This window comes from Paenibacillus sp. FSL W8-0426 (genome assembly GCF_037969725.1).
Lineage (GTDB): Bacteria > Bacillota > Bacilli > Paenibacillales > Paenibacillaceae > Paenibacillus > Paenibacillus hubeiensis.
The window spans coordinates 4637452-4858808 of record NZ_CP150203.1; the positions used below are offsets into that span (position 1 = coordinate 4637452).

At 50.7% G+C, this 221357-nt stretch carries 276 protein-coding genes, 5 tRNA genes and 1 other annotated feature (2 of these 282 only partly in view); of the genes, 24 read left to right on the forward strand and 257 right to left on the reverse strand.

What is annotated here, in order from left to right; genetic code table 11:
- A protein-coding gene (locus MKY59_RS20675) for a hypothetical protein (RefSeq protein WP_236416508.1) crosses the window boundary here: on the reverse strand, positions 1–383 show its 5' portion. The gene continues 217 nt to the left of window position 1, outside the view; 383 of the gene's 600 nt are visible here — the first part of the coding sequence; its start codon is at positions 381–383; its stop codon lies beyond the left edge, outside the window.
- Between the two features lie 213 nt (positions 384–596).
- On the opposite strand from MKY59_RS20675, the gene MKY59_RS20680 reads away from it, so the two are divergent.
- Entirely contained in the window at positions 597–1220 is a 624-nt protein-coding gene (locus tag MKY59_RS20680; RefSeq protein WP_339273509.1) for a DUF1054 domain-containing protein, read from the forward strand.
- 93 nt (positions 1221–1313) lie between these two features.
- Here the strand turns inward: MKY59_RS20680 and MKY59_RS20685 are convergent, their stop codons facing one another.
- Positions 1314–2612, reverse strand: coding sequence for an MFS transporter (locus tag MKY59_RS20685; RefSeq protein WP_236416510.1), 1299 nt, complete (start codon positions 2610–2612; stop codon positions 1314–1316).
- Positions 2613–2813: 201 nt separating this feature from the next.
- Here MKY59_RS20685 and MKY59_RS20690 point away from each other — a divergent pair, with 201 nt between their 5' ends.
- Positions 2814–4289 (forward strand): aminotransferase class I/II-fold pyridoxal phosphate-dependent enzyme, encoded by a 1476-nt coding sequence (locus MKY59_RS20690; RefSeq protein ID WP_339278445.1) that lies wholly within the window; start codon positions 2814–2816, stop codon positions 4287–4289.
- A gap of 572 nt (positions 4290–4861) precedes the next feature.
- Here MKY59_RS20690 and MKY59_RS20695 read toward each other — a convergent pair.
- On the reverse strand, positions 4862–5272 hold the full coding sequence (locus MKY59_RS20695; protein ID WP_236416513.1) for a DUF2000 family protein: 411 nt from the start codon (positions 5270–5272) through the stop codon (positions 4862–4864).
- The gene (locus MKY59_RS20700; protein ID WP_339273512.1) at positions 5269–5832 is read right to left on the reverse strand and encodes a hypothetical protein; all 564 of its coding nucleotides are present in this window, start codon (positions 5830–5832) and stop codon (positions 5269–5271) included. Before MKY59_RS20700 ends, MKY59_RS20695 begins: the two co-directional genes overlap by 4 nt.
- Before the next feature lie 205 nt (positions 5833–6037).
- Between MKY59_RS20700 and MKY59_RS20705 the strand changes: the two genes are divergently transcribed.
- On the forward strand, positions 6038–7279 hold the full coding sequence (locus MKY59_RS20705) for an ATP-grasp domain-containing protein (RefSeq protein WP_236416519.1): 1242 nt from the start codon (positions 6038–6040) through the stop codon (positions 7277–7279).
- Positions 7280–7344: 65 nt separating this feature from the next.
- Positions 7345–8664: an MFS transporter gene (locus MKY59_RS20710; protein WP_236416521.1), complete on the forward strand. Its 1320-nt coding sequence runs from the start codon at positions 7345–7347 to the stop codon at positions 8662–8664.
- A gap of 1047 nt (positions 8665–9711) precedes the next feature.
- Here the strand turns inward: MKY59_RS20710 and MKY59_RS20715 are convergent.
- The 13 genes from MKY59_RS20715 to MKY59_RS20775 all read right to left on the reverse strand — a co-directional run bounded on the left by MKY59_RS20715 (position 9712) and on the right by MKY59_RS20775 (position 16654).
- Positions 9712–10029: a DUF1292 domain-containing protein gene (locus MKY59_RS20715; protein WP_236416523.1), complete on the reverse strand. Its 318-nt coding sequence runs from the start codon at positions 10027–10029 to the stop codon at positions 9712–9714.
- A 97-nt stretch (positions 10030–10126) separates the two neighbouring features.
- Positions 10127–10681: a copper amine oxidase N-terminal domain-containing protein gene (locus tag MKY59_RS20720; protein WP_236416524.1), complete on the reverse strand. Its 555-nt coding sequence runs from the start codon at positions 10679–10681 to the stop codon at positions 10127–10129.
- Positions 10682–10893: 212 nt separating this feature from the next.
- Positions 10894–11634: an SDR family oxidoreductase gene (locus MKY59_RS20725; RefSeq protein ID WP_339273516.1), complete on the reverse strand. Its 741-nt coding sequence runs from the start codon at positions 11632–11634 to the stop codon at positions 10894–10896.
- Between the two features lie 4 nt (positions 11635–11638).
- Entirely contained in the window at positions 11639–12253 is a 615-nt protein-coding gene (locus tag MKY59_RS20730; protein WP_339273518.1) for a TetR family transcriptional regulator, read from the reverse strand.
- Between the two features lie 336 nt (positions 12254–12589).
- The gene (locus tag MKY59_RS20735) at positions 12590–12790 is read right to left on the reverse strand and encodes a hypothetical protein (RefSeq protein WP_236416527.1); all 201 of its coding nucleotides are present in this window, start codon (positions 12788–12790) and stop codon (positions 12590–12592) included.
- Between the two features lie 218 nt (positions 12791–13008).
- Entirely contained in the window at positions 13009–13188 is a 180-nt protein-coding gene (locus MKY59_RS20740; protein ID WP_236416528.1) for a hypothetical protein, read from the reverse strand.
- Between the two features lie 82 nt (positions 13189–13270).
- Positions 13271–13828, reverse strand: a complete 558-nt coding sequence (locus MKY59_RS20745) for a YdhK family protein (RefSeq protein ID WP_339273521.1) — start codon at positions 13826–13828, stop codon at positions 13271–13273.
- 392 nt (positions 13829–14220) lie between these two features.
- On the reverse strand, positions 14221–14448 hold the full coding sequence (locus tag MKY59_RS20750) for a DNA-binding protein (RefSeq protein ID WP_339273523.1): 228 nt from the start codon (positions 14446–14448) through the stop codon (positions 14221–14223).
- Complete coding sequence (locus MKY59_RS20755) at positions 14438–14914, reverse strand: ArpU family phage packaging/lysis transcriptional regulator (RefSeq protein ID WP_339273524.1); 477 nt, start codon at positions 14912–14914, stop codon at positions 14438–14440. Before MKY59_RS20755 ends, MKY59_RS20750 begins: the two co-directional genes overlap by 11 nt.
- A gap of 60 nt (positions 14915–14974) precedes the next feature.
- On the reverse strand, positions 14975–15646 hold the full coding sequence (locus MKY59_RS20760; RefSeq protein WP_339273526.1) for a putative metallopeptidase: 672 nt from the start codon (positions 15644–15646) through the stop codon (positions 14975–14977).
- A 55-nt stretch (positions 15647–15701) separates the two neighbouring features.
- Positions 15702–16061, reverse strand: a complete 360-nt coding sequence (locus MKY59_RS20765; RefSeq protein WP_339273528.1) for a hypothetical protein — start codon at positions 16059–16061, stop codon at positions 15702–15704.
- An 18-nt stretch (positions 16062–16079) separates the two neighbouring features.
- Positions 16080–16331, reverse strand: a complete 252-nt coding sequence (locus tag MKY59_RS20770) for a hypothetical protein (protein WP_339273530.1) — start codon at positions 16329–16331, stop codon at positions 16080–16082.
- Positions 16328–16654 (reverse strand): hypothetical protein, encoded by a 327-nt coding sequence (locus tag MKY59_RS20775; RefSeq protein ID WP_339273532.1) that lies wholly within the window; start codon positions 16652–16654, stop codon positions 16328–16330. Before MKY59_RS20775 ends, MKY59_RS20770 begins: the two co-directional genes overlap by 4 nt.
- 166 nt (positions 16655–16820) lie before the next feature.
- On the opposite strand from MKY59_RS20775, the gene MKY59_RS20780 reads away from it, so the two are divergent.
- The gene (locus MKY59_RS20780) at positions 16821–17084 is read left to right on the forward strand and encodes a hypothetical protein (protein ID WP_339273534.1); all 264 of its coding nucleotides are present in this window, start codon (positions 16821–16823) and stop codon (positions 17082–17084) included.
- 47 nt (positions 17085–17131) lie between these two features.
- Here MKY59_RS20780 and MKY59_RS20785 read toward each other — a convergent pair whose 3' ends face one another.
- The 23 genes from MKY59_RS20785 to MKY59_RS20895 all read right to left on the reverse strand — a co-directional run bounded on the left by MKY59_RS20785 (position 17132) and on the right by MKY59_RS20895 (position 33687).
- On the reverse strand, positions 17132–18304 hold the full coding sequence (locus tag MKY59_RS20785) for a site-specific DNA-methyltransferase (RefSeq protein WP_339273536.1): 1173 nt from the start codon (positions 18302–18304) through the stop codon (positions 17132–17134).
- A 15-nt stretch (positions 18305–18319) separates the two neighbouring features.
- Positions 18320–20098 (reverse strand): DNA cytosine methyltransferase, encoded by a 1779-nt coding sequence (locus MKY59_RS20790; RefSeq protein WP_339273538.1) that lies wholly within the window; start codon positions 20096–20098, stop codon positions 18320–18322.
- On the reverse strand, positions 20076–21158 hold the full coding sequence (locus MKY59_RS20795) for a hypothetical protein (RefSeq protein WP_339273540.1): 1083 nt from the start codon (positions 21156–21158) through the stop codon (positions 20076–20078). Before MKY59_RS20795 ends, MKY59_RS20790 begins: the two co-directional genes overlap by 23 nt.
- Positions 21158–21475, reverse strand: coding sequence for a hypothetical protein (locus MKY59_RS20800; RefSeq protein WP_339273542.1), 318 nt, complete (start codon positions 21473–21475; stop codon positions 21158–21160). Before MKY59_RS20800 ends, MKY59_RS20795 begins: the two co-directional genes overlap by 1 nt.
- 27 nt (positions 21476–21502) lie before the next feature.
- Positions 21503–21973: a hypothetical protein gene (locus MKY59_RS20805; protein WP_339273544.1), complete on the reverse strand. Its 471-nt coding sequence runs from the start codon at positions 21971–21973 to the stop codon at positions 21503–21505.
- Positions 21974–21987: 14 nt separating this feature from the next.
- Positions 21988–22530 carry a dUTP diphosphatase gene (locus tag MKY59_RS20810; RefSeq protein WP_339273546.1) on the reverse strand — a complete coding sequence of 181 codons (543 nt, stop codon included), beginning with the start codon at positions 22528–22530 and terminating at the stop codon, positions 21988–21990.
- 91 nt (positions 22531–22621) lie between these two features.
- Complete coding sequence (locus MKY59_RS20815; RefSeq protein WP_339273548.1) at positions 22622–23188, reverse strand: hypothetical protein; 567 nt, start codon at positions 23186–23188, stop codon at positions 22622–22624.
- Positions 23185–23889: a sigma-70 family RNA polymerase sigma factor gene (locus MKY59_RS20820; protein WP_339273550.1), complete on the reverse strand. Its 705-nt coding sequence runs from the start codon at positions 23887–23889 to the stop codon at positions 23185–23187. Before MKY59_RS20820 ends, MKY59_RS20815 begins: the two co-directional genes overlap by 4 nt.
- Positions 23890–23900: 11 nt before the next feature.
- The gene (locus MKY59_RS20825) at positions 23901–24272 is read right to left on the reverse strand and encodes a hypothetical protein (RefSeq protein WP_339273552.1); all 372 of its coding nucleotides are present in this window, start codon (positions 24270–24272) and stop codon (positions 23901–23903) included.
- Entirely contained in the window at positions 24247–25584 is a 1338-nt protein-coding gene (locus MKY59_RS20830) for a DnaB-like helicase C-terminal domain-containing protein (RefSeq protein ID WP_339273554.1), read from the reverse strand. Before MKY59_RS20830 ends, MKY59_RS20825 begins: the two co-directional genes overlap by 26 nt.
- The gene (locus MKY59_RS20835; RefSeq protein WP_339273556.1) at positions 25574–25933 is read right to left on the reverse strand and encodes a replicative helicase loader/inhibitor; all 360 of its coding nucleotides are present in this window, start codon (positions 25931–25933) and stop codon (positions 25574–25576) included. Before MKY59_RS20835 ends, MKY59_RS20830 begins: the two co-directional genes overlap by 11 nt.
- A complete protein-coding gene (locus tag MKY59_RS20840) occupies positions 25872–26681 on the reverse strand; it encodes a replication protein (RefSeq protein WP_339273558.1) in 810 nt (269 codons plus the stop codon). The genes MKY59_RS20835 and MKY59_RS20840 overlap by 62 nt, the downstream gene beginning before the upstream one ends.
- A gap of 13 nt (positions 26682–26694) precedes the next feature.
- Positions 26695–27408: a hypothetical protein gene (locus MKY59_RS20845; protein WP_339273560.1), complete on the reverse strand. Its 714-nt coding sequence runs from the start codon at positions 27406–27408 to the stop codon at positions 26695–26697.
- On the reverse strand, positions 27405–28163 hold the full coding sequence (locus tag MKY59_RS20850; protein ID WP_339273562.1) for an MBL fold metallo-hydrolase: 759 nt from the start codon (positions 28161–28163) through the stop codon (positions 27405–27407). Before MKY59_RS20850 ends, MKY59_RS20845 begins: the two co-directional genes overlap by 4 nt.
- A gap of 425 nt (positions 28164–28588) precedes the next feature.
- On the reverse strand, positions 28589–28774 hold the full coding sequence (locus MKY59_RS20855) for a hypothetical protein (RefSeq protein ID WP_339273564.1): 186 nt from the start codon (positions 28772–28774) through the stop codon (positions 28589–28591).
- Positions 28771–29049, reverse strand: coding sequence for a hypothetical protein (locus tag MKY59_RS20860; protein WP_339273566.1), 279 nt, complete (start codon positions 29047–29049; stop codon positions 28771–28773). The genes MKY59_RS20855 and MKY59_RS20860 overlap by 4 nt, the downstream gene beginning before the upstream one ends.
- Positions 29050–29136: 87 nt before the next feature.
- Entirely contained in the window at positions 29137–30030 is an 894-nt protein-coding gene (locus MKY59_RS20865) for a RecT family recombinase (protein WP_339273568.1), read from the reverse strand.
- A 36-nt stretch (positions 30031–30066) separates the two neighbouring features.
- Complete coding sequence (locus tag MKY59_RS20870; protein ID WP_339273570.1) at positions 30067–31647, reverse strand: ATPase; 1581 nt, start codon at positions 31645–31647, stop codon at positions 30067–30069.
- 447 nt (positions 31648–32094) lie between these two features.
- On the reverse strand, positions 32095–32238 hold the full coding sequence (locus MKY59_RS20875; RefSeq protein ID WP_339273572.1) for a hypothetical protein: 144 nt from the start codon (positions 32236–32238) through the stop codon (positions 32095–32097).
- Positions 32235–32606, reverse strand: coding sequence for a type II toxin-antitoxin system PemK/MazF family toxin (locus MKY59_RS20880; RefSeq protein ID WP_339273574.1), 372 nt, complete (start codon positions 32604–32606; stop codon positions 32235–32237). The genes MKY59_RS20875 and MKY59_RS20880 overlap by 4 nt, the downstream gene beginning before the upstream one ends.
- On the reverse strand, positions 32603–32857 hold the full coding sequence (locus MKY59_RS20885; protein WP_339273576.1) for a hypothetical protein: 255 nt from the start codon (positions 32855–32857) through the stop codon (positions 32603–32605). The genes MKY59_RS20880 and MKY59_RS20885 overlap by 4 nt, the downstream gene beginning before the upstream one ends.
- Before the next feature lie 27 nt (positions 32858–32884).
- Positions 32885–33340, reverse strand: a complete 456-nt coding sequence (locus MKY59_RS20890) for a hypothetical protein (protein ID WP_339273579.1) — start codon at positions 33338–33340, stop codon at positions 32885–32887.
- A 77-nt stretch (positions 33341–33417) separates the two neighbouring features.
- Positions 33418–33687, reverse strand: coding sequence for a helix-turn-helix transcriptional regulator (locus MKY59_RS20895; protein WP_339273581.1), 270 nt, complete (start codon positions 33685–33687; stop codon positions 33418–33420).
- A gap of 184 nt (positions 33688–33871) precedes the next feature.
- Between MKY59_RS20895 and MKY59_RS20900 the strand changes: the two genes are divergently transcribed.
- Positions 33872–34252 (forward strand): helix-turn-helix transcriptional regulator, encoded by a 381-nt coding sequence (locus MKY59_RS20900; RefSeq protein ID WP_339273583.1) that lies wholly within the window; start codon positions 33872–33874, stop codon positions 34250–34252.
- A gap of 647 nt (positions 34253–34899) precedes the next feature.
- Here MKY59_RS20900 and MKY59_RS20905 read toward each other — a convergent pair.
- The 7 genes from MKY59_RS20905 to MKY59_RS20935 form a co-directional block, all read right to left on the reverse strand.
- Entirely contained in the window at positions 34900–35286 is a 387-nt protein-coding gene (locus MKY59_RS20905; protein ID WP_339273585.1) for a LytTR family transcriptional regulator DNA-binding domain-containing protein, read from the reverse strand.
- A gap of 17 nt (positions 35287–35303) precedes the next feature.
- Positions 35304–35432 (reverse strand): hypothetical protein, encoded by a 129-nt coding sequence (locus MKY59_RS20910; protein WP_339273586.1) that lies wholly within the window; start codon positions 35430–35432, stop codon positions 35304–35306.
- On the reverse strand, positions 35425–35967 hold the full coding sequence (locus MKY59_RS20915; RefSeq protein WP_339273588.1) for an accessory gene regulator B family protein: 543 nt from the start codon (positions 35965–35967) through the stop codon (positions 35425–35427). Before MKY59_RS20915 ends, MKY59_RS20910 begins: the two co-directional genes overlap by 8 nt.
- A complete protein-coding gene (locus MKY59_RS20920; RefSeq protein ID WP_339273590.1) occupies positions 35960–36547 on the reverse strand; it encodes a hypothetical protein in 588 nt (195 codons plus the stop codon). The genes MKY59_RS20915 and MKY59_RS20920 overlap by 8 nt, the downstream gene beginning before the upstream one ends.
- 16 nt (positions 36548–36563) lie before the next feature.
- Positions 36564–36878: a hypothetical protein gene (locus MKY59_RS20925; protein ID WP_339273592.1), complete on the reverse strand. Its 315-nt coding sequence runs from the start codon at positions 36876–36878 to the stop codon at positions 36564–36566.
- Between the two features lie 144 nt (positions 36879–37022).
- Positions 37023–37361, reverse strand: a complete 339-nt coding sequence (locus MKY59_RS20930) for a YolD-like family protein (protein WP_339273594.1) — start codon at positions 37359–37361, stop codon at positions 37023–37025.
- Between the two features lie 12 nt (positions 37362–37373).
- Positions 37374–37661: a helix-turn-helix domain-containing protein gene (locus MKY59_RS20935; protein ID WP_339273596.1), complete on the reverse strand. Its 288-nt coding sequence runs from the start codon at positions 37659–37661 to the stop codon at positions 37374–37376.
- A gap of 163 nt (positions 37662–37824) precedes the next feature.
- Between MKY59_RS20935 and MKY59_RS20940 the strand changes: the two genes are divergently transcribed.
- Positions 37825–38343 carry a zinc ribbon domain-containing protein gene (locus MKY59_RS20940; protein ID WP_339273598.1) on the forward strand — a complete coding sequence of 173 codons (519 nt, stop codon included), beginning with the start codon at positions 37825–37827 and terminating at the stop codon, positions 38341–38343.
- Between the two features lie 83 nt (positions 38344–38426).
- Here MKY59_RS20940 and MKY59_RS20945 read toward each other — a convergent pair whose 3' ends face one another.
- From MKY59_RS20945 to MKY59_RS21125, 37 genes are all read right to left on the reverse strand, one after another.
- Entirely contained in the window at positions 38427–39761 is a 1335-nt protein-coding gene (locus MKY59_RS20945; protein ID WP_339273600.1) for a GH25 family lysozyme, read from the reverse strand.
- Positions 39748–40026 (reverse strand): phage holin family protein, encoded by a 279-nt coding sequence (locus MKY59_RS20950; RefSeq protein ID WP_339273602.1) that lies wholly within the window; start codon positions 40024–40026, stop codon positions 39748–39750. The genes MKY59_RS20945 and MKY59_RS20950 overlap by 14 nt, the downstream gene beginning before the upstream one ends.
- Before the next feature lie 3 nt (positions 40027–40029).
- Entirely contained in the window at positions 40030–40332 is a 303-nt protein-coding gene (locus tag MKY59_RS20955; protein WP_339273604.1) for a hemolysin XhlA family protein, read from the reverse strand.
- 90 nt (positions 40333–40422) lie between these two features.
- Complete coding sequence (locus MKY59_RS20960) at positions 40423–40608, reverse strand: hypothetical protein (RefSeq protein ID WP_339273606.1); 186 nt, start codon at positions 40606–40608, stop codon at positions 40423–40425.
- Positions 40605–40892 carry a hypothetical protein gene (locus MKY59_RS20965; protein ID WP_339273607.1) on the reverse strand — a complete coding sequence of 96 codons (288 nt, stop codon included), beginning with the start codon at positions 40890–40892 and terminating at the stop codon, positions 40605–40607. The genes MKY59_RS20960 and MKY59_RS20965 overlap by 4 nt, the downstream gene beginning before the upstream one ends.
- Complete coding sequence (locus tag MKY59_RS20970; RefSeq protein ID WP_339273609.1) at positions 40889–42436, reverse strand: hypothetical protein; 1548 nt, start codon at positions 42434–42436, stop codon at positions 40889–40891. The genes MKY59_RS20965 and MKY59_RS20970 overlap by 4 nt, the downstream gene beginning before the upstream one ends.
- 1 nt (position 42437) lies before the next feature.
- Positions 42438–43526 carry a siphovirus ReqiPepy6 Gp37-like family protein gene (locus tag MKY59_RS20975; protein WP_339273610.1) on the reverse strand — a complete coding sequence of 363 codons (1089 nt, stop codon included), beginning with the start codon at positions 43524–43526 and terminating at the stop codon, positions 42438–42440.
- Position 43527: 1 nt separating this feature from the next.
- Positions 43528–44385, reverse strand: coding sequence for a distal tail protein Dit (locus MKY59_RS20980; RefSeq protein ID WP_339273612.1), 858 nt, complete (start codon positions 44383–44385; stop codon positions 43528–43530).
- A gap of 10 nt (positions 44386–44395) precedes the next feature.
- Positions 44396–48835 (reverse strand): phage tail tape measure protein, encoded by a 4440-nt coding sequence (locus MKY59_RS20985; RefSeq protein ID WP_339273614.1) that lies wholly within the window; start codon positions 48833–48835, stop codon positions 44396–44398.
- A 12-nt stretch (positions 48836–48847) separates the two neighbouring features.
- Positions 48848–49009 carry a hypothetical protein gene (locus MKY59_RS20990; protein ID WP_339273616.1) on the reverse strand — a complete coding sequence of 54 codons (162 nt, stop codon included), beginning with the start codon at positions 49007–49009 and terminating at the stop codon, positions 48848–48850.
- Between the two features lie 65 nt (positions 49010–49074).
- A complete protein-coding gene (locus MKY59_RS20995; RefSeq protein ID WP_339273618.1) occupies positions 49075–49386 on the reverse strand; it encodes a hypothetical protein in 312 nt (103 codons plus the stop codon).
- Between the two features lie 62 nt (positions 49387–49448).
- On the reverse strand, positions 49449–49799 hold the full coding sequence (locus MKY59_RS21000; RefSeq protein WP_339273620.1) for an HK97-gp10 family putative phage morphogenesis protein: 351 nt from the start codon (positions 49797–49799) through the stop codon (positions 49449–49451).
- 35 nt (positions 49800–49834) lie between these two features.
- Positions 49835–50053 (reverse strand): hypothetical protein, encoded by a 219-nt coding sequence (locus MKY59_RS21005; RefSeq protein ID WP_339273622.1) that lies wholly within the window; start codon positions 50051–50053, stop codon positions 49835–49837.
- A gap of 53 nt (positions 50054–50106) precedes the next feature.
- On the reverse strand, positions 50107–50688 hold the full coding sequence (locus tag MKY59_RS21010; RefSeq protein WP_339273624.1) for a major tail protein: 582 nt from the start codon (positions 50686–50688) through the stop codon (positions 50107–50109).
- Positions 50689–50693: 5 nt separating this feature from the next.
- A complete protein-coding gene (locus tag MKY59_RS21015; RefSeq protein ID WP_339273626.1) occupies positions 50694–51071 on the reverse strand; it encodes a hypothetical protein in 378 nt (125 codons plus the stop codon).
- A 33-nt stretch (positions 51072–51104) separates the two neighbouring features.
- Entirely contained in the window at positions 51105–51452 is a 348-nt protein-coding gene (locus tag MKY59_RS21020) for a phage head closure protein (protein WP_339273628.1), read from the reverse strand.
- Entirely contained in the window at positions 51403–51657 is a 255-nt protein-coding gene (locus tag MKY59_RS21025; RefSeq protein WP_339273630.1) for a hypothetical protein, read from the reverse strand. Before MKY59_RS21025 ends, MKY59_RS21020 begins: the two co-directional genes overlap by 50 nt.
- The gene (locus MKY59_RS21030; RefSeq protein ID WP_339273632.1) at positions 51654–51926 is read right to left on the reverse strand and encodes a head-tail connector protein; all 273 of its coding nucleotides are present in this window, start codon (positions 51924–51926) and stop codon (positions 51654–51656) included. The genes MKY59_RS21025 and MKY59_RS21030 overlap by 4 nt, the downstream gene beginning before the upstream one ends.
- A gap of 21 nt (positions 51927–51947) precedes the next feature.
- Entirely contained in the window at positions 51948–52175 is a 228-nt protein-coding gene (locus tag MKY59_RS21035; RefSeq protein WP_339273634.1) for a hypothetical protein, read from the reverse strand.
- Positions 52176–52228: 53 nt separating this feature from the next.
- Positions 52229–53365 carry a phage major capsid protein gene (locus tag MKY59_RS21040; protein WP_339273636.1) on the reverse strand — a complete coding sequence of 379 codons (1137 nt, stop codon included), beginning with the start codon at positions 53363–53365 and terminating at the stop codon, positions 52229–52231.
- Complete coding sequence (locus tag MKY59_RS21045) at positions 53358–54134, reverse strand: head maturation protease, ClpP-related (RefSeq protein WP_339273638.1); 777 nt, start codon at positions 54132–54134, stop codon at positions 53358–53360. Before MKY59_RS21045 ends, MKY59_RS21040 begins: the two co-directional genes overlap by 8 nt.
- Positions 54131–55372, reverse strand: coding sequence for a phage portal protein (locus MKY59_RS21050; protein WP_339273639.1), 1242 nt, complete (start codon positions 55370–55372; stop codon positions 54131–54133). Before MKY59_RS21050 ends, MKY59_RS21045 begins: the two co-directional genes overlap by 4 nt.
- A 32-nt stretch (positions 55373–55404) precedes the next feature.
- Positions 55405–55662, reverse strand: a complete 258-nt coding sequence (locus tag MKY59_RS21055; RefSeq protein WP_339273640.1) for a Gp49 family protein — start codon at positions 55660–55662, stop codon at positions 55405–55407.
- A gap of 18 nt (positions 55663–55680) precedes the next feature.
- Entirely contained in the window at positions 55681–57453 is a 1773-nt protein-coding gene (locus tag MKY59_RS21060) for a terminase large subunit (protein ID WP_339278446.1), read from the reverse strand.
- A complete protein-coding gene (locus MKY59_RS21065) occupies positions 57431–57766 on the reverse strand; it encodes a phage terminase small subunit P27 family (RefSeq protein ID WP_339273642.1) in 336 nt (111 codons plus the stop codon). The genes MKY59_RS21060 and MKY59_RS21065 overlap by 23 nt, the downstream gene beginning before the upstream one ends.
- 203 nt (positions 57767–57969) lie before the next feature.
- Positions 57970–58284 (reverse strand): HNH endonuclease signature motif containing protein, encoded by a 315-nt coding sequence (locus tag MKY59_RS21070; protein WP_339273644.1) that lies wholly within the window; start codon positions 58282–58284, stop codon positions 57970–57972.
- Between the two features lie 6 nt (positions 58285–58290).
- Entirely contained in the window at positions 58291–58677 is a 387-nt protein-coding gene (locus tag MKY59_RS21075; protein WP_339273646.1) for a hypothetical protein, read from the reverse strand.
- Positions 58655–58960, reverse strand: coding sequence for a hypothetical protein (locus tag MKY59_RS21080; RefSeq protein WP_339273647.1), 306 nt, complete (start codon positions 58958–58960; stop codon positions 58655–58657). Before MKY59_RS21080 ends, MKY59_RS21075 begins: the two co-directional genes overlap by 23 nt.
- A 794-nt stretch (positions 58961–59754) precedes the next feature.
- Entirely contained in the window at positions 59755–62532 is a 2778-nt protein-coding gene (locus MKY59_RS21085) for a glycoside hydrolase family 9 protein (RefSeq protein ID WP_339273649.1), read from the reverse strand.
- A complete protein-coding gene (locus tag MKY59_RS21090) occupies positions 62529–63182 on the reverse strand; it encodes a hypothetical protein (protein ID WP_339273651.1) in 654 nt (217 codons plus the stop codon). The genes MKY59_RS21085 and MKY59_RS21090 overlap by 4 nt, the downstream gene beginning before the upstream one ends.
- Positions 63183–63304: 122 nt before the next feature.
- Complete coding sequence (locus tag MKY59_RS21095) at positions 63305–63577, reverse strand: hypothetical protein (RefSeq protein ID WP_339273653.1); 273 nt, start codon at positions 63575–63577, stop codon at positions 63305–63307.
- An 86-nt stretch (positions 63578–63663) separates the two neighbouring features.
- A tRNA-OTHER gene (locus MKY59_RS21100) sits at positions 63664–63731 on the reverse strand.
- 40 nt (positions 63732–63771) lie between these two features.
- Entirely contained in the window at positions 63772–64227 is a 456-nt protein-coding gene (locus MKY59_RS21105) for a hypothetical protein (protein WP_339273655.1), read from the reverse strand.
- A gap of 650 nt (positions 64228–64877) precedes the next feature.
- Entirely contained in the window at positions 64878–65471 is a 594-nt protein-coding gene (locus MKY59_RS21110) for a hypothetical protein (protein ID WP_339273657.1), read from the reverse strand.
- 205 nt (positions 65472–65676) lie between these two features.
- A complete protein-coding gene (locus tag MKY59_RS21115) occupies positions 65677–66348 on the reverse strand; it encodes an SOS response-associated peptidase (protein ID WP_339273659.1) in 672 nt (223 codons plus the stop codon).
- Positions 66349–66375: 27 nt separating this feature from the next.
- On the reverse strand, positions 66376–67269 hold the full coding sequence (locus tag MKY59_RS21120) for an ATP-dependent DNA ligase (RefSeq protein WP_339273661.1): 894 nt from the start codon (positions 67267–67269) through the stop codon (positions 66376–66378).
- Positions 67270–67301: 32 nt separating this feature from the next.
- Complete coding sequence (locus tag MKY59_RS21125) at positions 67302–67964, reverse strand: hypothetical protein (protein WP_339273662.1); 663 nt, start codon at positions 67962–67964, stop codon at positions 67302–67304.
- 160 nt (positions 67965–68124) lie between these two features.
- On the opposite strand from MKY59_RS21125, the gene MKY59_RS21130 reads away from it, so the two are divergent.
- Positions 68125–68295, forward strand: a complete 171-nt coding sequence (locus MKY59_RS21130) for a helix-turn-helix transcriptional regulator (RefSeq protein WP_339278447.1) — start codon at positions 68125–68127, stop codon at positions 68293–68295.
- Positions 68296–68301: 6 nt separating this feature from the next.
- Positions 68302–69492 carry a tyrosine-type recombinase/integrase gene (locus tag MKY59_RS21135; protein WP_339273663.1) on the forward strand — a complete coding sequence of 397 codons (1191 nt, stop codon included), beginning with the start codon at positions 68302–68304 and terminating at the stop codon, positions 69490–69492.
- A gap of 116 nt (positions 69493–69608) precedes the next feature.
- On the opposite strand, the gene MKY59_RS21140 is transcribed toward MKY59_RS21135, so the two are convergent.
- Positions 69609–69681 (reverse strand) — tRNA-Val (locus MKY59_RS21140).
- A gap of 149 nt (positions 69682–69830) precedes the next feature.
- Between MKY59_RS21140 and MKY59_RS21145 the strand changes: the two genes are divergently transcribed.
- The 3 genes from MKY59_RS21145 to MKY59_RS21155 all read left to right on the forward strand — a co-directional run bounded on the left by MKY59_RS21145 (position 69831) and on the right by MKY59_RS21155 (position 71161).
- Complete coding sequence (locus MKY59_RS21145) at positions 69831–70082, forward strand: hypothetical protein (RefSeq protein WP_339273664.1); 252 nt, start codon at positions 69831–69833, stop codon at positions 70080–70082.
- A gap of 253 nt (positions 70083–70335) precedes the next feature.
- Complete coding sequence (locus MKY59_RS21150; protein ID WP_339273666.1) at positions 70336–70779, forward strand: GNAT family N-acetyltransferase; 444 nt, start codon at positions 70336–70338, stop codon at positions 70777–70779.
- A gap of 145 nt (positions 70780–70924) precedes the next feature.
- Positions 70925–71161 carry a DUF3892 domain-containing protein gene (locus tag MKY59_RS21155; protein WP_339273668.1) on the forward strand — a complete coding sequence of 79 codons (237 nt, stop codon included), beginning with the start codon at positions 70925–70927 and terminating at the stop codon, positions 71159–71161.
- Positions 71162–71251: 90 nt separating this feature from the next.
- Here MKY59_RS21155 and MKY59_RS21160 read toward each other — a convergent pair whose 3' ends face one another.
- The 4 genes from MKY59_RS21160 to MKY59_RS21175 all read right to left on the reverse strand — a co-directional run bounded on the left by MKY59_RS21160 (position 71252) and on the right by MKY59_RS21175 (position 72565).
- Positions 71252–71536: a hypothetical protein gene (locus tag MKY59_RS21160; RefSeq protein WP_236416543.1), complete on the reverse strand. Its 285-nt coding sequence runs from the start codon at positions 71534–71536 to the stop codon at positions 71252–71254.
- On the reverse strand, positions 71530–71742 hold the full coding sequence (locus tag MKY59_RS21165; protein WP_236416545.1) for a hypothetical protein: 213 nt from the start codon (positions 71740–71742) through the stop codon (positions 71530–71532). The genes MKY59_RS21160 and MKY59_RS21165 overlap by 7 nt, the downstream gene beginning before the upstream one ends.
- Before the next feature lie 149 nt (positions 71743–71891).
- The gene (locus MKY59_RS21170) at positions 71892–72209 is read right to left on the reverse strand and encodes a DUF3889 domain-containing protein (RefSeq protein WP_339273670.1); all 318 of its coding nucleotides are present in this window, start codon (positions 72207–72209) and stop codon (positions 71892–71894) included.
- A gap of 50 nt (positions 72210–72259) precedes the next feature.
- Complete coding sequence (locus MKY59_RS21175; RefSeq protein WP_339273672.1) at positions 72260–72565, reverse strand: hypothetical protein; 306 nt, start codon at positions 72563–72565, stop codon at positions 72260–72262.
- 230 nt (positions 72566–72795) lie between these two features.
- On the opposite strand from MKY59_RS21175, the gene MKY59_RS21180 reads away from it, so the two are divergent.
- Complete coding sequence (locus MKY59_RS21180) at positions 72796–73698, forward strand: manganese catalase family protein (RefSeq protein ID WP_339273674.1); 903 nt, start codon at positions 72796–72798, stop codon at positions 73696–73698.
- 284 nt (positions 73699–73982) lie between these two features.
- Here MKY59_RS21180 and MKY59_RS21185 read toward each other — a convergent pair whose 3' ends face one another.
- The 4 genes from MKY59_RS21185 to MKY59_RS21200 all read right to left on the reverse strand — a co-directional run bounded on the left by MKY59_RS21185 (position 73983) and on the right by MKY59_RS21200 (position 78990).
- The gene (locus MKY59_RS21185) at positions 73983–75698 is read right to left on the reverse strand and encodes an ABC transporter ATP-binding protein (protein ID WP_236416552.1); all 1716 of its coding nucleotides are present in this window, start codon (positions 75696–75698) and stop codon (positions 73983–73985) included.
- A gap of 163 nt (positions 75699–75861) precedes the next feature.
- Positions 75862–76893 carry an iron ABC transporter permease gene (locus MKY59_RS21190; protein WP_236416735.1) on the reverse strand — a complete coding sequence of 344 codons (1032 nt, stop codon included), beginning with the start codon at positions 76891–76893 and terminating at the stop codon, positions 75862–75864.
- 3 nt (positions 76894–76896) lie between these two features.
- Entirely contained in the window at positions 76897–77955 is a 1059-nt protein-coding gene (locus MKY59_RS21195) for an iron ABC transporter permease (protein ID WP_236416554.1), read from the reverse strand.
- Positions 77956–78252: 297 nt separating this feature from the next.
- Positions 78253–78990, reverse strand: a complete 738-nt coding sequence (locus tag MKY59_RS21200) for a glycerophosphodiester phosphodiesterase (protein ID WP_339273678.1) — start codon at positions 78988–78990, stop codon at positions 78253–78255.
- A 208-nt stretch (positions 78991–79198) separates the two neighbouring features.
- Here MKY59_RS21200 and MKY59_RS21205 point away from each other — a divergent pair, with 208 nt between their 5' ends.
- Positions 79199–79471: a hypothetical protein gene (locus MKY59_RS21205; RefSeq protein WP_236416557.1), complete on the forward strand. Its 273-nt coding sequence runs from the start codon at positions 79199–79201 to the stop codon at positions 79469–79471.
- A 434-nt stretch (positions 79472–79905) separates the two neighbouring features.
- Here MKY59_RS21205 and MKY59_RS21210 read toward each other — a convergent pair whose 3' ends face one another.
- From MKY59_RS21210 to MKY59_RS21225, 4 genes are all read right to left on the reverse strand, one after another.
- Positions 79906–80490, reverse strand: a complete 585-nt coding sequence (locus MKY59_RS21210) for a TIGR00730 family Rossman fold protein (protein ID WP_339273680.1) — start codon at positions 80488–80490, stop codon at positions 79906–79908.
- A gap of 239 nt (positions 80491–80729) precedes the next feature.
- Positions 80730–81149 (reverse strand): hypothetical protein, encoded by a 420-nt coding sequence (locus MKY59_RS21215; RefSeq protein ID WP_339273682.1) that lies wholly within the window; start codon positions 81147–81149, stop codon positions 80730–80732.
- Between the two features lie 21 nt (positions 81150–81170).
- Positions 81171–81839 (reverse strand): uracil-DNA glycosylase, encoded by a 669-nt coding sequence (ung, locus tag MKY59_RS21220; RefSeq protein ID WP_236416561.1) that lies wholly within the window; start codon positions 81837–81839, stop codon positions 81171–81173.
- A 293-nt stretch (positions 81840–82132) separates the two neighbouring features.
- Positions 82133–85054, reverse strand: a complete 2922-nt coding sequence (locus tag MKY59_RS21225) for an insulinase family protein (protein WP_339273684.1) — start codon at positions 85052–85054, stop codon at positions 82133–82135.
- Positions 85055–85750: 696 nt separating this feature from the next.
- Between MKY59_RS21225 and MKY59_RS21230 the strand changes: the two genes are divergently transcribed.
- A complete protein-coding gene (locus MKY59_RS21230) occupies positions 85751–86110 on the forward strand; it encodes a hypothetical protein (protein ID WP_339273686.1) in 360 nt (119 codons plus the stop codon).
- A gap of 73 nt (positions 86111–86183) precedes the next feature.
- Here the strand turns inward: MKY59_RS21230 and MKY59_RS21235 are convergent, their stop codons facing one another.
- The 39 genes from MKY59_RS21235 to MKY59_RS21425 all read right to left on the reverse strand — a co-directional run bounded on the left by MKY59_RS21235 (position 86184) and on the right by MKY59_RS21425 (position 113530).
- The gene (locus tag MKY59_RS21235; RefSeq protein WP_339273688.1) at positions 86184–86474 is read right to left on the reverse strand and encodes a hypothetical protein; all 291 of its coding nucleotides are present in this window, start codon (positions 86472–86474) and stop codon (positions 86184–86186) included.
- Positions 86471–86953 (reverse strand): DUF4352 domain-containing protein, encoded by a 483-nt coding sequence (locus MKY59_RS21240; RefSeq protein ID WP_339273689.1) that lies wholly within the window; start codon positions 86951–86953, stop codon positions 86471–86473. The genes MKY59_RS21235 and MKY59_RS21240 overlap by 4 nt, the downstream gene beginning before the upstream one ends.
- A 144-nt stretch (positions 86954–87097) precedes the next feature.
- Positions 87098–87271, reverse strand: a complete 174-nt coding sequence (locus tag MKY59_RS21245) for a hypothetical protein (RefSeq protein WP_339273691.1) — start codon at positions 87269–87271, stop codon at positions 87098–87100.
- 2 nt (positions 87272–87273) lie between these two features.
- On the reverse strand, positions 87274–87960 hold the full coding sequence (locus MKY59_RS21250) for an N-acetylmuramoyl-L-alanine amidase (protein WP_339273693.1): 687 nt from the start codon (positions 87958–87960) through the stop codon (positions 87274–87276).
- A gap of 15 nt (positions 87961–87975) precedes the next feature.
- On the reverse strand, positions 87976–88215 hold the full coding sequence (locus MKY59_RS21255) for a BhlA/UviB family holin-like peptide (protein ID WP_339273695.1): 240 nt from the start codon (positions 88213–88215) through the stop codon (positions 87976–87978).
- Positions 88215–88343 carry a CD1375 family protein gene (locus tag MKY59_RS21260; protein WP_339273696.1) on the reverse strand — a complete coding sequence of 43 codons (129 nt, stop codon included), beginning with the start codon at positions 88341–88343 and terminating at the stop codon, positions 88215–88217. Before MKY59_RS21260 ends, MKY59_RS21255 begins: the two co-directional genes overlap by 1 nt.
- Positions 88343–88828, reverse strand: coding sequence for a hypothetical protein (locus MKY59_RS21265; RefSeq protein ID WP_339273698.1), 486 nt, complete (start codon positions 88826–88828; stop codon positions 88343–88345). The genes MKY59_RS21260 and MKY59_RS21265 overlap by 1 nt, the downstream gene beginning before the upstream one ends.
- Before the next feature lie 12 nt (positions 88829–88840).
- On the reverse strand, positions 88841–89956 hold the full coding sequence (locus MKY59_RS21270) for a pyocin knob domain-containing protein (RefSeq protein WP_339273700.1): 1116 nt from the start codon (positions 89954–89956) through the stop codon (positions 88841–88843).
- 2 nt (positions 89957–89958) lie between these two features.
- The gene (locus MKY59_RS21275) at positions 89959–90522 is read right to left on the reverse strand and encodes a putative phage tail protein (protein WP_339273702.1); all 564 of its coding nucleotides are present in this window, start codon (positions 90520–90522) and stop codon (positions 89959–89961) included.
- Positions 90519–91598: a baseplate J/gp47 family protein gene (locus MKY59_RS21280; RefSeq protein ID WP_339273704.1), complete on the reverse strand. Its 1080-nt coding sequence runs from the start codon at positions 91596–91598 to the stop codon at positions 90519–90521. The genes MKY59_RS21275 and MKY59_RS21280 overlap by 4 nt, the downstream gene beginning before the upstream one ends.
- On the reverse strand, positions 91588–92010 hold the full coding sequence (locus tag MKY59_RS21285; protein WP_339273705.1) for a DUF2634 domain-containing protein: 423 nt from the start codon (positions 92008–92010) through the stop codon (positions 91588–91590). The genes MKY59_RS21280 and MKY59_RS21285 overlap by 11 nt, the downstream gene beginning before the upstream one ends.
- Positions 92000–92347, reverse strand: a complete 348-nt coding sequence (locus MKY59_RS21290) for a DUF2577 family protein (protein WP_339273707.1) — start codon at positions 92345–92347, stop codon at positions 92000–92002. Before MKY59_RS21290 ends, MKY59_RS21285 begins: the two co-directional genes overlap by 11 nt.
- Before the next feature lie 4 nt (positions 92348–92351).
- Entirely contained in the window at positions 92352–93434 is a 1083-nt protein-coding gene (locus tag MKY59_RS21295; RefSeq protein WP_339273708.1) for a hypothetical protein, read from the reverse strand.
- A complete protein-coding gene (locus MKY59_RS21300; RefSeq protein ID WP_339273710.1) occupies positions 93431–94111 on the reverse strand; it encodes a LysM peptidoglycan-binding domain-containing protein in 681 nt (226 codons plus the stop codon). The genes MKY59_RS21295 and MKY59_RS21300 overlap by 4 nt, the downstream gene beginning before the upstream one ends.
- 20 nt (positions 94112–94131) lie before the next feature.
- A complete protein-coding gene (locus MKY59_RS21305; protein WP_339273711.1) occupies positions 94132–96132 on the reverse strand; it encodes a phage tail tape measure protein in 2001 nt (666 codons plus the stop codon).
- Complete coding sequence (locus MKY59_RS21310; protein ID WP_339273712.1) at positions 96133–96300, reverse strand: hypothetical protein; 168 nt, start codon at positions 96298–96300, stop codon at positions 96133–96135.
- A gap of 23 nt (positions 96301–96323) precedes the next feature.
- Positions 96324–96695 carry a hypothetical protein gene (locus tag MKY59_RS21315; protein WP_339273714.1) on the reverse strand — a complete coding sequence of 124 codons (372 nt, stop codon included), beginning with the start codon at positions 96693–96695 and terminating at the stop codon, positions 96324–96326.
- Positions 96696–96773: 78 nt separating this feature from the next.
- Positions 96774–97217, reverse strand: a complete 444-nt coding sequence (locus tag MKY59_RS21320) for a phage tail tube protein (protein WP_339273716.1) — start codon at positions 97215–97217, stop codon at positions 96774–96776.
- A gap of 16 nt (positions 97218–97233) precedes the next feature.
- Positions 97234–98274, reverse strand: a complete 1041-nt coding sequence (locus MKY59_RS21325) for a phage tail sheath subtilisin-like domain-containing protein (RefSeq protein ID WP_339273718.1) — start codon at positions 98272–98274, stop codon at positions 97234–97236.
- A 12-nt stretch (positions 98275–98286) separates the two neighbouring features.
- Positions 98287–98739, reverse strand: coding sequence for a hypothetical protein (locus MKY59_RS21330; protein ID WP_339273720.1), 453 nt, complete (start codon positions 98737–98739; stop codon positions 98287–98289).
- Positions 98739–99212, reverse strand: coding sequence for an HK97 gp10 family phage protein (locus tag MKY59_RS21335; protein WP_339273722.1), 474 nt, complete (start codon positions 99210–99212; stop codon positions 98739–98741). Before MKY59_RS21335 ends, MKY59_RS21330 begins: the two co-directional genes overlap by 1 nt.
- Positions 99212–99529, reverse strand: coding sequence for a hypothetical protein (locus MKY59_RS21340; RefSeq protein ID WP_339273724.1), 318 nt, complete (start codon positions 99527–99529; stop codon positions 99212–99214). Before MKY59_RS21340 ends, MKY59_RS21335 begins: the two co-directional genes overlap by 1 nt.
- On the reverse strand, positions 99529–99927 hold the full coding sequence (locus MKY59_RS21345) for a hypothetical protein (RefSeq protein ID WP_339273726.1): 399 nt from the start codon (positions 99925–99927) through the stop codon (positions 99529–99531). Before MKY59_RS21345 ends, MKY59_RS21340 begins: the two co-directional genes overlap by 1 nt.
- A 16-nt stretch (positions 99928–99943) precedes the next feature.
- Positions 99944–100165 carry a hypothetical protein gene (locus MKY59_RS21350; RefSeq protein WP_339273728.1) on the reverse strand — a complete coding sequence of 74 codons (222 nt, stop codon included), beginning with the start codon at positions 100163–100165 and terminating at the stop codon, positions 99944–99946.
- Positions 100166–100179: 14 nt separating this feature from the next.
- Positions 100180–100641, reverse strand: coding sequence for a head fiber protein (locus MKY59_RS21355; protein WP_339273730.1), 462 nt, complete (start codon positions 100639–100641; stop codon positions 100180–100182).
- A 51-nt stretch (positions 100642–100692) separates the two neighbouring features.
- A complete protein-coding gene (locus MKY59_RS21360) occupies positions 100693–101811 on the reverse strand; it encodes a DUF5309 family protein (RefSeq protein ID WP_339273731.1) in 1119 nt (372 codons plus the stop codon).
- A 64-nt stretch (positions 101812–101875) separates the two neighbouring features.
- Positions 101876–102529: a scaffolding protein gene (locus MKY59_RS21365; protein WP_339273732.1), complete on the reverse strand. Its 654-nt coding sequence runs from the start codon at positions 102527–102529 to the stop codon at positions 101876–101878.
- Positions 102530–102602: 73 nt separating this feature from the next.
- Positions 102603–105179 carry a glycoside hydrolase family 9 protein gene (locus MKY59_RS21370; RefSeq protein WP_339273734.1) on the reverse strand — a complete coding sequence of 859 codons (2577 nt, stop codon included), beginning with the start codon at positions 105177–105179 and terminating at the stop codon, positions 102603–102605.
- 140 nt (positions 105180–105319) lie between these two features.
- Entirely contained in the window at positions 105320–105901 is a 582-nt protein-coding gene (locus tag MKY59_RS21375; protein WP_339273736.1) for a hypothetical protein, read from the reverse strand.
- A 2-nt stretch (positions 105902–105903) separates the two neighbouring features.
- On the reverse strand, positions 105904–106167 hold the full coding sequence (locus tag MKY59_RS21380) for a hypothetical protein (RefSeq protein ID WP_339273738.1): 264 nt from the start codon (positions 106165–106167) through the stop codon (positions 105904–105906).
- Positions 106168–106962, reverse strand: coding sequence for a phage minor capsid protein (locus MKY59_RS21385; RefSeq protein ID WP_339273740.1), 795 nt, complete (start codon positions 106960–106962; stop codon positions 106168–106170).
- 7 nt (positions 106963–106969) lie between these two features.
- Positions 106970–108535: a portal protein gene (locus MKY59_RS21390; RefSeq protein WP_339273742.1), complete on the reverse strand. Its 1566-nt coding sequence runs from the start codon at positions 108533–108535 to the stop codon at positions 106970–106972.
- A gap of 18 nt (positions 108536–108553) precedes the next feature.
- A complete protein-coding gene (gene terL, locus MKY59_RS21395; protein WP_339273744.1) occupies positions 108554–110314 on the reverse strand; it encodes a phage terminase large subunit in 1761 nt (586 codons plus the stop codon).
- A 12-nt stretch (positions 110315–110326) separates the two neighbouring features.
- The gene (locus MKY59_RS21400) at positions 110327–110758 is read right to left on the reverse strand and encodes a phBC6A51 family helix-turn-helix protein (protein WP_339273746.1); all 432 of its coding nucleotides are present in this window, start codon (positions 110756–110758) and stop codon (positions 110327–110329) included.
- 103 nt (positions 110759–110861) lie between these two features.
- Positions 110862–111020 carry a hypothetical protein gene (locus MKY59_RS21405; protein WP_339273748.1) on the reverse strand — a complete coding sequence of 53 codons (159 nt, stop codon included), beginning with the start codon at positions 111018–111020 and terminating at the stop codon, positions 110862–110864.
- Positions 110992–111219 (reverse strand): hypothetical protein, encoded by a 228-nt coding sequence (locus tag MKY59_RS21410; RefSeq protein ID WP_339273750.1) that lies wholly within the window; start codon positions 111217–111219, stop codon positions 110992–110994. The genes MKY59_RS21405 and MKY59_RS21410 overlap by 29 nt, the downstream gene beginning before the upstream one ends.
- Before the next feature lie 590 nt (positions 111220–111809).
- Positions 111810–112007 carry a BC1881 family protein gene (locus MKY59_RS21415; protein ID WP_339273752.1) on the reverse strand — a complete coding sequence of 66 codons (198 nt, stop codon included), beginning with the start codon at positions 112005–112007 and terminating at the stop codon, positions 111810–111812.
- Between the two features lies 1 nt (position 112008).
- Positions 112009–112257, reverse strand: a complete 249-nt coding sequence (locus MKY59_RS21420; RefSeq protein WP_339273753.1) for a hypothetical protein — start codon at positions 112255–112257, stop codon at positions 112009–112011.
- Positions 112258–112822: 565 nt separating this feature from the next.
- A complete protein-coding gene (locus MKY59_RS21425) occupies positions 112823–113530 on the reverse strand; it encodes a hypothetical protein (RefSeq protein WP_339273755.1) in 708 nt (235 codons plus the stop codon).
- Positions 113531–113825: 295 nt separating this feature from the next.
- Between MKY59_RS21425 and MKY59_RS21430 the strand changes: the two genes are divergently transcribed.
- On the forward strand, positions 113826–114032 hold the full coding sequence (locus MKY59_RS21430; protein ID WP_339273757.1) for a hypothetical protein: 207 nt from the start codon (positions 113826–113828) through the stop codon (positions 114030–114032).
- 17 nt (positions 114033–114049) lie between these two features.
- On the opposite strand, the gene MKY59_RS21435 is transcribed toward MKY59_RS21430, so the two are convergent.
- The 4 genes from MKY59_RS21435 to MKY59_RS21450 all read right to left on the reverse strand — a co-directional run bounded on the left by MKY59_RS21435 (position 114050) and on the right by MKY59_RS21450 (position 115498).
- Positions 114050–114259 (reverse strand): hypothetical protein, encoded by a 210-nt coding sequence (locus MKY59_RS21435; RefSeq protein ID WP_339273759.1) that lies wholly within the window; start codon positions 114257–114259, stop codon positions 114050–114052.
- 217 nt (positions 114260–114476) lie between these two features.
- Entirely contained in the window at positions 114477–114716 is a 240-nt protein-coding gene (locus MKY59_RS21440) for a hypothetical protein (protein ID WP_339273761.1), read from the reverse strand.
- Positions 114709–114912, reverse strand: coding sequence for a hypothetical protein (locus tag MKY59_RS21445; RefSeq protein WP_339273762.1), 204 nt, complete (start codon positions 114910–114912; stop codon positions 114709–114711). Before MKY59_RS21445 ends, MKY59_RS21440 begins: the two co-directional genes overlap by 8 nt.
- 451 nt (positions 114913–115363) lie before the next feature.
- Entirely contained in the window at positions 115364–115498 is a 135-nt protein-coding gene (locus MKY59_RS21450; protein ID WP_339273763.1) for a hypothetical protein, read from the reverse strand.
- Between the two features lie 107 nt (positions 115499–115605).
- On the opposite strand from MKY59_RS21450, the gene MKY59_RS21455 reads away from it, so the two are divergent.
- Both MKY59_RS21455 and MKY59_RS21460 read left to right on the forward strand, forming a co-directional pair.
- Positions 115606–115824 (forward strand): helix-turn-helix transcriptional regulator, encoded by a 219-nt coding sequence (locus tag MKY59_RS21455; protein WP_339273764.1) that lies wholly within the window; start codon positions 115606–115608, stop codon positions 115822–115824.
- 74 nt (positions 115825–115898) lie between these two features.
- Complete coding sequence (locus MKY59_RS21460; RefSeq protein WP_339273765.1) at positions 115899–116255, forward strand: hypothetical protein; 357 nt, start codon at positions 115899–115901, stop codon at positions 116253–116255.
- Between the two features lie 61 nt (positions 116256–116316).
- On the opposite strand, the gene MKY59_RS21465 is transcribed toward MKY59_RS21460, so the two are convergent.
- The 41 genes from MKY59_RS21465 to MKY59_RS21665 all read right to left on the reverse strand — a co-directional run bounded on the left by MKY59_RS21465 (position 116317) and on the right by MKY59_RS21665 (position 140487).
- Positions 116317–116910 (reverse strand): hypothetical protein, encoded by a 594-nt coding sequence (locus tag MKY59_RS21465; protein ID WP_339273766.1) that lies wholly within the window; start codon positions 116908–116910, stop codon positions 116317–116319.
- On the reverse strand, positions 116907–117377 hold the full coding sequence (locus MKY59_RS21470) for an RNA polymerase subunit sigma (RefSeq protein WP_339273767.1): 471 nt from the start codon (positions 117375–117377) through the stop codon (positions 116907–116909). The genes MKY59_RS21465 and MKY59_RS21470 overlap by 4 nt, the downstream gene beginning before the upstream one ends.
- A gap of 89 nt (positions 117378–117466) precedes the next feature.
- Entirely contained in the window at positions 117467–117661 is a 195-nt protein-coding gene (locus MKY59_RS21475; RefSeq protein WP_339273768.1) for a hypothetical protein, read from the reverse strand.
- A complete protein-coding gene (locus MKY59_RS21480; protein ID WP_339273769.1) occupies positions 117645–117809 on the reverse strand; it encodes a hypothetical protein in 165 nt (54 codons plus the stop codon). The genes MKY59_RS21475 and MKY59_RS21480 overlap by 17 nt, the downstream gene beginning before the upstream one ends.
- Entirely contained in the window at positions 117806–118501 is a 696-nt protein-coding gene (locus MKY59_RS21485) for a hypothetical protein (RefSeq protein WP_339273770.1), read from the reverse strand. The genes MKY59_RS21480 and MKY59_RS21485 overlap by 4 nt, the downstream gene beginning before the upstream one ends.
- Positions 118498–118704, reverse strand: coding sequence for a hypothetical protein (locus tag MKY59_RS21490; RefSeq protein WP_339273771.1), 207 nt, complete (start codon positions 118702–118704; stop codon positions 118498–118500). Before MKY59_RS21490 ends, MKY59_RS21485 begins: the two co-directional genes overlap by 4 nt.
- The gene (locus MKY59_RS21495) at positions 118705–119988 is read right to left on the reverse strand and encodes a hypothetical protein (RefSeq protein ID WP_339273772.1); all 1284 of its coding nucleotides are present in this window, start codon (positions 119986–119988) and stop codon (positions 118705–118707) included.
- Between the two features lie 21 nt (positions 119989–120009).
- Positions 120010–120417 carry a 3D domain-containing protein gene (locus MKY59_RS21500; protein ID WP_339273773.1) on the reverse strand — a complete coding sequence of 136 codons (408 nt, stop codon included), beginning with the start codon at positions 120415–120417 and terminating at the stop codon, positions 120010–120012.
- Positions 120418–120449: 32 nt separating this feature from the next.
- On the reverse strand, positions 120450–121061 hold the full coding sequence (locus MKY59_RS21505) for a hypothetical protein (RefSeq protein WP_339273774.1): 612 nt from the start codon (positions 121059–121061) through the stop codon (positions 120450–120452).
- A 32-nt stretch (positions 121062–121093) separates the two neighbouring features.
- Positions 121094–121381 (reverse strand): hypothetical protein, encoded by a 288-nt coding sequence (locus MKY59_RS21510; protein ID WP_339273775.1) that lies wholly within the window; start codon positions 121379–121381, stop codon positions 121094–121096.
- The gene (locus tag MKY59_RS21515; RefSeq protein WP_339273776.1) at positions 121378–121587 is read right to left on the reverse strand and encodes a hypothetical protein; all 210 of its coding nucleotides are present in this window, start codon (positions 121585–121587) and stop codon (positions 121378–121380) included. The genes MKY59_RS21510 and MKY59_RS21515 overlap by 4 nt, the downstream gene beginning before the upstream one ends.
- Entirely contained in the window at positions 121588–122307 is a 720-nt protein-coding gene (gene thyX, locus MKY59_RS21520; RefSeq protein ID WP_339273777.1) for an FAD-dependent thymidylate synthase, read from the reverse strand.
- Positions 122304–122531 (reverse strand): hypothetical protein, encoded by a 228-nt coding sequence (locus tag MKY59_RS21525; RefSeq protein WP_339273778.1) that lies wholly within the window; start codon positions 122529–122531, stop codon positions 122304–122306. Before MKY59_RS21525 ends, thyX begins: the two co-directional genes overlap by 4 nt.
- A gap of 106 nt (positions 122532–122637) precedes the next feature.
- Complete coding sequence (locus tag MKY59_RS21530) at positions 122638–122808, reverse strand: hypothetical protein (protein WP_339273779.1); 171 nt, start codon at positions 122806–122808, stop codon at positions 122638–122640.
- On the reverse strand, positions 122805–123332 hold the full coding sequence (gene dut, locus MKY59_RS21535) for a dUTP diphosphatase (protein WP_339273780.1): 528 nt from the start codon (positions 123330–123332) through the stop codon (positions 122805–122807). The genes MKY59_RS21530 and dut overlap by 4 nt, the downstream gene beginning before the upstream one ends.
- On the reverse strand, positions 123329–123481 hold the full coding sequence (locus tag MKY59_RS21540) for a hypothetical protein (protein ID WP_339273781.1): 153 nt from the start codon (positions 123479–123481) through the stop codon (positions 123329–123331). Before MKY59_RS21540 ends, dut begins: the two co-directional genes overlap by 4 nt.
- Before the next feature lie 27 nt (positions 123482–123508).
- Positions 123509–123655, reverse strand: a complete 147-nt coding sequence (locus tag MKY59_RS21545; RefSeq protein WP_339273782.1) for a hypothetical protein — start codon at positions 123653–123655, stop codon at positions 123509–123511.
- Positions 123645–123884: a hypothetical protein gene (locus MKY59_RS21550; RefSeq protein ID WP_339273783.1), complete on the reverse strand. Its 240-nt coding sequence runs from the start codon at positions 123882–123884 to the stop codon at positions 123645–123647. Before MKY59_RS21550 ends, MKY59_RS21545 begins: the two co-directional genes overlap by 11 nt.
- A gap of 20 nt (positions 123885–123904) precedes the next feature.
- On the reverse strand, positions 123905–124558 hold the full coding sequence (locus MKY59_RS21555; RefSeq protein ID WP_339273784.1) for a PhoH family protein: 654 nt from the start codon (positions 124556–124558) through the stop codon (positions 123905–123907).
- Between the two features lie 20 nt (positions 124559–124578).
- Complete coding sequence (locus MKY59_RS21560; protein ID WP_339273785.1) at positions 124579–124728, reverse strand: hypothetical protein; 150 nt, start codon at positions 124726–124728, stop codon at positions 124579–124581.
- Positions 124725–125042 (reverse strand): hypothetical protein, encoded by a 318-nt coding sequence (locus tag MKY59_RS21565; RefSeq protein ID WP_339273786.1) that lies wholly within the window; start codon positions 125040–125042, stop codon positions 124725–124727. The genes MKY59_RS21560 and MKY59_RS21565 overlap by 4 nt, the downstream gene beginning before the upstream one ends.
- Entirely contained in the window at positions 125043–125198 is a 156-nt protein-coding gene (locus tag MKY59_RS21570; RefSeq protein ID WP_339273787.1) for a hypothetical protein, read from the reverse strand.
- Positions 125195–125797, reverse strand: a complete 603-nt coding sequence (locus tag MKY59_RS21575) for a hypothetical protein (protein ID WP_339273788.1) — start codon at positions 125795–125797, stop codon at positions 125195–125197. Before MKY59_RS21575 ends, MKY59_RS21570 begins: the two co-directional genes overlap by 4 nt.
- 432 nt (positions 125798–126229) lie before the next feature.
- The gene (gene nrdF, locus MKY59_RS21580) at positions 126230–127192 is read right to left on the reverse strand and encodes a class 1b ribonucleoside-diphosphate reductase subunit beta (RefSeq protein WP_339273789.1); all 963 of its coding nucleotides are present in this window, start codon (positions 127190–127192) and stop codon (positions 126230–126232) included.
- Between the two features lie 27 nt (positions 127193–127219).
- Positions 127220–129316: a class 1b ribonucleoside-diphosphate reductase subunit alpha gene (nrdE, locus tag MKY59_RS21585; protein ID WP_339273790.1), complete on the reverse strand. Its 2097-nt coding sequence runs from the start codon at positions 129314–129316 to the stop codon at positions 127220–127222.
- Positions 129300–129662 carry a class Ib ribonucleoside-diphosphate reductase assembly flavoprotein NrdI gene (nrdI, locus tag MKY59_RS21590; RefSeq protein ID WP_339273791.1) on the reverse strand — a complete coding sequence of 121 codons (363 nt, stop codon included), beginning with the start codon at positions 129660–129662 and terminating at the stop codon, positions 129300–129302. The genes nrdE and nrdI overlap by 17 nt, the downstream gene beginning before the upstream one ends.
- 148 nt (positions 129663–129810) lie before the next feature.
- Positions 129811–130353 (reverse strand): crossover junction endodeoxyribonuclease RuvC, encoded by a 543-nt coding sequence (locus MKY59_RS21595; protein WP_339278448.1) that lies wholly within the window; start codon positions 130351–130353, stop codon positions 129811–129813.
- Positions 130322–130537 carry a hypothetical protein gene (locus MKY59_RS21600; RefSeq protein ID WP_339273792.1) on the reverse strand — a complete coding sequence of 72 codons (216 nt, stop codon included), beginning with the start codon at positions 130535–130537 and terminating at the stop codon, positions 130322–130324. Before MKY59_RS21600 ends, MKY59_RS21595 begins: the two co-directional genes overlap by 32 nt.
- Positions 130538–130894, reverse strand: a complete 357-nt coding sequence (locus MKY59_RS21605; RefSeq protein ID WP_339273793.1) for a hypothetical protein — start codon at positions 130892–130894, stop codon at positions 130538–130540. It lies immediately after the preceding gene.
- A 2-nt stretch (positions 130895–130896) separates the two neighbouring features.
- Positions 130897–131928 (reverse strand): hypothetical protein, encoded by a 1032-nt coding sequence (locus MKY59_RS21610; protein ID WP_339273794.1) that lies wholly within the window; start codon positions 131926–131928, stop codon positions 130897–130899.
- Between the two features lie 12 nt (positions 131929–131940).
- Positions 131941–132243 (reverse strand): hypothetical protein, encoded by a 303-nt coding sequence (locus tag MKY59_RS21615; RefSeq protein WP_339273795.1) that lies wholly within the window; start codon positions 132241–132243, stop codon positions 131941–131943.
- Positions 132244–132591, reverse strand: a complete 348-nt coding sequence (locus MKY59_RS21620) for a hypothetical protein (RefSeq protein WP_339273796.1) — start codon at positions 132589–132591, stop codon at positions 132244–132246.
- Positions 132592–133689 carry a DNA polymerase gene (locus MKY59_RS21625; protein ID WP_339278449.1) on the reverse strand — a complete coding sequence of 366 codons (1098 nt, stop codon included), beginning with the start codon at positions 133687–133689 and terminating at the stop codon, positions 132592–132594. It lies immediately after the preceding gene.
- A complete protein-coding gene (locus MKY59_RS21630) occupies positions 133677–134006 on the reverse strand; it encodes a hypothetical protein (protein WP_339273797.1) in 330 nt (109 codons plus the stop codon). Before MKY59_RS21630 ends, MKY59_RS21625 begins: the two co-directional genes overlap by 13 nt.
- A gap of 2 nt (positions 134007–134008) precedes the next feature.
- Entirely contained in the window at positions 134009–135790 is a 1782-nt protein-coding gene (locus tag MKY59_RS21635; RefSeq protein WP_339273798.1) for a DNA polymerase, read from the reverse strand.
- Between the two features lie 98 nt (positions 135791–135888).
- The gene (locus MKY59_RS21640; RefSeq protein WP_339273799.1) at positions 135889–137343 is read right to left on the reverse strand and encodes a hypothetical protein; all 1455 of its coding nucleotides are present in this window, start codon (positions 137341–137343) and stop codon (positions 135889–135891) included.
- Positions 137344–137419: 76 nt separating this feature from the next.
- Positions 137420–137836 (reverse strand): hypothetical protein, encoded by a 417-nt coding sequence (locus tag MKY59_RS21645; RefSeq protein ID WP_339273800.1) that lies wholly within the window; start codon positions 137834–137836, stop codon positions 137420–137422.
- A gap of 160 nt (positions 137837–137996) precedes the next feature.
- Complete coding sequence (locus MKY59_RS21650) at positions 137997–138791, reverse strand: hypothetical protein (protein WP_339273801.1); 795 nt, start codon at positions 138789–138791, stop codon at positions 137997–137999.
- Between the two features lie 205 nt (positions 138792–138996).
- A complete protein-coding gene (locus tag MKY59_RS21655) occupies positions 138997–139521 on the reverse strand; it encodes a hypothetical protein (RefSeq protein WP_339273802.1) in 525 nt (174 codons plus the stop codon).
- Entirely contained in the window at positions 139518–139700 is a 183-nt protein-coding gene (locus MKY59_RS21660) for a hypothetical protein (RefSeq protein WP_339273803.1), read from the reverse strand. The genes MKY59_RS21655 and MKY59_RS21660 overlap by 4 nt, the downstream gene beginning before the upstream one ends.
- A 202-nt stretch (positions 139701–139902) precedes the next feature.
- On the reverse strand, positions 139903–140487 hold the full coding sequence (locus MKY59_RS21665; protein ID WP_339273804.1) for a hypothetical protein: 585 nt from the start codon (positions 140485–140487) through the stop codon (positions 139903–139905).
- Between the two features lie 97 nt (positions 140488–140584).
- On the opposite strand from MKY59_RS21665, the gene MKY59_RS21670 reads away from it, so the two are divergent.
- Positions 140585–140836 (forward strand): helix-turn-helix transcriptional regulator, encoded by a 252-nt coding sequence (locus tag MKY59_RS21670; protein ID WP_339273805.1) that lies wholly within the window; start codon positions 140585–140587, stop codon positions 140834–140836.
- Positions 140837–140883: 47 nt separating this feature from the next.
- Here the strand turns inward: MKY59_RS21670 and MKY59_RS21675 are convergent, their stop codons facing one another.
- Complete coding sequence (locus tag MKY59_RS21675; protein ID WP_339273806.1) at positions 140884–141873, reverse strand: toprim domain-containing protein; 990 nt, start codon at positions 141871–141873, stop codon at positions 140884–140886.
- 125 nt (positions 141874–141998) lie between these two features.
- On the opposite strand from MKY59_RS21675, the gene MKY59_RS21680 reads away from it, so the two are divergent.
- Complete coding sequence (locus tag MKY59_RS21680) at positions 141999–142217, forward strand: helix-turn-helix transcriptional regulator (protein ID WP_339273807.1); 219 nt, start codon at positions 141999–142001, stop codon at positions 142215–142217.
- Here the strand turns inward: MKY59_RS21680 and MKY59_RS21685 are convergent, their stop codons facing one another.
- The 15 genes from MKY59_RS21685 to MKY59_RS21755 all read right to left on the reverse strand — a co-directional run bounded on the left by MKY59_RS21685 (position 142218) and on the right by MKY59_RS21755 (position 152729).
- Positions 142218–143573, reverse strand: a complete 1356-nt coding sequence (locus tag MKY59_RS21685) for an AAA family ATPase (RefSeq protein WP_339273808.1) — start codon at positions 143571–143573, stop codon at positions 142218–142220.
- Between the two features lie 238 nt (positions 143574–143811).
- A complete protein-coding gene (locus MKY59_RS21690) occupies positions 143812–144591 on the reverse strand; it encodes a DNA replication protein (RefSeq protein ID WP_339273809.1) in 780 nt (259 codons plus the stop codon).
- Between the two features lie 17 nt (positions 144592–144608).
- Positions 144609–144854: an ASCH/PUA domain-containing protein gene (locus MKY59_RS21695; protein ID WP_339273810.1), complete on the reverse strand. Its 246-nt coding sequence runs from the start codon at positions 144852–144854 to the stop codon at positions 144609–144611.
- Positions 144838–145023: a hypothetical protein gene (locus tag MKY59_RS21700; RefSeq protein ID WP_339273811.1), complete on the reverse strand. Its 186-nt coding sequence runs from the start codon at positions 145021–145023 to the stop codon at positions 144838–144840. Before MKY59_RS21700 ends, MKY59_RS21695 begins: the two co-directional genes overlap by 17 nt.
- A gap of 63 nt (positions 145024–145086) precedes the next feature.
- On the reverse strand, positions 145087–145491 hold the full coding sequence (locus MKY59_RS21705) for a hypothetical protein (protein WP_339273812.1): 405 nt from the start codon (positions 145489–145491) through the stop codon (positions 145087–145089).
- Positions 145478–146083 carry a hypothetical protein gene (locus MKY59_RS21710; protein WP_339273813.1) on the reverse strand — a complete coding sequence of 202 codons (606 nt, stop codon included), beginning with the start codon at positions 146081–146083 and terminating at the stop codon, positions 145478–145480. Before MKY59_RS21710 ends, MKY59_RS21705 begins: the two co-directional genes overlap by 14 nt.
- A gap of 499 nt (positions 146084–146582) precedes the next feature.
- Entirely contained in the window at positions 146583–146954 is a 372-nt protein-coding gene (locus tag MKY59_RS21715) for a hypothetical protein (RefSeq protein ID WP_339273814.1), read from the reverse strand.
- An 88-nt stretch (positions 146955–147042) separates the two neighbouring features.
- Complete coding sequence (locus tag MKY59_RS21720) at positions 147043–147825, reverse strand: Rha family transcriptional regulator (RefSeq protein WP_339273815.1); 783 nt, start codon at positions 147823–147825, stop codon at positions 147043–147045.
- A 46-nt stretch (positions 147826–147871) separates the two neighbouring features.
- A complete protein-coding gene (locus tag MKY59_RS21725) occupies positions 147872–148222 on the reverse strand; it encodes a hypothetical protein (RefSeq protein WP_339273816.1) in 351 nt (116 codons plus the stop codon).
- Positions 148223–148313: 91 nt separating this feature from the next.
- Positions 148314–148847 carry an SLOG family protein gene (locus tag MKY59_RS21730; RefSeq protein WP_339273817.1) on the reverse strand — a complete coding sequence of 178 codons (534 nt, stop codon included), beginning with the start codon at positions 148845–148847 and terminating at the stop codon, positions 148314–148316.
- A gap of 286 nt (positions 148848–149133) precedes the next feature.
- The gene (locus MKY59_RS21735; RefSeq protein WP_339273818.1) at positions 149134–149649 is read right to left on the reverse strand and encodes a hypothetical protein; all 516 of its coding nucleotides are present in this window, start codon (positions 149647–149649) and stop codon (positions 149134–149136) included.
- Entirely contained in the window at positions 149646–150578 is a 933-nt protein-coding gene (locus MKY59_RS21740) for a hypothetical protein (RefSeq protein ID WP_339273819.1), read from the reverse strand. The genes MKY59_RS21735 and MKY59_RS21740 overlap by 4 nt, the downstream gene beginning before the upstream one ends.
- 173 nt (positions 150579–150751) lie before the next feature.
- Positions 150752–151711 carry a tyrosine-type recombinase/integrase gene (locus tag MKY59_RS21745; protein ID WP_339273820.1) on the reverse strand — a complete coding sequence of 320 codons (960 nt, stop codon included), beginning with the start codon at positions 151709–151711 and terminating at the stop codon, positions 150752–150754.
- A 155-nt stretch (positions 151712–151866) separates the two neighbouring features.
- Positions 151867–151952, reverse strand: a tRNA-Leu gene (locus MKY59_RS21750).
- 309 nt (positions 151953–152261) lie between these two features.
- A complete protein-coding gene (locus tag MKY59_RS21755) occupies positions 152262–152729 on the reverse strand; it encodes a general stress protein (protein WP_339273821.1) in 468 nt (155 codons plus the stop codon).
- Positions 152730–152936: 207 nt separating this feature from the next.
- On the opposite strand from MKY59_RS21755, the gene MKY59_RS21760 reads away from it, so the two are divergent.
- Positions 152937–153173, forward strand: coding sequence for a hypothetical protein (locus MKY59_RS21760; RefSeq protein WP_236416567.1), 237 nt, complete (start codon positions 152937–152939; stop codon positions 153171–153173).
- Positions 153174–153287: 114 nt separating this feature from the next.
- Here the strand turns inward: MKY59_RS21760 and MKY59_RS21765 are convergent, their stop codons facing one another.
- Entirely contained in the window at positions 153288–153776 is a 489-nt protein-coding gene (locus tag MKY59_RS21765) for a NucA/NucB deoxyribonuclease domain-containing protein (RefSeq protein ID WP_236416569.1), read from the reverse strand.
- Between the two features lie 767 nt (positions 153777–154543).
- On the opposite strand from MKY59_RS21765, the gene MKY59_RS21770 reads away from it, so the two are divergent.
- Positions 154544–155026, forward strand: coding sequence for a hypothetical protein (locus MKY59_RS21770; protein WP_339273822.1), 483 nt, complete (start codon positions 154544–154546; stop codon positions 155024–155026).
- 104 nt (positions 155027–155130) lie between these two features.
- Here the strand turns inward: MKY59_RS21770 and MKY59_RS21775 are convergent, their stop codons facing one another.
- The 19 genes from MKY59_RS21775 to pyrR form a co-directional block, all read right to left on the reverse strand.
- On the reverse strand, positions 155131–155460 hold the full coding sequence (locus MKY59_RS21775; RefSeq protein ID WP_236416573.1) for a DUF1904 family protein: 330 nt from the start codon (positions 155458–155460) through the stop codon (positions 155131–155133).
- A gap of 163 nt (positions 155461–155623) precedes the next feature.
- Positions 155624–155734 carry a YjcZ family sporulation protein gene (locus tag MKY59_RS21780; RefSeq protein WP_236416574.1) on the reverse strand — a complete coding sequence of 37 codons (111 nt, stop codon included), beginning with the start codon at positions 155732–155734 and terminating at the stop codon, positions 155624–155626.
- A gap of 110 nt (positions 155735–155844) precedes the next feature.
- Entirely contained in the window at positions 155845–156507 is a 663-nt protein-coding gene (locus tag MKY59_RS21785) for a hypothetical protein (protein ID WP_339273823.1), read from the reverse strand.
- A 183-nt stretch (positions 156508–156690) separates the two neighbouring features.
- Entirely contained in the window at positions 156691–156867 is a 177-nt protein-coding gene (locus MKY59_RS21790) for a hypothetical protein (RefSeq protein ID WP_236416580.1), read from the reverse strand.
- Between the two features lie 257 nt (positions 156868–157124).
- Positions 157125–157198: transfer RNA gene (locus MKY59_RS21795), tRNA-Ile, on the reverse strand.
- Positions 157199–157255: 57 nt separating this feature from the next.
- Positions 157256–157329, reverse strand: a tRNA-Met gene (locus tag MKY59_RS21800).
- 70 nt (positions 157330–157399) lie between these two features.
- Positions 157400–157564, reverse strand: coding sequence for a hypothetical protein (locus tag MKY59_RS21805; RefSeq protein WP_236416582.1), 165 nt, complete (start codon positions 157562–157564; stop codon positions 157400–157402).
- 147 nt (positions 157565–157711) lie between these two features.
- The gene (locus MKY59_RS21810) at positions 157712–159160 is read right to left on the reverse strand and encodes an extracellular solute-binding protein (protein WP_339273824.1); all 1449 of its coding nucleotides are present in this window, start codon (positions 159158–159160) and stop codon (positions 157712–157714) included.
- Between the two features lie 20 nt (positions 159161–159180).
- Positions 159181–160044 carry an ABC transporter ATP-binding protein gene (locus MKY59_RS21815; protein ID WP_236416587.1) on the reverse strand — a complete coding sequence of 288 codons (864 nt, stop codon included), beginning with the start codon at positions 160042–160044 and terminating at the stop codon, positions 159181–159183.
- 1 nt (position 160045) lies between these two features.
- Positions 160046–162976: an FtsX-like permease family protein gene (locus MKY59_RS21820; RefSeq protein ID WP_339273825.1), complete on the reverse strand. Its 2931-nt coding sequence runs from the start codon at positions 162974–162976 to the stop codon at positions 160046–160048.
- A complete protein-coding gene (locus MKY59_RS21825; RefSeq protein WP_339273826.1) occupies positions 162976–164088 on the reverse strand; it encodes an efflux RND transporter periplasmic adaptor subunit in 1113 nt (370 codons plus the stop codon). The genes MKY59_RS21820 and MKY59_RS21825 overlap by 1 nt, the downstream gene beginning before the upstream one ends.
- Positions 164051–164998, reverse strand: coding sequence for an ABC transporter ATP-binding protein (locus MKY59_RS21830; protein ID WP_339273827.1), 948 nt, complete (start codon positions 164996–164998; stop codon positions 164051–164053). Before MKY59_RS21830 ends, MKY59_RS21825 begins: the two co-directional genes overlap by 38 nt.
- Before the next feature lie 262 nt (positions 164999–165260).
- A complete protein-coding gene (pyrE, locus tag MKY59_RS21835; RefSeq protein ID WP_236416593.1) occupies positions 165261–165902 on the reverse strand; it encodes an orotate phosphoribosyltransferase in 642 nt (213 codons plus the stop codon).
- Positions 165899–166639, reverse strand: a complete 741-nt coding sequence (gene pyrF, locus MKY59_RS21840) for an orotidine-5'-phosphate decarboxylase (RefSeq protein WP_339273828.1) — start codon at positions 166637–166639, stop codon at positions 165899–165901. The genes pyrE and pyrF overlap by 4 nt, the downstream gene beginning before the upstream one ends.
- A 107-nt stretch (positions 166640–166746) precedes the next feature.
- Positions 166747–169965, reverse strand: coding sequence for a carbamoyl-phosphate synthase large subunit (gene carB / locus MKY59_RS21845; RefSeq protein WP_339273829.1), 3219 nt, complete (start codon positions 169963–169965; stop codon positions 166747–166749).
- A 1-nt stretch (position 169966) separates the two neighbouring features.
- Entirely contained in the window at positions 169967–171109 is a 1143-nt protein-coding gene (gene carA, locus MKY59_RS21850; protein WP_236416595.1) for a glutamine-hydrolyzing carbamoyl-phosphate synthase small subunit, read from the reverse strand.
- A 306-nt stretch (positions 171110–171415) separates the two neighbouring features.
- Positions 171416–172720: a dihydroorotase gene (locus MKY59_RS21855; RefSeq protein ID WP_339273830.1), complete on the reverse strand. Its 1305-nt coding sequence runs from the start codon at positions 172718–172720 to the stop codon at positions 171416–171418.
- A gap of 122 nt (positions 172721–172842) precedes the next feature.
- Complete coding sequence (locus MKY59_RS21860; protein WP_236416597.1) at positions 172843–173757, reverse strand: aspartate carbamoyltransferase catalytic subunit; 915 nt, start codon at positions 173755–173757, stop codon at positions 172843–172845.
- Complete coding sequence (pyrR, locus tag MKY59_RS21865; RefSeq protein ID WP_339273831.1) at positions 173754–174317, reverse strand: bifunctional pyr operon transcriptional regulator/uracil phosphoribosyltransferase PyrR; 564 nt, start codon at positions 174315–174317, stop codon at positions 173754–173756. Before pyrR ends, MKY59_RS21860 begins: the two co-directional genes overlap by 4 nt.
- Positions 174318–175053: 736 nt before the next feature.
- Between pyrR and MKY59_RS21870 the strand changes: the two genes are divergently transcribed.
- Complete coding sequence (locus tag MKY59_RS21870) at positions 175054–177729, forward strand: YhgE/Pip domain-containing protein (RefSeq protein ID WP_339273832.1); 2676 nt, start codon at positions 175054–175056, stop codon at positions 177727–177729.
- Positions 177730–178002: 273 nt separating this feature from the next.
- Here MKY59_RS21870 and MKY59_RS21875 read toward each other — a convergent pair whose 3' ends face one another.
- From MKY59_RS21875 to lspA, 8 genes are all read right to left on the reverse strand, one after another.
- A complete protein-coding gene (locus MKY59_RS21875) occupies positions 178003–179328 on the reverse strand; it encodes a DUF6080 domain-containing protein (protein ID WP_339273833.1) in 1326 nt (441 codons plus the stop codon).
- Between the two features lie 30 nt (positions 179329–179358).
- Positions 179359–179679 carry a permease gene (locus MKY59_RS21880; protein WP_339273834.1) on the reverse strand — a complete coding sequence of 107 codons (321 nt, stop codon included), beginning with the start codon at positions 179677–179679 and terminating at the stop codon, positions 179359–179361.
- A complete protein-coding gene (locus MKY59_RS21885; RefSeq protein ID WP_236416602.1) occupies positions 179666–179995 on the reverse strand; it encodes an EamA family transporter in 330 nt (109 codons plus the stop codon). Before MKY59_RS21885 ends, MKY59_RS21880 begins: the two co-directional genes overlap by 14 nt.
- Complete coding sequence (locus tag MKY59_RS21890) at positions 179983–180627, reverse strand: HAD family hydrolase (protein ID WP_339273835.1); 645 nt, start codon at positions 180625–180627, stop codon at positions 179983–179985. Before MKY59_RS21890 ends, MKY59_RS21885 begins: the two co-directional genes overlap by 13 nt.
- Positions 180628–180652: 25 nt before the next feature.
- A complete protein-coding gene (locus MKY59_RS21895) occupies positions 180653–181546 on the reverse strand; it encodes a decaprenyl-phosphate phosphoribosyltransferase (protein ID WP_339278450.1) in 894 nt (297 codons plus the stop codon).
- 202 nt (positions 181547–181748) lie between these two features.
- Positions 181749–183002 carry an LL-diaminopimelate aminotransferase gene (locus MKY59_RS21900; protein ID WP_339273836.1) on the reverse strand — a complete coding sequence of 418 codons (1254 nt, stop codon included), beginning with the start codon at positions 183000–183002 and terminating at the stop codon, positions 181749–181751.
- Between the two features lie 106 nt (positions 183003–183108).
- Positions 183109–184011 carry an RluA family pseudouridine synthase gene (locus MKY59_RS21905; protein ID WP_236416740.1) on the reverse strand — a complete coding sequence of 301 codons (903 nt, stop codon included), beginning with the start codon at positions 184009–184011 and terminating at the stop codon, positions 183109–183111.
- 91 nt (positions 184012–184102) lie between these two features.
- Positions 184103–184597 carry a signal peptidase II gene (gene lspA / locus MKY59_RS21910; protein WP_339273837.1) on the reverse strand — a complete coding sequence of 165 codons (495 nt, stop codon included), beginning with the start codon at positions 184595–184597 and terminating at the stop codon, positions 184103–184105.
- A 230-nt stretch (positions 184598–184827) separates the two neighbouring features.
- On the opposite strand from lspA, the gene MKY59_RS21915 reads away from it, so the two are divergent.
- Positions 184828–185565 (forward strand): TraR/DksA C4-type zinc finger protein, encoded by a 738-nt coding sequence (locus tag MKY59_RS21915; RefSeq protein ID WP_236416605.1) that lies wholly within the window; start codon positions 184828–184830, stop codon positions 185563–185565.
- Positions 185566–185581: 16 nt separating this feature from the next.
- Here MKY59_RS21915 and MKY59_RS21920 read toward each other — a convergent pair whose 3' ends face one another.
- The 32 genes from MKY59_RS21920 to MKY59_RS22075 all read right to left on the reverse strand — a co-directional run.
- A complete protein-coding gene (locus tag MKY59_RS21920; RefSeq protein WP_339273838.1) occupies positions 185582–185953 on the reverse strand; it encodes a DUF5665 domain-containing protein in 372 nt (123 codons plus the stop codon).
- A 160-nt stretch (positions 185954–186113) separates the two neighbouring features.
- Entirely contained in the window at positions 186114–189209 is a 3096-nt protein-coding gene (gene ileS, locus MKY59_RS21925; RefSeq protein ID WP_339273839.1) for an isoleucine--tRNA ligase, read from the reverse strand.
- A 458-nt stretch (positions 189210–189667) separates the two neighbouring features.
- A complete protein-coding gene (locus tag MKY59_RS21930) occupies positions 189668–189841 on the reverse strand; it encodes a hypothetical protein (RefSeq protein ID WP_339273840.1) in 174 nt (57 codons plus the stop codon).
- Positions 189842–190008: 167 nt separating this feature from the next.
- On the reverse strand, positions 190009–190182 hold the full coding sequence (locus MKY59_RS21935; protein ID WP_339273840.1) for a hypothetical protein: 174 nt from the start codon (positions 190180–190182) through the stop codon (positions 190009–190011).
- 211 nt (positions 190183–190393) lie between these two features.
- Positions 190394–190681: a binding site (T-box leader), on the reverse strand.
- A 57-nt stretch (positions 190682–190738) separates the two neighbouring features.
- Positions 190739–191248, reverse strand: a complete 510-nt coding sequence (locus MKY59_RS21940) for a DivIVA domain-containing protein (protein ID WP_236416609.1) — start codon at positions 191246–191248, stop codon at positions 190739–190741.
- A gap of 248 nt (positions 191249–191496) precedes the next feature.
- Positions 191497–192279 carry a YlmH/Sll1252 family protein gene (locus tag MKY59_RS21945; protein WP_236416610.1) on the reverse strand — a complete coding sequence of 261 codons (783 nt, stop codon included), beginning with the start codon at positions 192277–192279 and terminating at the stop codon, positions 191497–191499.
- Positions 192280–192293: 14 nt separating this feature from the next.
- On the reverse strand, positions 192294–192560 hold the full coding sequence (locus MKY59_RS21950) for a YggT family protein (RefSeq protein ID WP_290371453.1): 267 nt from the start codon (positions 192558–192560) through the stop codon (positions 192294–192296).
- Between the two features lie 7 nt (positions 192561–192567).
- Positions 192568–193035, reverse strand: a complete 468-nt coding sequence (locus MKY59_RS21955) for a cell division protein SepF (protein ID WP_236416611.1) — start codon at positions 193033–193035, stop codon at positions 192568–192570.
- Positions 193032–193727 (reverse strand): YggS family pyridoxal phosphate-dependent enzyme, encoded by a 696-nt coding sequence (locus tag MKY59_RS21960; protein ID WP_339273841.1) that lies wholly within the window; start codon positions 193725–193727, stop codon positions 193032–193034. Before MKY59_RS21960 ends, MKY59_RS21955 begins: the two co-directional genes overlap by 4 nt.
- A gap of 6 nt (positions 193728–193733) precedes the next feature.
- On the reverse strand, positions 193734–194630 hold the full coding sequence (pgeF, locus tag MKY59_RS21965) for a peptidoglycan editing factor PgeF (RefSeq protein ID WP_339278451.1): 897 nt from the start codon (positions 194628–194630) through the stop codon (positions 193734–193736).
- 59 nt (positions 194631–194689) lie between these two features.
- Positions 194690–195079: a YlmC/YmxH family sporulation protein gene (locus MKY59_RS21970; protein ID WP_236416613.1), complete on the reverse strand. Its 390-nt coding sequence runs from the start codon at positions 195077–195079 to the stop codon at positions 194690–194692.
- A 189-nt stretch (positions 195080–195268) separates the two neighbouring features.
- Positions 195269–196051: an RNA polymerase sporulation sigma factor SigG gene (gene sigG / locus MKY59_RS21975; RefSeq protein ID WP_236416614.1), complete on the reverse strand. Its 783-nt coding sequence runs from the start codon at positions 196049–196051 to the stop codon at positions 195269–195271.
- A gap of 121 nt (positions 196052–196172) precedes the next feature.
- Positions 196173–196895, reverse strand: a complete 723-nt coding sequence (gene sigE / locus MKY59_RS21980; protein WP_236416615.1) for an RNA polymerase sporulation sigma factor SigE — start codon at positions 196893–196895, stop codon at positions 196173–196175.
- 11 nt (positions 196896–196906) lie between these two features.
- On the reverse strand, positions 196907–197887 hold the full coding sequence (gene spoIIGA / locus MKY59_RS21985; protein WP_339273842.1) for a sigma-E processing peptidase SpoIIGA: 981 nt from the start codon (positions 197885–197887) through the stop codon (positions 196907–196909).
- A 414-nt stretch (positions 197888–198301) separates the two neighbouring features.
- Positions 198302–199414 (reverse strand): cell division protein FtsZ, encoded by a 1113-nt coding sequence (gene ftsZ / locus MKY59_RS21990; RefSeq protein ID WP_236416617.1) that lies wholly within the window; start codon positions 199412–199414, stop codon positions 198302–198304.
- Between the two features lie 148 nt (positions 199415–199562).
- Complete coding sequence (gene ftsA, locus MKY59_RS21995; RefSeq protein ID WP_236416618.1) at positions 199563–200840, reverse strand: cell division protein FtsA; 1278 nt, start codon at positions 200838–200840, stop codon at positions 199563–199565.
- Positions 200841–201130: 290 nt separating this feature from the next.
- Complete coding sequence (locus tag MKY59_RS22000) at positions 201131–201898, reverse strand: FtsQ-type POTRA domain-containing protein (RefSeq protein ID WP_339273843.1); 768 nt, start codon at positions 201896–201898, stop codon at positions 201131–201133.
- A 59-nt stretch (positions 201899–201957) separates the two neighbouring features.
- Positions 201958–203241: a UDP-N-acetylglucosamine 1-carboxyvinyltransferase gene (murA, locus tag MKY59_RS22005; protein WP_236416620.1), complete on the reverse strand. Its 1284-nt coding sequence runs from the start codon at positions 203239–203241 to the stop codon at positions 201958–201960.
- Between the two features lie 627 nt (positions 203242–203868).
- On the reverse strand, positions 203869–204978 hold the full coding sequence (murG, locus tag MKY59_RS22010) for an undecaprenyldiphospho-muramoylpentapeptide beta-N-acetylglucosaminyltransferase (protein ID WP_339273844.1): 1110 nt from the start codon (positions 204976–204978) through the stop codon (positions 203869–203871).
- 7 nt (positions 204979–204985) lie between these two features.
- The gene (gene spoVE, locus MKY59_RS22015; RefSeq protein ID WP_236416622.1) at positions 204986–206083 is read right to left on the reverse strand and encodes a stage V sporulation protein E; all 1098 of its coding nucleotides are present in this window, start codon (positions 206081–206083) and stop codon (positions 204986–204988) included.
- Positions 206084–206131: 48 nt separating this feature from the next.
- Positions 206132–207553 carry a UDP-N-acetylmuramoyl-L-alanine--D-glutamate ligase gene (murD, locus tag MKY59_RS22020; RefSeq protein WP_236416624.1) on the reverse strand — a complete coding sequence of 474 codons (1422 nt, stop codon included), beginning with the start codon at positions 207551–207553 and terminating at the stop codon, positions 206132–206134.
- Between the two features lie 3 nt (positions 207554–207556).
- Positions 207557–208525, reverse strand: a complete 969-nt coding sequence (gene mraY, locus MKY59_RS22025; protein ID WP_236416625.1) for a phospho-N-acetylmuramoyl-pentapeptide-transferase — start codon at positions 208523–208525, stop codon at positions 207557–207559.
- 12 nt (positions 208526–208537) lie between these two features.
- Complete coding sequence (gene murF / locus MKY59_RS22030; protein WP_339278452.1) at positions 208538–209950, reverse strand: UDP-N-acetylmuramoyl-tripeptide--D-alanyl-D-alanine ligase; 1413 nt, start codon at positions 209948–209950, stop codon at positions 208538–208540.
- On the reverse strand, positions 209950–211437 hold the full coding sequence (locus tag MKY59_RS22035) for a UDP-N-acetylmuramoyl-L-alanyl-D-glutamate--2,6-diaminopimelate ligase (protein WP_339273845.1): 1488 nt from the start codon (positions 211435–211437) through the stop codon (positions 209950–209952). Before MKY59_RS22035 ends, murF begins: the two co-directional genes overlap by 1 nt.
- Positions 211438–211568: 131 nt before the next feature.
- The gene (locus MKY59_RS22040; RefSeq protein WP_236416630.1) at positions 211569–213533 is read right to left on the reverse strand and encodes a stage V sporulation protein D; all 1965 of its coding nucleotides are present in this window, start codon (positions 213531–213533) and stop codon (positions 211569–211571) included.
- Between the two features lie 93 nt (positions 213534–213626).
- A complete protein-coding gene (locus MKY59_RS22045) occupies positions 213627–215957 on the reverse strand; it encodes a penicillin-binding transpeptidase domain-containing protein (protein ID WP_339273846.1) in 2331 nt (776 codons plus the stop codon).
- A gap of 16 nt (positions 215958–215973) precedes the next feature.
- Complete coding sequence (locus tag MKY59_RS22050) at positions 215974–216399, reverse strand: hypothetical protein (RefSeq protein ID WP_339273847.1); 426 nt, start codon at positions 216397–216399, stop codon at positions 215974–215976.
- 26 nt (positions 216400–216425) lie between these two features.
- A complete protein-coding gene (gene rsmH, locus MKY59_RS22055; protein WP_236416633.1) occupies positions 216426–217376 on the reverse strand; it encodes a 16S rRNA (cytosine(1402)-N(4))-methyltransferase RsmH in 951 nt (316 codons plus the stop codon).
- Between the two features lie 17 nt (positions 217377–217393).
- On the reverse strand, positions 217394–217831 hold the full coding sequence (gene mraZ, locus MKY59_RS22060; protein WP_236416634.1) for a division/cell wall cluster transcriptional repressor MraZ: 438 nt from the start codon (positions 217829–217831) through the stop codon (positions 217394–217396).
- A 301-nt stretch (positions 217832–218132) separates the two neighbouring features.
- A complete protein-coding gene (locus MKY59_RS22065) occupies positions 218133–219398 on the reverse strand; it encodes an adenosylhomocysteinase (RefSeq protein WP_339273848.1) in 1266 nt (421 codons plus the stop codon).
- A gap of 52 nt (positions 219399–219450) precedes the next feature.
- Positions 219451–221082: a bacillithiol biosynthesis cysteine-adding enzyme BshC gene (gene bshC / locus MKY59_RS22070; RefSeq protein ID WP_339273849.1), complete on the reverse strand. Its 1632-nt coding sequence runs from the start codon at positions 221080–221082 to the stop codon at positions 219451–219453.
- Between the two features lie 190 nt (positions 221083–221272).
- Positions 221273–221357, reverse strand: partial view of an ABC transporter ATP-binding protein gene (locus MKY59_RS22075; protein WP_236416637.1) — the 3' portion only. 1685 nt of this gene lie beyond the right edge of the window; only the last 85 of its 1770 coding nucleotides appear in the window; the start codon falls outside the window, past its right edge; the stop codon is at positions 221273–221275.

Consider the following 221357-nt stretch of genomic DNA (forward strand, 5'->3'; position numbering starts at 1 on the left):
ACGCGCTGCTTGAAGCCGGTCACCTCGACAAGCCGGATCACTTCGCCAAACAAAATGTTTTCCACGGTCATTTGATGGTCCTTGAACCGTTTCACCACGGCATGCCCGCGCGTGTCGCCAATCAGCTTCTCCAGCCACTCGGCCAGCTTGGCGTCTTTGATGATGTAATCGCCCGTCATTTTGTAATTGCCGCTGCGCGTATGTTGAAAACGGAGCTTCACGAGCTTGCGCCCTGTGCGGACAGAGAGAATGATGAAGGATTCGTCCTCGCTCCAATATAGTGAATACCCTTCTCGGATCAGGTCTTTGATCAAGTTCTGGATATGCCGACGGTTGAACCGCAGCTCCACATTGCAATATTCAACTTCGTAACTTTTGTTCACGGCATTCCCCTCCATCTATATCGGTTTGTTCCGGCCGTTTCCGCATCCCTTCTTCAAGTTGGCTTACCCTATTTTATACTTCATTTTATGTAAGGGTACTTGGTTAGTTGACTATTTTTCGCCCAATCGGCCCGAGTGGATTGGATCCATCAGACGAGCCGGGGCAATCCCCCGGATTTCATGATATAATGGACGCGAAACGGAGGTAATCAGATGACTTTTTCGGGGTTTAACGATAACGATTTTGATGTTTTCCAGATACCTGGACTGGAACCGCGTATGGAAATGCTGATCGAGCGGGTACGGCCGAAGCTGGAAACGATCGGAGCAGAGCTTGCGCCGTACCTGACGGAATTGTGCGGGGAGGAAATGTTCGTGCATGTGGCCAAACACGCGCGCAGAACCGTCAATCCGCCTATAGATACATGGGTGGCCTGGGCTTCCTCCAAACGTGGATATAAAGCATTGCCACACTTTGAAGTGGGTTTGTTTGGCACGCATCTGTTCGTCATTTTCGCCATCATCTACGAGAGTCCGAACAAAGCGGCATTTGCCGAAGGGCTGGAGCGCCAGTTGCGGGAAGTACGCCGGTTCATGCCACAGGGTTACTATTGGTCCATGGACCATATGTCGCCCACAGGTACCCTTCAGCAAAATATGCAGGATGAGGATTACGATAAAATCATCACCAAGCTGAAGACGGTGAAAAAAGCCGAGGTGATGTGCGGCCTGCGTATTGAGCGCGATGATCCGCTGGCGGCAGACGGCGAAAAGCTGCTTGAAACCGTGCGTCAAACGTTCAAAACGTTGCTGCCTTTGTATAAAATGTCATTTTAGCCGGCTGTCGGACATGCCGGCTTATAATCAAAAAAGCTTCCGAGCCTTTACCTGGCCGGAAGCTTTTTTGATTTATCCAGTTTGTCCCCTGCCTTATTTGGCCGGCACGGTTCGATACGGCTTCCGCGAAAGCACAAAATGCACCGCCGCCAATGAAGCCATCACCACCGCGCTGGCGATAAACGGAGCCGGGTGACCGACGTGGTCCCAGAGCAAGCCGGATACGATGGGGCCTACCACCATGCCCGACCCTTGAAGGGTAAGAAAGAAACCCCAGATGGCCCCTCGCTCTCCCTTGGGAATCAGCGTCGCCACAAAGGTGTTCCAGGCCGGCAAAATCATGGCATAGCTAACGCCAACCAGCATGACGATGCCGAATACAACCGGAATCGAAGTGATGGAGGCAAATGCCAGCAAACTGGCTGCAGCGAGCAAAAAGCCCATGTTCAGAAACAGGGATGTACCGAACCTGTCCACCATTTTGCCGACGGGCAGCAGGGCCAGCACCGTAATCCCTCCGCCCGCCACCAGCAGCAGGCTGTACAGATTCGGCGAAATATGCAAGTCCGTACGCGTATACAGCGTAATGACCGGGCTGAGCAATCCAATGACGAAGGATTGCATGAACAAGGCCGGATAGACGAGCGGATTTACGTTTAAAGTGTCACGCACCCGCTGCAATGTTTGCTGCACACTTTTCTTGAGCCGAAACAGCGGTGTGAACAGATGAGGTTTCGCCGGCACGTTTTTCTGTCTCCCTTTGTTCGCAGCCTCTGAATGCTCTCCCTCCACGACTACATGTCCTGGCAAGATCATGGCGACAAGAATGACCAGGACGGCACAGCCCAGCAGCACGAGAAAAATGGTGCGGTAATCGTGATGCGTCCGCTCAAGCAGCCAATTCATGCCAACAGGGCCGAGCCCCGTGCCGCCAAGCGCAGCCATCTCCAGCGCGCCCATCGCAGTCCCGTTTTTGTTCTGGGGGCCGGACATTGCCGTTACTCCTGTCATCGCGCACGGCCATAACGGAGACGTGCCGATGCCGAGAATCAGGCAGGCCAGCGACAAGCCGAATGAGCTTTTGAAAAAAATAATCATGATGAGCGCAAGGAGGGTGCACACTAATGCCGTCACCATCGTTAGGCGAAAACCGATTCGCTCGGCAGCCCATCCTGACGGGGCACGAAACAAATTATCTCCCAAATATTGCAAAGCAAAGGCTACGCCGATAATCCCGGCGGACAATCCAAGGACGCTCCCCATGTATACGGGAAGGACGGCGACGAGCAGCGCCCCTTTAATGACCTCGACCAAAAACAAGGTCAGCCACATGGCGATAAAAAAAGGCGTGCGCAAAATGTTGGTCGGTTTGGTTGCTGGTTGTGGTTGCATGTTTTTCCCCTTTCAGCGTTCATTCGTTGGCTTATGGACCCGCCTCAGGCGAACAAATTCGCCCAAATCCTTGTAATTTGAAATTTTGTCATAAGGATTGCTTGCATTCGGTCCCACATTTGCTATACTCATTTTTGTTTGATATAAAGTTTCCTCATGAAACTGAACCCATTTTAATGAAGAAAGGTTGTGACAGCACTGATGGATCACCGCCGTACGCCGCTGTTTACCGCTTTAACCAATCACGCGGCACTCAATCCGGTGCAATTTCATATTCCGGGACATAAAAAAGGATTGGGAACGGATACCGAGTTTCGTGAATTTATCGGCGATAATGCCCTGTCCATCGATTTGATCAATATCGCTCCATTGGATGATCTCCATCAGCCTACAGGCGTCATTCAGGAAGCGCAGATGCTGGCCGCGGATGCCTTCGGAGCCGATTATACCTATTTCAGCGTACAGGGCACAAGCAGTGCCATCATGACCATGATTTTGTCAGTATGCGAACCGGGCGATAAAATTATTGTACCCCGTAACGTGCATAAATCGGTCATGTCAGCCATTATTTTCTCGGGAGCCAAACCGGTATTCGTCTCTCCCGCACAAGACGCAAATCTGGGCATCGACCACGGAGTAACCGTTCGTTCGGTCAGGCGTGCGCTTGAGCGTCATCCAGACGCCAAGGCATTGCTTGTCATTAATCCGACGTATTTCGGCGTATGTACAGATCTGAAGGAGATCGTGGAGCTGGCGCACAGCTACCAGGTTCCTGTGCTTGTCGACGAGGCGCATGGCGTGCTGATTCATTTTCACGAGGACCTGCCGCTTTCTGCGATGGCTGCCGGAGCCGATATGTCCGCAACGAGCGTGCACAAGCTGGGCGGTTCCATGACACAGAGCTCTGTATTGAACCTGAACACCAAAAACGGGTTCGTGAACCCGCAGCGTGTACAGACGATCCTCAGTATGCTGACTTCAACCTCAACATCATATATTTTGCTGGCTTCATTGGACACGTCCAGACGCAATCTGGCACTGAATGGCCACGCTATGGCACAGAAAGCCATCGATCTGGCTGAATTCGCCAGAAGAGCCATCAACGACATCGACGGATTGCACTGTTTCGGCAGAGAATTGCTTGGAACGGAAGCAACCTTCAACATGGACCCGACCAAGCTTACGATCCATGTTCGTCATCTGGGCATTACCGGTTATGAGACCGAAAATTGGCTGCGTGAGCATTACAATATCGAAGTCGAGCTTAGCGACATGTACAATATTTTGTGTCTCATCACTCCGGGTGATACGGACGAATCGGTCGACATTTTGCTGAACGCGCTGCAGGATCTGTCCCGTACGTATTACCAGGTCAACCCGGCGCATGAACTGGTCGTCAAAGTACCTGACATCCCGCAATTGATGCTCACTCCGCGTGATGCCTTCTACGGCGACACGGAAGTTATTCCGTTCAAGGAGTCTGCGGGACGCATTATAGCGGAATTTATTTATGTGTATCCTCCGGGCATTCCGATTCTGTTGCCGGGCGAGGTCATCACGCAGGAAAATATCGACTACATTGTCGATCACGTCGAAGTGGGCCTGCCCGTAAAAGGACCTGAGGACCGCAGCGTTACAAATGTTAAGGTGATCGTGGAAGCCGACGCGATTTTCTAATCGATCCTCATGCTTCTCTCACGACAAGACTGCTCAAGACCAGGCCATCAGGCCTGGTCTTTTTAATGCGCAGGATCGATCTTTCGGGCAGCACAAAAGCCCCCTTGCAAAAGGCGAAAACCACAAGGAGGACGTCCACAGTGGTCAATCGAATCCAGTGATACGAATGCCATTCGGAGCTTTTGAAGGAACAACAGGCCGTAGCGTTGATTCCCCGAAAGAGAAATCACCGAGTGATCCCGACATATGATCGATATGTCTACAAAGAGCGCCATTGGGTGGAATGCTTCTTTAATAAAATAGAAGAAATATCGCCGTTTGACAACTCGTTATGATAAATTAGCGTGTACGTTCAAGGCTTTTTTGACGCTGGCATTCATCATGGTGTGGCTTGCTTGAGTTTGAAGACACGCCCTAGATTGTATCAGGTAATGCAAGTTAAGGGCAGATGTCTATCCAAGGATAGATTCTGCCCTTTGTCATGTCCGCACCACGCACAGACAAGATATTCAATTCTATCTCATCATCAATAAAACTGCACCGCCGCTGAAGCGCCTACGTCATGCCTTCCCTTATCTCATGACACTGAACTTCTTAGTCATGGCCCGAACGGCTTCATCTTCTCCCCATATAATAACTCCCACCACTTTGGTGGCTTCCAAAGCCATATTCGCAATTTCACTCGCATATTGTTCAAATGCGTTATTGAGTGACCGCCCAGTCTGAGAAAAAACAAGAAAATTCAATCCGCCATCGTGTTCTGAGCAAGATTTGACCAGGTTAATGAGTTGATTCTCCCCGGCCTTTAGAATGACCGTGCTGTATTGAATACCCGCATGCTGAACACCGCTCTGATCCAGTACAGGTTGACTCGAATATAACTCAGGCTCGTTCAGGGAGGCTTGTCCCATCAGAAGGGCTGCCACATTCGCTGCGGCTCCAGGCTCCAGATTTTTATCCAGTATAATAGCGATTCTTTTCATATGAGTGCATTCACCCTCTGTGTATTTTTCGTAAAACATACCCAAGGCATCTGGATTCCCTCGCGCAGCACCTTGTAAGTCACCAGTCCGTAATGATCCGCACAGAGCTGGTTCGTGAGCGCAAGCGATCTCTCCGTATTTAGCATGACTTTCCTACAAGCCTCTGGGTTCGATGATACCGTGCAGTTCTCTCTATAGATGATATCAAGTTCGGTCAACAAGTATGTAGTCGCCGGATGATGATAGATAATATCGATCTGTTCTGGGCATACCACCTGAAAACCAGACAGCACCAGTGCAGGAATCTTTTCTACAAAGCTTTCAGATACCACGAGATCTGAATCCATAATGAAGCTGTTAAGCTTGGGATACGCTCCAGGAACCAGGAGACAGGAAATCTCACCTGATTTCAGGTCATCTGCTGCCGCTTCGAATTCGGGGTATGGCTTAATCAAATCAGAATTATCCATTTTTTTTGCAATATGCATACTGCAAGTCAGGAAGCCTTCATCGTCACCCAATGTGCCCAGTATAGCGTATTTCCCTTTAGTTATCTCCATTTATTTCTATATCCTCCTTTTTATTTCTATTTCCGGTATGATAGTATACCATATAATCCCTATTGTCAATTAACACTTTAACGCAACAAAAATATGTATAATCGTTCATAATATTTTACAAAAAATGTATTGAATATGGAAAATAATGAGTTATAATGTTGAGAAAACCATTTTTTCTATTTTTAACTTTGTTCAAGGAGGTCCCATGAAAACGATCGTCTACATATCTGATTTCAGACTGCCTTTCGGCCTAAACTTCGTGAAACCACTTACCAAATTCACAGATCACAAAAGAATTCTGATTATTGAACAGCATCAATTACATCACCCCGAGCGGCTTCAGGATTATTTTGATGAAATTCGCTACGTCGATCACCTCGAATCCTACGATGCCATTCGGGAGCATGTTCTACAGATCAGGCAAACCCATTCGATTATCGCTTTGTTAACTCCAGGTGAGAATGCCATTGAGATCGGCGGGCAGCTCCGCTCCGAATTTGGCATCCCCGGTATGCAGCGCAATCAGGCCGAGGCGGTCCGTAATAAATGGATTATGAAACAAATGCTTCATCAACGCGGAATTCGTACGTCCAAAATAGCAATCGCTCTGCAAGAGCAGGACTATTTTCATTTCTCTGCTGCCCATGGATTCCCGATCATTGTAAAGCCACTTAGCGGTTACGGAAGTATCAATACCTTCAAGTTGTCCAGTATGGATGAGCTCTCACATTATCTGCAGCACACTAGACATGAGCTGCAGAGGGACCTGCTGGAAGAATTCATTCACGGTACAGAGTTTCACTGTGACTCCATCGTGTCCAAGGGAATCGTTGTATTTTCCTCTGTCTCTCAATACCTTTACAACTGTCTGGACATTGCAACCAAGCAGAAACCTCCGGCTAGCATTACGTTCCCCAAAGGCGCTAACGCGAACGTTATCAGGCGTATCCAAGAGATCAATTCACAAGCCATTGCTGCCCTTGGGATTAATCAATCTGTAACCCATGCCGAGCTGTTTCTCACGCCGGATGGAGAAGTGGTATTTGGAGAGATCGGGGCAAGAATCGGGGGCTCACAAGTTATGCCGCCTTGTATCAAAAACACCCATGGCGTAGATCTTTTTGAAGCCGTAACTGATCTGGAGGTTGGCATATATACTTTTACACAGCAGCAAACGAACAACAAATTCACGGGCATGATCTGTTTTCCTTCACGCGCGGGTGTCATTCAACGAATATCAGGAATCGACGATTATAAGGATGTTTCTGGCATTATTGAGTTCAAGGTTTCTTATGAAATAGGGCAGCGTGTAGGCGATGTGAACGATACGATGACACGATCAGGATTTGCCATTGTTGAAGGGGAGTCGTTTGAGGAATTGCGTCAGACTTTGCTGGACTTGTATGATCGATTCGTCATTGAGGTTGAGGTTGCCGAAACTGTATAGATTCGGACATACACCTTACGATTTATTTTATGGAATTGGGGTTTTCTTGGGGAGGATTGGAACGATTGTCTTTATCTCTATCCAAAACATACGCGGGACTAAGCCGCGATGTCTATTATCTCTGTTTGGCCAGAACCATTAACAGCACTGGAGATTTTATATTCTCGTTAATTACCTTGGTCCTTACGCTCCAGCTTGGTATGAATGTGGTCAGTGCAGGCATTTTTGTAGCCATGGCGGCCTTGATTAGCGGTCCCGGCGTATTGCTTGGAGGCTATTTAAGTGATCTGATGGGCAAAAAAACGATTATTGTCATCGGGCAGCTGTTGTCTACATTGATGATTATCAGCTGCTCCTTCTGGTCGGGCACGATAACCATTGGTTATCTTCTGATTGCAGTCATGTTTTTCATCAGTATTACCCGGCCTGCCTATAACGCCTTAATTATTCAACTGTGCACAGAGGAGAAGGAGCGCAAATCTGCCTTTTCTCTCATGTATCTTGGAGCCAATCTAGGCATAGCGCTTGGACCACTCATTGCCGGTTTTTTTATCAAGGATCACGTGCATATCGTCTTTATAGGTATCGGCACAGTGTTTCTGATCTCCACCTTGATCATCTTGAAGCGGGTTCATGTCGGTGCGGGCAACAAAGCAATGGAAACCGGAGACCATGCACATCAGATGCAACAATCACAAAAGAAACATCCCAACCATCAACATCAACAAGTATTGAAGCAATCGGCTCCTTCAATATTTAAGTTGCTATTGAGAAATCCGCTCGTCGCCTTCTTCATCGCAGTGTCATTTCTTAATTATTTTATCTACATGCAATACTCGTTTAGCCTTCCACTTCAGATGAATCATTCGTTTGGAGAGAATGGAGCTGCTTATTATGGGTCTGTCATGACCATTAATGCGATCAGTGTTATTATTCTCACCACGTTGGTCCTGTCTGCTACCCACAGCTTCACAGCTCAGAATTCCATAGCGGCAGGTGCACTCTTTTATGGAATTGGATTTGGCGTTCTCTACCTGCTGAGCGATTTGCCTCATTTCGCTATCGTTGTTTTTTCCACTGTGCTGTGGACCATCGGGGAGATTCTGGTGCAAACCAATATCAACCTGTATATCGCGTCACGTGTACCCGATACCCATCAGGGAAGGTTTAACGGCTTGCTGTTATTCGTAGGTTGTCTCGGTTACACACTTAGTCCATATTTGACCGGCCTTTTCATTCGAAGCGTAGATATGGAGAGTGTATGGATTGTTATTCTGGGTATCAGTCTGTTCTATGCGTTATGCATGTCCCTTCTCTCGTATATTGAAAAAAGCTCCCCTACCAAACGCGAAATGGATTCAACAGATTTATCAAAAAGTATCTAATTCTTTGTGAGTAGAAGCTCTCTACTATAGCTTAAACGAGGAATCAAAAAGTAAAGGGATCACTCTGAAGTGACCATTTTGGGGAAGTACCAGCGAAGCTGACAGCACTCGCAAAGTAGATAGTATTAAATGGGGAATCTATGGCTAACTTCGTTGTATTCCTCCTGTGCATCAGTGATGGCAAGCTTGGAATAAACTTCTACTTCAGGCCTTCATGCCCCGAATACGGTTGGATCAGCATCATCAATGCCTTGTTTTTTAAGCCACGTTAAAAGAAAAATGCCGCATCATGGTCTGTCGTTGATTAAGCTCAGAGCGGTATAGAACAAGAGCGGGTTATCGAAAAGATAGCTTGCTCTTGTTTTGTTCAAAAAGAGTGACGGAATTCAGCAGGCAAATGGAACGGATGGCGAGGCCTCTTAAAAAAGAAGGAGGTTACGTCAGATGGATGAGTATGCGAACTCATTAAAAAGAAGACTGACATCTCTCTATAACCTTCTGCATTTGAACGCAGTTTATGATCTCGCAACAGACGTCTTTCTGGCCTGTATTTGCCCTCGGGTGGAGAGTTTGATTTGATCGGAACGTTCATCTGACACTCACCAAAAAACAATCCAAAGAAATCAAGGCTCAGCCTGAGATGTATAAGTTCGTTCCTTCCACGTCAAACTTTGATTTTTTGGATTTGCATGAAAATTTGTTTTATCCGATTTCATTTTGAGTGGTTCGTTTCATCCTGCCAAGTGGAGCCAATGAAATGATTCTGACCAATCTTTCAGGTCTGACGTATTGTCCTGCAAAGAGACGAGAGTCCATCACCCAAGAGATTTTCGCCAGAATGAACAGGTACAATTTCGCTGAGATGATGACCTCGCACGTCATCATTTCGGGAATGGATATTTTTCAAGCGGAGTTTTTCTCCGTTGTGTTTGCTATACGCTTTTTCCTTGCTTGCACTAAAAAAAAACGGCACAGATTGTTCTCCCATGCCGTTTCGAGTCCATAAATTCACTTTGTTTTGTCTATTGAACTTATTTGGAGCCTGACTTATTCCTGTCCTGCAACGAGTTCGTTATAAGCCGCTTCAACACGGCTCCACTCTGCTTCGTCTTCGATATTGTAGAGTACCATTTCCTCGTTTTCTTCTTCCATGCGGAAAATGATACCGTCAGCTTCAGGATTGTTACGTTCCAGCAGGAGCGCATAAACATGGTCTTCCACGTCAAACGTCTCCACCAAAACCATCTCCACGTCGTTTCCGTTCTCGTCTGTCAGCGTCAGAAGAACTTCTTCATGCTCGTGGTCGTGGTCATGATCGTGACCGCAGCCGCAGGCATCGCCGTGTTCATGTGTGTGATCGCTCATTGATATACCTCGCTTCATCGATTGAAATTGTGTAACCTTGCATATCGTAACATGTTCATAGTGCCAGGTCAATTTCGACCGCGGGCGTGATTCGGGTTTATTCGTTTAGTGCGGTAATGACTTTCTCGGCGACCTGCACGTAATTGCTGTTTGCATTTTCCTTAATATGAAAACCGATTGAATATTTGCCTGCGCGGCTGAAATCATACGTGAAATCATACGTGCGGAACCAGAAGTTATCTTTCTGGGTTGTCAGCTCCTGGGACTGAATATCCTTCACCTGCCCGCTCGGGTTCGTAATCGTCAACTTCACGGCAGCCACGTCGGTCGTCAGACTGTCGACTTGTGAGAACACGTTGAACTTCAGCTTGCCCACGTTCACGTTGCCAAATACAGTGTCTCCTTTGAACAGAAAAATATGTACATTGGGCTTAATCACCGTCACCCGCTTGCTACTGTTGTCCCATTTGGCGATGCCGCCCGCTTCCCTCACAGGAACATAGGTGGTTCCATCAATCAAATAACCGCCGTCAGCCGCTTCCTTGCCATTGATGAGTACCCGAATCTTCTCGTTCACGGAATCTGCAAACAGTAGAGATCCGCCAAGCAAGGAAAATATGCTGACACAGAGCAAGACCCTCTTCCACTTCATGCGCCAATTTCCCTCCCCTGCTGCTGCTGTTGTACATTTATACTGCAGATTCGCTCACAAAGTTGCGCCGTTTTTCATTATTTTTCATTTTTTATCCAACATTTTTTCCACTCCATGGATTGAAAAAAAGAGATTTCCTGTGTGTCAGGAAACCTCCATGATCTCGTTGTTGCCAACCCCTTCTCAGCCGAAGCAAATTCACATGCCCATGCTCAAATGAAGCCGCCATTGGCACGGAGCGTTTGCCCGGTAACCCACCGGGATTCAGGCCCGACTAGGAAAGAAACGACGTCGGCAATGTCTTCCGGTTCCCCCAGCCGCCCAAACGCATTCAATTTGCGCATGCCTTCTATCTGCTGCTCCGTTTTTCCCTCAGTAAACAATTCAGTAAGGACCGGACCCGGCGCCACCGCGTTAATCGTGATTTGCCTGGACCCGAATTCCTTCGCCAATTGGCGCGTGAATTGCTCCACGGCTCCTTTCGTGCCAGCATACACGCTGTAAGCCGGAAACATTTGCCCCACTACCGAGGTGGAGAAATTGACGATGCTTCCGCCTTCGGTCATATGTTTCATCGCCTGCTGGCATGCAAAAAACGTCCCCTTCACATTGATCGCAAACTGTTGGTCAAACTCCTGCTCCGTGACATCGGCAAGCGGCGTTGTTTTCATGATGCCTGCATTGTTAACCAAAATGTCCACTTTGCCTAACTGGGCAATCGCCTCTTCAAACAGCCGTTCAACCTCCTCCTTGCGTGCCAGGTTAGCTTGGACAACGGCTGCGCGTACGCCTTTTTGCCGAATGGCCTGTGCCGCCGCCTCAGCATGGACAACATTGCTTGTATAGTTGATTACGATGTCCGCGCCCTGGTCTGCCAGTTTCTCCGCAATGGCACGTCCGATGCCGCGTGATGAGCCTGTTACGATCGCTACTTTGCCGCTTAAATGGTTCATAAGTCTACTTCCTCTCCGCTTGTAATTGGATAAGCCCTTTCTCTACCAAGTTCCATACCTGGCCGAATTCCGCTTCAATGGCACCCTGTTTCCATTCGTAGGCATGTGCCGGGTGATGAAAACGGGCAGTGGATTGCAACACGGCGGCCGCGATATTCCCCGAATCGGCAGCGTCAAAAAGGTAGTTCTTTTCAAGAATTTCCCGGATCTGCGCGATCATGTTCCGCACATGGGCTTGGATAATGTCAGCCGATTGCTCCGTAACTTTGGCGTACAAATCAAACAACTCGGCATCCGTCTCGGCATAATGACGCTTCCGCTGCACCAAGGTTTGAATATAGGCATGAACGTGACGGATACCTTGGCCCGAAAGCTCCCGGTCTTTAACGATTTCATCCAACCGGGCAATGATCTCCTCTTCAAGCCATTTCTCGGTGACGGCCTCAAACAGTTCTTGTTTGCTCGCGTAATGCCTGTATATGGTACCGTGGCTTACGCCAAGACGTTTGGCGACATCCGTCACTGAGGATTTGGCCGCTCCGTAGCGCCTTACCGTATCCTGCGTAGCTTCCATAATCTGCTCTTTGGTCAAAAATTCAGTTGCTTTCTGTTTGGTCATTTGTTTGCAAGATGGCCCCAGCCTTCTTCGCTCACCTCCGTTGCAGATAGAATACCACAGCGAATGACGAATGACAAATTTTATTTTTTGTCACCGTTAATCATCAATGATCTCGAAGTTGCACGAAAATGGCAAAGACAGCGCTCTAATCCAAGCATAGGACACAATTTCGATTCAGTTGGAACGGGAATATCCATGCTGAACCCGAGCTGATGCGAGCCCATAGGCTAAAACGCATACAAAAAGGATCAACCGGAAATTTCCGACTGATCCATATCATCGTTTCACATCCATTCGGCGCATATTGAACGTATGCTGCGCGTAGATAAATAAGCGTTATGAGGAGATATGACGAGTCAGGATGCAGGGCACGCCTTTGCCAACCGCTCCATCCAGTCTCATTCTGGCAGCATACTCCGTCCCTCGGGCACAAGGGGTTTTACATCGTTCGCATACATCCGAAGTGACCAACTTCATCGATACGCGAACCTTGTCACTCTTTGCTGCCGAAGCCTTTTTGCCTTTTGCTTTTGCCATTCCGATTCCCCCGCTTCCCATATTGCTTGTTGAAGTACAGCATTATATGGAAATTCGCCTAGAGGTGTGCATGCATCAAATGTAATGGCGAGCAGGGCGTCGGTATACGAGTCGATCACAACGCTTAGTATGAGGATTGAACCATGGTTCGACGTTCAGGCGCAAAAAAAGCCTCTGTTCAGAGGCTTCGCAGCAAATGCAGTTTAGTTGTTTAGTGCTTAGAACACATATATAAACAACAGGAAAATGCCCACAAAAATCCCGGCAACAATCAGCCAGTTACTGATTTCTGTCCAAATGCTGGTGCCTCCGGCTAGCAACTTTTGCTCATTCTCCTCGTGACGCTGCTGGTGCGTGTAACTTTCGGAGCCATGGGGTGGCTTACTGAAGTCCATCATATCCATTCTCCTCCTGTTTACTAAGTCGTTTTTGAATCTCTACTAAACACCAGATCACTTCAAATTTGGAATAATTCGAAACTCAATCAACAGCCAGCTCTTGTTCGGTCACCCATTTATGGTTGCGAACCATCTCTCCATCTGTTGTCGACTTGTAATCAACCATATAAACGGTCGTTGGTTCGGCGGTCTCGACCGTCGCTGCGGCCCCCTTCATTCCTGGCATATGGTCGGCTTGGAGAATGACCTCGTCGCCAGGCTTATACGGCTGATCGGCAGAGTCCTTTATTTCTTCGTGTATAACCCATTTATGGTTTTCTACGGGATGGCCACCCGTTGTCGGTTTATACGTAACAGCGTAAGCAGTGGTTTCATATGCACCGACAATCGTAGCTTCAGCCCCCTTCATACCGGGCATGTGATCTGCATTCATCGTTGCCTTGCTCCCGATCGGAAAGGTCGGATGGCTTTTCTCCTTCAGATTCGCGGGCAGCTCGCCCGAGCCGGAATGATGCATCTCCTCCATGTTTCCTTCATGGTTCGAACTGCTAACTGGCTGCGGTTCGTTTTTTCCGCATCCGCTGAACACAATCGTGCTGAGAAGCAATATAGCAAGTCCGATGCTGGCCGTCTTTTTCATGAGTAATCTCCTTTAATGAATAGAGTTGGAATCACTTTTCATAATATACCCATATAGGGTATATTTCAATCATCAAAAAGTCAGCCAAGCGGAGGAAAACGTCGGCATGGGGTTTCGGAGCTTTCGTTCGAACTTGTTGATTCGTCCCCCAACTTCATTTATTCATAGCTTATTATCTGGATCGGCAAAAGAAAAGAAGCCTTGCTGCGCAAGGCTTCTTGTGTATGATCTGTAGTGGGCTCGAACCACTGACCCCTACCCTGTCAAGATTATCACGTGTTCGGTAGGTTTCAGTAAAATTCAGTAATGGCAATCGTTTAGTGTGTTCGCACGAACATTTATTCTGTATGTTTCAGTAGGATTTTGTAGCGCTTTTCGTATCAAATTTCGTATCAGTTTTGGCCTACTGGTATCGTATCAAGATTTGTACCTTCAAGCCAGTTCCTGAACACGTTCTTACTAATATATATATCTCGTCCCGCGCGAGCAACATGGAAAGGTGCATCCCCCAAAAATTCATAAGTCTTCTTTTGACTCATTTTCATAATCTGTTCAATGTGCTTGGGCCGGAGTGTCATCGGATAATCAATCCAATTGATTTCTTTTTTTTCAGCTTCCATCCGTCGTTTCCTCCTCGACCAGTTTTTCCACGACAATCCTCAAATCCAAAGCCAGTTTGTAAAATGCTCTCCAGCGTATCTCGATATATTTCGGCGCGCTGATCGGCGGTTTGAATTCGAAGCTGTAAACCTTCTGGTCCGTAATGTAATCATGTTCCACCGTCATGTACCTTGCTTCTATTAAAAATCGTTCCATTCGCGGCATCCGCTTTACAGCACGTTCCACGCGCTCGCAATATTCCTGCCGGTACATCTCCTGATCGGCGTTATATATGGCAATACTGGCCGTTTGATCGCTCGTCTGATTTGTTGGTCCGTGAAACCGCTCGTTGTAACCGGCTGTTGTGCTTGCCTCGCGGGCCTCGAACGTCATGTACTTGTATATTCTGTATTTCTCCAACGCAGCCTCCACGGCAGCCTGCGTCCGTTTCCGATCAATCTCCGGTAAAAAACTTTGTTGACCCACCTTTGTATCACCTCAATGTAAGGATGGTTCCCCGACCGGAGCCGGGGAGTGAGACTTTATTTAGAACGGCAGATCGTCGTTAGTGACAGGCACTTTCTGACCGTCTTGAGTCGTTGCTATGATACTGGCAGCAGCGTCCTGTTCATCGAGCGGGATCTTTGCTTGGTTCGGATCGGATATTAAAATATTTCCCTCAGCATCGGTCTTCGGCCCCTGCTGCCCGCCCTGTTCCTCTCCCCCGCTTACGTCAGCAGTTTCAAGCGTAAGCTGCTCGACGTTCACCTCTTTTATTGCGAATGCAAGGCGCTTTACATCCTCGCTGACAGCCCCGTGACGGGTGATAACTGCGAAGAAGGCTTCAATATCAGGCGGCAGTGTCTTGAGCAGTGGACGGCCGTCGTCAGCTTCCAGAACGTCCTTGTTCTTGTCCTTCTTCACATCCAAGCCAAACAGTGCATGGTCCAGAACGTACCGCTTCTGCGGATCGGACATTTTGTTCCACATATCCGCATTAAGGTAGAGGATCAGGTCCTTGGCCATCTCCATTCGAACAGCTTCATTCAGGACAGTAACACCGCTAAACTTCGTTTTGCCCTTGGATTTCCATCCACCATGTTTCATCATGATCAGGAATTCATTTCTGGACAAATGTGGATGGTGTTTTTCGATCATGTCTTCCAAGAGTTCAAAAGTTTCTTCGGATGCTCTCGAAACAAATTTATCAGTTGCCATGGGTGGTTTCCCCTCTCAAATTGGATTTATTAGTTTAATAGAATTATGGCGTGGTTTACTGTGGATTCGGGTCCGCTTCCGTTCCTTCGGGGACCCATTCGACCAGCCCCTCAAAGATTTCTGGATCGATTCCGTACACCGTCGCGGCAGCAACAACCCCGTTTGCAAAATCCTCGCTTTTAGCGTTGATGTACATATTCCGGAGGTGGTCTTCAAGGCTCGGCTCGACCACTACCAGATCGGGATTGTACAGAAGGAGTGCCATTTGGTCGATGCTCAGGCTGTTGAGCGCGTCAACACTCCAGTACTTTTTCCCCAAGTTATCGGAATGCTCTTTCATGATCTGAGCCGCCGCCTTGTTTTTCAGTAGGTCTTTAACCCCTTCGAATTGCTCTTGTGTCACCATTGTTTGCATACTCCATTCCTCCCTTGATCATTTGTTAGGGCTCGTTTTTTCTACTGCGGCCATCTGCTTATACTCCATCCGGCTAACCAGGTCAGATGCCGCCTTCAACCATGGACTGTATTTTAAAAGCTTCTTAGGATCGTAACCCAACCACCCGTGGTGCTTGAGAAAATTGTCATACTGGATAGCAGCAAGACCCGGATTGTCCGAGTGCATCTCCTTGAGCTTGGCACGCATCGCCCGACGTTGTGCCTTTGCTCGCAATTGTGCTTTGGTCATGGATTAACCCCTCGCTTCCCCTGTTCCTCGCAGTGCTTGACCCAAAAGTCGCCCACCTGTTTTGCTGCAGCGGACATTAACCTTTCGCGCAATTCGTCCATGACCGTGAACGGGATGGGAACCTCGTGTTCTCTGATCGACCCGGCAACGTTCGCATTCCAACAATCGTAAACCTTAACGGGGTTGAATCCGTGCCTTGCTGTCGATCGCATTTCATGAACATACTTTTTAAGGAACAAATCCTGCATGTCGACATAGAATATCCATCGTTCCTGCTCTAACGGCTTGTGCTCCCACTTCTTTTTCACGATTTCAATGATCATCCGATTCACCTCTCGCCAGCACTTCGGCCACGTTGTATTGATCGTATACAGCAGCAAGGATCGTTGCTTGTTTCGGATACATATTAGGACACACCTTGCCGGAAACTCTTTAATTTAATGAAATAATCTTCTTTTTTTTGTACATAATAACTTTGGAGGTGAAGAAATGGAGAAATTAGAATTAACACTAGCTGATGATGTAAAATTTGTTGTAGAAGTGAAGAAATGTTCTAAAACAAATCGTGAGTATGTTTTGACTCACATGGTTAACCCAGAAGCACCATTAGACGAGTGTAAAACGTATTCACTCACATGTACTTATCCAGGCGGTGGTACAGAGACTGTTACTGCAAAATGTAAAACAGCGAATACAACAGGTGATTGCACAGTTCGTCCCCCAACGCTTACTTGTGATGATGGATCTTGTTAACTAACGCTAGACGGTGAAGGGTGAACGTATTCCACTCTTCACTGTACTTATATATTCATATTAGGCTGTACCACGGCTGTACGACGCTCTGCTATCTCAACGTTATGTGGACCCATTTCAATAATCGTGCATTCCCGGTTGTTCTCCATGGCAACCTTGAGCGTTGTTCCGGATCCACCGAACGGATCGAGTACATGCCCCCCCACCGGCGCGCCTGCCAAGATGCATGGCTCAATCAGCTTTTCGGGGAACGTGGCATAGTGCGCTTCCGGAAATGCTTGTGTGGCCACAGGCCAAACACTTCGCTTGTTTCGCATACCGCTGTATTCCACGTCTTCACGATCCGGGCGGTGCTGTTGGGGCTGTCCTGGCGGTGGCGACTCATTCACAGCTCGAGCAAATGAATTCGCTTTGCTTCGTCCTGTACGGTGAATCGTTCCGTGCGCCCCGGGCTCCGTATCCCATCCGGCTGGAACCTTGAAATTCCCTTTCGTTTTCCGCTTGCCACCCTCTTGGTTATCGAACGTTTCATTTCCCGTGTAGCTGCCGCCGCGGAATCCGTTGGCCCACTCGTCCTGGACTCCCGGCTCCTTGATAGCTTCTTTGTCGTAGTAATAGCGCTCTGACTTGCTCAGAAGGAACATATATTCATGGGCCTTTGTTGGCCGATCCCCTACACTCTCTGGCATCGGATTAGGCTTTGCCCAAATGTTATCCATTCGAAGATACCAGCCGTCCGCCTGCAGGGCGAATGCTACTCGCCAAGGTATTCCGATAAGATCCTTTGGTTTTAAATCGGCTGGTTGCTGGCGCGCTGGGCGATGTCGGTCTGAATCTCCTTGCTTGTTGGACAAATAGTGTTTACCGTGCCAACGTTCATTCAGCCCTTCGTCACGCTTGATTCCCGAACTGGCATAACTATCTCCGAAGTTGACCCAGGCCGTTCCATCAGGCCGCAGCACGCGCCATACCTCGCGGAATACCAAGACTATATGAGCCACAAACATTTCCGGCGTAGGCTCCAGTCCAAGGCACCCGGTCCATTCCGGTACCGTAATCGGTGGAAGCCCCGGCATTGGCGTGTATGTCGTCTCCGGCCAGTATGATGGCTCCAAGCCGTAGTCACGTAGGCCCCAATACGGCGGGCTGGTGACGCATGTATGGAACGACTCGGCCTCGAGATCCGGCATAACGTCGATGCAATTTCCTGTGATGATCATTTCTCTGCCCCTTCCCTACATACTGAATGCCAGTTGACCGGCTTCCTGCTCCGCATAACGTTCCAGTGTCAGGCTGTTCCCCGACCCTGTGCAAAGCTCTGGCAGATTCGCACGTACCAAAGCTTGAGCGAACGGCGGCGGTACGGCGTTCCCGCAGCGAGCAACCTGCGCGCTCTTAGAATATTTCTGGCCGTTTGCATCCTCAGCGATAACGTAATTGCTCGGGAATCCTTGAGCCGCGAATAACTCATGAGGCTCCAACATCCTCATGCCGATGTCTACGATCTGGTATTCAACGCCTTTTATCGTGACCAGCCCAAACCGATCCTTGGTAGTTACGGTGTGCAGCGGTTGGTCCAAAGTCTGGCCGTTGTCTGCGCTGCCGTAATACTTGAGTAGGAACGCCCTAACCTCTCCGAAGTGCAAGCCGCCTGCTGTGATCGTTTGAAGTGGATCGGTAATCGGCTGCCCTGTGTTGGTCCCGCGCATCTTGACCAGGTGACTGGTGACAAGCGCGTTATGATCGACGGTGGTAACGGTGTGGAGCGGTTCATCCAAACTCACTCCGGCCCCTGTGTAGTTACCGCCATAATGCTTCGCTAGGAATGCCGCTGTTAGAGCAAATTTATTTCCTCCGGCAGTCACGGTCCCGAGCGGCTTCTCCAAGTCCAAGACCCTGCGGCCTTCCGGATCTCCGTAACCCATTTGAATCAATGCCGGACTGATTAACATGTGCTGATTTCCTGTAGTCACTGTGCGTAACGGTTCGTCCGGCGGACTGCCGGGATGCCCTGAGGTGTTGACGCCAAGCACAGGGGTAACAAGCAGGTGTTCAGCTTTGGTCGTAATCGTCGTCAGCGGGTCAGTAGCCTTGTATTGCAGCCGATCCCCGGCATAGCCCGTCTGTCCGATACGTGCGATGTATGGGGTAACCAAGCCCCATCCGTTCTTGGCCGTGATCGTCTTCAACGGCTCTTTGACTGAATCGCAGTAATGATGATTTGAACCCGAGAAATTAACGCGCATTACGAACGGCTCCGGGTTGTCGATAACAAACTTTTGCATGCCGCGCGCTATCCGGCGCATAGTGTTCTCGGCCAGTGGCTTTTTCCGTTCAAAGATTGACGGGCACGGAATCGACCAATCAATGATCTCCGCTGCCGTCCGCCACGGTAGCCGCTTGCCCGCCTTAACCTCCGGGCTGTCCGACGCGCCGTGTGTTGGTTCGGGCCAGACGATCGGTTTGCCGTCACGCCGAGCCACCATGAACAGCCGCTTGCGGATCGTTGGCGCGCCGTAATCACATGCCCGAAGCTCCTTCCATTCAACCTTGTATCCCTGCCGCCGCAGGGCATTCACGAACGTTCGGAACGTCCGGCCCTTTTGCTTCTTGTCTGGATAACCATCCGCCGTAAGGGGGCCCCATGTCGTGAATTCTTCCACGTTTTCCAGCATGATGACTCGGGGCTGAACCGTTGCCGCCCAACGGACTGCAACCCATGCCAGACCGCGAATTTCCTTTGCTACGGGCTTTCCGCCTTTGGCCTTGCTGAAATGCTTGCAGTCAGGCGAGAACCAAGCCAGCCCCACCGAGCGTCCTTTGACCGCTTCGACCGGATTCACTTCCCAGACCGATTCGCAATAATGCTCAGTATCCGGGTGATTCGCTTCATGCATGGCAATAGCTGCCGGATCGTGATTTATTGCTATATCTACGCTGCGACCGGTTGCCAACTCTATTCCCGTACTGGCCCCGCCCCCGCCTGCGAAATTATCGACTATGATTTCCTGCATGCTTTATTCCGTCCTTTCCTGCGCCCCATTTGGCTTGAATATACTCCTGCCACTCTGCTATCCAGCGCGACAACTCGTATTTATATGCACTTGAAAGTAATTGGTACTCCTGAGCAAACACCTCTGACAGCGGCCTGCGGCTGTAATGCAGATATGGAATACTCCGCATGATCTTGGTCCCTGTCGCTTGAACCTCGCGCAGTTTGGTATCAAACCAGCAAGCCTTAACAAAACTCCACGGCTCCGATTCGATGATCTCTTCCCAGTCCATGCCGATATTACGTTCTGCCGCGCAGTTGAACGGGCAAAGGTAACAGCGACTGCGGCGTGTCGGGAATCCGTTGACCTCCAGGTACTTGATGCTGTCCTCGGTCGTCTCGTTCGCCTCCACCAGCGGATAAGCCAGCCGAATGTAATCGTATTGTGGTGACTGGTACGTATTGATCCGGCGTATCTCGTCATAGCTGAATCCGATGTCGATGATGAAAGCCACGTTATTTGGAATCATCTGCTTTGGCCCGAGTCCATGCCGCTGTAAGACCATCTGCCGCGCCTTTTGCTTAACCGGAACAATTTTGAAATCCACCGTGCATTGCCTGGGCAGCATGCCGCCTGCCTTGATCTCGCCGTCCTCATTGACCGAATTGCAGTACACGGGCATCTGGAACCGTTGATAGTCCGTTAAGATGTAGCGCATCAACATCTCTTCCAATCCGCGCTCCATGCTGCTGTGGTGTGTGATCAGGAAGGGTGTTGTGTTTCCCACCTGCCGTTGCCTGTGTCGCCACCACCAGACTTGCTCGTGGATGAAATCCGGCTCGGCTCCGGTGTCCGAGAAAATGATGTAGTCATAATGGATCTCGCCCCGGAAGTGCATTTCCAGCAAGTGAGAGGACTGCGTCCCGCCGCCGAAAGAAAGGACATGGTATATCTGGTCCCGGCCCTCTTCCCGGAACTGCTGGATCAGCTCCGCTTTTGTTTTGAACACGCCGTCCAAGTATTTCTTGTGCTGCCGGTAGTCCTGCATATCGAACAGTGCAAGCTGCCTGGGCGCGGCCATTACAATAATCCTTCTGGATTCTCGCGCTGCAATTCAGCATTTGTTCCGCCACAATGCGGGCAGGCTGGTTCTTCGATTTCATCTCCAGGTATTTGCCGGATCGCGTAGCCAAGGCCACATTCGCATTCGTAAATGTCCCAATCCTCACTCAGCCCATATAGAGCGCTGCCCAACGTATGAAGATCTATGCCATTCAGTGCAGTATAGATAACCCAGCCACGCGGAGATTTTACATGCTGCTCAAGGACCCAAGCTCTGCTAACTCTCTCATCCTTGATAAGCTGAATCGTATCTGCCTGCTCTTTTGTGAGTATCATAATGCGCTCCTTCCTGGGGATGCTCCCCTAAACCGCCCGATCCTCTCTGATCGGCTTATCTCTGCCTTTCAAGAATGCTTCATAGGCCCAGTAGCCCTGAACATCCCCTTGGTAAGTGCTTTGCAAATTTTCCAAGCTATCTTTTATCGCTTGGCTACCCGTAAAGACATAGCATTTGGTTAGCGACTCTTTATCGTTGAAAGTGGCATGCACCAACTCTTCGCCAAGAAGCTCAGCAGCTTGTTGATAACCTCCATCCCACCACTGACCATGACAGTGAATGACTTCTCCGTTCTCTAGCGTTATATCGAACTTGTGACCTCCAAATGCTTCGAATCCTTGCATCCTTTGGTAGTAATAGCACTGAACAAACGTACAAGTGTCATCCAGCCCGATGATCAAATTCCCATGTTTGTAATACTTGTATTCGACTGGCTTATCCAGAACAAAAGCAATTCCATCGTTGAAAGTCACGATGTTTTCTACCTTATATGTCATGGGTTTTTCCTCCCTTAATAGCCGTTCGCCTGACGCTCGTGGTTGACTTTGTTCTTTTCGAGGTATGCTGCCTTGATCTGTTCAAGTGTGAATCCGAAACGCTGTTGCCCGAGAGCGAAGAAAATATTGAATGCCATTCGGAACGATGTGAGGGTTGAATATCGGCTGAAATCTATACCAATTGCGCCAGTGTGATAAATCAATCTGGATATTGCCTTTGTCGTGCTGCCTTCCAAGTAGTCGTCAATGATGGTGAGGTCCGTTTCACCCAAGTCGAGTTGCCGTGCGATGCTCAGGAAGAAGTGAAGGCAATCGACGTATTCCTCAAGCAGCAAGTTCCTGTAAGGCGCTCCCCATGCTGTTGCTGGCACCTTAACCCTCGGTTCTTGATCGTTGCTCCAATGCTTGAACCCGCGCCATTCGTTTGCCATTTCGCCCAATTCCACTTGCAAAGCCAGGATCGTGTTAGGGAGCAAGTCTTGCCCTCGCAGCCCCTTTTCCTCAATGATCCGCGCATCCAACATCTTCTGCATTTCGAACAATTTAGCGATGTTCATAGCGTTTCAGCCTCCGTATTAATTAGAATGAGTACACACGTTCTGTATTTTGGGCGCAACTGCCCGCCGCAGGACCCCACGGCCCCGGGTGTTATGCTTTATTTAAGATTGCTTCTGTCACTTCAATTTGATAAGGCTGGGTGTCCAGTAGAGGCATGTATTCGCGCATCCGATAGAGGTTGACAGCAGACCTTGCAATGATGTAAGCGTCCGTCACGTTATCGCTCTTATGGGAGTAACCGAACATTTCCTTAGCCGCATCAGCCACCGCTTTTTTCTTTTCCGTATCCTTCAACCTTCGCTTATTCCCGACCTCACCGGTCCAACCTGTTACGGAAACATATTTTTTAGTCCATATGGGGTTTATTTCGTTGAACCCGAGATTTTTTCGATGAATCATGGTGCGCAGCCCGCCGTGGATCATCCCTGTTGTTACGCCTTTCTGGGTTCCCATCGCTGGCTGCTCGATCATTATTTCGTCGCCTGGTATGAGCAGTCCAAACAGCTGATTTTCCAGTGAAACAAGTTGCTCCACGGAAATTCCACCTTTAACCGCTGGACCCTTGCCTTTAAGCTCAACCTGCTCAAGCACATTACCATCAATGTCTAATGCGACGAATCCTGTTTTGGTGGCAGGGTCGATACCGACAAACCTCACACTGCTTCACCTTCTTCTGCTGAGATATATTTCTTGGCCCTACCTTTAATTCGCTCCAGCATTCTACTGACACTCATTTGTGTCACTCCGACTTGTTGACCGATTTCTGTTTGAGTCAACCCCTTTAATCGTAGAGCGAGAACTGCTTGCTGTTTTACATTCAAACTTTTAAAGAATTCCTGTGCATAGGCATCGGAGAAATCCTCTTCTTTTCCGATAATTTCATAATTGTCAGCATGGCCTTCGCCGTCATAGATGTTCATAATAAAGTCCAACGAGTAGGTGTCTTTTTCTCCAGACAGATAACTTAATGCCCTTTCAGCAGTTCTTTTGGTGCATCCAATGGACAAAGATATCTCTGTTGCATCGCGGCCCATTAGATCATTTTTCAAAATTTGTGTGGCGACTTCATATATCTGTTTTGGAGGTCTGATCAAAGGAACCTTATCCCTGATGTACTTTCGGATTTGGTTGATGATATAGGTATGGGCAACGGTCGAGAACTCTGTTTCTCTTGCAGGATCATACTTCTGATATGCGAGCAAGAAACCCACCCAACCTTCTTGAACCAGATCGTTTAGTTCAACTGGAAATCTCGATTTACGAAGCTGACCTTTGGCGATTTTGTATACCAATCCTACATTTTGTTCAACAAAATTATTTACGTCACCTAATGCAGGGTTATGCAATCCGGCATCCATATCTATCCTCCTTAATCATCCAGCCAGGATGATACTTTTGTTTGCTGTTTCTGCGGCTCTGGCGGCCTTTCTGGGGCATGTTTTGGTTTGCCTTGAGTATTTGTCTGGGGCTTGGGTTGAACCGCCTTAACTGGCTCTGAGAAGTCCTGATAATCCCATCCCGCAGCGTCATACTGTTCCTTCAAACTCGGATCGCGTTCCACGTCCCGGCCCCGGCTGTATAGCTTCATCAACTCTGCTGTCCGGTCGTATTTCCAATGCATTTTCCTGCGTTCCTCCGGGTCCATGTCTTTCAGCGGATCATCCAGCCGGGCAGCCATATCGAGCAGCGCAACCCGAGCACGTTCATACTCTTCGTCATTTTTTATAACTCGCCCGCTCACGTTCCCTCACCTGCTTTTGCAATTCGTATTTCTGGTCTGTGTCCAGATCGGTAAACCGCCCGTTTTTCCGATTGAAGAACATTTGAATCGTACCCGTTCCGATCTTCCGCCCTTTGGCGACAATCAATTCGATAATGCCAGCAAGCACGGTGTCCGGATAGTAATAGTCGTCCCGGTAAAGGAAGATAATTACGTCTGCATCAAATTCGATATTCCCGGATTCCCGCAGGTCGCTCATCATTGGACGTTTATCTTGACGGTCCTCGCATTTACGACCAACGGATGATATTGCGATGACCGACACATCAAAGGTTCGGGCAATCTTCTTGAGCTGCTTGGATACATAGTTCACCCGATCGGCCGTGCTATTGAATTTCTTCTCGCTTTCGATAAGCTGCAGGTAGTCAATATAGATGACCAGGTTCGGGAACTGCTTTTTCATTCGTTTCGTTTCGCGCCAGATATACTCGATTGTCATGCCCGGTGTATCGTCGATATACAAGGGTAAACTGTCGATAATGTCTCTGGCTGAACTGTACGAAGCCCAATCATTTTCCGACATGAGGCCGTTCCGAATCTTTTTGCTGTCAATGCCCCCAATGGAGCATATAAAGCGTTCCGACACATCCGCCGCAGCCATTTCTGCCGAGAATATGGCCGCTGTATATCCTGTCATCGCGACTGATGTTGCATCGTTTACGATGTATGCCGTCTTCCCGATACTGGGCCGCGCCGCGACGATCGTTACGTCCTGTTTTTGGTGCCCACCGGACATGTCGTTGTAATCTTTACTAGCAGCCTTTGCACCCGTGAGACCAGCACGCGTGCTGCGCTTTATTACCTCCTTATGGTGGTCCCCCAATGTGTCGGACATCTTCTTCATGCCGTTTTCTTCGCCGCTGCCCTGCTCTTCCTCAAGCTGTTCCATACGTTCCTTCATCGCCGATACATCGACGGTGCCCTCGTTCAGCGCTGTCGCCATCGTTTCAGCAGCTTTGCGTTGTATCGAGGCGGCGCGGACTGCACGCTGGTACTCTTCGAAATTGGAACCTACAGCCGATTCTCGCAGCTGCATCAGGTAGGTGATTCCACCAATTTTCGTGATGTCGTTACCCCAGTGCGTCGCCATTACAACCAGGTCAAAAGGATCAGGTTTATCGTTGAACTGCTCATAAGCATATTGCAAGGTGGTCATGATGGTTTTATGCCGGCTATCCGCTCCAAAATCGTCTGGCCGGAGATAACATTCATCCATCAAACTAGATTGCTTGAGCAGCATTCCAAGCGTGGCTCGTTCTGCCTCAATGCTCATTCGTGTTCACCTTCCGTTCCCTCGCCGATCGTTCGAACCGCTCTATTAAGTGTTCAGGCATCGGGATGGCCGTTTCGTTGTACTCTTCCAGCTCAAGGGTATATGCTTCTTCCTCAACACGTTGAAGTTGGTAGAATGATGGACGGTGCTGGTCGTCGCCCGTAATGTCCGCAATGGTAGGGGCAAACCTGCTGGTTCTGATGTGATGCCCAAGGCGCTCCTTCGCTACCTCGTAGTTCATGCCTTCCAGCATTTGATGCCATAGACGTGTTACCGGGACCGTGATTTCAAAGAATGGATAAGCCGTCTTGATTACCGCTAGGAAGCTGGCCGTTTCCGTTTGCTTCATGCGCTGCTCCCTCCTGATAGAATTGATTGAGGATATCGTTCTCTTCTTGTCGGCGCTGCTGCTTGTTCTTGCCTGGGTTGCGGGCTATGTCACGCTTGATCCAAACGCGCAGTGCTTTATTGTGGTCCTTCTTATGCTTGGATGGTTTCTGATTACCCTGCCATTCGTCCAGAGCTTCGATCATGTCATCCACGGTTTGTTTGCCAAAGTCACCGCACAGTTTTTCATATTGTTCAGGTGTTAGGAACACCGTATCTGCATATGCCTGTTTTCCCTCTGGAATTTGCATATCTATATCCTCTTTCTTTAATATTTTCTTTCTTTCTTTCTTGGGTGGAGAGTCCTCCCCCATTAATGGGGTATGATCATCCACCGCCACGGTGGGGAGTTCTCCACCAGTAACTTTTATTGTTTTCGGGGGAGGATTACCCCCCACATTCCATTGCTCATAATCTTTATTGAATGATATCGTTCGCGGCCGCGCCCCGTGTCCTTCCTTGATTACAAGCAACACTTGCCAATCAATCAGCCTTTGCATTTCGATCTTTACGCCTTTTAAATCAGCATCAACGGCGTTTGCTATGAACCCGGCTGACAGTTGGTGCGACTTACGTTTAAACCCATACGTATACCGCCAAACAGTGTCTATGATTGACCGCTGTATACCGTTGAACCGTCGCCGCGAAACTTGCTCAAGGATCTCGTTAGCAAGCCTTGTGTAACCATTCTCAGTTTGCGGACTGGCCATTTAACTCACCTGCTTATACGGTCTGTCGTTCTGCAATTTGGCTGTTCAGCCGATCTACCAGGCTTTGCATGTCGGATTCGCTGGCCTCGATATTCCGTTCCTTCCACCAGGAGAGTGCGATCCGGGCAATGCCTGTCGTTTCTTCCTTCTGCGGCTCGACTACGTACCCGTTGACCATGCCGTTAATGAGTTTCCAACCGTTTTCATCTGCATAATTCCGGATGACATATATCGCTTCCCTGAATGCTATATCGCATTGATAAGGCTTGGTCATCCACCGGATAACAGTGTCCCAATCGTCACCGTTACGTTTGAAAGCTTCCAGCGCATGCACTACCTCACCCGGCAATGCCGACATCTCGTTATGTGCGGTTGCTCTTTCGATCGTCCGAAGCAAAGCGACTCTATCTTCTTGGAGTTCGACAATCGTCTGGCCGTGCTTTGCCAGGTCTGCAAAAGATGCATCGCGCTGTGCCAATGCTTCATCCCGTTGGGCCACAATTTCGTCATACTGCTGCTGGGTGTACGTTCTTTCCGGTTTCAGTTCGACGGCGCATTTAAAAGGGATTTCCTTTCCCGAGTGCGGTCCTTCAACGATTTGGTACGGTGTTGAGTAATCGAATATTTTCATGCTGATCCGCCGCGCCTTATATGTCTCTCCCGGAACAAACCTTGTTTTGTCCTTGGCCTTGAATGGCGCCACGATCTTGATTTGAACTGTATTCATTTGCTGACCACCTCGATTTCATAATGTGTCCCTGCTATAAATCCACGTTTCCGCAATGCCGCTTCAACGGTCATTATGGCAAGAAAGGAATTGTTATTACTGCTGGATAAGTGCGTAAGATATATACGTTCACCCTGGCCCTTAATAAGCCGCTTGAGCGCTTCTGCTGTTTGCTGGTTGCTCAGGTGACCAAGGTCACTCAGTATGCGCGCCTGTACGCTATCGGGATAGCTGGAAGCCAGAACAAGGTCCGCGTCGTGATTGCTCTCGATGATGTATATCTGACCTTCCATGAGCGCAAGCATGTCGTCATCGACCTTTCCAGTGTCAAACACCACGCATGCGCGGCTGCCGTCGTCTGCTTCTATCGCGTATCCAACCGGTTCGTATGCGTCATGATGTGTTTTGAAGGGGTACACCCATATGTCGCCCAGGTCTATTGCTTCATATTTTCCGAATCTGGTTTCCGCCACCTTACGCAACTCGTCGTGTACGCCGGATATTCCGTTCCACTCCCCGGCCGTGGCCCAGACGTTCATCATGTACTTATTCGCCAGTGGCAACCCCTTGATATGGTCGCCGTGGGCATGCGTGATGAAGATGTCCGTTACCTGATCTGGCCGGATGCCGACCTCAAGCAGCCGCTTGGCGATTTTGGTTTTGGCAACGCCTGCGTCGATCAGGATCGTACGCCCCGCATAGGTCAGTGCTATGCAGTTGCCCCCGGAGCCTGATGCAATAATGTCGATTTTCATGAATTGCCCACCTCAGTCCACATACTTCACATCAGATTGGATTACACCGGGGTTATCTACAACTGCTTCCAATATTGACCGCATCACTCCAGCACAAGCCGTAAATCCTTGGTCTGTATATTTAATAAGTCTCCTCATTGTGGCAACTCCGTAAGTTAACTTATGAAGAGCTAACTTTTTTCTGGGGATATCCCACAACGTGTATTCTCCAAAATAGAAATCAGTGCCGTCATACGCGCATTGTGTAATTGTGAAATCGAAGGAATCAATGACGCTTTCGGGAGAAGTGTAGTAACCCATTCTAATAAGCTGGATGTATCGATCCTTACCATGAATCCGCTTGATGAATGTTTCTGCATACTCATTTGAGTTGATTTTCTTCGCGCCATCTTTCTCAATTTGCTTTTTAAAGCAATTGAACTGATCTACGTCTTGAAGAAGAAATCAAAATCTGAATCAATATCCATGCCAATCAACGTTCTTCGGATTGCACCACCACCAAGCCATGGTCCTTCTGGAGATAGAGCAGGAAGGTCATTTAAAACCTTCAATATTTCTACCTCTTCCGCATCAGTGAACCTTCCAAGAAACTCAAGTGCATTTTTCTTCATATGCTCCGCTCCCTTTTAATTCGTTCCCGCCATTCCTTCGAGTGCTTGCACCCCTGGGCAGGCTCTTCATAATGCCGCTTGCCAAGCATGAATGAAACAAACTTGTCAGTAGCCTTTTCGTAATACATGCCGTTCAACTTTGGCCGGGATGGAGCCGGAGGCGGCTCCGCTGGTTCGGCTCCTATGCTGAACAGATCGAGTTGCACGGGCTTCTCGTCTGGCACGGTCATTCGCCTCCAATCCTTCCTTGCACTGGTCGCATACGCGGCGTCCACGGTTGTATTGCTCCCTGCCTACCGTTATTTCGTGGCCGCATATTTCACAATCCGGACAGCGCCGATATATTTCGACCAAGGCGCTCATTATTCGGGCAGGCTGTCATGCTGCGCTTGGATTTGCAGGTCCATAACTTTGAGGTAAGCTTTGATTTCCTGAACAGTTGGTTCGCCGTTCTTCGCCTGGCAGTATTGGCCCATGTGTGCGGCCATAGCATCTTTATCTGTTATCCCGAGCAGCTTATATTTTTGTTTCATTTCAGCTTTCATCTGCTTGATTTCATCAACCGGGGCTTCTTCGTTCCCTTCAACAGAATCAGGTTGTTGAATGGTCTGAACCGGTGGAGCTTCCGGGGTTACATCACGTCTTGTATATGGATTGTGCTCACTTGGTGCCGCCGGGGCTTCGTCTTCTGAAACCTCAATCCCGTACTGGCGCTTGAATGCACGCTTAATGGCGTGTTTAACGATCATGTCGTCGAAGTAGTCCTTCCACATCTGACCGTTGCGCCCCTTAATCAGATGTTCCACCTGATCCTTACGAACAATGACCAGAATGTTCGGTGCGTCCTCACGATAGGCGATGCAGTAGGCTCCGATCGTCTCACCTGGGTTCATCACATCCGGTTCATGTTCAACCTCACCCGTGTGAATCTTGGCTTTGAAATGATCATTAGCTCGGATTTCGGAAGCAATGAATCCTTTATATTGCGGGTGCTTCTTTGCCAGAGCGACAATCCCCTCGACAGCAATTTGCATGCTCATAGTCGGGCCGTCCTTGCCGTTGTAAACGATGCAGAAGATTTGATTGAGGAACGGGTCCAAACCTGTACGGACGCACGTTTGCACGAATAAAGCGAACTGCTCATTACTGGTACCTTTGGCGATGGTCGACTTCAAAGTATCCAAGTGTTTTTGCGTGTAGTTGCCTACAACCACCTCTTCATTGATCGCTTGCAGTTGATTATTTGAATTTGTCATGGGCTTGTAGCCTCCTATGATTGAATGATTTTGTTGTTAACGAATTGCGTTATCTGTTTCAATGCGTAATTCCTGACCTTCGACCACTCGGCCCGTAATCAGTTGGTCGTATACTGCAACCCGGCCTGTGTAGCTCTCGATGTTGTCGATAAAGGTTGGAACGATTAATTCTGATTGCTTGAACAACACTTCTGTCAGCTCAAGACCCGCTTCAATGCGTTCGCCAGTGGACAATGCTAGGTAATCCTTGCCGTCCATTTGGATGCTGAAATCCGGCTCGTATGAACCGCTGGACTTCACATATTTGAAAAGACGGATCGAAAGTCTGGTAAACAGCGATTGCACCTTGCTGGCTTGCAATTCGGCTTCTTTGGCGCGATACGCTTTGATTGCATCCAAGATGAAGACCGATTCTTTCAGGCTTGCAAGGGTGTCTGCCTCGGCCTGCTTCGCATCCTCAACCTCGGCAGCAAGGCTGCTCCGGCGCTTCTCCGCTGCCAGTAAGTCCTCCAATGCATCCCGCTGGCTCTCTGCTTCTCTCAGCAGCCTCCATTGCTCTACCAGATCAACAGGTTGAATCTCAGCCGCCTTTGCCTCCAACTCATTCCGTTCCTTGACCAACTGTTCATGCTCTGCGCGCAGGAGCTTCTTCTTGTTCTCTTTAGCGTCAGTCACGGCCTTAACGGAATCATCATCAAGCAGTCGATTACAGGTCGGGCATGTATCCTCAATAGGTTCGTTGTATGCTTCCATGTAACGATCCTTGGCAGCAGCTACCCGGGCTTTAGCCGACTCTATTTGTAGTTTCAAGTCACTCAGTTTCTGATTGGTACCCTCAGCCGCATCGATCGGTTCATAGAGGGTTTTGATTTGCTCTAGCAACTCGGCTGAATCCAAGCGTATTTCTTCCGCATCCCGATCCAGTTGAGGCAAGCGATCAAGTTGTTCCTTTAGCGTCTTCGTCCGGCTCTGAGCAGCGATGTGTTCCTTCTCCAGCTTCGATTTCTTACCTCCGGTGCCGCCGTGAATCTTCTGCAAGTCATCAAGCGTGTGTTTCTTCATCAGCTCATCCAGCTTGACGGCAGCAGGGTTAAGCGTGATTTCCTTCGGATTCTGTTCTGGATCAGTGCGGCTCATTTCCTGAAAGACTTCTTTCTTAGCAGGCGGCGTAGTGTACTTCATAATCTGTTCCCGTTGTTTGGTCCAATGACGGCCGAAGAAGTAAACGGGATTGTAAAAGGACAGGAATTCATCCTTATCGAACAGTTCAGCTACCGCGGCCTCAAACTCTTTCGCCTTGGCTGGAACATCGTTGATATAAAATGAGTTGGTGCCCTTTTCACTGATTTCCCGAGCAAACTTGATAGGCATTCCGTCGACTTGTAGGATCGTGGAAGCGAACACCCGGTCAAATTCATAGTTGGTAGGCGATGGATTGTATTTGTTGCCGAATAGATCAGTTCCGTACAGGGTCCATACCGGAGTCGTGCCGATGGACGTTTTGCCTTGGCCGTTCTTCCCGGAAATCCGGGTTATATCCCCGTACTCTACTTTTTGATGCCGTAGCCCTGCGAAATTGATAACTTCTGTTTCGATCAGGCGCACATGGTTTGCCACTTGCTTTCCTCGCTTCCTGTGATATGATGATTGCGAATAGTTTTCTTATGGACCGCTCTCTAATGGGCGGCTTTTTTTGTTTGTTTTGGCCCCTCGACTTTCTCCATTTCCCACGGATCAAGTGTCCTGACCGGTATTGCAATCGTGGTATTGACTGCATCCAGCATGCATAGCAGGCAATGCGGCTGCGATGTCTCGTAAACTGCGTGTGTCGCTACTCGTTGGCCGCATCCACACATAACGATCATTTCTTACCTTCACCCCCTCTCAAGCTGCGGCGGATTCGGTTGTATTTCATTTGGTGCGCCTCGCTAGGGAAAGCAAATTTGGGATATTTCAGATCAAGATACTGTCCACCGGCTTCCGCTAAGGCTCTGAGGTCATTCGGGTCATCGCTTGCCTTGATTCGGATAGATAAGTGCATTGGCTTCGATTCAATCATGCTGATCACCAGTGACCATTCAGGCGGCGGCGGTACTTATCCCGCTGGCCCCGAGCATGCAGCGCAATCAACATGCGGCCTTGCTGGAGCATCCGGCGTTCGAATCCTTCGAAAAACTCGCACAATTCGTCCAAGCGTTGTTCACTCATACATGGACCTCCTTTCTGTGTGGCACCGAGATGAGCCCGAGGCTTATCTTGAGCGCTTGCTCCATCCGTTCCATTTCCTTCGGGAACAAGTGAGATTTCTTCTTTATCAACCTTCGTTTGTCCACTGTCCGGATCTGTTCGAACATGACCACTGAATCTTTCGGCAGCCCATTCGACCGTTCGATTTGGACATGTGTTGGTAAGTCTCTCTTGTTGCCGTCTGTTATAGCAGCGACGATCACCGTTGGTGAATACGTGTTACCCACATCATTTTGAATTACCAGTGCTGGACGAACTCCCTTCTGCTCACTGCCCACAACCTCGCCAAAATCGACCATGTAGATGTCACCGCGTTTGATTTGGTTCATGTACACTGCACCTCCAGTTCTTCCAAGCGCTCGCAGACATGTTGTACAAGGTCCATCTGATCGAGCATTTGTCCGGTAAAGGCGATTTCTTTCAGTCCGTCTATCTCGTAAACAAGTTCATAATTTTGTTTGAGTAGCGGGAGAATCAAAGCCAGTTCAGGCTGACCGACTATCAAGTTTCCGTTTTTGTCGGTGATCATTTGAACGATTTTTGCCAACTCCCGGTGAACATTGTGGACCATGACTGCCATGTCCCTATCCCCTTTCGGATCAATTAGTTATCTTTCGTATTTCAGCATTACGTTGACAACTTCGTTGACAATTTCTTCTGCTAAAGCAGCCTCTTCTTCTGTCATAACAAGAATGGTTTTGATACCCAAAGTAGCTCTGACTATAGTCGATAGAATTATTTTGACTTGATGCCTTAAAGGATGATCTTCAAGGTTGAGTCGGTTGACAGCCCGTTTTCTAATTCCGTTCCAAAAGGCTCCCTTTCCGGAGATCTCTTCCTCAATCCCGGGATCGTCATCCTCGCCCAATTCCAAACCGTTAAGCAAGTTGCGGAGAGCGATTATCGCTTTTCTGTCTGAGAGGCTGAAAGACTTTGCAGGAAATGTAAACCCTTGTTCTAAATCCTGTTGTTCTTCTTGTAATAGAGTCAGGATGCTTGAATCTCCGCGTTGTACAATTGTTGCAACCTGCCAATCGTTCAAAATCTCTGCAGTGCGATGCATATAACCACCTACTTTCATCTAAATAAGTAACATTTCTATTGACTGACATACGGTTTTACCGTATACTTTCTCTAGTATCAATTCTCTAAATCAGAGAATTTATTCTCAAAAAAATATGCCGGATCAACCGAAAGACCTTTTCTGCAAATCTTCTCAAGATCATCTGCTGTTAACCTACACTTACCGTTAATGATCTTGTAAAACTTCTTATCACCAATACCAGATCGTTCAGCAACAATTCTGAATACATAACCCTTAGACTTGATGTAACTTTGCAATCTAACATGGACAGGAACCTCAAAGCTTTCAGTATCATTCAAGTTAGCGATAGTCTCTGCTGGATTCACGGTTGACCTCCTTTCTCCGTTTTGGGGTTCTCAATTCTCTGTATCAGAGAAATTTCGTATCCCCAATATAATTCTTCGATTCGGAGAAGTCAACGTTTTTTTTAAAAAAGTATTTGAAACGGAGAATAATTTTTCTCAGCTTGGACATTATGCTAATATCCATAAAGGAGAGGTGAACTCAAAAATGGCTGCAATTTACGCGGAAAGATTGAGAAAGATACGAAAAGACTTGAGACTCACTCAACTTCAAGTATCGCAACACACAGGAATAAATAATAAGACGTTGAGTGGTTATGAGGCCGGAAGAAACAAACCAGACTACGAGACTTTAAAGACCCTTTGTGATTTCTATGATGTTACAATGGACTGGGTTTTAGGGCACACAAATAATCCCCACAGCCAGTTAAGCGAAGCTGAAAGGGATATGGTCGAGAAAGTGGATCTGGACGATGATTCATTCATCAATGGGGATTTTAAATTTGCGGGACGTGAATTGACGGTAGAGGAAAAAAGAGAGTTACAAGCTATGGCTCGTCTGTTTCTGAATCGGAAGAAAGGGAACTAAGAAACTTCTTAATGAGTTCTTGGTTTTCTGGCGTATCTTCTGCAATTGCTTTTAGGAAATGCTCGACATCAATGCTATTCATAAGGCATTACCCCCGGTATGTAGTATTTTAAATTATATACGAACGACTGTTCCTATGGAAGACTTAAAACTTAATATGGAGGCATACATAATATGGCGCTTACCTTCGGGAAGTGCCTGTTGCGTGATGTCCGCATCAAAGCTGGTTACACTCAGGAAGAGCTTTCTGAGGCCCTGCTTGAAGACTGCGGATTGAAGGTTTCCACCACCCTTTTGTCGCTCTACGAGAACGATAAGAGAACCATGCCTGCCCTCACTATGAGAGGGATCTGCATTATTCTCGGATGTTCAGAGACTGACATTTATGAGTGGCCACTATAGCGCATCAGGCCGGAGCAATCACTGCTCCACCGGAGGTATTTCTTTACCCCTGTGTAAAGTTCGGAAACATCAACAGGAAATCTTGTTCCTATTTCCCATTTTGCCCCATATCACAAGATTTGTAAATTAGAATTGGTCAGATGAGCTAGTTCCAAAATTCGACAAGATGATACATATGATTCATATTGAACTATTTTTTAAAAGCAAAAAGAGGGGCCCCCGCGCTATGACGGAGGCCCCTCTTTTCATTGGTATCTGGGTACGAGTTTCCCATCATTCAACGGAAACTCCTTAATAAATCTGTTGTATTTGCTTTCGGACATCGTGCATTTAAATTCGCCAATCCTTCGGAATCTTTCGAAATATGCAACGTATCGTAATGTGTCGATTCGGCAAATTCTTTCGACATTCACGGAGTTATTTCTGTCAACATCTCGGAAGACAGCGCCGCTTGTATTAAAAACATGGGTCCAATATTCTTTAGAACCTGCGCTGTAGTACGTTCCTTTTTCTGTGTAGAAAGCGACCTTGTTATACTTGCGCACATAGGAAAGATATAGTATGTCGTTGATCGGCACCAGCACAAGACCTGTGTCTCCATGCGGATCAATCGTAAGTGTTACTTGTTCCATATATGTGATCCTCCATTTTATTTTTTCAGAAGGCGTTTGGACGGCTTCGGATTGTTAACGAAAATCAAGCTTGCAGGCAGCACAGTAAGAGCAGCAATGGCACCCAGACTTGATGCAATCGCGGAATAAATAGCCACTTTAAACATGGTTGTCACCTCCCTTCGTGATGCACTCATTGGCTACGAGTGTCATGGCCTGTACAAAAAAAGCAATAGCAGCCCAAGACGATCCGAACCAAAGGTTTGATGCAACGATCAGGAATGATATGACAGTGAGTAGCGGGTAAAATCGTTCTGGTATGCGCGTCTGGTGCTCGATACCGGACGGAGCATAATGGAGCACGATAACCATACTGATCAGCGTGAGTACCATGGTCCATGTCGAATTGATGCTTACCATACTTAACGCCGTCGCTGCGCCAGAAGTTACAAGGGCACATCCAATACTTGATTCGAGATGTAGGCCGCCCGAGACAAGCCGGAGCAACGCAAAGCATTTGAGCAGCATAATGACCTCTGATCCCCGGCCAGTAAACATCGCTCCGATAATCGTAAACAGTACGACAGCAGCCGTATTCAAGATGACGATCAGCGTGTGCCGCATGTCATCCTCGTGAACCGGATGGTTTGGCACCACTGACTTGATATGTCGGGCTATTCGGCCCGCCGCATTCTCAATCACTCATGTCCTCCCTCTCTTTACGCACTGCGTAGTATAAAAAAAGTACTGATGATGCCCCGAAGAATAGAATGTTAGCCCAAGATTCTTGGATATACATCGTGATCGCCAACAGTACAAATGCAACCAAGATGACGGACACAACCATGATCTTCTCCCAACGGAATCTCAACAAGTCATAGTCCGCGGTAAAGCCAAATCCGAACCGGTACAGTCCATACGATAGAACCAGGAACAGAATGCTTGTCACGAGCTGTAGGAGTTCCCCTCCAACTACGTTAAACAATATGGCCTGTACAATGCCGTAAAGAAAAAATCCAGTACAAGATATGATTGCCGACCAAATTAGCGGCAGCCGCACGATCGTTGCCAAGAAAAGCACGTAGCATAACAGGTTAATGACTGTAGCCAGGTAACCAAGCTCTAGCCCCCGGAGAAAGTGGCTTTGCAGGCCCATCAGGATCGATACAACCACCGTTTGCCAGATAAAGTCCATCGGGTTTTCTCTGAATATTGCCATCATGAATACGAATACTGCTAATACCTCAAGCGTTGAAAACAACAGAAACGTGACCAATTCCATCCGACTGTCCCCTTTTCTAATCCGGCTTGTCTTTGTTTCTCCAATCTGCCATGCGCTCTTGGTACTCATCGATGGATGGTTTGTACCAAAAAGGCCGGCTGCCTACCATAACATCAGGCTCGGGAAACATTTTGTTTTTGCGGACATGGTGCATATTCTTGGGGTCTACGCCTATCTGGTCGGCCACTTCCTTGCTGCCGAGCAGCGGCGGATACTTCTTCCCGCGAATGATCTGCCTTGCGTCCTCCAGCTCATCTACCAATGCTGCGATCTGTTCGCCGACCTCTCCTCCTAACTGGTTGGCCATCTCGCGGTATTGATTCAAGGTCAATGTTCATCCCTCCATAATTTACCGTTTCACTGCTGATATAAATATACGGTAAAGCCGTATGTTTTTCAATGGTCAATTTGTTGTTTCGTGAATTTTTCATTGTATTAAAAGAACCCGGAATCCAAATGGACCCGAGTTTCTTTATCAGTCAATTGTTGCGGATAAGATCTCCCCAATGTCGATAAACACCCAATCATCTTCACCAATGAGCAGTTTGAATTCGTTACGATGAACGAAAATCGTTGAAACCATCCCCACAAATACCTCATCCTCATACGGACCAAACTTTGTTACCCGGAGTTTTAAACGCTGGTTTCGAGCGTCGATAATTGCTCGATGAATCAATTCCAACTCCTGCGGATCAAGAGCTGGCTTTTTCTTCTCCAGCTTCCTTTCCTGCTGCTCCAAATATGCATCTCGGTATTCAGGGAGGATCATCCGGGACGACTCAAACACACCGTTTCCAACCAGTTTCTTTCCCATTGAATAACCCTCCTAATATTCCGTCCAGTAACTGGTGTCTACTGGTGGTTTCTGTTTGACCGGAGCAGTTTTAGGTTGATCTGCTTCGCGTTCCCAGCCTTCAAGAATAACGATGGTGCTTGTATCCGGTTTGTCACGCCACAGTATGTAATTTGCATCAACAAGGCCGTCCAAAGCTACTATGATATCAGCCTTGCTCCTTCCGGTTTTAACGACCAGTTCTTGGAGCGTTGGGAATCGGCGCCGTACGTTGCTGTAGTTGTACAAGATCCTCAGCACTTTACGTTCATAATCATTCAATTTGCATACCTCCCAAAATGAGAACGTCTGTTTGTATTATATGCGAAGTGTGACAAATCAAACAACTGCAAAAAAGCTCCATAACATAGAAACATTTTCCTAGTTCTGTTAGACTATTCATTATTATCTCCAATTTGATTGGAGACATTTGAGGTGATGACCATTGAAGAAATGTCCATACTGTGCCGAAGAGATCCAAGATGAGGCCATCAAATGTAAACATTGTGGGAGTATGCTTAATGAAAACGAACCAGTCACTGCTCCAGCACCCGGCATACCTGTTACATCGCCTGCGCCTGTTGAAGAAAAAAAGCCTAACACACTAGCTGTAGGCTCTGTTGTTTTAGTTGTACTTGCCCTTATACTTGGAATGTCCTACTGTAATAATGTGAAAAGCGGATCTACTAGTGTCAAAGCAACAACAAATGTGATGACAGGAGATCGTGGATACATAAATACAAACACCTATGTGGCTCTGACAAAAGACGATCTCGACTTGATGATCAACTACATCAATGCAAGCAACAACGATGGTTTGAATGAAATGATTCTTACAGGCAAAGTGTCTACAGTAAAGTCAGGAACAGAAGTAAACGTTGTTGACAGGACTTTTGCGTCGTTGAATGTTAGTTACTCTGGCGGATCAGGCTGGCTTCCTAAGGAATTTGTTTCTAAGAAATAGCTATCAAGAGCATGTGGAGCAAAATCCCCATGCTCTTTTTGTTATGTAGATGGCCCGCTTTTTAAATTGGCAGGCCAGTTTCGTCATTTTACCTTGATACCATTGTCCCTACGGTAATTGATAACAAGCAACCGCCAGAAGTCGTAACTACCTTTTCCATCAGCAATATAAGGCTTGTAGAATTCGAAAGCATCCTTTGCCCAGTCCGGACATTCCATATTGTCCTTTTCCTTCTGAGCCGCTATCCATTTGGCTTGGGCATCCACAGTACCTTGCAGTTCATTCATCCGTTTCTTTTCCGCCTCTGTCATCGGTGTCCCCTCCGTTCTGTAATAATCAATCAGATATTGCGTAGGCTCTGTTACGCCCGCCTCTGTAGCTGTGTAGCCGTATTGCGGACTTGATGCCTTTCGGACCTCGTAATGCAGGTGCGCACCACTGCTGATACCGGTACTCCCCTGCCTGCCGATCAGATCACCTTGTTTGACCTTTTGGCCAACCTTGACGGCAACCGAGGATAGATGGGCGTAAACGTGCAAATAACCCTTGTCATCTTTGATGGCCACGACGATACCATAATTGCCGAAGCCGGAACCGGACACCCCCATTTTTGCATGCATGACCTCACCAGGCACAAACGCATAGATCGGTCCGTCACTCGTGGAAACAACTAGGTCGACCCCACGATGAAATTTTTTCACTCCTGACACTGGATGCGTCCGCATGCCAAACGGGCTTGTGATCCGGTATCCTTCGAATGGATTTCTCATTCCCTTCTCCTTCCCGTATCGGGATTTAAGCTCGGATAGGCTGCCGCTGAATTCATTAAGATCCACAGCCCCACCGATCCCCGGCACCTTTCCTGAATCGCTGAATTGCCAGATGGTCCACGACTTCCATGCAGGCTGATCATCCGGAACCTTTGAGTTGCTGTACCGCGCAATCCACAAATCATATCCGGACAAACCCGTATCGAAGTTCCCAGCAAAGGAGTTCCCTGTATAAATAATTGGCTTACGTCCTGTCAGGCGTTCCAACTCGGTCAGGAATGTTTTAGCAACAACGTTGATCTGCGCTTTGCTCAAGTTGCCTGGATTGTTTTCATAGTCCATAACCGGTGGCAATTGCAGCGCAGAAGCCCCACCCACAGCATCCAACGTCTTGGCATAATGTGTAGCCTCAGCCCGAGCAATATCAGCAGACGTTGCCCGCAGGAAATGGTACGTACCCACTAGCAACCCTGCGGTTAATGCACCTTTTACATTTGTCTCTAAATTCGGATCAGTGTACGTCTGCCCCTCTGTTGCCTTGATGAAAACAAACGTAATGCCACTTGCTTTTACCTTAGCCCAATCAACATTCCCCTGATATCGCGATACATCGATGCCTTGGGCATTGGTTTCTTTACGCTGCTGCATCCTCATCAACTCCCTTGCGTGTCTGTTTAACCAGCTGGTTACCGTACACCGCAACCGCCCCTACCAGAATGCCTTGGACCACGCTCTCAACGCTTACGCCAAGTATCAGTATCGCAAACACAATTGCTGCTGCCGTAACGCCAAAAATAATAGTCCAATCTGGAACCTTTGGCGTTAGCTTTAGCACGTAGCCGATCACCCAACACGCTGCAAGAACGATCAGCAGACGGCCATCAATCAATCCTTGAATAACATCCCATTCCATGAGTTAAACGCCTCCCGTTTTCAGAACTAATACAATTGCACTGATCGCAATCCCAATCAACACGGCACCAATTGTCCTCCACAGCCAAGTCTGATTGCTTTCAATCTTGTCCAGCCTGTGATGCGCAGACTTTGTAGATTGCATTGCCTCTTTCGCTAAATCACGAGTTGTTTCTAAGGTGGCGGCCATAACTGGCACACCTTCGAGCGTCTTTTCCATCCTTGCCAGTTGGATCTGAATGCCCATAAGCGCCTTTGTAGTCTCTTCCACAACAGCATTCACCTCGCTTATATTTGTGTTATCCATCCACTCAATCCCCCGTCTCTTTTTTCAAAATGAAAAGCCCCCTGACCACTCCAGAGGGCATAAAAATAGCGCACCAATTTGGTACGCTTGTTACTTCTCGATCATGAATTCAACGCCGCTATCAATCAGAATTTCATCGACTTGCTCACGCAAAGATTCGGGAACCACTTTGTATTCAGTTTTTCCCAAAATGATACGTTGTGCAAAGAACATAGCCACCATGGTCTCACCTCCTTCCAGGCGCAGCAATAACCAGAAAAGGACGCGCTGGATCATTTGTATATCTCCAGGGCTATTTCGGCGATAACGTCATCTGTGAAGTCAGCTCGGTCAGCCAGCGCTTTGCTTTGAGCTTTCAGGAGTGTGCTTTCTTGCTTCAAAGATTCAAATTCTTCCTGTGGCACCGTGACATAAACAACAGGTTCAGGTAAAGGTTCATCCGAGAAAATAAGAAAATTACCCTCAGTGATATTGTGTTCTTCGATCAGGATCAAGCTATTGTTTTCGGCTATGATCCTTTCTCGATCATCAGCGGATTTGTACTGGTATTTAGTTCTCATGTCTGTCTCTCCTTCTGTGTGTACAGAATGTTTAAATAAACGTTGCGTACCCATGAATAACACTCACTGTTACCAGATCGAACCCAAAACTGTATTTCATCATTCGCGTTTATGGTAATATCCTCAACATAGGTTCCAGGAACATCCCTCAGGATTCCGCGGGGGACACCGTTAACATATATCTGTGCATAAACGGAAGAGTCTACCCCTCCTGTTTTACTGAGAAGGAACTGCACTCGGAAAGTACCACCAATGGATGGTGTAATCCCGCCCGTCATACGCATTGTGGAGTTACTATAGGCTGTAAATGCGCTTTTTTGGTAAATAGGGAAATCTCCTGGAGAGAATTCCATAACCATATTTCCAGTAACCCCAAGAATATTCTTACCATTTCGTATATTTGCTGGTTGCAGATCGGGCGTAAGTGCATATACCCAGGTTTGCCCATTATAGTACCCGTCAGGCGGCATTAAAAATGTACGATCACCGGGCCAAACAGTCAAATTAATCGCTGGTTGGTGGGCATTTTGAGCGCTTCGGTTGACCATCGTTCCCTCTACAACCCCTGATTCAGTTCCTATTGTTTTGGGCGCCAATACGTCGGAAGCCCCAGCTGTTCCATACTCCCCCCCTTCACCCTGTAAAATAAAAACCGTTCCGTTATAAACCAACGTGTATACAGAGTTGGCCTTTAGAAACCCTGGTGTCACTGCGGTACCGTTAGATTTCAAAATACTTTTTGGGCCGAGTCCGTTCACATTCAAGGAAGCGGCTCCTGTATTAGTAGCATTAATTTGGACGGTCACCCGTAGACCAGCAACAAGGGAGGTCGGCGCCGGAACAGGCACAACTGAGTAGGCATTAGCACTATTGCTGGTAGTCCCGTATCCCCCTGTCAAAACCCGATTATCCACATATTGTGGTGTAGCAAACCCCTCATCTTGCACTGACTTTAAGAAATCCTCCCACTGCTGGCGGTATTCTGCTGTTTTCGTGTTGAGCCAAGCTTGAAACTGATTGAAGATTGAAGTAGTATCTGCCTGCTGAATCAAACCAGTTACAATACCGCAAACAGCACTGTTCAGACGCTCATCAGTAATGTTCTCTGGGAGCACAACCGATGTATTAGCTTTGACAAGTATCTGAGCCAGACTGAGATCATAAATGTCTCCAGAACGTGTAATAGCAGGAACAACAGGAGAAGCAGAAGGGTTTCCTTGTAGAACAAGCGCTCTGATGGCCCTTACAGGCGCGCTAGTGTCCAGTCGAAGGATAACCCTGTCAATCCGATCTGCGTTCGTGGCAGGCTGTACAGGCAGCGTCAGAGGTTCATCATAGACACTATACAAGTAACCGTTAATCCAGCCGAAACCAGTCTCGATTTTTACGCTTGCGGTCGTACCGGTTGCACTCACCTTTAACTTAGTGCCCCCGCTGAAAACACCGTTACCCACGAAACGGGAAAAGTATTCCGCAAACTCCCGAGCAGGGTAGTCCCGTGGGTCGTCTGCGGTTGTATCAAAAAATCCTGATTTCTGAGGCATCTCATCCACTCCTTTTTACATCTGTTTTAAGCTGCTTGACGAATTGGGTTATTGTCGGTATTTCATCCCCAAGCGAGATTTCAATCTTGGATACTGGTTCATATATCTCTTTGACCTCAGTGATGCGACTGTCCAGTGTGAGTCCCCACTTTTTGTTTTGAACTGTTACGATGTCCCCCAGGTCCCAATCTTTCTCGAAGATAAAGCTCCGGGTATCCAATATCTTTCCGTCAAAAGTGAGCAGCCGCTTTTGTTCAGCAAGCTTCTGATTGCCCATTTCCACCAATTCGGCAGCATCCTCAGCGCTGGAGCAGTCCAGAAACACTTCGCGTCTATCCAGTCCAGTACCAGAGCCCACCATCTGAATTAATCGTTCCTCGTACTCACCTTTACCACCTGCGTACCCGATGTTCTTGTACTGCTGATCCGAATCGATGAATGATTGAGATTCAATATTGTCGAAATCATGTGAGAAAATAACAGGTGGCCTGGCTGACTGGCCTGCGGTTAGGTTTCGCCCTTCTAACACTTCGAACACCCATTTCCGGGACGAGTAATCCAAGGATACAAACCAACCGATGTCACACCATTCGGCTATCTCTTGAATGACTGTATTCAAAGGTTCAAATCGGCTTTGCCATGGAGTCACATTCCCCCGGCCTTGGTCAACTGCGTTAGCAAAAAAGGGCACCCTCCTGTCTGGAAAGTCCCCGTTAATCAAATGGTTATCAATGTAGTGCTTCATTACAGTTTCAGCCGGTCCACGAACCCGATCGAAATTATCTGTGACAGTGATACGACGATCAAGCACGCCACCTAGAGACGGACCTTTAACAATCAAGGTTTCTATACCTTTATCGTCCTGGCCTATCTCGCGGTACTGGATGATACCGGACTTGTGCCCCTTGTTATCAATGATGATAATGTTCTCTTTCTGTAGCTTATCTGCGTGCTGCTTATGGAGAGCGATATGCAATTCAAATTCACCTGCTCGGTAGAACCTTCGGGTAAATTGTAAGCTCTCGTAATCGTCTATTTCCCCAAGCAGATTAAAATTGCGGTCAATCACACGGACAGAAGGTATCTTCACATCAACCACCCCCGTATCGGTTGTACCAGTAAACCGTGACTGTTGCTACAGATCGATCACCTTCGCGATCGCTATCATACCGTAACATATTACGGCCTGGCTGGAGCTGAAAGAAGGTACTACCCAGATCAATCCAGTGGAATACGTTCGTTCTGCTCCCATCTATGTTGACCACTTCAACCCTCTTTTGTCCGAAGGCCGTATTGATGACCAGGACGTCGTCCTCACCCAGATCATAATTGACCTGAATAAACTCCCCAGTTGTCTCGTTTATGACCACTGGATTCAGTGCAGGCCCTTTGTAATGGATCTCGACAGGTGTTTCCACATCACCGTCATTTTGAAACAAACCGCGATAGGCACTGTATGCAAATTGAGTCGGCAACCGTAACGGAAACGTAAGACCGCCTGACTCAAACCGCAATCCTTTTGATATCTGGGCCTCGTCTGTAAAGTACGGGTCCGGACAAATGAAATTGATTGTGAACGGCTGGTTGTTTACGATCCGATCATCGAATTCGGGAGTGTTTTCGACAACTGCTTGGATTGCGTAACTCCGTGCTGAATTTGTGTATACCAGCTTCCCCAATCCCAATTTCGGATTCAGAATCCTCATGAAATCCCTACGATATTGATACATTTGTTGTCGGTTATTGGCAATGATCCCTCCCTCAATCACAATAGGCCTGTCTGCCAGACGCATTTCCACAAATGACGAGCCATCTTGATATGGTGATTGTGTTGAAAGGAGATCTCCCGGCACTCCACCAGTTCCTTTAATCCGTTGCATATAGAACGGCTTCGAGGTGCCGAACACAAGGCTTTCACCGCGAGCATTAGTAAATGTGACCCTTTCCATTCAGCACCTCCTAGTAAGCCAATTTTTGAGCAGCTTGCTGCGTGGCCCGCGCAATATCGCTTGGTGAAGTAACTTTCGTATTAAAGTTATTCACTACTTCCACAGAAACGGCGCGTCTTGTTTCAGCCCCACTTGAAGAAGCGGAGCCGCTATTTGTTCCGGATGATGGACCGGCAGCAGCACTTACAGTATTCATTGCAGAAACAGCGGCGCTTCGAGCGGCGTCAATTTGTGAATTGATAGCCGAAATCAAACTTTGGATCTGGTTTACCTTTTCGGCGAAACCTTGGTACATCTTTTCACCAAGTGTCTGGCCTGTTGTATTGTACGCCTCTCCAAAGCCATCAAGCAGCTCAATGATTTCTTTTTGCTGATTCTGAACAATCATCTTTTCCGCTTCCGCCTGAATCGCCTTGGCATCCAACATTTTGTTATACGTGGCTTGCGTCTCTGCAAGCTGCGCATTAAGCGTTGCTTTTTGGGTTTCGTACAATGCATTTATCCGGGCAACGTCCGCCTCATAATCAGCCTGCATGATTTCTTTTTTAGCGGCTAGATTATCTTTGATGGCCTGTGTATCTGCTGCCAATTTCTCTTTCAACGTCTTTTGCTCGTTTTGGAGAGCTTCTTTCGTATCAGCCAACTGTTCTTGACGGTGTCGTTCATTCTGATCGGCAATGACTTTGTTCAACTCTTTTTGAAGCTGTTCCCGGTTGAATGCGTCATGCTCATAATCAATCATGCCAGTGAGCCGGTCGATTTTCTTTCGATCATCGGCATCCAACTCAGCACGGCTACGCTGTTTCTCAGCTTTATCCAATGCGTCAAGCTGAGCTTGTAAGGCTGCAACCTGTGCATTAACCACTTCATTCAGACGAGCAATTTCGGCGTCTGCCGCCTTTTGCGCGGCTTCTACTCGTGCATCATACACCGCCTTAATGGACTCAAGCTGGCTCTTCTTCCATTCCTCATTAGCGCTTATAGATTCTTTCAAGGCATCCTCAGCGATTTTCTTTTCATCCTGATACTTGGCCTTGAGCGCGTCCTGAATCCCTTTGGAAAGATTATTGATGCTTTCAACCTGTTCTTTCTTGTTCTGTTCAATTATCTTTTTCTCTTCCTCGGCATAACTACGAGCCAAATTCAAACGCTCGTTGGTCTGTACCCGGATTGCTTCGGTAACATCCCGCTCGATTTCCTTTTTCTCTGCTGATGTGTAACGGTCGTCCTTTAGGACTTTTTCGAGATAATTCTTATTGAGCCAGATTTGGTCATTGAGCAGCCTATCCTCCAGCTTGTATCGTTCTTCGGCAGTCAGCTCTTCTCGGGCAAGCCGATCCTCATAAGCGGCTTTCAGCATCTTGCTTGTGTATTCGGTCGCTTCTTTGCGTTTTTCTTTTTCCGCCTCAATTTTGCGTTGAGTAGCTTCGAATATCATGTCATCAATGCGTTCGCGTTCTTCGGCAGAGTCGGCATACAGCTTCTTGATCCGTTTTAGGCGGTTTATTTCGTCGTTTTCCGTGAGCTTACCAAGAGATTTAGATCTTTCGTAATCCTTTAGCGCTTTTTCCAAAGACTTATCGCCGAGTTCTTTTTGAACCGCGTAGATCCGTTCCTCAATCTCCATACGCTCTTCTGCTGTCTTAACGTGTTTTGCCTTGATTTCCTCAAGCATTTTAAGTTCGCTTTCCAGCGTGAGTTGATCCATTTTCTTTTTATGCTCAAGTTGTTTGTATGCAGCATCAAGCGCAGGGTTTTCATACGCCTTTTCCTTCTCCTTCTTTTCCTTCTTTTTCTTAGGGGTTTTTGTCTTCGGAGTAGGCAAGTCCAAGTCTGCTGCACTAGGCGCTACAGTCACAGGCTGGACAGTTGGCAGTTTAATGTCATCAGGAGACATGTTAAGCAACGCTTGCAGGGATGCGGCTTCACCACGCAAACGAGTAAGTTCATCATTCATCTTTCTTACCGCAGTTTCTGCAATTCCGCTGGCTCCAGTTATTTTTTGGATCCCTTCGGCAATTTTTATTGCAGCCTCTTGTTTTGCGATGGCTGTTTTCTTCTCCTGCAACGCTTCCTGTGCCTTGACTTGGATGCTCTGCCATTCTGCTGCGATCTCTTGTTGTTTAACAAGCAAGAGACCCTTGACCGCCTCCGTGTTAATCCCTGTTGCGGTTGCGAATTGCGGGAATTGGTCAATCAACGCTTTCTGAGCAGCAGTCCATTCCTGTGATCCTTTTTTCGCATTGGCGTAGGTTTGCAGCAAATTTTGAGTGCTGGTAATCTGCTGTTTCCTTGCAGCTACTGCTCGTGCCATTTCGTTTATTTCAGACGTTGTAGCCTTTTGAGCGTTTTTGACAGCAGTGGTGTACGTGTCAGAAGCGGCTTTTAGGTCCTTGAGTGACTTTGCGCTCAATTTTCCTTTGTCGTCAACGTACTCCAGTTCTACGCCAAATTCACGCGCTTTGCTACGCAAGTCTTTGAGCGATACCCCCAACTCATCTGCCGCTTGCACCAAAGCTTTCATCGTTTGCCCGCGCTGCGCCGCTGTTGATTCAGATGCTACTTCAACGAGTTTTTTATAAGATTCCGTCAGCTCGTTAAGCTTTTGTATCTTTTCTTCGGTTGAAGCTATCTCGGCCCGATCAATCCCATTTTGTTGTACTTCTTGTAAAGCTTGTTGCGCTGCGGTCAACTCTTCCGTTGCTTGCTTTGCGCTGATGAATCCCATTGTCATGATTGCCGCTGCTGAGGTTACAGCTGTTATTGCCAATCCTAGTGGCGTTGTTGCTAAGAAAATCATCGCTGTACCCAAAGCCTGTATAACGGGAATAAGGGCAGCTATTGATATGGTGAGTTGTCCGAAAATCAACAGTGCCGGACCTAAAGCGGCAACCACAGCCGCGATCGTGATTATTGTCGTTTGCGTTGATTGATCAAAACTCGCGAATGTTTCGGCGCCGCGAACCAATCCTTGAATAACTGGCTCTAATGCCGCCAATGCAGCCATCAAAGCAGGTTTCAAGGAATCTCCAAGTGTTATCGCTGCGTCCATCACCCGGTTTTTCATTGTTTGCAGTTGGGATTCTGTTGTCGCGTACCTTGCAGATGCCTCTTTTGTTAAAGCCAGGTTTTCTTCCCATGCTTGTGTTCCAAGTGCCATGCTATCCCGGAACAAGTCACCCGCTCCTGAAGCACGGAGCAAGGCATCACGTACCCGAATTTCCGATAGTCCCAGCGCATCCAATACAGCAAATGTATTTTCACCAGCCGCAGACATTCTGCCAAGTCCATCAATGAAGTCAACCAGTGCGCCTCCAGCATCAGCTTTAAATCGCTGTTGGAAATCTTTTGCGCTTACTCCTGCAACCAAAGCGAAGTTATTTAGCGCTTTTCCACCTGTGGCTACAGCCTGAGCCATATCAATCATGACTCTACTGAACGCCGAACCTCCGGCCTCTGCCTCTATACCAACGGATGATAATGCCCCGGCAAAAGAAAGTATTTGTGCTTCGGTTAGACCAATCTGATTACCAGCACCCGCTAAACGCAATGCCATGGCTACAATTTCACTTTCCGTTGTCGCCAGATTGTTACCCAGATCTACAATCGTTGCCCCGAGCCGATCAAAGTTCTCCTGGGGCATCTGCGTTATATTCGCCAATCGAGCAAGGTCTTTCGCCGCTTGATCACTCGTCATATTTGTTGCAACAGCCAAGTCCGACATTGTGCTTGTAAAGCTAAGGATCGCTTCGTTTTTGATACCTAACTGACCAGCCGCTTCCGCTATTTCTGCTAGGGACGAAGCTGTTGATGGCCCTTGCCTTGCCATTTCGCGCAGACCATCTGATAAGCCTTGCAATTCCTCTTCGGTTGCATCTACGGTTTTTATCACGCCCGCGAATGCTGATTCATATTCGATAGACGCTTTGGTTGCCAAGCCAGCCACCGTAGCAAGCGGGGCTGTTAACATCATTGATAAACTTGTCCCTGCATTTCTCATCGCCTGTCCGGCACTTTCCATCTTCCTTGCCGCTGCACCTAAAGCATTAGACATCCGGTTCCATGCAGATGTTTGTCGCTCGATCTCGGATTCTGTGCTTCTGAGAGCCGCATCCATTCGGTTATACTCAGCGACTGCCCTATTTAATCTAGTTTCAAGATTCTGCGTTTCCTTAGCGTCTCTGCCCTTAGCCGCCACTGCTGCCTCATGTTGCTGTTTGAGTTTGATTATCCGTTGCGCCTGAATCTCCATTTGTTGGTTAAGGCTAGCAGATTTCGCCCTAAGTTGTTCCTCGGCGTTCCCAAGTGCCTGCGCTTTAGATGATGCTGCTTGGAATTCAGACTGCACCACCCGCATCTGCCGACTCAATTGCGCCATAGACTGGCTTACGCCCGAGTCGCTTAACGTTAATTTGGTGACTAGGTTAGCAACTTCGATTTCCCCTGCCATTTCATCACCTCTTTAAATAAATTGGTCAATATATCCGGGTGGGGCAGACGGTTTTTTTTCTTCTTGTTGATCCAATCCGTTGACGCGCACATGTATTTCCCACAACGCAAACAACTTACGCGCCGTGCAGCGCCAGAACTCTTCCTCGCTCATCCCGAGCAAGGTTGTTCCCATGTAGTACATCCAGTCCCAATCCCATCCGGTTTCTTCCCCGTCTGCCGTGCCGGAGGATTGGGATGTTAGTTTTTTGATTCAGGCAGGTTCCCCGTGGCGGAGCGCAGGATTTTGTCCGAAATTTCAATAATGTCCTCTGGATCGGTGTCAGAAAAAATCCTCCCGACCTGCTCAACAGTCAATGAACGATCTTCATGCACTAAACCAGCCCACAGCCACGCTCTGATGTGTTTCAAACCTCCTGTTTGCAGGGCTTCCAACGCTTCTTTTTTCGAGCCGTAAATTTCCTCCAGCTCGATGAATGCGTTGAGGTCAAAAACAATATTCCGGGGTTTATCCAACTCCACCGGGATTTTAACTACTCGAACATTTGCCATTAATCAAAAACCTCCCTTTTGTGTTAAACACGCAAAAAAAGAGAGTGAAATTAATCCACTCTCTACTCCAGCGCCTTTCGTAATTCTGATGCCATAAACTGCGCAACCCTGGCTTTCTGTTCGTGAAAAGACGGGTAAATGAACGGTTTCGCAGGCATTTTTGATGTGCCGAACTCCAAAAAATGAGCCCTCCATCCTGTCTTTTTACCAGGACCGATAGCGACGAACTTATCCCCATCGTTTGACCGAACACCGCTCACTTTTATGTCGTCTCGAATGTGTAGATGGTCAATTTGGCTGACTGCAACCGAGTTTCTTTGAGCAGCAGCAAATATTTCACCGCCTTCTCGCAAAGCCTTGTTCTCAAGCTGCTGTGCTCCTTCGCCGAGTTTCTGCCGGATCGCAGCAAGCATCTGATTTACACCTTGCAATTCCACCCTGCCAGCCATTATGGAGTCCAATCCAATACAGCTCTGTAGACCTTTCCGGCCGATGTTTTTACATCAAAAATATAGCTACCTGCAGGGCTTGTAGCATTGAACCAAAGTGTAGTTTGATCATCAGGGACAAGAAGAGTACCGTTGCGCTTAATATACTCAACATCCCCTAATGCGAGGGATACGATCGCTCCTTGCCCGTCCAACATTTCGAATTCCACATGGTTCACTCCATTGTGGTCCCCCTCTCGACCTGTTGGAACAAGTGTTGCGGACAAAGGAGTTACCCCTTTGGGGACGCTGGCACCGCCGTGAACCATGTCGCAATTTTCGCTGCGCTTTCTGGGTTTCTGCTGTCTGCCCGCACTCTCCATTCCCCATCATAGGCGCGTTTAAGGAATGTTCCGGTAATAGTCGGGGTTTGGAACTCAATTTCGCCCTGTTTGGTGGTCGCTTCTTCCGCTGGCAAGGCAAATTTACCTTTGAGCAGCCAAGTGTATACAAAGCTACCGTCCGACATGCTGCGACGAAAACCAAGGGCAACCTCAGGAGCTTGGTCATCTGAGTTATCCCAAAGCAATCCATCCTCAGTGATCGTAGAGCCAAGCAAATCTGCTTGCTGCGCCAAATCAAGGTTTGCAACCCCGATTTCCACCTCAATCTCACTGAGCGCGTTTGCCGTTACAATCGGACCATCATTGCCATGAAGCGTAGCCGATTCAACGCTTGGTGTTACATTTGCTGTAATTGCAGGCAAAAGAGCAATCGGTGCTCCGTACTCCACGCCTGTGGCATCATCTTTAATCAATTTCGCGTAATAAATGTCTTGCAGACCCACCGGAACCGCAATCCCTGTTACTGGCACATAAATCAGCTCCCTATCTGTGTTTTTTTGTATCGTAAAACCTTGTGATAAATCTTTGTTTCAGGTTCGTAAAGGCTGTTCGTACCACTGCGAACAAAGCCCAAAGACTCCATGACACGATTGACTGCGCTGGAGATTTTGGACGTATTGCTGTTATGCCATACGTCGACTTGGAAGTGAATTGCACTACTCAGGGCCCTGTCATCCGCAAACTGATTATCGAAATTGGTCAGTTCGAAGAATGTTACTTTAGGCAGTGAAATGTCTGGTGCAGCAAGGGGATAAACCTTGGTGTTCCCCTTCGAATCACGCCCGAGAAACCCAATCAATTCCGGATCATCGCGAAGAGCAGATACGACAACCGGTTCAAGGTCAATCAACATTTCAACCACGCCCTTTCACAACACCAAGCATCATTAAGCATTCGTGAAGTCCTCCAAGACCATAAGATGGGTTTCTGTACGGTCTCCAAAAGGATCATCAAGGACTGCTGTGATGTTGCAGGTGCGCCCGTTGTTCAAATCAATAAAACGCATGTCTGGCGTGATGCCATCGCGATATCGGATTTTGTATCTCAACGTAAGCTCGGCATTAGCCGCAGCTGCTGCAAAGAACTCACGGCCTCGTAAAGGCTCCCGTGATGCGTAGAGAGTCATAACATCCTCCCACTCATTTCCGGGGTTTACAGGATATCCGGAATCGTCCTCATCAGCCTCACTCTTCCTTTGAAGGAGTATCCTCCGGTTCAGCTTTGCTGGATTCATTCACACCACCGCCCGGATCGTCAGATTTACCCTTACCTGAGGTTCTGCCACGGGTTTTTGGCTTCTCTTCGATTGCCGCACCGATATACCCCTCTCGTTGCAGGTGTCCGACACGTTCCTGGTCATCCGTTTCATAAAACCCGCCCTTTTCATAGCGCTTGTAGTTCGGTTTTTCACGGAACGTGATTTCTACCGGATATTTCATTCGGCTTCACCCCAATCCTTAATTTGCAAGATGATGGACTGTAACGCGTAGTTGATGGACTCGATCTTGATTGCCGGGTTCCGATTTTCATAATTCAGAGCGACATGCATCATGACGGCAAGTTTATAAAGAGCAGTGTTCGCTTCTTTCACCCCTGCTCCCGCCATGAATTCCTTCGATGCTTCAACTAAAAGAGCGAGGATATCATCATCCTCGCTCCCATCGATCCGCAAATATTTTTTCAATTCATCTAAAGACAGTTCGAGCATGACAAATACCCCTCTCCTACCTTACGGCATAGGGTCCGGTACCCAATCCAAGATTGCTACATACTTCACTCCTGCCTTGGTTCTAACCTCAAATACATAAGAGCCAGCAGGCTTGGTCACGTTGAACCAGAGTGTTTCCTGATCGTCTGGTGCCAAGTTAACGCCGTCACGCTTGATGTACTCAACGTTATCCGCTGCGAGGGAAACCTTCACCCCATCCTTGTCCAGCAGGTCGTATTCGACGTGCATTACGCCGTTGTGCTCTCCCTCACGACCAGTTGGCGAAAATGTCGCGGTAGGGGTTACAACTTTTTTGCGATACGGAAAGCAGATTTCAGTTTGATTTGGTGGTCAAACCATGCAGTCAGTACGAAATCCCATACGCCTGTGCGGACGTTTTTGTCCCGATCGTAGAGAATTTGCGGGTCATAGTTGAAGTGCGAGTAACGGAAGTCGCCTACAACCGGATCAACGGCAGAGTCGCAGAATTCAACCGGTTTCCCCAGAATTTGCTCCGGCTGCGCGTTATAAAGGTTGGTTGTACCGTTGGAAAGCAATTCGACGATGTCCAGGTAGTCTGCGTAAGTCATAACGATCTTGGCATTTTCCCGGTAGTCTTCGTGCAGATCAGCAATTGCTTTCTTGATAGCAATGTACTTGGATGGTCCGTCAACTACTTTGATCGGATCAACAGTGCGGTAGAAAGACATATGCTCTTCTCCCGCTTTAGGGGTAGTTGCAAAGGATACCTTTTTCTCTTTTGCAGCCAGACCACTACCAAGTGCGTTATCAACCGTTTGGACAAGGTTTGTATCAGTCGCAGCCAAGATTGTTTCAGAGATAGGAGCGAAGACTTTGAATTTATGGCGACCGAACGAAACCACATCGCCAGTAGATTCAATTTCATTAGCCGTCTCCGTATCTGCGATGAAATCATCATCGTCTAATTCAAACGTGATTTTTGGAATCTCAAGGTTAGTCACGCTGGTGAACGTAGATACGTCACGGAGCGGATTTCTGACAAAAGGCTCATGAAGGAGTTCGGTTGTCATTGTAGTCGGCAGGATCTTGTCTCCACCTGTCCCGTTACCATCACCCAAAGCAGCTACCACATCATCTGTTACACGCTCGCCGCGGATTGTGGCACGTACCAAAGCAGCTTTGGCAGCCGTCACCTGTGCTTTAGGGTCACCCGCATTGTCGACTGGACCCCGGTTCCGATCCAAAGCCGCCTTTTGATCAGCCTCCATTTGGTCATGCTCTTTTTGCAGGATGTCGAAACGAGCTTGCAGATTGGCAGCCTTTGTTTCAAGCGCCTTAATGTCATCGATGGACGCATCAGGTTGTGATGCTTTAGCAAGGATATCTTGCTTAGTAGCGGCGAGCGATGCGCCAATTGTTACCAGATCATTTTTCACATCAAACAGTGTTTTAGCCATTAATAATACCTCCCAGGTATGAGTTAAGGTTTTGTATTTCAAGTCCGGATGTTTCCCGGATTCGTTGCAGGTATGCCGCTGTTTCCTCATCATTTCCGCTTGCCTGTGGAGCTTCTGGACTATTCAGCTTTGCAGCGATATCCTTCGGCACGTTTCGGTACTTGGCAAACAACTCTTGGCTGACGCAGGCAGCGGCTTGATTTGCCTCTTCTACAACATCACACAGCCCGTAGTCCAGACACTCTTGCGCGGACAGCCAGGTTTCGGCATCAAGTAACTCAGCGAGTTTTTCAGGTGTCAGCTTGTCGCCCGTCTTTGACAAGTAACTTTCCTTCATCGATCCGCCAATTCGATCAAGGTCATCCGCTGCTTTGCGGAGTTCGGCTGCATTACCCCAGGTAAATGTCCAAGGGTTATGGATCATCATCATGGCGTTACGCGGCATTCGCACTTCATCCGCGGCCATTACGATGACAGAGGCAATTGAAGCTGCTAGGCCATCAATATTTGCGATGACATAGGCTTTATGGCGTTTGATAATGTTTCCGATGGTTACTCCTTCGAAAACAGAACCCCCAGGAGAATTGACGTATAGATTCAAACGACTTATGTCACCAAGGGCATCAAGATCACGTTTGAAACTGTTCGCGCTTGTGTCGTCATCATCCCATTGCCAAGAGACGATATCTCCATAAATGTACAGATCACCTTCACCCTCAACAGCAGACGCTTTGAATTCCCAATATTTCTTTTTCTGTTGCTTGCTCATTGTTCATTCTCACCCCCTTTCGTCGTGCTTCCAGATCCGGACGACCGCCGGAGAGTAGGGTCCATATCAACCGGATATAGATCACCGCTAATCCATAGCTTGTCTGCCATACCACCCTCTGGCGGTAAATCTTCGAGCCTACGCACTTCATCCGGCTTCATCCCCGAACTGCGAAGCATTACATTGTAAAATGCAGTTCTGGAAGCCGTGTCCCCTCGTAACAACCCGCCCATGTTGAGCTTGAAGTACATTCCTTTCTTGCGTTCCTCTGGACGAAGCAGTTTTCGGTTGAACTCTTGCTCGTACTGCCGCACATCCGGCGTCAATTTCATTTGCACGTATTGGATCATCATTTGTTCATTTGATGCATAACTCTGCCCCTCGTTGTCGTTAAGAAACGTTACGGGGACATTAAAAACGTTGGCCACCCTTGAGCGAGTAATTCGCTCGGATGCCAACGTATCGGATGAAAAATATTTCTTGTCGATTTCGTCAATTGTGACGCCAGGCTCTTGAAACAAGATACCGCCGTTTTCGTTATAGAATCGTTTAAAGTCGCTGACAATCCGTTTTCGCTTCTCATCATCCACATTTGCCCCGTATGACAGGATGAAGCTGTCCTTTTTCTCCATCTCCGACAAACTGAACTCTTGAACCGCCTTATCATACAAAATAGTGTTTTTGAGAACATCCAACGGACTGATCCCTTTCCACCTTGATGAACCAGTAATGTGCTTGACATGGATCATGTCCATGTTATGGACATAGTAGGTCCCTTTTACGCCCCGGATCTCATACCACAGACTGCCATCATCAGAGTTGATCACTGGTGTAACAGCCGTTGATTCTATTGGCGTTATCGAGACAGGCTGATACCGAATATCACGCTCAATAATGGCGTATCCATTGCCAAACTCATTCCTATCCACTTCCAACTTGTTGATCATCTCGAAGCCACCCATGTTTTGATTAGGGCTGTTAATCAACAAATCTGCAGATGCATGATCAGTAACGACGTCATACTCCTTGTACAACTTGAGCGGCAATGCGGACATTATGTTTGCTTGTCGGGTAATGACGCTAAAGATGTTTTCATTTGACGCCAATTTGCTGTTGTCGATGCCCCAAAATGTTCGACCAGCCCATGAAGAAAAATTGAAACCCGCACCCTTCCATCCTGCTGCAGCAGCCTTAATCGCGCCGGTCACAGCACCCCGTAATCGTTGATGCCATTTCAAATTCTCACCCCCTTCCTATGGCGTTTTTTCGACTAAGAGAGTGAGTTTTGCAATTTGTAGCCTTCCAGCTCCCAAATCTTGGTTTCGATCCGTGATTTTGCGATATTCGCTCCGTTTTTCTCGTCATAGTTGTTCGGATCTACGCAAGCTGATTCACCAACAACCGTGAACCCATTTGGTAGCTTGGCCACAACGATACACTGCTTGCCAAAAACCTTGTGGAAAACCTCAAACTCGGAATTATTCATAATTTCATCGACTTGCGCTTTGGTTACGGTATTGCCTGCCATTGAGATCATCCTCTCTCGTTATAGATCGTTAACCGAAATAAATTGTATATCTCCGCCCCCTGGTGGAACCCCCATCTGCTTCATAACCTCTACATGGGCATTCAAAAAAGCCGCGAAACCGTCGATTTTACGGTAGCGGCTTTGCTTTTTAGGGAGTCGGTCCCTTTTGGGATCGTTCCCCAGCTTTACATTATTGACGTACCAGCGGAACATCCTGTTTTTGTTGAAAATAACCTTTCCGTCTATAAACATCTCTTTCGCGTCATCAACAGCCGGGCCAAGCGTTAATTGTCCTTGCCGGACTACTTCCATCTCAAAACCGTATGCTTTCAGGTCTTCCACGAGCCGGAACGCTTTGGCTGGGTCATACATTATTTTTTGTATTCCGAACCGGTTGGATTGCTCCACGAACCAGTCATATACATATTCTTTCTTCACGTATTCACCTGGAACAATGGTTACCAACCCCTGCTTCTCCCAAGCTTCATAAGGTATCTTTTCATTGTCGAGCTTAGCCTTTGCCTCTGAAACCCATGAATGACTCAATACCAGGACATCCCCAGTCTCGGTAATAGGAAATTCGAGGCATGCGCTTGTAAGATCCTCCGTGTCTGACAAGTCAAATCCACCGATACAATTGCGCCCGGCCAGCTCTGCCTCGTCCATTACTTTGTCATTCCTGTTGAGAATTTCCGGTGATACAAATGACAATTCGCTGCTGTTCATGAATAGATTAAATTGCTTTGTTACCCAGTCATTGTATTCCTGCGGAACATGACGGTCTGTATTGAAATCTTGTACCAGCTCGGGCAGATTAAGCGTGACCCCGATATTCGGGTTCGCCTTAATCCACATGGCCGGGTTCTCAATCTCTTTCGGATCGTCGAGTTCAGCCATAAAGTAAAATTTCCGTTCCTGCTCCGTCTCACCCTCAAGGACGTCCGTAGCAATCTCGTAATACTCCATGAGCGGACCGTCCAATTGGTAACCTGCTGTAGTGATGTAAATGACCATCGGCTGCTTACGTGCTGACCAAGACCGCTTGATAACGTTAATCAATTTGAAATCTTTAAACTCGTGGATCTCATCGAAAATCCCCAAGTGTGTATTCAATCCATCCAGCTTCTCACTGTCAGAAGCCCGTGGTTCAATTTGGCTGAATGTCTTCCCAAAATAGATACCTTTTTGATTTTCACGAAATCTTTTCCGCAAGGATGGAGATTTCCTGACCATCACACGGCTTTCATCGAAAAGCTCTCCCGCCTGCTGTTTCGTATTCGCCAAAACATAAACCCGAGCGCCTTCCTCATTGTCCTTTGACACTGAAAAGAGTGATAATCCTGATATTTTAGTCGTCTTACCGTTTTTCCTGCCAATAAAAATAAGCCCCTCACGGAAGCGTCGGAAGCCGGTGTCTTTATGAACCCACCCATACAATGAACCGATGGCGAAATGCTGCCATGGTTGCAGAATGAGTTTTTGGTAATCACCTTTCGAAGGCTTGCAATATTTCTCGATGAAGCTGATCGGGCGATGACCCATTTCTTCGTTGAAAATATAAGGGAATTCGTCAGTTCCTTGCCTTTTTAGGTCGTTTAAATGCCGAAAACAGGCCTGAATGACCTTTTTACAGGCGATTATTTCACCTTTTACGACCTGTTTTGCATACCAAGTCGTAAGCAATGTTGGTGAAAAGTCATCGAGTATGTGACGTTTTTTGATTTGTTGAGTCCGCCATTTTTCATACCATCTCTGGAGCTCAGAAGGGCTAGAATTCGTCGAAATCGTCATCGTCATCTGACCCATCACCCGATCCTGATAAAGCTGCTTTTTTACGCTGAGCAGGAGTGAGCCCAAGCGATTTCAACAAGTTATTCAATGTCTGAACAGTCTTGGTAATCTCGATGGCAAGCGGGTTTTTCACGATATTAGTCGCTCCAGCTTTATTCGTATGTTCAATCATCAATGGGTTCTTATCGACTTCCTTTTTCAATTTTCGATAGAACTTATGTGTCTCAACATAGAGTTGAATTAGTTCCTCGTCCGACTCACGATATTTGCTCCCAAGATGATCTCTTATTTTTTGAGCTGTAGGCACTGCCACATGTACTCACTCCTTTCAGCCGGGGTACCCCCCTTAATCTAAAAAACGTTCCTCGCAACGAGCGAAGGTGGCTCACCGGTCCCTAGACATCTCTTGACGCATTTTCAGGGGCGGGGGGGCTTGTTTTGTTGTTTCTCCATCCATTTGTTGCTTTGAAATTAGAACGCCTTAAAACACCCTTCTAGCTCGTCTGAGAGGGTGTGTCAAAATTCAATAGGGTTCGCCGGACTCTTTAACACCGTCGCTCGTCTTTTCTTTGGCTTCTCAGACCTTCTCCTGCCCTTCTCCGGGTGTTCTTGGTTGTGACAGGAAGGACAGATGCTCTCCAGGTTCTCAAGAGCGAGAGAGAGCTCTGGGAAGTCCTCCAGCGGCTTGATGTGATGGACCGTGTTGGCCGTGGTTATTCTCTCTGCTCTCATGCAGGGCTGGCAAAGGTAATGGTCCCGCTCAAGGACCAGGACTCTGCATTTTAACCACGCAGTTGATTTGTAAAAAGGATTTACTTTTTTATTCCTCATGATCAATCACCACCAAGGGTTAACCCCATGCTTGAAGAGCGCTAACCACTGAGCCTTGATGTCCTTCCACCATCTCAGGATGCCTTTGCGTACTCTCTTCCGTTCGTTCGGATCGGTTGTGCACCGGATGTATTCCAACTTTATTTCATGCAATTGATCACGTTCCATCTTCGTTTCGCTAACAACAAAGATTGATTTTCTGAACGCTTTGTCGTAGACATCGTACAACTGTATCTCTTTGAATGCATATACAGGCAAACGATTTTCTTTGAGTAACCACGGCTTTTTATAAAGCATACCTAACCCTTCAAGGATGTGTTCATTTTCTGCCGTCACAAATGTAAACCCGTTCTTGTCCAACCATCTGCGCTTACGCTTCTCCTGTCTGATCATTGCAATCACCATCCTCCATTCTCTTTCGCAGCTCATTCATCAGCAGCTTATTCTTCTCTATCAGCTTCATACCTTTAGATGCTTGGATGCTGTCCTGCAGGTTCCTGATGTTTGCTTGAAGTCTCCGGATCTCCGGGTCAGTGTAGTAAGCGACGTACCTATGCTTGCAATGCGGACAATCGAAGTATGTCTTCTCAATCCCGTCATGCATTTGTTCTATCTCAAATCCAGTTACCGTGAATTGTTGTTGGCATCCTGCGTTGCACAATGCTGGTATCGACATCTTTTCATCTCCTTTTTGTGGAATCAAAAACCACCCGCTTTTATACGAGTGGTTATGCATGCATGAATGGAGTTGTATTGTATATATCTTTTATTATTTATATCTTTTATTTCTTTTTTCTTTCTTAGGTGGAGAATCGTCCACCAGTAGTGGTGTATAACTCTCCACCACAAACGTATTTTTAGGTGTTTATTTAGTGGTGTATGATTCTCCACCACTAGCATTCATGATTTATGTATATCGATGTATATTATGAAAAAAATAAATAATTGCCTAACCCAGCATCTGGAATTATAATATCAATATCCCTCGAAAGAGGGGAGTCGAAAGGAGTGTCGCATTTTGGGCCAATTTTTGTTCTCCCCTTGTTCTTTAGGATATAGACAAGCATAACGGCGGACTATGAACAGGCGTAGATTCACGAGAGGTTTAGCCTACCTCTCCGCTGACGAGCGTAAAACGGTACATAGGACTACGTTATTGCCCTGTATTACCACGAGCTATAAGGGGATCTAATATGAGCAGGGTCACAGCTGCTTAAGTCGTGGTCGTCTCCATAGAAGCTGGGAAGGTGCTTCCAGTGGACTCGCCCTGAGCAACCATACTCGGGGGCCAAGCAGCCATACTTGGTGTCTTGAATACAATCAAGACCTTGACCTGCAAGGATGTTAAGGTATACAAGCGTGAAACACTGCCCGAGAGGAGCACCTTCCTCTCGGGTTTTGTTATATGCACAAATCCCCCTACTTCGCCGTCACCTCTGCGGCTTTTCGGGGCATAGATTTGCCCTGTATTCACTGCACAAAACCTAGAGCTGATTTAGTTGAAAGACGTTTACCGTTGAGCATGGCAGCAATGACCATAGTCTTGTCGGAAACCAGACCCTTGACTTCCAATGCCAACTCAGTAACACTTCCAGCTTTCAGCCTTATGACGTGCTCGGAATCATTAATACTCACATTGTCACCTAACAGCCTGACCTCAACCTTCTTGTTCAAATCAGATGTATTTACAATCTTGACTGTCACCGTCGCCGATCCTCCGGATGCGATAACTTCGGATGATAGTTTCACAGACTCAATAAATACATCTTCTTTTTTCTTCTTTCTCATGTTCTCCAGTTTTGTCAACTGAGCGACTGCGAATTGCATCCATGCCCGGTTAACGCCCCATGTTTCCCCGGTCTGCCATGTGTTTGTCCATCTTGGTACATCAGTGGATAGGCTCCCATCTATACCATTCACCATCGCCCCAACCAATTCATAACTATTGGCTGTATAACCATGGGTAAAGAGTTTAGAGGAATCAATTTTAATGTCACCAAAACCAACAATTTTCGGGGTGCCAAACACGTTTTTACCGCCGATCCATTCGAGCTGCCTATCTGCGATTTCAGCAGCCTCTTTATCACCAAATGTTATTGCGTATTCGTACAATGCTGCGGCGTAAAGAGCAACCATCTTTGTGTTCCCGTCCGAATATGATGCGCCATCGGATTCCGTGCCTTGAAAAAACCTGTAGTTCAAAGTATCAGAAGCATTAACCTTCCGGCTGCCTATCCCAAATCCATATGGGATAATGTTGTAGGCAGTGTTGGGAGCGAATCGTTTGATAAATCCATCCACGAATGTTTTTGCCGCTTGGTGCCACGAAAACCATTCTTCTTCTGTCGCATCTGTCATTTCCCTGGCGATCAAAGACAAAGCGTAAAGAGGTATTCCTGCATGGATTCGACTACGCATAATCTCCGCATTTCCTACATCCCGCAGGAAGAATCCCGTAAACTTACCAGCCGTCTTTTTGTGATCCCTAACCTGAGACGCTACAACCTTCGACAGGGCTTGTTTTGACTTGTATTGGTATGTTCTATCCCCCGTTAGTTTGTACAACTCAAATGCGGCTAGGGCTTTGTATGCGTAATTGATAACAGGCAAGGCGCGGAAATAATCCTTAACTGTTAAAGACTCTGCATATTTAACCCGTGGCACTTCGTCGTATTTGTCCATATATGCAAAAGCGTCAACTGCATGCGTTTTTAACTGGTTTGAATACTCCCTATCTTTGGAGAAGTACGCCGCTGCCTTTGATAACACCAAGGCATACAAATAATGCGCTATGACATGCTCACAGCGCTTGTTGTATCCACCTAAGTCTTCAAGTTCAATGTTTTCCACTCGCAAAATATAAGGTGTGCTATCACTGGACACGACATCGGAATATGCCGCCGCCAGCTGCCCGAATTTCATAACGCCGGATCCGTTTGGGTTACGCTCTTGTATCTTGAGCAGGTATGAAAGCCCGTAACGAAGTTCCTCTTCTGCACCAGGAACGTTAAGAGCATTGGCAATCATCTCCATAAGCGCAAACGGCTGAATGGTATCGTTGTAGCTGGTCCAGTGCTTGTAATCCAGAGCGTCTTCCCAGCCGCCGCCGATATCAACCATTTGGCCCGTGTCTTCACGTTTTACGAGTTTAACAGCGGGCCACCTTGAAATTTTGAGACTCCTTATGGACGCTGCCAAGAAATCGTCGTAAATATCGTTTCCGATAGGGAACACCGTCGAGAACAAACCATTGTCCGTTTTGATTCGGTATTTACCCGGCGCTTTTATGTCCGACAAATCACCCTTTAGGACGGTAGTAAGCATAGGGTCATTGACCGTTTCTAGGTTCCGCATATGTTGAACCGTGCTACCATCCAGAGCATTCAGCACGCTGAATCGAGTGGCTCCAGTCTCTGCTTTGATTAATACCGTTTTAAGTTGATCTGGCTTGTAGCCAAGAGCAGTAACATGTATGTCTGCCGATACAGACACAGCATCCAATCGAGTGATTGATGACTCTGCGGCAAACCCCGCCCTTCCGATCGCACCTATACGGTATGTGATTTGCGCGCTCGACGCTTTATAAGCGTAATAGTCATAATATGTTTTCGTCCCCGGCATAATCTCAACTTTGTACGATTTACCATCCGCAATTCGATCAATATACAAAGGCAACCCCTTGGCGTCCCCTTCGATGTCTATACGGTTTGTTGTTGGGCTGAAAACACTTGTCTTGATTTTAAGATCCGGTTGTTTGGTTTCCAACTCTAAGACAAACATCATGGCATCGGCATTGATTACAATGCTGGTCGAAGAACGCTTGTTGTCGATCTCTACATACTGATCAGATGTTGTATCAAATCGGAACGTTCCAAGGTACGCCGCCCTACTTCTTGTGCGTTGGTCCATCAGCGCAACAAAAACACCATCAGCATGTTTGATTGTGTAAGGACATTCAAAATCACGGTTGGTTGGGCCATCCGGCAAGTTGACATAAACGGAATAATAACCGGCATTCAGGAGTTTAGGAGACCATCTCACCTTTTTGCTCCCGTTCACCTCTGCCGAGGTGTATATAAAATCTCCACCTTTGAAGCCAGGGAACTCATTTTTTGAACTATTCGACGTCCAAGATCCCGACACTGTTGCTGCAGCGTTGTCTATAGAAGGTGCGTATCGAAATTCTTTGACTTCTCCTGCCTCGATATTCCGTTTTGGTTTTATTGTACGTTTGGGCGTGATTCTCATTTGAAGTATCCAATAACTCTTATTGTTAAATCTCCAGCAGTTGGCGCGCCTCCAACAGTTTGGTACGTTATTTTCATTCCACCTGCTCCGGCCGCGTTAACTCTATTGAATTTTCCCGATGGCTTTTGCGGTAGGATCGTACCGCCATCCACAGATTTGGGCATGAGTTCACTAAGCCAGAACACGTTGTTACCATTAGCAGCCTTCGCGGGGATAGCGTAAGCGTAATTTAATTTGTTTGTGGCATCGCTCGCCAATTCCCATACACCTATCGTACCGTCCTCCAAAACAATTGATGTCCCTTGCCATGGAGCGATCCTAACCGGTTTATCCAAGGTAGATAATACATACAAATCATATCTGACGTATTTGGATAGATCGGGCATGTCGACCGTTTTAACCAATGCATCCCTCAATGCAACCTTGTTTACCGTGTTAATGAATTCCATAGCAGTTCCATTGTCGCTGCTTCCACCAATAGTTACTGGTTTTCCATCTTGGTCAACCAAAGATACGTTCAACTTCTCACCAGGATTAGCCAAATTCACGCCTTGAATATCTACGGGGATAGCTATATCCGAAGCGGTTAATTTCGTGGACAATAAAGTACTCACATCCAGAATTGATCCGTCTGCCAAATGAATGAACATTTTCTCACTCCTTTAATTTTTTTATCTCCATTCGTGTCGTCTTGGTGTCGATTTAGTGTATCTTATTAAGCATCACTCCCTTCCTGTGCTGATCAAAAGAAAAAGCCGCTCGTTTGAGCGACTTAGTTAATCTTATGATAAATATGAACCTCTACCAAAACCCCGTCATCCTGACAAATCAACTTGAAGCCTCGGTCTGTTTCTTCTACATTTTCGTCTGATGCGATAACCGCGCTTTTAAGGAGGTCAGGCAACACTAATTGATCTTGCTCAGTCATAACTAAAGTATTGTTAAAAGTTTTTGTTTCCGCCGAATCTCCATTATGCCATATGATGATTCCGTTGACTTTCAACCCTTGTGCGAACTCTGTTAAAACTCGGTTTTTAGTTAGCAAACACTTCACCTCTTATTTTATTATTCACAAGAAGCGCTCAACTTGCTGTTAGTGAAGTATTCAACAAAAATGATGTTTTTCCTTTAAGCTCCCTGACGGAGTCGAACCGCCGCTTTCCAGATCTCTCCGGACTCTGCCATTGAGTTAAAGGAGCGCAATAAAAAAGCCGCCTACATTTGGCGACAATGATAATCCTATTGGGAATTTGGTTTGGGCAATATTTTCATCATTTGCTCATCGAAATGTGCGGAATACCTGCTTACTAATTCTGTAATATCACTTATAAGTATTTCTTTATCCTCTGGTCGAGTCCCCTTCGTACCTAAATCAGTAATATCTTCGATCAATTGAAGTAGTTCTCTTGTTATTATTTCTCCATGTTCAAATGTATTAGGCACTAGATCTTGAAGCCTATTCACGCATATTAGCAATTTCATTTTTATTTCTCTTACACTTTCATCACCCATAATTAATTCCCAATTCACAGCATTAATAATTCCTTTGAATTGTTTATAGAGCAGATACTGGGCACTTTTCAATTTAGGAGTTTCTTTCTTTTCCTGTGCAACGAGAGTATACTTTGCAACCAAAAAAGCTCCTACAGTTCCAATGATACCTCCAAAAAAACCTCCAAGATCAAATGTTGGCATGGTAACTTTCCCCCTTTTCAGACTTCTTTCGACATATCGCAAACAAAGTCCTTTGGGGAATGAAACAAAAAGAGCAGCATGCCCGCTTGTACTACCCTTGCGGCTCTATGCAGGTCTGATTGCAAGGGGCTAACTGTCGCCGCTCGTCTTACGCCTACCACCGTCAAACAGGTATTTGGTGTGTCGGGTGCTGTTCTCTTTTTGTTCCATGCTATAACTATAAACTATAAAAAACCTAATGACTTATAGGATTTTTAAATAATTCGTAAAACTTTTTTAAAAAGTTGTTAACCTGATTTTTGGGAGAAAAGAAGGATCGCCGAAGGCATTTGGAGAAGTAGCCCTTTGAGGTGATCAGATGCATCGTACATACAGAGTTTTAAGGAATGACATGGAGTTTTTGGTCGCGGCATTCAGCCAGGATCGCGTGAGCGTTTGGCATGTGCTTGAGGAAGGCGAAGCATTGATTGATTATGGAGGGATTGTCGAGGGGTACAGCCCAATAGCGGTTAGGATCGCAGGCAAGAGGTTTTTCAGGGATACATTTGAGTTTAGGCTTGAGAAAGTAACTACATAACTAAAATGCTCTGCCGGCTTTTGTCTGGCAGAGCATTTTCTTCTATATTGTTGCTTTTTAATTTCTGGAGTTGCTAATTTTGTTGTCTTCTGTTATCGACTACAGTAATTTTTGTCTGTCCATTTTCATCTTTCGAATAAGTGACAAAGATATTCAGCGTTTCCCTGACATAATCAATCACTTGTTTATCTGTTCGATGGTCTACGCTATCAGTAGGTCTGGTTAATTGAGCAAATGAGTTTAAAAGATCTCTGGCATCTCCGTAACCGGTGTATGCTGCTGTCACCTGGTCACGCAGACCAACACAGCATTCAAGGTAAAATTTAGCCATCGCATGTGTATTAATTTCATCTATGACTATCGGAGTGGATGTTATAGAACGAACCAATTCCCGTGCATCTAGATATGATTTCACCATACTTGAGTTGAGTACTGTAAAATTAGGGACTAGATTTCTAAAGTCCTCTAAGTCATCACGATCTTTAAAATACCAACCTAATTCGTTGCTGCGACGTTCCCGTAGTATGGTCATCAAAAGCATCCCGTTTATATGTACATCATTCCCGATGACTAGAATGTTTTCAGTTCCTTTGGCCAGTTCTTTTAATAGCTCTTTATCCTCGTTCGAAAGTAATCCTTTTTCATTCAATTGTTCTAACGTATTCATGTGCTTCCCCACTTTCCAGTTTTCATAATTTTGTCAACGACCATCATATTATCTCACAGATAGGACACTCAGTGCTACTAATGAGTTGTCTCAATGCTAAGTTATAAGATATATATTAGTGTTCTGGCGAGAACCCACCGAGGTGCATGCATCAAACAATGACCATGAAAAAACTCCATCAGCGTAATGCTGTGGAGCGTTTTGTTTAGGATACTTCTTTTATTAGATTCTCATTGTTATTCTTCACATTGCCGACGGAGGAATCCACCTTGTATGCTCTCATTTCATCCGCCGAATACGGTCTGAGAAACGCCAGGACGCTTTCTTTGTCAGAATCCTTGTTAAGCCACTCCGCTTCATCCTGCGGCCGGAGAATGACCGGCATGCGATTATGGATGTCCTCCATGAGACTGTTCGGTTCGGTCGTAATAATAGTGCATGTGCTCAGCTTGTTTCCGTCCGGATCGATCCAGGTATCGTATAACCCGGCTAAGGAAAATATTGAGTCGTCTTTCATTAAAATTCGCATCGGCTGCTTTCCGGATCCAGTCTTCCGCCACTCATAGAATCCGTTCGTCGGGATGATGCACCTCTTCGATCCAATCAGACGTTTGAAAGCCGGCTTTTCTGCAAGTGTCTCAGCTCGAGCATTGATCATCTTGTTTCCGATTATCTTTTGATCATCGGCCCAGGATGGCACCAAACCCCAACGAAGGGAACCAAGTCGATTTCCATTGCTGCTCCCTATGATCGTCGGAATGAATTGCATAGGCGCTGCATTGTAGTTTGGCTTGTACTCAAATCCATCCGCCACGGCCGCCATGTACCGGTCCATGATTTCTTCTATTGGGTCCGTAATTGTGAATCTGCCACACATCTGAATCCACCTCCTGCAAATCTTTAATCACACGATAAACTGTTCAAACACCGGCGTTCGTAATAAACCGGATTTTGTCCAGTTTCGCATTTTTACCCTGGCTTGTATACGTGGCTCCAGGTAAACGTGATTCTTATCCTCTCCAGTCACAAGCTGCTTGCATACACCGCGGAATGCCTGCTTATGCTTTTGATTCGGCCCGTGCTCAATTATTCCTGCTGGACGTAGCTTTCCGGATAGATCGGACACGGCAGCAAGCCAGCCGAATTTCGCCTTTTTGTACCCTGTGATAAATACATTGGCGTAAGACCAGTTAATGACCTTCTGCCAGTCTCTGGACCGCCTGCTGACGTACTGGCTGTCCTTACGTTTGCCGACTACCCCTTCCATTCCCATAGCCTCTATTTGGACGTACAGGGCTTCTCCCGCCCCTTCTATGTGTGGGACAACCCCAAAGCTACTGGACGGCAGATTGAGGCCGTGAAGTATAGTCTTGCGCTCGATGAGCGGCAGCTTGCGGAGGTCTCGACCTTTGTACCGGAGGATATCGAAGATTGCGAACGTGGCAGGCAGCGTCTTAGTGAGCTGCAGCACCTTGGAATGCTGACGCGTACTGAAACGGCTCATAACGCCTTCGAAGTCGTTCAATCCCGTATCCGGATCAGTACAGGCCACCTCTCCGTCCAAGATGATGTCATCGTCAAATGGGAGCAACAACTCGGGGTATTGCTGTGTGCAAACATTATTGTGTCGCGTATATAACCGGATGTCTCCGGACTGCTGCGAAAAAATTAACCGGTGCCCGTCTACCTTAGGTTCAAAAATGTATTCCGAATGACTGAACGGTCCCGGGGATGTTTCAAGTAACATAGGGGAAATAAACATAAAAAACACCTCAACCCAATTATAGCGTTTTGCCATAAAGGATTGAGGCGGTAAGTTATGGGTGGCCTCTAACCTACTGGCCAAGTATGTACGCTAAGAGGTTTTACAAAATCCCCCTCTGAGTCAATAATAAAGTCTTGAACAGAATTATCATTTATCAACATCATATGCGCAACATCACCAACACTCGAAACGGATTTAGATGTCTCTCTCACTGCATTCACAAAAACGCCTGTAGCCTCATCGAGATTTTTAATCTCCGTTTCCCCCATTACGTTGCGAGCCTCGATACATCCACTACCCAATGCAACACGATCTTTAATTTCTAATACCTGAAATCCGTTGCTACTTTCACAACCATAAACAAACGGCTGACCGTCTTCTCCGATTCCAAAGATTACATAGCTCATTCCTACATCGTGGTAATCTGGATTAGCAATTTTAAATCGTTCATAGTTAAACGAAAAGCAAGCTTGTGCACACAATACAACCTGAGAGATTTTAACATGGGCCTTACCTTGAAACGAAGCTTTAATCCCCATTACTGCCGCATCACTCGCTGAACCCAAACCACTTGTTGCAATACCTACTCTAGGAGCAATTACGTGTATTTTTTGTGAGTTCTCTTTAGTGGCATATCCAGTTACACCCTTTTCATCAACTGCCACTCTTCGCATATCAGAAACAACGACAACTGCTTTTTCAAAACATTCAGCAATAATCAAAGTCATTTAAATCCCCCTCTTTTTATCATGAAATTATTATACAAATTTATCAACTATAAAACAACAATTTAAGTTTGACTTCATGTACTTTTAATTTTAAAATATAAACACAAAATAAAGAAAGGTTGATATTATGGGTTTTTCATACAAACCATTGTTTCACTTAATGCTGGATCGCGGAATGAAAAAGACTGACTTAAAGACTGAACTGGGCCTAGGGCCTTCAACTGTTGCCAAGTTTGAAAAAGGCGAGAATGTATCAATGGATGTCCTTGACAAGCTCTGCACACATTTTGCCTGCACCCCAAACGACATTATTGAACATGTGAAGGAGTGATCCAAGATGCCACATTATTTCGACGAAAAAACAAACAGTCACTATTTCAAAATCAACTACAAAGATGAAAGCGGGCAATATAAACAACTTTTACGTCGGGGTTTTAAAACCATAAAAGAAGTAAAGGCCGCGATGGCTAAAGCCGAAACTGAGATCAACGAAGGTAAATTTGTAAAAGAGTCGAAGATCCTTTACGAAGATTTTATGAGAGATTGGCTTGAGGATAAAAAGCGGAACATCAAAAAGGGAACTTGGATTATGTATAGCAGTTTGGTAAACAATCACATCCTTCCCATTAGAGTAAATGCAGCAGGAAAGAAAGTTGGTCTATCCGGGTTCACACTCGGTAAGATCAAGGCCAGACACATAAAAGACCTGCTTCATCATTTGCACGATTCACAAGCATTATCAGATGAAAATATTCAAAAGTGTTATTCGATCATTAAGGACTCCTTGAAAATCGCCAGAACTGAGGGGTTGGTTTCGGACAATCAAGCAGAATTGGTAAAACGTCCCACCAAGCGTAAAAAGGAAATGCAGGTTTGGACCCTGGAACAATCCCAGCAATTTTTAAGGGGGGCTGCTTCTGATCCACTTTACAACGTCTTCCTTTTGGCGCTAACGACCGGTATGAGGCAGGGTGAAATTCTTGGGCTTAGGTTGAAAGATGTTGACCCGGAGAACAGCATAATTAGCGTCACGCAGATTTTGCAGCATGATGGCAAGGGATTTGATTTCGGAGCAAAAACACTATCAGGTGTAAGACCGATCAGATTGGACAAGTCAACCATGGAATCTTTGCAGAAGCATATTAGAAAATCCAAAGAAAAGCGAATGGAATTTGCTGATGTCTTTGAAGATAACGGGCTGGTATTCTGCACGAAGACCGGAAAACCGTTGTCTCCACGAAACGTGTACAGAAGCTTCGAACGGATCATAAACACAATTAATGAGGAACTGCAGAAGAAGAGAAGTGCGGGGCTTGATGTTGGTCCAGATCTACCGAAAATCAGGTTCCATGACATGAGACATACTCACGTCACATTCCTGATCAAGAATCGGGAAACACCACAAGCAATAGCGGAGCGTTTGGGATGGTCTGATACAAGGATGATTGATAATTACGCTCATATTCGCCCAGACATTCAAATGGACGTTGCTGAAACATTCGGTCGCTCTTTCTACTCATCTAACTGATACGAAAAATCGTATCAGAAACTTTATTCGTATCATATTCGTATCACGCCTTAAAAAAGCGGGGTTATTTTTGTACGGAAAATAGGAAAACCCTTGCTGCGCAAGGGTTTTTGTTATGATCTGTAGTGGGCTCGAACCACTGACCCCTACCCTGTCAAGATAGTGCTCTCCCAGCTGAGCTAACAGATCAGATCAAATATTAAATGTTGTATCGATCAAGTAACAGTATCATACCAAGTAAACGCGTACACTGTCAATCCTTTTTTTTAACGTTATATTTTCGCTGATTTTGAGCACACTATGGTAAGATTACCAATTAAGTAATGGAGGTCCAACCTTTGAATAATATGCCGGAATCCAAAACCACTTCCCTTCCGATCATTGCCCGTTTGTGCTTCGGTTCAATCTCCCTGCTGATGTGCATTGTTATTACGGGCTGCAGTCTGGAGAAGGATGAACGCACGGTGCAAATCCAGCAGCTGATGCAGCCCAACGAAACGAACGATCTACCTGTGTGGCGGGACGTTTATTCCAAATCCGTTCAGCATGACGTTTACTCCCCGCAAGGACATGTCGAATCTCTGCCTTGAACAGGCAATAATCATGAACGATTCGGAAGGCTTCACTCCTCCTCATCCCATTTTCGAGAATAGGCCTTCTTGGTAACAAAGTACATAAGAACCATCATTCCAAGCGACATCAAAATGGCAATGACCACAACTCCCGCCATACCCCGCCCTCACCACTTTCCCATATATTCCCTCAACTATACAGCATCCGCCGTTTTTTGTATAATTTCAGACGGATATGTTATGCCAGAATTGAAAGAAAGAAGGAATGGAATTGGCAGCGGAGATTAGCTATGCACAGACAGAGGAACAACTTCAACAAGCGTTGGACATTCGCCATGATGTATTTGTGGTAGAACAACAGGTCCCGGCTGAAATCGAGATCGACGATTATGATGTCATTAGCGCGGACGTGCATCACGCATTGCTTCATGTGGACGGACAAGCCGTTGCGACGGGCCGTTTGGTCTATTATGCTGACGATACGGCCAAAATGCAGCGCATCGCCGTGCTTAAATCCCATCGCTCGTTCGGCTACGGCCGTGTGCTTCTGTTGGCCATGGAAGAGCGGGCGCGTGAGCTGGGCCTTGCTTATTCCGTGCTGGATGCCCAGTGCCAAGCACAAGCTTTTTACGAAAAACTGGGATATGAAGTGATCTCCGCAGAGCCTTTTTACGATGCAGGCATTCTGCACGTCCGGATGAGAAAAAGCCTGTAACAACTTGCTTGCTCCCGCCAGAGGAGCACCATTGCTCCCCATGCAAGCAGATCGCCAATCGCTCTCTTTACGCATATTATTCATGCAATGGGGCCAACCTACCTAAGGAAGGATTCCATTCGCAGCAGACAAGGAGAGTGTACAGATGGATGCAACGAATCGTGAAACGTTCGTGGCCGTGCAGAAAAACGGCGATGGCGACCTGACCGCTTTCCAGACTTCCACCGGGCGCGTGCTGGATTATCAACAAGCATTGGCTGAGGTGAAGTCCGGTGCCATTGCGGGCGTGAACGTCTTTAAAGGCAGGGATGGAGAAATGTACATCCGCGGCGACGCCGATGGCGATCCAACCAACAACCTGGATCAACTTCCCCCATTCTAAAGCCCGGATGCAGTCATGCATTCCACTGGCAAGCACCCTTCCATCCTCTTGGATATTGGATCGGTGCTTGTTTTCTTATGGATAGGACGTTCAGTATTCCATAAAATACTTGACCGCAAGGTCGCCGGCAGGCTCGCTCTTACGTACAGGCTGCGGCGGCTGCTCCCATGCTTGCAATATGCGAATGCCCTCCAACGAGGATTTATCCTCCCACAAAATATGCTGCCTGCGTTCAAGCTCCAGCAAGGACTCGCGAATCAACGCCTTGCTTCTGCCCGTTTTGTTCTCCAGTTCATCCATCCTTGGCATACGGCGCCGCTGTCCAGCGTAATTCACGATAATACGCAATATTTTTCGTTCAAAATCATTCAGCATACTCCCGCCTCCTTGTCCTTACCGGAAATAGGACGCCATGCCAATATGCCTTGCTCCAGAAACGTCCGCGGCGAACCGTCGGCCCCGGAAGATGCTCGGATTTTCCCGCTCTTGACGCTATTGATCCGGATCTCGCGCTGCGTGATGCGTCCTGCCCGATCCATGTAAACGAGTTCGATCATCTGACCGACATATTTGTCAATCATGCCATTCCCTCCAATAAGAACATTTGTTTGCTTTTATTATATGCGAACATAGGTTCTTTATTCAACCTCCAAAAAAAGGATGCTCACGCCATATAAAAAAGCCGGAACCCCGTCATAGGGTAACCAGCTTCCATCCCGCCTGTTTCACACTATTGATTTTCAACCGTAAACTCCACGTTTTTCAACATTTGCGTATCCGGATTGAAATTGACGCGTACATTTACGGCAAATTCCTTTCCGTTTTTGTCTTTCACCCACAGCTTGAACTGTTCCTGGGACAAACCGCCCGCAAGCGGCGAACGGCCGATATGTTTGTAATCCAAAATGTCGACATCATATTTGGCCTGCGTCTCTTTGACTGCAATCAATCCCCATTTCGCATAATCGGGAATCGGAGAAGCCGATCCTGTCCCACCGCTAGTCGCGCCAAGCAATACTGCAATAAGAGTAATAAAGAGTGTCCTCATTATTTTCCCTCCATAACCGCATTTCTATTAGCGTGCCCAAGCTGTTTAATTCATAGCCACATACGAACCAAGAACACCATCGGATGCGTGAATGCCCTGACCATACTTACTGCTCCACCCAATGAAACAAGCTCGTCCCCAAAACTTATTCCCCAAACCACCGACATGGCGGACGGGGATGTTCCCGTATCTTGGGTCAGCCCGTATTTTTCGGCAAGCCGATCTGCCGTCTCCTGGTCAACACCGCCTTGTTCAAACGCAAACGTCACCTCTGTGCTCGAAATCTCAGCCCCCAAAAGGATCACAAGTACCGTCCAAAGGATCATGGCAGCTCGCCATAATTTATGTTTTCTCACTGAAATCCCCCTCATCCCTATCCATTCAATCCTTTAAAGCAAATAAGGCATTTCATCTGATTGTATCGAAAATTCAACCGGCTTGGAAATAACAAAACATAGGTTCTTCAGGACTGCGACTCCCGACTCAATCCTCCAATAAATGGTTTATTCCCATCATTTCAAGTGTAATAGCCCTTGTCGGAACGATCATTCATTTCGCAAAATGATGATGAGGAGGCTATCTCGGTATGTTCAAACGTATGGATGAAATCGCCATTGAAATTCCTGACGTCCACAAGCCCGACCCGAACGCCGCAGCAGCCGTGCAAGAGCTGCTGGGAGGTAAGTTCGGCGAAATGTCCACCTTGAACAATTACCTTTACCAATCTTTTAATTTCCGCGCAAAAGACAAACTCAAACCCTTCTATGATTTGGTGATGAGCATCACGGCCGAGGAGCTTGGCCATGTCGAACTGGTCTCGCATGGCATCAACAAAATCCTGCGCGGCTCCACCGAACACAAAACCCCGGATCAAACGCCGTTGGACCCGGTTAAAGACGCAAGGCTTTCCTATCATTACCTCGCCGGCGCACAAGGAGCCATGCCCGTAGATTCAATGGGCCATCCGTGGACCGGAGCAAACGTATTCAACAGCGGCAATCTGGTGGAAGACCTGCTGCACAACTTTTTTCTCGAATGCGGGGCGCGAACCCACAAAATGAAAGTTTATGAAATGACCGACCATCCCGCGGCACGGGAAGTGGTCGGCTACCTGCTGGTCCGCGGCGGCGTTCATGTCGTGGCATATGCCAAAGCTTTGGAAGTGGCAACAGGAGTCAACGTGACCAAACTGGTGCCGATCCCTTCCTTAAACAACAAAGCTTTCACCGAAGCCCGAAAATTCGAGGACAAAGGCGTCCATCGCAAGCTGTACACATGGAGCGAACAGGATTTCAATACCCTTGGACAGATTTGGAAGGGTACGCATCCCGAGGACGATCAGCCGTTGGAGGTCATTCAAGGCGCACCCGAAGGTGTGCCCATCAAGGAATATCCCGCAGCCGAAGAGGAATTCGCGCCAGGCATCTCCGAGGAAGATTTCAAAGAAATCGCACGCCGGTTGAAAATCGCCGGGAATATCCACGGGTAGATCATGATTTTCCCGAAATCATTCGAAACGGCATGCCTGCAATCCAAAACAAACGGGTGCGGTGAATGGATTTTCGATGATCCAATCACCGGGGAGGGCCTGCCGTTGTCATGCCCAGACTCATAAAACATCCGCTTTCGCGGGAAGTATGGGCCGGCCTCCCCCAACATGGCCTAAACGCTAAGAACGCCTTCACGGTTCTTCCCGAACCGGCTGAAGGCGTTTTGTGGTGTATTGGTTTGAAGACATAGGATGAAACACAGGACGACTCTAGAGCAAAGGGCTTACGCGCCAAATTGCGCATAATGCAAGCGGCTGTATACGCCTCCTGCGGCAAGCAGTTCATCGTGACGGCCCTGCTCGGTAATGCCTTGTTCGGCAACGACGATAATGCGGTCCGCATTTTTGATCGTAGCAAGCCTATGGGCAATTACCAGCGTGGTGCGTCCCTCGGACAGCTCGGAAAGCGACTGCTGAATGGCGGCTTCCGTCTCGGTATCGAGCGCGGATGTCGCTTCATCCAGGATGAGGATCGGCGGATTTTTCAGGAACATCCGGGCAATCGACAGTCGCTGCTTCTGTCCCCCGGACAGCTTCACGCCGCGTTCGCCAATCAATGTATCCAGCCCTTCGGGCATGGAGCTGATCAATGCTTCCATTTGGGCACGGCGTGCCGCATCCCAAATTTCTTCCTCCGTGGCGTCCAGTTTGCCGTAGGCTATGTTTTCGCGGATCGTGCCGTCAAAGAGGAACACATCCTGCTGCACGATCCCGATATGGCTGCGCAACGATTCGAGCTTCATTTGCCGGATATCGTGTCCATCGATCGTAATACGGCCGCCTAACACGTCGTAGAAACGCGGCAGCAGACTGCACATCGTGGTTTTGCCTGCTCCCGAAGGGCCGACGAGGGCTACCGTCTCTCCGGCTTGAATGCGGAGATCGATGCCTTTCAACACAGGCTCCTGATCGGAATAACCGAAGGTGACATTTTCATAACGGATATCTCCTTGTAAATGCGGCACGCTGGACGCGCCCGGTTGGTCCTGAACGTCAGGCTCCGTGTCCAGCAGCTCCATGTAACGCCGGAACCCAGCGATTCCTTTCGGGTACGTCTCAATGACGGAGTTGATCTTCTGGATCGGTGTCAGGAACACGTTGGACAACATGATAAACGCGATGAATTCGCCATAACTCATGCTGTCGTTCAATACAAACCATGTACCGCATACAAGCACGAACAGCGATACCAGCTTCATCAACACATAGCTGATGGAGGAGTTCCAGGCCATGATTTTGTAAGCGAGCAGTTTCGTTTGGCGGAAGCGGCCGTTATTCACGGCGAATTGCGCCATTTCATGCTCTTCGTTGGCAAACGCTTGAACGACGCGAATTCCCGTAACGTTGTTCTCTACACGCGCATTGAAATCCGCAATGTCCCCGAACATCCGGCGAAACGCCTTCGACATTTTGCTTCCGAAATACATGGATAAATAAATGATGAGCGGAATGATGATAAACGTCAGCACGGCAAGCTTCGCATTGATGCTGAACATGATGCCGAACGCTCCTACCAGAGTCATGATCGCGATGAATACGTCCTCAGGACCGTGATGGGCGATCTCTCCGATATCCATCAAATCGTTGGTCATGCGGGATACGAGGTGACCTGTTTTGGTATTGTCGAAAAACCGGAAGGACAGCTTTTGTACATGGTTGAACAACGCTTTGCGCATGTCGGTCTCGATGTTGATGCCGAGCTTGTGCCCCCAATACGTCACTACATAGTTCATGAAGGCGCTCAGCAGATAGACGGCCAGCAAGCCTAAGCATGCCCAAAGAATCCAGTCCCAGCGCCCGCCGGGCAGCAGCTCGTCGACCACTTTGTTCACGGCTAGCGGAAACGCCAGCTCAAGGGCAGCAACGAGAATCGCGCAGGTAAAATCCAGGATAAACAGCTTTTTATAGGGCCTGTAATAGGCAAAGAAACGGCGTAGCATGGACGAAGGTCCTCCTTATCGCTACCACATCGCAAGGGCAATGGATGAATTTTTTATCCGTTCGGAAAGAGTGCACTTTCAGAGCGTGATCTTCCTGATCATTGTAAGAAAAGCTTCTGCTATGTGCAGTTTGTTTTCTTGAAATGCGCGTCAGTAGACGCTCTTATCTCGTTCTGCTGAGCAGATACAGGAAATACGGCGCACCCAGAATAGCCACCAGGATACCCGCCGGAATTTCGGACGTCTCCAGCATGACGCGTCCCAGCGTGTCAGCCACCAAGACGAGCAATGAGCCGATCAGTGCCGAGGCAGGCAGCAAAAACTGGTGTTTGGGACCGACGAGACGACGAGCCAGATGCGGTCCGATCAAACCGACGAAGCCGATCCCGCCGCTGACGGATACGCACGAACCGGCAAGACCGACTGCGGCAGCAAGCAGAACCAGCCGTTCCCGTTCGACGGGTGCGCCCAACCCGGTCGCGGTCTGATCGCCAAGATTCAGGACATTCAACACCCGCGCCTTATACAGTACGACAGGCACAAGAATGAGAATAAACGGCAGCAGCGCCGTGACGAACTTCCAGTTGGAGCCCCAAATGCTGCCGGCCATCCATGTAGCCACAAATTGGTATTTCTCCGGGCTCAAACGAAGTGTAAGCACGATCATTGCCGCGCTGATCCCTGCAGCAACGCCAATCCCGGTCAACAGCATGCGGGTCGGCACGATGCCCTCTCCTTTTTTGTAGGAAAGCACGTAAATCAGGAATGCGGAGAAAGCGGAGCCGATTAAGGCAAGAACCGGCAGCAGGAAAATAGGAGCAGCCGTCGTTGTCGGGAAAAAGGAAACAAATAACATGACGACCAGGCCGGCCCCGGCGTTAATGCCAAGAATCCCCGGGTCTGCCAGCGCATTGCGGGACACCCCCTGCAAAATGGCACCGGACAACGCAAGCCCGGCACCCACCAGCACAGCAATGACGATTCGCGGCAAGCGGAATTCGAACAAAATCAATTCTTGTTTATCCGTACCGCCGCCGAACAAGGTTTGCAGCACTTCAAACGGCGTTAACCGGATATGCCCTGTGTTCATGCTGATTATGAACGAAGCAACAATCAAAGCAGCAAGCACAATGATGACGATCGTATTCTTGGTTTTCTTTCTGCGCTCTGCACCTACCCTGGTTGAGGAAGTCATCATTTACAGAGACCTCCTTTCATTGCGTGCCAGATACAGGAAGAACGGAACTCCGATCAAGGCAATAAGCGCACCGATCGGTGTCTCGTGAGGCGGGTTGATCATGCGGGCAGCCAGATCGGCGAACACAAGCAGCAAGCTGCCCAACACGGCCGAACAAGGGATAATCCAGCGATAATCGACCCCGACCAGCTTTCGCGTGAGATGCGGGATGATCAAGCCAACGAAACCGACTGCACCCACGACGGATACGGCTGTGCCAGCGAGAATGAGCACGATAATCAAGCCGATCAATTTGACCAAACCGGTACGCTGACCAAGTCCGACCGCGATGTCTTCCCCCAGGCTAAGCAGCGTAATGGACCGGGAAATGAGGAATGAACCAATAAGGGCAGCCACTACCCAAGGCAGCATGACCTGCAAATGGGACCACTTTGTTCCGGCCACGCCGCCCGCTGTCCAGAAGGCCAAGTCTTGCCCGATTTTGAAATACAACGCAATGCCTTCGCTCAGCGCGGACAGCATGGCGGCTACCGCCGCCCCTGCCAGAACGAGGCGAATCGGTGTAAGTCCTGATTTTGAAGCAGCACCGAAACCGTACACCAGCAGAACGCCCAACCCCGCACCGATGAACGAATACATGATGATGTACATGTAAGACAGTCCCGGAAAAAAAGCAAAACAAATCGCCAGCGCGAAACCTGCGCCGGCGTTCAGGCCGAGCAAGCCCGAATCCGCGAGCGGGTTGCGGGTCATGCCCTGCATGATGGCGCCGGCTACGGCGAAGCAGGCTCCAACCATGGCACCCCCGAGAATGCGTGGAAATCGAATTTCCCATATGATCTGATGCGGTGTCAGGTCGGGATTGAAATGAAAGATGGCCTGCCACACCATGCCGAGTTTGATATCGGCTGCACCGAACGAAATGGATAACGCCATGCCGAATATAAGCAGCAGGATGCCCCCTGTCAGTATAAGCGTGGCCGTCCACGGGCGAGTGTGTATTTTTGCCGTCGGTGAATCCTTTGTGCCGCGACTTTCGACTGAAGCTTTTGTACTCATGCTCGTCCACCCTTGTTATGAGCGAAGCTTGCAGACCTTATGTACATAACAATCACCTCTCTACATATGCCGAACTTTTAATGATATTGATATTGATTCTCATTCCCATACATTATTGTATGTCAACGATGTCACTCTGGCAATGGATAAATCGGACAAGTTTGATGTATAAATGAGTATTGCGTACAAAAAAAAGAAGCCGCTTCCGGCTTATTGTTTCCAAACCATGAGCAAACACATGTAAAAGCACGGAACAATTCCAGTTCCGTGCTTCTCTTATGCATCATAGTTTCCAAATTATTGTGTAGGCGCATACGTTCCCATCAGCGCAGCCATGACGTCCGGCACATCCGTAATGATGGCCTGTACACCCATATCCATCATGGCCCGGATTTCGGCCGGGTCATTTACGGTGAATGGATGAACCGTAATTCCGTGCGCCAGAGCCGCAGCCACCTCTTCCCGCGTTACGGCCCATTTGTACGGATGCAGGGCCGAAGCTTCCAGCTTGGCCGCGTAATCGTACGGACGGTACAATTTTTCCATGTAAAGCAAGGCCGTACGAATCTCCGGCGCAAGACGCTTGCATTTGACCAAGGAAGCATGATTGAAACTGGAGATAATGACCTGTTCTTCCAATCCCCATTCCCTGACGGCATGCACAACCTTTTCCTCCATGCCCCGGTAACCGACAATACCGTTTTTCAGCTCCAGGTTGAGCAACGTATTTTTCCCCCGAATCAGGTCGAGCAACTCTTCAAGCGAAGGAATCCGCTCCCCTGCAAACTGCTCATCAAACCAGTAGCCCGCATCAAGCGAACGCAAATGCTCATATGCAGCGTTCTTCACCCAGCCCTCTGCCCCGGCCGTCCGATTTAACGTCTCATCATGAATGAGCACCAGCCTGCCGTCGCTTGACATCTGCACATCTGTCTCGATGCCTGTCGCTCCAAGTTGCAATGCCCGGTCAAACGCCACCATCGTATTTTCGGGACATACAGCAGATGCTCCCCTATGCGCAATAATCTCGACCATTTCGCAATCGCTCCTTCGAAATTTTCATTCCTTGCCACCCCATTGCTACTATACTGACGATTTGTCACACGGGTATTAACAGAACGTATAATGAAGTCATTCAGCGGGCTTGGGGAAACACTCATTTTTGCGAACTCAATCTGCAAATCCACATAACATGGTATAAACCATAGAAAAGCAGTACACTCCGCCATAAGGAGGTTGACTTTTGAAGTACTCCAGCCCAAAAAATCGGAGCTCACCTTCCCGCCCGCATGCCTCCCCGTCAAAGTCGGCGTCCAGGCTCTCCAGACCTACCGTACGCACCAAAAGCTATTCCGCTCCAACGACAACCATGCCAAATACAATGGCCGAAGCCGACCATACGCTGGATAAACTCGCTGTCGTTGCCGCCATTCTCTCCCTGCTCGCGGCCATCCTCGGTCTATACATTGCTTGGAAAACCTTATACCACCCCGGCCAAACGGCCATTGTGGTATGAATCGATGCAGCCGGGCTGAACGACTCTTGTATTTGTCCTGCTTCCGTCAAACGTGTAAAAGCCGGGGGCAGGACACCTTCCATTGATTTGATCCATTTTTCGCGAAACAACAAAAAAACCGTTCCCTGAGAGCCGGCAGCGAACCGGCGCCTCAACGGAAAGGCTGATGTATGGGGCCTGCGATCATACCCCTGACGAAATGTGTGATCCCTAACAGATGAAGGTGCGACAAATGATGACCAGCAGGATGAACAGGACGAGAATTGCTCCTGTCGACGTCCAGTCTCCGTAGCCACAGCAACCATAGTCCGTACCTTTGATTTCGCTCATGAGTGACACACTCCCCTCTTCGAAAGTACACTATAGTCTATGTGTCAGTCCTGAACTTGATTGGGCGAAGCGGAAGCTATGGCGTGAACAAACGGTGACTTTATTTAATCGGCACCAAGCTCCGACCATTTCTGAGTCAATGGTGCGGGAACGTAAGCTTCCATGCGGGCAAGCAGGTCGGCCGGATCCGATTCAAGGCTCCACAAGCTCAAATGGGACGTATTCGAAAATCCTTCGTGCACGCTATGCTCCACCATTTTCATCAGCGGTTCGTAATATCCGTTCACATTCAACAGTCCGACAGGTTTGCGATGAATGCCGATCTGTGCCCAGCACAACACCTCGAACAGTTCCTCGAACGTGCCCATGCCTCCCGGAAGTGCAATGAAGCCGTCCGACAGTTCGGCCATCGTCGCTTTCCGTTCGTGCATCGTCCCTACTTCAACGAGCTCGGTCAATCCGCTATGTACGATTTCACCGCGAAACAGACCTGTCGGCATGACGCCGATGACTTCTCCGCCTTGTTCCAGCACGGCATTCGCGACGGCTCCCATCAAACCCATTCGTGATCCGCCATAAACAAGCGCATACCCCCTGCTTGCGATCAATTTGCCCAATTGCACGGCCTGCTCGGTATATTCCGGTTGTCTACCAGGGTTGGACCCTGCAAATACGCATATACGCTTCACGGATGTCACTCCTTCTCTTCTCCATTGTTTTAGTATACAACTTTATTGTCATTCCCATGTTATCTCCGTTCGGCTTTTCCTGGCAAAAAAATACCCGACCGTTTGCAGCCGGCCGGGCTTTCAGTCTTTGCACATCATTTAGAAGGGGTTGTTACATTTAATATAAAGGCCGAAGATTAAATCCATATGATCTTTACATGAAATACATATTAAATTTCTAACACGCCAAGTGATGCCATTTAGCGGATGCCCCGCCTTGAACGTACAACGAAAAGATGCTTGTCCTTGCGAAGCTTCCGTCCATCGGCAATGACGACCTGGTCCTCGTCATGGCGAAGGATCGTTGTCGAGTAGGCGACGATTTTGGCGCGATGCCAGATCATGACCCGTGATTTGAAATAAATGGCATTGTCGAACTGCAATGCCTTTTTCATCACATAGCCGACTTTATGCAAGTCGGAACGGGCTTTTTTCAAAGGAAGGCTTTCTTCGGGCAGCGGCCTGATCATGGCGATGTTATCGAACGATACCTTGATTCGCTTGGGTCCAATTCGAACACACTCCGCTTCTTCATCCCATTCCACCAGCGTTCCTTTCAGTGGCTCGCGTATGCCGGATGCGCGATATACTGCTACCTTCCGTCCCTCCCAATGCCGCAATGCCCTCACCTCTCTGTCGTTCTATATTTGCGGTATGCTCCAGTCGATCGGCGCGACGCCATGGGAGCTTAAGAACTCATTTGCCTTGGAGAACGGCCTGCTCCCGAAAAAGCCGCGGTGGGCGGCAAGCGGGCTAGGATGTGCGGATTGCAGCACCAAATGCCGGTCACGGTTGATGAAAGCTCCTTTTTTTTGGGCATGACTGCCCCACAGCATGAATACCATAGGCTCTGAACGCTCGTTCAAGGCACGGATTACCGCATCCGTGAAACGCTGCCATCCAAGACCTTGGTGGGAGTTGGGTTGACCTTCACGCACCGTAAGCACCGCATTGAGCAGTAATACGCCTTGCTCCGCCCAGTGCACCAAATACCCATGCTTCGGAATGGGCAAGCCGAGATCGGCGTGAAGTTCTTTGTAAATGTTCTGCAAAGACGGCGGGATGCGCACATCCGGCATGACCGAAAAGCTTAATCCGTGAGCCTGACCCGCCCCATGATACGGATCCTGGCCAATAATGACCGCTTTGACCTTATGGTACGGGGTCAGTTTTAGCGCGGAAAACAGGTTTTCCTTGGATGGGTAAACGGTCTGTGTCTTATACTCCGCCGCAAGCGCGTAACGAATATCGTTGAAATAGTCCGCCTCAATCTCTTGTTGAAGCACCGTATCCCAATCGTTTCCAAACATTGCATGGACTCCTTTCCTTGATGAATGCATATCCGTGCAGTCCACACCGGGTCCTGCTGCCTGCGCAGCCGTTTGTTTGATCCAACGGCACATAAACTATCCACCATTTTAACATAATGGAAGACAGCTAGCCAGAAAGAAGGATACAGCATCGGATTGTTGACATATGCATCGTGTATTCCCCCCGAAAAATCAATGGAAAAAGGGATTCCCCGAAGCGAAATAAATCCACCCCGAGAAATCCCTTGACTTGATCCGTCCTTTAGCTCCACCGTGCAAAAGCCTGCTGAAGCTTAATATCGTATCAGATCCAGCGTTTCATCAAATAACCCGCGCTGTTCTTCAATTTTATTCTCATTGCCGATGACACAGCGATACTGGTCTGCCAGGATCGCCGATACGAGCGGCGCAAAACCGACGATGTCGCTTTCCGTTGTTCCCAGCACTTCGTTGCGTTCCTGCTGAAGATCTTCTTCCGTCACGTTGGACAAATAACACTCCAGGGAGAACACACCTTCGCCATGAGGTGTACGCGGCGTATCCAGCTCCTGAATAGCACCGATAATGTACCGCGTCATCTCGCGCTCATCCGCCTTGAACTGCTGCAAGTATTGCGGCATTTTCTCATACACCTTGAACGTTTTCTCCAGATTGGGATCACGATAGGAGGCCATGTAACTGTCGCCATTCCGCCTGAACCCCGTCATGCAGCCGTAAGCGCCGCCTTTGGCCCTGATATTCGTCCAGAGATAATCCAGGGAAAGAATGCCCTGCAGCACGCGCAGCGATCCGGTGTACCGATACCCTTTTGCGATGAAATTGCCCGTCTGCACCACATACTGCACCTCCGAAGGAGACTTGAACCCCTCCTTATGATTCACCGGCTTGAACGGCGCATCTTCCTTGGGCACATCATGGGTGAACAGTTTTCCTTTCAGTTGGGACACGCGCTGCTCCAGTCCGGCATAACCTTCGTCATCCGCCGTATAGCTCACGAGCAGGTTTTCCGGCCTGAAAATAATGCCGGTCAGTTCCCTGAAACGGTCGGCAAGCTCCTCTTTCCGTTCCTCGTAATGGGCCTGAACCTCCTCCAGCCACTGATAGAAAGAAATGCCGCCCACGGCTTCCCGGAACGAGGCTACCGCAGAGTGTTTGGCCGAGGATCTGCCCATGGCGGCGGAATGGCCGCTGTTGATCAAGCTGCGCTGCAGCTGGCCCTTCAACTGGGAGATGATTTCGTACAGACGTTTGGAATCATCGAACTTGGAGGTCAGAATGATTTCCTCGATCATGTCAAAGGCAAATCCCAATTTGCTGTACAGCACCTTTGCGCTGAATTCAAAGTTTGCCTTATAGGCGTTAAACTGCTTCGCATCGGCGCTCGCGCTTACATTGGCCGAAATGCCGCCGGAATGAATATGGATTTCGTTAGACAGATCGCTAAACGTGTGGTTCGCCGTATTGACGTAACCAAGCACGCTTTTCAGCAGGCCGACGTAGGGCAGGAGACGTTCCGGCACCGATTTGACGTCAAACAACAGTTTCAGGTATCCGATCCCGTTGGTGTACAAATTATGGTGAACGATCGTAGTGCCGTCTGCCTGTTTCAGCGTCTGATGCAGGACAGAGGCTTTCGGTTCAATATCCTCGATCGACAACGTCGGGATCGCTTGCTGCTGTTCTTTCGTCGACGGTGCATTCTGGTAGTCTGCGAGCGCCTGTGTCCGCTGTACCAGCTCTTGAACTTCCGTCTCGCTCAGTCCGGCCTGCAGCGCCTTCAGCTTCGCCTTGAGCGCTTCCTCCTTGCGCAAATTTAACCCTTTGTCGGGTGTCACCGCAACGAAAGAAACATGCGTATTGTCCAGCAAATAGCGCTGAATCAGTTGTTCAAAGTATCCTTCCTTCATCTTTGTTCTCAGTGCGTCATACACCTCATTGGCTTCAAGGTACATGAACGGCGCCTGATCATCGTACAACCAGCTCTGCAATGTCTGGAGACCGTAGATGAGTCCTTTCGGCATTCTGCCGAAATCGGCCTCGCGATGGTTGAACTCATAGGAATTGATTCCCGCGAGCAGTGCCTTTGGATCGATCCCGTCCCGCACAACGCGTTCAAGCACCTCGCGCACCGTATCGAGGAACACCTGTTTGCTCTCCAGATTACTCTTTTTGAGTCCAATCGTCAGCACAGGCTGGTACAAGCTGTCATCGTATGAACCGTATACATCCTTCGCGATGCCCTTGTCCAGAAGGCCCTGCTTGAGAACAGCGCCTGGCGCGTTAAGGAGTGCGTACAACAAAATTTCGAGCGAAATGTTCAATTCTTTGTCCAACGTCGTTCCAATGACCGCATTGTACGTCAGGAAGCTGTTGTCGGTTTCCGATTCGGTGCTGCCGGCAGAATAACTCGTCACGACGTCCACGCGTTCTGCAAAAGGGGATTGCAGGCCGATGGCCGAATCCGGCTCTGTCCGATCATAATGGCTCAGATAGGCTTCATCCAGCCAGTTCAACTTTTCCTCCATGTCCATGTCGCCATACAAATAGATGTAACTGTTGGACGGATGGTAGTACTTGGTGTGGAAATCCAGCAAACCCTGGTATGTAAGGTCCGGAATGGCATCGGGAATGCCGCCTGACTCGTTGGAGTATGTCGTATCCGGGAACAGGGAATTCAGCACCGCACGGCGCACGACGCGTTCCGGCGACGAGAAAGCACCCTTCATTTCGTTGTATACGACCCCGTTGTACGTTAACTCGTCTTCGGGGGAAGCCAGGTTGTAATTCCAGCCTTCCTGCAAAAATATTTTTTCGTTTTCATAAATGTTGGTGTTCAGTACCGCATCCAGATAGATGTCCATCAGATTGTGAAAATCATGCGCGTTTCGGCTCGCAATCGGATATACCGTTTTGTCCGGATACGTCATAGCGTTCAAGAATGTATTGAGTGAGCCTTTCAACAATTCTACAAAGGAATCTTTGGCCGGAAATTTCTTCGACCCGCAGAGCACCGAATGCTCCAAAATGTGCGGTACGCCCGTATCGTCGCTCGGCGGCGTTCTGAACCCGATATTAAACACCTTATTGTCATCCTCGTTGGACAGCAGCAAAATTCTGGCGCCCGACTTCGTATGTTCCAACAGATAGGCGTCCGCTTTGAGTTCCTCGATCCTGCGCTCCTGCAATACTTGGTAAGCCTGAAGATTTTTCAACATATACCGAGTCCTCCATCATCAGAAATGGTTTGTGCCTGTAAAAATCTCTGTAATTTATCCCGCAAGATAAAGGTAATTAATGACTATTTCCTCATTATACACGATCACTCGCCGTCTTCCTAACCGAGGTTTTTTCCCGACAGAACGCCGTCTTAGATCCTATGTTTGGAGGATTGCGATTATGAGATTAGCCTTCCGTACAGCTATTGCATCGGGCAACAGAAAAAATTTGCATACTGCTTGCTTCGATCCTAAAGTTCGCCCCCAATCCGCCACCAAAGAGAAATAATGCACTCGTTCCCTTTGAATCGGGAGAGTTCATTTCAAAATACAAAAAAAGGAAATCCCTTATGTATTAAGGGATTTCCTTTTTTAAATGGATGCCGAGGACCGGGATCGAACCGGTACGGTAGTCACCTACCGCAGGATTTTAAGTTGCACCCGCAAGGTTCCGCAGTAAACTCCGCATTCCTACGCTATTTTATCGTTAAATTGGCGTCCAAACACACGAGGACCCACCGTTCATTTATACGTTGTGTTGTCGTTTTCCCCTTCCGCTACTGTGCGTTTGGGTCTCGTTCATTATACGAAATACTAAGCGCAAAATCAACCGGGGATGCTACGTTGTGTTTACGTCATTTCCGCGCTATAATTAGAACGTATGTTCTACAATTACCAAACGGAGGCCACTCGCCCATGATCGATATCACCGACGAAGACCGCGCGCTAGTCAAATCGCATACTCTCCTTCCGCGTATCCTATCCGCATTCGAGCGTGACGCCGCGCTCATTAACGCAACGCTAAAGACGCCGGGCCCGTACGCGGACATTATTGCGGAAGCACAGCGCAAACTCACCGCAGACATTTACGATATCCGCAAAGAGTTTCGCCGGCGCGGCATTAAAGTCTACGAAGAGTCTGCGGACAAGGACGGCGTGCTTGCGAAATATCAATGCCGCGGATATCACGCTGAGTTCCGACTGCTCAATTCGTTTATGGCGGCGGAAGCTAACGTTTTGATGCGGAAGTATCTCGGCGCGCCGCCGCTGTCCTAAACGCAGAAAAAATGCTACGCAGACAAAAAAAAAATAAACGCCCACCTCCGAAGAGATGAGCGCGTGTGTTACGTTATATCTGACGCGGCCATTCCCAGCCGTGCCGTTCATACTCGCGAGCGTAATCGCGTAGGCCTTCCTTATCCGCGCCTTCCAGCGTAATAACCGGAAGGTACGCGTAACATTCATCCGCCACGTAGTCGATAACCACGTCTTCAATGGCGCGGTCAACGTCATGCCCAAACGAACGATCGCGTATCTTGTGGCCGACCTGCGGCATCATCTTGCTTTCGAATGTGCGGACGACTTGCGTAGAAAGTCCGGATGAGGTTGCGATAGGCTGTACGATGACGATATCGATCATTGCGCGGGGTCTCCTTTCGTAAGGTCGACGCGTACGTAGTCGGCGCCGCCCATATCGAACATATCTGCGCGAATCAAAGCCTCAGTGATTTCGGCGCTCTCAGAAACTTCGAAACTCACCGTTCCCTTTTCGGTAATGCCCGGATTGATCGTCATGTTACCGAGGCCGCCGAGTTTGGGTTCGTACTCTCTGCCCGCGGAATCACGCAATTTAACTTGGTCTGACGTAAACGATCCGGCCTTATCCGCATCATTGCGCGCGGACATATCGAGTGTTACCGTTTTGACTCCGTTGCTGCTGGCTTCCGATTCGTCCACGCTATGTACCGTAACTGCAAACGTACCAACCTCGATCTCGCTATTCAAACCAGGCGTAGCAGTAACGGGAACAGATTCGGTTACACGGCTACTCAACGGATTACTAAGTGTTAGGGTTATCGCGCCAATAACAACGACAACGAATCCAATTAATATCCACATCGCGCCGCTTCCTTTAAATGACCTGTACTCCATTACGCACACCTTCCCACACTATGTATTTTCTAAATAGTACCATCGATCGATATTAAAAGGAAAGACCTACCTACGATACAATACGTACTCTCTCGCAGGCAGGTCGCAGTTTTATTCCGTTTTAAACGTAGAATATACTCCGGAGCCGATAAGCGCATATGTCACGATATCGACGCCGACCTGCCACATGCCGAAGTCGGGCGCAACGCCGTACTTTTCGAGCCCTTGGTACGCAAGCCCTACGGCGGCCGCGATAAACAACGGATTAGTTAAGCGTTTCTTCATCGTTATTTCGCCTCCTTCGTAATCGTCACCGTTTTTGTCTTCGCGTCCCACGTTACCTTCGCGCCTAACGCCTCGGCGACTGCCCGCGCAGGTGTATACGTGGTGCCGCCGTCAAGCACGCCGTCCGTTACCTTTTTGCCGTTAACCACTACGCTTACGATTACGTCTTTCTTCACGTCGGATTCCGCCACCTTTTCGTTTAGTTTCGCAGCGACCGCCGCTTTAAACAGGCCCCAACCGGTCCACGCGCCGTTATCGTACATTAAGCGCGGGCAGATTTTGCCGGACCAATCGAAGTGCCGGCGCAAGCGATCGACGCCCCATCCGCGCTCTTTCAACATCGACGCAACGAGTGTCGCGGCGTTATCGAGAGTCTTCGCGTAGTTGCCGGATTCGCAAATTTCGATGCCGATTGACGTACGGTTGCCGGAACTGGCTCCGCTACCGTCGCCTGCGTGCCATGCGTTCTCGTTCAGCGGAACACACTCGATGGCCTCGCGTTCATCCACAACGATATGGAACGACGCCGTGCGCGTGTTCGACGGATTCGTTAGCCAGGCGCGTTCGTTAGCGGCCGAGCTCTTTTCGTTGCCCGTATTATGGATCGTAATTGTTGTCGCGTTCATAGCATGGCCGGGTCGCCGGCTGTTTGCGGTAGTTTTCGGAATATAATCCTTGCGGTAGTTCACTCGTACCCCTCCCCGTTAATCCTTTTCGCGAGGAAGACGCTCTTTCATCTCGCGTATTTCTCCGATAATGAGATCGTACTTTTCGGAGAACTTATCGAGTAGCGCTTGAAGGCGTCCCTCACGTTCGCGGTTCTCCTCCTGCATACTCTTTTCGCGTTCCCTATTCGTCTTCATGACGTAAATAAGGAGCCACACGAATAAGATCGCGAATGGCCCCTGCGTAAGAAAGTATTTAGCGATGTCCATTTCCGCCATTAAGCCGTCGCCTCCTCGCCAAGTAGTCCCGCTACTTGTTCACGGAGCCCTTCGACATCTGGAACGCTATCCAGTGTCCGCAGCTTCTTACGGATAAGTGACGCATAAACCGGTGCAATCGCAAGCATTAAACGTCGCCTCCTTTGAGCGCGTCAAGTTCTGAGCGCATATTTATGAGCTGTTCGTATACGTCGGCCAGCGCCATTTGCGCCGATGTCGTCTCCTGCTGCGATTGGATCAGCGCCTCATACGTGGAGGCGAGCGCAGCCTGTGTCGCGGTGCTTTCGGATTCTAGCGTTGACACTTTCGTTGAGAGCGCGGGCTGCGGTTCCTGCGGCGTTTCCGGCGCGCTCGGATCGGGATACGTAAACAGCGGCTCCAACGTCGTTAAGTCTACGCGAGTAAAGACGCCGCCTTCCGCATAATCAGCCGCATGTGCGCCGTATTCGAGCTGGATCATGCCGACTGTATCCGGGACGCGGTCGGCCAGCGCGGCGTATACGGCGAAGTCTTGTTCGCGCGTGGTTTCGATGACTTCGCCGGAGCGTTCGCCTACCGTTTGTATGACGTTGCCTGTGTCTTTTTCATAATAAATCTTCGCGCCAATCTGCACGTTTTTCCCTCCTTAAACTCCGTATGCTTCCCACACATAATTGACGCCAGCATTGACTGGTAGCAAAAACCCCGTATCATTTACATAAGCCGCCGAAGATGTCGTTAACGCCCCGGACATCTCGAAAACATAAAATCCTCTTTTCAGGTCATACGTCATATAGTTGTAGTTATTTCCGACGGTGGACGACGGTGCGGCCTGGCGTGTGCCCCAATCGTAAACGCCCAAGTCAGCGTGAGCCGCCTCGGTTGTACCTGCGTCAAATACACGCTTTATGACTATACGGTTAGGCCTAAACCCTAGGCCGGACACCTGTATATACACCATGCTGGCGCTACCGTCTAAGTGCGTAAATATTCTGGGTGTAGAGCCGCCCACCGCTGTTCCCATAGCATACTTCGGCCCCACTTGAATAGCGTTGATATTCGCCGCCATCGTTGCGAATGGAGCGTCTGCCGCTGTTGGTACTCCTTTGCCAGTAATCGCAGCGGCAACTGATGCTTTACCGTTACTGACAGATGTAAAAAGGTCAGGACTCCACGCCGACCATCCGCTTCCGTTATTTGTTCGTTGCTGGTACGTATTATCAAACAAGTTCATCGCAATTTGTTTAATGTGGGACCCGCTCATCGCGAAAACTTCGACGTACCACCAAGACCCTACCGCCGTACCTGGCGCATTAGTAATATTCTCGCCTGCGTAAAATCCTGTCTTGACTACATTGTTAAGATTTTGATTCGAAATATTTAGGACCAACCCATCGTCGTTGGTGAGTTTATTCTTTTGCCACGTCTTCGCATCCACATAGCTTTTTGCGTTTGCCTCCGCCGCATTCGCCTTTGTCGTTGCGTCAGTTGCTGCCGCGCTAATAGCAGCTTGACGGGCGTCACTCACCGCTTTCTCCGTCGGCGCCAACGATTGGGACGTGCCATCTGTTTTGTTCGATAGCTGCACGATACCCTTCTGCGTCAAGCTCGCGTCAGGCACCGTTACCCCCGAAACAGCCTCGTCAATCGCCGCCTCGACCGCAGTGTCCACCGCATTAGCCAGCGCGTTCATGTCACGCGGCACATCGGCCGTCATCGCGCCATCGATTAGCGGGAGTCCTAAATTTGGCGTTGTTGCCATCGTCATAACCTCCGATTATAAATGTCGTCGTATGTGTATCCGGTCAAGTCCGCGTACGTCTTGCCGCTGCCCGTTAACTCCGCGTAAGTGTAGTAACGGAACACGTAATCAATCGCCATGTGCGCCGGAATGATATCGCGTAGATTCGCTTTGAGCGCGTCGATTTGGTCCGGCACGCCATAGACGCCGACAAACGTAATCGTCAGCGTATAGGCCGCGCTATCTACCGTTACATCGACGTCACCGTTTGCGTATGCCTCCGCGACATTTTCGATGAGACTTACGCTGACCTTGCCGACACCGCGCAGCTTGCCCCGGAGGACTTCGCGTCGCTGTGCGTAGGTGGCACCCGGCTCCGGAGTCACGCCGAATATGCGCTCCCATCGCGCTAGGCCCCACGTAGCCGTGTCGATAAAAAACTGATCGAGCACGTCGTAAATGTCCGCATTAAGCTTCGCAAACTCGATAGCCTCGGCGTTAAGAATGCCGCCAGCCACGAGCGAGTCGCGGTAATACAGCGGCACATAATCGAACATGTCACGCTTGATATCCGTTAGCGTCCTCACGTAACCGTCACCGTCCCGAGCACCGCAACCTCGCCGTCCGCAATCAGCACGTTACCGGTCCCGCCGTTAATCGTAAGATCGCGGTAATCGATAACGCGCGGCACATCGAGAATGACGTTTGCAATCCGCGTGATCCGTACGAGTGGGTCCGAAAAGGCCAGCGTTGCCAGATAAGCGGTAACTCCCGTTTCAATCTGCTCGCGTACTTCGTCCTCCGTGTAGCCCGGCTCGATATCGCAATCGACCGCAATGTTAATCGGCACCTCTACCGCCGCCTGCACGGTAACAATCGGTCCAACCGGGGCCGCTCCCTCTCCGCGCCCATCCTGCGTTGGGTCGATGTACTGTTGAACCGCGTCAACTACGGATTGATCCGGAGCCGTTTTATCTGCGCCGAGCAATACGACTTTGACCGTGCCGGGCCCGGCCCAAATCGGATACACGATCGCGCTGCCTACGCCGGGCACTTCGAGCGCCCATTGGCGGTATTGATTCGCGTTGCCGGACGTGGCTGGCCGCTGTGCCCGTTCGAGGTATCGCGCGTACAAGTCCGCATCCGACTCCGTATCCACCCCGCCGCTAAAATTGACCGCGTTGGTTACCGTGACGATGCCGACTAGGTCGCCCGTCATCGTATTAATCGCGCCGATTCCGACGTTACCCGCTGCGCCGCCTTCTTGCGCTTCCGCGAGTACGGTAGTCGTCGGACCGCCGATCGTTACCGCGCCGAGTGTAACGAAATAGACCGGAGTGTCCCCGCCAGTTGATACGACGGTGCCTGCAGGGATAACGGTACCGGCCGGGCCCGCAAACGTAACCGAACCGCTGGCTTTAAGTGAAGGCTTACGCGTCAATCCGTACTCACTTGCGCGGCGGTCCAGGTACTCGCCCGTTGCCGTATCCGCGAATCCGTAATTAAGCACGTTGTCCAGCTCGGAGTACGCGAGTGATACCTCGATGGCCGCCGGCGACTCCAAATCGTAAGTTACCGAGCCGGGACGATGGTCTACGTCAGGCGGCGAATTGCCAAGCATCCGCTCTAATACCGCGGCTGACGTTTGATCCTCATACGCCATCTAGCGCCACCTCCACCGGAATCGTATCGTTGTCAATGTCAACGAAAAAAGAGACGAACAATTTGTCCGCCTCCCTCGTTAACGTAAAATCACGCACCGCCAAAATGCGGTCGTCGTATATAAGCGCGTCCTCAATGGCACGCGGTATTTCCGTTTCCAAAAGCTCGGGCGATACGTCCTGTCCGATAAGCGCGTCGATCTCCGAGCCGTAATCGTCGTCATATATCGCAAATCGGTAACGCGCAGTCCGGATCGCTTTGTAAATGAACTGCTCAATCGCGTCGATACCGTCAATCATTCCGCCCATTTCGCCTGTTTCAACATTAAGCGCGTACGTTTTGATCGGCTGAACGAAATCTTCCGTGGTTACGGCCTCATCTTCAGGAATCACCGCTAAGGGACTAAGCGCCATCGTCTATGCCTCCCCATCGGTCGAATAGTAAATAATCCTGCCCTGCGTTAAACATGAGAACTATAACGCGGTCGCCCGGCTCTAGCACCGGCTCAAACTCGATCTCCGCGTCCGCCCCGTTGATCTTTACTTTGCGTTTATATCCGGCCAAGTGTTCGGGGACTACGATATCCTCGGCCTCCAACTCGAAATTTGCGTTATCGAGTTTTACGCTAATGTCCGGAAGTGGCGCGATGACCGTGCCGAACTCGACGTCCACGTCCTTGTTGTATCCGAGTTGCCGGACGATATCGCGCAATTTACTTACGCCGCCGCCGTCAATAGTTTCGAGTGCCATCGCGTCACTTTCCTTTCGTCTTTTTCGTATCCTTCTTCGTTTCCTTGTCCTTCGCAACCTTCTTCGATTTCTTCGCGGCCTTCTTCTTTTCCGGCTCCTCTTCGTATTCCAATTTCGGAAGGTCGTCCGTCTTGGACAGCGTCAGCGTCATCGTGTGGATGCCATCGCTAAACGTATGAGTGTCCGCGTTGACATAAAAGCCGCCGACCAAGTCCGTCATCGACTCGAAAGCGTAGACCGCTGTGCCTGCGATAACGTCCGTAAGGCCGATCGCGGTTACCGATACGTCCTCCTGAACCGTCGATAACTCTTTCAGGCGCGTTTTCGCAAGCTGACGAAGCTGGGATGCATTAAGTTTCGAGTCAGCAGATTCAAAGTGTTGCATCATGCCGTATCGTTCGGCCAGCGCGGTATTCTTCTCGGTTGCGACGATCTGCTTTTCCTCCGACTCTCCGCCGACAACTTTGACCGCCGTACGCAACTCCTCGATTGACCGCGTCCTGGAAGCGTCGAGAATGTTAACGCCGTCCTCGATCATCCAACGCACTGTGGCGTCTTTCTTTTCGCGCAGGCCGAGCTTGCCGTTCGCCGCGTACACGATAAACTTGCGCCCGTTTTGCTTGCGCGTCTCCGTAAGCGCCGTGACCATCATGTCCCATAGTGTTTTATTTCGCAGGATCATGCGCGGGATAACATAACCGGTCGACGCGATGTCTCCGGTCGGGATGCCGAACGACTTACACAACGAGGCGACTATCGCCCCGGCCGTCATCTTGACGAATTTGCGCGTATCTACGTTTTTCGTGAGATACACGTTTTCGTCGTGGGCGGTAACCGTCGCGTCGCCTGTATCCGTGATGTCGTACGTAAAGATTACGCCACGGAATACGCCCCTGCCGTTAACATAGAGGCGCAGCTCCTTGCCGAGCTCAAACGCGACCTCTTGGTCCTCGCCATTTAGCGTATTGGACATCGATAGCGTTAAAGTCCGGTGGGGCTGCGCCACATCTCCGGCCCATGTCGCGGTCTTGACGAGCGGCTCGACGTAATACTTGCCGTCATATAGAACGCGTATTTGCGTACTCATTTCGGAATCACCAGCTTTTGTCCGGGCTTAAGTCGATTGGGATCATTGCCGATAATCGCCTTGTTTTTGGCGTAAATCTCGCGCCACCTATCGCCCTTTCCGTACACTTTCGCCGCGATCTTAAACAGCGAGTCGCCGGACTTGACGGTATATGACGACGGAATTACGCGATTCGATTCGCGCGCTGGCTCCGTTGTTACCTTCGCTTTGGATATATTCGTTTTGTCTGCGTTCGGGTCCGACTTTTTCGCGGACGGGATGAACGTATACTCCTTGAGCTGCAGCGTGTAATAGACGTCGCCAGGCTCGCCGCCGCGCTCCTCATACGAAAACGACCGAATCGTGACCGCGATATTGATCGGCGTATTCGTGACGATGAAGCGAACGGGACGGCCCGACTTCTGCCACCGCTCGATAGTTTTAACGATAGTCCACGGGTCCTTTAGCGCCTTGTACTGACAGTATGACCGATTATAATCGCGCGGGAAAAACGATTCTACCGAGAACTCCTTTTGTCGATTGCTGCCGAGGATCGTATACTCTCCGAGATTGGATACGTTAACGTCCTCGTAGCCATACGTTGAGGTCGCGTTAATGGTCTCCGGATTGACCGGAAGCCACAGGACCTCAGCGTTGTTGTTATATTTGAGCCAAAATTGCGGCTTGCCTCTCGCCAATGTTGCCGCCTCCTTTCCGCTTACATCGCCAGCCGTACGGCCAACGCGTTCGCAATCGCTTCGATGTCGCCGTCACTCCGGACGTTAAACGTATTTCCCGTGATAACTACCGATGGGCTGCCGCCGTTACCTTGACGGTATGCTCGCGCTTCGGCTGACGTAAGGACCATTTCGCCTTCGTGCAGGCGCGCCGGGTAGTTGTTATACGGAACGTTGTCGAGTCCGCCGGAAAATCCGATCGCGTTTGTAAATTTTCCCCACAAGCTGTCAGGTTGCGAGGACGGCCCGATGGTCCCGCCTTCAATCATCGGTTTCCCAGGATTCTCCTTACTCCATTTGTCGAGATTGTTTTTAAGTTTTTCCGCGTTACTGTATTCCGCGTAGAACTTTTCCATCTCTCGTTTAAACGGGTTCATAAGGTCGACGACGTTGAGATTGTCCTTGATACCCTGCATAATCCCCGTGACAATCGCGCCACCAATCTTAAGAGCAACCGCTACGATTTGCGGAGTCATGGACTCAGTCACATTGATGACAAACCCGACCATTGCCTTTGTGACGGACTCGGTCTTTTGCTTACCGCCGCCTTCCCACCACAAGTTGAATGCCTCACCGATTTTACCGAAGGTGAATTGAATCTTGCTCTCAAGATCGGGCAGGTTTTTAAATTCAGGGTTGTTGATGAAGTTATCTTCAACGTACTTGGTCGCTGTGCTTACCATGTTCTCGACGGCCGCGGTGATCTGCGGAGTCCATTCGGCAACCATTTTCGCAGCTTTACCCGCCAATCTCCGGATAACAGGCATCAACGGAGTCAACGCAGATATCTGCAACGTTTCGACCGCGCCACGGAACTGCTCAACCGCACCGGCTGCGCTGTTCATCTTCTCTTCTGCGACTTGGAGCGCGGTGACTTTGCCCATCTCGTCGTAAAACTTCTGAACACCTTCCGCGCCTTCTTTGAACAAGATGTTACCCGCGCGAATAGCGTCGGAGCCGAATAGTTGGTACATGTAGTACTGACGTTGTTCACCGGTTAAGTCTTTAAATCGGTCTTGCAATATTCCGGCGACCTCAGTAAGCTTTTTAATTTCGCCACGTTCATCATAAAAGGCTGAATGGATAAGATTGTTCGCCATAAGAAACTTTTGTGTTTCTTTTGCGGCCTTGCTTGATCCAACTTTCAGCCCTTTAAGGCCGGCGACGTATTTCTCAACATCACTAGTTACTTGCTCCAGCGACGTACCGGTTGATTTGATGCCTTTGCTTGCGAGAAATTCGAGTGACGCATTTGTGTCAACTGTTAACAAGTTGAACTCTTCGAACAATGCGTAGGCTTTATCCGTCATCGGGACCAGGTTGGCAAGCATTGTTTTAAGCGAAGTACCTGCGTCGGAACCTTTAAGGCCGTTATTCGCGAACAAACCGAGTGCTGTGTTCGTATCTTTAAAAGTCATGCCTACGCCGGCCGCAACCGCAGATACGGCTGAAAGGGAATACCGCAACTCCTGTACGCTAGTAGCGGAAGCATTCGCAGTTCCCGCAAGTATATCCGAAGCCTCTGCCGCGGTCATATTATCCTTGCTGTACGCGTTAAGCGCAGTCGACATGATTTCGGCGGCATCCGCGAGTTCAAGCGATCCGGCTGTCGCCAGGTTGAGCGCAGCATTAAGACCGCCGTTTTCGACTTGATCAACGGTAAGGCCGGATTTTAGCAACTCCTCCATACCCTGCGCAGCCTCTAGCGCAGAGTATTTCGTCAGTGCGCCTTGTTCGAGTGCCAACGCATTAAGGCGCCCCATCTCGTCGGCAGACGCGCCAGTTAACGCCTTGATCGTCTGCATCTGCGATTCGAAATCCATCGCTTTTTTGATACTATCGCCGACAACCGCAAATGTGCCCGCAACGGCTCCGATTCCTGCCGCGGCGACTCCGAATTTCATAATGCTTGACGTCATGCTGCGCAAAGGCCGCGTAGCTTGGTCAATAATCCGTAACGTACCCGTTATGTCAAACGACATCTATCGCGACCTCCCTTGTTGTTGTTTTAGCGCAGCCTTACGCCGTTCGCGCTCCTCATCCTCAAGCACGATAAGGTCGGACGCGTACATCATGGCGCGCTGGCTGCCTGTCTTTCCGTAAACCTCATCGGGCGGTATGTGGTGGCGTTGATAAACGATGTGTAGCAAATACGCCTCTCCGCCCGCCCGAATTAGTTTTTTGCGTCTTCGACCGCTTCGTCGCTAACGCCGAGGTCGGACATCTTCGTAAGTTCGTCTACGAGCAATTTGACCTCTCCAGGAAGTAGCGCCTTGCCTACGCAATCAAGTTCGTCAGTCGCACCATAATGCGCCTTGAGCGCTTTGTTGTTAAAGTCCGGGTCCACGCAAGCAGCCGAGATGAGCGCATAGCTAAGTTGCGTCATATCAATATTCCCCTTGCCAGTCGTAGCGCGCAGATTCGCCCGCTGTACATCAGCGTTCGTCAGCGTTTTTAGCGTGAAATGCGTTTTCAGCCGCGGAATGTACACCTCTTTGGTAACGTCCAAACTTGCGCCCAAAAGCGCCTCTAATCCTTTCGCCATCTATGCCAACCTCCGTTATTTTCGTAATTAAAAACGGGCCGCCCGTAGGTAGCCCGTTAAGTCTTGCGTATTGCGGTATTAAGCTGTCGCGCGGATAGATTCGAGGATTTCATAGCCGGAGAATACAAACGTGTATTCCTGTTCGACAATCGATCCGACCTCGAAGTTGATGACCGGAATCCGGTCGAATGTCACGTTTTTCAGGCGCACACGATACGCGCCAAACGATTCGGGGTCGTCGAGTTTAACGACAAGCTCCGTTACGTACGGCGAGCTCACATCGTCAGTGACTTGCGCCATCTTCTCGATCCACTCGGAGGTAACGAGGTATCCGTTAATCGATCCGCTACCCTTGAGCGTGGTCGTTTTATTGCCGAGCCAGCGCGTGCCGGCGAGTTTGATCTCTTCCATGCCGATTTCGATATTGGCCTCAACGCTCGTGACGTTGCTCAACCAGTTACCGTCCTCGTCGAATAGTTGACCGTAGTTACCGTTAATAACGCGTTTAGCGTCCAAAGTCATTTAATCACCGCCTCGCTTAGTCGATATTTACCGTTACAAAAATGCGCTCCATCGTATCGGTTTCCGTGTACGAGATGAGCAAAAACACCTTGTCGCCCGTACTCGGACGCTGCGGATCGAGCATTACGACGGGTTGCGTAAGAACAGCCGCGCCCAATCCTTCCAGGTACGCTTTGACCGCGACGATGAGCGTTGCCTGACCGTCCGCATTGTTCGGCAGCTTCCCGATATAACTGTTCGTTGCCGTGCGCGATACGTCCGCCGTAATCGCTTGCTGCGTGCGAATCGACTTGATTTTAAGGCCGCTCGTCGTGATGCCCTGCTCGATCTTGACTTTCTCGCCGTCGTTAGTAAACACCAGCGAACCCGCCGCCAATGCCGCAACGGTCTGCGAATTGGTCAAGCGCTTTGTCACGTCCTCAAGCGGAAGCTGATCGTAGGTAATCGACTCGCTAATCGGAGTTCCGGCGATATCCCCTGCGATGTATGGCGCGTACTCAGAAGACGTATACGTGACGCCATTTACGATGCCGCCGCTGATGACGTTAACGATGTAGTCGTCCTTATTGAGCGTGGAGCGCGCGTTGCCAAGCGCAGGGTCAGCGTCAGTTGCCGCGTCGCCGCCAATAACAACGATGAAGTCCTTGCCATCCTCGCGATTTTGCGCCACCCACGTTTTGGTCGCGGCTTGTTGCTCGACGTTATACTCGCCATCGAAGACGAACACGTTAAACGGACGAGCGTCGAAAGCCTCGCGCATATCAACGTAGTCGTCTGCAACAGGTGTAGCCGGCATCGTATAGACGAGTACCTCTTTAGCGCCGCCCGACAACGCAAGCAAGATCGACCGGATATTTGCGGAGCCGAACAGTCCGACCGCATCGGCCTCGTTTTCGACCGTGTAAAACGACTTTTCGACCGCTGTGCCATCGTAGGCAAGCAACGGAATTGCGACAGTCCCGCGTGCGCCTCCGCTAATCTGAGCGGCTGCTGCGCGTACAAATCGCATGTAAATGCCGGGACGTGTCGGTAGACTCGTTGGGTCCCAAGTTGCCATTTTTCGTCCTCCTTATGTGAATCGTGAATTAACGCTATTGATGAGCGGATATGTTGGTTGCGGACGGGACCGACGCGATGTCACACGCAGGATGCCCGGCGTAACATAGTCCGCGTTTGTCGTCGATGCTTTGTCCGTACTGGATTTCGTCGGCATAGCGTAAGTAAAGCTGTCAAGGCGCGAATCGGACGATGCGATCCGTTGCTCGTCGTATAGCGCATTGCTCAGCGCGTCCATTACGGGAAACGCATCCTGCGGCTTTGCGCTGTAATATAGCACCTGATAATCGCGATCCATTCGGTAGTGGTACAGCGTCTCCGTTGCTGGCGTTTGCGTCAAAAAGCGCACAACAAAAAGCCCCGCGCTTGGTTGCAACGGGACTGTCTGTTTTTCTACGCGAGCGGCTGGAATGACGGATTTGATGAACGCTTCGATCGCCAGGATTTCCGTGGTGATGTCCGCCATTACACCCGCCTCCGTTTCAGCGCGGCCTTTATTTCGCCTTCAATCAAGCGGGCCCACTCCGCCTCGTTCATCTCCGCAGGCACTTCGAGATACCTCGGGATCGTGCCGGGCGTCGTCGGATTCTTGAACGAGTCACCATATTTTTGCGGATATTCATCGTGCAGGTATGACGCGTAATCAAATCGTCGACCCCCGCGAACCGTGATGACGCTCGCGCTAATCTCTCCGGACCATTTACCGTTTTGCTGCGATACCTCGGTCGTGATGCTCCGCCGGAGGTCGCCCGTCTTTAATGGCGCAAGGTCCGTGGATTCTCGTTTCCACTCGTCCATAACGTCGTGTACGCCAGTCCGGGTGCCCTCGTCGAGCGCGTCGTTCAGGCGGGACCGGTACGATTTGAAAAACCTTCCGATCAGGCGCCGGATAAAGCCTTCGCCACCTCCGAAGTCGAAATCTAAGCGGCTACTCGCCATCAGACGTTCACCTCCGTTATTACGGCGCGGCCGCTCAGCATACGACATGGCTTAATCGCTATCGGCTTCCGTTCGATCCGCACACCCAATTCGTTTTCATACGTTATCGTGTCGTCGTAACTGATGTCCGGCAGCTTATCAAGTAATATCGTCATGCTGGATACGGCCTCCTCTCCGTAAGAGTTAACGACGGTCTTCGTCTCCTCGGTAACGCGCGCTTTGTACTCGACAATAGCGCCTTCCGTTACGTCGCCCCATCCGTCGCTTGTGCCCGCTTTGGTAACGGTGATTCGCTGCTTCATCGCAACTAACGGCATTACAGGATCACCGCTTTCCATGCGCGTTTATTGATAACGACTCCGTTTTCCTCGCCGATAATATCGAGCGCAGACTGCGGAATCTTCTTGCGCAGGTCGTCGTAAGGCATCGACGTTGTTCCGTCCTTAAAGTTCACGTTAAAAACGCCAGTCAAACCGAACGTGGACACGCCTTGTTGTTGCATCCGAAGCAAATCGTTGTACATAATTGATAGTACGTTCGCGAACTCGTAGACCGCCGCGTTAGGTATCGTATATTTCGGATAAGCGCGGGCCAGCGTCGTACCTGCGACATTTAACATTCGTGTTTTTCTCGCGTCGTCGCTGTCCTGCCAATCCTCGATATCGAGACAATTTGCGTTGATATACGCGTCCGCATCCGGGATTACGTAAGCCATCCGTTACACCTCCGTTTTATTTCGCGGAGGTTCTTCGCGGCTTGGCCGGGGCTTTGGCGATCGGCTCCGTTACTTCCGCAGGCTCCTCCGTCTTTATCTCGTCAAGACGTTTTATCCACGTTGGGACTAGCGCTTCTAATTGCGCAATCTCTTCCGCGTTATCCGTCTCGTAATTTCCATGCAAATCGAACGTGATACTCCCGACCATATAGCGCGGGGATGCGTGATATTTCGCCACTAACGTCACCTCCGTTACGCCATGATGCCCGCAGTTTTTAGCTTCGCGAGCAGCGCGTTAAGATCGGCTACAACGCCAGCGACGTCGGTTGCGGTGCTGTTCGCCTGAGTTGCGGCCTGTTTAACGGCTCCGGCTACGGACGTTGTTGCTGCCGCCACAGTTGTCGTGATGGACGCGTTTGCTGATCCGTCGAAACTTGCGGAGCCGGTAACGCCGCCGGTTAGCGAGATTGTTCGCGCTGTTGCCAGTTTCGTTGCGGCTGCGGCCGTTCCGTTACCTGCGAGCGCTGTCGACGCGGTCGTGCCGAGAGTTGGCGGGAATGTCGCGGGCTTTCCGGTAATGTCCGTCCACGCAACCGTACTCGGTCCGCTGTTCTCTCCGGCCTGCAGTTCCTGGATGATATCACCCAGTCCGATGTCGTTGGCGGCCGGACTCGATAGGTTTAATCGTTCAGCATCTTGATCTGTAATCGGCATTTATACATCACCTCCGAAAAATTAAAGGGCGACCGAAGCCGCCCGTTGACGTTAGACTACCGACGTACTGATGTTTTCGAGGATCGCGATTTTCTCGCCGGCATTCTTAACGGTAACGCCGTACTCACCGCGAATTTGACGAGCCACAAAGTCAGCGCCAGGTACAGACGCGTCCATATCGTGAACTGCGCGGCCATTCAGCGGGTCGATCGACAAGATCGAACGGTCGAACATCGCAACTTTGTTTTTCGGGAAGTTCGGGTCCACGATGACTGTCGCAACGGAACCGCCTACGATATCGGACACAACGGTATAAATCTTGTGACCAGTCGTAGTGTCTTCGCGCTCAGTACGGATCGTGTCACTCGCGAATTTCGAGATTTGACGCGCACCGGCGGTATTAGTCAGGATCGTGTTCACGGAGCCGCCGCGTTGGTAAACTTGCTCGGCCAAATCGTTGAGCAGTTTCGGAGTGATCTCGCCGCCTGCTGCGTTAGCTTTTGCCGCGTTTTTCTTATCCGCAAAGTACAACAGACCGCCAGTCATACGCGGGGTTCCCGGAGCACCGTCAATGCGGCGACCGTAGATCAACCAGTCGTTAAGCTCGCGTTGCAACTCTTTCAGGCGCAATTGAACTTGGTAGTTAAGCTCGTTTTCCACGTTGTATGTGCGGACTGCTTGTTGCGTCTTAGTCACTGCGGCATAACGCTCGATGATTTGCGTAACGTTGTAATCAACGTAGCGGTCGTGTCCTTCGTCGATACCCGGCAGCGCGCCCTCCAGTTGCGGACGAGCTACGATGCGGATTTCGTCGCCGGCCGCGATGTCTGCCGCAGTAGTGCCGTCAAATCCGCGAACAACCGTGATTACGTCGCCAGCAACCGCTGTGACTTTCAGATATTCCTCGCCGGCAACTGCGACGGCATTGACACGGAATTTCAGTCCATCACCATCGGCGACCGTAATCGAAGTAGCGGCGGCATTTGAGGCAGCTTTAGCGACCGCTCGGTTAGAGTTCAGGGAGTCGGACATCCATTCGAATTTCGTTTGATACAGCGGCGTGGTTCCGAGACCAATCAAGCCGAGCAGCGTAGGTTCGTCGTCGATGATAAGGGAGATGCCTGCTTCAAGCTGGCGGACCTGATCTTGAAATGAGTAAGTAGTCAACATATAGGTGGTTCCTCCTTAAATTTGGGCATAATAAAAGGCCTTGGAATTTTTCCAAAGCCTCGGGTTACTTCTTCAATTTGTTGGACAACTCAATAACTTTCGCGAAATCCTTCGCTTTTCTCGCGTCAGCAAGTTGCTGTTCGATTGTCCTGCGTTCGTCTTCTCCTGGATTGTGCTTACCGTCTCCTATTGGTTGCGGCTTCTTCGGCACGTCCACGAGATACGGTTTATGGGTTAACAACGCCTTAACTACGTCCTCTACACCGTTCGGATTTCCGTCATCATCTACGCTAACTGACGTCAGGTCAGCGAGTTTGTACGCATCCTCAAGTGCATCGGTCCGTACGTTCAATTCGCGTGCAATCGCCTTGAACTCCGCTTTAATAAGGCGTTGGTTAGCGGCTGTTAGTGCTTTGTCACGTTCGGCCTTCGCAGTCTCAGCGGCTTTTAGCGCGGCGTCTTTCTCCGCTTCCAAACGTTCGGTTACGGTCAATTCCGCTCTCCTGCGTTCCTCTTCCGCCTGTTCAAGCGCGGCCAACTTCGTTTTCAAATCGTCATAGTCTTCGCGTCCTTTGCGATCTCTCGCGAGTCGATCCCGCACAATAGCATCGAGTTCCTCTTGCGTAAATGTCTTCGGTGGCTGCGGATCAGCCGGTGGGTCTTGCGGATCATCATCTGCGAAAAGTTGCAAATTCATCGGATACTTAACGTTTGTCATATCGTTTCCTCCCGTTTAAAGCCCGTCGGCTATCGTATCCGTCAGTTTAACGACGTATCGTAGGTCGTGCGCGTCAGTCTACGTAGACTAGCGCTGATTTTGCGTTCTCTCTATTTCCGTCAACAAATGCCGCCAGTATCGCAGGCTGTTTCGCCTCAATCCCGGTAAATGGCACCGTTACAGCCGTCTCGCCTAAAGGCGGCACCTCTACGCTCTTCGTCGTTGTCTCAGGCGTGGCATTCTGCGCGAAGAAACGCACCTGTACCCGCTTGGCCTTTGCAGTGTAGTTGCGGAGTCTTACGCTCGCAGATGAGCCGGCACCTTTAACGACGCTCGTAGGCGCTGTAACTTCCGTGATTTCTACGTCTTTTGTCGGTATAACGTGCTTGCGTTGCTTGTAATGAGCGGAAATTGCGAGCTGTAACCACGCGCGATTAACGCCCCAAGTTTCGCCGGTCTGCCATGTGTTGGTCCATTGCGGATTGTCCGAAGCAGAACCGCCGTCAATTCCGTTTACAACAGCTCCGACAGCCTCCATGCTATCCGCCGCGAATCCGTGTGTAGTTACGCGGGAAGCCCCGGCTTTGATTTCGCCGAAACCTACGACAACCGGAGTACCGAACACATTCGCGCCAAAAAGCCACTCTAACTGTCGAGCTGCGATATCTGCCGCGGACTTGTCGCCCGTTGTGATCGCGTACTCGTAGAGAGCGGCTGCGTATAGCGCTAGTAATTTCGTATTACCGTCGGAGTACCCGTTTGCTTCGGTTTCTGTGCCTTGGAAAAAGCGATAGTTTAGCAAATCGCCTGCGTTCATCTTTCGTGGACCGACGCCGAAACCGTACGGTAATATCCCGTACGCACTTAACGCATGGGTCCGCTTGACGAATCCGTCTACGAACAACTTAGCGCTCGCGTACCAGCGGAACCAGTCCGCATCCGACGCGTCAGGTAATTCGCGGAGTAGCGTAGTGAGTGCGTAAAGTGGAATGCCTCCGTGCACTCTGTTCCGTAGTAATTCGGAGCTGCCCGCTTCCTTCAAGAAAAGCCCGCATACTTTCGATGAGTTCCACGCGTAATCTCTTCGTTGAGCTTTCGAGACCTCGTTTAGCGCTGCGGCTGCCTTCGTCCGGTACTGCACATCTTTCGTCAGCTTGAACAGCTCGACGGCGGCTAATGCCTTGTATGCGTAGTTAAGTATCGGGTAGGCGCGGAAATAATCTTTTGTCGTAAAATACTCCGCATATTTAACGTTCGGCAGCTCGTCGTAAGTGTCCATATACGCAAATGCTGCGATCGCTCGGTCGGCGTACTCCGTTCGTTCCGGAAACAACGCTGCCGCTTTCGCCATCACAGTCGCGTAAATGTAATGCGCTATTACGTGTTCACATCGCTTGTTATATCCGCCCATATCCGGCAAGTCTACGTTCTCTACGCGTACCACGTACGGAGTGCTGTCGCTAGAAACTACGTCCGAATACGCGGCAACAAGCTGCCCGTACTTCATTGCGCCACTTCCGGCAGGGTTCATCTCCTGAATTTTCATCAGGTAGTCGAGTCCGTGCAACAGTTCTTCATGTGCGCCAGGCACATCAATGCCCGACTCAATCAGGGACAGTAACACAAATGGCTGCATTGTATCCGTGTAGCTGGTCCAATGCTTAAAATCCCATGCGTCCTCCCACCCGCCACCTATGTCCATCGGCTTACCCGTGTCCTCCCGAGTAGCGATTTTAGTTGCGGGCCATCGGGTTTGCTTGAGGTTGCGCACAGTCATCGTTAATACGTCGCTAAAAAGATCGTCAGCAATGCGAAAAGCCGCCGAGTAAGCATCCATATCCGTTTTAAGCCGGTATACACCCGGCACTGTCAAGTCGGTGAAGTCAGCGCGCTTTAGCGTTGTGCTTATCGGGTCGGACACCGTCACTAAGTCTCGCTCAGGCAACACGACAAGCCCCGTTTGCGCGTCGATAACGCTAAACCGTGACGCATCTAGAGCCGTTTTTATCAGCGCCTGCTTCGGTGCGTCCGGTAGGTAGCCCGCGGCCGACACGAGAATGTTCGCGTTTTTCTCAACGGCAGGGTAAGAGCCGACGACACACGTAGCAAAATTGCGACGTCCGATCTTCCGTACGCGGTAAGATTGTGCGGAGTCAGCGCTGTAATCGGTAAACTTGCGAGTACCTTTCGGCACTTCGAATCCGAAGCTCCCTCCGTCACTAATGCGCTCAATCCAGTACGCGGCGTTTGCGTTAGTGTCCTCGATTGTGATCTCTACGACTCCGTCCGAAACAGGCCGCGCTTTCACGCTAAGCTTTCCGTCACCGCTTCGAGTCTCCTCTCGTACGACTTTAATCGTGTTCGCCGCAACTGAATTTCCTTTGCGTTTAAGATTCGTCAACTCCAAGCGGTGCGAATTGCCCGCCCGAAACGCATATGTCCCGAGATACATCCAACGTCCGCCTCGATTGCGCTGGTCAAGCCGTACAGTTGCGACCCCTTCGTTGTGCGTGATTAGATACGTCGCTTCGGCGTCACGATCGCTTGTGCCGTCTGGCAAGTTTACGTAAATTGAGTAGTCGCCTGACTGCGCAAATAACGGCGTCCACTTTATCGACTTTCCTGCGGTCGATGACGTCGCGGTGTACACGAAGCTGTTTCCGCGAACCCCAACACCGCCGTTAGCCGTCGACCAGCTCCCTGTCACCGTCGCTTGTGCGTTAGTGACTTCGCTTTCGGGTTGCGCCTTCATCTCCCTCGCCGCTGGTAACTCTCTACCGGGCTGCGCTCTCATCGCGTATACCCTATAATCCGGATCGTCAGCGTTCCCGTAGTCGGGGTCGCAACTGCGCGATAGGTCAGCTTTAGAGCGCCCGCGCCGGTACTGTTTACGCGGGAGAATAACCCTTCGGTTGAGACAACCTTCGTGCCCGACCCAGTTGATGCCGGAGTCAGTTCGTTAAGCCAGTGGGCTCCGGAGCCTACCGGTCCTTTTGCTGGGACCGTGTAACAGTAGCTAAGTCCGTCAGCCTCTGCCGAAACGCCCCACCGACCGATCGTTGCGTCTGTGAAAATCACCGACGAATCCATCCAAGGCGCGACTCTAACTGCCTGATCAAGCGTATTTAGGACGTAAATCGAATACCGAACGTACTTCGTCATGTCCGGGAAATCAACTGACTTTACGGCCCCGTCGCGCAAAGAAAGCGCGTTTACGATTGTTGTAATCTCGATGGGAGCGGCCTGTGCTGAGGAACCTCCGCCGGATACGGGCATAACCTCGCCCTCATTGATGAGTTTTACGCCTTGAATATCGACCGGGACCGCCACACTACTCCCGGCCAAAGTGACCGCATTGTTTGTAATCCTCACCCTTATCTGCCTCCTTTACCGGCAACAACTTGGTAAAACCCGGAAGCAGTAACAGTGATGCGATCAAATGCGTTAAGGAACCATTCGATACTTTGACCATCGCGTAATACAAAACTGTCAACAATCGCCACCTTGCCGTTCGCCACGCTGAACGTAATGTCTGACCCACTGTTGTTGTTGATTACGATATCTGTACATGTCTGGTCCAACTTGATGTCACGATCTCCTATCGCTGATACAGCGCTAACCACGCGCCTAGTTTCCATCTATTCATCTCCTCCGATATTGTCCGGAGTGCGAACCGGCAACAAAGTATGACGGCAGCGTGGATGGAAGATTTCATTGCGAGGTAGGTCGCCTACATACGGATAGTTTCCGGGAGCATCCGGAGTTAGCTTGACGATGCGGCCTTCCCAATTTCGGCACGCATCCTTTGCGCCATGGCTCGATATCTGCGCGTAATATACATCTCGTTCGAGCGCTTCGTTTATGGTTGCATTTCTTTGTGTCTCCGCCATCTTCGTTTGGATGACGGTTTCGACGTATACTTCCGGCTTCCAGCGCCGGCCCGACGAATCAATAATGCCGGTGTCTACCGCCTGGCCGAGCGTATTGCGTATTCGATCCATCGCGGTCTGGCTAATGTCCTTCGAGCTGTTGATCCCGCGCGATAGATTGATCCGGATAGCGTCTGCGATGGCCTGACGGATGGTTGTACGCGTCCTGCGGTCCATGTTTTGCGTGACCGCGAGGATGTCCGCGTACGTATCCGTTAACGCGGCGCTGAGCATCGCTTTGTTTGCGCGACTTAACGTCACATTCACAAGCTTCTGCGCAATTCCGAGCGCGGTAAGCGTCCGGAGTGTGCCGTCTTTTGCCGCGGATGTTAGCGCCTCGTCGATGTTCTTGCGCGATTCCTCGTTGAGCTTGCCGAGGATATGCGACGTTTCCTTTAGGACTTGGTCGCCGGCCTTGCGCGTAAAGCCCAACGTAAATAAGCGCCCGACAGCCGCACCAATGGCGGATTTCGCACGCTTAAATGCGCTAACCATACGATTCATTGGCCGTTCATCCATCGTTAAACACCGCGTCTGCTCCCGCCGAATCGCTTATGCCGTTAAGGCGCGTTTCGTCCTCGTCGATTCTCCGTATCATCTCATCTGCGAGTTTATCGTCAACGCCGTCGAGGTACTTAATCGCGTCACTAACGGACATTGTCGACTTGGCGCCGGTCCGGATACTCGCAACTTCTGCGGCCTCTTTTTCGTCACGCGGCAGTCCGTCGCGCCAATTAATGCGCGGGTAAATGGGCTCGTACGGTTCGAAGTCGGGCACGTCCTTGTTCGCAAAGTTTTCGAGCTGCATCGCGGTCCAAATTGCGTCTCGGAGCGCCTTGTCAACGTGGGCACGTATCCGCTTGACTTTCGCCAGGATCGGCATAAATCGCGCCTTGATTGCGCCAGAATCCGTATGAGACGTACCTGTTCCGCCTTTGTCCTCCGCCAACGTCGTACCGAACAACCATTGCGGAGTCTCGCTCATCTGATAGACAAGGCCGAGCAGGATATCGAGCTCCTTAAACGCGCCGTCAAGCTGCGAATTCCAGGTCATGTAGCCCGGAGTCACGTCGTTTTTGTCCAACGGGATATACTTTCCACCCATTCGGACAGAATCGCTCTCGCCCTCGTCAATATCCGGGCCGTATGCGGTCGGGTCCGAGTGTTTCCATAGGATGTAATCGACCTGTACGAGGCGGTCGTTAATCGCGGCCAGCACGCTTTCCAGCTTTTCGATGCCGCTGATCCCTTCCCATCGGTCGTCCACGCTCTTGTACGGTACGTGATGTACGAGTAGTCGGTCAGTTCCCGTAGCAACGATGTCCTGCTCGCGTCCGGTTGCGACTTTCTCACCGATGATGTACGTCTCGATCGGAACGCCCCAATCGTCGTTGACGGCGTTGTCTTCGAGCTTGAATCGTTCGTAGATGATGTATCCCGGAATATGCCGCTCGACAACGAGGTACGGCGTGTAATTGCAGTTAATTCCGGACACCCACCGGATAATTGGCCCGTTCTGCTCCTCGACCAAGTCAATCCACGCAATGTTGATCGCTTTAAACTTCTTCCGCGACCCCTTCGATAGTTCCGGAAACACGATATCTGCCGGCACCGCCTCGATAATCGGCTCAAGCGGCTGCTCAGGCGCCTCTAACCCGAGCGCTTCCGTTTCGCTGACGTCTGCTCGCGTACCGTAATACGTCTTAAGGTACGAGTCGCCGCGGAACCCGCCTCCGATGGAGATTTCGTGTGTTGTCTGCACCAAATCGTTCTCTTCGACGATCGAGTCAAGGCGTTCCTGCTCGCGGCTGTCAGCGCCTTTTCCGCTTTCAAACGTCGGCGGCTCTCCGGTAAGCAAGTCGGCCGGCTTCGTAAGCAAAATGTCCATCAGATTCACCGCAATAAACAGCGTTTGCAGCTGCGGAGCATACGGCGTATTCTGCAGCAACGACGACGCGCGATCGTATATCTCCGGATGACGTCCGTCAAAGATGATCCTTCCGCGTTTATAGCGGGCTAGGCGCGGAATATCACATTCCGGCGGATACTGCTGCCCAGTATCAAATAATTTCGTCAATTAGCGTCCTCCTCTCCGTTATAGTCCGCGTGGTTTATCGCGCAGCTTTCTTGATCCGCGCTTGTTTATCGAAAGCGACATTTCGAGCGCATCTGGCAAATCGTCATGCCAGCGTGTGCCATAACGTTCGAGCTGTTCGAGCAATAACGCATGGTCCGCGTTAAACACGACCATTCCTTTTTCGATATCCGGAATCATCGCCTCAATCCGCAGCTCTTTCCGCGTCCGTTGGTGTACCTCCTTAACGCGCGTATGTGACGGATACCCTTTCGCCTGCAACTCCTGCTTGAGCTTGTGTACGAAGAACTCTTGCGCCATTTGCGCTTCGGCTGCGATTGCGTCCGGCTGATAACGCATGACTTGAGCCACAATTTCCGTCAAAAAAGCGTCGGGATGCACTCGCGCTCCCCACGCTTCAACTACGTAACATTTTCCGGTTGTTTTATGGCGTGCCGTTACGACAATCGCCGAATAGTCCCCGCGCGCTTTACCCATCGCAAAGTCAATGCCCATTGTGATTCGGTATTCGCGGTGTGGAAACTCCATTGCGGAGTAATATTTGAACGTCTCTTTCTTGAATATCTGCGAATCCTCGTCGATCGGATTGTTCATAAACTCCGTGTTAAACGCCTTGGTCCCGTAATTGAGCTTTTCCAACGCGAGAAACTGTATCGGGAAGCGTTGCGGCCACAATACCTCGGCTCCGCGCTCCATCTCTTCGCGGTTAGCTTCGAAAAAACGTAACGCTGCTTCGACGTTTGGCGCTGCGCTCGCTTCTTCGGAGTCCTCAAACGCTGCAAGCTCCTCCGCAGACGGCTCGTACTCTTTGTATACGCGCTCGAACTCCGCCCAAAGGTCGTGGCGCTCAGGTTGCGAAATAATCGCCGGAAACCGGTTTTTTATGAAGTCGCGGCGTTCGTTGAGTACGTAATTGAGCAAAGAATCATGATGAACAATCGTTCCCATGAAGATAATCGCGGTCCTCGTCGGGTCATACGCCGGCATCAAGTCCGCGTTGAGCCAGTCTTTCGCCTTCTGGCGGAGTTCCGGCGTATTGTTTGAGTCTCGCGATTCCAAGTCGTCCAGCAAGATGAGGTCTGGTCGGTAGGAGCCGTTACGGAAACCCCGGATTTGCATTCCGAGCGACGTCGCTTCCATCTTCGCGCCGCTTGTCGTAAGGAACGCGTCTTCTGAGTCCTTTTCGTTCATCACTTTGCGTTCGTAGAGTAGTTCGCCGAAGTCCTCGCGCAGCTTCTGGTTGTGCTTGAGCTGATTCGCGACCCATTTGATAAATTTTTTCGATCCGTTGTTCGTTTCGGATATAATCAGGATCATTTTCCGCTTGCGATACGCGATTTCGTGTACCGGAAAGGCGTTCGAAAGATACGCAGACTTGGCGTGACCCCGCGATGCCGCCCACGCAATACGTGCTGTCTTGTTTCGGTTGGATACCGAATCGAGAATGCGCGACAACTTTCGGTGAAAGTCCGGCGCGTCGTCCATATCTACATCCGGCGTCGGCACGAGATTGTCCGGATTGCCCGGATTCCGCGCCTCCGAGAAGTATTCGTAGAAAAAATACAGCATATCGTCTTCCGCGCGATCGATACGCTTGAGTCGCTTAAGCTCCGCTATATCTGACCGCAAGGCTTCCGTATGGTACGTAGTTGCGCGGCCACTCTCGATTAAGGCTCGCAGCTTTTTGGCGCGTTCGCTGACGAGCTTAATGCGTTCCTGACGCTCAGGCCGCGCAAGCCATTCGCCGTTTACGTACGCCAAAATACCGCCTCCTTATTCGTTTTCTTCGAGCAATGCGTCAAGTTCTGCGATATCTTGCGTCAGGTCATCGTTAGACCGTGATTCCGAGCCGTCCTTCGTCTCGACCGCGATTTGATTCGTAATAAGTCCGTGGCGCTTGAAGTACAAGTCGATGCCTTTAATCGATGGCTGCGCGCCGCTAATCGTCTTCATAAGCTGCCGGTAGACATACGCGCGCTCCGATTCGAGCCACTCATCCGCGATCAGATTGACATAATCGATAAATGCGCGGTTCTGCGTACGCCATCGGTGCAGTGATTGGCGCGATACTCCGACCTCCTCCGCAATCTCGTCGTATCCCTTTCGCTCATCTTCTGGCGCGAACTCACGCTCTACACACATTAGAGCTGCGCGGATTTGGCGGCCTTCTAAGCGGGCCTCAAGCGCTTGTTTACGTTTAGACATTCGTTGCACCTCCTCGTTGAATTTACGTGGATTTAGCGTGTTTAGGCGCGGACCCTAACGGACATACCCAGGATAGGTGAGACGCGCTAATTTGACGGGAAATTTACGTGATATTAACGATGTGCCTCCGCCTATGTTCGTAATCCTGCGCCTGTTCCGCTAAATGTGCGTCGATCGTACCGCTGAATTCGTGTATACCTTCGATGCACAACTCGTTCCATTCGTCTAACAGCTCAAGCGCGACCCGGCGTAGCTCTTCCACATGCAAACACCTCCGTCTGAAAACGGGCCCTTGCGTCGGCCAGCCGGATTGCTTCCGCAGGAGTGTCCGCGTAGTCAAATACCGTAAATCTGCCGAACTTGCCATTCGCATCGGCGCCAACTGACGCTCTGTACTCGTTCCAGTCCGCGTCCCATTGAACGGTGACTCGCGGATACCTGTCGAAGATTTCGTCCAGCATTCGAAGCACCTCCGTTTAGTTGCGGGCGCTGACGCCCTGAGTTCGAAAATTTGTACGTAAGTTTTCGTGACCTGATCCGGCGGCCGGCGTAGGGGGCCTTGGGGGTCTCGGAAATCGCGGGGACTTTAGCGCATTAACGCGTAGACTGTTTCACAAAATCCGCATTTTGCGAAAGTATCCAGCGCAGTTACAACTCGGCGCAAACCCGCGCCACGCCTGCGTTTGTAGTCCGCCCGTACCCGTGTGTCGCCCGTTGTCATGCGCCCTATTTGCACTATTCTGCGGAAATCAACGCGCCAATCGCGCCATTCTACCGCATAACCCCGTGAGTTCTATCGCATGTGTCCGCCAGATGGTCCGTGCAGGTCCGCAGGTAACACGGAGTCGCCTACCCGCACCCGTGCGTAAGCCCCATCGCACCTACTATTACGCCGCCTATCGCAAGTGTTTACGTCAGCCTCCGAATCTCCGTCAATCTACCGCTGAATTAGCGCGTTTAACTCGGACACTAACGTAACTACTAGCGCATGCACAAAAGCGTTAAAACGACGCAAGTCCCACGCTTAGGCATAGCGCAGGACCTCCGTATGTTAATCGATATTTACCGTGATAGTTGCGGGACCGACGATCGTAAACTCTCGCCTATCGCTATACATCTCGACTAAACCTCCGCCGTAATCCGTAACTTTAACACGCTCGTATGGCCCTAGCGTTAACGTACTTACGCCTTCTCTGCGCGCTAATTCCGCTTGTAAATCACGCGTACTTACCGTTGATAAATCCGCCATATTAACGTTCTCCTTCCGGCGTTAAAGCGTAACTCTTAACGGTATATTCCGTTATTTTCCCTACGCCCGAATCAATCGTAATCTCCGTCATATTCCTCGGCTGTTCTCCGTCAATAAACGTCTGATCGCGCCTACCTTCACCGTCATGGCTTACGAATACTAAGTGCGGCATTTCGTCGAATAATAGCGCATATTTACCGTCAATCTCCGTCCATTTAGCCGGAGTAGTAATCGTTTTGAACACGCCCACTACTTACGCCTCCAATCGTCAAATTGATCGATCCACAGCACGATAATTAGCAACGCAGGAACATACGGTATTAGCGCAATTAATCCGAGATTCTTCGTTACCTGTACGAACCCGTTACGCGATTTAATTGCAATCGGAATGTACTGCGATAAGACAACGAGTACTAACGCAATATGAACGCCTAAGATGGCGAATAACACGGTTAACATAGCGCACTCCTTCCGCTCACTTAGCGTTCGCTTTGCGTTATAGACTAGCGCGTCGCTGCGCTCCTTGCTCCGTCGCCTTTCGGCTCCGGGATTAATTGATAACGCGCTATAAATAGATGTACACAAGGACCTGCTCTTGGTCCGCAGTGTCGGGCTGCATTTGCCCGAATGGTATTGTCCCATTATGTCTCGCATACCTTCTCTGCGCGTATGTTTTCGGTATCTAAAGACTAAGAATAAATTTGACCCCCTAAAACGCGCAAACCCTTGCGGCTGTAAGGCGGAGGTCACTTTTTTCGTGTTCGCGTTTTTACCGATAAGAGGCCGATTTTGTTCGCGTTTTTACCGATAAGGAATTACGAAGCCCGTTTTACGAAGTTATTTCGGATGGAGAACATCTCCCGTAACGTTGCGTCGGGCTGTCCGGATTTACGGTAGAACACGAACGGATTGATCTTGTAATAGCGCGAAGTCCCGTAAACTACCTCGGCAAACACGTATTGATCGCCAAAGCGTAAGTTACGCAACTTCGTATACACCGATTTCTCCGTAACGCCCGTTAACCTTGCGATATCCTCTTTCGTAAGAGGCAACGTATTCTCAACGCTGCGCTCGAAAGGATTCGCGCATATCGTATTCGTTTCGAGGTGGACATGCGGCAGAAGCTTATACACGAAGCCGAGGTCCTTAGCGCTGACCTCCGTATATAGCCGCTTAACGCGCGCCACAAACGTTTTGATGACGGCAGTGTTGTCCGTTTTACCCTGGAAGTGGTAGCGCGGATTTAGGCGGTATTTATCGCCATCCTCCTCGATCACGCCGACTCCCGTAGTCTCTCGTAGAAAATGATGCAGCGTAGTCCGGCCGATCTTGAGTGTGCGCATCATGTCTTCGCGACTCATTGCGGTCTTGTCCGGATTTTCAAGGATAGCGTCGTAATTAACGAAGCATTGCAAATAAAGAAGGTACCCGCAGTGTTTGTCGGATACCCTCTCTATGACTTCGTCAATATTGCGCATATTCGTTATCGTAAACTCAGCGCTGCGGCTACGTTGTTGCTTCACGAATGCCTCTCGTTGTGCCGCACTGGTAATACGGTCGCCATCGGCTAAAACCGCTGTTCGTTCGTGTATTTCGCCCGTTTCTGGGTCAATTAGGCGCTTGTATTCGGCCAATTTTATCGTCTCCTTAACGTTGGAATAAACGTAAGGGCGTGCGGAGTGTACCCGCATCGTTCGTTTCCCTGACGGGATTTCTACTTCCTCATAACGTATAGCCGCAAAACAGCGTAAAATACAGGGTCAGAAGAGGAATTTCCGCTGAAAATAGCGAATTATTTACGCAAAGGAGGCGGCAAATTTGCGGAAATTACGCACAGATATCGAATTATTCACGGCCGCGCTCGCCCAGGTCCGCGTTACTGTGCGCGAAAAGGACGGCCAAATTGCGGATTATGGCGGCGTGATCGAGCGGTATAGCACCGATAGCATTAAGATTTGCGGTACATACTACATGCGCGGAGAGTACGATTTTGAGGCGGCAGAGACACGAAAAAGACCGGATTAGCTCCGGTCCTTAGCGCACTACACTCGTATTGTATTCCCGTTCCCGTCTTCCCAACCGTTGACATCTTCGCCAGCGTCGAGTTGGCTAACGATTTCCGCCATATTATCAAGGTCAGGCGGCGTAATTGTAGCAACAACCTCTCCGTCTTTTATGATTTCGAACTCGTGCAAATCTCGGTCGAACTCCTTCTCAACAACCTCGTAACCATCGCGCTCCCAAACTCTCATTTCCGCATCTCCTTCGTCCGGCGCCTTATCACGCCCGCAACTCGTTATTTCGACGTTTACTTCGCGTATCCCTGTCTGCGCGACAATCTTCCGCACATCAACGCGCCTTTTCATCCGCTTTTACCTCGCGCCAGCCTTCTCCAGCCACGCGTATAAAGTTCCGCCCACCCATCCGTTTACCTACCGCAAGTAGCCTTTTGGTCAACTTGAACCCTCCTCAGCCGATCAAGTTTTGTTCTTTCAGGATTTTTCGTGCTACGGCGTACTCAAACTCGCCTGATATAATTTCGCCATCAGAATCTCCACCAATATACTGTAAATAGTCACGTAAGATGAGGAGCTTTTTGGACGATATCTCAACCTCCGCCAAGTAGCACAGCGAGTATGCACGGAACTTGTAAATTACGATGTCATTTTCCTCGGATCGGTCCATAACCTCAACCAACACATCATTCATCCGCAAGTACCTCCTTCCGAGCCGCGTTTAGATTACGTAGCTTCTCGACCTTTTGATCGGACGTATAATCAGCCTGATTTACGATTGACTCGACAATTCCGACAAATGTGGCGTGGATGAGCGCCCGGCGTTGCGTAGGCGCGTCCTCCTCCGTATAGCTCTTGCGTAAGATTGCCGCATAGGTTTCCCGGCTCATTTGCGCGGCACCTCCCGGAAATATTCGTTAACCTGGCGATCTAGTAGCGTGTGGCCGCGTATGATCCAGCGTGGTTCGCCGGAATACACGGCCGGCGTTGTCATGCGTGCAATACCGAAGTCGCCGCGCTGGAATCCGAACTTAGCGTAAGTCTTGACGCAGACCACGCGTTTAGTAGGCGTAGCTGCGTTACCCGTACCGGCGCATCCGAAGCAAATGTATACGTCATTGTAGCGGCCGGACCCGTTGCAGCGTTCGCAGGTTACTTGCGGCGGCTGTTGCGGATGGTTAGCGCCAGGGCTGCGATTGATACCGCCAGACCGGCGAATGCAATGATCGTGATTAACGTTGTCACTTCGATTACCTCCCATTTATATTTAACATGCGCGATTTATTGTGGTATATTTGGGATGAGAAGGCGCTGTATTAGCCGCCCTCTCTCCGGAATCCCTTAACGCTTGCGCCGTTTACGCTTGTTTCGGGTTCCTTTCATCTTGCTCTCTTTCAGCGCTTTGATTAATCCGACGATGGCAGTCGTCAGGTTTGTTATGGCTGTGAGGAGCAAGACCCACTCTAAGACTCGCATGTTGTTCACCTCCTTTATGTATCTATTATACGATATCGTATATACGATGTCAATATGTTTGCGTCATTTTATTCGCTATCGTATAATGATTTTGGGAAGGTGATAACATGAATATTGTAGTAACTCCGCGGCTTGGAGAGATTCTTAAAGAGCGCGGCCTAACACAGACCTGGTTGTCCGAGGTATCAGGAGTACCGCAGGGATCAATATCCAGGTTTGATAAGAATAACCGCCATGAAGATGTGCATATATTTGCAATTGCTCGCGCGCTGAATGTAGCCGTCGACGAGCTTTTTACAATAACGGAGATGAAGATAATAAAATAGCTTGACAGAGTATTTCCACCAACATAAAATAAAGGTAACCTAAATTAAAAAGTTACTGAATGGAGTGGTTACCTTTGAACTTGAAAGAAATGCAAGAACTAATAAATTCATGTGAAGACTCAAAAGCAGAAATTTTAAGTAAAATGAACGATCTCTCTCCTATTTTGGGGTCTGACAGTGCGGGGCAGATTACCCAGCAGTACGCATCATTAAAGGAAGAATACGACCGGTATAGCTACAGAATTGACACAATCAGAGAGATTATGGACAAAACGATCAAGACTGGTCGCCCTTCCTTGGGCATAGGAAAGACAGTTAAAATTACTCTCCCAGAGGAAGAGTGGACTAAGATTAGTCAGATCATTGAAGCTGGGCAAGCTGCATCAGTAGCGGATTATTTCCGCCAACTGCACCAAAACCAATGTCAATAAGAGCTGAAACCACGCCTATACAGCGAATAAGAGCGCCCCGGAATGAGGCGCTTTTTTACGTTTACGCCGCGGTTAGCATTGTAATATCCGCTTCCTCGCGCACAATCTCCGTCTCATTCATCGCGCCCATCTCTTCGGCCCACCGCTTGCCCAGACCGCGACAGTTAACGAATGGTTCCGTAAGCTCTCCGCCAGTTTCGTAGAGGTTATACGGAATGACTGGACCCGGCGCCGTGTCGCGCTTGTACTGTTTGGCCCGCGCCTGATTACGAATTTTAGCGTGCTCATCGACGTGAATAAGCTCTTTAGTACTGCGCTTTCTGCGCTTAGGGACGCGATAATTACGTCCGTCCGCTCCGTATTCTTCCGCAACCTCTAGTGGCACCTCATTCTCACGCCGGCGCTCAAACTGGCGCTCAGATAGGAACGGATACTCTTCGTTACGCGACTTCATGCGGTCCGTATTCGTCAACTCCTCGCGCAATATATAGTCGCTAAGGATGTCAAGCTGCGCAGGGTCCGGCGATACTCCGTGCGCCTCTACGTAAGAGTCGATAAGCGCGCTAACGGCCGCCATTCTCTCCGTACGATCCTCGATATTAAGCCCGATAATTTCCGTCACCTTATCCGCAAATTCCGCTTTATAATTACTCACGCGCATTCCTCCGTTTGGTTAATTTCGATGCCTTGGTGCTGGCGTAAAAACTCCGCTGTTTCTTCCGGATTTAACTGCGCAACCAAATCCTGCGCATCATACTCAACGCAAACCTCGCCGTACTCCCACCGCTTATAAACTGCCGCCAATTTCTCAGCCGCGCGATCAAGCGTTTCGCCCAGCGTTTGTTGCGTAATCCCCATCAGCTCCGCCGCCTTGGCCTGCGTAATGTCTACGCCGTAAACCCACGCAATTGCTTCCGTCTGGCGCTCCGTGAGGCCAGCCGAGTTAATCGCGCTGTGCAAATCGATGAGGATATCGCAAGCGGCGTAGTCGCCCCGAAAGCGTGCGGAACTGATGCGGTGGCGGTCGCGTAATAACGCCTTTACGCCGGCCGCGTCGTTTAGCGAGTATTTGACGGAATAGCTGCGCGAACCTTTTTCAACGTCAATCTTAACGTGACCCATACGTACATCCGCTCCCTTTTAACGTAGAGTGCGCGCAGGCCCGAAGGCCCGCCGCAACTCTACCGTGAATTTTTCGAACACTTACGTTTTCATACGGTTATGCGTACGATACCCAACTCGTTCTCTACGTACTGTTCCTCGCAAAATCCGTCGTGCGTCCGTTCTCCGCTCGCGTAAGTTGTCACGAATGATCCGCGCTCAATCGGTTCGCCGCAATATGCGCAATAACAGGCGATTTTCACACGCTCACCTGGCGGCGGGAACCGGTCAAAGCTCCCGCTCATCGTCCGCGGCCACCTCCCTGTCGTCCCTCCGCTTCTGCAGCGGTGTCCGATCGTCATATTCGCGTCCTTCCAACGCGTCAATCCGTCCATTTACGTAACCGGCCTCGTAGCCTTTGCGCCACTCTTTCGCGATGTTAACGGATGTCATGCGGCATCACTTCCGGTCGAACGAAGTGAGCGGATCACTTCGTCAATCTGCGCGTACAGCTCCGGCAAGCCCGCATCGTTGACCACCGTAAAGTCCGCCGCGTAATCGTCAAGCGCCGTCTCCGTGCCGTGCGTAAGGTCTCGCAAGTCGAAGCGGTCGCCGGACTTAATGGCGCGATCAATGCGGAGGGCTTCCGGTGCTTCAACGCGGATGAGGACGTAGCCGGCGGCTTTGAGTGCGTCATATTCGTTAGGCTGGCGTACGTCTGAAATCACCGCGCGGAAATCGAGACTTGCGTAATATCCGCGCTGAACATCCGAGAGACACCGCTGCACCCAAACGTCCTCGCCGACAACATCACGCATGAACTGGCCGTGAAACTGGTAGCCGATGCGAGGTTTAGGCTCGCGTGGGACCTCCGGATATCGACGGTGAAAATCGTCTTTCAGCGAGTCGCCGAACGCAAATCTTTCGTAGCCGTGTTCCGAAGTGAGATAACGGGCGACTTCGTCCTTACCTGCGCGGAGCTTTCCGATCAGGCCGATGTTAGGAAGACCATTTATTTGTCTGATTTTCCGCATCATCGGCGCGCCCATACAGTGCTTATGCCCGGCGTACGGTCTATCCCCGCCGATGTGGACGTATGTTGAAGAGGGGTCTACTTTTTGACCGCAGTAGTCACACGTATTCATTCCGCAGCCACCTCCGTCCAATTGTCGTCAGCATCCAACGCAATAATCTGCGAAGGAGCTGCGGTTAGTTTCGCGATCGCATAATTCGGAAACTTTTCGTAATGGTAGCGCAGGGCCAACTTAGCTGGACCGCTTGACGTGTACGCCTTGTTATGCGCAATTTCTCCGGTCGATGTATCGATAATTACGTACGTTGTGTACAATTACGCCACCTCCTTCCGCGGCTCTGCGCTGTTTGATTCGCGGGAATCGTCGATTACTTTGCACGCTTTGATATACGTCCATCCTCCGCCTTTGAACGTTAGTCCCTTGTCCGCCATATCGTAACCGTCCGGTTTGACCGCGCTTACCTCCATACCTCTGCGTTCCGCGTATCCGTGCTCATCTACGACATCGCCAACGCGAACTTCCGTCGGATTAGGCGCGCTCAGATACTCCGCCGGCACTTCGAGCCCTAACGCACGTCTCAGCGCAATCGCGCGTCCGATATGCGAGTTGAAGACGTCTCCTGGCGCGCATTTTGCGATGCCTCGCGCCCAAACGGTGTCGTTCGCCGTAACAAGCAGCGCTTTGACCGACCGTTTTGTGACGTTAACCTCGAATCTGACGTAATCCTCCTTAGGGTGCAAGTTGAATACCGCGAGACGATCCGTATCACCGTTAACGGGAACGTTCCTGATGCGGCTGGATTGCAACGTTGTGACATCCGCCTTGGCCCGCTCGACAATCGCATCACGGCGCTGCTGATCCGAGAGGTATGACGGAGCATCGTACGTGGCTGGGCGGCTGAACACGACCTTTCCGCAATTCGGATGAGGCTCACGAATCTCCTGCGCAAGTCTCGCAAGGTCTGCGTTAACCTCCGCGAACGTCATCGGTTTGGGTTCGCCGGATTCCAACGCCGCCAACCGTTGCTCAAGCGCAGTTACTCGCGTAGCCAATTTCGCGATGATTTCGGCCGCTTGGTCGGGCGCGCTTTGATCGGAAAGGGATGGCGCTGGTTTGGCGGATTCTACCGGTTCGAGTACGAGATAGTGTCCGTCAAGTGCGTTCCTACCATTGCGTAGCCCGGCCGCAGGGTACGCCCAATCATCGTTCTCCACAACGAATACATCTCCGATCCTAAACGTCGCTTTTTCTCCCGTAACAATCACGCGCTCTCCCACCGCAGCTTTCCGGTCGACCACGCGAAGGCGCTCTCCGTTGATGCGGAGGATATCGGTCGGTTCGAGGACTACATACGTTTCGTGTACGGTATCGAGGAATCCGTCCTCATCATGCGTTAGCGTTGTATCAATAGAACCATCGCTAAACTGGTTATTTCGCGTACACTTTCCGATGGAACCTACGAGCGCTTTGCGCCCAATACCGTTTACCTGCGTAACCTTGACGAGATCACCTACGCGCGCCTTCCGTTTAACCTCGCGATATTCACGCATGTTTCCGCCCAGGCTTTCGTCTTTCAATACGGTAATGTTTGCGTTCATATAATCCGCTCCTCTTATCGTTTAGTTTTCGATTTTAACGCGCACTTTCTGGCGGCCGAACTGGCGCGCCTCTTTCTCACTCGCGACCAATACGTCAAGTTTGCGGCCTTTGATTGCGCCACCTTTGTCGGCGGCAACCCCTTCGATCTCCTCACCGCCAGCCGTCCTTATGGTTATCCGCGTGCCAAGCGGAATAACTTTCGGATCGACTGCGATCACGGTGCGCCCCTTATGCGTTGTTGTGCGGCTGACGTCGAGGCCGGTCGCGGTGATTCCCGTGCAGCCTTCCGAACAGAATGCGGTATACGCGGTCGCCTCGTACGTGCGCCATTCGTCCGTCTGCGCCTTTACTTCCGCTGTTTTCGCAGATTTGCCTATTACCTGCGAAGGCTTGGCGGTAGCTTGCGGCGGTTCGTTGACTGCGTACATTGCTGCGACATATGCGACGATGATTAGCGTAGTTATTCGCGAGGTTCCGCACCGCCTTCCGGATTGAAATGCGCGTCAATCTTAGCGATAAGGGCTGCGCGTGCTTCGGCTGGCGTGATTTTAGTTAGCGCGGATGGCGAGAACCATTCGTAATCATCAACCACGATGCCTTCGCCGCGAATCGGGTAGTTCGCGTCATTATCGATCCGCGTGACCTTTACGATATCCCCTTCGCTGAACTCGTCGACGGACGTTGTATCCGTAACCCGCGCATAATCTCCGACTTTCAGGCGTGACTCTTCGGCAAGCTGCGCCTCGATTTGCGCGATCTCAGCCGTGAGCGTTGCGAGTTGGTCGCGTTTGGTTGCGAGAAGAGCTTCGGTCGAAACAACTTTGCGATACAACGTAAACCCAGCGCTCCCAACGAAGGTAAAATCGCCATCCGAATCGTAAACGCCTACGTCTCCGTCATGATCCTTGACTACGGGATGGAAAGTGCCACGCGGCATCCAGCGATTATCTAGAATACTTTGCGCGATGTCGCCAACCTGCGCGGCAGTACTCTCATGCTGCGTTTCGTAGTACTCACCGTTGTATTCGATGAAACCTTCGCCTACGTTTTTAATTCCGTGTAATTTCGCCATCTAATCCGCTCCTTTAGTGTTAATTTTCGTTGTTATATGTCGTAATCGTACGAACTAACCTCGCGAATCTCTTCGATCAATAACGTGCGTTCCCGCGAATTGACTCCGGCATACTCCGCCATGATCTCGCCAGTCAGCACGTCGTCAGGCGTCTTGGCCGCGATGATAACGCCAGTGACTTCGCCGGACCGCGCCATGTCTGCGTATCGTTCGAGTAGCGCGATGACGGCGGCTTGTGCGATTGATTCCGGAGTTGGGCGCGGTACGAACGGGAGGACTTCGGCGAGTTGGTGTGGCTCTTGCGTTGGGCTGTCGCTCATTCTGCGTCCTCCTTCGCGTACAGTTCATCAAGCTTTCTGCGCAGTTCTACGATCAAGCCCTCCGCCTGATTAACGGACAGACCGATGTGTTCGTCATATATCGGATCACCTTCGACCCAAATAGCACAGGCGTCATCGTCATTTCTCACGTTATCGAACGTTGTGTCTACGTCAACAAAATTCCACTTAACCTTAACGTCGCTCATTTACGCGTCCTCCTTTTTCGTAAGCAACTCGCCAATCGATACGGGAAACCGCGCTTCAATCAGCGTGAGCACCGCCTTGGCATACGCCTGTATTTCGGCCTGCGCATCATGTTCGAGCCGCTGCGCCAGGAAATGCGCGACACTCTGCAGGCTTGCGGTCCAATACCAGCGCACATACATTCCGTAGGCCGGCAGGAATAGGCGCGCTTGCTCTGCGCAGATACCATTCGCGAGTGCCCATTCGTAATGATCAAGACCGCGCTCAATCGTCTGCGATAGGCGGTACATCGCTTCCTCTCCGATCGCCCAACGGACTACTTCTCCGCTACCTTGCTTCGAGTTCTCCGGAGCACTGCGCCACTCGTCCGGAGTAGGCTCGTAGAATGCCGGTTCCTCCGTAATATATCGGCGGCTGCTTTCGTTCCATGCGTCTAAAGAATCTCCCGTTCCCTCTTGATGCGCGGAACCTACGATGTATTTCCACCACTGCCGCGCTACCATTAACGGCGCGTAAACTTCGAACTGCGCGATCGCATGGCGGAATGGACTCGTATGATTTTCGCGCGCCAGGAACTTAATGAGGCGTATGTCGCGTTCCGTGAGCTCGTGCGATTCCTTTGCGTATGAGACGCGGGCGGCATTAACCGGGGTCAAGTCCGTGCCCATTGCGTCGACTAGGCGGACGTAACCGTTGTCGAGTACGTTGATTTTATCGTTCAATTAGCGTCATCTCCTTTACGTTCGATTTTAACTTTCGCCTTAATTCCTCCGAACACGACGAGCGGCAGCCAAAGTAGCGCAATTATTAACAGAAACACGCGTTGCATCTGCGGCGACCTTTCGAGTTCCCGGGCACCTTCCATGTCCAGATCGATAACGCCGAACTTTGCGAAGGCAATCGCGACCAACATGCCTATCGCGAGATAAACGCTGATTACGAGCATTGCGTCAACTCCTTATCGTATAATCGTCCGGATCAACACGCCGACCCAAAACGTTGTACAGTATGCGATGATGATTGCGTAGGTAATGCGTTTGATCAAATTGCGGTCACTCCTTATTGCGCGTTACCAATTCGTTATATTCCTCGATCCATTCGAGCGGTATCGGACGATCCGCGCAAATGAACCGGTTGATTGCCGCGTTGATTTCGTCGATGCGGTGGCATTCGTGAATAAAGCGCGGCTTAATGCCGAGCGGTGGTTTAGGTGCTAGTTTCATTCCGAAGTCACCCCGCTGTGCCCGAAGCCGCCGTCTCCACGCTCCGTATCGTCAAGCTCCGCGACCTCTTCGAAGGATGCGCGGGATACTGCGGCGAGTACTCCTTGGCAAATACGGTCACCTTTGCGGATGATGTACGTACCTTCCGGAAGAAATCCGCGAACAGGCGAAGTTGTCGGGCTACCTTCGATATCTAACGCGTATCCTGCGGCCGCGTCCCACACTGGCGCAATGTTATCGATAAGCACCGCAACCTCTCCGCGATAATCACCGTCGACCGTACCCGGCGAATTGGCTACGCGTAATTTCGTCTTCAATGTAACGCCTGATCGTGGCCGGATTTGAATTTCGTAGCCCGGCGGAATCTGTACCGCGAATCCTAGCGGGACCTTTGCCGTCTCGCCTGGCGCGATAATCACGTCTTCCACCGCGACCAGATCGAAGCCGGCGGCCATTTCCGTTGCGTACTGCGGAATCTTAGCGTCCGGATGCAGGCGCTTGAATTTTACGTTAATTGCGTTCATTCCGCGCCCTCCGTTTCTTCCATCATTTCACACGCGTAGCTATACCCAGCCCAGTTGTCTACGCCAGCCGCTTCAAGCGCGCCGAGAAATTCGCTATCCGCAACCAAACGCTCATACTCCGACTTTGCGATAGTTACCGTTTCTTCCATGCGATCACTCCTTCGTTAAATTAAGTTTCACATGAGCGCCCACACTACGACCAGCCCCGCAACCACTAACGCAATCGCCGCCCAATCACGCGCAGCCTGTTCGCGTTCGATGCGTTTGGCTGGCGTAGTCTTCACGGAATAGCCGGTCGGCGTGCGTTCGAATTTATACGCCATTACGTGCGGCCACCTCCGACTCTAACTCCGCCACAGTATCGAAGAACATTGCCGCAAGGGATGCGCGTTTTGCCTTGTCAGTCCGGTCTAGTCGCGCCAAGAATAACTCGGACAGCATTACGCTGCTTTCTGGCGTGAGCAAATCGTTGATGTCCCCGCCCAATTCGTTCTCGTACGTTCGCGTTATCATCTGCAAAAGCATCAGCTTTCGCCTAATCTTTTCGTCCATGTTAACGTCTCCTTTTGCACTCACCACGCGAGCTCATCGGCATGTTGCGCCAGCTCACCGCGGAAGTTACGTGTCAATTCGCATACACTTGCGTAAGGCTGTCTGCGAAAGTGTTCGATGTACGGCGCGAATCCGGACTTGCTCTCGTCAGGCAGATCGCACTGTAACGTGTGTCCGATGACGATAACGGTACAATCGTCGTGGATTCGCGTTAGCAGCTTCTTCAACTCGCCACGCGTCATATTTTGCGCCTCATCGAGTATCACCGTTTTCCCTTTGATGTTGATCCCACGGGCGAATACGTGTGACATCGGATATACCCAATGTTCCATCCGTTTAGCTGACGCGAAGTTCTCCGGATTGTATATCGCCTTTTCCGGATTCTCGCCGATCTCGGCCAGCGCATCGGTCAGTGGAGTGATATATGCGGCTTCCTTTTCGCGTTGCGTTCCCGGCCGGAATCCCATGCGACCTTCTTCGACGGGCGAGAATACGTATATTAGCGGCTTGCCGATCAACTTTGCGGCGGCCACGGCGAGCGTCGTTTTGCCGGTACTGGACCGCGCATTAACGAACGTGATGCGATTATCGAAAATGCTATCGACATACTTGCGCTGCTCAGGCGTCAGCTTGTCGGCGAATCCGAAGAACATCGTATCTTTGGGTAGCGGCATGGCTTGCGTCCTCCTTAGCGTTATTCTACTTCGATGTATACTCGCGTCTTGTCATCGTTGTGGTCTACGGTAATCAGGTCGCACATCCAACCGTCTTCAAAGTCGTACAGAACAACGTCCGCATCTTGTGGGTACTCCGATAACTTAGCGATTAACTCCGCTACTTTCATTCGCTCACCTCCCGTTCCTCGATTACGTATATCTCGCCGCGCTGTTCGATAACTTCGTACTTAGCCGCGTCGAGAACGTGGCCTTGGCGCACGGTGACTTCGTGGCGGACCGGCGCTTCCATCGATACGAGTGTCGCGCTCATTATCACGCACGCTAACGTTACCAATACGCCAAGTACTACGAGGATTGGCTCATCCGCGGCGACCGCTTCGCAAATCAGGTAAACCCCGTAGAATACGAAGCAGCCGAAGATTATGCCGAGTATAACCGCAGCCAGTTCCGGACCGCCGCCATACGTATTCAGCACGTCCATTTACGCGCCCACCTCCTCGATAATGACGCGGCCGTCAACTTCGCGCAGTTGAATATCCGTTGTTAAACGCTGTCCTTGCGGCCGCCATACGAGTATTTCCGCATCGTCCGGAAGCGGCGACCGTTGGAGCTGCGCGATAAGTTCCGCTTTGGTCACGCGGCCTCACCGCCTTCCTGCGTGTAGTCAGCGTCAGTGTCGTCAAGGACGCGGGTCCCGACTAGTGCGCGAAATGTAGATAATTCCAACGTACCATCGTCGTAATTATAGACACCGCCTCGGGCGCTATGGACTAGCGTGACATTTCCGAGGTGGGTATTACTGTTTACGAGCATCCCGGTGACGGGCTCCGTAGGCTTTGGCGCATTCACGAACGCATCCGTCAGCGTCAGGCCGAGCGCACGTTCAGCCGCGATTGCCCTGCCGATGTCCGCGTTGAATACGTCGTCGGGCGCGCACTTTGCGATGCCTACTGCGTCGGGCTTCTTACCGCTCGGCATGATTCCGGTTCGAACTAGCGCGGTTACTGTCCGTTTATCCCGGTTAACGTGAAACTCTACGCGATAGAATCGGTCATGGAACGGTGTTCCTTCCGCAAGTCTTCCATGCAGCGCCCCGCCGATCCGCGCCAACTCCGCAACCCTTTCGCGAGCCATTTCGATAACCTTGGCGCGTGTTAATGCTGGCGCGGGTTCCGGCTCGCTTACGGTGGGCTCAACGCACCCGTCCGGATCGAGTCCGTCGAGGTAGCTACGCACGGCCGACGCATTGTCGCGGATGAATTGCGCGAACAGGTCCGGGAGTGATGGCGTAGACGTTGCGATCGGTTCGAGGACTACGTATTCTACCGAAACAATCCTACGAGGTATTCCGGTTGCTTTAACCGTACCTGGGTAAACGCCTGCGTCATCGTCATCTACAATAAGCTCGTCGCCATTAGCGTAAAACCCTCGGGACATTATCGCGTCTACGATTCGAATACGTTCACCTTTAAGGGCAGGGCGTTTGACTTCGCGGTACTGTGTAGCGGCGTTAGACGGTTGAGTTGCGTTTGACATCGTATCATCTCCGTTTCGTTTTCGTTGTGGTGTTGCGGCCTTACACTCTATATAAGGACACGAATTCACGGAGTTGGGACATCGTTACGAAAATAAAATAAAGAAAAAACGGAGAAGCCCGAAGGCCCTCCGTTATACTGCGAAATCCGCGTCTGTAAGCGGCACGATATTAACCGCCTTTTGGTATCCGTTCCCCTTCTTCGAAAAGAAATCGTGTATCTTCGTTTGCGTATTAATCCCGTTGAGCACGATCGGATTGATCTCCTCGTCCGGAAAATGCGTAGGCCTTCCGAGATTCATGAGCGCGCGGTTAAAGTTATAGCGCAAGAAGCGCAGCACGTCTTCCTCCAGTCCGATCGGCGCGTACAAATCAACGGTGTATCCCGCCTCGTTATCGTAGAGCCTACGCAACAATGTCGCTACCTCACGGTCGAGTTCCGCCTGAGTCTCTACCGGCAGCTCCGCATATACTTCGCGCGCCAACGTTCCGATATACTGACCGTGCACCGCTTCATCGCGCATAATCAAATCGATAATCTCGCCGCTGGCCGTCATCTTGCCGCGCCCTGCGAGTAATAGCGGATAGTAGAACCCGGAGTAGAACAGCGCGGACTCAAGGAACACCGACGCAACCATCGCCATGTACAAGCGCTCAGGAGACGTAATTGACCGGTAATGTCCGCTAATGATTTCGCCTTTGCGTCGCAAGAACGGATTGGACGCCGTCCATTCGAATACGCGGTCGGATTCTTCCGTTGACACTAACGTCGCGAAGATTGCGCTATAAGACTTCGCGTGAATATGCTCCATCATGCCCATGAACGATAGGACCGCCTTCTTTTGCGTGGACTCTACGTGCTGCATAATAAGCGGCATCCCTTCGGAACCCTGCTCCGTATCCAGGAACGTAAGGCCGCCGAGCACCTTCTTATAAACGTCACGCTCCGTATCGCTAAGTGCCAGCCACGACATCTTATCGTCATCGAGCGGGATTTCGTGTTCGCGCCAAATCTGCATAAAGTTCTGATCGAGAAAGTCCTCGGAGTACTCGTCATCTGGGCGGTTCCAATTCACAGCGCGGATAATGTTCGTCATATATTCGTCTCCCTTCGATTTAACGGCTTAGACAGCGCAGCTTGTGCATTCGGCTACGGACAGCAGTTTATTGCGCGTATAGTACAACGATTTTAGTCCGAGTTTGTGCGCGTACAGGTAAAGACGGACAAGCTCGTTTGTCGGCGTTTTCGAATCAACGTAAAGGATCGTCGATATCCCCTGGTCAACGTGGCGCTGAATCGCCGCAACCATTTCGATGATCCGATGTTGGTCCATGTTGAACGCGCTGGTATACGAAATCATGTTATCGCGCGCCAGGAACGGCGCAGGATAATACGTCGTAGAGTTGCCATACGTGCGCGTCTCCATCACGTCAGAAATCGGCATGACCGAGCTTGTCGCGTTCTGGACGTAGCTGATCGATTGGGTCGGCGCGATTGCGAGTCGGTACGCGTGCCACATTCCGTATTGCTTGACGTCGGCGGCCAGACGCTCCCATTCGTCAGGTCCCGGAAGTTCGATGCCTGCGCTGGCGAACAAGTCCGCAACCTTTTCGAATTTCGGGCGGAAGTCGTTTTCGATGTATTGCGTAAAGTACGATCCATCCGCGTAATCCGAACGGTCGAACCCGTAGAATGTACCGGCGCGCTCCCTAGCGATTTGCATCGAGCGTTCGATCGAGTAATAGTTGACCGCGGCGAAGAAAGCGTCGGCAAACTCGCGGCCAATTTCGGACTGGTACGATATGCGGTTCTTGACGAGATATCCGTGCAAATTCATCGCGCCGAGTCCGACCGAGTGCATCAAATCGTTAGCCTTACGCACGCCAGGCGCATTCTCAATCGCAGTCATATCGGATACAGCGGTCAGCGAGTCCATTGCGGAATGAACAGCGCGGCGAAGGTCTCTGGATGCCATCGCGGTTACGATGTTGAGTGACACGAGATTGCATGAGATATCGAGGCCGATTTCGTCAGGCTGTCCGTAATCGTTGATGATATTAGTTTCCATCAACTGGAAAATCTCCGTACATAGATTTGACATCTTCACCTGACCTACGTTCCGGAGCGCATGCCCAGCGTTCGCGTTATCCTTGAACATAAGATACGGATACCCGGATTCAAGTTGCGTTGTGGCAATCTTCGTCAACATCTCACGCGCATTCAACTCGCGTTTCTTAACGGCCGGATTCGCAACCAATTCGTCGTACATTGCGCTGATATCCATATCGTCAAGGTGCGTACCGTACGCTTTAAAAACGGTGTAAGGCGCGAATACATAATATGGCGCGTTGGATTCCGCAAGCTCAATAAACTTGGACGGCACGATAAGTCCAATCGACAACGTTTTAAGGCGTGACCGTTCATCCGCGTTAATCTTCTTCGCGTCAAGCAGCTCCATTACGTCCCATCCGAAGATGTTGTAATAAACCGCACCGCTACCTTTCCGTTGGCCCATCTGATCCGCGTATGAGAACGCCATTTCGAGCTGTTTGGCGACCGGAAGGATACCCTTTGCTACGCCTTCCTCTTCCTTAATCGCTTCACCACGTCCGCGCAGTTTCGAAAGGTTAAGCGCAACGCCGCCGCCAATCTTCGAAAGCTGCATCGCAGTCGTATGCGCATGGCCGATCGCGTTAAGACTGTCGTCAACCTCCGTTAAGAAACACGATACCATCTCGCCGCGGCGCGCCTTGCCCGCGTTAAGAAACGTCGGGGTCGCCGGCTGCACTCCGTTAAGGTATCCCCATAACAGCTCGCGCGCCATATCGTAGTTGCCTTGCGCCAGATATAGCGCGATGATTGCGTAACGTTCCTCCGGTGATTCTAAATACGTTTTCTTATCCCGAGTTTTCAGCGCGTAGTCCGTATAGTATTTGAACGCGGCCATATACGATGCGAAACGTAAGCCTGCGCTCTCGGCTTGGCGATGAATTTCCGTAATCTGCTCCGGTGTGTACTGCGTCAGGACTTCCGGATAATAATACCCGTTGTCAACCATATATTGAACGCGCGCCATTACGGAGTCGAACCGCATCTTATTGTCGCGAATGAAGCGCATAAACTCGTCGACGGCTTCCGTATCCTTTTCGAGTTGATAAAATCCGTCCTTCATTACGGTAATTTCGTTGTTAAGTTCGATGTATTTATACGTTTGCGACAAGCGCGCTCACTCCTTCGGTGAATTTTTGTATGTCGGTCGGCGTGCCCGCCAATTCGAACTTGCACACGATCGGCACTCCGTATTCTTTCGATATCTGATCCGCGGCCGCTGCGTAGGACGTCCCGAAATTTCGGTTACCTGACGCAGCCACACCGCGCATGTATTCGTTGTTACTTACGATAAACTGGCGAACCTTACGCGGAACCTCCCCGATCTTATCCGTATATGTGACGAGGACGAACGGCTCAGTCACACGCAGGCCCTCCGTCAGCTTAACGATTCGGTACGGAAGCCGCCGCGCAAATAGGCCGACGTTGCCCGTCCGTGACGCGTATACGACTAGCACTCACGCTCGCTCCTTTCGTTAGCCGCCCGGACTTCGGCAAGCTTCCGCTCGTACTTCTCCGCCAGCCCTCGAAATATCGCGACTGACCGTTCGAGATTGGCGATCTCTATGCGTTGATACTCGCGGTAACGGGCGGTGAGTGTGCGTGTCATGCGGCGGCCACCTCCGTATCGATTAAGTTTTCGCGTATCAAGTACGCCAGAATTACCGCGCATGCATCGCTGTCATCGTAGCCGGCCGCAAACTTGTAATCCGGACCAAGCCGCAATATTCTCCGCACGGCCTCCGCCACTTGCGGTTTCTCAGCGCGTCCATTTCCGGTTACGAGTTTCTTGACGGTCGATGGCGTAAGGTTCTCGGCCACCTCGTATCCTAGGCGCGAAAGTGCGCGGTCCACCGCCGACCATGCTCCGTGGACCTTATCGTTTTGGTCGTAGTTGCGCGCTGGCGGCCACACCTCGCGGATAATCGCGCCATCCGGCTTATGCTCGCGGAAGAACAATAGCGCGTGTGCCTCGATAACCTCGTAACGCAAGGGCCGCGCCTCGCCTGCGTCAGTCTTAACGATGGATGTCGCGACTAGCGTAGGGACGCGATTTCTCACGTCCATGATCGCGAAGCCTGGCGATGTCAGCGATAAGTCGAGTCCGGCGTAACGTTTAGTCTGCGCTCTTGGCTTCGCTATTGTTATCGCCTCCTCCCGATAAGTAGCCTTGAACGAATCCGAGTACGACTAGCGCTCCGAAGATGATCCGGAACAGGATCGAATAATCTCCGCCGGTGAATACGGACACCGCGATCATCAAGCCCATCCACACGGCGACATACGCGCCTACCGTGAAGATTCCGTTAAGTATGCGTTTGAATACGTTCATTTACGCCGCCCTCCTTTGCGTTAAACCATCAAGCACCGCAGTCAGCTCGTCAACGAAGCGCCCTTCTCCGTCGTAACCCTGTCCGAGCCGTCCCTTTTCGATACGGTGCCGCAAGACCTCTACGTTTGTCTCTTCCGGAGCCCATTGATCTTCAAGCCCGTAGCACGAACAATGCCCGCCGTTGACTTCGTAGAGCTTTTCGTCTTTCTTATCGCGGTAGAGTACGAACGCTGTTCCTTCGTACCAAATGTACGTATAGCTCGCGAGCAGAATCTCGATGCCTTCCGGTTCCTGGATGCCGAAGTCCCGATAAACCTTTTCTGCGCGATCCCAATCGTTAAGATAAATTCCGCTCATAATTACGCAGCCCCCTTCGCATTTTCTTCCGCCCTAATCCGCTCAATCTCCGCAAGCGCCTCCGCAGGTCCGCGCTTCTTCCAGTCCGGTAACCCCGACCGCTGAATCGCCGCCACTTTCCGTCTGAGCGCGTCCATCTCGTCGCCGGTGAGTGATAGCGCAATCGTCCGCTTATAATCGTTGAATGTCCATTTGTCGAGATCAGTCAACGGCGGCACACCGCTTTCTACCGCGTCAAGGATCGTCGTGAAGTAGTCAAGAACTTCTTCGCGCATCTCATCCGTAAAGTACACGCCGAACGCCATGATATCCGGATTCTTCTCGTAATCTTCCGCGCTGATCGACCACTCCTTCCGCGCGCCGTTAACGTAGAGGATTACGTAATAATCCACGTCGTACATAATCGAGTAGCATACGCATTGCTTAACGTGCTTTTCTTCCGGGCCGTTGCGCATGGAGTACGGGGACGTCTTCGCATACGTCGTTTGCTTCGATTTAACTTCGAGTCCGACGCGTAGGACTTCGCCATCCTCGGAGACATATCGCATGATGCCGTCGCCAGTTCCGTATAGCGCGAACGTCTTTCCGTTATGCGTTACGACGTGGCTTCGCTTGGCGAAATCCTCGAACATCGGCTCGCCGTGATCGTTGCGCTCGAAGGTGAATCGCGGCCGCCTTCCGTATGCCTTTTCGTAATGGCGTTCCGCGAATAATAGATCACGCTGAATCACGTCCCCAATAGCGGTCCCGATGCGTGTTTGGCGGCCCTGGTTCGGTTGGACTACGCGCGATTCCTTTTTGGTGCCGCGAGTCTTTTCGTATAGTGCGCGCGGGTCTGCGTCTGCTGCCGACGGAGAGAAGTACGGCATATTACGCGGCGGCCATAACTTTCGCTCACGGTCCGTCAAAATGTCCGCATACCAACGATGGATTTGCGCGTCGAGCGGATCGTCGTACTCTTCTGGCGCAGAATGCCATTCGTTCAGGAACACCGTAAATTCTTGCGCGATTTGATTAGCGAGTTGTTGAGTCAATTAATCGCCCTCCTAGCGTAATTTCGATTCGTCAAACGGTTCGTACGTAATGATCGCACTGCAGTTCTGCATCTTCCCGTTCTTAAAGTATTTGCGCCACAAGTCCCCTGATTCTTCCCCTTCACCTGTTAGTTCGAAAAGAACATCAGGGAATCTCTTTGAGAAAGCGCGCATATCTTCTTCGTGCTCATACCATTTGCAGGAATCAGACTGCTCGCCAACTGCGAATGCCAGGTTCTCGTCATCCTCAATCGCGGATTTAATCTCGGCAGACTTCGGAGTAAATGAAAGCTTGTAGTCAGTGTAATATCCCATTTACGCGCTCCTTCCGTAAACGTATTCGATTCTAACGACTTCCTTCGGGACCACTTCGAAAATGTAGACGGATAAATAACTCCCATCCTGCATTTCCGTCGCGGGAACGTCGCGACCTATGGAGAAATACGCAGTCTTGCCGTCATCTTGCGTAATTTTGTATACGTCTGTTACGTAATTCGTCCAGCGTCCGCCTTCTTCGAACGTCCCGTGTACATGTTCCACGCGATATCCTTTCGGTTTATACGCGTCAATGATGGAATCTACGTTTTCGTGCGTCTCGTCTCCGGACATGCCTTCATAATCATCTCCGATCAATTCGCGCAGCTTCTCAATAACGTTCTCCATTTACGCAGCCTCCCCGTATTTATTCGCAAACTCCGGCAACGGCCGGCAATTCTCGTAATCCCATTCGTCAATTCCGTACTCCATCATCCAACGCGGCTCGATCACAATATCGGTGACCAGCGGAACGGATAACGAAACGGTCTTCGTCATCACGTCGTCGATAAGCGCGATAGACTCTCGCGTTAAGTCCTCGTTCGGTACGGAGTTCTTAATCTCATCGTGAATCGACGCGTTAAACTCCCAGCCACGTTCCCGACATAGCTGCGCGTTTCTTATTCCGTTCATCTTGAGGATGTCCGCGCCAGTCCCTTGAATGACCGCGTTAAATGCCGCGCGCTCCCAGTAGCCTACAAGTCCGCGTTCCTCCGATAGTACGTCGATTTCGTCTTGGATGCGGTCGAGTTTCGCCAGGTCAGCCGCAGTTGGATTCGCCTTATTACGTAGTGCCTTACGCTCGGTAAATAGTCGGATGCGGCGTTGCTCGTTCTTGGCTTGCGCGGCCGCTACTCGCTTATAGTCCGGAAAGCGTCTCTTCCGTCCGTACAGCGTTTCGACGTAACCGTGAGTCCGCATAAACTCGCGGATGTCGGCGACCATCGTCTTAAACGACGGGAACGTTCGGTCGAAGTTTTCGAAGAACATCGCGGCAACATCGTCCGTTACGCCCATTTTCTTCGCGAAGGATGCCGGCGACTGGTCGTACGATACCGCAAGCTGGCCGGTCTTCATCATGGCGCGCGGCTTGAACTTGCCGGTCGGATCGTACGCCTTGTCGACGCAATACTCTTCCGCCAAGTCAAACGTCATCATCGCCATCGTTGTATAGAGGTCAACGCCGTCAACGAAGATTTGGCGCATAGAGTTATCGCCATATCGCGTATACATGATGTGCGCCATTATTCGCGGCTCAATCTGTCCGAGGTCAGCGCCGACAAACGTGTAACCTTCGCGTGGTACGAATTGATTACGTACGCGGCTGCCTTCGCCTTTGGATGGCAAATTTTGGGCATTTAATCCCCGTTTAACCTTGCGATTATCGGAGATGAGTTTCCGTACGATTGCGTGGTAATTTGCGTCAGTTATTATTAGTCCGGAAATACTACCGCCTCCTTGCGTCCGTCTTTGTAATAGACGTAGGCTTGCTTGCGGAAGAAGCCTGCGGTCAGCTCGGTCACTGGTGTGCCATAAATCGACGGGAGTTCCGTACCATCGGAATCATTCCACTGTTCGTACCAGCGATCTCCGCAGCATGAGCAGTCCGTTCCGTCATCGCATCCGTTAAAGTAGATTCCAACTTCCTCGGCTTTCGTATTAGCGTCTTTAGCGGAATCCGCCTCAACGATCACATACTCGCACACGTGGTCATCTCTCTTAAAAGAACCACCGGAATTGTTTTGCGAAAATGTATAGAACATCGTCATTCCTCCGTTTCAAATTCGCGTAATATATCGATCGGTCTTCCGCTATAACTCGCCGAGCTGTACCGCCCTGTTGCAGTCCCGCCCGCCTTGAACTCGGAATGCACGCGCCCGTCTATTTCGATTGTCGACGTTTTCCCCGCGCTTCCGATAAGCGGTTGAATATACGTTGTTAGCAGCTTCTCGTATGCAGCAACGGTTGCCAGCGGCTTGAGCGCTTCTTCCTCTTCGTAATACGCCTCCATGACGTCGGCCGCCGTACTACGCGTTTTGCCGCGCTTAAACTGGCCCGTACGGTCGCGTATCCCGAGATGGTCGTATATCAAGTACGCAAGGTGATTCCCGTTTGTAATCGAAAATTCCGTTACGTTAAGGGGCGCATGCTCCTCGTCGGCCGGCGCTAAATTCTCCGCCTTCAACTGCGCAAGTCTCTCGACAGCATTCGTATACTTCTTGAGGTGCGTTTTGCCGGCGGCCTCGCACTCCGCAATGATAGCGCGCTGTTTCTCCTGAGCCTCAGCATTACGTTCGATCCTCTTCGTCTGCGCCTTGATCCAGTCGTCGATTTTCTTCGCGTTAATCGTTCGGTCCATCTTGCGGACAAACGCGTCGTCAATTTTGTACGCTTCGAATACGTCGGCACGCGCCTTCTCTAACAGCGGCTCGAACTCCGCCTCAAGTTGCGCCAATCCGTCGAGGTCAACGCAGAAGCCGGAACGCGCAAGAAACACGTCTGTTTCCGGAAGCTTCGAGTCAATCTGCGCGTAACATTCGAGAAGCTTGCCGGGCTTCTCTGCGGATGCAGCCTGCGCCATTTGTTCGAATTGCCATTCCGTTAAGCGCCAACCGTACAGAACGTCCTTGATCGCGTAGATTCCGACAAGCTCGACACTAAACGGAGCCGGCGAACGATTCCCGAACATGTCCTCGAATGTGAACACCGGCCCGTCGATGCCGAAGAAGCGTCCATATTTCGCAATTAACGGCTTGAGACCGAATGACTCTTCGTGCTCATTTAGCGAGTTCATCGCATCGAGCGAATCCCATACGCATCCGCGGATTTCGTAACCGTCCTTAATCGCAACGTGTAAGTCATAGCGCGCCGATCCCATATGGAACGATTTGCCGTGCGCCGGTTGCGTAAGATACGGAGAGATTGCCGCAAGCACTTTCGAACGTGTTAGTTGGCGGTCGGTCGATTTATGCGCGCTCATATCGTCCAGGAATTCGAATCCAGGCTCGCCGCGCATATCGACGTGACCATACGGAAGGTAATATCCTTCGTCTAGCAACGGCAACCACACGCTGTATCCGATCGACACGTCAATGTATGTGTCAACTCCGGTTCCCTCGAAGTCATTCGCGGTTAGCGATTTTACGCCAAGTATCGCCCATCGGTCCGGCCACTCTCGCATTTGGCGGCGGCACTCTTCACGCAGTCTCTCGACGAACGCGGGAAGCTCCGCATCATCCGTTACGATATGGAAGTTCACGGGCTTACTACGCAGCGTCTCCGCAACCCTTTCCGCACGCTCATCCGCTTGCCGTCGTTTCTGCAGGCGTTCAGCCGCGCTAATTACGTCCTCTTTCGTAACGGTTCCGCCAACCGTCCGCAACCTCCCCGGATGATTGCCTACTTCACCCGGAGATTCTGCGTAAACGGCGCGGAGTTGTTCGATGCTGGCGCGCTGCTTATCGGTTAGCGACATGCGTAATATGCGGTCAATCGCTTCAAGGTCCGTCTCTTGCGCAGCCTTCTTCCGCTTGGTTGCGTCGGCCACCCGCTCGACTGCGCCATCATCCGCAGGCGGCCGCAAGTTTAGCGTAAGTTTCGGTAATATACGCGCTCACTCCTTTCGTGTATTTGCGCGGATGGCGGTTATGCGGCGTCCACCTCCTCCGGCCGGTCGAAGCGCTGCTCTACCGGTACGATTAGTGCACTAACACTTACCGCCCATCCAATATCGGTCACCTTCACGGAGCCTTCCGAGTTTGAGTCGAATTTAACCGTAACAAGATCGCCGGACTTTAGTGGAGCACCGCACGGGTGTTTGACCTCAACGATATCTCCACGCTTAAACTCGTTCACCTTGCGTCCGATCGCGGCCCATTTCGCTTCCTCACGTCGTCTCGCTTCCTCCTCCGCTACTTCCTCCGCAGTGAGCTTCGTCAATTCGGACGGGTCAGCCATCCACGCGTCATGTGTCGGGAAATCTACGAAGATCCTATCCCCGCCAGTTCGCGTCACTTTACCGATATCTCCGTTACTGACACAGCCGTAACCAAAGCGCGGACGTTTACCCTCTTCCACCGTCAATTTAACGCTATCGCCTACGCTGAATTGTGTGATGCGTGTTGCGCGCTTAGCGGCCGTAACCTCTTCGTCTGTTGCGCGGACCAATCTGCTCGCAACCGTCCACGCGAGCTTTCCGTCGGACAAACGTTTAACGCGATATGGGACAGTACTCAGGTCAACATCCGTTATCTCAACGATGTCTCCGGTTCTCATCATGGTAGTTCCGTCTTCAACAAACCGCGCATACTCTCCGACTTTCAAACGCTCGTGCTCCGTTGGTGCTACCGGTTCGAGCACGACATATTCACGCAGTCCGTGATAACTTGGCGAGACGAGTCCGCGGAACTCGCGCTCTTCGACCGACCAAATATCGCCGGAGCTGTCGACCGTTTTTACCGTAAACTCTTCGCCTACGCGTACGTTTCCCACCTTCACCGATTCCGGATGGATTGCGACGACCCGGATACGTTCGCCGACGCGCGCCTTCCGATTAACTTCGCGATAATCGGCCGCGACCTCTGTAACCTTCTCATAGACTTCGTAATCTTCGCCACCAGCGTCGTAACTATCTCCGTCGTCATCCGTAATTTGTGGATCATCACAGGAGTCAATTCGGTCGACAACGTAGAGCTCCGCGTCAGTCAGCCATCTATCGCGATCCTCATCCGTAAACTTAATCGCGTCCCCTTCGCGGGCAGCTCGGTCTACTTTGCGCCATTCTGCGCCCTGAAACGTGATTGTCTCTGACACGGTTACGGTAGCTGGTTCGGAGATTGGCGCGTAGACTTCATACATTTCGGAGTTACCACGGAGCTGGGACGGTCTTTCATCACCGTTGTTGTCCGCAAACACAAGATCACCATCAGAATCCGCGTATACTGCGTAGAATGCGCCCTTATCAATGTCAATATCATATCCAAGCGCCTTAACAATATCGCCCGCTTGCGCCTTCCGGTCGACCTTACAATATGTCGCAGATCTTCCGTTAACTTCAACCGTTACCTCAACCGCTGGGATTACCACGTTCAATTTCGCCATTTATGCGTTTCCCCTTTTTCGTGGGCTGCCCGTTAGAGCCTCCGCCCGGTCTTGCGTTAACATTCGGTTACTTGCGTCAGGCCGCCGCTATTACCTCGCGGTCTAGCGTAAGAGATAGTTCCACCCACCGTTCACTAGCGCTGGCCTCTCGCGACCAATACTCGCCCTGTAATCGATTTTCGAACATAAACACACGCGGCCCGGCTTCGGCAACCCAGACGCCTACTATATAGTCGGCCTCGGATAAATCGTACGTCGTGCCGTTACCCTTTTTCGCGTAGACTACGAGGTCGCCCCCGCGGTCCATGCGCTGCCTTACCGTTTTCACCTGGATTTTCGCGTAGTCACCCGTTAGAGGATCACGCGCCAGGATATCGTACGCCTCGTCCGTTTCCGCTTGGTGCACGGTCCATCCGTTAGCCAGCAGCGCAAGCCGCGCCGCCAGCTCTGAATACTTTCCGACTGTTTCCGATACATGTGCGATGTTAATCACGCTCCTTTTCGATTAGCGAATCCACTTGCCGCAGTCCGTACACTTTGCGGACCTGACTTCCGCAGGCATTGCGTTCGAACACCCGCAGGAACACCTAACGTTGATAAATCGCATCTACTCGTCCTCCTTTTCGTAATCTAACGCTCGGATGCGGCGCGGTTTAAAACGGAAGTTTCTCTTCGCTGATGTCAAGTGGCGCTTCTTTGTCGGCCGGGGCCTGCGGGCCACTCGCGCTATTTGCTCCGATCGAAAGTCCGAGACGTCCGATATCGAATCCGGCGATTACGAGGTTCCTGATTTGCTCGTCTTCCTTCGCGACATATAGGCATGTTTCGAAAGCTTCGAAGTCAAACGGATTCTCGCCGGCCTTATCGAAATTGGCGCGTTCTTTTTCCGTTAGGTCTTCGTCCATATCCAGAATTGGCGAAAGACTTACTACGGTGTTCGTAGACGACCCAGTTTTCGAAATCTCAAACGCGAGTCGGTCAAGTTTCTTTTCGTACTTCTTGATTGTCGCGAATACTCCGGCCGCCTGTTTCGGCGTCAAGTCGATAACGATATCCGCGCCATCTTCGAGGTTGCCGAAGCCTACGAGGTACTTCGGCTTGCCTTTGTACAGGTACGCTTGCTTGCGGATTTCTTCTGCACCAGCCTCATCGCCAGCATCCTTCGCTTTCTTCGCGTCAGCATACAGCAGGTCAGCCGCGCGATCCCACACGGAAGGATTCGCCGTTACGTAGCCCTTGTCGTTGCGAGTTGCGGGATTTTCCGGCACGAACGTATTCACCTTGCCGAACATTCCGAATCCGTAGTACTCAACGGAGTCCTCAATCGATTTAACGCGGACCTTATACGTAGTACCGGAAGTAAACGGTACAAGCGCGGAGCTCGGCGTATCCTTATCGGCTTGAGCGTTGGCAACAGCGGCGGCACCTTTTTTCGTAAACATCGACATTCGATCACGTTCCTTTTCGGTTTATTTTGGTCGAGCGGGGATAGCGCTCCCACGCCCGCTGCACGGCACTAACGTTGGCAGATAACTTCGCGTATGTCCGAGTTCGGCGACGACCGGGATCGCCTTTACCACACGCTAGGTTTAACGTTAATACCGCGCAGCCGACGCAGGGCCGGCGTTGCATTTAAATAGGTAATGACACGTTTTAACTTATCGCCGCGTAACTCTCGGCGGCCTTCAAAACATCGCGTCTGACGCGGATGATATCGCGTTCCACCTCTGTTAGGCGCATAGTCAGCGCATTTACACGCGCATCACAAGCGAAGCGTTTAGCGTCCGATCTTGCGGACAATGACCTCGCACGCTGCTCGCACAATTCCGTTTCCATTTGCGACCGAAGCGCAACAAGCCGGCGTTCTTCTGCGATAGATTGGCGCTTGAGTTTGCGCAACTCTCTTTCCGCAACTTTTTCGAGATTGGCGCGCCATTCCTGACGTACTTCCGCTTTGCGAACGGATATTACGCAATCTCCGTCAACCAACGCGAAGATTACAGCGGTGCCTGACGTGTATACGCGGCGCATCTTGCCTTCATCGTCCGGAATCGTACCGACATACTGAGCGACGGCCATACGTTGGTTAACCCAAGCGGTAACATCTGCGTCACGGCCGCGAATGCCGAACCGCTCACGAATGCGCCCGATTGCGTGTGGAGCTGCGGACCATTTCATGCGATCACCCGGCCTTTCAGGACGCGAGCATCAACATAGTCGGCTGCGTCTTCGTATTCGCGCACGCCTCCGTTGTACATGACGTCGATGAATCGGGACGGTTGCGTGTGAAAATTGTTAAGAATACGTGAAACTTCGTTGTTAGACGAACGTATATTTATCGTAAGGGCACGATTCATTTCGGCCACCTCCGGGTATAATATAATTGACAAGCATTATCAAGCATGGTAATATGCTAAATGTGAAACAAAATTGCTACCAAAGTTTTACAAAATACATATTATCAATGTGTTAAAAAAGTGTGATATACTGTTTTTGAGGAGATCGTGCTCAATGCCTAAGAACTCGATCTCGCTCAATAAGAAGTGTCCGCTTTAAAACTCAGACTGCGTTCGCCAACGCTTTCTGACATTCTGATCTAAACCTTACGATGAACTTACGGTGAGATTCCGGGTTGCCTCCGCATTGTTGCGCCAACAACTTTGCGGTCTCGGAATTGTTGAAGCCTGGTTCTGACCAAGTGTTTAAGATCGCCAATTTCCTTGAGTCGCCGGCCGCCAAGCCGGTGATTCTTTCGTTAAAGAGAAAGTTTCGGTCGACGATCGCCAAATCGTCAACTATCTCGTACTCTGCGTATCCGTCGTCGCTTACCTTTTGCTCCATCGGAACGTTTACGGATTCCTTTGTCTTCTTTTTGTATCTAGCGGCCGACCTGCCAAGTCTCCGCTTAATGAAGTTAACTACAAGTTGCGGGATATCACCTTTTGCTTCGTCGAATCGATGGACAACGTCTTCGATGATTTTAAAGCACTCATCTTCAAAATCGGCTTGCACGATTCGGTTGCGGTTTTGCTCCGACATTCGGTGGATCATCGACTGGAAGTGGTACTTAACTTCCCACATCGCACCCTCATCACCCTGTCTCGCACGTATCGCAATAATATTCAATTGTTTTTTATCCACCATTGATCAGCTCCTCTTTGTTGGTTACATATTATATAAGGACACTTTCTTCTGGATTTGGGACATCGCCCTAAAAACTTTTCTTGGTGTGGAGGATTTTATGTATGAAGTCGGTAAGTGCCGACTTCGGGAGATACTTAAAGCCAAGAAGATGACACAGGTAGAGCTAGCGGCACTGACCGGTATTAGTAAACAACAAATCAATAACTACATTAACCGGCAGCACATTGTTGGTGTTATGGGCCTGGGAACCTTACGCACCATTGCCGAAGCTTTAAAGCTGGACTCACCTTATGAGCTTTATGAGATGGTAAAGATTGCGCAATCTCCCGAAGAGGCTGCAAGCGATTAGTTCGCTTGTACCGACCAATAGTACACAAGTTTGTGTACTTCCTGATCTTACATGATTCGACGATATGCGGCAATACTATGTTGCAGTCTCATGAAAATATTTCTTCGTGTGGCAGCTTTTACCGTCGCCTCAATCGCACTCACCCCCCGCACCTCGTTCGCATCCTTCGCACCGCCCGGCCACCTCACGTCATATACCGCGCAATACCCGCGCATCTTAGCCGCAATCTCCTCGCGTAACTTCTCGCCAGCCGCGTCATTATCCGTTCCGATCACGATCTCACTCGCAGGCGACATACGCAGCATCTCCGCCTGGTTATCCGTAAGCGTAGACCCGCCGACCGCCACCGCAGGAAATCCGCAGCTCCATAAATACATCGCATCCGTCTCGCTCTCCGTGATGATCACACGTTTGATTCCGCGCGCATAAACGAGGTGGATTCCGTAAATCATGTTGCGGACAGGCGCGCCGCCCTTCGCATACCAAAACGCCTTTGACCACGTTGCCCGCCACTTTGCGTTGATGGTCACGCCGGCCGGATCGTGCCACGGCATCACAACGGCGTTCTTTGCGCCATCGAATCCGCAGTTAAACATCCGCTGGACTTCCGGACTTATCCCGCGCTCAGTAAGGTACGGGACCTCCTCGGCTACATACGCGCTAACATCGATCGGCTTCGGACGCTCCGGTAAGCTCGGCGGCTTTAGCTTGACGCGCAGTTTCGGCGGGCCAGTTTCCGCTACCTCTCCCGTGGTTAGCTCTTCGCGCGCCTCTTCGTACGTGATGTTCCGGAGAAACGCGTAGAGCTTGACGGGTCCGCCGCGCGCCCATTCCGGGTCCTTTGCGCCGGCATCCCGCCAGCAACCGAAGTCATCGCGGTCGGGATCGATAATAACGCTAAAGGAAGGCGTCTTATCTTCGCGGAGTCCAAACGGTGACGAAGCGTTAAGGCGGCCGCGATTATTCGGTTGGACATTGCGCCAATCGTACGAATCGAGTGCGGCGAGAAACGTGTCAACGTTTATTACATTAGGCAAGGTTTCGGCCTCCTTTCCTATTGCTCGACTATGAAAAACGTGTTATAGTGAGAGTAAATATCAATTCACGTTTTGTGTATTTTCATCCTAATACACGATTCGTGAAGAGTCAAGGAGAAATTTGCATGAGTTATGAAGAGATCGTTGCAAGAAATGTCCGCTTTCTTATTGAGCAGAACAACATAGAGCAAAAGGAACTTTCCGCTGCGCTTGGCATATCCCCGCAAAGCCTAAACAACTATCTTTCTGGGACTCGCAAGTTTCCAATTGGACTAATTCCTGTGGTTGCTGATTACTTTGAGGTATCTATAGATTTCTTATACGGCCGCGAGGAGAAGCGGTAATTAAAACCCGCTCACTCCCGCAAACTGCTGCGCTTGTGTCCTCGTATCGGGCTCCCGTAGGACTCCGTAATCCATAAGCGCGAGCAACTCGATTACGAACCCCTCGCCTCCATTACGACCCTTTTCAATACCCAACTTTCCGATACCATTCGCAGCGTCAAACGCGAACAAATTCGTCGCGATTTCGAGCACGGCCTTCGTCGTCTTTACCTGATCGCGTTTAGGCGGCTTTACCTCGCGTGCTGCTCCGTCTTCCGTATCCTGGCGCTCCGTATTCGCTTGGATCGTATAAATCCCTACGACATCATGCGCGCCGATAATCGTTTCCAACCTTCGCGCCGCCTGTTCCGCAGCTCCGCCGGTTGTCTTGTTTGAGTTGCGCCCGTATACGTCGGACAGTCCGTAGAACGGATCGACGACCACGACGTCAATTTCGGGATGGTCCGCTAGTTCCCTGTCCAACTCGTCCAATGTCCGCGTTAACTCGCCGTCCCCTTTCGCCTGCAGGATCAGATTGCCCGGATAATAATCGTTAATCTTCGCGGCAAAATCGAGTACGTACGCTTCCACTTCGCCGTCTAGCGCACCAGCCAGCAAACCTTTGTTGGGGACGCCGACCTTGACGTTATGTTCCTCGGATGTAAGCGCCTCCTCCCACGCGGTTGCAATCGATAGTAGCCGCGCCATCCACGAATACCACTTAACTTCGTAGGATTTGACGAGCACGTTAGCACCTTGCCGCAATAACGCGTCGACGATGACTGCGGACAGGTACGTTTTGCCGCGTCCGGACTCCGCCATAATTCCGTAAACATCGCCCGAATATAGGCCGCCAATCTCTGCGTTAAGTGATTCGAAAGGCGTGCGCCAAAGCTTAAACGACTTGCCGAGTTTACGCTGTTCGTATTCATGCGCGAACATTGTCGCGAGGTCAGAAAAGGAATTACCTACCTTCCCAAGAACACCCGTTCGTGTATCCATTTTAATCCGCGCAAGACGGTCGGTCAAGCTATTAATAAAAGCCTCTGTCGGCAATGTGCTGTACGCCTGCGTGAACTCCGCGCTGTTGATATATTCCGCCAGTTCCCGTTTTCCGGCCGCGTCTTTAAGCTCACCCGCCAGGTATTCGAACGAGTCCGTTACCTCCGGGATGTACTCAATATTCCGTGTACTCGCGACAAAGGTTGCAAGTGAGGGCGCTGATCCTCCGTTTTCAGCCGCGTATTTCATTACGAAGTCATATGCGGCTTGTTCGGGCAATGTTCCGAAATCAGAACGTTTGATGTTGTATTTATGCAGCGCGTCAACCCGGCCGCTGTCGACGATCTTGGATAGTAGTTGCTGTCCCGCGATCAATAGATATACACCTCCATTTGTACACTGGCTTACGATTTTACGTCAACTCTCGTTTAGGTCAAATTTCCCAACCCACCCCTTCGACACCAATACCAGTTAACGTAAATAATTGGACACATTTAGGTAAAATATCGGTAAAAGTGTGACGCCTCCCGCAGCGAATTGGTCGCATTTTGTCGACGACCGACCGTTAGTTATACGCACATCTCCCGAATGCTCCCGAAATCTCCATTTTACGTCATTGCGCTCGTTTTAAGCCGCGATGACTTGATCCGACAAACGATAGCTCGATCGTCATGTCACGTATACGATCCACGAGTCGCGGACTTATTTCGGCAAACACCGTATTCAAGTCGTCGAGCGCTACATTGGACGTGTACACCGTGATCAATTCGTTTGTCTCGCGGTGGTTAATAATTGCGTGTAAATCGCCGCGAAATCCTTCGCTTGCATCGCGTACGCCAATATCGTCGAGCACCACGAAAGGTGCCGCTTTGGCCGCCGCCATCCGGTTGTAATATTGGCGCGCGGCCGGTTCCGCAATGTCGTCGGGCACGCGCGGTCGATTGAACTCGTTATATAACGTTTGCCAATCGTTCACATCGAGAAAGTACGCGGGCCGATCCAACGCTTGCCTATTGCGCTGGATAGATCCGATATAGTGTCGCGTAATATACTCGATGAGGACTGCGGCCGCCGTCGTTGTCTTGCCGGTGCCTGGCGCGTCACTGTACAGATACAGCGATTTGATACGTTCGGTCGGCGCACCCTCAAATTGGCGCACGAACGTTTTGACATACGCGTCTAGCTGCCGATATACACGCGCCTGCTCCGTCCTGGCTGGCGAATTGGCAAGCGTAACCCCGCGATAGCCTGCCGGTAGGTTTGCCGCGCCTACACGTCCGCCTGCGCCGTTTAAGCCGTGCATTGCGAGATATGACGGACATATTGGCGTACATTGCGCGGAGCCGGCCAGCGAGCAGTGTGCGGCCAGTGCGCATTTATTTGCGTTGGACAATTGCGTTCCTCCTTTCATTAGTTCGGCGAGACGATACCAAATATCACGCAACCTTCCGGAACATAAGCAGGTTCGTCAAGTACGTACGAAATCCGTCGTAACACGGACTGCCCGCTATACTCTCCAGTATCTGGGTTATACTCGCGCAAATGTACGTAATCGCCTTCTGAGTATGGACGGTCGTTCTTTCGTACTTCGAACGTCTTTCGTCCGGAAGCTACCGCGTCAAAATACGGCTGTACAAGTTTAAGATCGTGCGTCATTTTTCCACTCTCCCTTCCGCTCGGCCTCCGTCATGCCGGCGCCATTCATCGACGCATAATGGGCGCCAACCCATTTGACCGCGAGCTGATCCGGTGTGTACCGTCGGCCTGCGTTCGATATGACCGTGTGGCCTTGTGCGCTGGCATGCGCTGCTTCGAGAATGTTCATGCTCTCACCGCCTGGTATAGAAGTTTATCATATATCATTTGGTCACGGGAACTTAACTTACGGCTACATCAAATCGATAATCTCATCGTCGGTCAATCCGTTGTTAGGCGAATAATTATCGTGTTTCTCTGCGCGTTTCCTCTCCGCAAGCACCCTCGGCATTATCTGCGGAAGCATATACGCAACCAGGAACCCCGCCGTCAATTGCGGATACTGCAGCGTTGGCTTATATTCGCGGAATGCTCGCGTTATTATCTCGCGCAGGGCTTCCGCTCCATACTCGGTTAGTGCGCGCTTTATGACGCCTTGCTCGAACGTCCAGCCGCGCAAGGGAACGTAGATGTCAACGTTAAAGTGTTCGCGGTTGAGATCGGCGACCATTGCGTGAACCGTGCGGACGTTCCAGTGCTCAGGCGGCAGGTTACGCCAGTCCTTTCGTTGGTCTGCCGTGATTTTAGCGCGTGGCATCGACGGACACCTCCGGGAACAGTAGCGGTCGAAGTTCGCGCACCAGCCGGCGTGCATACGACCGGTCTTGGAATACGGGAGTTCCTACGCACACTCCGCCATCCCAACGAGCGACATCGTTCTGTGCCTTCGCGTAAATTTCGCCGAGCAACTCCTGCAGGGATAGTCCCTCTTCGCCTGTCTCGGTTGTTGCAGGCGGCGATTCAAGATTTCGAACGTGTAAGCGCGCACCGAAGACCATATAGTCCATTCCGCTTGACATTTGAGTCCGCGCAATCCTGCCGTCATCCAACGCGGACACAAGCGCCTTGAGCCATCGTTCGGCTTCGATCGCTCTTCTGATAGCACCCGGCCAGCCTTCGCGTGACTCTAATATAAACGCCATGTTAAGGTCATCCGGTGGCGAGCCCGCGCTTGACGTTTGGTCGTAAATGTCCGGGCTAATTCCGAAGTCCATGACGCAGACTCCGTCGCGATCTACAACGCTGCCGTTGTCATCGTCGGAAACTGTGACGTACCGCCAATGTCCAGGCGTTGCCGCCTCGCACAGCGCAAGGTCTGCGTGTAGATCACGTTTGTATTCGTTTGTCATTCGTTGCCACCTCCGTAGTATACGTGGACTAGCGTATTTTGGTAAAACGCCATATTCGGCGATTGCGTGTTTGCGCGCTGATTTCGTGTCGATAGGCAAAAGCCGTATATTTTCGGCTTCATAACGAAAATTTTCTGCTTGATGTCGAAATATTTCGGCTTTATGCAACTTTTCGGCTAATACCTGATTACCCGATATTTGTGTCTGATCTCTCGTATTCTTCCGTATTCTTGCATTTACGTAGAATTTCAAATCCCGTTGAAAACTCGTACACCTAACGTACCATTGATTGGAATTAGACGCGAACGAGATAGGAAGCGAGCCAGCGAGCATTCAGGAGATATTTCCAGGATCGGAGTTGTTTCAATTGAAATATTCGGACTATTTTCGGATTTTGTTTAAAGTTCCCACTAGTGTATAGTAGAAAATTTTCCCTTTGATATAGTTCGAAATCTAAGTTATTTCCCGACATTTCCCGGACTGATCTCCTGTTGAAAACTCACGCATTCACTCCGACGACTTTAACTTCGAGCGTGTCCAGCGCATATCGGATTCCATTAGCGTAATGCACTTCATACGCGTCACAGCTCGCCATTGCGCTAACGTATTCGTCGTAGATATCGTCAAGCTTCTTTTCGTATTTCTCCTCCTCCGTAAGCTCTCGCTCGTACCCGTTAACCAACGCGGCCAGCATCGTGTCGAACGGAATAGCACGCAATGCCTCCGCTTCCTTAACGCGACATTCTGCTCTTCCACCAGTAGACCGCAGCAGGAGTATATTCTCGTTACTGTACGGAACATCCCCGGCACGTAAAGCCTCGATCGCATCCGCAACCTCTTCGGGAATTACGGGTTTGTTAACGTTACTCATTTGCGTCATCTCCTTCGTTTTGTTTACGGTAATGGTCGAGTATACCGTCGACCGTTTCGAATGTTACGTTATCCATCGTTAATCCTCCTTAGCTCGCGAGTAACCGCTCAATGTACGCTACTCCACGCGCGGTCACCATTGTTACAGGCAGCGTAAATTTCACCTCGTCGTTACCTTTTACCGTTTGCTTTACGGTGAAGTACCCTTCGTTGACAAAGCGCTGATATGGCTTGTTGCCGCTCATCAAAATGTTTCTATCGCGCAGTTCCGCATACAACCTATTACGCCCCCACCCGAGAGACTTAGCGACATCGCCCATCGTCTGCAGACCGTCAGCGGAAATGAACGTGTCAAATGCTTCAACTTTCGGAGCCTGTTCCGTTACCTTTTCCGCAAGTAACAGCCGCTCCGTCTCGATACGCTCCATTTCCTCACGCTCCTGAATCCAACGTTTGGCGCGCGCAATGGGATCGTCGATCGCGTAGGAAGGTGCGGAGAGTTGTTGGAGTTGCGCCGCCATCTGCTTAAACTGCTCAATGAAGCGTACCTTCATCTTCATCGCGGCAGGAGTGACGTAGGACATCGCTATAATGGCGAATCCGTCTTCGGTCATGACGTACTTTTGATATGTTTGGCCGTTTTGTGGGTGTGTATAAGGGGTCTCCCCAAAGTTGGTGATACCCCACTCTGTTTCTCCCGCTTCCGATAACTTAGATAATTGTTGCCTAATGTCCCGTAATACATGATCGTGCTTTTTATCAAATACCCGAGCCACCGTCAAACTATCCGTTAATACTCGGCCGTTATCGATGAATACCCATTGCTGTCCTATAGTCACTTCGTTCATCTCCTCCCGTAATTTAACCGTCATTTTAGCGCCTCTCCTTGTTACCCTACCGAATACTCTCCCGCGCCCTCTAAGCGCCTATTTTGACGGTAATTTCAGGCGATAATCCACCGTTAATGGCCGCGACAATCACCGCCGTCGTCTCCCGCAAAGCCGCGCTAAGTTCCGCCAGGCTTGCCGGCTCGAACTCCGAAACCACGCGCATCCTCAAGCGATCAATAAGCGCAGTCAGGCCCGCCGTGCTGTGCGAATACCACGCAATGTCCGTCCACTCTTCACGGATTGGCGGCGGGGCCTCGCCTTCCTGCGCCTTGTAGCCGGGCGCTTTCGTAGGGTCGACGAGTTTGCGTTGCGTAAGGATGAACTGCGTACCGTCCGAGCGGATGCCGTAATCTTGCGTGATTTTAACGTTGTTTTTCACTTCGGAACACCTCCGGGTATATTTGTGACTAGCGACGCGATTATTACGGAGATTCCAAGGACGTAGGCGACGATGATCGCGTCAATACGTTTCATAGGCGGCCGTCCTTTAACGGATCAATTCGGATAATGCGCGGCTTGTGCTCCGCCTTCCTCGCGTACTCTACGCAGTTGCCGGTCCCACCCCTCGTGCCGTCCCATACCGCGATTACGAGCGACGAGTTATCGACCATCCAGGCGTTGCGCTTCTGCATCTTCCACGTGGCGTATCCGGGTTCGCACACGTAAGTGACTTCGTCGGCTTGCGCTAGGATATCGAACCAGCGATCTTGCGAAGTACCGGGCCACATGCGCTCCTGACCTTCGAATGGGACGGCAGCGATCAAGCGGATGCCTAGACGCGGAGATTGTTCGCGCCACTTCAATACGAGTTCCGCCGCGGCCATATCGACGCCGAGCGCCATGCCGGAAATGAACGTCGTGATGCCGAGAGAATCTACCGCGTAATCGATTGCGCGATCCAAGCGGTCTTTTACGTCGAGCATGATCGCGTTGCTTTCGTCGTAGCCTCCGAGTTTATTCGGACGGTGTCCGGTGAAGCATGCGGTTAGGTTGCGGTTAGGCATAACGTGATTCCTCCGTTTCTTTATTAAGTGCGTATATGCTCGCGATTCACTTCGTTCATACTCGCCGTCGCCTTTCGGCTCCGTATTACTTATCCGCGCGGATAAATATGTTCATAATCACCCCTTCCCGCGAGGTTTAGATTGCGAAGCAAGATCAACCAAAGCGGTATGTTTTGTTTCTCTCTTACATCTTTCTCTTTTACTACTTTCTCTTTTTACAGTACGTCCAGGGCATACTATCAGTCGTATGTCCAGGGCATATCACCGGTAGTATGTCCAGGGCATACTAAGCAACTTTACTGGCGCTCTTCCGCTGCTTATAAACGGAATGGTCCGGCATGATTACAACCCCGTCCTCGTCGACGATGTACCCATCATCCGTTATGCGCGGACAATACGACGGAAAGTACCATTTAAACCGGCGCGTGCCTTCGTAGTGGTTCGCACTCCGGATAATCCCGTTCGTGTCGAGTATGTCCGCGAGCAGCTTGACGCGGTTCCTTTCGATTCGTAGCGCACCCATAATTGCTTCATACGATAGGAAGCACGCGCCAAACCGATCGTTATAAGTTCCGTCAGCTCGCGTATGATTTCCGTCAATGTACGATTGCAGCAGGAAGTAGAACGCCACGATATCGCGAATTTCGGGCTTGCGTCGGTTCTCCGCATACACAACGTCGTACGCCTCCGCTATGATGCGTGGAAATACCTTGCGCATGAGTTCGCGGTTATATACTTCGAACCCGTTCGGTGCGTCGAGGAGATCGCGTTTATCGTTGGGTAGCAGAACGGGTGCGGTCATGCCGCGTCCTCCTTTCGCGAAATATCGTTGTTAAACGACATATCACCGAAGTCTACTGCGATCGGGAACGGTAATCCCACCTCTTCGCGCCATATTTCGATTGACGGCTTCTTGTAACCGTATCGCGCGTTATCTTCCGCAATCTGTTCGACGGTGCGTGGGTTATCGAAGCACCAGTACGTGAAGTCGCGGAACTCTTGCGGTGTGAGTCCGTTCTGTGCCGCCAGTTTGCCGACTAGCGCATCAAAACGGGATTGATCGAGTTCAAAGCGTTGCCTATTCGCTTCGAACCATTCGAACGGGTTTTTATCTTTTTTAGACAGGTTTATTCTTCGGTAAAGTGGAGCAATATTTGCTGTGTAGGTCCCTGCATGACCCGTTTCTAGCGGTATCCAATGATCCAAATGAACACTAGTACTTAAGCCTGTTAGTGAGCACATCCGCTTCACCGACACTGTCATTTCCAAAAGACCAATACGCCTCGCTCTCCTCCTTTGCCTAATTTTTGCTAGCACTTCCCTGTTACTTTTCGCCCAGTGTCTATGTTTCACTGCAAAAGTGGACTTATTGGATTCGTAGTATCTATGGTTGTATTCGCGTCTATGATCTCTATTTTTACGACACCACTCTCTGTGCCATTCCCGATAAGCGTCTTTATTGGCACAATAGTGCTCTTTTTGTTTAGCTAGTATTCTGCTTTTATTACCGAGGTAATACTTATGATATTTTTCTTTATTGTTAAGATAGTGAGTCGTTGCCACCTCTCGGTGACATTGCCTACAAACTGCTTGGCGCTTCCCGGTCTTTTTATTTCTAAAGGAATACTCTGTCAACCCCTTTTCCTTTTTACACTTCGTACACTCCTTCGCGTCAACCTCAACGCCATCTACCGTCAGTTTAACGATCTCAACGCGCTTCCCTCTCGCCATGTCTCCGTCTCCTTTCCGATTTGCTTTATACTGTACCAATGCCGGCCGATTGCCATCTCGGGCACTTTTCGTAAAATTTCCTTTACGCTTTATATAAGGACACTAATTCTCGGAGTTGGGACATCGAAAACAAAAAAAAATAACGCACCCCTCCGAAGAGAGATGCGTTAGGTTTATCGTTTCAGTTTCGTATTCCGTTTTGCTTTAGGCTTCGAAAGCAGTCGGTCGATCGGACTGGCCTTCGCATGTTCCGCTTTTAAATCGTTGTTTACGAGAGATACGTAGCGGCGCGTCATCTCCATCGTAGAATGGCCCAAGGACTTTTGCACGGCGAAGGAGTTCGCGCCATTACGAAGGAACTCCAAAGCGAATACGTGCCGCAAATCGTACGGTCGAATGTGTGTGCCGATTTTCTTACAATATATCTCCATACGGTCACCCCACGTATGCCGGTTGAGCGGGCGACCCTCATACGAGCAGAATATCGGAACCTCCGGACCCCACTCATCGTCGCGAACGGAAATCAACTTGCGTAAGGCTTTCGTCGTCATATCCGATAATGGCAACGTCCGTGCGCTACGATTCTTTGCGACTTCAGCCGGAATGTGAATCTCCTTCAACGATAGCTTAAAATCCTGCGGTATTAGCTTCATCGCCTCCGACGGACGGATGCCGGTATCGAGCGTTAACACGATCAACGTATAATCACGAAGCCCTACGAATGTGCTCTGATCCGGTGCGGCAAGTAACGCCTGCAGCACTTCGGTCTCGACGGCTACTGCGCGGTTACCCGTCTTCCTTTTCTTCGTATTCTCAAGCGGATTGACCGATATGTATCCTTCGCGCACGCAATAGCTAAAGAACGCACGGAGATATACCAATCGGTTATTAAACGTAGCCGGTGACATCTCTCCGGACATGTGCGCGATGCATCCGTCTTTGAGCTTGGCTTCCGTTTTCCAGGCGTCAGGATACCGCTTAAACAGTAGCTCTACCGCGCGCGTATAGTCCGTTAGGGTTTGCTCACCTATTCCGTCATCAAGCCGCTTATGCGCCAAAAAATCCGATAATATCTCGCGCCAACCCGGACGCGCATTTCCGTAACTCTTTTTAATTTCGCGTAATCGCGCCAATGCAAAAAGCACCCCTTCCGTTAGGTGAACGGTGGGATGCTCCGATGTGTTTGCGCGAGTCCTGTGTACCTGCGAATTGCTTCGCGCCAAGTACGCAGGACCCAACGTATTTTGTCGCTCATTTAACGCTGTGTTTGCGGGGTAAAACCGCGTAATGCCGAGGACCGGGATCGAACCGGTACGGTAGTCACCTACCGCAGGATTTTAAGTCCTGTGCGTCTGCCAATTCCGCCACCCCGGCATATGTATGTCTTTCTTTAATTACTTGAGGCGACAAGAAATATAATATCATGTTATTAATCATTATGCAACATATTTTTTATAATTGTAATGAATAAACGTGAGTGCACAACCATCGCCCCATATTTGTCTCATGACATGGAAACGGGACTGCCGGACAAAGCCGGCAGTCCCTCTGGAAAATCCGAGTTGCGGTCTCGAATTTTCAGATCAACCATCTATATTAAGGGAGGTGTGAGTAAAGAATACATCGCCAACATTAAAAGAACCTAAAATGCGCCTTAAATTAAACTAAAAAGAATACAAGCTTTCAAGCCTGCGGTTTTTCCTCCATACTTAGAATCGGAATAACTTCATCCAACTCGGAGTCATCACACTCCACTACAACGATTAAGCCACCGTCAAGCAAAAAAGTTTCATACATCTGCGCTTTCGTCTCGGATATGCCCGCTTCGGTCAGCATCAGCACCAGATCGTCCGTGCCTTCGCCAATTTGATTGCCTGCCAAACGCCGGACAGCTTGCCCCACCGTCTGAATCTGGTCCTTGCGCTCATCCAACGCGGTCAATACTCCTTTGAGCGCTCCAAACGCACCGTCTGTGCCGCCTCCTTTCAAAGGCTTAGGCAATTCGGTTTGCTCGCTTACCCGTTCCAAATCCAGTTGTTCCTTCGCCACGACGCCAAGACGATCCTTCGCGATCCCGACAAGCTTTAACCTGTTGAGCATCAGTATCGCTTCATTTTCTGTGCTTGCCATGCCAATCAGCAATTGAGTCATATCCATTCCTCCTCGGACCGCTATCTCATTATGAGTTCTTTATGTTCATTTACCCGTTTTGCGCTTCATGTCTTTCATTTTCGGTGAATTCACGGCATGCATTTCTGGAAATCGATACCTAGTTCTGATAGACTACATAAAGAAGCCCAATTAACCATTGATATTAAAGAATATGTTTTCATATCCCATGTTCAGGAGTAATGTCTTATGAAAAAAGAGGTAGATATTGCCATTCGCCGCAAACAGCAAATCGTGGTTCGCAATACGAGCGGGCAAACCGTTACCGGAACTCCCGAGCGTTCGGCCGACTCATCCATATTGACCCTTAGAACTGTGCAGGGAAACCTGTGGATTCCCTTTGACGAAGTGGAACAGGTTACCCGGATATTGAGCATCCGGTCACACCATCTGAACGGCCTGCAGATGACAGCTGCCGACCTGTAACGATGGGCCAGAACACTCCGGCACTTTCGGGACGTTTTTTTCTTCATCCAAAAATTTCAGGAAAAAAGCTGATTCGCAAGGGGCTTGTCTCCTTGAAATCAGCTCTTTTGAATGTTATTTGACTACGAATCGAACCCGGGTCCCGTCCGGATATGTACTGAGTTGATTCCCGACCCAAGATCCTGCTCCACGGTTATCCTTTGGCGTAATATATTGGATATCCGCATTCGCGCCACCTTCGGCGCACATGGCCATCGGCCATTCGTCGCGATCATACCCTTTTTTGACCGGCACGCCCTTAAGCGACAATTCCCGATTGGCTTCGGCTCCGTCCCGATCGATGGTGCAGACATCGGAATGTCCTGCTTTAATAGCGGATTTAATATGCGCTGCAGTCTCGGGGTAGCGTTCGGACGGAAACGTAATCGTGTGATCCACACCCTGAGTGGTGCCTTGATCAAGCCATGCAGGCAAATCCAGCGGGATCTCTCCCTTAAACCAAGCAAAGAACAGCACCACCATCAAAGTAAGAAGCGTCAAACCCTTCTTTTTTAAGCTGCCGAATCCTTTGTTTCTTCGTTTTTTTCTGTGCGTTCTGCTCATGCTGCCTCCTCTCATTCCCTTTGCATTATAACAGAACGTCCGTTCGCCAAACAATCCTTAATATGTATCATTCAAGCAAATTCGTTTATTCCAACCGATTCAAAACCCGGCTCGATGTGGTAACATATCATTACGTTAGGCAACACAAACATCTTACTCGTTACCGACAGCACGATCCTGGCTATTCTATCGAATACTGACGCCTAGTCATTAAGGGAATCGGATCATGCCCATGAGGAAGGATGAACGGTATGCGAACCCTCTTTTTTATCTTTATGACATTATGCATCATTAATTTCTGTTTCCCTAAAGTGGGCTGGTATTTGCGTTATGGCTGGATCACGCGAGGGGAATCGGAGCCCGAAAGCTCACATATGATTTTTGTCCGAATGACAAGTTTGGTTATGCTGATTGTGGCTTTTACCCTTTCCGTCGGCTGAAAATAAAACGATGAAGCGGCATTCCTCCAGGAATCGCTGCTTTTTGCCGTTCAATGAGCAAAAAATGATAATTTTATTTGTGGAATGGCGCAACATGGCATCTTATTATAAAATGACGGGCTTGTTGCCGACATCCGGTATCTGAGAAAGGGTCTTATTCTTATGAACATTGCATTTTATCCTTATTGGGCGGCGAAAACACTACTTTCTTTTGTTCATGTAATATACATTACAGTCATCACCATCATGATTTATGGACTGACAGCCTCCTTGCTCTGGGCTTTTTTGTTTCCCATTATGCAGGTGGCAGTACGGAGTTTCGCCGGCTTGTCTGTTTCATCGCGAATCAAGCACTTTGCTTGTTCACGACTCATGATCGGTATGCTTGCAACCAAAACATTGCTGCTGTCTGCAATTGCAGCCGGCCTTCCCTATTTGAAGCAGCATATTCCCATCCTGTTCGCCGCTGCCTTTCTGTTATCCCTGCTGGAAGGGTGGGAATCCGCATTGCTTCATGCTCTGCCATGGTCGGCAGGTCATGCTTTGGAAACCGAAATCGCCAAGGCGAACAGCCTGCTCTCTTTTTCCAGTCATACCGCCACCGTTGTCGGATTGCCTATCACCTTTTTGGCAACGGTACATTGGGGGGCCGCGTCCACATTATGGAGTTCGGCCGCATTATCGTGGACCACGCTTGTCTTTGCGATCGCGTTTGTGCTTTTGATCCAGGAAAAGGAAAACACCTATGCGAAACGTGCATCGAAGGCATCCCGGTTCGAAATCAAACAGGAAGACAGACGGCAGTTTTAATGAACTCTTGTCATATCCACCACACCAAAAGACGAGCAGCTTGCGCTGCTCGTCCATACATGCTGAAGCCCTATGTTCGCGCCTCCACGGTTGACCGCTTCAGCTTAGTCCAACGGATAGTCCAACAACGGTTTACCCTGTTTGTAATATAGCGAAGGAGATAAAATGTTAAAAAAGATATGCGCATCAGGCACTCCGGCCTCAGCCAGGATCCCATGTATGCTGGATGCCATACGGTTGTGAACATCCTGATGCCGCTGAAACATCAAAATTTCGACGGACGCCGGCGAAGGCGTAAGTGCTTGTACATCATACCGTTCCGCCTTTACTCTCTCTTCCGGAATATTGAATACAAAAGCCATCTGCTCGGTAATTCGGGGTACGACTTCCTCCAATTGATTACCTGTAAATCCTCTAAAGCGAATAAACGGCATGCAAATCCCTTCAATCTCTGATATAGTCTCTTATGTGATTTTAAGCACATTCTTTTCGGTTGTCAAATGACCCGCATGCCGCTCATTCCCCATGTTTCGCGCCAAGCTCCGCCGTCAAGCGGCGGAGCCCAGCCGAATCACAAGGATTTCAGGGGTATCCAGCTTATACCCAGAAGGATTTTGTGATGATTACGAGAAGGATGAACAACACCAGAATTGCACTTGTGGAAGTCCATACTCCGCCATTTCCACAACCGTATCCAACTTGACTCATTTGATTGGCCTCCTTTGAATTTCAAGGTATGCCATAAGATATGCGAATTCAATTGGAATGACCGGGCCATATCCCAATCTACAGCGCCCAAAATCAAGGAGTTTGTCTCGCTACTCCACGACGACATCTGCTTGCTTGCCGGTTCCCGTCCGGATCCGACCTCTTCCTCCATCGCTGTTTAGAATGACCGTGCGAGTACGCGTATCGTTTCGAGCGGCCAACAGCACCGTCCCATCCGGAGCAATGCAATACGCGATCGGGATGGACACTTCAGAATCGCGATAGAAGCCGTCTCCATGGCTTGACCCCATAACGAGGCATCTGTTCTTCACCGCAATGCCGCGAGCGGCTTCCAGCCATTCTTCATACTGCTCTTCACTGAACAAGCCCACCCCGATGGAATGCATCAGGATGTCCACCTTCCCTATTTCTTCATTCTCAAACCCCTGAAGCACCAGCTCATCGCATAGCAATGTACTGATCCTCCATCCTTGCTCCTCTACGGCCTCAGCTGGCGTATATTTCGCCTTTTCCAACACGATCTTGCCTTTTGGGTCAATGACGATGGAACGATCCTTCGGACGTTCATTCAGCCTGCGATGTCCGGACACGATCATGGTTCCGTACCTTGCCGCCAGCTCACGTGCTTGGTCCACGTTCTGGTTCAAATACCCCTCCGGAAACAGCAAAATATCCGCATCGTTGTCCATGAGCTCCTTTTCCAACTGCAGAAGCCCATCCTCAAGCTTCGGTTGACCGATGACAATTTTCAAGCCCAACTCCCCCCATTCTTCGTCATTAAAAAGCCGGTTCATACCCCATAAAGAGGTACGAACCGGCTTAAAGGCAAGCACGCGCCGATTGGGTCACGTACTGCAACTCCTTCAAGAGCAATGGTCCGCAAGCCGAGAAAATGCCTCAATCCCATTGCCTTTACAGTTCAGGTTGATATGTAATTATGCTTTTCTATGCTCAATTCTATCATATATCTCTTGTCCGTCATAGCTCCGATCTGTTGTGACGTCCCGCATAAACCGGATGCCTTCCGGGCTTCCGAGCTCAGCCGTTCCTCCGGCCAATGCTCCCATAATCATGGCGAAAGGATAAATCATAATCGCTAACATTTTTTTCACGATGCCCCTGCCTCTTTCCTATTTGGATTTTTATTCTATATATATACGACATAAGTTTCATATCGGTTTCATATTCCATGCAATTGCTTAGGATGATAATAATATATGCTAGATTCGAGAAAGCTATGGACAATCACAGAATACGGAAAATAAGGGTATCGCGTGAGGGAACGTTCGGTATAATGACGAAAAGCAGATCCAGGAAGATATGTTAGTAGACAGAAAAAAACCCTTGCTGCGCAAGGGCTTTGAGGAAATGGGTCCTACAGGACTCGAACCTGTGACCAATCGGTTATGAGCCGACCGCTCTAACCAACTGAGCTAAGGACCCTCACCAAAAAAGTATAACGTTCACATGATGGCTGTTTAAACATCGAGTGAAACTTGATTGCGGGGGCAGGATTTGAACCTGCGGCCTTCGGGTTATGAGCCCGACGAGCTACCGGGCTGCTCCACCCCGCGTCAGTAAAAAAATCAAAATAGCGACTTAATTAATATACACCATTTATATCCTATACGTCAAGGGGTAATGTCAGGGAATAAATCGAACACCATATCTCCCTTTTTTGGAACGGAAAATCTCGATCTCTGACGGGTCGCTGTATCCATATAACCAACCATCATGTTCAAGCCGCTTGGCCAAACAGCCTGCTTGAAATTTGGTGGCGTAAAGCTTGCTAAAATATATCCAATGCATAGGTCACCCTCCTTTCCAATCCATTGCTCAATATGTAGAATACCCCGCTTGCTCCAATTTTATATCCTGCATGCTTAAAGTCAAAAAAAGCTGCCGGAGACCAAATCTCCGGCAGCTTCAGGATGAAGCAAATCACAACATGACTTCTTATGGGTTAAATGTCGCTTTTGGGTCCTTTTTCAACTTTGCCAGCATTTCGTTACCCTTAGCAGCCCATTCGGCAAGTGCTTCCTTCGGTGTTTTTTTGTTCTCCAGCACTTGGTTGAAGTACTCCATGCCTTTATCGCTAACTTGCCACAGATTCGGCATCTTCTGGTACATTTTGTCCAGATTCGTATTGGTCGGCGGAATCGGCTTCAACGTGTAGAAGGCCTGAATGTTGTAATCCATACCGTCCTTCGGCTTGATGAAACTCTTGCGGGAAACCATCTCATAGGCGCTGCGCGCTTTGATTTTTGCCCAATCCTCGCTGTTCATGTATTTGATCAGTTCCCAGGCATCATCCGGATTTTGCGCCGAACTGTTGATCGCCATCAAATTGCTGAGATAGATGTTGCCGCCGATTCCTGGCGCTTCGGGATGCACGGGCGGTGTGACGACCTCCCAATCCACTTTCGTGAACCCTTCCATTTTATCGGCGTTTTTGTTGGCATCGATCAACTGGTTGATGTAACTATAATCGCCTAAAGCCATGGCTGTTTTGCTGCTGAGGAACAGATCGCCCTGCAGCGGGTTGTATCTTTCGCCACTGCTTTGGTCCATCTGCTCATCCCCTTTCGGGGTAACCTTGTCAATGGCGAGCTTGCTGATCTTGCTCCATACTTTTTCCCACTGAGGCGAATCGACCGTCATTTTCTCCGCCTTATCGTCGAAAATTTTCAGTTGAAGCGCGCTATAGTACTGTTGCATCGAATAGTAGGGCGATCCTCCTTGCCATGTGCTGAACGCAAATCCAAACACATGGTCCTTGCCTTCGCCGCTGGTAACGCGAGTCGCCAGGTTAAAGATGTCGTCCCAAGTCATGTTATCCGTCGGCGGCTCTACGCCTGCCTTCTGGAAGATCGCCTTATTGTAGAAGAGGGCGGACGAGGAAAACGTTGGCGTCAACGCATAGATGCTCTGATCTCCGATGTCTTTGATGCCCTCCAGCACGCTCGGTACGATATCGCTCGTGTCGAACTTATCCTCTTGCATAAGCGGATCAAGTTGTTTCAGCATGTTCTCCTGGATCAACGACCTGATCGTTGACGTATCGGCCACAACCACGTCCACCGGATTGTCTCCGGTCATGATTTTTTTGATGCTCTCCATCGTATCCGGAACTTCCTGCTGCTCATCCGTGTTGCCGTAACCGTACATGCTGCCCTGCTCAACGGCTGGTACAACCTCAATCGTAATATTCGGATGTGTCAGCTCAAAGGCATCCGTAAACTGCTGGCGAAAATAGCTATCGTCTGTATTGCCCCACAAGGTGGCCACACGCAATACGCGCTGCTCGTTGTCCTTCGATTCGCTTGCCGTGCAACCTGCAAGCAGCGGCAATGCAAGACTGGCTGTAGCCAATATGCCCAGCACACGTTTTCCCCACATTTTCATTCCCCAATTCCCCCTCATGATTATCTTGGCGGCGTAATCACGATACGCTCGCCGTCAAATTCCAACGTCGCCCGGTTGTCGATCGATAACGCCTCGAGGTATTCCTTCGGTACCTGAAGCCGCCCGGCCCGGTCAATAATGACAAAAGCTTCATGAATGCTCGGCGTTCCCGAGCCAGGCAAGTTATGCTCGTCATCCAGATTTTCGTTGCGTTTCACAAATTCGGTACTCGTTAATCCGTCACGAATGGCAACGATCCGGTCGACCTTGCCCGCAAGCGTCAGGTCATGCGTTACGATCACGATGGTGACGCCTAATTCCTTGTTCATTTTGCGAAAAATATTCATGATCGTATCCGATGTCTCGGAATCGACCGAACCGGTCGGCTCGTCGGCGAGCAGCAGCTTCGGCCGATTGGACAATGAAATCGCAATCGCAACCCGCTGCTGCTCCCCACCCGACAATTGATGGAGCTTGTTATGCATCCGATCCTTGAGCCCGACCCATTCCAGCAGCTGTTTGGCGTATGCGCGATCCCGCTTTCCACCTAGAATCATCGGCGTTTCCACGTTTTCCAGGGCCGTAAGATACGGCAGCAGATTGCGGCCGTTGTTCTGCCAAATAAATCCGACGGTATGCCTTTTGTATTCCACGAGCTGCGCATCCGTCATTTTCAGCAAATCCCAGTCGCCGACGATGGCTGTACCGGCTGTCGGCCGGTCAAGGCCGCCGAGAATGTTGAGCAGCGTCGATTTTCCGCTTCCGCTATTTCCGATGATCGCCATCATCTCTCCCGGGTTCACCGTCAAATTCAGACCTTGAAGGGCAACGACTTCCACGTCGCTGGATTTAAAAATTTTAACAAGTCCTTCACACTGGATCACGTTACCTCTCCTCTCCCATTTTGACCGCCTGATGTACGCGCAGCCTGCGAATCTGCCAGAGCAGCATGCTTGCTCCAATAATCAGCATGACTACCGTCACGCCATACAGCTGGAGCATGTCGCTCTCTTCAAACACGATGCGGAAAGGCGGAACCTGCGCAGATACGTTGTCGGTCGTTTGCAGGAAAGGCAGGAACAATCGGCTCGCCACTTGACCGATGCCGATGCCTAGGGCGATGGACAGCCCTGCGGTGAAAACCTGCTCCAGGAGCAGCATGCCGCTCAACTGGGCCCGCGACAGCCCCATTGCCCGCAGGACGCCGAACTGCACGACGCGTCCCGACAGGTTAAAGAACCAATACAGGATGTATCCGATCAGGGATATGATGACGGATACGAGAAAACCGAGACTGAGAATGCCGAAAACGCCGCCGCGGGACGGATGTTTGCCCTGGGTTACGAGTTCGGTGCGCACGTCGCGCACAGAAGACAATTCGATGCCTTCCGCTGCAAGCTTCTCCATCAACGGGCCTACCTTGGCATCAGGTTCCATTTTCAGCCAAACTTCATATGGAATCAGCGGTACCTGATCATAGATGTAATCCAGATTCGCAATGAAGAACGGCATCTGATCCGGGTATTGGGCAGGCCAGTAAGGGATAATGCCAAAAATAACGAATTCGATGGCCTGCCCCTGAACGCCGATCGATACCAGGTCCCCGGTTTTGAGCTTGTATTTGTCCGCAAACTTGGAGGATACAAGAACCGCGCCTTCATACTTCCCGAGCAAATCGAGATACTTGTACGGATGCGCCGGGAAGAGATCGTTGCGGAACCAGGCTACCTTGGCAAAATCGACGTTGTCGATGCCGACCAGCATGCCCTGGCCTCCCGATTTGCCAGAAACGATCACATTGCCCTTCGTTTGCAGCACCCTGGCGGCGCCCTCAACGCCATCCAGCCTGCGGAACACTTCAAATGGCGGTTCGGAGTATATCACTTTGGTCGGCTGTTGAGCGCCACCGCCACCGCCTCCTCCGCCTTGGCCTCCTCCTGCACCATTGCCGCCGGAAGCGCCGCCTCCGTTCTGCCCTCCGCTGCCTCCGCCTTGTTGTCCTCCACCGCCGCCGGCGCCTCCATTTGGACCGGAGCCGGAAGGGTTCACTTCAGGCGTCCCTTCCCATACGGTTTGCATGATCACGTCCGTACCATAGCGGTACAGCGTCCGCTCGGTAGAGTTCAGGTCAATGGTCCGGGCAGCAGCCGAGTTGTACACGCCGAGGCCCAGCGTCAGCACAAGCAGGATCATCAGCGGATAATACGATGCCGACGAACGCGAGAGCTGAGTCAGGGTCAGGTACAACGGTACCGGGAGCAGCTTGCGGCCGATCAGCTGAATCAGCTTGAGAATCCACGGGAACAACCGCAGAAAGAACAGCCCCAGGGCAAATATCGCCAGTGCGGGCACAAAGAACAGAAACGGCTGCACCTGCAGCTGGTCTGTCGTCATGCCTGTTTGAAACGTAAGCATCTGCCGTTCATAGAACAAATAATAACCGTATCCCGCCAGCCCAAGCAGGGCAATGTCCAGAAACCATCGCTGCCACACCGGCGCACGATCCGTGCGTGCCTGACGGCGTTTGGCTGACACGATCGTTGCTCTGGCATAGGTGATTGCCGGGATCAATGAAGCAATGATCGCAACCAGCACGGCTGCCAAGCCCAGCAAAATCGCTTCCTTGGACACGCCGATCGGGATGGATTTCCGGTCCACGAAAGACAGGAATCCGCTGGCAGACCCGATGCTTTTGGCCATGAAATATCCCAACATGGGACCGATCACAAGCGCGATCACGCCAAGGAACATGCCTTCAAGCAGGTACAGCGAGAAGATTTGCCGTGCAGAAGCCCCCCGGCTTCGCAGCACGGCAATGTCGCTTTCCTGCTTCTGCAGCGACTGCCTGGCGTTCATCGCGATAAAATAGAACACCATGGCGATCATCGGTGCCGCAAGCGTAAACAGCATCGTCTGCAGCTGCAGGCTTTGGCTGCGGAACTGCTTGAGCAGATCGCCGAAGGTAATGTCAACCTTGGTGTCCTTCAAGCGTTGGTACAGCTCGATATCCAGCCGTTCCAGCATGGACGTCAAACCGGGCAGCTGGCTGGTCTGGATTTCCTTCAGATCGAATGCATAATACCAGCGCGAATTTTGAAGCGGGATGCCTTGTTCCTTCAACAACACTTCATTGAATGCGGCTTCGTCCACGTACAGCCCGTTCATCATGCTGTCGAAACCCTGAACCCAGTAAGGGCTGGTTTCGTCATCCGGTTTGAAGGAGCCCGTAATTTTTACGCGCAGCGTAATATCGAGCCCGCTATATATCGGGTACTCGAGTATGTCTCCCACGTGAAGGTCGTTCCGGTACATGCCCTCTTCAAGCATCGCCGCTTCGATGAGGCCATCCTTGACCTGATTGCCCGGCTTCATGCCGGCAGAATAATTCACCTGTTGGTCCAGCCCGCTCATCGTGCCGATTGTCATGCTGCGCGAGCGGCTGGCATCCACTTTCGTCGGATCCTCGGGACTCACTTCCGTACCGCGAATGGAACGAATGTTCACGTACGTGTTGAACGGAAATCCGACATCACGAGGCACATCCTCGCGTATGTAGCGATCCACTTCCTCCAGCCCAAGGGTGTCCGTCTTGGTTCCCCCTGGCGCCTGATAACTCATCAGCAAGGAACCAGCAGGCAATCCTTCGCTGTTATCCTGCAGCGTTTGGGCTACGACCCGCTTCAGCGCCCCGTCGGCATACATCGGAATGCTGACGGTGAACGCAACCGCCACGATCAAACCAACGAGCGTGCTGAACGTCATCCAGCGGGTATTCCACATTTTGCGGAACAACAGTCGTAACAATGGCAGCCCCATTAGCGTCCCACTACTTTCTGTCCTACGGTGAGCCCTTTGACGATCTGTACGTCCGTGGAGGTCTGCTGCCCGACTTCAACATCCACCTCGCGTTTGCTGCCGTCACTTTCCACAACCTGCACGTAGGTTCGTGAACCGATGGACCGCAGGGCAGATATCGGGATGACGATGGCGTTCTCGGTCCGCTCTGTCACAATCGATACGGTCAGCGGCGTTCCGCGTTCAACCCCTTTGGGCATTTTGGCGAGCGAAACGATGACGTACTTGTCGAGCGTTTCCTTGGCCGGCGGCGTTCCGCCCTCGCCCGAGCCGGAGTTGTTGTTTCCGGAGTCGGCGCTTTGGGCTACCGGCATCACTTTGATCTTGCCGTTCACCTTGCCCGCGCCATTGATGTCCACCGTGGACTTCATGCCTACCGAAATCTTCTCCAGGTCTTCCTTCGCAAACGTCGCGGCCACGACGAGATTGGACGTATCCGCAATCGTGGCAATCGGATCATACGCCTTCACGGCCGCCCCTTTTTCCACCTGAACCGCAATGACCGTGCCTGCAAACGGTGCGGTCAGCGTCGCTTTGCCGATCTGTTCTTCCAGGTCGGCCAGCTCCTGCCGAAGTTCCTCGAACGCAATGGTGGCCTCCTCAAACTCGACCGGGTCCATCTCGTCCTTCTTGCGCAGCGTTTCCTTCATCTGCACTTCCGCTTTGCGGATCTGCAGCTTCTTCGAGCGAATTTCCTTCTCCACGCTCGCAACGTCAAGTTCGGCCAGCAGCTGCCCTTTCTTCACCTTATCTCCGGGCTTGACGTTCAATTCCTTGACATGCATGCCATCCAACGTAAAATATACCTTTTCTTCGCGCTGGCTCATCATTTTGCCGCTGCCGCTCACCGACCGTTCCAGCGTTTCCGTCCGGACCTCATATTCCGGCTTTTTGGAAATCGTCGGCGGCGTGATCGGAGGAAGCACCTCCTCCTCGCTTTCGGCCGGCAGCAAAGAGCAGCCGGACATGGATACAGCGACAATTACCCCTAGCAGGATCAGCGCTGTTCGTTTCCCCTTTTTCGGAGCGGCAGCCTTACTTGAGAAATCTGCCATCCGCCATTTCGTAAACATGGTCCGCAACCTCCAAAATTGTAGGATCGTGTGTTGTCATGCAGATGGTTACCTGCTCTACTTCTATAATGTTGCGAAATACGGCCATGACCTGTGCTCCCATCTTCGAATCCAGCTCGGCCGTAGGTTCATCCGCAAGCAGCAGCCTGGGCCTGTGCGCAATCGCCTTTGCGATCGCCACCCGCTGCTGCTCGCCTCCCGACATTTCGAAAGGACGATGCTTCGCCCTTTTGGTCAAACCAACCAAATCCAAGCAATGGCCTACCCGGTCCTTCCATTCGGAACGAGGCACTTCGGCCATGCGCAGCGATAACTCCACGTTTTCCCAAGCCGACAGCAAGGGCATCAGCGCATAAGCCTGAAAAATAAAACCGATTTCCCTGCGCCGCAATGCGGTCCTTCTTCGGTCCCCCCAGTCCTGCAGCGGCTGCCCGGAAAACAAAATCTCCCCGCTCGATGGCTGATCCAGTCCGCCCAGCATGTTCAGCAGCGTAGTTTTGCCGGAACCCGAACGTCCCTTCAGCATGACGAGCTGCTGAGGTCTGACTTCCATGTCAATGCCTTTAAGCACGTGAATGATGCGGCTTCCCGTCTGGAAGCTGCGATGCACGTTGCGAACCTCAAGCACCGGACCGTCATAGGGAGGCAGCAGCGCTTTCTTGGCAGGCTTGGTTTTTTTCGGTTCAGAGACAGCGGCAGCCGCTTCAGCTTCGGCTTCAGCGGAAGTTATGTCCTCTCCATTGAATTCGGAACGATCCGTCGGTTTCTGTAAATCCGTTATGTATGCCTGGCCTCCCGACTCGGCCTGATCATGCTGCTCTTCCCCCTTTAGTGCACTCTTTTCGCCTGATTGGCTTTTGGCTGGTTTGATCTTGGAAAATAATTTCTTCATGCCAGCAATCACGCTCATCCTCTCTGTCCCTGTTTCAGTAAGAACCTGAACTAGAAATCTATTCCATACTACACTGCATTATAAACGACTGCTATCGGCTAAAAGTTACAAGCTTTTTACAACGTTTCGCCGAAAAAGTTAATATTTTGATGCGAAAACGAAAAAAGCATCCCCTTAAAGGAGATGCCTGGTGAATTTAGCGCAAAAACGGCTGCAGCGCTGCAACTATTACAATTTTGAAACCGTTGCGCGGGAAAAACGTTCCCGAACTTACGTTTCATTATTTTCCAAATGAAGTAGGATCTTCACGCCATGCCTTGAGCAGCTCGAAGTCGCTCTCCTGAATGGTGCCCTGAGCCAAAGCCACGTCCATCAGCGCCGTGTAGTTGGACAGGGTCTGAAGCGGAACGCCCGCTTCTTCGAACGCCTTGATGCCCTTATCCAGCTGATAGCTGAAAATGGCGAGCACGGCCAGCGGTTCCGCCCCTGCTTCCTTCACAGCCTGGGCGGCTTTCAGAGAGCTTCCGCCCGTGGAGATCAGGTCTTCAATGACAACGACCTTCTGCCCTTCGGAGATCAATCCTTCGATCAGGTTTTCCTTGCCGTGCCCTTTCGCTTTGTCGCGAATGTAAGCCATCGGCAGATTCAGCTTCTGCGCGACCCATGCCGCATGCGGAATGCCTGCGGTTGCCGTTCCGGCGATCACTTCGGCGTCCGGATACTGTTCGCGGATGATCGCCGCAAAACCTTCCGCGATATCGTCGCGAATCTCCGGATAAGACATGGTCAAGCGGTTATCGCAATAGATCGGCGATTTGATGCCGGATGTCCAAGTAAACGGCTGCTGCGGACGCAGTGCCACGGCTTTGATTTTCAACAGCTGTGCTGCAATGTGGTTCGGGATTTCGGATAGTGCGATCATGCGTTTAACATCTCCTTCAAAATGGTTTCTGCCGCTTCGCGCGGGTCGGCAGCACCCGTAATCGGCCTGCCCACAACGATGTAATGGCTGCCTCGCCCGATGGCCTCGCCCGGAGTAAGCACACGCGTCTGGTCTCCCAGGCTGCTTCCCGCGGGGCGAATGCCAGGGGTTACGGTATGGAAATCGGGTCCGCAGGCCGCCCCAATGGCCGGCACCTCGAGCGGCGATGCCACTACGCCGTCAAGCCCTGCTTCGCTGGCCAGTCCGGCATAACGAACCACGGTGCCTTCCACGGTACCCGGAATGCCGATCTCATCATTCATGACGGTCTGGCTCGTGCTCGTCAGCTGGGTCACGGCAATGATTTCCGGTCTGCGCAGGGCAGGGTCCGCAGCCAGCGCGGCTTCCGCACCTTCACGCGCTGCGCGCATCATGCTTGCGCCTCCGGCAGCATGAACGTTGAACATGTCTACGCCCAGGCGCGTGATGCTTTCCGCACCTCCGCGAACGGTATTCGGAATATCGTGCATTTTGACGTCCAGAAATACTTTGTACCCTTTTGCCTTCAGTTCCCGGATGAATTCCGGTCCTGCCGCATAGAACAGCTGCATGCCTACCTTCAAATAACACGGAATGCCTTCCAGTGCCTTGATCAAGCCCTTCGCTTGTTCCGGCCCGGGATAATCCAGTGCCACCATCAGGCGGCCGGCCATCGTTTCGTAATTCGGGTGATTCATTGATCCCGCTCCTTCCGCATCGTTGATTTTATCGATTTTTGCCCGATATAAAGGACATCCCGCCAGCCCGCAGGCTGGCTGATGTCCTTCATCAGCAGGTTCTTCAATTAATCGGCGAAAACCGGCATGGCTTCGGAGGAGAAGTTGATCGTTTCCAGCATTCTCAGCAGGGCACGAATCGTATCCAGCGATGTCATACATACGATGCCATTCTCTACCGCTTCGCGGCGGATGCGGAATCCGTCGCGCTCAGGCGTTTTGCCTTTGGTCAGCGTGTTGAACACAAAGTTCGCTTCGCCGCTGCGGATCATGTCGAGAATGTTCGGCGATCCTTCGCTCAATTTTTTGACGGTCGTAACCGGAATATTCGCCGCTTCAAGCGCAGCGGCAGTCCCTCCGGTAGCAATGATTTTGTAACCGAGGCGGTAGAAGCCGCTCATCAGGGACACCGCTTCGTCCTTGTCTTTGTCCGACACCGTTACAACGATGGCACCGGTCGCCGGGATTTTCATGCCCGCTCCGATCAGTCCTTTGAACAGTGCTTTGGCATATTGCGGATCGCGTCCCATGACTTCGCCCGTCGATTTCATTTCCGGTCCGAGCGTCGGCTCCACGCGGCGCAGTTTCGCAAAGGAGAAGACCGGAACTTTAACCGATACGTGGTCCGACTCAGGCCACAGTCCGTCCTGGTAACCGAGGTCCTTCAATTTCACGCCCAGGATGGCTTGCGTTGCCAGGTTCGCCATCGGAATGTTCGTTACTTTGCTCAAGAAAGGCACGGTACGGGAGGAACGCGGGTTTACCTCGATCACGTATACTTGGCCATCATGGATGACAAACTGAATATTGACCAGACCGACCGTTTTCAGTTCTTTGGCGATTTTGATCGTGATGTCCACGATGCTGGATTTCAGCTCGTCGGACAGATGCTGCGGAGGATATACCGCAATGGAGTCGCCGGAGTGAACGCCTGCGCGCTCGATATGCTCCATGATTCCCGGTACAAGCACCGTTTCTCCGTCGCAAATGGCGTCCACCTCAACCTCTTTGCCCAGCATGTAACGGTCGATCAGCACCGGATGCTCCGGATTGATTTTCACCGCTTGCTCCATGTAAGTCAGCAGTTCCGTATCGGAGTATACGATCTCCATCGCGCGGCCGCCCAGTACATAAGATGGACGCACCAATACCGGATATCCGAGGCCTTTGGCAGCTTCAACGGCTTCACCCACCGAAGTAACCGTCGTTCCTTTAGGCTGGGCAATGTCCAGGCGGGACAAGAGACGCTCGAATTTTTTGCGGTCTTCCGCTTCGTCGATGCTTTCCAGATCCGTTCCAAGGATGGTTACGCCTGCTGCACGCAGCGGTGCCGCCAGGTTGATCGCCGTTTGGCCGCCGAACTGCACGATAACGCCCACCGGCTGCTCCTGCTCGATCACGTTCATGACGTCTTCGAAGAACAGCGGTTCGAAGTAGAGACGGTCGGATGTATTGAAATCCGTCGATACGGTCTCTGGATTGTTATTGATGATGACTGCCTCGTAACCTGCTTTTTGCAGCGCCCATACGGCGTGTACCGTCGAGTAGTCGAATTCGATGCCTTGACCGATCCGGATTGGACCGGAACCGAGCACCACCACTTTTTTCTTGTCCGAAGGCAGCACTTCATTTTCGGTCTCGTACGTGGAGTAGTAGTATGGCGTCGTCGCTTCGAATTCGGCTGCGCAAGTATCTACCATTTTGTAGACCGGACGCAGGTTTTCTTCCAGGCGGCGCGTTCTCACTTCGGATTCAACCGTCAGGGAGCCTCCCGGTTGTCCTTGTGCGCGCAGCTCGGCGATGGCGCGGTCCGTGAAGCCCAGACGTTTCGCTTGATACAATGTTTCCGAAGTCAACTCGGCTTCTTCGCGGATGCGATCCTCGAATTTTACAAGCCCTTCGAGCTTGTCGAGGAACCACCAGTCGATTTTGGTCAGATCTTGCAGCTCCTGCAGGCTGTATCCTCTGCGGAACGCTTCGGCAATGAGGAACATGCGCTCATCGTCGGCTTTGACCAAACGCGTTTGCAACGTTTCGTCGTCCAACGTCTCTGCATCCTTCAAGTAAATGCGGTGCACCCCGATTTCCAGGGAACGGATCGCTTTGTGCATCGACTCTTCAAAAGTCCGGCCGATGGCCATAACTTCACCGGTCGCTTTCATTTGGGTCCCCAGTTTGCGGTTCGCCGAAGTGAATTTATCGAACGGCCAGCGCGGAATTTTGCTGACGATATAGTCCAGCGTCGGCTCGAAGCATGCATAGGTTTGGCCCGTTACCGGGTTAACGATTTCGTCCAGCGTGTATCCAAGGGCGATTTTGGCTGCCATTTTGGCGATTGGATAGCCGGTTGCTTTGGAAGCCAGGGCCGAAGAACGGCTTACCCGCGGGTTAACCTCGATGACATAGTATTGGAAGCTATGCGGATCAAGGGCAAACTGTACGTTACATCCGCCTTCGATGTTCAAGGCACGGATGATTTTCAGGGAAGCGGAACGCAGCATTTGATATTCACGGTCCGACAACGTTTGGCTTGGCGCCACGACGATGCTGTCGCCCGTATGCACGCCTACCGGGTCGAAGTTTTCCATGTTGCAGACCACGATGCAGTTATCGTTGCGGTCGCGCATAACTTCATACTCGACTTCTTTCATGCCGGCGATGCTTTTCTCGACCAGACACTGTCCAATCGGACTGTAGCGCAGACCTGCCGCCACCGTTTCGCGCAATTCTTCTTCCGTGGCACAGATACCGCCGCCCGTTCCGCCCAGCGTATATGCCGGACGCACGATGATCGGATATCCGATTTCGTTGGCAAAGTCGAGCGACTCCTGCAATGTCGTAACGATAGTGCTTTCCGGCACGGGCTGCTCCAGTTCGCGCATCAGATCGCGGAACAGGTCGCGGTCTTCCGCTTTTTCGATGGAAGTCAGCTGCGTGCCGAGCAATTTCACGTTTTCGCGTTCCAGCACTCCTGCGCGCGCCAGCTCAACCGCCATGTTCAGGCCCGTTTGGCCGCCCAGCGTTGGCAGCAATCCGTCGGGACGCTCTTGGCGAATGATTTGCGTAACGAAGTCCAACGTGATTGGCTCGATGTATACTTTATCCGCCATGTTGGTATCCGTCATGATCGTTGCCGGGTTGCTGTTGATGAGTACAACTTCCACGCCTTCTTCTTTCAGCGCCTGGCAAGCCTGCGTGCCGGCATAGTCGAACTCGGCCGCTTGCCCGATGACGATTGGACCGGATCCGATCACCAGAATTTTTTTGAGGTCCTTGTTAAGTGGCATGTTATTGTGCTCCTTTCACTGCGGCTGCCAAAACAGCTTGACGCGGTTTCTGCGGATGGTTGATTTTGTGTTCGCGGATCATTTCAATGAAACGGTCGAACAGATAGCTGTTATCGTAAGGTCCTGGCGCTGCCTCCGGATGGTATTGAACCGAGAACGCCGGGAATGTTTTATGTTTCAGGCCTTCAATCGTTTTGTCATTGTTGTTGATATGTGTCACTTCAAGCTCGGTATTCTTGACGGACTCTTCATTCACGGTATAACCATGGTTCTGGGAGGTGATGAAGCAGCGTCCGCTTTCCAGCTCTTTGACCGGATGGTTTCCGCCGCGGTGGCCGAATTTCAGTTTCTCGGTATCCGCCCCGGCTGCCAGTGCGAAGAGCTGGTGACCCAGGCAGATGCCGAAGATCGGATATTCGCCAAGCAGTTCGCTAATCATTTTCACGGCGTGAGGCACGTCTTTCGGGTCCCCAGGGCCGTTGGAAAGCTGGATGCCGTCCGGATTCAAACGGCGAATCTCGTCTGCAGTCACGTCATGCGGTACAACGACCACATCGCAGTTGCGCTTGCTCAGCTCGCGCAGAATGCCCGTTTTGGCGCCGTAGTCTACCAGCACGATCCGTTCTGCCGTGCCCGGGCTGCTGTAAACATGTTTGGTAGAGGTCATGGGAACTTGGTTACGCAGTTCGGCGATGCTTGTGTCTTTCATCATTTCCAGCAACTCTTCCACAGGCTTCGATCCTGTTGTGAGAATTCCTTTCATCGTGCCTTGGTGGCGAATCCGGCGAGTCAACATGCGTGTATCGATGTCGCTGATGCCTACGATTCCGTACTCTTTCAACAGATCGTCCAGGCTGTATTCCGCGCGCCAGTTGCTAGGCACCGGCTCATGACGGCGCACGACAAAACCGTGCACGAACGGGCGAATCGACTCGAAGTCATCGCGCGTAATGCCGTAGTTTCCGATCAGCGGATATGTCATCGTTACAATTTGACCGCAATACGAAGGATCCGACAGCACCTCTTGGTAGCCTGTAATTCCCGTATTAAAAACGACTTCACCCGTTGTTTCCCCTTCAGCTCCGAACGCTCTTCCGGTGAACAGTGTGCCGTCTTCCAACAATAATCTTGCCTGTGCCTGCATCCCATTTCACTCCTCTTTAGTTATACCGCCGAAATGCATTTCCGTTGAACCAGGTGTTTTGTTTGGTGCGGCTCCGCGGCCAGAAAACCTTCCGATTGCTGTTATCCCCGGATTCCTCTGAATTATTGCTGAATGTTGGAATCCGGTGATAAAGGCAAACGCTTCGCTTCTTCAGGTCTTTTCTGTCCGCTCCGTGCATCCGTCTGAGCACCTGTTTCAAAGCCATGCTTTCGGCTTTTTGTCTCTTATCTATTCGAATCTCGGCTTACATCAGCCTCGATTTGATTTGAGTTACTCAACCGCTTGTTATTGCTGGATTTCGCTGCTCCACACGCTTTTTCCGTCTACCCATGTTTGTACCGGCCAGCCTTTCAGCTTCCAACCCGTAAACGGCGTGTTTCTTCCCTTTGTGGCAAACGTCGCGGGATCTACCGCTTGTTCTTCGCTCAGGTCGATCATCGCGATATCCGCCGGAGCTCCCTCTTCCAGTTTGCCCGTATCCAAGCGGAACACCCGTGCCGGATCGGCCGTCATGCGTTTCACCAGGAAATCGAGGGTCCACAGTCCCGTCTCCACAAACTTGGTGTACAGCAGCGGGAATGCCGTCTCGAATCCAACGATGCCGAACGGTGCAAGCTGCATGCCTTTGGCTTTCTCGTCCTCGCTGTGCGGCGCATGATCCGTGACGATCATGTCGATCGTGCCGTCCAGCAGCCCTTCGATGCATGCTTGCACGTCGCGCGGCGAGCGCAGCGGCGGATTCATTTTCCAGTTCGCGTCCATGCCCGGGATATCTTCGTCCGACAGCACCAGATGGTGCGGGCATACTTCCGCAGTCACGTTAATGCCGATTGACTTCGCCAGGCGAATCAGCCTTACCGATTGCTCTGTGCTGACATGGCAGACATGGTAGTGTACTCCGGTTGCCTCAGCGAGCAAAATATCGCGGCCGACGTGAATGGCTTCCGACTCGTTCGGAATGCCTTTGATGCCGTGGCGTTTCGAGAATTCGCCTTCCGTAACGTATCCGCCCACGACCAGCGAGTCGTCTTCGCAGTGAGCGATGACAGGCATATCCATGCTTGCCGCAAGCGTCATGGCGTCCTTCATCATCTGGGCATTCTGCACGCCTACGCCATCATCGGTAAATCCGATGGCTCCGGCTTCCTTCAGGGCAGCAAAATCGGTAAGCTCGCGGCCGAGCTCGTTTTTGGTGATCGCAGCGTAGGGCAGCACCTTCACCAATCCGGCTTCCTTCGCTTTATCCAACACCAGCTTCACCGTGTCCGGATTATCGGTAACCGGTTTGGTGTTCGGCATACAAGCAATCGTGGTATATCCGCCTTTTGCCGCCGAGCGCGCTCCCGTTTCGATCGTCTCTTTATGTTCGAATCCAGGTTCGCGCAGATGGACGTGCATGTCGATCAGGCCGGGAATGACCAGTTTGCCCGCAGCGTCGGTTACTGCATCTGCTTCGCGTTCCGCCTGCATGATCGCCGCATCTTCAGCATCAGCGATCTTCGCGATTTTTCCTTCTTTAATAATGATGCTTTTCCGTTCCAATTCCCCTTGTTGATTCAACATGCTCGCGTTTTTTATAACTTGCATCATGATATTCCTCCGCTTCGATTCTGCCTCGCTTTTCGGCAAGCGAGGCGAATATTTTATCGTGTACCCTCCCGTTGCTCTCTAAGAACGTCCGTCATCGCCTCCCGGCAATCCCCCTGCCGATGTTACAGCTTCATTGCGCGTTCCATGACCGCCATGCGGATCGGTACGCCATTGGCCATCTGCGGGAAAATCCGCGATGCCTCGCTCTCCACCACCGCATCGTCGATTTCGACGTTCCGGTTTACAGGAGCAGGGTGCATAATGATCGTGCCCGGCTTCAGGCGGGCAGCCCGTTCTTCCGTCAATCCGTAGTGTTCGCGATAATCCTCAGCCGAGGTAATCAGACCATGTTGGTGGCGTTCCAGCTGCACTCGCAGCATCATGACGACATCCGCATCCAGCGCTTCCTCCAGACTTACGTATGGAGCGTGCTCGGCCAGTTCCGGTGCCTGCATCGTTTGCGGAGCGCAGAAGCGCACGTCCGCACCGAATTTTTGCAAAGCCCACAGGTTTGAGCGGGCGACCCGGCTGTGAAGGATATCTCCGATAATCGATACGCGCAAACCTTTCAACTCGCCGAACGTTTTGCGCATCGTGTACAGATCCAGCAGCGCCTGCGTCGGATGTTCGTTGTTTCCGTCTCCGGCATTAACCAGCGGCACATTTACCTTTTGAGCCAGCTGCTGCAGTACGCCAGCCGGTTTCAACCGAATCACGCCTGCGTCGATGCCCATCGATTCCAGCGTTCGTACCGTATCGTAGATCGATTCGCCCTTCTCCACGCTGGATGCCGCTGCGGTGAAGTTCATCACCTGGGCGCCCAAGCGTTTCTCGGCCATTTCGAACGAGAAGCGGGTACGCGTGCTGTTCTCGAAAAACATGTTGGCTACGAATCGGGATTCCAGTACGGGCACCAGTTTGTTCGTCTGCGACTCCCAGTGCGCCGCCCGGTTCAGAATCGACTCGATCTCGCTCCGGTCAAGATCCTTCAGTCCAAGCAAACTCCGGTCCTTCAATGCTGGCTGCGTAATCGTCATGCTTGCTCCCCCCGGTTCTGAATGATTTTGACCTCGTCCTGCCCATCCGTTTCCTTCAACGCCACTTCGATCTCCTCCGATTTGGACGTCGGCACGTTTTTGCCGATGAAATCAGGGCGGATCGGAAGCTCCCGGTGCCCGCGGTCAGCGAGTACGGCCAGCTGGATGTTCTGCGGCCTTCCGCAATCCATCAGGGCGTCCATCGCTGCGCGAATGGTGCGGCCGGTATACAGCACATCGTCGAACAAAATGACCTTTTTGTCATGGATGGACAGAGACTCCGGAATCATCTTCAAGACCTCCTTGCGCTGCGCTCTATTCTCATCCGAGCGGTCATCGCGGTAAGGGGTCACATCCAGTTCTCCCCAGGGGACCTTCGTTCCCTCAATCTCCTCAATCTTGGCAGCAATGCGTTCAGCGAGGTATACCCCGCGAGTCCGAATGCCTACAACTACACAACCTTCGATTCCTTTGTTTTTTTCCAAAATCTCATGGGCAATCCGTGTCAAAGCGCGGCGGATCGCCGTTTCATCCATAATGACATGCGTTTCTGTGCTCATGCGTTCAGCCTCCTCAGGATTTCCCTTCAGATCATGGCCCCGTGACGAGGAGAACAAAAAAGACTCCTTGCCGTGTCGTTGGCAAGGAGTCTCCGAACTTCAGCGCGCGCTGAAGAAAGTTTACTCTCGGGATGCACCGTCCTATTTTGCCGCAGCAAAAAGACGATGTATCGTTCACGTTACCTTGCCAGTCTCACGGGACTGATTTAAAGGTGCTATTCATGTCGTCCATACGGTAAAGCGCCTCACAGTGCACTTTCGTACCGTATGTCCGTCGATCTTCATGAATTATGACAGAAAGGAAACCTCCTGTCAACACCTCACCATCGCAGGCGAAAAGATTCTGCTGCGTTCCCCTTATCATCAGCAATCTGGCTGAATAACATCCGTGCACAGCACATCTCATATCATTAATAATTATACAATAATCCTGCATATTTATCCATAGGAAATGTGGAAAGACTTTCAGGCAAAATAATCCGTTTCCTTTTCTTATTCCTCCTCATCGCAGGCGAAAAAAGAAAAACGGGCAGGATATAGTCGGGTAAGCTGCACGACTCCTTTACTTCTCATGAATGGAATCCGATATAAGAGGGTATGTAAAACATGTAAGTACGCCATGTGCATCATTCCCTTTCAACGCTTCCCGGGTACAATGATGGATGGTACAATCATTCTTCCATCCATTACAGGAACTGCTTCATGTTTGCTGCATACTTACGTTCAGGAGGGCATTATGCGAAATATTTGGCACATTTACAAAACAGACTGGCTTCACATCCTCAAGGTGCCCACCGGCATCTTTCTGATTGTGGCCATCATATTGCTTCCCGGCGTGTACGATTGGGTTAATGTCAAATCCGTCTGGGACCCCTACAGCAATACCCAAGGGATCAAAATCGCCGTTACCTCCGAAGATCAGGGTGCGTCCGTCGCAGGCCAAACGCTCAATATCGGAGACGAGCTCATTTCGAGCCTGAAGCAAAACAAAAAACTCGGGTGGGTATTTGTTGACGAGGAGAAGGCTTCTCACGGCGTACAGACCGGAGAATATTACGCCAGTCTGCTGATTCCCCAAGACTTTTCCGCCAAAATAACCAGCATTGTCGACGGAAAGCTTGAACGCCCGGAGGTCATATATACGGTGAATGAAAAGGTCAACGCCATCGCGCCCAAAATTACAGGTTCAGGCGTGTCGGCAATCACGACTCAAATCAATGAAAATTTCACCGAAGCCGTCAGCGAGGCCGTTCTCACCAAGCTGAAAGAAGCCGGAGTGCAGATCAATGAACAGTTGCCAACGCTGCGAAAAATGGAGAATGGCATTTTTACGCTGGAGAACAACCTCCCGCAAATCGAAAATGCGGGTCAGAAAATTCTCGAAGTGGATCAAGCGATGCCCGAGATCGTGCAGAAGGCGCAGAAAATCGTCGAGCTCCAGCAAAAGCTGCCGGAAATCAACGAGGCTGCGCAATATGTAGTAAAGGTTCAGCAGCATTGGCCTCAAATTCAATCCGCCGCCTCGGAAATTCTGGCCATCCAGGAACGAATTCCCGAGCTTCAAAAAGCCGCTGGCTTCGTGCATGATGTGGACCAGCATTTCGATAAGGTGGGGAGCATCATTCAGACTGCGTTGGAGCAATCGGACAAGGCGCTGAATATCGTAACGACAGCGGAGCAAAATTTGGACAACGTTGCCCAAATTGCAGAAAACGGAAAGGCATTAACGGAAGGAGTCAACCAATTCATCGCTTCAAGCGAAAAAGCAATGAACAGCATTGGCCCGGCCATCAGACAAAACCTGCTGCTGGTGCAGCAGATTAGCGATGCGGCAGGAGATGTGTTCGAGCGCTTGCAAAGCACGGACCTGAGCAAGCTGCCCACGGCCGATGAATTGGATCATCTCGCATCAAGATTGGGGATCGCGCTTAGAATGACGGACAATACGTCCGCACTGCTCAGCAAAATCAATGATTTTCTGCCCTCTCACCCGTTGAGTAACCAGATTTCCAAACTGAACGCGGTATCGGACAAGCTGCAGCTGCAGATTCGTCTGGCCGGAATCGTGAGTGACGCATTGCGGCGCAACGCTACCCCGCCTGCCGACGTCGTCGCCCAATTGCACGAATTATCGAGGGATGTCGGAAACGGCATCGGCGAAGCGTTGAAGGCTTATGACAATGTAATCGCGCCGGCACTGGCCGCCGGGTCGGATCATTTGAGAACGATGTTATCTTCATCCGCGGCTGCCCTTCAAACCGCGCAGGACGCCTTACCAGATGTTGCGGGCATACTTGCAACAGCCAAAGAAGGCATTACGCTTGGCCAGAGTGAATTGAGAAAACTGCAGCAGAATTTGCCGGAAATTCAAGCCAAGGTCCATGAGATCTCACAAACCTTGCAGAGCAAGAGCAATGCATTCATTCGCGCCTTGAATGCGGTGGCCCCGATCATCCGGAATGACTTGCCCAAAGTCAAAGCCAAATTGGATGAAGCTGCCCGCTTTGTGCAAAACGATCTGCCCGAGGCGGAGAAACAAATCGGCAGAGCAGCGGACTTTGTGAAAAACCAGCTGCCCGAAGTACAGACAGGCGTGAAACGCGCCGCCGAACTGGTACGCACCGATCTGCCGGCATTGGAGCATGCCATCAGGCAGGCCGCCGACAAGCTCAGGGAAGTGGAACGGGACAACCATTTTGCGGAGCTGGCCAAATTGCTGCGGGGTGACATTGAAGCAGAGAGCGCCTTTCTTGCGAGCCCGGTCCAAATCAAGGAAAACCAGTTATACCCGATTCCCAACTACGGTTCGGCCATGTCCCCTTTTTACGGCGTATTGTCGTTATGGGTCGGATCTACATTGCTTATTTCGCTGCTGCGGGCGGAAGCCGAAAATCCGGATGGAAAGTTCAGGGGATATCAGCTCTACCTGGGACGTCTGGCGACATTCCTGACGGTAGGTTTGCTTCAAGCCGTTTGCGTCACGCTGGGCGACATCTGGCTGCTCGGCACCTATGTGGCCGATAAATGGTGGTTTGTGCTGTTTGCCATGCTGGTGAGCGCCGTTTTCGTCACGATCACGTATACCTTGTTGTCCGTCTTCGGCAATATCGGGAAAGGCATTGCGATCATTTTCATGGTATTCCAGTTTTCCAGTTCGGGCGGCACGTTCCCGATCAGCATGACCTCTCCGTTCTTTCAGGCCCTCAATCCTTTCATGCCGTTCACGTATGCCATCAGTTTGCTGCGCGAGGCTGTAGGCGGCATTTTGTGGGAGACCGCGTGGAAGGATATTCTGTGGTTATGCATATTCATCGCGATTAGCCTCGTTATCGCTCTGGCGTTGAAGCGGCCGCTAAGCAGCCTGACCCGACGATCTGCGGAGAATGCCAAAAAAACGAAAATCATCGCTTGAGACGATCAAGCAGAACCACAACAAAGACCATAAATCCTTCATGGATTCATGGTCTTTGTTTAATCTATATAAACCGCACTAATCATTCACACTAGAGCACTGCGAGTGCAGTACCATCTTCCGATCGCTGTTATCCCCAGATTTTTTGGATCCCCCTTTCTAAGGGGAAAATCCGGTGATAAATGCGAACGCTTTGCTTCTCCAGATTAGTTCTGCCTCTCCGTTAACGTGTGTTTGTTTTTTGCGGTTTATATAACTTCATTCATTTTTTCACTATTTGTTCGGTGCCGAAATGAATTCGTTCATCGCGGAAGTTGAATCCAGCTGCTCGTAAGATTGCTTAATCGTCGTCAACGTCTCGAAGTGGCGGTACACATTATTGGCGGCCATCACCAGAACGGACACGGCGAGCAAAACGGTAAGCGCGGATTTACCAATGCCAGGACGAAGACCAATGACGAATCCTCCGGCCAACAAGAAAAACGCAAACAGGTAATGCCCTGCATACAGGTACATATCGTATTGGAATACTGCAAGCCCAAAGCCCACTACGATGTGCAGCAAAAATGCAAACAAAACGTACGGAACCAGCGTCCACACTTCTCTCTTCCGAATGCCCGCGATAAAGCCTGCAAGCGCAAGCACCAGAATGAACACGCCGACGAAAAGGGAATACAGAGGCGTTGGTCGGGACAAATCCGATACAAACGCCATCATGCCCGGGTCCAATAAATGAACTTTCGGGGACAGCATCGGGTTGATGGTCAGAAGCCCAAGCGCCTTCCAATGTGCAGCAAACTGGAATGGCGTTGCATAGCTGGTTCCCCCGTTCTGGATACCGAGCAGCCAGTTGCTAACCCAGCTCCGTCCGCCGAATGCCACGTACTGGATGACGGTCAGCGCGGCAATCATGCCGACAGCCAAAACCATGATGCCAACGTATTTTTTGAAGCTCCCTCGATTCCGCCAAGCTCGCATATTAACGAACAAACTGGCCGCAAAAGGAACGATATTGGTGGACGTCAGGCCAAAATTGACGGCAGCCATCGCTGCATTCGCGGTGTAGCTAACCTCTTCCCGCTCTCGAGAATATTGCAAGTAAACTACCGAAATCAAGATGAAAAGCTGCACATACGGATAAGAATCCGGAATCAATGCAGTAAACATGAGGTACGAGCTGAATCCGAACATCAGCGCTACAAGCAGCGGAACCGTTAATTCCTTCCCTTTGCGGGCAAGGAACAAAAACACAAGCATGACGGACAAAGCATTGACAAGCGACTGCAGCACAAGAAAGAATCCATTGCCGCCCAGCAGCGCTGCGCCTCCCCCCAATACAACCGTTAAGTAAGAAATCAACGGATGAATGACGGACGAACTGTTCATGCCGTAATACATGGATGGATCAAAATTGAACAGGTTCAGCGGAAAATCCCTTGTGTTAAACGGGCTCCGATCTCCAAGAAGTCCGGCATTTTCGGCCATATAATTGACGTAAGGAATGTTGATCAGTCCGTAAAAAAGAGCAAAACCAATAAATAACAGAAGCGCTGCACGGTTCGCCCTGCGGTCGGAAAATATGTAATCCAGAAAATTCATTATTTCACATCCTGTTTTTTCGTCTGGTCTTTAAAACACCAAAAAGCACAACCCGCCCATGATGCAAGCGACACCCCCCCAGCGCAGCGGTCCTACATTTTCTTTGAAAACCCATCGGGCAATCAAGAGTGTCCATACATACGTCAGCGCATTAGCCGGAAGAACTACGGTCAGCGGAAGGAAGCGCAGCAGCAAAATGTTAAGCAACGCCCCAACCCCGTAAAATCCAAGTCCTCCTAATACATGCAGCCGTTTGCGACTGTCGGCGTACGCTTTAAGCCCGGCTCCGCCAATCGCTCCGCAAAGCGTCATGACAACAAGCACAACCGCCATCCAGCTATCGTTCCACACTGGTTAACGTCACCCCGATTCCAAGCAGCAGGACGGCAGCAAGTTTCTGCAGCGTAATGTCCTCCCCCAGCAAAAAATGGCCGTACAGCAGTGCGAATACATAACTCGTACACATCAGGGGATAGGCGACCGACAGTTTTTCCAGCGAGAAAGCCTTGATCATCAGCACCGCTCCCAATCCGTAACACGCGAATCCAAACCCAAGGTAGATCCACTCCTCCAGCCCCCACTTCCAGAAGAGCTGGCCCGTTGCCGTCAGGAACGCCGAAAACAGCATGAACATTTTGCCTGTATGGCGTCCTGTCATTTTCCCCATGATAGTTCCTCCATATCTGGCACGCTCCTGTTGATGAAATATCGCCGAGCCACCAAATTCATCACGGGCAGGTCTGAAAGTGAGTCAGAATAGGAGCATGAATGTTCATAATCAATGGTCATCCCTTGTTCCTCCAGATAGGACAGGATACGGCGCACTTTCTCTTCTCCCTTGCAATTGCTTCCCTCGATAGAACATTTGTACCCTGTCCCATCGGGCCGGCGCGCAAGTTCGGTACCGATCACATGATCGACCCAAGATAAGGTCTGAAAATACTTCATGTAGGCATGGGGAGATGCCGTCACGAGCAGCACATGGTACCCTTCTTTCTTGCGCTGCATCATCTCCATATTGGCCTCAGCAAACATCGCTGTGCGGAGCCGACTTTCAAAAAAATGCTCCAGATCAGCCTCGGACATCCGTTCAATTCCTTTAAAATAAGAGCGCTTGACCCGCTCCACTTTCATCAATCCCGCTTTGTAGAGCATGGTATGTAGTCCGATCATCGGAAGCTGCAACGCCAGTGCCGGAAAACGGCGAATGCCATAACTTACAAACTGGAACATGGAATCGCTGCGTATAATCGTTTTATCAATATCGAAAATGGCAATTTTCGTGCTTTTCAAACTCAACCTTGTTCCTCCTTGTTACGGATGGTTATTCAAAAATGGAAAATATAACGATAACCGCAGCCACATACAGAATGACGGTAATCAATATAGGCTTATCCTCAAACAAAACACGGTCGGGAGAGCCGCCTTTGTTCTTCATATGAATCAAATATAGATAACGGAACATGCCGTAAATGACAAGCGGGATCGTCCACATCAAATGAATCGTCCGGTTGGACGTGAACGTAAACAGCGAATAACTGATAATGGTCGCCGTAGTCACAATCGTGTTGAATTGATCGAGCAGCGTAACAGAATAATGATCCAAAACCTTACGATGCGATCCCGTATTGCCTTCCAGCAGTACGAGTTCGTGACGCCGTTTACCGATAGCCAAAAATAGCGACAACAGCATCGTACAGATCAGAAACCATGGCGTAAAAGGAACATGAATCAGCACACCCCCGGCAATCGCACGCAGCACAAACCCGGCGGCAATCGTCATGACATCCATGATCACTATATGTTTGAGCACAAACGAATACGATACATTAAGCGCAAAATAGACGATGCACAACACGCCGAATAATGGGTTTAACATCATTGCCGAGCCTACGGACAAGACCAGCAACCCGATTCCAAACCCAAGCGCCTGACGGGGGCTCACTTGTCCCGATGCGATCGGGCGGTTTCTTTTCACGGGATGCTGGCGATCCCGTTCGCGGTCCACGTAATCGTTCAAAATATATACGCAGCCTGCCACCAGACTGAACAGGAAAAAACCGACGAGTGTAGCGATGACCGTTTCTGTTCGAATTTCCTCAAAAGAAAAAACCAAAGCGGCAAAAAGCAGCAAATTTTTCGTCCATTGCTTTGGGCGCAGCAGGCGGATATACCCCGCCACCACGCTTTCGTCCGTTTTGCTTGCAGATGATGAAATATTTGGACGTGATGATAACAACCTCATCGTCTCCCTTCCCAAAAAAACTCCATTAACATTCATTTTACTACACAAATAATAAACGAAAAATAAATAATAAATCACTTGGTACTTTTTGTAAAGACAAAACTAAGAAATTGCGAGACAAAACAAAAAAGAGACCTTTTCGGTCTCTTTTCATATCAACGAATGATTTGACATTTTAAAATTCGAACTGCACGTCGCTCAGGCGGCGTTTGATTTCAGCAATGACACGCTTCTCTTCTTCTTCGCCTTGAGCGATGAAGGTAACCGAGAAACGCACGAAGTTGCCGGCATCATCCCAAGGCACCGACGAAATCAGTTTTTCGCGAATCAGGAACTGGGAGAAATCCTCGCCGGATTCGAAGCGGCGTCCGCCGACAACACCCTTAGGAGCTTCGACATACAGGAAGAAGGAGCCTTTGGGTTTCTCTGCTTTGAAGCCAAGTTCGTTCAACGCGGACACGAGCAAATCGTGACGGCGGGAATATTTCTCGGCGATTTTCTCGGTAATTTCCGGATGGCTCAAGCCATAGGCCGCAGCCTTTTGAATCGCGATGAACTGACCGGAATCGTTGTTGTCTTTTACGTCGCTGAACGCTTTGACAACAAGCGGATTGCCTGCCACAAACCCGATTCTCCAGCCTGTCATGTTGTAGGATTTGGACAAGGAATGCAGCTCCACGCCAACATCCTTCGCTCCAGGTACGGACAGGAAGCTGAATGGTTTGTTTCCATCGTAAGTCAATGCTGCATACGGAGCATCATGTACGACGACAACGCTGTATTTTTTAGCCCACTCGACCACTTCAGTGAAAAACTCAACCGTTGCGGCTGCACCCGTAGGATTGTTTGGATAGTTCAAGTAAAGCAGTTTCGCGCGTTTAGCGATATCTTCCGGAATGGAGGACAGGTCAGGCAGGAAGTTGTTCTCTTTCGTCAATTGAACGTTATACACTTCTCCGCCGAGGTACTTCGTGTGTGTACCCATAACCGGATAGCCCGGAACCGTCATGATGGTCACGTCGCCAGGATTAATAAAGCAGGAAGGCATCATGGCCAAAGCCGGCTTGGAACCGATCGAGTGCACGATTTCCGTTGCGGCATCGATGCCGTCCACGTTAAAAACGTTTTTCAGGTAGGCCGCAGCGGCTTCCTTGAATTCAGGAATACCGTTGTCTGCATAACCGCGGTTCTCCGGTTTGGCTGCTTCTTCAGCCAATGCGGCAACGATGCCTGCATCTGCCATCTCGTCAGGCTCGCCAACGCCGAGGTCAATCAGTTCAACATCCGGAAAATCCTTTTTGGCGGAAGCTTTGGCGCGTTTGATTTTTTCGAATTTATAGATGTTCGTGTCTTTGCCATAGTTAGCGCCACCGATGCGGTCAGCGAAGTTGGTCTGGATGTAGGTTTCTTGATATTTGTCGATACTCATAGCGATATTCATCTCCTCGTTTTGACGCAAGTTTCTATTCCACTATGAAGCATTTACATGGTCTTATCCATGGACAAAACACCCGAACATTTGTACTTTCAGCGTCCTAACGGCTGCGCAATGAGGCGAGAACATCCTCCATGTCCTGCGGCAGCGGAGCCGTGAATTCCATATATTCCCCGCTCGTCGGATGCACGAATCCAAGCACTGCCGCATGCAATGCCTGTCCTTGCATTTTAATACCTTTGTTGCGACCGTATACCGGATCGCCGACCAGCGGATGCCCGATGAATTTCATGTGCACCCGGATCTGATGCGTACGTCCCGTTTCCAGCTTCAGTTCAAGCAACGTATAATCATTGATGCGCTCTGTAACAGTGAAGTGAGTCACTGCATGCTTGCTGTTTCGTTCCGTGACGGTATACATTTTCCGATCATGAGGATCACGGCCAATCGGGGCATCAATCGTGCCTTGATCGTGGCTGAGATGGCCGTGCACAAGCGCAATGTAACGCCGATTTACGCTGTGTTCCTTTAGCTGTGCAGCCAGGGAAGCATGCGCACGATCGTTTTTGGCCGCCATGAGCAGTCCCGATGTGTCTTTGTCGATCCGATGCACGATTCCGGGACGAAGCTCGCCGTTAATGCCTGACAAGTCCTTGCAGTGGTACATCAACGCGTTCACGAGCGTCCCGGACAGATGGCCGGGTGCAGGATGAACGACGAGGCCGCGCGGTTTGTTGACCACGATGACATCGCTGTCTTCATATACGACTTCCAGCGGAATGTCCTCGGCAGCAATCTCCACCGCGGCAGGCTCCGGAATCTCAAGCACCACGACGTCGCCTTCGGACAACTTGGCATTCGCTTTCGTCGCGCTGCCATTGACCGTAACCAATCCATCGCCGATCCACAATTGGACTTGAGAGCGGGATACGTCCTCCAGCGACTCCGTAATATATTTGTCAATGCGCTCCTTTTTATGCTCGGGAGCTACAGTCCATTCCATTCGTTCTTTGCCTTGAAGAAGATCGTCTTCCTGGCCGTATTTTCCCAAAGCGGAGACGTCTTCCTGACTTTTTGCTGCGTCATCAAAACGGTTACTCATGCGTTTCATTCCCTTCAATCTTTGCAGCGGCTTTCTCTCTGCGTCCTTCAAGCAGCGTTTCAAGCACGATCAAGGCCACCCCGATACATATGGCCGAGTCGGCAATGTTAAAGATGGGAAACGTATAACTTCCAAAATTAAGCTGAACAAAGTCAACGACTTCACCGGTCAATGCCCGGTCCAGGAAGTTGCCGATCGCCCCCCCAAGCACCAGACTAAGTGCTACAGGCAGCAATTTGTGCGGACTGTTTTTTACTTTTTGCAAATACCATACCAGAGCAACAACTACAACAATGGTCACCACGATAAAAAACCAGCGTTGGTTTTGCAAAATGCCAAACGCCGCGCCGGCATTGCGGTGAGAGGTAATAACGAAGAAATTGCCGATGACCGGAATTTCGTCGTCGATGGTCATTTGTGTGGCGATCAGGTACTTTGTGCCCTGATCCACCAAAAAAACGATAAAAGCGAGGATATAGTACACCACGTTTTTTGTCACTCCGATCTTGTCTTTTCCATACGATACCAGGCTTTGCGCCAGACTTGTCCATTGTAGCACAGCTGTTTGGAAATCGTCCACGGCCCGTGCGAAAGGCGGCTTCATGGCAAAAAGGATAACATTTTCCTTCTGTATTCCTGCCCGAAATGGCACATCCTACAACGGAGTACACATTCGGCTTAGCAGGTTCAACATATCGCTGCGGAAAGGGGAATACCATGGCACATCTATCACCGGAACAGTTACATTCCTTGCGTACCCAACTGATCACCGAGAAACGGCACATCGAACATCGGCTTGCCGAGAACGAACATTATGGGCTAGGCGATTCAATGAAATTGCAGACCGGCGAGCTTTCCCCCATCGATAATCACCCGGGAGACGTAGGCACAGAAATGTACGAACGTGCAAAAGACATCTCCTTGCTGGAACATGATGAATTTCAGGTGGAACGAATTGCTTCCGCTTTGCAATCCATGGACGAAGGGAGATACGGCATCTGTGTCGTTTGCAGGCAGCCGATTTCCTTTGAGCGTCTTCAAGCCGTGCCTTATACCCAGTATTGCGTCGACCATCAACCCGGCCATGTCTCCAGCGACCGACCTGTCGAAGAACAATTTTTGGAACCTCCCTTTGGCCGAACAAGTTTGGATGAGCGCGAGGACCAAAACGGTTTCGATGGGGAAGACGCATGGCAAATCGTCGAGAGCTGGGGAACATCCAATACTCCGGCCATGGCCGAAGGCTCGGACATCGACAGCTATGATGTGATGTCGATCGAAGCTACAGATGAAGTCGAAGGCTGCGTTGAAGCTTATGAAAGCTTTGTGGCCACCGATATTTACGGACATGACGTATCCATCGTACGCAACCGGCAATACAAGGAATACCTTGAACGAGGCGAAGGCGAAGGATTGCTTGAACCGGATGTCGAATTTTCCGATGATTTATATTGAGGCTGCCCGTTAATTCCTAATACGTATTCAATTCAAGCTGACGCTGAACAATACGAACAATATCGGCTATATAATCCCCCACGATTGGCAGGTTCAATGCACCAAGCATCTGTAATAAATAAATGATCGTCGCTGCAAAAAAAGTAAAGCCGATCGCAATGCCCACTCCTCTGGCAGCTCCGGATAACAGATTAAGCCCAATCAGCTTCCAGGGGCGGTACAGCAGCTCCGTATATTGCGAAATGCGGGAACGTTCCAGTTCCTGAGCGATTCGGCTCGTCAGGGTGAACAGCTCCTTTATTTGTTCGTTCGAGTCCAATGCAGGCGGAACGGAAGATGTTGTCTTCGCCTGTGCTTCGGTTGACGGTTTATTCTTTGGTTCAGTCATGATTTCCGCTCATTTCTGTATGGGGTTTATACCATAATGGCAATGTACACCCTATAGTCATTGCCCATTTGCCTTAAAATCAAACGAGCCGGGAAACAGGGTAACCCTGAATCCGCGGCTCGTTTGCATGTTTTTCGTATGATATGTTCGGGTACTCCAACTACTCGATCGCTACACCGATGTTTTTACCGGCAGCTTCGACACGTTCCATGGACTCACTGGAACCAAAAGCCACGTCCGTCACGAGCACGTTTTCACGCAGCACATGATCGAAAGCTTCGATGGCTGCCTGCAATTCGGCATCGACGTCCAGCGTCAGGCGCACTCTTTTCTCGATCGGCAGATCGAGTTTTTTGCGTGTATCCTGAACCACGCGCACCACTTCGCGAACCAGGCCTTCCTGTTCCAGCTCAGGCGTGATTTCGGTATTGAATGCAACCGTCAAGCCATATCCCGAAGCGGAAGCAAAGCCGGTTTTGGCTTGTTTTTCAACCAGCAGCTCTTCTTCGGTCACTTGCAATTCTTCCCCATCCGGAGAAACGACATTGAATCGGCCCTCTGTTACCACTTTGCGCGTCTCATCCGGCGTCATGCCTTTGAACAGGTTTTGCAAGAATCCAACGTTTTTGCCATATTTCTTGCCGGCTACTTTCAGGTTCAGCTTCAACGTGAAGTCAACGAAATCGGCGTCGTTATGCTCAGCCCGGATCGTTTTTACGTTGATCTCTTCCTTGATGATGTCCTCATAGTCGGAAAGATTAAAGCCTTTGTCCAGCGAAACGATCAGCTCGGACAACGGTTGACGCGTTTTCACGCCGGTCTCGTTACGCACATTGCGTGCCAACTCAACTACCCGGCGAGCCGTCTCCATATCCCGTTCCAATTCCAAATCGATCAAAGACTCGTTCGCTGCCGGATAGTCATCCATATGCACGCTTTCGCCGTTGCTCAAATTCAGATAGATGTCTTCCGCCAGCATCGGCGTAAATGGAGCCACCAATTTGGCTGTTGTCACGAGCACCTCAGTCAGCGTGCGGTATGCATCCAATTTATCCTCAGTCAGTCCGCTGCCCCAGAAACGATCGCGGGAACGGCGGATATACCAGTTGCTGAGCTCATCGACAAACGCTTCGATCGCTTTGGAGGAGTTCAGATAATCGTTAACGTTCAGCGCCTTTTCAACAACAAGGATCAGGCTGTTCAATCTGGACAGAATCCAGCGATCCAGATTGTGGGCAGACACTTTGAACGGATGTTCTTGCGGATCGAATCCGTCAATCGTCGCATACAGCGTCAAGAATGCATGGGTATTCACCAACGTATCGACCATTTTGGATTTGGCTTCCGCCACGATGCCTTTGGAGAAACGTTTGCTGTTCCATGGCGCGCTGTCCGAGAGCAGGGCCCAACGGAATGCATCGGTACCGAACTCTTCGATGACATCCCATGGATCGATGACATTGCCCTTGGATTTGGACATTTTTTGCCCATTCTCATCCAGCACGTGTCCGGTTGCCATAACCGCTTTGTATGGCGCTTTGCCTGTCAGCAATGTGGAAACCGCCAGCAAGCTGTAGAACCAGCCGCGCGTCTGGTCGATCCCTTCGCAGATCATGTCTGCAGGGAACTGCTGCGCAAAGATATCTTGATTCTCAAACGGATAATGCTGCTGCGCAAATGGCATGGAGCCGCTGTCGAACCAAACGTCGATCACTTCCGGCGTTCGTTTCATTTCGTATTTTCCGCAAGAACTGAGTACCTTCACTTCATCGACGTAAGGCTTGTGCAATTCCAGGTTTTCCGGTACATCCCCGATCGCGCGAGCACGCAGTTCGGCAATGCTGTGCGGAGCAAACTGTTCGCCGGTCTCCTCGCACACCCAGATGTTCAGCGGTGTTCCCCAGTACCGGTCACGGCTGATGTTCCAATCCACCAGATCTTCGAGGAATTTGCCGAAACGTCCTTCGCGAACGTGACCCGGATACCACTCCACTTCACTGTTGTTGGCGATCAATTGGTCTCTGATCGCAGTCGTTTGGATAAACCAGCTGTCCATGGCGTAGTACAGCAGAGGTGTATCGCAACGCCAGCAGAATGGATAGCTGTGCTCATATTTTTCTTTGCTGAACAGGCGCCCTTTTTCAGACAGATATCTCACGATGTCCACATCGCAATCTTTGACGAAACGTCCGGCAAAATCAGTAACCTGAGCTACGAATTTACCCTCCAGATCAACCATGTTCACAAAACTGATGCCGTTCTCGCGGCAAACGCGATAGTCGTCCTCGCCGTGGGCAGGCGCCATGTGTACGATCCCTGTACCGCTTGCATCGGTTACGAAGCCTGCTCCCAGGATGATATTGGTTTTCTCTGCTTTAATGTAGTTGAATGGAGGATCATAGGTTTTGCCAACCAGGTCGGAACCTTTCAGTGTGCCAATGACTTCATAATCACCTTTTGCGTCTTTCATGACTTTCTCGACCAGGTTAGTCGCCATGATGTACACTTCACCATTCTGGCTTACGCGGGAATATTCCATGTCCGGATTCACCGCAAGCGCAACGTGGGATGGCAGCGTCCATGGCGTTGTCGTCCATGCCAGTACAAATTCTCCGCTGTCATCCAGCTTGAATTTGGCAGTGGCACTGAGGTCTTTAACATCCTTGTAGCCTTGGGCAACCTCATGGGAGCTCAGCGTTGTCTGACAGGAAGGACAATACGGGCTTACGCGATGACCGCGATACAGCAGCCCTTTCTCGTGAATGGTCGCAAGGATGTTCCACACGCTTTCGATATAGTTGTTGTCGAGCGTGATATAAGGGTTATCCATGTCCGTCCAGTAGGCGATGCCTTCTGTCAGGTCTCTCCATTGTTGCTCATATTCAAAAACGCTGGCTTTACATTCATTGATGAACTTTTCCACGCCATAATCTTCGATTTCCCATTTATGAGAGATGCCCAGTTTCTTCTGCACGCCCAGCTCCACCGGCAAACCATGTGTATCCCAGCCCGCTTTGCGCACGACGCGATATCCCTTCATCGTATTGTAACGGCCGATAAAGTCTTTGATGACGCGCCCGAGCACGTGTCCGATATGCGGCTTTCCGTTTGCAGTAGGCGGACCTTCATAAAAAACGAAATTCGGCTTCCCTTCGCGGTTTTCGATCGATCTTTTGAAGGTGTTTTCTTCCTTCCATTTGTTCAGCATGCGCAGTTCTCTTGCGCGGGCCTTCTCCTTGACGTCAACTCTTTGCATGATGATATCTTTCCTTTCGACATTGGTTAATTGTGGACCGTTTCAATCCCCCTAAATCCCCCTTCCCAAGGGGGACCCCATAGGCGCTCCGCCCTCTGGACACCCGGCATGGTTTGTCGGGGGCGAGCATGCGGCGCGTGGGTGGTGCTGCGTGCGGGGAGTCGGCCCTTATGCGGCTGTTCCTTTTCAGGAACGCCCCAGGGCCTCGACTTCGCCGCATGGGGCCCTTTGGCCGATGGCTTCGCTCCATCGGCGGTGGGCTCTCTGCCTGAGGTCCCTGCGGGCCTCATGGGCGATCGCCTTGGCGAGGCCTTTGGGCCGATGGCTTCGCTCCATCGGCGGTGGGCTCTCTGCCTGAGGTCCCTGCGGGCCTCATGGGCGTTCGCCTTGGCGAGGCCTTTGGGCCGATGGCTTCGCTCCATCGGCGGTGGGCTCCCTGCCTGAGGTCCCTGCGGGCCTCATGGACGCTCGCCTTGGCGGAGGCTCTGGCCGATGGCTTCGCTCCATCGGCGCTGGGCTCCCTGCCTGAGGTCCCTGCGGGCCTCATGGGCGCTCGCCTTGGCGGAGGCTCTGGCCGATGGCTTCGCTCCATCGGCGCTGGGCTCCCTGCCTGAGGTCCCTGCGGGCCTCATGGGCGCTCGCCTTGGCGAGGCCTTTGGGCCGATGGCTTCGCTCCATCGGCGGTGGGCTCCCTGCCTGAGGTACCTGCGGGCCTCATGGGCGCTCGCCTTGGCGGAGGCTCTGGCCGATGGCTTCGCTCCATCGGCGGTGGGCTCCCTGCCTGAGGTCCCTGCGGGCCTCATGGACGCTCGCCTTGGCGGAGGCTCTGGCCGATGGCTTCGCTCCATCGGCGCTGGGCTCCCTGCCTGAGGTCCCTGCGGGCCTCATGGGCGCTCGCCTTGGCGGAGGCTCTGGCCGATGGCTTCGCTCCATCGGCGCTGGGCTCCCTGCCTGAGGTCCCTGCGGGCCTCATGGGCGCTCGCCTTGGCGAGGCCTTTGGGCCGATGGCTTCGCTCCATCGGCGCTGGGCTCCCTGCCTGAGGTACCTGCGGGCCTCATGGGCGCTCGCCTTGGCGGAGGCTCTGGCCGATGGCTTCGCTCCATCGGCGGCGGGCTCTCTGCCTGAGGTCCCTGCGGGCCTCATGGGCGCTCGCCTTTTTTAAACACCAAAAAACCCCGTCCCGGAAAGGGACGAGGTTGTGCTCGCGTTACCACCCTAATTCTGTTCATCACAAACCATAACCAAATATCTTGGGTATGCTTTGTCATCAACAGCACTTATGCCCTGCTCAGTATACAGGGTGCCGATATAACGTTCGGCTAACGGCTTCGCTTACGCACGGATACATTAAACCGCTTCAGCGTCGCTTCTCCGGGATGATATTCGGCTATAACCCATCCATTGGCTTGCACCAAACGCCAACTCTCTGAGGGATGCAATCATAACGTACTGAACCCGTCATGGAATCACTATTCATTATGAATATAGTTATAGCCTCTTTACCGGTAAAAGTCAACCGGGCGGGCGTTTAATAAATTTCCTTCATTTCCCGTTCGCGTTCAAGGACTTCTTGTTCCCGGCTCTCCAGCGCTTCCCAACCGTCCTGAGACAACAGTTCCAATTGGGCCTCGACCAGCGTACGGAAACGGGCGCGGTAAATGGATGCCTGCTTTTTCAGCTCTTCCACTTCCAAAGAAACCTTGCGCGATTTCGCCAAAGCCTCGTTGACGATTCGGTCGGCGTTTTTCTCCGCTTCCTTCACGATCAGCTGAGCTTCCTTCTTGGCGTTGTTCTTCACATCGTCCGCTGCTTCCTGGGCGATAATGATCGTTTTGCTAAGCGTCTCCTCAATCGTGGCAAAATGGTCCAGCTTCTCCTGAACGGACAGCAACTGATTGGTCAGTTCCTTGTTTTCGCGGATGACGCCTTCGTAATCTTTGATGACTTGATCAAGAAATTCGTTGACTTCATCCTCGTCATACCCGCGCAACCGTCGGGAGAATTCCTTGTTGTGTATGTCCAGCGGCGTTAATGGCAAGCTGTCCACCTCCTGTAAAAGTTCCTTCTCGTGCCGAGAAAGTTTGCAGCATATATAGGTTTCTTACAAAGAAGCCAGGCAACCGGCTTCTTGGAAGATTCCTACGTTTGCATCATGGAATGAGATACGGTGAACCCGGAGGGCCATACAGCATCCCATCCATCCTCATTGTTTATCGGAAACCCCAAATATTTATTTCACCTTTAGTTTAGTTATTTCGACAAGAATAAGAGATTTCCTGCAACGAGCTATGCAAATTTGCCGATTTTTACGCGACAGCGTCCTTTTTTGGTCATGCCATCCAGTTCCAGTACCTTAAACCGACCAAATCCGCGAACGGAAACGACATCCCCTGCGTTGAGAAGCTTGGACGGGTCTTCTTCCACTTTCCAGTTCACGCGGCAGCGACCCGCTTTGATCGGGAGCAGCGCCTTGCTTCGGCTCATCCGGTATACGTCCGCGCAAATACCGTCCAGCCGCAAAGAAGCAACGGTGATGTCCAGAATCTCAAGCTTCGTTTCCGACCATCGCAATTGATCCAGCGGCAGCAGCTCGGTAAATACGTGCACCCGATGCACCTGATTCATTTGCAGCGATAAAAAAGCGCTGGTTTCCGACGCTACCACAGCGTGGCACCCGTCTTCCAGCACTTGGATATCCCCGATTTTGCCGCGTTTCATGCCAAGCCCGAGCAAAGCTCCCATGTAGTCGCCGTGCTCCAATTCGGCAATTTTGGAGTCATCGGACGAAATGCTGAGCACCTGCATATTCATATCTTCATCGTCAAGGTAGCGGTAATCCGGGGCGATCAGAGCACGCTTTCGTTCGGCGGACGCGTATCCGCCATCAAAACGCACTTGGACATCCGTCCGCCGATTGACTAGCGTTTGCAGTATAAACATCTGCCTGGGATCCAAAAAATCCGTCAGCCGGGTGTCATGCCTTTCCCCGGCACGTTCCACCCATTCCGCTGCCTTATCCACGAAATCCCGTTCATCCGGCGTAAAATGTTCATATATTCCATTACCCATGGTCGATTCCTACCTTACATAAAACGGAGAAGAATGGACTTCAAGCCCACTTCCGCCAATTGAAGTGTAATCAAGGCCACGATCGGCGAAATGTCCAGCATTCCGAATAACGGCGGAATAAACCGCCTGAACGGGCTCAGGAAAGGTTCAACGAGTTTGGCAAGCCATTCTCCGACAGCGCTCTCCCGAGCATTGGGAAGCCACGACAAAAGCACATACGCAATAATCATGTAGAGGTAAATTTGGAACGCGATGGATACGACACTATAAATTAGACTCAAAAAAGGCTCACCTCATCCTGTTATAATCTTGTTCGCTCTCAGCCAGAATTTCCGTAATGGTACCCTGGATCTCTACCGTGTCTGGCGTGCAGAGAAAAATGTTACCGCCGATTTTGGAAATACCGCCGCCCAGGGCGTACACCGTTCCGCTCAAAAAATCAATGACGCGCAAAGCCTGGTCCTGGCGAACACGCTGCAAATTAACGACGACCGTACGATGCGAACGCAGATGATCGGCAATTTCTTGAGCCTCGTCATAGGAGCGCGGTTCATACAAAACAACTTTCACATTTTTCTGGGAATGAATGCTTACCACATTATTGCCCCTTTGTGTTCTACGTTTATCCAGCTCGGAGGTTTCAGGTTCATGGTGATCCGGCTCGGATTCTTCTTGTGCAGCCAAACGTTCACGTTCCACAATCTCTTCTTCTTCCTGGAGTCCAAAGAAATTCATGAATTTATTCATTACGCTCATCGTGAACCCTCCTCTTTCCCTACGAGAATCGATCCCAGTCGAACCCAGGTTGCTCCCTCTTCAATCGCCACTTCAAAATCATTGGACATGCCCATGGATAATTCAGTCAGCGGTTCTTGTGTCAGGGCCTGTCCATTCAAACGGTCTCGCAGTTCCCGCAATCCGCGAAATACGGGACGAGTCAGCTCCGGGTCCTCTTCATGAGGGGCCATCGTCATTAGGCCGATAACCTTGATATGATCCAATGAGCCTATTTCACGTAAAAAGCCGGCTGCGTCTTCAGGCTGCAAACCATACTTGCTCTCTTCACCCGAAATGTTGACCTGCAAAAACGTTTCCACGCCAATGCCCAGCGCAGCCGCCTTTTTGTTCAATTCCTTCGCCAGCGATAACCGGTCCAGCGAATGTATGTAACGAAATTTTCCGACAACGTCCTTGACCTTGTTCGTCTGCAGGTGGCCGATAAAATGCCAGATTCCCTGCTGCCCATAGGCTTCCCATTTGGCCTGCGCATCCTGCCAGCGATTTTCTCCGATATGCTCAAGCCCGCGGTCCAGCACAGCTCCCGTCGTTTCCAGCGAAACGTACTTCGTGACGGCAATCACGTTAACATCCTCGCGATTGCGGCCGCTGCGCCGACACGCGGCTTCGATCTTCTGATTTACCTGTTGTATACGTTCCTCCAAAGACACAGAGGTTCACCTCTCTTCCAGCCCAATCCAGCTAGCCATGCGCCCGGTAGTTCCGATTTCTTTCCGGTAAGAGAAGAAAATGTCCGGGTTGCAGCTTGTACACCAAGTAGTACATTCGATATGATCCGGCAATATTCCTGCTTTCATCATAATGTGTCGATTGCATTCTTTCAAGTTTAACATCGTTTTGCCATTGCCGGCCGAATGGAAGATCAGGTTGCCATTTGCCCCATACCCCTCATTACCCTCGGCCCCGTCAAGCCAAACCCGCACATGTTTCATGACGGCCTCATCCACCTCGTAACAGCAATCGCCGATGGAAGGGCCGATCGCGGTTCGGATATGATGCCTTTGGCTGCCGTACTCCTGCTCCATTTTCTCGATCACGGATTCGGCAATGCCCGCTACCGTCCCTTTCCAGCCGGCATGAGCAAGCCCTACTGCACCTCGTACGGGATCGTAGAAATATAATGGCACGCAGTCCGCGTAGAAGGAGGTCAGCAGGACACCCGGCACATCCGTAACCAAGCCGTCCGTATCTTGAAAGGCAGATTCGCGATCCATCCACCCCCGCCCCCGGTCTTCAGCCCGAACGACGGCAACCCGTTTGCCATGAACCTGCTCTCCGCACGTCCAGGCACTTTCCGAAAAGCCCAGCTTGGATGCAATCCGCTTTCGATTGTTGAGAACCGTTACCGGATCATCACCGACGTGATACGCACAATTCAGGCTTCCATAAGGAGCACTTCCGTTCCCTCCCTGCCTCGTCGTAAATCCTGCACTCAAACCGTCATATTGCTCTCTCCACGGCTTCACATATATCAACAACGGCTCGGGAGCCGCTGCATTTTCCGGGCCCCCACTCTTAAGCATCTGTTCCTGTTCCAACACAAAAGGTTCCATCTTCATATTTTTCACCTCGCAAGCTCCAGTGTACCAAATGAACCCCTGTCCTGTCTCGTTCAGATCGACCGGCGCTGACTTCGCTCCAGACGTTCCGTTCGATCCATTCGTTCTGCGCGGCTGATCTGCGCATCATACATGCGAGCCTCGCGTTCCCCTTCATCGTATGAAGGCTCCTTGACTTCATCCATCTTCACCAATATGACGTCGGAGCCGATCTTGACGATGTTTCGCCATGGAATGATCAGGTCCGTGCCCCCTCCAAACAATCCCATGAAGCGGGTATACCCCGGCACCACGATGGCCTCGATCCTCCCCTGCCTTAAATCCAGTTCCAAATCGCTGATCTGACCCAATCGTTTGCCATCGGTAATATTGATGACCTCTTTGGTTTGAAAATCGGAAATCTTCATGCCTCTGCCCGTCTGGGCGCCCACATTTCCTTTCATCGGGTTCCGCCTCCAGTCTGCTTCCGCTCCTGCCCGTTCTTTCATTCTATACACTATATGTACGGGCGGGGAAAAATGTCCTGTTTTTAGGCAGGCGGCCGCACAGCGAAACATCTCCGTATTACCATGCACCCCAAAATAAAAGAGCGACTCCGGGTTATCCCGGATCATCGCCCTATCTCGTATCGTTTATGACTTCACGTGTTTTTGCATCTGCTGAATGGCCGACTTCTCCAAACGCGAGACCTGTGCCTGGGAAATCCCGATTTCATCCGCCACTTCCATTTGGGTTTTCCCTTCGAAAAAACGCATGGACAAAATCATTTTCTCCCGTTGTCCCAGCCGATGCATCGCCTCGCGCAAAGCGATTTCCTCGATCCAGGAAACGTCCTTGTTTTTGTCGTCGCTGATCTGATCCATCACATAGATGGGGTCGCCTCCGTCGTGATAAATGGGTTCGAAGAGCGATACCGGGTCCTGAATGGCATCAAGGGCAAATACCACGTCTTCTTTGGGCACGTTCAGCGCTTCGGAAATTTCGAAAATGGTCGGTTCGCGAGAGTTTTTGTTCGTCAGGCTATCCCGGACTTGGAGCGCTTTATAAGCAATGTCCCGGAGAGAACGGGATACGCGAATCGGGTTGTTGTCGCGCAGATATCGACGAATTTCACCGATGATCATCGGCACTGCGTATGTTGAAAATTTGACATTTTGGGATAAATCAAAATTATCAATGGCTTTCATCAGGCCTATGCAGCCAACCTGGAACAGATCATCGACAAACTCCCCCCGATTGTTGAAACGCTGAATGACGCTGAGCACGAGGCGCAGATTGCCATTCACCAATTTCTCTCTTGCTGAGCGATCATGGTGCTGCTGAAGGGAATGAAACAATTCCCGCATTTCTACGTTGGTGAGGACAGGCAATTTTGCAGTGTCCACGCCACAAATCTCGACTTTGTTTCGGGTCATCGTGATTTACCTCCCAAGGAGAAACATTAATGTACATTATCTCCGGGGCAGGCTTTTTTATTCGCAGCTGGCATGCTTGCCAGTAATACCCATAAATTAAACAAACCGGATCTGCGGCGCTTCAAACCATCTTGTTGAACTCTTTGCGCAGCCTCTTGATGATCCGTTTCTCCAGGCGGGAAATATAGGATTGGGAGATTCCCAGCAGATCGGCCACATCCTTCTGCGTTTTCTCTTCCCCGTCCTGCAGCCCGAACCGCAGCTCCATGATCATTCGCTCGCGATCGGTCAATTTGTCGAGCGCTTTATGCAAAAGCTTCCGATCAACCTGCTCCTCGATGTTTCGGTAGATTGTATCATTCTCAGTGCCAAGCACGTCAGACAGGAGCAGCTCATTTCCATCCCAATCGATATTGAGCGGTTCATCAAACGAAACCTCTGTCCGGATTTTGCTGTTGCGCCGTAAATACATCAAAATCTCATTTTCGATACAACGCGAAGCATACGTCGCCAGCTTGATTTTTTTCTCCGGGTCAAACGTATTCACGGCTTTGATTAACCCGATGGCCCCGATGGATACCAGGTCTTCAATGTTGATGCCCGTATTTTCGAATTTGCGCGCAATGTACACTACCAGCCGCAAGTTTCGTTCGATCAGCATCGCGCGGATCGCAGCGTCGCCCGAAGAGAGCTTTTGCAGCAGATACTCTTCTTCCTCACGCGTTAACGGAGGCGGTAACGCCTCGCTTCCGCCAATGTAATAGATTTCCTCGCTCTTGAGTCCAAGCAAAAATAAAAAACGATAATATTGAAGCTGCGCTACCAGTTTCCATTTCAAAAGCATGCACGTTCCTCCTATACCACATTCAGCGGCTTTTCTGTTGTTCCTGCAGTGCCGGCGATCGGCGCTCCACCGCTGGAATCCTGCACGAGGTCAGGGTGAATGACCGCCTGATATTTTCCTTCGGACGATAACGTTCCCCCATCCAAACCTATCAGGACTCTGGTTGTTTCATAACAGATCCCACCCATCGTTACCTTCACCCGATCCGGCTTGATTGCCAGCATAAACGCAGTCCCCTTATTGATGCCCCGATAGGGTACAAGCCTCAATCGATCCTGCCAGTGAAATTGCTCCTGATTCATGTCCATAATAAGGTTGTCCGGCGCCTCATGTTTCAATCTGTCCTTCCAGGAACCCGGCAGCCATTGCTGCCATTGCGAAACTTCCATCACCATAACGGGTTGACGGGTGAGCGGATCGGCAAGTTGGTTTCCCGTATCCAAAAGGCCTGTACAAGAAACGATCGCTTCATCAATGTATACATCGACCTGCCCTAGATACGTAGTCATCCGTTCTGCTTTACGCTTCGAGTTCTGCACGGCTTTGAACAACGCCAGCACCGCAAAAAATACGATAAACGTAAACCAAAACGCGATTTTCAAATCAAACGACATTCCGCCAGATGCCGTAAACCAGATTCCGTTGAACAGCTCACCCGAGCTCTGAAGCATGTAGTGCACGCCCAGAATGCCCCCGGCAGCCACAAAATTGATGACATAAAAGGTTCCCAACGTTTTGCAGAATGCCTGCAGACCTTTGAAGCCAAACGCGATAAACAACATAATCAGGGACAATGTGAATTTGATCAGGAACGTGAACAGAAACGCGAGCTCAGGCACGAACATCATGACCACGTACAGTGCCCCCACAACGGCGGACAACAACCATCTCCACCAGACCAGCCTGCTCTTTCTCATCCATGCTGTCAGCCCGATGAGCGCACCGTCGATGCACAGGTTGGTCAAAAAAATGAGATCTACGTATACAACCACACGATCCACCTGCCCGCTCACCACATATCGAAATTATCGAAATTAACTGACTTCGATTCGCCGTGGTTGCTTATCTATCAATTTTGCAGCACAGTTTCCATATGGAACATACTCACAAGTATAGGGAACCCCTTTCTCAAAGTCTGTCTAAACATGGTGGAATGGCTTCAACTTTTTTTGTCGGAACGTGCGCTATGTGGGTTGTTCAGAATTTGTTCATTGGGGTATGGTACAATCTTCCTAAAGGAAATAGTTATCGAGGCACTTGTCGAGGAACCGGGCCGCGAATTGAAGAGAACCGGGTTGCAGTATGAAGGAGAAGGTGACTTGAAGTTCAGTCATGCTGATATTGTGAACGGCAAAGAACCCGGTTTCTCCATCAGGAGACCGGGTTCTGTCGCTTTCCATGAACGATCAATCGTTATTGTTATTACGCGTACGATTGCGCAAAAATGTCGGAATGTCCAGCTGATCGGCACTTGGCTGATTCCCAAACGGACGCAGGTTCGGAGAACGATTCTCCGCCGGTTCGCTCGTTGGCGTTGGTTTGCGGCCTGGAGGCGGTGATACCGGATTGTCTTCAAAACCGGTTGCAATGACAACGACTTTGATTTCCTCTTTCATGTTTTCGTCAATGATCGCACCAAAGATCATGTTTACTTCAGGGTCCGAAGCCGAAGTAACAATTTCCGCTGCTTCGTTCACTTCATACAGGGAAAGATTGATTCCGCCCGTAATGTTCATGATTACGCCGCGTGCGCCTTCAATCGAAGTTTCAAGCAATGGGCTCATGATCGCCTTACGTGCAGCTTCAGCCGCGCGGTTCTCTCCTGTTGCTTCGCCGATCCCCATCAGGGCCGATCCGCGTTCCGTCATGATCGTTTTGACGTCCGCGAAGTCAAGGTTGATCAATCCTGGAACGGCAATCAGGTCAGAAATGCCCTGAACGGCTTGACGAAGCACGTTATCCGCTTGACGGAACGCTTCGAGCATCGGCGTTTTTTTGTCGACGATTTCAAGCAAACGATCGTTCGGAATAACGATCAGCGTATCGACCTTTTCCTTAAGAGCTTCAATGCCTTGCTCCGCATGGCTGGAACGTTTCCGTCCTTCGAACGTAAATGGTCGGGTCACTACGCCTACCGTAAGGGCCCCGCATTCCTTGGCGATTTCGGCAATGACCGGTGCCGCGCCTGTTCCTGTACCTCCGCCCATTCCGGCAGTTACAAAAACCATGTCCGCACCTTTCAAGGTGTTCATGATCAGATCGCGGGATTCCTCGGCAGCTTTTTTACCTACCTCCGGGTTGGCACCGGCACCAAGACCTCGCGTCAACTTGTCGCCAATCTGCAATTTATGTTCGGATTTCGCCAAGTGCAACGCCTGCGCATCCGTATTCACCGTAATGAATTCTACGCCTTGCACTCCATTTTCGATCATCCGGTTGACAGCATTGCTTCCGCCGCCGCCCACACCGATAACCTTTATTTGAGCCAAGCTCTCCATCTCGAAATCAAATTCCAACATATTATTCCATCTCCCCCTCAATGTGCATGGATGGCCCGTCCAATTGGTATTGAACCGAATCAATTTCATATATCGACGAACGAAAGCGTTTCTGTGAATTTACCAGCGCATTCAGACGGCTTAAAGAGTATGAAATGGATTCAACCTGTTATATAAATTCGCTGAACATGTTCTTCAGCCGTTCGATGAAGCCCGGTTTTTGTTCAGCTTCCGGAGCTGCGCTCGGCTTTGCGCGGTTGGCCGGCTTCTTGCTGCCCGTGCTGCTGCCGCCACCGCTGCTGCTCACAGACGGACGAACGCGCAAGCTGCGGATCACATTATGCAATATGCCCACACCGCTAGTATATCCGGGGTCGCGGACACCGATATAATCCGGAACCGCGATTCGAACCGATGCAGCCAGTTCATGCTGAGCTACCTGCAGCACTCCAGGCATGGACACGGTTCCTCCCGTTAATATATAACCTCCGGGAAGTTCCATGTAACCAAGGCGTTTCACTTCCTGAGCGATCATCTGGAAAATTTCTTGAACCCTTGGCTCAATAATTGCAGCAAGATCCTCCTGCGAAAACTCCTTGTCCACATTGCTGCCAATGCGGGTTACCTTGAACATAACGTCGGCGGCAGCGTCATCCAGCCAAGCACAACCGTATTTCAACTTGACCTTTTCAGCCTGATCCGTCAACGTGCGAAGCCCATAGGCGATATCATTGGTTACAAACTCGCCGCCAATCGGAAGCGTTGAAGTAGCCACGAGGCTATCTTCCTCGAAAACGGCAATCGTTGTTGCCCCTGCGCCAATGTCAACAAGCACGGAACCCATCGATTTCTCATCTTTGGACAATGCTAACTGACCTGCGCCCAGAGACATCAGCACGAGGTCGCTTACCTTCAGGCCCGCTTTCTCCACACAGCGCAAAAGATTATGTATCGCGGTTTTTGCCCCCGTAATAATCGTTGCCTCAACTTCAAGGCGAACGCCAATCATACCGCGCGGGTCCTGTATGCCCTCCAGACCATCTACGATATACTGCTTCGCCACAACATCGATAATTTCACGCTCTGGCGGGACCGCAATGACTTCGGCTGCTTTCAACACCCGTTCCATGTCTTCTTCCCCGATTTCACGATCTTCGTTCGAAACGGCCACGACACCGTGGCTGCTCATCAACCCAATATGATTTCCCGAGATTCCAACATATACTTCGGATATTTGAATACCTACCATACGCTCCGCATGTTCCACCGCATTGCGGATCGATTGCACCGTCTGGTCGATATCTACGATTACACCTTTGCGAATTCCCTCCGAGTCGGCAGATCCAACTCCAATAATATTAAAGGTTCCATTATTAATTTCCCCAATAATAGCGCGAATTTTGGATGTACCGATGTCCAAACTAACAATGATGTCATTGTTGCTCAAGTCTCTGGCACCTCCTGACTCCAATAATAGATTACGAACGTATAAACACTCTTAAAACATATTCAACACACTTTAGGCTTTCCCTCTTTTTTCTACAATTTTTTTGGATGCCAACATCTGGGTGTCAATACATAAAACCTTGAAGAAAAAAGAAGGAGGCTATTCCAGTGCCATAAGCTAAAGTGTATCATTTTTTCCCCTTCACAGAAAGCACAACTTTCACAAACCGGACCAGTCTGAAACGGCATTCCGTCAGGCTTTGCACATCTAATCAGGAGAGCTTCGTTTCGTTATTGACCCGCTCCTGGTTCGGCATTTTCATCCGGGTCTTCCGCAATGAAAGGCACGTATGTGTCCGCCTCCAGCATCGTGATTTTCCCTGGCCGTTCGGTCTCGATCACCTGGTTCAAATACTCCACTTTGTCCGCAAGCATGGAAACCGTCGTAACCACTTCGAATTGCGTTTTGGTATACATCCGAATCTGGTCGGGAAAAGACGGCGTCGGATTCGGAATGATTTCCGAAATATCCGTGGTCAACTCATTCGGAATTTTCGATAACACTTCGCTGAGTTCCGCTTTGAGCGGATCATCGGCTTTCCACTGCGTGAGGATCGGCTTCTCAACGGCTACCCCGGTGTTTGCAGGTACGGCAAGGCTTGTCCCGCTGGCCAGAATGGCCTTCAGCGCACCGCTCGCATCAAGTTCATACGCAACAGTCGGGTACTCCTGGACCTTGATATGAATGGTGCCCGGAAACTGCTTGTCCACCGTCGCTCCTTGTATGGCCTTGTTCGCTTCCAGCCTCTGGACCACTTCCCCGGAACTTGTCCCAAAAAACTGGTCGCCGACCTTCAATCCGGTTTGCTCAAGAAGCTCCGAGGTCGAAGTGTATACATTTCCCGTAATTTCAATCGCCGAAATCCGGCTAACGGAAGAACGAAAAAAAAGAACGGCAAGAAGGACTACGAATAATAGCAATAACACAAAAACAAGCTTACGGCTCGTATTTCGTTTAGGCCGGTTCGTTTTCAGAACCGGAATTTGACTTTTTGGCATAGATCGCGCTCCACAAAGCCTCGAGTCCCCTCCCCTATAAGAAGGGGACTCAAAGGACGTTAATTGGCAAAATCCAGCTGTTTCGAGACCGGAGACTGTCGTTCAACCGTAGCCCCCAGACTCTGGAACAGCTTCTCAATCCGATCATATCCTCGATCGATATGATGAACCTGCTCCACAACCGTCTTCCCTTGCGCAGCCAATCCGGCAATGACAAGTGCCGCTCCGGCGCGCAGATCGGTTGCTTCCACGGTAGCCCCATAAAGCCTAGGTACCCCGCGGATGAAAGCCGCGTTCAAATCCACGGAAATGTCGGCTCCCATCACATTCAACTCATCAACATGTTTGAAGCGGCCCTCGAACACCGTTTCCCTCATTACACTAAACCCATCCGCCAAGCTAAGCAGGACCATGATCTGGGACTGCAGATCTGTAGGAAACGAAGGATACGGCGAAGTCACGATGCGGTCCACTGATTTTGGACGGCTCATGCTGCTCACCGTCATTATATCATTGCAGACCGTGATTTGAACACCAACGCGCTTGAGCACATGAATAAGCGAAGTAAGGTGCGCCGGGTTGCAGTGCGTAAGCGTCACATTGCCACGGGTCGCTGCGGCTGCGATCATCACCGTGCCTGCAACGATTCGATCCGGGATAATTTCATATGTGCATGGCTCCAGCTTCTCCACGCCGTTAATGGTAATCGTATCGGTTCCCGCACCGATAATGCGTGCCCCCATGGCATTGAGGAAATGCTGCAAATCTTGAATTTCGGGCTCTCGCGCCGCATTGTAGATCGTCGTAGTACCTTCTGCCAACACTGCGGCCATCATGATGTTTTCGGTGGCCCCTACACTGGGGAAATCAAGCTGAATATCCGTACCCACCAGTTTCTGTGCTTGACAGACGATTTGCTGATCCAGTTCTTCAATCGAAGCCCCCAATGCTTCAAGGCCTCTGAGATGAAGGTCAATCTTCCGCTCTCCTATGGCACAGCCGCCTGGCTGGTACACGGAGACTTGCCCAAACTTGGCCAATAATGGCCCCATCAAGAAGATGGATGAGCGCATCTGCTTCATCAGGTCCTCAGGCACGTCGAATGACTGAATGGACGATGTGTCAATGGTCACGATCTCCTGTTCATGCCGACATGTGCATCCAAGCCGCTCCAGGATATACAGCATCACTTGAATGTCCAGCAAGTGCGGAACGTTGTGCAGGGTTACTTTGCCGTCTGCCAACAAACTTGCGGCCATAATCGGTAAAGCGGCATTTTTTGCTCCATGGATGCGTATGGTTCCTGAGAGGGGTTTCCCGCCTTCAATCACCAATTTGTCCAATGTATCACCTCCGGGGTTTACCGCTCACCCGCTGCGAAAACTTCCGAAACAAGTTCAATGCCGGTTTGAGATGATGTATTGCTCCGAATTTGCTGTATCAGGGTGATAACGTCCTATGCCGTTGCATGGCCGGGAATTGCACTTGGAAACATAATGTACCGTCTCCCACGCCCCAGCTTCTATTCAAGCGGTATGAAATATCCGTGACACATCCGATCCATGGGCACCTGCATTCATTTCACGACATCTCCCGACAGTTCCGGGAGCGCAGTCGAACCCAGATCCTCCATTTCCCTTCGGCTCCCCCAAGGAATCTGCCATCTGTGCAACAGGCCGAACGGGATTGAACATTTGCTCACTGTTCCCCGGTAGGACCGGCGTACCCGCAGGATCCGCCGATGTTCCATATGGTGCCAGTTGCAAGCGTTTCGTTTTCAAGGACCGTGTCCGCATGATGCCGGATGGGGCTCCAAACTCATGCAGACCATCACCCTTGTTTCGAAACCGATCGGAGAACCAGCTTCTTTTCCCGCAGGCTGTGCTGCCGCGCCATAGAACGATTGTCACGATTTATAGGGTATCTTATGTAAGTCCCTGCCAGTGTGTGACAATCGCCCATAAAGCACTTTACCGATGCACCGCAAGTCTTCGAATTTCGTCTACCAGCACTTCGGCTGCATCCGGTTTGCCGAGCGAAAGGGAGGATGCCGCCATGCGTTTGCGGGCTTCCTCGTTGTTCATGATGCCTTCGATGGCTTCATAAAGCGCCTTGCCGGACAAATCCTTCTCAAGCATGGTCACCGAAGCTCCGCCTCGTTCCAGCATGCGGGCATTGGCTTCCTGATGATTGTTCGTCACGTTCGGAGACGGAATCAGGATGGAAGGTATGCCGAGCGAAGTAATCTCGGCCAGAAACGATGCGCCTGCCCGATTGACGATCAGCGAAGTGCACGCCAGCACTTCCGGCATGTTGTGTACGTACGGCAATACATGCAAATGATTCGGCATCGTGCCAAGCGTGCTGCGAATGGCTTCCCGCGTTTCATCAAAGTACGATTCGCCGGTGACGTACACGACGTGCACATCCTTCAACCGCTCCAGCATCGGAGCCATGTCGACCATTGCCTGATTGATCGCCTTGGCTCCGCGGCTGCCTCCCACAACAAGGACAACCCTGCTGTCCATCGGTACGCCCAACGTGGCAAATCCCCGGTCACGGCTGGCCTTGGCCACGGTCGTTGCCCGGGGATTTCCGGTGTAAACGACCCGCTTGGCTCCCGGAAAAGCCTTGTCCGAGCCTTCAAAGCTGACCGCCACCGTATCCACGTAGCGGGTCAGGAACTTGTTGGTCAGACCCGGAATGGCGTTCTGCTCGTGAATGACGCTCGGAATGCCCAATTTGGCTGCGGCATAAACGACCGGTCCGCACACATATCCGCCTGTGCCGATCACCACGTCGGGTTTGAACTCCTTCAGCATTTTTTTGGATTTCCTGACGCCTTGAAGGAAGCGCATCACGGTTTTCAGATTGTCCATGGATAATTTACGACGGAAGCCCGTAATGTCAATGGACTGAAACGGGATATTTTCCTGGGGTACCAGTTTGCTCTCCAAGCCTCTGGTACCGCCGATATATAAAAATTCCGAGTCCGGATTTTCCGCCTCGATCTGCCTAGCAATGGCCACGGCCGGATAGATATGACCTCCGGTTCCGCCGCCGCTTAATACGACTCGCATCGTATGTTCACCTCGCATAACGGGATAAATTCAATAAAATGCCGAGAGCTGTCAGCATGAGGGTTAAAGAAGAACCGCCGTAACTGATCAGTGGAAGCGTAATGCCCGTGACCGGCATTAAACCGATCACCACGCCGATGTTGATGATGACCTGAACAGCAACCATGCCGACAATGCCGACGCCGAGCAGGCTGCCGAAAGCATCGGGAATCGTCATCGCGACGCGCATGCCCCGCCAAATCAGCACAAGGAACAGGAGCAGCACAATCATTCCACCGATGAATCCAAGCTCTTCGGCCAAAATGGAAAAAATAAAATCAGTCTGCGGTTCCGGGACGTAACTGTACTTCTGCCGGCTCATCCCGAGTCCCAGGCCTGCCAACCCGCCAGGGCCAATCGCATAAAGGGATTGAATGATCTGATATCCTGCACCTAACGGGTCTGACCATGGGTCAAGAAATGCCGTAATTCGTTTCAGCCGATAGGGGGCTGCAGCGATCAATGCCACAAAACCGGCCACGCCGCCAAGGGCTAAGAGCAGCAAATGTTTCATTCTTGCTCCGGCAGTGAACACGATCAACATGGAGGCTCCCATCATGACGGTGCCTGTCCCCAAATCAGGCTGCAGCATGATAATCCCAAAAGCGAGCCCCATCAATCCGAGGGGCGGAAGCAATCCTGTCGTAAAGGTTTTGAGTTTGCCCGTATCCTTACCGAGCCAGTGCGCCAAAAACAAAATCATGCCCAGCTTCATGAACTCCGACGGCTGGATGCCGAACGAACCGATGCCCAGCCAGCTCCTGGCTCCGCCGCGAACAACGCCGATCCCGGGAATCAGCACCGCAATCAGCATCACGAAACAGGCAATCAATATCGGCTTGGCATACTTCCTCCACACACGATAGTCCACGTTAGCCGTAACAAACATCGCCGCGAGTCCAAGTCCCGCAAACAGCAGCTGTCGTTTGACAAAGTAAAAGGAATCGCCATAATCATGGAATGCAAGTACCGATCCCGCACTATAAACCATAATAATGCCGATGGCAAGCAAAGCCAAAATACAAATCAGGAGCCAGATGTCCGGCGCCGGTCGCGTCTGTTTCATCAGGAGGCCACCCCTTGCATCGAAGTAGGGGCTTTTCCACCCCCCTACTTACAAGTTATGCACCGCCTCTTTAAAAATGCGTCCCCGCTCTTCGTAAGAAGCAAACATGTCCCAGCTGGCGCAAGAAGGCGACAGAAGAACCACATCGCCCGGAGCCGCAAGCTTCTTCGCTTCCTGTACTGCAGCGGTTAGCGTCAGGGCGGCATCCTCCTCATTATCGACGACCTTGATTTCCTTTAACCCGGCCAGTTCCGCAACCCGGGCAATCTTCTCCCGTGTCTCGCCAAGGGCCACCACCGCTTTGACCTTTTCCTGAAATAAAGGCAGCAGCTCCATCATGTCCGACCCGCGGTCCAATCCACCGGCGATCAGCACGACGGGTTGTTTGAAAGAGCCCAGCGCATTGACGGTAGCTTTGGAGTTGGTCGCTTTCGAATTGTTGTAATATGCGGCTCCTTGGTGCTCCAGGACATACTCCAAACGGTGCTCGACACCCTTGAATTCGGACAGAGGTACGAGCAATGAAGACGGATCGGCCCCGGCAGACACCGCAATCGCAATGGCGGCCAGTGCATTCTCCACGTTGAACCGGCCAGGAAGGCCGATGTCGGACACGTCAATGATGACATGGTGATTGCCGCTGCCGTCAGCGTAGATCGCCTGGCGCTGAACATCATCCTCCTCACCGTCCACGTATGGCGGATCGGCGTAAACCCCGATGTCCAGCTTCTCCGTCACGGAGAAGGGAACCAATCTGCCCTTGATGTAGGGTACGAGGCCGCGGCATACGGGGTCATCCCAATTGAGCACCGCGGTATCCCCGGACTGCTGGTTGGCGAACAGCTTGGCTTTGGAGGCAACGTAATCGTCCATGTCTCCGTGGTAATCCAGATGGGTCTCGGCCACATTGAGCAGACACGCAATGCGCGGACGGAAATCCACCGTGCCTTTAAGCTGGAAGCTGCTCAGCTCAGCCACCATCCAATTGTCCTGATCAGCCTGTTCCGCCGCTTCGCAGAGCGGTGTACCGATATTTCCAGCCACAATCGGTTTCAGGCCGGCATGCTCCAGCATTTTTCCAACCCATGTCGTTGTCGTTGTTTTGCCGTTGGACCCCGTAATTCCGATGATCGGTGCCTCGCAGAGATGGTAAGCAACCTCGACTTCGGTAACGACCTCAATCCCAAGCTCGAGCGCTTTCTGGACGGGTGGTGCCTGGTACGGGATTCCCGGATTTTTGACCACGAGCTGAACATCCTCGTTAATGAGGTTATCGGGATGTCCCCCGCATACAACAGAAATTCCCAAAGCCTCCAACTCGGATGCTTCGGGACACTGTTCCCTCTCCTTTTTGTCATTGACCGTCACTTTGGCGCCGGCGCGTTCCAGTACCTTGGCGACCTGCACGCCGCTTTTGGCCAGTCCGAGCACGACAACCCGTTTTTCGCGATATTCATCAGGATGCTTCATGTTTTACAACCCCTTGTTGAGATAAAGTCCGACAGCTGCCAATATGGCGCCAACAGCCCAGAAGGTAATGACGACGCGCCATTCCGACCAGCCGCTCAGTTCGAAGTGATGGTGGATGGGACTCATTTTGAATACGCGCTTGCCCCGGGTTTTGAACGAGATGACCTGGATGACGACGGACAAAATCTCGATGACAAACACGCCGCCGATAATGACGAACAACAGCTCCGTCTTCGTGACGATGGCAACCGCTCCTATCGCTCCGCCAATGCCCAGCGATCCGGTATCACCCATGAATACTTTGGCGGGATGGGCATTGTAAACGAGGAAGCCCAGCACAGCCCCGATCATAGCCGCGGCACATACGGCTGCCGGCATGGAAGTCGCCTGCATCGCCACAATGGCAAATGCGCCGAAAGCAATGGCACTTACGCCGGATAGCAGACCGTCCAAGCCATCGGTAAAGTTCACGGCGTTGGTAATGGCCAGCATCATGATTACGACAAATGGATAGTAGAACCATCCCGTCCAGTCGAAAGATACCGAAGTGCCCGGAATCGATATAGCGGTGCTATGCCCGTTTTGAATAAGCAGGTAACACATGATCGCGCTGAATAACAGCTGCCCGAACATCTTCTGCCCCGGCGTCAGGCCCAGCGAGCGCTTGAACACGATTTTGATGTAATCATCCAAAAATCCGATGAGTCCAAAGCCAAGCGTAGCTACGAGCAGAACGTAAAAATCCGTATTTTTGACAGCCGAAAATTTCAGGAAAGCCAGCGTGAACGCCAGAATGATCACAACCCCGCCCATTGTCGGCGTTCCGCTTTTCTTCAGATGGCTCTGCGGGCCATCTTCCCGTACCTGCTGGCCGAATTTCATCCGTCTCAGCAGTGGAATCAAGAGCGGTGCGGCAATCACCGCCAAAATGAATGAAACGCCGATTGTTAACAGTAATACTTGAAAATCCATGGGTTCACCCCTCTAGTCTACTCGGTTCTGTAATGGTGCTGTTTTCAGTGCTTCGACCACGTCCTCAAGCTTCATGCCCCGTGAGGCCTTGAACAAGACAACGTCTCTGGGATGGAGTTTCTCTAGCAGGTAACGGGTCATTTCTTCTTTGTTGTCAAAAGCATGCACCGCTTCGGGCGGCATGTTTTCCCTGGCCCCTTCCGCAATGTGGGCGGACAACGGCCCGTATGCAAGCACCAGGTCCAATTTCTCCGGCGAAATATACTTGCCTATATCATAATGAAGCTGCTGCTCTTGAGGCCCAAGCTCCAGCATGTCGCCAAGCACGGCGACCTTGGATTTGTATCCATTCAGGCCTTCAATGACATCCAGCGCTGCTTTCATGGAGGTCGGGCTTGCATTGTAAGCATCGTTCAGCATGGTGAGTCCGCTGGCGCCTTGAACGATCTCAATCCGCATGCCTGTAAGCTTCAGCCCGGACAATCCCTGCGCAATGCGGTCGGCAGACACTCCGAAATGGCGAGCGACCGCCAGGGCAGCCATACAGTTCACGACATTATGCGTGCCGAGCAGTGGCAAGCTCATCGCGGCCTCGCCGGATTGTTTGCTCGTGAAAACAACCCCGCCGGGCGCATTCATGATGCCTGTCGCATAATCGTCATTGTCCGGCTGAAGACCAAATGTAAACTGGTTCAAGCCTGCCGGTTTGATCGTTGTTTCCTCTGCAAGCACTTGCGTGATTAGCGGCTCATCCCCGTTTCGGATCAGCAAGCCGCCAGGTTTCATGCCAGCCACGATCTCCACTTTGGCCCTGGCAATCTCCAGCCTGGAACCGAGCTGCAGGAGATGGGATTCGCCGATGTTCGTAATAATTGCAACGTCGGGGCGGGCAATGCGGGACAATGTCTCGATCTCCCCTCGTCCGCTCATGCCCATTTCCAAAATAATGATCTCGGTGTCCGGCTCCATCGCAAGCACGGTGAGCGGCAGACCGATATGATTGTTAAAGTTGCCTTGCGTTTTGTGCACCTTGAACGTGGTGGACAGAAGCGCGTCGACGATGTCCTTTGTCGTTGTTTTGCCGTTGCTGCCCGTAATGCCGACCACCGAGGCTTTGCTTTCGGCCAAATAAGCCGACGCAAGCGCCTGGAGCGCCTCAAGGGTATCGTCGACGACGATGACGGCTCCCTGCGGCGGTTCGCCATGGTCTTTTTGCCATAGTGTACCGGCAGCACCGTTCTCCATACAGGCTTGCGCAAATTCATGTCCGTCAAATCTGTCGCCGACAAGCGGAATGAACAAACTTCCTTCAGCCCGCTTACGCGAATCCGTATAGACGCCTTGGGCAGCCATATTGGCATATGCAGCAGGGGCGACTAAAGTGCCTCCACACATTTCGGCCAGTTGTGCCATAGTTCTCTTTATCAATTGGATTTTCCCCTTATCGCTTCTTTGGCAATGATCCGGTCATCAAAATCGGTTTTGGTCGTGCCGATAATCTGATAGTTTTCATGCCCTTTGCCCGCAATCAATACTACATCGGCAGGGCTTGCCTTTTCAATAGCCTCATGAATCGCCTGACGGCGATCAACAATCATGATATACCGGTCGGACGGAACGGATTCTTCGATGAGTCCCTGCTCGATGTCTTTAAGAATAAGTTCCGGATCTTCCGTGCGAGGGTTATCTGAGGTAACAAACACAAGATCGCTGTATTTTGCCGCAATTTTCCCCATGAGCGGACGTTTCGTCCGATCGCGGTCTCCCCCGCAGCCGAACACGGTAATTACGCGGCCTTCAGCGAACTCCTTCACGGTGCGAAGCACGTTTTCAAGTCCGTCCGGCGTATGCGCATAATCCACGATCACCGCAAACGGCTGGCCTTCGTCGACGGCTTCCACGCGGCCGTCCACGCCAGGAACCGTCTCCAGGCTGCGCTTGATCTCTTCCAAGGGTACGTTCTCCACAAGCGCTGCAGCTATGGCCGCCATGGCGTTGTAAACGTTGAATTTGCCCACCATGCGCAAACGGATATCCGTGCTGCCCGCAAAGGTGTCCACATGGAACGACGTGCCTTGCGCCGTTATTTTGATCTCGGAGGCTCGAACGTCCGCGTCCTCTCCCATGCCATATGTAATGACTTCGGCCGCCGTTACCGATTTGAAATAGTCCGCAGAGGCGTCGTCCGCATTGATGACCGCGTATTTGCGGCGGGAATCATCCGCGCTGAATTCGTTGCCCAGGCGGGCAAAGAACAGTCCTTTGGCGGAACGGTACTCTTCCATGGAGTGGTGGTAGTCCAGATGATCCTGCGTCAGGTTGGTGAATACGGCCGTGCGGAAGTCGGTTCCTTTTACGCGGCCTTGTTCCAGTGCATGAGAAGACACTTCCATCACGCAGCAGGTCGTCCCCGTCTGCACCATGTCATGCAGGCTGCGCTGCAGATCCAGCGCTTCCGGCGTAGTGCCGGACATCGGGTATGTGCGACCGTCATAACGCATCTGGATGGTGCCGATCAGTCCTGTCTTTTGTCCGTAATCGCTCATGATCTTTTCGATCAGATAAGTGGTCGTCGTTTTGCCGTTCGTTCCGGTTACCCCGATCATGTTCATCTTGCGGCTTGGGGACCCGAAAAAGAAATCGGCCAGCACGGCCATGGCGAAACGGCTGTCCTTGACGAGCAGTTGCGGAACCGGCAGATTCAGCTCGCGTTCCACGACAAGTGCGACCGCACCCGCGCTCACGGCTTTTTCCGCATAATCATGACCGTCGACCGTATGTCCCGGCAGACAGATAAACAGATCGCCCGGCTTGACCTGACGGGAATCTGTCTGCAGGTTTTGACATTCTGTATGAGGCTCGCCGATGAGGCGAGCGGTTTTCAGTTTTGCTGCAAATTGGTTTAAAAGCACATGGATAACCTCACTTCTCCAAATTAATCTGTTCGAACATGATGTCTTTATTATACTAATATCGTCAATAAGGCCATTTAATGAAACGCAGTTCGGCGAATTTTGTTGCGGTTGAGGAGAAGGAGCACGCGTTACGGCGTGCCTCCCTCCTCCTCGGCATGCTGATGTGCATCCTTCAACACATCGCTCATGTAAATCCGGATCGTTGAACCTTGCTCTACCCGGGACCCGGGCTTCGGCGCCTGATTAATGACATACTTTCCGCTGCCGGACTTCGCCAGCATAAAGTTCATGTTCAAATCCTCGTAAAGATCCTCCGCCGTTGCCCCCGTCAGATCGGGTACGGTAACGATTTTCGTTTCGCCGTACTTGTATTCCTTTGCCACCTGGTCCTTGCGAGGAGCGACGTTCATGTAATGCAGCGCGTCCTCCAGAATGTTCTGCACGATCGGCGCAGCAACCACGCCCCCGAACTGAATGCCTTTGGGATTGTCCACTGCCGTGTAGACAACGATTTGAGGATCGTCGGCAGGGGCGAATCCGATAAAGGATACGATATGCTCGCTTGTTGAATAACGTCCGTTTACGACCTTTTGGGCCGTTCCCGTTTTGCCGCCGACCCGGTAACCGTCAATGAACGCCGGTCTTCCCGTGCCCTTGGCAACCACGCTCTCCAGCGCTTCGCGCACCTGCTTCGACGTGCTCTCCGAAATCACCTGCCGCACCAGTTGGGGTTTCGATTCCTCGATGACTTCGCCTGTATCCGGATGAACCCACGCTTTGGTCACATAAGGCTTGTATAACTTGCCGCCATTGATGGCGGCCGACACGGCGGCCACTTGCTGGATCGGCGTTACCGAGACGCCTTGGCCAAACGCCGTCGTGGCCAATTCGACAGGGCCTACCCGCGATAGCTTGAACAAAATTCCGTTTTCTTCCCCGCTGAGATCGATGCCGGTTTTGCTGCCGAACCCGAAATTTTTGATGTACGAGAACAAGGATTCTTTCCCAAGCTTCTGGCCAAGGGCCACAAAACCCGGGTTGCAGGAGTTTTCGACGACTTGAAGGAATGTCTGGCTTCCGTGGCCACCCTTTTTCCAGCAGCGAAGCCGGGCTCCGCCGACCTCGACATAACCTGGATCATAGAATTGGTCCTGCTGCAAATTGACCTTTTTCTCTTCCAACGCTGCCGCGAGTGTAATAATCTTGAAGGTCGATCCTGGCTCGTAGGTCATCCAGATCGGAAGATTGCGGTTGTAGATCTCGGATGCATATTGCTGATAGTTAGCCGGCTCGTAACCCGGACGGCTCGCCATCGCAAGCACCTCGCCCGTTTTTGGATTCATCGCGATGGCCAGCGCCGAATTGGCCTGGAACTTAACCATCGCCTGGTCCAATTCGCGCTCCATGATGGATTGAATCGAGTGATCAATCGTCAGTTTCAGGTCCAATCCGTCCTTGGGCTCCACATACTTCTCGGATGAACCCGGCATCAGCCTGCCGGCCGCATCGGACAAGTAGGAAACGCTCCCGTTCAGCCCATTGAGTTTGTCATCATACTTCTTCTCGACCCCGGTCAATCCCTGATTATCAATCCCGGTAAAGCCAAGAATATGCGCCGCCAAATCGTCATAAGGGTAAAAGCGTTTGTTATCCTCCGCAACGACGATGCCCGGAAGCTTCAAATCACGGATGCGTTGTGCTTTCTCCATCGTAATTTTGCGGCCGCCGGGCTGTAGTCGTACGATCATATCTCTCTTCGTGATAGTTGCCAGCACCTTTTCTTCCGTCATGCCCAGCAAAGGGGCCAGCGCCTTGGCCGTTGTCTCGGGTTCCTTGACTTGCACAGGGATGGCCATAATCGTCGGCGTGGTGACATTGTATGCAAGCGCAGTACCATTCCGGTCCAGAATTTCCCCTCGTTTGGCCGTGTACGGGATGTTACGCCGCCATGACTCTTCCGCCTTTTCCGCGAGTTCCGGCCCTTGTCCCAATTGTACATATGCAAGCCTGATTACCAAGGCCGAAAACAACACTACCAAAATGAGCAATGCCCACAGCAACCTGCGCCGCAGCTGAATGCTTGTGCCTTTCAATAGAAGTTCCCCCCAGTCGTCCCAAAATCATGATCTGCGTTCCATTCATGAATATTCGGGACAACCGGGGGTTAGAACGGGCTGTCCATATCGTTATGGCAGCGAGGTATCTGTGGACTGCGAATCGGACGCTGCATCTCCATTCTCGGTTTGAGACGAATCCGTCGTTTGCGTCTGCGTTTCCTTCTCTTGATCCGCCTGCTCCGAATTGCTCGCGTCGTCGTTTTCGGACGATGTTGGCGTACCCGAAGATTCCGGTGCTTCGTCCTCGATCCCGGTGACTGCTGCTTTGGCCGATTGCAGCGTGAGCTGCACCGTTCGCTGTTCTCCTGCCACTTGCTCTTTCTGTTCAACGACATACCCTTCGCCTTTGACCGTAACGCCCACCTTCATGAGCGACAGCACTTCCATGGCGTCTCTGAGCGATTCTCCCGTCAGATCAGGTACTTTCATTTTGCTGCTCTCTTCGGTAAGCAGATAGACACGCTGTCCCGGATTCATCGAGGCGCCCGCAGCGGGGTACTGTCGAATCACGTTCTCTCCTTGGCCCAGCGTTACATAGGCGATGCCCGAATTGAGCAGTGTCGTTCTGGCTTGTTTCGCCGCTTTTCCTGTCAGATCAGGGGCTTTGGCTTGAACGACAGGAGCGTCGGTTTTCGATTTCGTTTTCGCCGTATCTTTCGGTACACCCATATACTGCAAAGTTTGGCTCACGATTTTTTTGAAAACAGGTGCTGCAGCGGCACCGCCGCCGATATTGGTCCCTTCAGGCTGGTCGATAACGACTAATACGGCGATTTTCGGATTATTGACAGGCGCAAATCCGATAAACGATACGACATCTTTGGATTTGCTATACTGCCCATTGATGACTTTTCTGGCCGTACCCGTCTTGCCTGCGACACGGTACCCTTCAATGTAGGCGTTTCGTCCGGTTCCGATAATCTGGTCTGCTACAACCTGTTCCAAATAACCGCTCACCAGTTTGGAAGACTCCGCTGAAATAACTTGGCGGACTTCCTTCGGTTTGATCACTTCGGAAGTGCCGTCATTCGGATTGATGATCTCTTTGACCAAATGCGGCTCCAGCAGCTTGCCTCCATTGGCTATAGCCGAGATGGCGGCCACTTGCTGGATTGGCGTTACTTGCACGAGGCCGTGTCCATACGCCGCGGCCGCGATTTCCGATTTGTACACGAGCGGTTTGATCGGTGATGCCGACTCATTGGGCAGGTCGATGCCTGTTTTGACGCCAAAACCGAAATTATCAATGTATTTCCGCAACCGATCGCCGCCGAGCATGCTGTAACCCAGATTGACGAAAGCGACGTTACTTGAACGTTTGACCCCTTCCAGGTATGAAATGCGCCCATAAGCGTGCCCATTGTCACTGATGGGATATCCGCCGATGACGATCCGTTTGGACTCAAAGGTCGCATTGGGATCGAACAGTTTTTCTTCCACGGCGCCCGCAAGCGTAACGATTTTGAACGTAGATCCCGGCTCGTAAATCGACTGGACGGCGTGATTGACAAAGTTTCTTTGATCCGAGGCATTCCAATACGTATTTGGATTAAAATCCGGCCAGTTGGCCATGCCCAGTATTTCCATCGTGTTCGGATCGGCCGCAATGACGGTCATGCTGAGCGGGTTATACTTTGCCACGGCCTCTTTCATCGCTTCCTGAATGTAATACTGGATCGTATCGTCAATGGTCAGCTTCAGATTGTGCCCGTTTTGCGGAGGCTGGTAGTTCTCCTTCGAATTGGGAAGCTGCACGCCCTTGGCATCCTTTTGATAATGCAAAAACCCGTCGATACCAGTAAGCTTGTCATCGTATGAGACTTCAAGCCCGTTGACAGCTTTTCCCTCGAGGTTCATATAACCAAGCAAATGGGAAGCCAGATTTTCCTCGGGGTAGTATCGCTTGGATACCTGCGCCATGACGATTGCATTCTCCGCTTTGTAGTTCTCCTGCAGCTGTTTCCGCAAATCATTCACTTTGGCCGCAAGTTCGGGGCCGATCTTGAACCCTTCGCTCCGCACTTCACGCTGCTCGTAAAACTCGTCGCTGTTCGGCTTTTTCGCGGTCACCAAAGTGCGCATTTCACTTTCTTTTTTGCCCAAAATTTTGGACAGCTCGGTCGTTACCACATCTTCGATCCCGAGTTTATTGATCAATTTGGGATTGACGGAAACGATATAGGCAGGCGCATCGGTGGCCAGAACGTTGCCATTCCGGTCCATAATCGTGCCGCGGGATGCCTTTATGGTCTTCTCCCGGTCGATCAGCGAAGAGGCTTCAGCCTGCCATGTATCACCGTTCACCACTTGAATGAAAAAAATTCGAATGATCAGTACAAGAAAAAAGAGGGTTATACATCCCCCTATAAGCAGCGTTCGCATTTTAATTTTTTTAATCATCGGCACACCTCTTTATTTACTCTGCGGAATCCGACGACTTGCCTGCATCCGTGTCACTCGCCCTGCTCGTTGAACGGGGCACGTAAATAACGTCTTTGTCGGCAGCTTCGACATACCCGAGTTTGCGCGCATTTTCGATGACCAGATTGTTAAGTCTCTCTTTTTCGACCTCCAGATCGGCGATCGTTTTTTCATTTTTTTTGATTTCCGAAGCAGCTGCTTGCGCTTGTCTGTTCAAATCGTAAATGTGCGCATATCGCCACATCAAAGCACCGCCTACAATGATGCAGACGAGCAGGGTCGCCATGTACAAAAGCTTCTCTCGACCGGGGATGCTTGAGCGTCGCGTCACCACTTTGGTCGTTTCCTTGTAGCGCTGCTGTGACACGCGCTGTTCGGACGCTTTCTCCTTCACTGCCAGATTGCCACGTGTATATGCCATGCTGAAGCTCCTCCTTCGCTATTGGTTTACAATTTCTCGGCTACGCGCAGCTTGGCTGAACGAGCACGTGGATTATCGGCCAGTTCCGCTTCCGTTGGAACCAGAGGTTTGCGGTTGACCAAACGAAGTACGCCTTGGCCGCCGCACACGCACAACGGGAAATCCGGAGGGCATGTGCATTTCTCCAAATAACTGCTGAATATTTGTTTGCATATCCGATCTTCAAGCGAATGGAAGGTGATGACAGATACACGTCCGCCAGGCGCCAGACAGCGAACAGCCTGGTGCAACGCTTCCTCGAAGGCTCCCAGCTCATCATTGACGGCAATCCGCAGTGCCTGAAAACTGCGTTTGGCCGGATGACCGCCTGTGCGGCGAGCTGCGGCGGGAATCCCTTCTTTGATCAATTCGACGAGCTCGCCCGTCGTTTCGATTGGAGACTGACTACGCTTCTCCACGATAACCCTGGCGATCCGTCTTGAGAACTTTTCCTCGCCATAGGTGTACAAAATCCGGGCAATCTCCTCTTCGGGCCATTCATTGATGATCTCTTTGGCCGTCAGATACGCATCTTGGTCCATGCGCATATCGAGCGGAGCATCGTGGTTATAGCTGAACCCGCGCTCTCCCTCATCAAACTGCGGGGAAGATACCCCCAAATCGTACAAAATGCCGTCCACTTGCGGTACGCCGTCTTTCATGGGTACGTTCAAATCTTTCAGTACCTGCTCCAGATCACGGAAATTGGTTTTGACGAGCGTCACCCGCTCTCCGTATACGGCCAGTTTCTCGCGCGCATTGTCCAATGCCCAGTCGTCCTGGTCGAGCGCTATGAGTCGCCCTTCTGGACCCAGCTTGGATGCAATCACGGAACTATGCCCGGCACCGCCTAAAGTGCAGTCCACGTATATCCCGTCCTGCTTGATGTTTAATCCTTCTGTTGCTTCTTCTTTGAGTACGGTAATGTGGTGAAACAACCTGCACCCCTCCTGCTTCATAAATCAAAATTAAAATCGACCAGCTTCTCGGCGATGTCGTTGAATGCTTCTTCGGATTGATTGAAATAGTTCTCCCATATGCCTTTGCTCCAAATCTCCACCCGGTTTGACACGCCCAGAACCACGCAGTCCTTGTCCAGCTTGGCATACTCCCTGAGGTTGCCAGGCAAATTTACCCTGCCCTGTTTGTCCAATTCGCATTCGGTAGCCCCCGAGAAAAAAAACCGGGTAAACGCGCGCGCATCGGATTTCATCAAAGGCAGTGCCTTGAGCTTCTGTTCCATGATTCCCCATTCATCCATGGGATACACGAAAAGACACTGGTCTAACCCACGTGTGACAACGAAAGAAGGCCCTAAGGATTCGCGGAATTTGGCCGGGATAATGATCCGGCCCTTGTCATCAATGCTATGTTGGAATTCCCCCATAAACATTGGCCCACTCACTCCTCACCCATTCTCCCCACTTTGCCCCACTTTCCACCACCTAAGCATAATAGATTCGCAAAAAAAAATCAAAACCCTTCTTTCCTATCTTGATTTCCCCAAATATTCGTAATCATGAAAAAAACATAAAAAACGCCCTTGATCCCGTACTCAGGACCAAAGGCGTTTCCCGGGCAGTGACTGTACGATGCCGTACATGCCACATCTACATCATTTTATACCTTTCGAACCAGATGTTCTGCAAGTAATTTCTGGTGTCTCGCGCCATGATCGATATCCCGACCCGGAATCAGAACTTCCAGCTGTCCAAATACTTCTCTTGCTCCGGCGACAAGGCGTCGATCGCGATGTCAAGGCTCTCCAGCTTGTAGCTGGCGACTTGGCGGTCAATTTCATATGGCACGTTAACCACGTTTTTGCCCAAATCCGCATAATTCTCGCTTACATAGCGCAGGCCAAGAGCTTGAAGCGCAAACGTTGTGTCCATGATTTCGGCCGGGTGTCCGTCCGCCGCGCCCAGGTTGACAAGGCGTCCTTCGGCCAGAAGGTACATTTTGCGTCCATCCTTGAAGCGGTACTCCTCGATGTTGCGGCGCACGGTACGAATCGAATCCGATCGCTTGGCCAGCTCCGGCTTGTTTACTTCCACGTCAAAGTGGCCTGCGTTGCTAAGAATGGCTCCGTCTTTCATGACATCGTAATGCTCGCCTGTAATAACGTCTTTGTTGCCCGTTACCGCGATGAAGAAATCGCCAAGCTTGGCAGCTTCCAGCATAGGCATGACCCGGAACCCATCCATATGCGCTTCCACGGCCTTGATGGGATCAATCTCGGTGACGATGACGTTCGCGCCCAGTCCTTTGGCACGCATGGCCACGCCTTTGCCGCACCAGCCATACCCCGCAACAACGACCGTTTTTCCCGCAACAACCAGGTTGGTCGTACGGATGATTCCGTCAAATGCAGACTGTCCCGTACCGTACCGGTTATCGAACAAGTATTTGCAATAGGCGTCATTCACCGCAACCATCGGAAATTTCAGTTCGCCTTCTTTCGCCAACGCTTTCAGACGAATAATGCCCGTTGTCGTTTCCTCTGCCCCGCCGCGAATCGTTGCGGCCAGGTCTGGCCGTTCGGATGCGAGAATGGTAGCAAAATCGCCGCCATCGTCGATAATCAGGTCCGGCTTGGCTTCAAGCGCACGAATCTGCAGTGCTTTGAATTCCTCCGCGCCCGGATTGTGCTTTGCATAAACGGTCACTCCGTCCTCAACGAGTGCGGCGCACACATCATCCTGTGTCGACAGCGGATTGCTGTGGGTGATGGTGACTTCCGCTCCCCCCGCTTGAATGACCTTGGCCAAGTACGCCGTTTTGGCTTCAAGGTGAAGACAGATGGATACCTTAAGTCCCTTGAAAGGAAGATCCAGTTCAAACTGACGGCGAATGCGATTTAACACCGGCATGTGCGCTTCTACCCAATCGATTTTAAGATGACCTTCCGGCGCAAGCGCCATATCAGCAACAATGCTGTTCTGCAAAGCAGGTGTAGTCATACCTTCATCCTCCTAAACATGTGATTGCTTCTATATCTTTTCGAGCTTTCGATTACAACCGGATGACCTGATGCTGCCCGGTGAATTCGGATTGGCTTCCAATCAAACGCTCGATCCACTCTGTACCATACTGGTTCAAGTAAAATAGAACATTATGGACCCTCTCCTGCGGTTTGTTCATTGGGAAAAGGGAAGCCTGGATACCATTCCAGTGACGCAGCCCCGCCTCATGTTTCTCCGCAATGGCCCGATGCGTCTGCTGCTGCATATATTGGACCTGTTCTCCAATCTTGCGCAAATTGGTTTCGCCGATTCGCCCAAGTCCGGCTTGGATTTCCGCCAATCGGTCCAGCAAGGGCCGGTACACGGTTTCTATAGCCTGTTGTGCTTTTGCAAACTCTTCCTCCACAGCCAACGTTTCCTGGCCGTCCAGCCATTGCTGCTTGCGCTCTTCAAGACGATACTGAACATCCTGAAACGAAAGACCGTATTGCTGCATATGTTTGTGGTGGATGTCTTCCAAAATGGTAAAAGAAAGACGCGGCAACAGAATGGGCATTTGCAAACCAAACTGTCTGAAGGCTTCACGGGTCAATCCCCAATATGAAATCTCTCCATGCCCCAAAATAACGGCCAGAACCGGCAGTACAGAGTCTTGCATTAACGGCCTTGTCAGCACGTTGTTGCTGAAACGCTCCGGATGTTCGGCGAGCTCCTGAAGCAGCCGATCTTCCGTGAAGGACACCAGTCCCTTCCGATCGCCGAATAAGCCATCCTTGTAAGTTAACAACAGGCGTGCGCCCTGATGGATGTAGAACAAATTGGCCCCGTCTTCGGCAACTTCTGCCGGCATGTCATAGCCAGCCCCCACAACCTGGGAAGCTCCTTGCAAATAAGCGTGTCGCAGCACATCGTTCTTGCGAATCATGTTCGCAAACACCGGTTGTTCCAACGCCCGCAGTCCCTGCTCTGCCGCATCCATAAGAACAAGCCCGCTTCCTCCGAACAGGGCGGACAACATTCTGGCAAACGCATCGCTGAGATTGGAGCTGGATTCGTGAATGTCCCTAAGCAGTTTAACCAGTCCCGGTTTATGTACTGTATCAGGCAAGAGCTGTTCCACCTGCTCGATGGCATTCTTCCATTGGTCTGCATCCACATGAACGCTGCTCACCGAATCCCGTCCGCTAAATCGCCCGTGCAGCTTTACTTTGACGATGTTCCCATTGCGGTCGGGCAAGAACGTGTGATTCACCTCGTCCCAGTCATGGTCTTCACCCGCAATCCAGAAAACGGGCACGACAGGACGCCCGAGCTTGGCTTCGGCTTCTCGTGCAGCCGCAATCACGCTGGCAGCCTTGTAAATAACGAACAACGGACCTGTAAAAAGACCGCTCTGCTGTCCGCCCGTCACAACCAGCGCACCTTGCTGGCTCAATCGTTCCAGCGATTGACGAACTTCCGGGTGATCGTTCAAACGCCGATTATATATACTCAAGTATTCCACCAGATTCTGACGATGCACTCGCGCGTTTTCGGTTTCATCCAGCCATTGGGCACGCGCCGAGAGATTGGAATCAAAGTGAACGTCATATTCATAAAGGGCTCTCACAGCATCACGCGAACAAATATAATCTTCAGCCAGCCGTGATCCGCTGCGGAGCGCCTCGGGTATTCCTTTCATGAGGTCTGCCTCCTATTCTGCTTCAAAGAGCCTTTCTTGATTGTACTCAATAGTAGGCCTCTACGTCAAAAGAAAGTATGCCTTGTTTCCTTAAATTCCAGCTTTAACTATGATAACAATTGAAAACAAAAAACCGCCGATCGCTCGGCGGTTTGATTAAATCGATAATGGCATCTGGCTTGATGACATATTATACGTACGGTTCTGCTACCCAGTGCCCTTTGGATACTTCGATCAATTGGGCATTTTGCAGATTGTAAGGATCGTTTACAGGA

What these genes read in the sequence shown, in the direction of transcription:
- MKY59_RS20680 (WP_339273509.1), top strand. Translation starts at nt 597, where the DNA reads ATGACTTTTTCGGGGTTTAACGATAACGATTTTGATGTTTTCCAGATA.
- MKY59_RS20685 (WP_236416510.1), bottom strand. Translation starts at nt 2,612, where the DNA reads ATGCAACCACAACCAGCAACCAAACCGACCAACATTTTGCGCACGCCT.
- MKY59_RS20690 (WP_339278445.1), top strand. Translation starts at nt 2,814, where the DNA reads ATGGATCACCGCCGTACGCCGCTGTTTACCGCTTTAACCAATCACGCG.
- MKY59_RS20695 (WP_236416513.1), bottom strand. Translation starts at nt 5,272, where the DNA reads ATGAAAAGAATCGCTATTATACTGGATAAAAATCTGGAGCCTGGAGCC.
- MKY59_RS20700 (WP_339273512.1), bottom strand. Translation starts at nt 5,832, where the DNA reads ATGGAGATAACTAAAGGGAAATACGCTATACTGGGCACATTGGGTGAC.
- MKY59_RS20705 (WP_236416519.1), top strand. Translation starts at nt 6,038, where the DNA reads ATGAAAACGATCGTCTACATATCTGATTTCAGACTGCCTTTCGGCCTA.
- MKY59_RS20715 (WP_236416523.1), bottom strand. Translation starts at nt 10,029, where the DNA reads ATGAGCGATCACACACATGAACACGGCGATGCCTGCGGCTGCGGTCAC.
- MKY59_RS20720 (WP_236416524.1), bottom strand. Translation starts at nt 10,681, where the DNA reads ATGAAGTGGAAGAGGGTCTTGCTCTGTGTCAGCATATTTTCCTTGCTT.
- MKY59_RS20725 (WP_339273516.1), bottom strand. Translation starts at nt 11,634, where the DNA reads ATGAACCATTTAAGCGGCAAAGTAGCGATCGTAACAGGCTCATCACGC.
- MKY59_RS20730 (WP_339273518.1), bottom strand. Translation starts at nt 12,253, where the DNA reads ATGACCAAACAGAAAGCAACTGAATTTTTGACCAAAGAGCAGATTATG.
- MKY59_RS20735 (WP_236416527.1), bottom strand. Translation starts at nt 12,790, where the DNA reads ATGGCAAAAGCAAAAGGCAAAAAGGCTTCGGCAGCAAAGAGTGACAAG.
- MKY59_RS20740 (WP_236416528.1), bottom strand. Translation starts at nt 13,188, where the DNA reads ATGATGGACTTCAGTAAGCCACCCCATGGCTCCGAAAGTTACACGCAC.
- MKY59_RS20745 (WP_339273521.1), bottom strand. Translation starts at nt 13,828, where the DNA reads ATGAAAAAGACGGCCAGCATCGGACTTGCTATATTGCTTCTCAGCACG.
- MKY59_RS20750 (WP_339273523.1), bottom strand. Translation starts at nt 14,448, where the DNA reads ATGGAAGCTGAAAAAAAAGAAATCAATTGGATTGATTATCCGATGACA.
- MKY59_RS20760 (WP_339273526.1), bottom strand. Translation starts at nt 15,646, where the DNA reads ATGGCAACTGATAAATTTGTTTCGAGAGCATCCGAAGAAACTTTTGAA.
- MKY59_RS20765 (WP_339273528.1), bottom strand. Translation starts at nt 16,061, where the DNA reads ATGCAAACAATGGTGACACAAGAGCAATTCGAAGGGGTTAAAGACCTA.
- MKY59_RS20770 (WP_339273530.1), bottom strand. Translation starts at nt 16,331, where the DNA reads ATGACCAAAGCACAATTGCGAGCAAAGGCACAACGTCGGGCGATGCGT.
- MKY59_RS20775 (WP_339273532.1), bottom strand. Translation starts at nt 16,654, where the DNA reads ATGATCATTGAAATCGTGAAAAAGAAGTGGGAGCACAAGCCGTTAGAG.
- MKY59_RS20780 (WP_339273534.1), top strand. Translation starts at nt 16,821, where the DNA reads ATGGAGAAATTAGAATTAACACTAGCTGATGATGTAAAATTTGTTGTA.
- MKY59_RS20785 (WP_339273536.1), bottom strand. Translation starts at nt 18,304, where the DNA reads ATGATCATCACAGGAAATTGCATCGACGTTATGCCGGATCTCGAGGCC.
- MKY59_RS20790 (WP_339273538.1), bottom strand. Translation starts at nt 20,098, where the DNA reads ATGCAGGAAATCATAGTCGATAATTTCGCAGGCGGGGGCGGGGCCAGT.
- MKY59_RS20795 (WP_339273540.1), bottom strand. Translation starts at nt 21,158, where the DNA reads ATGGCCGCGCCCAGGCAGCTTGCACTGTTCGATATGCAGGACTACCGG.
- MKY59_RS20800 (WP_339273542.1), bottom strand. Translation starts at nt 21,475, where the DNA reads ATGATACTCACAAAAGAGCAGGCAGATACGATTCAGCTTATCAAGGAT.
- MKY59_RS20805 (WP_339273544.1), bottom strand. Translation starts at nt 21,973, where the DNA reads ATGACATATAAGGTAGAAAACATCGTGACTTTCAACGATGGAATTGCT.
- MKY59_RS20810 (WP_339273546.1), bottom strand. Translation starts at nt 22,530, where the DNA reads ATGAACATCGCTAAATTGTTCGAAATGCAGAAGATGTTGGATGCGCGG.
- MKY59_RS20820 (WP_339273550.1), bottom strand. Translation starts at nt 23,889, where the DNA reads ATGGATGCCGGATTGCATAACCCTGCATTAGGTGACGTAAATAATTTT.
- MKY59_RS20830 (WP_339273554.1), bottom strand. Translation starts at nt 25,584, where the DNA reads ATGAGCATTGAGGCAGAACGAGCCACGCTTGGAATGCTGCTCAAGCAA.
- MKY59_RS20835 (WP_339273556.1), bottom strand. Translation starts at nt 25,933, where the DNA reads ATGAAGCAAACGGAAACGGCCAGCTTCCTAGCGGTAATCAAGACGGCT.
- MKY59_RS20840 (WP_339273558.1), bottom strand. Translation starts at nt 26,681, where the DNA reads ATGGCCAGTCCGCAAACTGAGAATGGTTACACAAGGCTTGCTAACGAG.
- MKY59_RS20845 (WP_339273560.1), bottom strand. Translation starts at nt 27,408, where the DNA reads ATGAATACAGTTCAAATCAAGATCGTGGCGCCATTCAAGGCCAAGGAC.
- MKY59_RS20850 (WP_339273562.1), bottom strand. Translation starts at nt 28,163, where the DNA reads ATGAAAATCGACATTATTGCATCAGGCTCCGGGGGCAACTGCATAGCA.
- MKY59_RS20855 (WP_339273564.1), bottom strand. Translation starts at nt 28,774, where the DNA reads ATGAAGAAAAATGCACTTGAGTTTCTTGGAAGGTTCACTGATGCGGAA.
- MKY59_RS20865 (WP_339273568.1), bottom strand. Translation starts at nt 30,030, where the DNA reads ATGACAAATTCAAATAATCAACTGCAAGCGATCAATGAAGAGGTGGTT.
- MKY59_RS20875 (WP_339273572.1), bottom strand. Translation starts at nt 32,238, where the DNA reads ATGAGTGAACAACGCTTGGACGAATTGTGCGAGTTTTTCGAAGGATTC.
- MKY59_RS20880 (WP_339273574.1), bottom strand. Translation starts at nt 32,606, where the DNA reads ATGAACCAAATCAAACGCGGTGACATCTACATGGTCGATTTTGGCGAG.
- MKY59_RS20885 (WP_339273576.1), bottom strand. Translation starts at nt 32,857, where the DNA reads ATGGCAGTCATGGTCCACAATGTTCACCGGGAGTTGGCAAAAATCGTT.
- MKY59_RS20890 (WP_339273579.1), bottom strand. Translation starts at nt 33,340, where the DNA reads ATGCATCGCACTGCAGAGATTTTGAACGATTGGCAGGTTGCAACAATT.
- MKY59_RS20900 (WP_339273583.1), top strand. Translation starts at nt 33,872, where the DNA reads ATGGCTGCAATTTACGCGGAAAGATTGAGAAAGATACGAAAAGACTTG.
- MKY59_RS20905 (WP_339273585.1), bottom strand. Translation starts at nt 35,286, where the DNA reads ATGGAACAAGTAACACTTACGATTGATCCGCATGGAGACACAGGTCTT.
- MKY59_RS20910 (WP_339273586.1), bottom strand. Translation starts at nt 35,432, where the DNA reads ATGTTTAAAGTGGCTATTTATTCCGCGATTGCATCAAGTCTGGGTGCC.
- MKY59_RS20920 (WP_339273590.1), bottom strand. Translation starts at nt 36,547, where the DNA reads ATGGAATTGGTCACGTTTCTGTTGTTTTCAACGCTTGAGGTATTAGCA.
- MKY59_RS20930 (WP_339273594.1), bottom strand. Translation starts at nt 37,361, where the DNA reads ATGGGAAAGAAACTGGTTGGAAACGGTGTGTTTGAGTCGTCCCGGATG.
- MKY59_RS20945 (WP_339273600.1), bottom strand. Translation starts at nt 39,761, where the DNA reads ATGCAGCAGCGTAAAGAAACCAATGCCCAAGGCATCGATGTATCGCGA.
- MKY59_RS20950 (WP_339273602.1), bottom strand. Translation starts at nt 40,026, where the DNA reads ATGGAATGGGATGTTATTCAAGGATTGATTGATGGCCGTCTGCTGATC.
- MKY59_RS20955 (WP_339273604.1), bottom strand. Translation starts at nt 40,332, where the DNA reads ATGGATAACACAAATATAAGCGAGGTGAATGCTGTTGTGGAAGAGACT.
- MKY59_RS20960 (WP_339273606.1), bottom strand. Translation starts at nt 40,608, where the DNA reads ATGATCCAGCGCGTCCTTTTCTGGTTATTGCTGCGCCTGGAAGGAGGT.
- MKY59_RS20965 (WP_339273607.1), bottom strand. Translation starts at nt 40,892, where the DNA reads ATGAGAACTAAATACCAGTACAAATCCGCTGATGATCGAGAAAGGATC.
- MKY59_RS20970 (WP_339273609.1), bottom strand. Translation starts at nt 42,436, where the DNA reads ATGCCTCAGAAATCAGGATTTTTTGATACAACCGCAGACGACCCACGG.
- MKY59_RS20980 (WP_339273612.1), bottom strand. Translation starts at nt 44,385, where the DNA reads ATGGAAAGGGTCACATTTACTAATGCTCGCGGTGAAAGCCTTGTGTTC.
- MKY59_RS20985 (WP_339273614.1), bottom strand. Translation starts at nt 48,835, where the DNA reads ATGGCAGGGGAAATCGAAGTTGCTAACCTAGTCACCAAATTAACGTTA.
- MKY59_RS20990 (WP_339273616.1), bottom strand. Translation starts at nt 49,009, where the DNA reads ATGGGAACAACCTTGCTCGGGATGAGCGAGGAAGAGTTCTGGCGCTGC.
- MKY59_RS20995 (WP_339273618.1), bottom strand. Translation starts at nt 49,386, where the DNA reads ATGGCAAATGTTCGAGTAGTTAAAATCCCGGTGGAGTTGGATAAACCC.
- MKY59_RS21000 (WP_339273620.1), bottom strand. Translation starts at nt 49,799, where the DNA reads ATGCTTGCTGCGATCCGGCAGAAACTCGGCGAAGGAGCACAGCAGCTT.
- MKY59_RS21015 (WP_339273626.1), bottom strand. Translation starts at nt 51,071, where the DNA reads ATGTTGATTGACCTTGAACCGGTTGTCGTATCTGCTCTTCGCGATGAT.
- MKY59_RS21020 (WP_339273628.1), bottom strand. Translation starts at nt 51,452, where the DNA reads ATGAATCCAGCAAAGCTGAACCGGAGGATACTCCTTCAAAGGAAGAGT.
- MKY59_RS21025 (WP_339273630.1), bottom strand. Translation starts at nt 51,657, where the DNA reads ATGAAATATCCGGTAGAAATCACGTTCCGTGAAAAACCGAACTACAAG.
- MKY59_RS21030 (WP_339273632.1), bottom strand. Translation starts at nt 51,926, where the DNA reads ATGCTCGAACTGTCTTTAGATGAATTGAAAAAATATTTGCGGATCGAT.
- MKY59_RS21035 (WP_339273634.1), bottom strand. Translation starts at nt 52,175, where the DNA reads ATGCACGTCGAATACGACCTGCTGGACAAGGATGGGGTGAAGGTTTCC.
- MKY59_RS21040 (WP_339273636.1), bottom strand. Translation starts at nt 53,365, where the DNA reads ATGGCTAAAACACTGTTTGATGTGAAAAATGATCTGGTAACAATTGGC.
- MKY59_RS21045 (WP_339273638.1), bottom strand. Translation starts at nt 54,134, where the DNA reads ATGAGCAAGCAACAGAAAAAGAAATATTGGGAATTCAAAGCGTCTGCT.
- MKY59_RS21055 (WP_339273640.1), bottom strand. Translation starts at nt 55,662, where the DNA reads ATGGCAGGCAATACCGTAACCAAAGCGCAAGTCGATGAAATTATGAAT.
- MKY59_RS21060 (WP_339278446.1), bottom strand. Translation starts at nt 57,453, where the DNA reads ATGACGATTTCGACGAATTCTAGCCCTTCTGAGCTCCAGAGATGGTAT.
- MKY59_RS21070 (WP_339273644.1), bottom strand. Translation starts at nt 58,284, where the DNA reads ATGAGGAATAAAAAAGTAAATCCTTTTTACAAATCAACTGCGTGGTTA.
- MKY59_RS21075 (WP_339273646.1), bottom strand. Translation starts at nt 58,677, where the DNA reads ATGATCAGACAGGAGAAGCGTAAGCGCAGATGGTTGGACAAGAACGGG.
- MKY59_RS21080 (WP_339273647.1), bottom strand. Translation starts at nt 58,960, where the DNA reads ATGTCGATACCAGCATTGTGCAACGCAGGATGCCAACAACAATTCACG.
- MKY59_RS21085 (WP_339273649.1), bottom strand. Translation starts at nt 62,532, where the DNA reads ATGAGAATCACGCCCAAACGTACAATAAAACCAAAACGGAATATCGAG.
- MKY59_RS21090 (WP_339273651.1), bottom strand. Translation starts at nt 63,182, where the DNA reads ATGTTCATTCATTTGGCAGACGGATCAATTCTGGATGTGAGTACTTTA.
- MKY59_RS21105 (WP_339273655.1), bottom strand. Translation starts at nt 64,227, where the DNA reads ATGCCAACATTTGATCTTGGAGGTTTTTTTGGAGGTATCATTGGAACT.
- MKY59_RS21110 (WP_339273657.1), bottom strand. Translation starts at nt 65,471, where the DNA reads ATGAATACGTTAGAACAATTGAATGAAAAAGGATTACTTTCGAACGAG.
- MKY59_RS21115 (WP_339273659.1), bottom strand. Translation starts at nt 66,348, where the DNA reads ATGTGTGGCAGATTCACAATTACGGACCCAATAGAAGAAATCATGGAC.
- MKY59_RS21120 (WP_339273661.1), bottom strand. Translation starts at nt 67,269, where the DNA reads ATGGCAAAACGCTATAATTGGGTTGAGGTGTTTTTTATGTTTATTTCC.
- MKY59_RS21125 (WP_339273662.1), bottom strand. Translation starts at nt 67,964, where the DNA reads ATGACTTTGATTATTGCTGAATGTTTTGAAAAAGCAGTTGTCGTTGTT.
- MKY59_RS21130 (WP_339278447.1), top strand. Translation starts at nt 68,125, where the DNA reads ATGCTGGATCGCGGAATGAAAAAGACTGACTTAAAGACTGAACTGGGC.
- MKY59_RS21135 (WP_339273663.1), top strand. Translation starts at nt 68,302, where the DNA reads ATGCCACATTATTTCGACGAAAAAACAAACAGTCACTATTTCAAAATC.
- MKY59_RS21155 (WP_339273668.1), top strand. Translation starts at nt 70,925, where the DNA reads ATGGATGCAACGAATCGTGAAACGTTCGTGGCCGTGCAGAAAAACGGC.
- MKY59_RS21160 (WP_236416543.1), bottom strand. Translation starts at nt 71,536, where the DNA reads ATGCTGAATGATTTTGAACGAAAAATATTGCGTATTATCGTGAATTAC.
- MKY59_RS21165 (WP_236416545.1), bottom strand. Translation starts at nt 71,742, where the DNA reads ATGATTGACAAATATGTCGGTCAGATGATCGAACTCGTTTACATGGAT.
- MKY59_RS21170 (WP_339273670.1), bottom strand. Translation starts at nt 72,209, where the DNA reads ATGAGGACACTCTTTATTACTCTTATTGCAGTATTGCTTGGCGCGACT.
- MKY59_RS21180 (WP_339273674.1), top strand. Translation starts at nt 72,796, where the DNA reads ATGTTCAAACGTATGGATGAAATCGCCATTGAAATTCCTGACGTCCAC.
- MKY59_RS21185 (WP_236416552.1), bottom strand. Translation starts at nt 75,698, where the DNA reads ATGCTACGCCGTTTCTTTGCCTATTACAGGCCCTATAAAAAGCTGTTT.
- MKY59_RS21190 (WP_236416735.1), bottom strand. Translation starts at nt 76,893, where the DNA reads ATGACTTCCTCAACCAGGGTAGGTGCAGAGCGCAGAAAGAAAACCAAG.
- MKY59_RS21195 (WP_236416554.1), bottom strand. Translation starts at nt 77,955, where the DNA reads ATGAGTACAAAAGCTTCAGTCGAAAGTCGCGGCACAAAGGATTCACCG.
- MKY59_RS21200 (WP_339273678.1), bottom strand. Translation starts at nt 78,990, where the DNA reads ATGGTCGAGATTATTGCGCATAGGGGAGCATCTGCTGTATGTCCCGAA.
- ung (WP_236416561.1), bottom strand. Translation starts at nt 81,839, where the DNA reads ATGTTTGGAAACGATTGGGATACGGTGCTTCAACAAGAGATTGAGGCG.
- MKY59_RS21225 (WP_339273684.1), bottom strand. Translation starts at nt 85,054, where the DNA reads ATGTTGAAAAATCTTCAGGCTTACCAAGTATTGCAGGAGCGCAGGATC.
- MKY59_RS21230 (WP_339273686.1), top strand. Translation starts at nt 85,751, where the DNA reads ATGATCGATATCACCGACGAAGACCGCGCGCTAGTCAAATCGCATACT.
- MKY59_RS21235 (WP_339273688.1), bottom strand. Translation starts at nt 86,474, where the DNA reads ATGATCGATATCGTCATCGTACAGCCTATCGCAACCTCATCCGGACTT.
- MKY59_RS21240 (WP_339273689.1), bottom strand. Translation starts at nt 86,953, where the DNA reads ATGTGGATATTAATTGGATTCGTTGTCGTTGTTATTGGCGCGATAACC.
- MKY59_RS21245 (WP_339273691.1), bottom strand. Translation starts at nt 87,271, where the DNA reads ATGAAGAAACGCTTAACTAATCCGTTGTTTATCGCGGCCGCCGTAGGG.
- MKY59_RS21255 (WP_339273695.1), bottom strand. Translation starts at nt 88,215, where the DNA reads ATGGCGGAAATGGACATCGCTAAATACTTTCTTACGCAGGGGCCATTC.
- MKY59_RS21260 (WP_339273696.1), bottom strand. Translation starts at nt 88,343, where the DNA reads ATGCTTGCGATTGCACCGGTTTATGCGTCACTTATCCGTAAGAAGCTG.
- MKY59_RS21270 (WP_339273700.1), bottom strand. Translation starts at nt 89,956, where the DNA reads ATGGCAACAACGCCAAATTTAGGACTCCCGCTAATCGATGGCGCGATG.
- MKY59_RS21280 (WP_339273704.1), bottom strand. Translation starts at nt 91,598, where the DNA reads ATGGCGTATGAGGATCAAACGTCAGCCGCGGTATTAGAGCGGATGCTT.
- MKY59_RS21285 (WP_339273705.1), bottom strand. Translation starts at nt 92,010, where the DNA reads ATGGCGCTTAGTCCCTTAGCGGTGATTCCTGAAGATGAGGCCGTAACC.
- MKY59_RS21290 (WP_339273707.1), bottom strand. Translation starts at nt 92,347, where the DNA reads ATGGCACTCGAAACTATTGACGGCGGCGGCGTAAGTAAATTGCGCGAT.
- MKY59_RS21295 (WP_339273708.1), bottom strand. Translation starts at nt 93,434, where the DNA reads ATGAGTACGCAAATACGCGTTCTATATGACGGCAAGTATTACGTCGAG.
- MKY59_RS21305 (WP_339273711.1), bottom strand. Translation starts at nt 96,132, where the DNA reads ATGTCGTTTGACATAACGGGTACGTTACGGATTATTGACCAAGCTACG.
- MKY59_RS21315 (WP_339273714.1), bottom strand. Translation starts at nt 96,695, where the DNA reads ATGGCGAAAGGATTAGAGGCGCTTTTGGGCGCAAGTTTGGACGTTACC.
- MKY59_RS21320 (WP_339273716.1), bottom strand. Translation starts at nt 97,217, where the DNA reads ATGACTTTGGACGCTAAACGCGTTATTAACGGTAACTACGGTCAACTA.
- MKY59_RS21325 (WP_339273718.1), bottom strand. Translation starts at nt 98,274, where the DNA reads ATGGCAACTTGGGACCCAACGAGTCTACCGACACGTCCCGGCATTTAC.
- MKY59_RS21330 (WP_339273720.1), bottom strand. Translation starts at nt 98,739, where the DNA reads ATGGCGGACATCACCACGGAAATCCTGGCGATCGAAGCGTTCATCAAA.
- MKY59_RS21335 (WP_339273722.1), bottom strand. Translation starts at nt 99,212, where the DNA reads ATGGCGAGTAGCCGCTTAGATTTCGACTTCGGAGGTGGCGAAGGCTTT.
- MKY59_RS21340 (WP_339273724.1), bottom strand. Translation starts at nt 99,529, where the DNA reads ATGCCGTTAGTTGCGATGAAGCAGCGAATCACCGTTACCAAAGCGGGC.
- MKY59_RS21345 (WP_339273726.1), bottom strand. Translation starts at nt 99,927, where the DNA reads ATGGCTTACGTAATCCCGGATGCGGACGCGTATATCAACGCAAATTGT.
- MKY59_RS21355 (WP_339273730.1), bottom strand. Translation starts at nt 100,641, where the DNA reads ATGCCGATTACAGATCAAGATGCTGAACGATTAAACCTATCGAGTCCG.
- MKY59_RS21360 (WP_339273731.1), bottom strand. Translation starts at nt 101,811, where the DNA reads ATGTTGACTACTTACTCATTTCAAGATCAGGTCCGCCAGCTTGAAGCA.
- MKY59_RS21365 (WP_339273732.1), bottom strand. Translation starts at nt 102,529, where the DNA reads ATGACAAACGTTAAGTATCCGATGAATTTGCAACTTTTCGCAGATGAT.
- MKY59_RS21380 (WP_339273738.1), bottom strand. Translation starts at nt 106,167, where the DNA reads ATGGAAACTAGGCGCGTGGTTAGCGCTGTATCAGCGATAGGAGATCGT.
- MKY59_RS21385 (WP_339273740.1), bottom strand. Translation starts at nt 106,962, where the DNA reads ATGAATCGTATGGTTAGCGCATTTAAGCGTGCGAAATCCGCCATTGGT.
- MKY59_RS21400 (WP_339273746.1), bottom strand. Translation starts at nt 110,758, where the DNA reads ATGTCTAAACGTAAACAAGCGCTTGAGGCCCGCTTAGAAGGCCGCCAA.
- MKY59_RS21410 (WP_339273750.1), bottom strand. Translation starts at nt 111,219, where the DNA reads ATGCTGGACGAAATCTTCGACAGGTATCCGCGAGTCACCGTTCAATGG.
- MKY59_RS21415 (WP_339273752.1), bottom strand. Translation starts at nt 112,007, where the DNA reads ATGGCGGATTTATCAACGGTAAGTACGCGTGATTTACAAGCGGAATTA.
- MKY59_RS21435 (WP_339273759.1), bottom strand. Translation starts at nt 114,259, where the DNA reads ATGAGAGTTTGGGAGCGCGATGGTTACGAGGTTGTTGAGAAGGAGTTC.
- MKY59_RS21440 (WP_339273761.1), bottom strand. Translation starts at nt 114,716, where the DNA reads ATGAATGATGTGTTGGTTGAGGTTATGGACCGATCCGAGGAAAATGAC.
- MKY59_RS21445 (WP_339273762.1), bottom strand. Translation starts at nt 114,912, where the DNA reads ATGAGCCGGGAAACCTATGCGGCAATCTTACGCAAGAGCTATACGGAG.
- MKY59_RS21450 (WP_339273763.1), bottom strand. Translation starts at nt 115,498, where the DNA reads ATGCGAGTCTTAGAGTGGGTCTTGCTCCTCACAGCCATAACAAACCTG.
- MKY59_RS21455 (WP_339273764.1), top strand. Translation starts at nt 115,606, where the DNA reads ATGAATATTGTAGTAACTCCGCGGCTTGGAGAGATTCTTAAAGAGCGC.
- MKY59_RS21470 (WP_339273767.1), bottom strand. Translation starts at nt 117,377, where the DNA reads ATGGGTCACGTTAAGATTGACGTTGAAAAAGGTTCGCGCAGCTATTCC.
- MKY59_RS21475 (WP_339273768.1), bottom strand. Translation starts at nt 117,661, where the DNA reads ATGAGCGGGAGCTTTGACCGGTTCCCGCCGCCAGGTGAGCGTGTGAAA.
- MKY59_RS21480 (WP_339273769.1), bottom strand. Translation starts at nt 117,809, where the DNA reads ATGACATCCGTTAACATCGCGAAAGAGTGGCGCAAAGGCTACGAGGCC.
- MKY59_RS21485 (WP_339273770.1), bottom strand. Translation starts at nt 118,501, where the DNA reads ATGAATACGTGTGACTACTGCGGTCAAAAAGTAGACCCCTCTTCAACA.
- MKY59_RS21495 (WP_339273772.1), bottom strand. Translation starts at nt 119,988, where the DNA reads ATGAACGCAAACATTACCGTATTGAAAGACGAAAGCCTGGGCGGAAAC.
- MKY59_RS21500 (WP_339273773.1), bottom strand. Translation starts at nt 120,417, where the DNA reads ATGTACGCAGTCAACGAACCGCCGCAAGCTACCGCCAAGCCTTCGCAG.
- MKY59_RS21505 (WP_339273774.1), bottom strand. Translation starts at nt 121,061, where the DNA reads ATGGCGAAATTACACGGAATTAAAAACGTAGGCGAAGGTTTCATCGAA.
- MKY59_RS21510 (WP_339273775.1), bottom strand. Translation starts at nt 121,381, where the DNA reads ATGAGCGACAGCCCAACGCAAGAGCCACACCAACTCGCCGAAGTCCTC.
- MKY59_RS21515 (WP_339273776.1), bottom strand. Translation starts at nt 121,587, where the DNA reads ATGAGCGACGTTAAGGTTAAGTGGAATTTTGTTGACGTAGACACAACG.
- MKY59_RS21525 (WP_339273778.1), bottom strand. Translation starts at nt 122,531, where the DNA reads ATGCTCGTAATCAGCGTTTATCTCGCGATAGGCATGTTGGTCGCGATT.
- MKY59_RS21530 (WP_339273779.1), bottom strand. Translation starts at nt 122,808, where the DNA reads ATGAAACTAGCACCTAAACCACCGCTCGGCATTAAGCCGCGCTTTATT.
- dut (WP_339273780.1), bottom strand. Translation starts at nt 123,332, where the DNA reads ATGAACGCAATTAACGTAAAATTCAAGCGCCTGCATCCGGACGCTAAG.
- MKY59_RS21540 (WP_339273781.1), bottom strand. Translation starts at nt 123,481, where the DNA reads ATGGAAGAAACGGTAACTATCGCAAAGTCGGAGTATGAGCGTTTGGTT.
- MKY59_RS21545 (WP_339273782.1), bottom strand. Translation starts at nt 123,655, where the DNA reads ATGGCGTATAAATTCGAACGCACGCCGACCGGCTATTCCGTGAAGACT.
- MKY59_RS21550 (WP_339273783.1), bottom strand. Translation starts at nt 123,884, where the DNA reads ATGGACGAAAAGATTAGGCGAAAGCTGATGCTTTTGCAGATGATAACG.
- MKY59_RS21555 (WP_339273784.1), bottom strand. Translation starts at nt 124,558, where the DNA reads ATGCCGCTACCCAAAGATACGATGTTCTTCGGATTCGCCGACAAGCTG.
- MKY59_RS21560 (WP_339273785.1), bottom strand. Translation starts at nt 124,728, where the DNA reads ATGAAAGTAGCGGAGTTAATCGCTAAGTTATCGGAGTACCCACAAGAT.
- MKY59_RS21565 (WP_339273786.1), bottom strand. Translation starts at nt 125,042, where the DNA reads ATGGACGTGCTGAATACGTATGGCGGCGGTCCGGAACTGGCTGCGGTT.
- nrdF (WP_339273789.1), bottom strand. Translation starts at nt 127,192, where the DNA reads ATGACGAACATTATCCGCGCTGTGAATTGGAACCGCCCAGATGACGAG.
- MKY59_RS21600 (WP_339273792.1), bottom strand. Translation starts at nt 130,537, where the DNA reads ATGAACGTATTCAAACGCATACTTAACGGAATCTTCACGGTAGGCGCG.
- MKY59_RS21605 (WP_339273793.1), bottom strand. Translation starts at nt 130,894, where the DNA reads ATGAGCGGAATTTATCTTAACGATTGGGATCGCGCAGAAAAGGTTTAT.
- MKY59_RS21615 (WP_339273795.1), bottom strand. Translation starts at nt 132,243, where the DNA reads ATGGGATATTACACTGACTACAAGCTTTCATTTACTCCGAAGTCTGCC.
- MKY59_RS21620 (WP_339273796.1), bottom strand. Translation starts at nt 132,591, where the DNA reads ATGGAGAACGTTATTGAGAAGCTGCGCGAATTGATCGGAGATGATTAT.
- MKY59_RS21630 (WP_339273797.1), bottom strand. Translation starts at nt 134,006, where the DNA reads ATGTTCTATACATTTTCGCAAAACAATTCCGGTGGTTCTTTTAAGAGA.
- MKY59_RS21640 (WP_339273799.1), bottom strand. Translation starts at nt 137,343, where the DNA reads ATGGCGAAATTGAACGTGGTAATCCCAGCGGTTGAGGTAACGGTTGAA.
- MKY59_RS21650 (WP_339273801.1), bottom strand. Translation starts at nt 138,791, where the DNA reads ATGTCGATGTTTACGAAAAAAGGTGCCGCCGCTGTTGCCAACGCTCAA.
- MKY59_RS21655 (WP_339273802.1), bottom strand. Translation starts at nt 139,521, where the DNA reads ATGAAATGGTCCGCAGCTCCACACGCAATCGGGCGCATTCGTGAGCGG.
- MKY59_RS21660 (WP_339273803.1), bottom strand. Translation starts at nt 139,700, where the DNA reads ATGAATCGTGCCCTTACGATAAATATACGTTCGTCTAACAACGAAGTT.
- MKY59_RS21665 (WP_339273804.1), bottom strand. Translation starts at nt 140,487, where the DNA reads ATGGTGGATAAAAAACAATTGAATATTATTGCGATACGTGCGAGACAG.
- MKY59_RS21670 (WP_339273805.1), top strand. Translation starts at nt 140,585, where the DNA reads ATGTATGAAGTCGGTAAGTGCCGACTTCGGGAGATACTTAAAGCCAAG.
- MKY59_RS21680 (WP_339273807.1), top strand. Translation starts at nt 141,999, where the DNA reads ATGAGTTATGAAGAGATCGTTGCAAGAAATGTCCGCTTTCTTATTGAG.
- MKY59_RS21695 (WP_339273810.1), bottom strand. Translation starts at nt 144,854, where the DNA reads ATGACGCACGATCTTAAACTTGTACAGCCGTATTTTGACGCGGTAGCT.
- MKY59_RS21700 (WP_339273811.1), bottom strand. Translation starts at nt 145,023, where the DNA reads ATGAACATTCTCGAAGCAGCGCATGCCAGCGCACAAGGCCACACGGTC.
- MKY59_RS21705 (WP_339273812.1), bottom strand. Translation starts at nt 145,491, where the DNA reads ATGCCACGCGCTAAAATCACGGCAGACCAACGAAAGGACTGGCGTAAC.
- MKY59_RS21710 (WP_339273813.1), bottom strand. Translation starts at nt 146,083, where the DNA reads ATGACAAACGAATACAAACGTGATCTACACGCAGACCTTGCGCTGTGC.
- MKY59_RS21715 (WP_339273814.1), bottom strand. Translation starts at nt 146,954, where the DNA reads ATGAGTAACGTTAACAAACCCGTAATTCCCGAAGAGGTTGCGGATGCG.
- MKY59_RS21720 (WP_339273815.1), bottom strand. Translation starts at nt 147,825, where the DNA reads ATGACGGTTAAATTACGGGAGGAGATGAACGAAGTGACTATAGGACAG.
- MKY59_RS21730 (WP_339273817.1), bottom strand. Translation starts at nt 148,847, where the DNA reads ATGCCTAACCGCAACCTAACCGCATGCTTCACCGGACACCGTCCGAAT.
- MKY59_RS21735 (WP_339273818.1), bottom strand. Translation starts at nt 149,649, where the DNA reads ATGACCGCACCCGTTCTGCTACCCAACGATAAACGCGATCTCCTCGAC.
- MKY59_RS21740 (WP_339273819.1), bottom strand. Translation starts at nt 150,578, where the DNA reads ATGGCGAGAGGGAAGCGCGTTGAGATCGTTAAACTGACGGTAGATGGC.
- MKY59_RS21755 (WP_339273821.1), bottom strand. Translation starts at nt 152,729, where the DNA reads ATGACTCAATTGCTGATTGGCATGGCAAGCACAGAAAATGAAGCGATA.
- MKY59_RS21760 (WP_236416567.1), top strand. Translation starts at nt 152,937, where the DNA reads ATGAAAAAAGAGGTAGATATTGCCATTCGCCGCAAACAGCAAATCGTG.
- MKY59_RS21765 (WP_236416569.1), bottom strand. Translation starts at nt 153,776, where the DNA reads ATGAGCAGAACGCACAGAAAAAAACGAAGAAACAAAGGATTCGGCAGC.
- MKY59_RS21775 (WP_236416573.1), bottom strand. Translation starts at nt 155,460, where the DNA reads ATGCCGTTTATTCGCTTTAGAGGATTTACAGGTAATCAATTGGAGGAA.
- MKY59_RS21780 (WP_236416574.1), bottom strand. Translation starts at nt 155,734, where the DNA reads ATGAGTCAAGTTGGATACGGTTGTGGAAATGGCGGAGTATGGACTTCC.
- MKY59_RS21805 (WP_236416582.1), bottom strand. Translation starts at nt 157,564, where the DNA reads ATGCATTGGATATATTTTAGCAAGCTTTACGCCACCAAATTTCAAGCA.
- MKY59_RS21810 (WP_339273824.1), bottom strand. Translation starts at nt 159,160, where the DNA reads ATGAAAATGTGGGGAAAACGTGTGCTGGGCATATTGGCTACAGCCAGT.
- MKY59_RS21820 (WP_339273825.1), bottom strand. Translation starts at nt 162,976, where the DNA reads ATGGGGCTGCCATTGTTACGACTGTTGTTCCGCAAAATGTGGAATACC.
- MKY59_RS21825 (WP_339273826.1), bottom strand. Translation starts at nt 164,088, where the DNA reads ATGTTTACGAAATGGCGGATGGCAGATTTCTCAAGTAAGGCTGCCGCT.
- MKY59_RS21830 (WP_339273827.1), bottom strand. Translation starts at nt 164,998, where the DNA reads ATGAGCGTGATTGCTGGCATGAAGAAATTATTTTCCAAGATCAAACCA.
- pyrE (WP_236416593.1), bottom strand. Translation starts at nt 165,902, where the DNA reads ATGATCGCACTATCCGAAATCCCGAACCACATTGCAGCACAGCTGTTG.
- pyrF (WP_339273828.1), bottom strand. Translation starts at nt 166,639, where the DNA reads ATGAATCACCCGAATTACGAAACGATGGCCGGCCGCCTGATGGTGGCA.
- carB (WP_339273829.1), bottom strand. Translation starts at nt 169,965, where the DNA reads ATGCCACTTAACAAGGACCTCAAAAAAATTCTGGTGATCGGATCCGGT.
- carA (WP_236416595.1), bottom strand. Translation starts at nt 171,109, where the DNA reads ATGCAGGCACAGGCAAGATTATTGTTGGAAGACGGCACACTGTTCACC.
- MKY59_RS21855 (WP_339273830.1), bottom strand. Translation starts at nt 172,720, where the DNA reads ATGATGCAAGTTATAAAAAACGCGAGCATGTTGAATCAACAAGGGGAA.
- MKY59_RS21860 (WP_236416597.1), bottom strand. Translation starts at nt 173,757, where the DNA reads ATGACGATTACGCAGCCAGCATTGAAGGACCGGAGTTTGCTTGGACTG.
- pyrR (WP_339273831.1), bottom strand. Translation starts at nt 174,317, where the DNA reads ATGAGCACAGAAACGCATGTCATTATGGATGAAACGGCGATCCGCCGC.
- MKY59_RS21870 (WP_339273832.1), top strand. Translation starts at nt 175,054, where the DNA reads ATGCGAAATATTTGGCACATTTACAAAACAGACTGGCTTCACATCCTC.
- MKY59_RS21875 (WP_339273833.1), bottom strand. Translation starts at nt 179,328, where the DNA reads ATGAATTTTCTGGATTACATATTTTCCGACCGCAGGGCGAACCGTGCA.
- MKY59_RS21885 (WP_236416602.1), bottom strand. Translation starts at nt 179,995, where the DNA reads ATGGGGAAAATGACAGGACGCCATACAGGCAAAATGTTCATGCTGTTT.
- MKY59_RS21900 (WP_339273836.1), bottom strand. Translation starts at nt 183,002, where the DNA reads ATGAGTATCGACAAATATCAAGAAACCTACATCCAGACCAACTTCGCT.
- MKY59_RS21905 (WP_236416740.1), bottom strand. Translation starts at nt 184,011, where the DNA reads ATGGAATGGACTGTAGCTCCCGAGCATAAAAAGGAGCGCATTGACAAA.
- MKY59_RS21915 (WP_236416605.1), top strand. Translation starts at nt 184,828, where the DNA reads ATGGCACATCTATCACCGGAACAGTTACATTCCTTGCGTACCCAACTG.
- MKY59_RS21920 (WP_339273838.1), bottom strand. Translation starts at nt 185,953, where the DNA reads ATGACTGAACCAAAGAATAAACCGTCAACCGAAGCACAGGCGAAGACA.
- ileS (WP_339273839.1), bottom strand. Translation starts at nt 189,209, where the DNA reads ATGCAAAGAGTTGACGTCAAGGAGAAGGCCCGCGCAAGAGAACTGCGC.
- MKY59_RS21930 (WP_339273840.1), bottom strand. Translation starts at nt 189,841, where the DNA reads ATGAGGCCCGCAGGGACCTCAGGCAGGGAGCCCAGCGCCGATGGAGCG.
- MKY59_RS21935 (WP_339273840.1), bottom strand. Translation starts at nt 190,182, where the DNA reads ATGAGGCCCGCAGGGACCTCAGGCAGGGAGCCCAGCGCCGATGGAGCG.
- MKY59_RS21945 (WP_236416610.1), bottom strand. Translation starts at nt 192,279, where the DNA reads ATGGGTAATGGAATATATGAACATTTTACGCCGGATGAACGGGATTTC.
- MKY59_RS21955 (WP_236416611.1), bottom strand. Translation starts at nt 193,035, where the DNA reads ATGAGCGTAATGAATAAATTCATGAATTTCTTTGGACTCCAGGAAGAA.
- pgeF (WP_339278451.1), bottom strand. Translation starts at nt 194,630, where the DNA reads ATGGAACCTTTTGTGTTGGAACAGGAACAGATGCTTAAGAGTGGGGGC.
- MKY59_RS21970 (WP_236416613.1), bottom strand. Translation starts at nt 195,079, where the DNA reads ATGAAAGGAAATGTGGGCGCCCAGACGGGCAGAGGCATGAAGATTTCC.
- sigG (WP_236416614.1), bottom strand. Translation starts at nt 196,051, where the DNA reads ATGACCCGAAACAAAGTCGAGATTTGTGGCGTGGACACTGCAAAATTG.
- sigE (WP_236416615.1), bottom strand. Translation starts at nt 196,895, where the DNA reads ATGCTTTTGAAATGGAAACTGGTAGCGCAGCTTCAATATTATCGTTTT.
- ftsZ (WP_236416617.1), bottom strand. Translation starts at nt 199,414, where the DNA reads ATGTTGGAATTTGATTTCGAGATGGAGAGCTTGGCTCAAATAAAGGTT.
- MKY59_RS22000 (WP_339273843.1), bottom strand. Translation starts at nt 201,898, where the DNA reads ATGCCAAAAAGTCAAATTCCGGTTCTGAAAACGAACCGGCCTAAACGA.
- murG (WP_339273844.1), bottom strand. Translation starts at nt 204,978, where the DNA reads ATGCGAGTCGTATTAAGCGGCGGCGGAACCGGAGGTCATATCTATCCG.
- spoVE (WP_236416622.1), bottom strand. Translation starts at nt 206,083, where the DNA reads ATGAAACAGACGCGACCGGCGCCGGACATCTGGCTCCTGATTTGTATT.
- murD (WP_236416624.1), bottom strand. Translation starts at nt 207,553, where the DNA reads ATGAAGCATCCTGATGAATATCGCGAAAAACGGGTTGTCGTGCTCGGA.
- mraY (WP_236416625.1), bottom strand. Translation starts at nt 208,525, where the DNA reads ATGGATTTTCAAGTATTACTGTTAACAATCGGCGTTTCATTCATTTTG.
- MKY59_RS22045 (WP_339273846.1), bottom strand. Translation starts at nt 215,957, where the DNA reads ATGATTAAAAAAATTAAAATGCGAACGCTGCTTATAGGGGGATGTATA.
- MKY59_RS22050 (WP_339273847.1), bottom strand. Translation starts at nt 216,399, where the DNA reads ATGGCATATACACGTGGCAATCTGGCAGTGAAGGAGAAAGCGTCCGAA.
- mraZ (WP_236416634.1), bottom strand. Translation starts at nt 217,831, where the DNA reads ATGTTTATGGGGGAATTCCAACATAGCATTGATGACAAGGGCCGGATC.
- MKY59_RS22065 (WP_339273848.1), bottom strand. Translation starts at nt 219,398, where the DNA reads ATGACTACACCTGCTTTGCAGAACAGCATTGTTGCTGATATGGCGCTT.
- bshC (WP_339273849.1), bottom strand. Translation starts at nt 221,082, where the DNA reads ATGAAAGGAATACCCGAGGCGCTCCGCAGCGGATCACGGCTGGCTGAA.